The sequence below is a fragment of the Xanthomonas sacchari genome (assembly GCF_040529065.1).
Taxonomy (GTDB): Bacteria; Pseudomonadota; Gammaproteobacteria; order Xanthomonadales; family Xanthomonadaceae; genus Xanthomonas_A; species Xanthomonas_A sacchari.
Genome location: NZ_CP132343.1, coordinates 4,341,826 through 4,572,511, shown reverse-complemented (window position 1 = coordinate 4,572,511; position 230,686 = coordinate 4,341,826). Strand labels below are relative to the sequence as shown.

The 230,686-nt window shown below is 69.4% G+C and carries 184 protein-coding genes, 2 other RNA genes and 2 pseudogenes (2 of these 188 running past the window's edge); 112 read left to right on the top strand and 76 right to left on the bottom strand.

Annotated features, from left to right (window positions below):
- Both RAB71_RS19350 and RAB71_RS19345 read right to left on the bottom strand, forming a co-directional pair.
- Positions 1–1,005, bottom strand: the 5' portion of a protein-coding gene (locus tag RAB71_RS19350) for a thioredoxin family protein (RefSeq protein WP_041499904.1). It extends 582 nt beyond the left edge of the window; only the first 1,005 of its 1,587 coding nucleotides appear in the window; it begins with the start codon at positions 1,003–1,005; its stop codon lies beyond the left edge, outside the window.
- 187 nt (positions 1,006–1,192) lie between these two features.
- Positions 1,193–2,182, bottom strand: a complete 990-nt coding sequence (locus tag RAB71_RS19345; protein WP_010341620.1) for a bile acid:sodium symporter family protein — start codon at positions 2,180–2,182, stop codon at positions 1,193–1,195.
- A 248-nt stretch (positions 2,183–2,430) separates the two neighbouring features.
- Here RAB71_RS19345 and RAB71_RS19340 point away from each other — a divergent pair, with 248 nt between their 5' ends.
- Complete coding sequence (locus RAB71_RS19340; protein ID WP_010341621.1) at positions 2,431–3,639, top strand: hypothetical protein; 1,209 nt, start codon at positions 2,431–2,433, stop codon at positions 3,637–3,639.
- Positions 3,640–3,741: 102 nt separating this feature from the next.
- Here RAB71_RS19340 and dnaG read toward each other — a convergent pair whose 3' ends face one another.
- The 4 genes from dnaG to rpsU form a co-directional block, all read right to left on the bottom strand.
- Positions 3,742–5,484, bottom strand: coding sequence for a DNA primase (gene dnaG / locus RAB71_RS19335; RefSeq protein WP_104609577.1), 1,743 nt, complete (start codon positions 5,482–5,484; stop codon positions 3,742–3,744).
- A 69-nt stretch (positions 5,485–5,553) separates the two neighbouring features.
- The gene (locus RAB71_RS19330; RefSeq protein WP_010341626.1) at positions 5,554–6,468 is read right to left on the bottom strand and encodes a YihY/virulence factor BrkB family protein; all 915 of its coding nucleotides are present in this window, start codon (positions 6,466–6,468) and stop codon (positions 5,554–5,556) included.
- A 143-nt stretch (positions 6,469–6,611) separates the two neighbouring features.
- Entirely contained in the window at positions 6,612–7,058 is a 447-nt protein-coding gene (locus tag RAB71_RS19325; protein ID WP_010341627.1) for a GatB/YqeY domain-containing protein, read from the bottom strand.
- Between the two features lie 248 nt (positions 7,059–7,306).
- Positions 7,307–7,522, bottom strand: a complete 216-nt coding sequence (gene rpsU / locus RAB71_RS19320; protein ID WP_003465342.1) for a 30S ribosomal protein S21 — start codon at positions 7,520–7,522, stop codon at positions 7,307–7,309.
- Between the two features lie 122 nt (positions 7,523–7,644).
- Here rpsU and tsaD point away from each other — a divergent pair, with 122 nt between their 5' ends.
- The 7 genes from tsaD (at position 7,645) to RAB71_RS19285 (ending at position 16,675) form a co-directional block, all read left to right on the top strand.
- Positions 7,645–8,727, top strand: coding sequence for a tRNA (adenosine(37)-N6)-threonylcarbamoyltransferase complex transferase subunit TsaD (gene tsaD / locus RAB71_RS19315; RefSeq protein ID WP_010341628.1), 1,083 nt, complete (start codon positions 7,645–7,647; stop codon positions 8,725–8,727).
- A 67-nt stretch (positions 8,728–8,794) separates the two neighbouring features.
- A complete protein-coding gene (folB, locus tag RAB71_RS19310; RefSeq protein ID WP_010341629.1) occupies positions 8,795–9,148 on the top strand; it encodes a dihydroneopterin aldolase in 354 nt (117 codons plus the stop codon).
- 110 nt (positions 9,149–9,258) lie between these two features.
- A complete protein-coding gene (locus RAB71_RS19305; protein ID WP_234006631.1) occupies positions 9,259–10,461 on the top strand; it encodes a mechanosensitive ion channel family protein in 1,203 nt (400 codons plus the stop codon).
- A gap of 79 nt (positions 10,462–10,540) precedes the next feature.
- Positions 10,541–11,989: a circularly permuted type 2 ATP-grasp protein gene (locus tag RAB71_RS19300; protein ID WP_010341631.1), complete on the top strand. Its 1,449-nt coding sequence runs from the start codon at positions 10,541–10,543 to the stop codon at positions 11,987–11,989.
- Positions 11,989–12,930 carry an alpha-E domain-containing protein gene (locus RAB71_RS19295; RefSeq protein WP_010341632.1) on the top strand — a complete coding sequence of 314 codons (942 nt, stop codon included), beginning with the start codon at positions 11,989–11,991 and terminating at the stop codon, positions 12,928–12,930. Before RAB71_RS19300 ends, RAB71_RS19295 begins: the two co-directional genes overlap by 1 nt.
- A 253-nt stretch (positions 12,931–13,183) precedes the next feature.
- Positions 13,184–15,361, top strand: coding sequence for a glycoside hydrolase family 3 N-terminal domain-containing protein (locus tag RAB71_RS19290; RefSeq protein WP_010341633.1), 2,178 nt, complete (start codon positions 13,184–13,186; stop codon positions 15,359–15,361).
- 168 nt (positions 15,362–15,529) lie between these two features.
- Positions 15,530–16,675, top strand: a complete 1,146-nt coding sequence (locus RAB71_RS19285; RefSeq protein WP_041499740.1) for a PQQ-dependent sugar dehydrogenase — start codon at positions 15,530–15,532, stop codon at positions 16,673–16,675.
- 211 nt (positions 16,676–16,886) lie between these two features.
- On the opposite strand, the gene RAB71_RS19280 is transcribed toward RAB71_RS19285, so the two are convergent.
- Positions 16,887–17,195 (bottom strand): hypothetical protein, encoded by a 309-nt coding sequence (locus tag RAB71_RS19280; RefSeq protein WP_010341635.1) that lies wholly within the window; start codon positions 17,193–17,195, stop codon positions 16,887–16,889.
- A 169-nt stretch (positions 17,196–17,364) separates the two neighbouring features.
- Between RAB71_RS19280 and RAB71_RS19275 the strand changes: the two are divergent.
- Positions 17,365–17,868 (top strand): annotated as a pseudogene (locus RAB71_RS19275) (hypothetical protein).
- A gap of 105 nt (positions 17,869–17,973) precedes the next feature.
- Here RAB71_RS19275 and RAB71_RS19270 read toward each other — a convergent pair.
- From RAB71_RS19270 to RAB71_RS19260, 3 genes are all read right to left on the bottom strand, one after another.
- Positions 17,974–18,471, bottom strand: coding sequence for a hypothetical protein (locus RAB71_RS19270; RefSeq protein WP_010341637.1), 498 nt, complete (start codon positions 18,469–18,471; stop codon positions 17,974–17,976).
- 87 nt (positions 18,472–18,558) lie between these two features.
- A complete protein-coding gene (locus tag RAB71_RS19265) occupies positions 18,559–19,857 on the bottom strand; it encodes an APC family permease (protein WP_029561906.1) in 1,299 nt (432 codons plus the stop codon).
- Positions 19,851–20,666, bottom strand: a complete 816-nt coding sequence (locus RAB71_RS19260; protein WP_010341639.1) for a L,D-transpeptidase — start codon at positions 20,664–20,666, stop codon at positions 19,851–19,853. The genes RAB71_RS19265 and RAB71_RS19260 overlap by 7 nt, the downstream gene beginning before the upstream one ends.
- Positions 20,667–21,791: 1,125 nt before the next feature.
- On the opposite strand from RAB71_RS19260, the gene RAB71_RS19255 reads away from it, so the two are divergent.
- A complete protein-coding gene (locus RAB71_RS19255; protein ID WP_010340187.1) occupies positions 21,792–22,340 on the top strand; it encodes a super-infection exclusion protein B in 549 nt (182 codons plus the stop codon).
- A 270-nt stretch (positions 22,341–22,610) separates the two neighbouring features.
- Here RAB71_RS19255 and RAB71_RS19250 read toward each other — a convergent pair whose 3' ends face one another.
- The 3 genes from RAB71_RS19250 to RAB71_RS19240 form a co-directional block, all read right to left on the bottom strand.
- Positions 22,611–22,871, bottom strand: coding sequence for a hypothetical protein (locus RAB71_RS19250; protein ID WP_138985693.1), 261 nt, complete (start codon positions 22,869–22,871; stop codon positions 22,611–22,613).
- A 346-nt stretch (positions 22,872–23,217) separates the two neighbouring features.
- Positions 23,218–23,424 carry an antirestriction protein gene (locus RAB71_RS19245; protein ID WP_010340186.1) on the bottom strand — a complete coding sequence of 69 codons (207 nt, stop codon included), beginning with the start codon at positions 23,422–23,424 and terminating at the stop codon, positions 23,218–23,220.
- Positions 23,425–23,634: 210 nt separating this feature from the next.
- Positions 23,635–24,612, bottom strand: a complete 978-nt coding sequence (locus RAB71_RS19240; protein ID WP_010340185.1) for a LacI family DNA-binding transcriptional regulator — start codon at positions 24,610–24,612, stop codon at positions 23,635–23,637.
- A 400-nt stretch (positions 24,613–25,012) separates the two neighbouring features.
- On the opposite strand from RAB71_RS19240, the gene RAB71_RS19235 reads away from it, so the two are divergent.
- The 7 genes from RAB71_RS19235 (at position 25,013) to RAB71_RS19205 (ending at position 37,079) form a co-directional block, all read left to right on the top strand.
- The gene (locus tag RAB71_RS19235; RefSeq protein ID WP_029561702.1) at positions 25,013–28,150 is read left to right on the top strand and encodes a TonB-dependent receptor; all 3,138 of its coding nucleotides are present in this window, start codon (positions 25,013–25,015) and stop codon (positions 28,148–28,150) included.
- A 93-nt stretch (positions 28,151–28,243) separates the two neighbouring features.
- Positions 28,244–29,002, top strand: coding sequence for a SapC family protein (locus tag RAB71_RS19230; protein WP_010340183.1), 759 nt, complete (start codon positions 28,244–28,246; stop codon positions 29,000–29,002).
- 20 nt (positions 29,003–29,022) lie between these two features.
- Positions 29,023–30,024: a cupin-like domain-containing protein gene (locus RAB71_RS19225; RefSeq protein ID WP_029561701.1), complete on the top strand. Its 1,002-nt coding sequence runs from the start codon at positions 29,023–29,025 to the stop codon at positions 30,022–30,024.
- Between the two features lie 13 nt (positions 30,025–30,037).
- A complete protein-coding gene (locus RAB71_RS19220) occupies positions 30,038–31,567 on the top strand; it encodes a tryptophan halogenase family protein (RefSeq protein WP_010340181.1) in 1,530 nt (509 codons plus the stop codon).
- Positions 31,568–31,621: 54 nt separating this feature from the next.
- The gene (gene xylB / locus RAB71_RS19215) at positions 31,622–33,124 is read left to right on the top strand and encodes a xylulokinase (RefSeq protein ID WP_010340180.1); all 1,503 of its coding nucleotides are present in this window, start codon (positions 31,622–31,624) and stop codon (positions 33,122–33,124) included.
- A gap of 44 nt (positions 33,125–33,168) precedes the next feature.
- Entirely contained in the window at positions 33,169–34,503 is a 1,335-nt protein-coding gene (gene xylA / locus RAB71_RS19210; RefSeq protein WP_010340179.1) for a xylose isomerase, read from the top strand.
- An 89-nt stretch (positions 34,504–34,592) separates the two neighbouring features.
- On the top strand, positions 34,593–37,079 hold the full coding sequence (locus RAB71_RS19205) for an exo 1,3/1,4-beta-D-glucan glucohydrolase (protein ID WP_279626999.1): 2,487 nt from the start codon (positions 34,593–34,595) through the stop codon (positions 37,077–37,079).
- Between the two features lie 14 nt (positions 37,080–37,093).
- On the opposite strand, the gene RAB71_RS19200 is transcribed toward RAB71_RS19205, so the two are convergent.
- Positions 37,094–38,152 carry a LacI family DNA-binding transcriptional regulator gene (locus RAB71_RS19200; protein WP_010340177.1) on the bottom strand — a complete coding sequence of 353 codons (1,059 nt, stop codon included), beginning with the start codon at positions 38,150–38,152 and terminating at the stop codon, positions 37,094–37,096.
- Between the two features lie 111 nt (positions 38,153–38,263).
- Between RAB71_RS19200 and RAB71_RS19195 the strand changes: the two genes are divergently transcribed.
- The 6 genes and pseudogenes from RAB71_RS19195 (at position 38,264) to RAB71_RS19170 (ending at position 49,274) form a co-directional block, all read left to right on the top strand.
- Positions 38,264–40,408 carry an alpha-glucuronidase family glycosyl hydrolase gene (locus RAB71_RS19195; protein ID WP_010340176.1) on the top strand — a complete coding sequence of 715 codons (2,145 nt, stop codon included), beginning with the start codon at positions 38,264–38,266 and terminating at the stop codon, positions 40,406–40,408.
- Positions 40,405–42,384: a sialate O-acetylesterase gene (locus RAB71_RS19190; protein WP_010340175.1), complete on the top strand. Its 1,980-nt coding sequence runs from the start codon at positions 40,405–40,407 to the stop codon at positions 42,382–42,384. The genes RAB71_RS19195 and RAB71_RS19190 overlap by 4 nt, the downstream gene beginning before the upstream one ends.
- Entirely contained in the window at positions 42,384–44,078 is a 1,695-nt protein-coding gene (locus RAB71_RS19185) for a glycoside hydrolase family 43 protein (RefSeq protein ID WP_010340174.1), read from the top strand. The genes RAB71_RS19190 and RAB71_RS19185 overlap by 1 nt, the downstream gene beginning before the upstream one ends.
- A gap of 53 nt (positions 44,079–44,131) precedes the next feature.
- Positions 44,132–46,783, top strand: a complete 2,652-nt coding sequence (locus RAB71_RS19180) for a glycoside hydrolase family 3 protein (RefSeq protein ID WP_010340173.1) — start codon at positions 44,132–44,134, stop codon at positions 46,781–46,783.
- Positions 46,776–48,266 (top strand): annotated as a pseudogene (locus RAB71_RS19175) (MFS transporter); the annotation flags it as partial. The gene RAB71_RS19180 and the pseudogene RAB71_RS19175, both read left to right, overlap by 8 nt.
- Positions 48,267–49,274 (top strand): glycoside hydrolase family 43 protein, encoded by a 1,008-nt coding sequence (locus RAB71_RS19170; protein WP_316685634.1) that lies wholly within the window; start codon positions 48,267–48,269, stop codon positions 49,272–49,274.
- A 261-nt stretch (positions 49,275–49,535) separates the two neighbouring features.
- On the opposite strand, the gene RAB71_RS19165 is transcribed toward RAB71_RS19170, so the two are convergent.
- Both RAB71_RS19165 and RAB71_RS19160 read right to left on the bottom strand, forming a co-directional pair.
- Positions 49,536–50,639 (bottom strand): dipeptide epimerase, encoded by a 1,104-nt coding sequence (locus tag RAB71_RS19165; RefSeq protein ID WP_010340171.1) that lies wholly within the window; start codon positions 50,637–50,639, stop codon positions 49,536–49,538.
- The gene (locus RAB71_RS19160; RefSeq protein WP_041499784.1) at positions 50,636–52,030 is read right to left on the bottom strand and encodes an SH3 domain-containing protein; all 1,395 of its coding nucleotides are present in this window, start codon (positions 52,028–52,030) and stop codon (positions 50,636–50,638) included. Before RAB71_RS19160 ends, RAB71_RS19165 begins: the two co-directional genes overlap by 4 nt.
- 342 nt (positions 52,031–52,372) lie before the next feature.
- On the opposite strand from RAB71_RS19160, the gene RAB71_RS19155 reads away from it, so the two are divergent.
- The 14 genes from RAB71_RS19155 (at position 52,373) to RAB71_RS19090 (ending at position 68,175) form a co-directional block, all read left to right on the top strand.
- Complete coding sequence (locus RAB71_RS19155; RefSeq protein WP_087943442.1) at positions 52,373–55,165, top strand: TonB-dependent siderophore receptor; 2,793 nt, start codon at positions 52,373–52,375, stop codon at positions 55,163–55,165.
- A gap of 87 nt (positions 55,166–55,252) precedes the next feature.
- Positions 55,253–56,053 (top strand): N-acetylmuramoyl-L-alanine amidase, encoded by an 801-nt coding sequence (locus RAB71_RS19150; protein ID WP_010340168.1) that lies wholly within the window; start codon positions 55,253–55,255, stop codon positions 56,051–56,053.
- A gap of 113 nt (positions 56,054–56,166) precedes the next feature.
- The gene (locus tag RAB71_RS19145; RefSeq protein WP_010340167.1) at positions 56,167–57,087 is read left to right on the top strand and encodes a hypothetical protein; all 921 of its coding nucleotides are present in this window, start codon (positions 56,167–56,169) and stop codon (positions 57,085–57,087) included.
- A 384-nt stretch (positions 57,088–57,471) separates the two neighbouring features.
- On the top strand, positions 57,472–58,257 hold the full coding sequence (locus RAB71_RS19140; RefSeq protein WP_010340166.1) for a hypothetical protein: 786 nt from the start codon (positions 57,472–57,474) through the stop codon (positions 58,255–58,257).
- A gap of 156 nt (positions 58,258–58,413) precedes the next feature.
- Positions 58,414–60,324: an XVIPCD domain-containing protein gene (locus RAB71_RS19135; RefSeq protein ID WP_010340165.1), complete on the top strand. Its 1,911-nt coding sequence runs from the start codon at positions 58,414–58,416 to the stop codon at positions 60,322–60,324.
- Between the two features lie 222 nt (positions 60,325–60,546).
- The gene (locus RAB71_RS19130; protein WP_244170804.1) at positions 60,547–61,098 is read left to right on the top strand and encodes a lysozyme inhibitor LprI family protein; all 552 of its coding nucleotides are present in this window, start codon (positions 60,547–60,549) and stop codon (positions 61,096–61,098) included.
- A gap of 66 nt (positions 61,099–61,164) precedes the next feature.
- Positions 61,165–62,529 (top strand): peptidoglycan-binding domain-containing protein, encoded by a 1,365-nt coding sequence (locus tag RAB71_RS19125; protein WP_010340163.1) that lies wholly within the window; start codon positions 61,165–61,167, stop codon positions 62,527–62,529.
- Positions 62,530–62,653: 124 nt separating this feature from the next.
- Positions 62,654–63,415, top strand: coding sequence for a M15 family metallopeptidase (locus RAB71_RS19120; RefSeq protein WP_010340162.1), 762 nt, complete (start codon positions 62,654–62,656; stop codon positions 63,413–63,415).
- A gap of 30 nt (positions 63,416–63,445) precedes the next feature.
- Entirely contained in the window at positions 63,446–63,643 is a 198-nt protein-coding gene (locus RAB71_RS19115; RefSeq protein WP_010340161.1) for a CPXCG motif-containing cysteine-rich protein, read from the top strand.
- A gap of 79 nt (positions 63,644–63,722) precedes the next feature.
- A complete protein-coding gene (locus RAB71_RS19110; RefSeq protein ID WP_010340160.1) occupies positions 63,723–64,112 on the top strand; it encodes a membrane protein in 390 nt (129 codons plus the stop codon).
- A gap of 236 nt (positions 64,113–64,348) precedes the next feature.
- On the top strand, positions 64,349–64,738 hold the full coding sequence (locus RAB71_RS19105) for a hypothetical protein (RefSeq protein ID WP_010340159.1): 390 nt from the start codon (positions 64,349–64,351) through the stop codon (positions 64,736–64,738).
- Between the two features lie 204 nt (positions 64,739–64,942).
- Entirely contained in the window at positions 64,943–65,701 is a 759-nt protein-coding gene (locus RAB71_RS19100) for an HAD family hydrolase (protein WP_040900393.1), read from the top strand.
- A gap of 138 nt (positions 65,702–65,839) precedes the next feature.
- Positions 65,840–66,430 carry a hypothetical protein gene (locus tag RAB71_RS19095; RefSeq protein WP_010340157.1) on the top strand — a complete coding sequence of 197 codons (591 nt, stop codon included), beginning with the start codon at positions 65,840–65,842 and terminating at the stop codon, positions 66,428–66,430.
- Between the two features lie 383 nt (positions 66,431–66,813).
- Entirely contained in the window at positions 66,814–68,175 is a 1,362-nt protein-coding gene (locus RAB71_RS19090) for a VOC family protein (protein ID WP_010340156.1), read from the top strand.
- 385 nt (positions 68,176–68,560) lie between these two features.
- Here the strand turns inward: RAB71_RS19090 and RAB71_RS19085 are convergent, their stop codons facing one another.
- The 6 genes from RAB71_RS19085 to RAB71_RS19060 form a co-directional block, all read right to left on the bottom strand.
- Positions 68,561–69,931 carry a M17 family metallopeptidase gene (locus RAB71_RS19085; protein WP_010340154.1) on the bottom strand — a complete coding sequence of 457 codons (1,371 nt, stop codon included), beginning with the start codon at positions 69,929–69,931 and terminating at the stop codon, positions 68,561–68,563.
- A gap of 49 nt (positions 69,932–69,980) precedes the next feature.
- Complete coding sequence (locus RAB71_RS19080; RefSeq protein WP_010340153.1) at positions 69,981–70,697, bottom strand: HAD family hydrolase; 717 nt, start codon at positions 70,695–70,697, stop codon at positions 69,981–69,983.
- Positions 70,698–70,808: 111 nt separating this feature from the next.
- Entirely contained in the window at positions 70,809–71,921 is a 1,113-nt protein-coding gene (locus tag RAB71_RS19075) for an AI-2E family transporter (RefSeq protein ID WP_010340152.1), read from the bottom strand.
- Between the two features lie 268 nt (positions 71,922–72,189).
- Complete coding sequence (locus tag RAB71_RS19070) at positions 72,190–72,672, bottom strand: hypothetical protein (RefSeq protein ID WP_010340151.1); 483 nt, start codon at positions 72,670–72,672, stop codon at positions 72,190–72,192.
- Positions 72,669–73,145: a hypothetical protein gene (locus RAB71_RS19065; RefSeq protein WP_010340150.1), complete on the bottom strand. Its 477-nt coding sequence runs from the start codon at positions 73,143–73,145 to the stop codon at positions 72,669–72,671. Before RAB71_RS19065 ends, RAB71_RS19070 begins: the two co-directional genes overlap by 4 nt.
- Before the next feature lie 7 nt (positions 73,146–73,152).
- Complete coding sequence (locus RAB71_RS19060) at positions 73,153–73,524, bottom strand: hypothetical protein (RefSeq protein WP_010340149.1); 372 nt, start codon at positions 73,522–73,524, stop codon at positions 73,153–73,155.
- Positions 73,525–73,742: 218 nt separating this feature from the next.
- Here RAB71_RS19060 and RAB71_RS19055 point away from each other — a divergent pair.
- Both RAB71_RS19055 and RAB71_RS19050 read left to right on the top strand, forming a co-directional pair.
- Positions 73,743–73,818: non-coding RNA, sX9 sRNA (locus RAB71_RS19055), on the top strand.
- 24 nt (positions 73,819–73,842) lie between these two features.
- A complete protein-coding gene (locus RAB71_RS19050) occupies positions 73,843–74,070 on the top strand; it encodes a hypothetical protein (RefSeq protein ID WP_010340432.1) in 228 nt (75 codons plus the stop codon).
- A 10-nt stretch (positions 74,071–74,080) separates the two neighbouring features.
- Here the strand turns inward: RAB71_RS19050 and RAB71_RS19045 are convergent, their stop codons facing one another.
- Positions 74,081–75,517, bottom strand: a complete 1,437-nt coding sequence (locus tag RAB71_RS19045; protein ID WP_010340431.1) for a Do family serine endopeptidase — start codon at positions 75,515–75,517, stop codon at positions 74,081–74,083.
- Positions 75,518–76,009: 492 nt separating this feature from the next.
- Between RAB71_RS19045 and RAB71_RS19040 the strand changes: the two genes are divergently transcribed.
- From RAB71_RS19040 to RAB71_RS19025, 4 genes are all read left to right on the top strand, one after another.
- Complete coding sequence (locus tag RAB71_RS19040) at positions 76,010–78,163, top strand: adenosylcobalamin-dependent ribonucleoside-diphosphate reductase (protein ID WP_010340430.1); 2,154 nt, start codon at positions 76,010–76,012, stop codon at positions 78,161–78,163.
- A 190-nt stretch (positions 78,164–78,353) separates the two neighbouring features.
- On the top strand, positions 78,354–79,043 hold the full coding sequence (locus tag RAB71_RS19035; protein WP_010340429.1) for a hypothetical protein: 690 nt from the start codon (positions 78,354–78,356) through the stop codon (positions 79,041–79,043).
- Positions 79,044–79,130: 87 nt separating this feature from the next.
- Positions 79,131–79,970 carry a hypothetical protein gene (locus tag RAB71_RS19030; protein WP_010340428.1) on the top strand — a complete coding sequence of 280 codons (840 nt, stop codon included), beginning with the start codon at positions 79,131–79,133 and terminating at the stop codon, positions 79,968–79,970.
- 468 nt (positions 79,971–80,438) lie between these two features.
- A complete protein-coding gene (locus tag RAB71_RS19025) occupies positions 80,439–81,209 on the top strand; it encodes a hypothetical protein (RefSeq protein WP_138985708.1) in 771 nt (256 codons plus the stop codon).
- A gap of 285 nt (positions 81,210–81,494) precedes the next feature.
- On the opposite strand, the gene RAB71_RS19020 is transcribed toward RAB71_RS19025, so the two are convergent.
- Positions 81,495–82,397 carry a hypothetical protein gene (locus RAB71_RS19020; protein WP_010340427.1) on the bottom strand — a complete coding sequence of 301 codons (903 nt, stop codon included), beginning with the start codon at positions 82,395–82,397 and terminating at the stop codon, positions 81,495–81,497.
- 238 nt (positions 82,398–82,635) lie between these two features.
- Between RAB71_RS19020 and RAB71_RS19015 the strand changes: the two genes are divergently transcribed.
- From RAB71_RS19015 to RAB71_RS19005, 3 genes are all read left to right on the top strand, one after another.
- Entirely contained in the window at positions 82,636–83,250 is a 615-nt protein-coding gene (locus RAB71_RS19015) for a pyridoxamine 5'-phosphate oxidase family protein (protein ID WP_029561745.1), read from the top strand.
- A gap of 211 nt (positions 83,251–83,461) precedes the next feature.
- Positions 83,462–84,073 (top strand): CPBP family intramembrane glutamic endopeptidase, encoded by a 612-nt coding sequence (locus RAB71_RS19010; protein ID WP_010340425.1) that lies wholly within the window; start codon positions 83,462–83,464, stop codon positions 84,071–84,073.
- Between the two features lie 369 nt (positions 84,074–84,442).
- Positions 84,443–85,681, top strand: coding sequence for an EAL domain-containing protein (locus tag RAB71_RS19005; protein ID WP_010340424.1), 1,239 nt, complete (start codon positions 84,443–84,445; stop codon positions 85,679–85,681).
- Between the two features lie 43 nt (positions 85,682–85,724).
- Here RAB71_RS19005 and RAB71_RS19000 read toward each other — a convergent pair whose 3' ends face one another.
- Positions 85,725–86,432 carry an SDR family NAD(P)-dependent oxidoreductase gene (locus RAB71_RS19000; RefSeq protein WP_010340423.1) on the bottom strand — a complete coding sequence of 236 codons (708 nt, stop codon included), beginning with the start codon at positions 86,430–86,432 and terminating at the stop codon, positions 85,725–85,727.
- A 156-nt stretch (positions 86,433–86,588) separates the two neighbouring features.
- Here RAB71_RS19000 and RAB71_RS18995 point away from each other — a divergent pair, with 156 nt between their 5' ends.
- The 3 genes from RAB71_RS18995 (at position 86,589) to RAB71_RS18985 (ending at position 89,500) form a co-directional block, all read left to right on the top strand.
- A complete protein-coding gene (locus RAB71_RS18995) occupies positions 86,589–87,509 on the top strand; it encodes a LysR family transcriptional regulator (RefSeq protein ID WP_010340422.1) in 921 nt (306 codons plus the stop codon).
- Positions 87,510–87,736: 227 nt separating this feature from the next.
- Positions 87,737–88,471: a hypothetical protein gene (locus tag RAB71_RS18990; RefSeq protein WP_199774612.1), complete on the top strand. Its 735-nt coding sequence runs from the start codon at positions 87,737–87,739 to the stop codon at positions 88,469–88,471.
- 192 nt (positions 88,472–88,663) lie between these two features.
- On the top strand, positions 88,664–89,500 hold the full coding sequence (locus RAB71_RS18985; RefSeq protein ID WP_010342427.1) for a DUF6348 family protein: 837 nt from the start codon (positions 88,664–88,666) through the stop codon (positions 89,498–89,500).
- 45 nt (positions 89,501–89,545) lie between these two features.
- Here the strand turns inward: RAB71_RS18985 and RAB71_RS18980 are convergent, their stop codons facing one another.
- The 3 genes from RAB71_RS18980 to RAB71_RS18970 form a co-directional block, all read right to left on the bottom strand.
- Positions 89,546–90,328: a 1-acyl-sn-glycerol-3-phosphate acyltransferase gene (locus RAB71_RS18980; RefSeq protein ID WP_010342426.1), complete on the bottom strand. Its 783-nt coding sequence runs from the start codon at positions 90,326–90,328 to the stop codon at positions 89,546–89,548.
- A 674-nt stretch (positions 90,329–91,002) separates the two neighbouring features.
- The gene (locus RAB71_RS18975) at positions 91,003–91,431 is read right to left on the bottom strand and encodes a hypothetical protein (protein WP_010342425.1); all 429 of its coding nucleotides are present in this window, start codon (positions 91,429–91,431) and stop codon (positions 91,003–91,005) included.
- A gap of 153 nt (positions 91,432–91,584) precedes the next feature.
- Entirely contained in the window at positions 91,585–91,791 is a 207-nt protein-coding gene (locus RAB71_RS18970; RefSeq protein WP_010342424.1) for a hypothetical protein, read from the bottom strand.
- Positions 91,792–91,865: 74 nt separating this feature from the next.
- Here RAB71_RS18970 and RAB71_RS18965 point away from each other — a divergent pair, with 74 nt between their 5' ends.
- Entirely contained in the window at positions 91,866–93,014 is a 1,149-nt protein-coding gene (locus RAB71_RS18965) for an exodeoxyribonuclease III (RefSeq protein WP_010342423.1), read from the top strand.
- Positions 93,015–93,093: 79 nt separating this feature from the next.
- Here the strand turns inward: RAB71_RS18965 and RAB71_RS18960 are convergent, their stop codons facing one another.
- The gene (locus tag RAB71_RS18960; protein ID WP_010342422.1) at positions 93,094–93,912 is read right to left on the bottom strand and encodes an HDOD domain-containing protein; all 819 of its coding nucleotides are present in this window, start codon (positions 93,910–93,912) and stop codon (positions 93,094–93,096) included.
- 157 nt (positions 93,913–94,069) lie between these two features.
- Positions 94,070–94,543: a DUF1456 family protein gene (locus RAB71_RS18955; RefSeq protein WP_010342421.1), complete on the bottom strand. Its 474-nt coding sequence runs from the start codon at positions 94,541–94,543 to the stop codon at positions 94,070–94,072.
- A gap of 142 nt (positions 94,544–94,685) precedes the next feature.
- On the opposite strand from RAB71_RS18955, the gene RAB71_RS18950 reads away from it, so the two are divergent.
- The 4 genes from RAB71_RS18950 (at position 94,686) to glpK (ending at position 99,928) form a co-directional block, all read left to right on the top strand.
- Positions 94,686–95,546 (top strand): DeoR family transcriptional regulator, encoded by an 861-nt coding sequence (locus RAB71_RS18950; RefSeq protein ID WP_050946561.1) that lies wholly within the window; start codon positions 94,686–94,688, stop codon positions 95,544–95,546.
- Positions 95,547–95,829: 283 nt separating this feature from the next.
- Positions 95,830–97,344, top strand: a complete 1,515-nt coding sequence (gene glpD / locus RAB71_RS18945) for a glycerol-3-phosphate dehydrogenase (protein ID WP_010342419.1) — start codon at positions 95,830–95,832, stop codon at positions 97,342–97,344.
- A 159-nt stretch (positions 97,345–97,503) separates the two neighbouring features.
- Positions 97,504–98,325, top strand: coding sequence for an MIP/aquaporin family protein (locus RAB71_RS18940; protein WP_017916383.1), 822 nt, complete (start codon positions 97,504–97,506; stop codon positions 98,323–98,325).
- A gap of 103 nt (positions 98,326–98,428) precedes the next feature.
- On the top strand, positions 98,429–99,928 hold the full coding sequence (gene glpK / locus RAB71_RS18935; protein ID WP_010342417.1) for a glycerol kinase GlpK: 1,500 nt from the start codon (positions 98,429–98,431) through the stop codon (positions 99,926–99,928).
- Between the two features lie 112 nt (positions 99,929–100,040).
- Here glpK and RAB71_RS18930 read toward each other — a convergent pair whose 3' ends face one another.
- On the bottom strand, positions 100,041–100,259 hold the full coding sequence (locus RAB71_RS18930; protein ID WP_010342416.1) for a hypothetical protein: 219 nt from the start codon (positions 100,257–100,259) through the stop codon (positions 100,041–100,043).
- Positions 100,260–100,425: 166 nt separating this feature from the next.
- Between RAB71_RS18930 and RAB71_RS18925 the strand changes: the two genes are divergently transcribed.
- The 7 genes from RAB71_RS18925 (at position 100,426) to RAB71_RS18895 (ending at position 107,207) form a co-directional block, all read left to right on the top strand.
- Complete coding sequence (locus RAB71_RS18925) at positions 100,426–101,133, top strand: HAD hydrolase-like protein (RefSeq protein WP_010342415.1); 708 nt, start codon at positions 100,426–100,428, stop codon at positions 101,131–101,133.
- Positions 101,130–101,588, top strand: coding sequence for a hypothetical protein (locus RAB71_RS18920; RefSeq protein ID WP_010342414.1), 459 nt, complete (start codon positions 101,130–101,132; stop codon positions 101,586–101,588). Before RAB71_RS18925 ends, RAB71_RS18920 begins: the two co-directional genes overlap by 4 nt.
- A 396-nt stretch (positions 101,589–101,984) precedes the next feature.
- Positions 101,985–103,019: an aldo/keto reductase gene (locus RAB71_RS18915; RefSeq protein WP_010342413.1), complete on the top strand. Its 1,035-nt coding sequence runs from the start codon at positions 101,985–101,987 to the stop codon at positions 103,017–103,019.
- Positions 103,016–103,897: an amidohydrolase gene (locus RAB71_RS18910; RefSeq protein WP_010342412.1), complete on the top strand. Its 882-nt coding sequence runs from the start codon at positions 103,016–103,018 to the stop codon at positions 103,895–103,897. Before RAB71_RS18915 ends, RAB71_RS18910 begins: the two co-directional genes overlap by 4 nt.
- Before the next feature lie 31 nt (positions 103,898–103,928).
- The gene (locus RAB71_RS18905) at positions 103,929–104,675 is read left to right on the top strand and encodes an SDR family oxidoreductase (RefSeq protein ID WP_010342411.1); all 747 of its coding nucleotides are present in this window, start codon (positions 103,929–103,931) and stop codon (positions 104,673–104,675) included.
- Positions 104,676–104,708: 33 nt separating this feature from the next.
- Complete coding sequence (locus RAB71_RS18900) at positions 104,709–105,566, top strand: fumarylacetoacetate hydrolase family protein (RefSeq protein WP_010342410.1); 858 nt, start codon at positions 104,709–104,711, stop codon at positions 105,564–105,566.
- Between the two features lie 270 nt (positions 105,567–105,836).
- Positions 105,837–107,207 carry an L-fuconate dehydratase gene (locus RAB71_RS18895; protein ID WP_010342409.1) on the top strand — a complete coding sequence of 457 codons (1,371 nt, stop codon included), beginning with the start codon at positions 105,837–105,839 and terminating at the stop codon, positions 107,205–107,207.
- Between the two features lie 144 nt (positions 107,208–107,351).
- Here RAB71_RS18895 and RAB71_RS18890 read toward each other — a convergent pair whose 3' ends face one another.
- Positions 107,352–107,726 (bottom strand): L-rhamnose mutarotase, encoded by a 375-nt coding sequence (locus RAB71_RS18890; RefSeq protein WP_010342408.1) that lies wholly within the window; start codon positions 107,724–107,726, stop codon positions 107,352–107,354.
- Between the two features lie 3 nt (positions 107,727–107,729).
- The gene (gene fucP / locus RAB71_RS18885; protein ID WP_010342407.1) at positions 107,730–109,037 is read right to left on the bottom strand and encodes an L-fucose:H+ symporter permease; all 1,308 of its coding nucleotides are present in this window, start codon (positions 109,035–109,037) and stop codon (positions 107,730–107,732) included.
- Positions 109,038–109,248: 211 nt separating this feature from the next.
- On the opposite strand from fucP, the gene RAB71_RS18880 reads away from it, so the two are divergent.
- The 5 genes from RAB71_RS18880 to RAB71_RS18860 all read left to right on the top strand — a co-directional run bounded on the left by RAB71_RS18880 (position 109,249) and on the right by RAB71_RS18860 (position 112,765).
- Positions 109,249–110,001, top strand: a complete 753-nt coding sequence (locus RAB71_RS18880; protein WP_017910861.1) for an IclR family transcriptional regulator — start codon at positions 109,249–109,251, stop codon at positions 109,999–110,001.
- A 264-nt stretch (positions 110,002–110,265) separates the two neighbouring features.
- Positions 110,266–110,739 (top strand): hypothetical protein, encoded by a 474-nt coding sequence (locus RAB71_RS18875; RefSeq protein ID WP_138985738.1) that lies wholly within the window; start codon positions 110,266–110,268, stop codon positions 110,737–110,739.
- A gap of 394 nt (positions 110,740–111,133) precedes the next feature.
- On the top strand, positions 111,134–111,712 hold the full coding sequence (locus tag RAB71_RS18870; protein ID WP_029562007.1) for a peroxiredoxin: 579 nt from the start codon (positions 111,134–111,136) through the stop codon (positions 111,710–111,712).
- Between the two features lie 3 nt (positions 111,713–111,715).
- On the top strand, positions 111,716–111,931 hold the full coding sequence (locus tag RAB71_RS18865) for a hypothetical protein (RefSeq protein ID WP_026143700.1): 216 nt from the start codon (positions 111,716–111,718) through the stop codon (positions 111,929–111,931).
- Positions 111,932–112,162: 231 nt separating this feature from the next.
- Positions 112,163–112,765 (top strand): hypothetical protein, encoded by a 603-nt coding sequence (locus tag RAB71_RS18860; RefSeq protein ID WP_010342403.1) that lies wholly within the window; start codon positions 112,163–112,165, stop codon positions 112,763–112,765.
- 197 nt (positions 112,766–112,962) lie between these two features.
- Here the strand turns inward: RAB71_RS18860 and RAB71_RS18855 are convergent, their stop codons facing one another.
- Positions 112,963–114,033 (bottom strand): pirin family protein, encoded by a 1,071-nt coding sequence (locus RAB71_RS18855; RefSeq protein WP_236614895.1) that lies wholly within the window; start codon positions 114,031–114,033, stop codon positions 112,963–112,965.
- Between the two features lie 353 nt (positions 114,034–114,386).
- Between RAB71_RS18855 and RAB71_RS18850 the strand changes: the two genes are divergently transcribed.
- From RAB71_RS18850 to RAB71_RS18825, 6 genes are all read left to right on the top strand, one after another.
- Positions 114,387–114,902 (top strand): RNA polymerase sigma factor, encoded by a 516-nt coding sequence (locus RAB71_RS18850; protein ID WP_010342400.1) that lies wholly within the window; start codon positions 114,387–114,389, stop codon positions 114,900–114,902.
- On the top strand, positions 114,895–115,977 hold the full coding sequence (locus RAB71_RS18845) for a FecR domain-containing protein (protein ID WP_104609572.1): 1,083 nt from the start codon (positions 114,895–114,897) through the stop codon (positions 115,975–115,977). The genes RAB71_RS18850 and RAB71_RS18845 overlap by 8 nt, the downstream gene beginning before the upstream one ends.
- A 114-nt stretch (positions 115,978–116,091) precedes the next feature.
- Entirely contained in the window at positions 116,092–118,593 is a 2,502-nt protein-coding gene (locus tag RAB71_RS18840) for a TonB-dependent receptor (protein ID WP_104609571.1), read from the top strand.
- Between the two features lie 8 nt (positions 118,594–118,601).
- A complete protein-coding gene (locus tag RAB71_RS18835) occupies positions 118,602–119,912 on the top strand; it encodes a histidine-type phosphatase (RefSeq protein WP_010340952.1) in 1,311 nt (436 codons plus the stop codon).
- A gap of 322 nt (positions 119,913–120,234) precedes the next feature.
- Complete coding sequence (locus tag RAB71_RS18830) at positions 120,235–121,257, top strand: NAD(P)H-quinone oxidoreductase (protein WP_010340954.1); 1,023 nt, start codon at positions 120,235–120,237, stop codon at positions 121,255–121,257.
- 306 nt (positions 121,258–121,563) lie between these two features.
- Positions 121,564–123,942, top strand: a complete 2,379-nt coding sequence (locus RAB71_RS18825) for a DUF3772 domain-containing protein (RefSeq protein WP_010340956.1) — start codon at positions 121,564–121,566, stop codon at positions 123,940–123,942.
- A gap of 145 nt (positions 123,943–124,087) precedes the next feature.
- Here RAB71_RS18825 and RAB71_RS18820 read toward each other — a convergent pair whose 3' ends face one another.
- Positions 124,088–125,779 carry an AarF/ABC1/UbiB kinase family protein gene (locus RAB71_RS18820; protein WP_010340957.1) on the bottom strand — a complete coding sequence of 564 codons (1,692 nt, stop codon included), beginning with the start codon at positions 125,777–125,779 and terminating at the stop codon, positions 124,088–124,090.
- A gap of 393 nt (positions 125,780–126,172) precedes the next feature.
- On the opposite strand from RAB71_RS18820, the gene RAB71_RS18815 reads away from it, so the two are divergent.
- Positions 126,173–126,313 carry a hypothetical protein gene (locus tag RAB71_RS18815; protein ID WP_167397491.1) on the top strand — a complete coding sequence of 47 codons (141 nt, stop codon included), beginning with the start codon at positions 126,173–126,175 and terminating at the stop codon, positions 126,311–126,313.
- A gap of 84 nt (positions 126,314–126,397) precedes the next feature.
- Entirely contained in the window at positions 126,398–127,555 is a 1,158-nt protein-coding gene (locus RAB71_RS18810) for a hypothetical protein (protein WP_010340958.1), read from the top strand.
- 380 nt (positions 127,556–127,935) lie between these two features.
- Here the strand turns inward: RAB71_RS18810 and RAB71_RS18805 are convergent, their stop codons facing one another.
- Positions 127,936–129,561, bottom strand: a complete 1,626-nt coding sequence (locus RAB71_RS18805; protein WP_010340959.1) for a dihydroxyacetone kinase subunit DhaK — start codon at positions 129,559–129,561, stop codon at positions 127,936–127,938.
- 140 nt (positions 129,562–129,701) lie between these two features.
- On the opposite strand from RAB71_RS18805, the gene RAB71_RS18800 reads away from it, so the two are divergent.
- Positions 129,702–130,598 (top strand): DUF808 domain-containing protein, encoded by an 897-nt coding sequence (locus RAB71_RS18800; protein WP_010340960.1) that lies wholly within the window; start codon positions 129,702–129,704, stop codon positions 130,596–130,598.
- Positions 130,599–130,697: 99 nt separating this feature from the next.
- On the opposite strand, the gene RAB71_RS18795 is transcribed toward RAB71_RS18800, so the two are convergent.
- Positions 130,698–132,302 carry a GGDEF domain-containing protein gene (locus RAB71_RS18795; RefSeq protein ID WP_010340961.1) on the bottom strand — a complete coding sequence of 535 codons (1,605 nt, stop codon included), beginning with the start codon at positions 132,300–132,302 and terminating at the stop codon, positions 130,698–130,700.
- Positions 132,303–132,733: 431 nt separating this feature from the next.
- Between RAB71_RS18795 and RAB71_RS18790 the strand changes: the two genes are divergently transcribed.
- The gene (locus RAB71_RS18790; RefSeq protein ID WP_010340963.1) at positions 132,734–133,360 is read left to right on the top strand and encodes a ParB-like protein; all 627 of its coding nucleotides are present in this window, start codon (positions 132,734–132,736) and stop codon (positions 133,358–133,360) included.
- On the opposite strand, the gene RAB71_RS18785 is transcribed toward RAB71_RS18790, so the two are convergent.
- The gene (locus tag RAB71_RS18785; RefSeq protein WP_010340964.1) at positions 133,321–133,821 is read right to left on the bottom strand and encodes an MgtC/SapB family protein; all 501 of its coding nucleotides are present in this window, start codon (positions 133,819–133,821) and stop codon (positions 133,321–133,323) included. The two genes, RAB71_RS18790 and RAB71_RS18785, sit on opposite strands and share 40 nt — an antisense overlap.
- Positions 133,822–133,912: 91 nt before the next feature.
- On the bottom strand, positions 133,913–134,839 hold the full coding sequence (locus RAB71_RS18780; protein ID WP_010340965.1) for a carbohydrate kinase: 927 nt from the start codon (positions 134,837–134,839) through the stop codon (positions 133,913–133,915).
- A gap of 377 nt (positions 134,840–135,216) precedes the next feature.
- Here RAB71_RS18780 and RAB71_RS18775 point away from each other — a divergent pair, with 377 nt between their 5' ends.
- Positions 135,217–135,849, top strand: coding sequence for an NAD-dependent dehydratase (locus tag RAB71_RS18775; RefSeq protein WP_010340966.1), 633 nt, complete (start codon positions 135,217–135,219; stop codon positions 135,847–135,849).
- A 73-nt stretch (positions 135,850–135,922) separates the two neighbouring features.
- Here the strand turns inward: RAB71_RS18775 and RAB71_RS18770 are convergent, their stop codons facing one another.
- Entirely contained in the window at positions 135,923–136,684 is a 762-nt protein-coding gene (locus RAB71_RS18770; protein WP_010340967.1) for an SDR family NAD(P)-dependent oxidoreductase, read from the bottom strand.
- Positions 136,685–136,901: 217 nt separating this feature from the next.
- On the opposite strand from RAB71_RS18770, the gene RAB71_RS18765 reads away from it, so the two are divergent.
- Complete coding sequence (locus RAB71_RS18765) at positions 136,902–137,231, top strand: DUF6172 family protein (protein ID WP_010340968.1); 330 nt, start codon at positions 136,902–136,904, stop codon at positions 137,229–137,231.
- A gap of 44 nt (positions 137,232–137,275) precedes the next feature.
- Here RAB71_RS18765 and RAB71_RS18760 read toward each other — a convergent pair whose 3' ends face one another.
- The 9 genes from RAB71_RS18760 to RAB71_RS18720 all read right to left on the bottom strand — a co-directional run bounded on the left by RAB71_RS18760 (position 137,276) and on the right by RAB71_RS18720 (position 150,686).
- On the bottom strand, positions 137,276–138,559 hold the full coding sequence (locus RAB71_RS18760) for a DEAD/DEAH box helicase (protein WP_010340969.1): 1,284 nt from the start codon (positions 138,557–138,559) through the stop codon (positions 137,276–137,278).
- 223 nt (positions 138,560–138,782) lie between these two features.
- Positions 138,783–140,354: a M4 family metallopeptidase gene (locus tag RAB71_RS18755; protein WP_010340970.1), complete on the bottom strand. Its 1,572-nt coding sequence runs from the start codon at positions 140,352–140,354 to the stop codon at positions 138,783–138,785.
- Between the two features lie 938 nt (positions 140,355–141,292).
- Positions 141,293–142,732 carry a dihydrolipoamide acetyltransferase family protein gene (locus tag RAB71_RS18750; RefSeq protein WP_104609570.1) on the bottom strand — a complete coding sequence of 480 codons (1,440 nt, stop codon included), beginning with the start codon at positions 142,730–142,732 and terminating at the stop codon, positions 141,293–141,295.
- On the bottom strand, positions 142,729–143,079 hold the full coding sequence (locus tag RAB71_RS18745) for an SH3 domain-containing protein (protein ID WP_010340973.1): 351 nt from the start codon (positions 143,077–143,079) through the stop codon (positions 142,729–142,731). The genes RAB71_RS18750 and RAB71_RS18745 overlap by 4 nt, the downstream gene beginning before the upstream one ends.
- A 1-nt stretch (position 143,080) precedes the next feature.
- A complete protein-coding gene (locus tag RAB71_RS18740) occupies positions 143,081–144,160 on the bottom strand; it encodes an alpha-ketoacid dehydrogenase subunit beta (protein WP_019799772.1) in 1,080 nt (359 codons plus the stop codon).
- Positions 144,153–145,241, bottom strand: a complete 1,089-nt coding sequence (pdhA, locus tag RAB71_RS18735; protein ID WP_010340975.1) for a pyruvate dehydrogenase (acetyl-transferring) E1 component subunit alpha — start codon at positions 145,239–145,241, stop codon at positions 144,153–144,155. The genes RAB71_RS18740 and pdhA overlap by 8 nt, the downstream gene beginning before the upstream one ends.
- Positions 145,242–145,599: 358 nt before the next feature.
- Positions 145,600–146,571, bottom strand: coding sequence for an IS110 family transposase (locus RAB71_RS18730; RefSeq protein WP_353940067.1), 972 nt, complete (start codon positions 146,569–146,571; stop codon positions 145,600–145,602).
- Between the two features lie 414 nt (positions 146,572–146,985).
- Complete coding sequence (locus RAB71_RS18725) at positions 146,986–150,567, bottom strand: lamin tail domain-containing protein (RefSeq protein ID WP_029562017.1); 3,582 nt, start codon at positions 150,565–150,567, stop codon at positions 146,986–146,988.
- A 42-nt stretch (positions 150,568–150,609) separates the two neighbouring features.
- Positions 150,610–150,686: non-coding RNA, sX9 sRNA (locus tag RAB71_RS18720), on the bottom strand.
- Between the two features lie 192 nt (positions 150,687–150,878).
- Between RAB71_RS18720 and RAB71_RS18715 the strand changes: the two genes are divergently transcribed.
- The 3 genes from RAB71_RS18715 to RAB71_RS18705 all read left to right on the top strand — a co-directional run bounded on the left by RAB71_RS18715 (position 150,879) and on the right by RAB71_RS18705 (position 154,221).
- Complete coding sequence (locus RAB71_RS18715; protein ID WP_010341299.1) at positions 150,879–151,790, top strand: tryptophan 2,3-dioxygenase; 912 nt, start codon at positions 150,879–150,881, stop codon at positions 151,788–151,790.
- A gap of 292 nt (positions 151,791–152,082) precedes the next feature.
- On the top strand, positions 152,083–153,606 hold the full coding sequence (locus RAB71_RS18710) for a peptide MFS transporter (protein WP_010341300.1): 1,524 nt from the start codon (positions 152,083–152,085) through the stop codon (positions 153,604–153,606).
- Positions 153,607–153,621: 15 nt separating this feature from the next.
- On the top strand, positions 153,622–154,221 hold the full coding sequence (locus RAB71_RS18705) for a thioredoxin family protein (protein WP_010341301.1): 600 nt from the start codon (positions 153,622–153,624) through the stop codon (positions 154,219–154,221).
- 144 nt (positions 154,222–154,365) lie between these two features.
- Here the strand turns inward: RAB71_RS18705 and RAB71_RS18700 are convergent, their stop codons facing one another.
- A complete protein-coding gene (locus RAB71_RS18700) occupies positions 154,366–154,848 on the bottom strand; it encodes a MarR family winged helix-turn-helix transcriptional regulator (protein WP_010341302.1) in 483 nt (160 codons plus the stop codon).
- Positions 154,849–155,030: 182 nt separating this feature from the next.
- Between RAB71_RS18700 and hppD the strand changes: the two genes are divergently transcribed.
- From hppD to hmgA, 3 genes are all read left to right on the top strand, one after another.
- The gene (hppD, locus tag RAB71_RS18695) at positions 155,031–156,098 is read left to right on the top strand and encodes a 4-hydroxyphenylpyruvate dioxygenase (RefSeq protein ID WP_010341303.1); all 1,068 of its coding nucleotides are present in this window, start codon (positions 155,031–155,033) and stop codon (positions 156,096–156,098) included.
- A 95-nt stretch (positions 156,099–156,193) separates the two neighbouring features.
- Positions 156,194–156,604: an endonuclease domain-containing protein gene (locus RAB71_RS18690; protein WP_029561871.1), complete on the top strand. Its 411-nt coding sequence runs from the start codon at positions 156,194–156,196 to the stop codon at positions 156,602–156,604.
- Complete coding sequence (gene hmgA / locus RAB71_RS18685; RefSeq protein ID WP_010341305.1) at positions 156,601–157,902, top strand: homogentisate 1,2-dioxygenase; 1,302 nt, start codon at positions 156,601–156,603, stop codon at positions 157,900–157,902. Before RAB71_RS18690 ends, hmgA begins: the two co-directional genes overlap by 4 nt.
- 72 nt (positions 157,903–157,974) lie before the next feature.
- Here hmgA and RAB71_RS18680 read toward each other — a convergent pair whose 3' ends face one another.
- Entirely contained in the window at positions 157,975–158,481 is a 507-nt protein-coding gene (locus RAB71_RS18680; RefSeq protein WP_010341306.1) for a hypothetical protein, read from the bottom strand.
- A 225-nt stretch (positions 158,482–158,706) separates the two neighbouring features.
- On the opposite strand from RAB71_RS18680, the gene RAB71_RS18675 reads away from it, so the two are divergent.
- On the top strand, positions 158,707–159,390 hold the full coding sequence (locus RAB71_RS18675) for a hypothetical protein (RefSeq protein WP_041500505.1): 684 nt from the start codon (positions 158,707–158,709) through the stop codon (positions 159,388–159,390).
- 87 nt (positions 159,391–159,477) lie between these two features.
- On the opposite strand, the gene RAB71_RS18670 is transcribed toward RAB71_RS18675, so the two are convergent.
- The 4 genes from RAB71_RS18670 to RAB71_RS18655 form a co-directional block, all read right to left on the bottom strand.
- The gene (locus RAB71_RS18670; RefSeq protein WP_010341587.1) at positions 159,478–162,645 is read right to left on the bottom strand and encodes an efflux RND transporter permease subunit; all 3,168 of its coding nucleotides are present in this window, start codon (positions 162,643–162,645) and stop codon (positions 159,478–159,480) included.
- Positions 162,646–162,793: 148 nt separating this feature from the next.
- The gene (locus RAB71_RS18665; protein ID WP_010341586.1) at positions 162,794–166,027 is read right to left on the bottom strand and encodes an efflux RND transporter permease subunit; all 3,234 of its coding nucleotides are present in this window, start codon (positions 166,025–166,027) and stop codon (positions 162,794–162,796) included.
- A 65-nt stretch (positions 166,028–166,092) separates the two neighbouring features.
- Positions 166,093–166,533, bottom strand: a complete 441-nt coding sequence (locus tag RAB71_RS18660; RefSeq protein ID WP_010341585.1) for a hypothetical protein — start codon at positions 166,531–166,533, stop codon at positions 166,093–166,095.
- Positions 166,534–166,636: 103 nt separating this feature from the next.
- Entirely contained in the window at positions 166,637–167,875 is a 1,239-nt protein-coding gene (locus RAB71_RS18655) for an efflux RND transporter periplasmic adaptor subunit (RefSeq protein ID WP_010341584.1), read from the bottom strand.
- A gap of 289 nt (positions 167,876–168,164) precedes the next feature.
- Here RAB71_RS18655 and RAB71_RS18650 point away from each other — a divergent pair, with 289 nt between their 5' ends.
- The 4 genes from RAB71_RS18650 (at position 168,165) to RAB71_RS18635 (ending at position 171,855) form a co-directional block, all read left to right on the top strand.
- Positions 168,165–169,469: a M20 family metallopeptidase gene (locus tag RAB71_RS18650; RefSeq protein WP_010341583.1), complete on the top strand. Its 1,305-nt coding sequence runs from the start codon at positions 168,165–168,167 to the stop codon at positions 169,467–169,469.
- Positions 169,470–169,800: 331 nt separating this feature from the next.
- Positions 169,801–170,619 (top strand): NADPH-dependent 7-cyano-7-deazaguanine reductase QueF, encoded by an 819-nt coding sequence (gene queF, locus RAB71_RS18645; RefSeq protein WP_010341582.1) that lies wholly within the window; start codon positions 169,801–169,803, stop codon positions 170,617–170,619.
- Positions 170,620–170,988: 369 nt separating this feature from the next.
- A complete protein-coding gene (locus tag RAB71_RS18640) occupies positions 170,989–171,282 on the top strand; it encodes a LysM peptidoglycan-binding domain-containing protein (RefSeq protein WP_010341581.1) in 294 nt (97 codons plus the stop codon).
- Between the two features lie 48 nt (positions 171,283–171,330).
- Positions 171,331–171,855 (top strand): hypothetical protein, encoded by a 525-nt coding sequence (locus RAB71_RS18635; RefSeq protein ID WP_010341580.1) that lies wholly within the window; start codon positions 171,331–171,333, stop codon positions 171,853–171,855.
- Positions 171,856–172,242: 387 nt separating this feature from the next.
- On the opposite strand, the gene RAB71_RS18630 is transcribed toward RAB71_RS18635, so the two are convergent.
- Genes RAB71_RS18630 through RAB71_RS18610 form a run of 5 tightly spaced genes read right to left on the bottom strand, consistent with a single transcriptional unit; the run spans position 172,243 to position 177,609 of the window.
- Positions 172,243–173,367: an N-acetylglucosamine-6-phosphate deacetylase gene (locus RAB71_RS18630; RefSeq protein ID WP_010341579.1), complete on the bottom strand. Its 1,125-nt coding sequence runs from the start codon at positions 173,365–173,367 to the stop codon at positions 172,243–172,245.
- A complete protein-coding gene (locus RAB71_RS18625) occupies positions 173,364–174,140 on the bottom strand; it encodes a DeoR family transcriptional regulator (RefSeq protein WP_010341578.1) in 777 nt (258 codons plus the stop codon). The genes RAB71_RS18630 and RAB71_RS18625 overlap by 4 nt, the downstream gene beginning before the upstream one ends.
- 33 nt (positions 174,141–174,173) lie before the next feature.
- The gene (locus RAB71_RS18620; RefSeq protein WP_010341577.1) at positions 174,174–175,508 is read right to left on the bottom strand and encodes a D-tagatose-bisphosphate aldolase, class II, non-catalytic subunit; all 1,335 of its coding nucleotides are present in this window, start codon (positions 175,506–175,508) and stop codon (positions 174,174–174,176) included.
- Between the two features lie 15 nt (positions 175,509–175,523).
- The gene (locus RAB71_RS18615) at positions 175,524–176,462 is read right to left on the bottom strand and encodes an ROK family protein (protein ID WP_010341576.1); all 939 of its coding nucleotides are present in this window, start codon (positions 176,460–176,462) and stop codon (positions 175,524–175,526) included.
- Entirely contained in the window at positions 176,455–177,609 is a 1,155-nt protein-coding gene (locus RAB71_RS18610; RefSeq protein ID WP_010341575.1) for an SIS domain-containing protein, read from the bottom strand. The genes RAB71_RS18615 and RAB71_RS18610 overlap by 8 nt, the downstream gene beginning before the upstream one ends.
- Here RAB71_RS18610 and RAB71_RS18605 point away from each other — a divergent pair.
- The 7 genes from RAB71_RS18605 (at position 177,608) to RAB71_RS18575 (ending at position 191,251) form a co-directional block, all read left to right on the top strand.
- On the top strand, positions 177,608–177,745 hold the full coding sequence (locus tag RAB71_RS18605; RefSeq protein WP_156148525.1) for a hypothetical protein: 138 nt from the start codon (positions 177,608–177,610) through the stop codon (positions 177,743–177,745). The two genes, RAB71_RS18610 and RAB71_RS18605, sit on opposite strands and share 2 nt — an antisense overlap.
- A 187-nt stretch (positions 177,746–177,932) precedes the next feature.
- On the top strand, positions 177,933–181,295 hold the full coding sequence (locus tag RAB71_RS18600) for a TIM-barrel domain-containing protein (protein WP_029561903.1): 3,363 nt from the start codon (positions 177,933–177,935) through the stop codon (positions 181,293–181,295).
- A gap of 118 nt (positions 181,296–181,413) precedes the next feature.
- Positions 181,414–184,386, top strand: coding sequence for a TonB-dependent receptor domain-containing protein (locus RAB71_RS18595; RefSeq protein ID WP_029561902.1), 2,973 nt, complete (start codon positions 181,414–181,416; stop codon positions 184,384–184,386).
- 64 nt (positions 184,387–184,450) lie between these two features.
- Positions 184,451–185,806 (top strand): Gfo/Idh/MocA family protein, encoded by a 1,356-nt coding sequence (locus RAB71_RS18590; RefSeq protein WP_010341572.1) that lies wholly within the window; start codon positions 184,451–184,453, stop codon positions 185,804–185,806.
- A 261-nt stretch (positions 185,807–186,067) separates the two neighbouring features.
- Positions 186,068–188,299 carry an NADP-dependent isocitrate dehydrogenase gene (locus tag RAB71_RS18585; protein WP_010341571.1) on the top strand — a complete coding sequence of 744 codons (2,232 nt, stop codon included), beginning with the start codon at positions 186,068–186,070 and terminating at the stop codon, positions 188,297–188,299.
- A gap of 258 nt (positions 188,300–188,557) precedes the next feature.
- Complete coding sequence (gene aceK / locus RAB71_RS18580) at positions 188,558–190,297, top strand: bifunctional isocitrate dehydrogenase kinase/phosphatase (RefSeq protein WP_010341570.1); 1,740 nt, start codon at positions 188,558–188,560, stop codon at positions 190,295–190,297.
- 60 nt (positions 190,298–190,357) lie between these two features.
- Positions 190,358–191,251: an energy transducer TonB gene (locus RAB71_RS18575; protein WP_050946543.1), complete on the top strand. Its 894-nt coding sequence runs from the start codon at positions 190,358–190,360 to the stop codon at positions 191,249–191,251.
- A 62-nt stretch (positions 191,252–191,313) separates the two neighbouring features.
- Here the strand turns inward: RAB71_RS18575 and RAB71_RS18570 are convergent, their stop codons facing one another.
- From RAB71_RS18570 to trxA, 3 genes are all read right to left on the bottom strand, one after another.
- Positions 191,314–192,114 (bottom strand): membrane protein, encoded by an 801-nt coding sequence (locus RAB71_RS18570; protein WP_010341566.1) that lies wholly within the window; start codon positions 192,112–192,114, stop codon positions 191,314–191,316.
- 125 nt (positions 192,115–192,239) lie between these two features.
- Complete coding sequence (gene rho / locus RAB71_RS18565) at positions 192,240–194,039, bottom strand: transcription termination factor Rho (protein ID WP_104609530.1); 1,800 nt, start codon at positions 194,037–194,039, stop codon at positions 192,240–192,242.
- A 241-nt stretch (positions 194,040–194,280) separates the two neighbouring features.
- Entirely contained in the window at positions 194,281–194,622 is a 342-nt protein-coding gene (trxA, locus tag RAB71_RS18560) for a thioredoxin TrxA (protein ID WP_010341563.1), read from the bottom strand.
- Between the two features lie 202 nt (positions 194,623–194,824).
- Here trxA and rhlB point away from each other — a divergent pair, with 202 nt between their 5' ends.
- From rhlB to rpoH, 6 genes are all read left to right on the top strand, one after another.
- Positions 194,825–196,582, top strand: coding sequence for an ATP-dependent RNA helicase RhlB (gene rhlB, locus RAB71_RS18555; protein ID WP_104609533.1), 1,758 nt, complete (start codon positions 194,825–194,827; stop codon positions 196,580–196,582).
- A 73-nt stretch (positions 196,583–196,655) separates the two neighbouring features.
- The gene (gene ftsE / locus RAB71_RS18550; RefSeq protein WP_010343177.1) at positions 196,656–197,342 is read left to right on the top strand and encodes a cell division ATP-binding protein FtsE; all 687 of its coding nucleotides are present in this window, start codon (positions 196,656–196,658) and stop codon (positions 197,340–197,342) included.
- Positions 197,339–198,283: a permease-like cell division protein FtsX gene (gene ftsX / locus RAB71_RS18545; protein WP_010343178.1), complete on the top strand. Its 945-nt coding sequence runs from the start codon at positions 197,339–197,341 to the stop codon at positions 198,281–198,283. Before ftsE ends, ftsX begins: the two co-directional genes overlap by 4 nt.
- Positions 198,284–198,290: 7 nt before the next feature.
- Complete coding sequence (locus RAB71_RS18540) at positions 198,291–199,133, top strand: response regulator (RefSeq protein WP_017909425.1); 843 nt, start codon at positions 198,291–198,293, stop codon at positions 199,131–199,133.
- A gap of 28 nt (positions 199,134–199,161) precedes the next feature.
- On the top strand, positions 199,162–199,893 hold the full coding sequence (ung, locus tag RAB71_RS18535) for a uracil-DNA glycosylase (RefSeq protein WP_010343180.1): 732 nt from the start codon (positions 199,162–199,164) through the stop codon (positions 199,891–199,893).
- 219 nt (positions 199,894–200,112) lie between these two features.
- The gene (gene rpoH, locus RAB71_RS18530) at positions 200,113–200,991 is read left to right on the top strand and encodes an RNA polymerase sigma factor RpoH (RefSeq protein ID WP_029562116.1); all 879 of its coding nucleotides are present in this window, start codon (positions 200,113–200,115) and stop codon (positions 200,989–200,991) included.
- Between the two features lie 113 nt (positions 200,992–201,104).
- Here the strand turns inward: rpoH and RAB71_RS18525 are convergent, their stop codons facing one another.
- Together RAB71_RS18525 and RAB71_RS18520 are read right to left on the bottom strand one after the other, a co-directional pair.
- Positions 201,105–201,722, bottom strand: a complete 618-nt coding sequence (locus tag RAB71_RS18525) for a trimeric intracellular cation channel family protein (RefSeq protein WP_010343182.1) — start codon at positions 201,720–201,722, stop codon at positions 201,105–201,107.
- Positions 201,723–201,779: 57 nt separating this feature from the next.
- Complete coding sequence (locus RAB71_RS18520) at positions 201,780–203,072, bottom strand: NAD(P)/FAD-dependent oxidoreductase (protein WP_010343183.1); 1,293 nt, start codon at positions 203,070–203,072, stop codon at positions 201,780–201,782.
- Between the two features lie 192 nt (positions 203,073–203,264).
- Between RAB71_RS18520 and RAB71_RS18515 the strand changes: the two genes are divergently transcribed.
- A complete protein-coding gene (locus tag RAB71_RS18515) occupies positions 203,265–204,998 on the top strand; it encodes a VanW family protein (RefSeq protein WP_234006613.1) in 1,734 nt (577 codons plus the stop codon).
- Positions 204,999–205,316: 318 nt separating this feature from the next.
- Here the strand turns inward: RAB71_RS18515 and RAB71_RS18510 are convergent, their stop codons facing one another.
- Entirely contained in the window at positions 205,317–207,506 is a 2,190-nt protein-coding gene (locus RAB71_RS18510) for a primosomal protein N' (protein ID WP_010343185.1), read from the bottom strand.
- Positions 207,507–208,203: 697 nt separating this feature from the next.
- On the opposite strand from RAB71_RS18510, the gene RAB71_RS18505 reads away from it, so the two are divergent.
- The 3 genes from RAB71_RS18505 to sppA all read left to right on the top strand — a co-directional run bounded on the left by RAB71_RS18505 (position 208,204) and on the right by sppA (position 213,123).
- Positions 208,204–209,664: a hypothetical protein gene (locus RAB71_RS18505; RefSeq protein WP_244170799.1), complete on the top strand. Its 1,461-nt coding sequence runs from the start codon at positions 208,204–208,206 to the stop codon at positions 209,662–209,664.
- Positions 209,665–209,777: 113 nt separating this feature from the next.
- Positions 209,778–211,148: an MATE family efflux transporter gene (locus RAB71_RS18500; protein WP_010343168.1), complete on the top strand. Its 1,371-nt coding sequence runs from the start codon at positions 209,778–209,780 to the stop codon at positions 211,146–211,148.
- 76 nt (positions 211,149–211,224) lie between these two features.
- Positions 211,225–213,123 carry a signal peptide peptidase SppA gene (gene sppA, locus RAB71_RS18495; RefSeq protein ID WP_010343169.1) on the top strand — a complete coding sequence of 633 codons (1,899 nt, stop codon included), beginning with the start codon at positions 211,225–211,227 and terminating at the stop codon, positions 213,121–213,123.
- An 82-nt stretch (positions 213,124–213,205) separates the two neighbouring features.
- Here sppA and RAB71_RS18490 read toward each other — a convergent pair whose 3' ends face one another.
- Entirely contained in the window at positions 213,206–213,412 is a 207-nt protein-coding gene (locus tag RAB71_RS18490) for a hypothetical protein (RefSeq protein ID WP_010343170.1), read from the bottom strand.
- A gap of 87 nt (positions 213,413–213,499) precedes the next feature.
- Between RAB71_RS18490 and RAB71_RS18485 the strand changes: the two genes are divergently transcribed.
- On the top strand, positions 213,500–214,273 hold the full coding sequence (locus RAB71_RS18485; protein ID WP_010343171.1) for an SDR family oxidoreductase: 774 nt from the start codon (positions 213,500–213,502) through the stop codon (positions 214,271–214,273).
- Positions 214,274–214,519: 246 nt separating this feature from the next.
- On the opposite strand, the gene RAB71_RS18480 is transcribed toward RAB71_RS18485, so the two are convergent.
- The 9 genes from RAB71_RS18480 to RAB71_RS18440 all read right to left on the bottom strand — a co-directional run bounded on the left by RAB71_RS18480 (position 214,520) and on the right by RAB71_RS18440 (position 224,920).
- Positions 214,520–215,164 carry a DUF4124 domain-containing protein gene (locus RAB71_RS18480; protein WP_010343174.1) on the bottom strand — a complete coding sequence of 215 codons (645 nt, stop codon included), beginning with the start codon at positions 215,162–215,164 and terminating at the stop codon, positions 214,520–214,522.
- The gene (locus RAB71_RS18475; protein WP_104609532.1) at positions 215,164–215,919 is read right to left on the bottom strand and encodes a hypothetical protein; all 756 of its coding nucleotides are present in this window, start codon (positions 215,917–215,919) and stop codon (positions 215,164–215,166) included. Before RAB71_RS18475 ends, RAB71_RS18480 begins: the two co-directional genes overlap by 1 nt.
- Positions 215,920–216,747: 828 nt before the next feature.
- The gene (locus tag RAB71_RS18470; RefSeq protein WP_010340682.1) at positions 216,748–217,308 is read right to left on the bottom strand and encodes a Sua5/YciO/YrdC/YwlC family protein; all 561 of its coding nucleotides are present in this window, start codon (positions 217,306–217,308) and stop codon (positions 216,748–216,750) included.
- A gap of 287 nt (positions 217,309–217,595) precedes the next feature.
- Entirely contained in the window at positions 217,596–220,082 is a 2,487-nt protein-coding gene (locus RAB71_RS18465) for a DNA topoisomerase I (protein WP_010340683.1), read from the bottom strand.
- A 226-nt stretch (positions 220,083–220,308) separates the two neighbouring features.
- On the bottom strand, positions 220,309–221,250 hold the full coding sequence (locus RAB71_RS18460; RefSeq protein ID WP_010340684.1) for an RDD family protein: 942 nt from the start codon (positions 221,248–221,250) through the stop codon (positions 220,309–220,311).
- 39 nt (positions 221,251–221,289) lie between these two features.
- Complete coding sequence (locus tag RAB71_RS18455) at positions 221,290–221,988, bottom strand: pilin (protein ID WP_010340685.1); 699 nt, start codon at positions 221,986–221,988, stop codon at positions 221,290–221,292.
- Between the two features lie 42 nt (positions 221,989–222,030).
- Positions 222,031–222,504, bottom strand: a complete 474-nt coding sequence (locus tag RAB71_RS18450) for a DUF494 family protein (RefSeq protein ID WP_010340686.1) — start codon at positions 222,502–222,504, stop codon at positions 222,031–222,033.
- A gap of 43 nt (positions 222,505–222,547) precedes the next feature.
- Positions 222,548–223,702 carry a DNA-processing protein DprA gene (dprA, locus tag RAB71_RS18445; protein ID WP_010340687.1) on the bottom strand — a complete coding sequence of 385 codons (1,155 nt, stop codon included), beginning with the start codon at positions 223,700–223,702 and terminating at the stop codon, positions 222,548–222,550.
- Between the two features lie 81 nt (positions 223,703–223,783).
- Positions 223,784–224,920: a LysM peptidoglycan-binding domain-containing protein gene (locus RAB71_RS18440; RefSeq protein ID WP_010340688.1), complete on the bottom strand. Its 1,137-nt coding sequence runs from the start codon at positions 224,918–224,920 to the stop codon at positions 223,784–223,786.
- A gap of 138 nt (positions 224,921–225,058) precedes the next feature.
- Between RAB71_RS18440 and def the strand changes: the two genes are divergently transcribed.
- The 5 genes from def to RAB71_RS18415 form a co-directional block, all read left to right on the top strand.
- Positions 225,059–225,571, top strand: a complete 513-nt coding sequence (gene def, locus RAB71_RS18435) for a peptide deformylase (protein WP_010340689.1) — start codon at positions 225,059–225,061, stop codon at positions 225,569–225,571.
- 111 nt (positions 225,572–225,682) lie between these two features.
- Entirely contained in the window at positions 225,683–226,606 is a 924-nt protein-coding gene (gene fmt / locus RAB71_RS18430) for a methionyl-tRNA formyltransferase (RefSeq protein ID WP_010340690.1), read from the top strand.
- A 170-nt stretch (positions 226,607–226,776) separates the two neighbouring features.
- Complete coding sequence (rsmB, locus tag RAB71_RS18425) at positions 226,777–228,096, top strand: 16S rRNA (cytosine(967)-C(5))-methyltransferase RsmB (protein ID WP_010340691.1); 1,320 nt, start codon at positions 226,777–226,779, stop codon at positions 228,094–228,096.
- Between the two features lie 25 nt (positions 228,097–228,121).
- Positions 228,122–229,837: a glycosyltransferase family 39 protein gene (locus tag RAB71_RS18420; RefSeq protein ID WP_010340692.1), complete on the top strand. Its 1,716-nt coding sequence runs from the start codon at positions 228,122–228,124 to the stop codon at positions 229,835–229,837.
- 76 nt (positions 229,838–229,913) lie between these two features.
- Positions 229,914–230,686, top strand: partial view of a glycosyltransferase gene (locus RAB71_RS18415; protein WP_029561793.1) — the 5' portion only. 262 nt of this gene lie beyond the right edge of the window; the window shows 773 of its 1,035 coding nt (coding positions 1–773); it begins with the start codon at positions 229,914–229,916; the stop codon falls past the right edge of the window.

Here is a 230,686-nt window from a genome sequence, read left to right as displayed (position 1 = left end):
ACCATCGCCGGCCTCGGCCGGCTGGCCTTGCGCCAACCGCGCCAAGGCGATGTCCGCGGCGGCGGTGTCCAGGCGATCGCTGATCGGCAGGCTGCTGTCGGCGTAGACCTGGTCCAGCGCATGGGTCAGCGCGTTCGACAGCGCAGTGCGCTCGGCGGCGTCGCTGGCCGCGGCCTGCACCAGCTCGCGCGCCGCATAGGTCAGCGTGCTGCGATTGGCGCGCACCTCGGCCGGATCGGCCAGCACCGCCTGCAGCAGGGCGCGATCGGCGGCGCGGCGCCTGGCGTCAACGGCGGCAGTCTTGGCCGGGTCCTGCGCCGCCAGCGCCTGTAGCGCAAAGCGGCGCTGCAACGCCGGCTGCGGCGCGGCCGCGGCCAGCCGCGTGAGCACGTCGGCCGCCTCACCCGGCTTGACCAATTGCGCCGCATCCACGGCCCAGCCGTATTCGCCGAGCAGGGTCCAGTCGTCGGCGCTCAGCGTGGCTGGCGCCGTCAGCGCCTGCTGCAGCAACTGCGCCGAGGTGGTGGTGCGGGTCGCGGCCACGCGCAGGGCCTCGGCCAGGCGCACGGTGTCGCTGTCGCCGGCCAGGCGGGTGATCTCGGTGCGGTCCGGGCGCAGCACGATGATGGTCGGATAGCCCTTGATGCCGAAGCGTTCGCCCCAGGCCTGCGCGCCTTCCGAATCGCCGTCCAGATGCACCGCGACGAAAGAGCGTGTGCGGGCGATGAAGGCCGGGTCCTTGAACAGCGTGGCCTTGAGCCGGTTGCACGGCGGGCACCACGCGGCGCCCCAGTACAGCAGCACCGGCTTGTCGTGTTCGCGCGCTTCGGCGAAGGCATCGTCGACGTCGCCCTCGCGCCAGGCGATGCCGGCGCTGTCGGCGGCGGGCGCCGGCGTGGCGGCCTTGGGCGCGGCAGGCGCGGGCGGTTTCTGGCAGGCGCCCAGCGCCAGCAGCGCGGCCAGGCTGGCGGAGATCGTCGCGGAACGGCGGAACATGCGGCTCATGGGGGCACCGGGTGGGGAGGGAGGCACGGCGCCGGCCGTGCCGGCCGTCTACTGTACGCAGCCCCTGCCGCGCTTGCACATGCTGCCTGCGCATCTGCATATGCCGTGGCGGCGTCGCGCGGAACGTCGCTCGCCCTGCGATCGCGCGGGCATGGCCGCCGCATCGGCTGCCGCCGCGTGGTGTGCGCTACTGCTGCGCGTCCACCTTTGCCGCACGCGCGTAGCGTTGCGCGATCACCGCGCAGACGATCAGCTGGATCTGGTGGTAGATCATCACCGGCAGCACGATCGCACCGAGGCTGCCGCTGGCGAACAGCACCTTGGCCATCGGCACGCCGGTGGCGAGACTTTTCTTGGAGCCGCAGAACACGATCGGGATCTCGTCCTCGCGCGAAAAGCCCAGGCGCCGCGCGCCGAAGGTGATCAGCGTCATCGCCAGCGCCAGCAGCACCACGCCGACCGCGGCGACGCCGAGCAGCGCCGGCAGCGGCGTCTTGTGCCACAGGCCTTCGACCACGGCCGCACTGAAGGCGGTGTACACCACCAGCAGGATGGTGCTCTGGTCGGTGTAGCGCAGCACCGCGCGGCGGCGCTCGACCCAGCCGCCGATCCAGCGCTGCAGCAGGTGGCCGGCGACGAACGGCACCAGCAGTTGCAGCATGATCTTGCCCATCGCCTCCAGCGGATTGGACATGGCGCTCTGCGCGCCGCCCAGCAGGCCCATCAGCATCGGCGTCAGGAACACGCCGAGCAGGCTCGACAGCGAGGCGCTGCACACCGCCGCCGGCACGTTGCCGCCGGCCATCGAGGTGAAGGCGATCGACGACTGCACCGTTGACGGCAGCGTGCACAGGAACAGCACGCCGATGTACAGGTCCGGGGTGAGCAGCCAGTGCGACACTGGCTTGAACAGCAGGCCAAGCAGCGGGAACAGGATGAAGGTGGCGGTAAAGATGGTCAGGTGCAGGCGCCAGTGCAACGCGCCGGCGACGATGGCCGCACGCGACAGCCGCGCGCCATGCAGGAAGAACAGCGCGGCGATCGCCAAGTCGGTGACCACGTCCATCACCGCCGCCGCGCGACCCTGCACCGGCAGCAGCGAGGCCAGCAGTACCGTGCACAGCAGCGCCAGCGTGAACGGTTCGATGCGCAGGCGCGCGAGCCAGGACTTGAGCATGGGGAAAAGTCGAGCGGGGGAGTCGTGCATTCTAGAAAGCATGGCGCCCGCGCGCGAATCCGGACGCACGACGTAGACAACTCGCAGACATCTTGCGCTGCCGGCCGTTTCGGTCAAATGCGTGCACCGGCCGCTTGCTAGATTGCGGCCACCCGGTCGATGGGGAGCGCGCCGGGCACGCAGGCGCGTCGTGCACGCGTTTGCGCTTCCCGCTCCTCCAGGCATTGCCACGGACTAGGAGCTTGCACATGTCGTACGACCAGTATCAGGCCGTTTTTGCGCTTTCGAGCCTGGCCAATTGGGTCAGCCGCCGGCATGGCGTCGCCTCGGCGATACAGGCCGACTATCAACGTGTGTTGCATGCAACGCTCGGTTCGGAGCCGGCAAAAACGGCGATCGGTACCTGGGACGTGGTATGGGGACCGCAAATCTGGCAAGCGAAGGAGTCGGTGCGCTCGGATAACGCGATGTTCGTCGCCAAGTCGAGCGACGTGAATGGCATTGCCGGCGATGTGTATGTGGTGGCGATCTGCGCGACCAATCCGTCTTCGCCCTACGATTGGTTGGTGGAGGACTTCGACGTCGCTTCCACGGTCGAATTCGCGAAGTACGACCCGTTGGCGTCGTCTCGACCCGTTGCGGCGGGCAAGCTGATTCTGCCGAAGACACCGGTCATTTCCATGGGGACCGCCCTGGGTGTCTGGCACCTGCTCAATATGGTGAGTCCCGCCTCGGCAGCGGCCCCCGGCACCACGCTCGACGCGTTCCTGAAAACGGTGGAGCAAAGCGGCGCGACAGTGATCTTCACCGGGCATAGCCTGGGCGGCGCGTTGTCGCCGACCATGGCGACCTGGTTCAAGAGCAGAGGCCTGCTCGCTGGTTGCAAGGATGTGTACTGCTATGCCACTGCTGGCGCCACGCCGGGAAATGCGGCGTTCGCGGAAGTGTGCGCACAGATGCTGCCGCCGCCGGCCATCGGCGAGAAGCCGTATCAGGCATGGAATCACGACATGTGGAACACGCTCGACGTGGTGCCGCATGCCTGGGTCCCGGAGATGCTGAGCGAGATTCCTCACATCTACGACAACGGAATGATCCCCGGGGTGGAGGCGTTCGTCTTCCTGGCCCGGATCAACGCGCTGGCGTCCGGCATCACCTACAGCCAGATCGCGAATCAATCCTTGCAAGGGACACGCAGCGGCTCCCCGCCGACGGATACATTCGCGTTTCTCAAGCAGATGGCAAACCAGCACGGAACCGCATACCAAACGCTGATCGCTGATTGGCTGACGCCGGTCGTGCCGTTGGGTTACGCGCTGCGCAGTGCGGAGATCGATACCGATGCGTTGTTGCAGGTGCAGGCGACTCGTCTGGACGAGGCTGCTGCGGGCATACGCGCGCTACAGGCAAAGGATCGTGCGGTGTTCACCGCGTCCACCGCTGCTGCGGGCGGCTGATTGTCTTGATCGACGGCTGACTGCAGGGACGATGTCTGGCATCGCGCCGGCCACGCACGTTGCGCGGCTGGCGCCGATGCCTGAAGCATTGGTGCATCGCAGCTAATGCAGCCCCGCACGCGCCTTCAACAGCTCCCGCAGCTCGTACTTGTCGGTCTCGTCCAGGCCTTGCGCGCGCTGCTTGGCCTGCAGTTCATCCAGGCGCTGCTGCAGCGTCTGCTTTTCCAGCTGCACGACCACGTCATGCAGCTCCTGGCGCCAGCTGGCGGTCTCGCCGGCGATCTCCTGCACCGCCAGCTTCTGCAGCGCGGCCAGTTCCTCGCGTTCGTGGAAGTGTTCGAGCAGGGCGCCGGTGGTGATTTCCGGGCGCGCATGCACGATCTGCAGCAGTTCGATCATCAGTTCGATGCCGGGCAGGCGCAGGCCGGCGAACGGGTAGGGCGGCGGCAGGTCCAGCGCCAGCGACGGCGCCTGCAGCAGACGCACGATCGCCTCGCGCACCAGGCTGCGCTTGTGCGCCGGGCGCGGCGTGCGCGGGGGTGGCCGGCTCGCCGCCGCCGTGGCGGCCGCCGGTGCCGCGGCGCCGATGCCGGTGAGTTCGGCCAGGCGCTGGCGCATCAGGTCGCCGAAGGCGCCGTCGGGAATCTGCGCCAGCATCGGCCGCGCGCGTTCGGCCAGGCGCGCCTTGCCGTCGAGCGTGCCGAGGTTGATCTCGCGCGAGAGTTCGTCGAAGAAGAACTGCGACAGCGGCGTGGCCTGGACCAGCCGCGCGTCGAAGGCCGCGGCGCCTTCCTTGCGCACGATGGTGTCCGGGTCCTCGCCGTCGGGCAGGAACAGGAAGAACGCCTGGCGTCCGTCCTTCATGCGCGGCAGCACCGATTCCAGCGCCTTCCAGCCGGCGCGGCGGCCGGCGGCATCGCCGTCGAAGCAGAAGAACACGTCCGGCGCATTGCGGAACAGCAGTTCGGCGTGGTCCGGCGTGGTCGCGGTGCCCAGCGTCGCCACCGCCTGGGTGACGCCGAACTGGAACAGCGAGACCACGTCCATGTAGCCCTCGACCACGATCAGCCGCTCGATCTTCTGATTGGCCTGGCGCACCTGCCACAGGCCGTACAGTTCGCGGCCCTTGTGGAACAGCGCGGTTTCCGGCGAGTTCAGGTACTTGGGGCCGTCGTCCTTGTCGAGCACGCGGCCGCCGAAGGCGATGACCCGGCCACGGCGGTCGAAGATCGGGAACATCACCCGGTCGCGGAACTTGTCGTAGACGTGGCCGCGGTCGTTCTTGGAGAACAGCCCGGCGCGGTCGAGCAGCTTGAGCCGGCGTTCGTCGGTGCCCAACGCGTCCTTCAGCGCGCTGTAGCCGTCCGGGGCGTAGCCGATCTGGAAGCGCGCGCGGTTCTCCGCATCCACGCCGCGGCCGTCCAGGTAGGCGCGCGCCTTGTCGCTGCCGTCGAACTGGCGCTGGAAGAACTTGGCCGCCGCTTCCAGCGCCGAGTACAGGTCGCGGTGGTCGTCGCCGGCGGCCTGGGCCGCGCCGCGCTGCTGGGCGTCGCGCGGCACTTCCATGCCGGCGCGCTTGGCCAGCTCGTCGACCGCGTCGAGGAATTCGAGGCGGTCGTAGTTCATCAGGAAGCTGATCGCGGTGCCGTGCGCGCCGCAGCCGAAGCAGTGGTAGAACTGCTTGGTCGGCGACACCGTGAACGAGGCCGAACGCTCGTCGTGGAACGGGCAGCGCGCCGCGTACTCCTTGCCCTGGCGCTTCAGCGGCACGCGCGTGCCGACCACCTCGACGATGTCGGTGCGGGCGAGCAGGTCGTCGATGAATGCGTCGGGGATGCGGGCCATCCGCATAGGATGCCACGCGCGTGTGCCGTCACGCTGGGCGCGCTGCCTGCGTGGGGCAGCGCCGTGCGGTCAGGGCGAGGGCGGTGCCTGCGCGGCGCTGCGCGGGTCGATCCCGGCGGCGACGAGCTTGCTGTGCGAGCGCAGGCGCTCGTCGATCACCGCGGTGATCAGCGCGCCGACGAAGAACACCACGGTGGCGTAGTAGATCCACACCAGCAGGATCACCAGCGCGCCCATCGAGCCGTAGGCGCTGCCCGGGGCCGCGGTGGCGATGTACAGGCCGATCGCGTAGCGCCCGGCCACGAACAGGCAGGCAGTGATCGCGCCGCCGATGATCGCCTGGCGCCATTCCACCCGGCGGTCGGGCAGGTAGTGATAGAGCACCGCGAAGGCCAGCACGTAGATCGCCAGGGTCGAGACGTAGCCGACCGCCGGCAGCAGCGACGGCATCCGCGCGAACACCACCTGCAGCACGGTGGTCAGGATCATCGAGATCAGCAGCAGGAAGCCCAGCCCCAGCACCACGCCGAAGGAGAACACGCGCTTCTTCAGCCAGGCCATGAGGCCGTCCAGGCGCTGCTTGTCGGTGCGGAAGATCAGGTTCAGCGCGTTCTGCAGCTGTGCGAACACGGCGGTGGCGCCGACGAACAGCAGCAGGGTGCTCCATAGCCCGGCCAGCGAGCCGATGTTGGGCTGGTTCTTGGCGTTGTCGATCACCGTCTGCGCGACTTCGCGCGCGCCGTGCCCGGCCAGTTGCCCGATCTGCGCGATCAGCGCCTCCTGCGCCTGCGGATACAGCGAGGCGGTGAGCCACAGCAGCAGCACCAGCAGCGGCGCCAGCGACAGCAGCGCGTAGAACGACAGCGAGGCCGCCTGGGTCATCACGTCGATCTCGACGAAGCGCCGCACCAGCGCGGCCGGCAGGCTCTGCTGCAGGCGGTCGAGGTGTTTGTGCAGGCGATCGGACGACAGGGGCAGGGACATGGGCGCGGGACCTTCGGCGCGCGGCGTCGCAACGCCGGTCCCGCACTGCACGCTTGAAGGAAGGGCGCGGGCTTGCCGGGCGTTGTAGCAGCCCGGCGTCGAAAGGCGGGTGAAGCCCGCCGCCCGCCAATCCTTCGGTAACGTCAGCCGGCCAACTGCTGCTTGACCAGTACCGAGACCTGGCCCATGTCGGCCTTGCCGGCCAGCATCGGCTTGAGCACGGCCATCAGCTTGCCCATGTCGGCCGGGCTGGCGGCGCCGGTCTGCGCCTTGGCCGCCTGGATCGCGGCGACGATCTCGGCCTCGCCCATCTTGCTCGGCAGATAGCGCTCGATCACCACGATCTCCTCGCGCTCCACCTGGGCCAGGTCGTCGCGGCCGGCGGCCTGGTACTGGCTCACCGAGTCCTTGCGCTGCTTGACCATCTTGTCCATCACCGCGATCACCGCGGCATCGTCCATCTCCACGCGCTCGTCCACTTCCTTCTGCTTGATGGCGGCGTTGATCAGCCGGATCACGCCCAGGCTGTGCTTGTCGCCGGACTTCATCGCGGCCTTCATGTCGTCGGTGAGCTGCTGCTTGAGGGTCATGAGGGGCTCCACAGGGAAGAGAAAAGGGGAAAGGGCATTCTAGGCAAGCGCGCCGGGCTGGCCGTGTGGCCGAGACGGCGCGCGGGCGTCGAGGGAACAGGGGCGGGGCCGATGCCTGGCGCGGGGCGAATCGCCTGGCCAAAGCGGCAGATGCACAAAAAGCCGGCGACGCTTGCGCGTGCCGGCTTCGTGGGCTTACCGTAGCGGATGCCGAAACCGGCACATCCCGCTACCGCAGGCCGCGATCCTCAGTACAGACGCTGGCGCTTGGTGACGTCGCGCGAGGTGCGACGCAGCTGGCGCTTCACCGCGGCAGCGGCCTTGCGCTTGCGTTCCTGGGTCGGCTTTTCGTAGAACTCGCGCTTGCGGGTTTCGGCCAGCACGCCGGCCTTTTCGCAGGTGCGCTTGAAGCGACGGAGCGCAAACTCGAAGGGCTCGTTCTCGCGGACTTTAACGCTGGGCATGGAATCTCCGGGACACAATGGTGACCGGGTCAGGCCCGGCGAGCCGCACATTATAGCGACAGATTTCGCGGCTGCAAGCACCCCGTTTGGCCTGCCGCCGATTCGGCCGCACAATGCACCCCATGAACGTTCTCGGCATCGAATCCAGTTGCGACGAAACCGGCGTCGCCGTCTACGACACCACCCGTTCCGGCGCGGCCGCGCTGCGTGCGCATGCGCTCTATAGCCAGATCGCCCTGCACGCCGAGTACGGCGGGGTGGTGCCGGAGTTGGCCAGCCGCGACCACGTGCGCAAGCTGCTGCCGCTGATCCGCCAGACCCTGGCCGAGGCAGGCCTGCAGGTGCGCGACCTGGACGGGGTGGCCTATACCGCCGGGCCGGGCCTGGTCGGCGCGCTGCTGGTCGGTGCCGGCGTGGCCCGCGCCCTGGCCTGGGCGCTGGAGGTGCCGGCGATCGGCGTGCATCACATGGAAGGCCACCTGCTGGCGCCGCTGATGGAGGATCCTGACCCGGTGCACGGCGCGCCGGCGCCGCCGTTCGTGGCGCTGCTGGTCTCCGGCGGCCACACCCAACTGATCGCGGTGGAGGCCATCGGCCGTTACCGCCTGCTCGGCGAGACCCTGGACGACGCCGCCGGAGAGGCCTTCGACAAGACCGCCAAGCTGATGGGGCTGCCCTATCCGGGTGGCCCGCAACTGGCGGCGCTGGCCACGCAGGGCACCTCGGGCCGGTTCCGCTTCGCCCGGCCGATGACCGACCGGCCCGGCCTGGACTTCAGTTTTTCCGGACTCAAGACCCAGGTGCTGCTGGCCTGGCGCGACAGCGACCAGTCCGAGACGGTGCGCGCCGACATCGCCCGCGGCTTCGAGGATGCGGTGGTGGACACGCTGGCGATCAAGTGCGAACGCGCGCTGGAGGCGGCCGGCAGCGACACCATCGTGGTTGCCGGCGGCGTCGGCGCCAACCTGCGCCTGCGCGCCAAGCTGCAGGCGATGGCGCAGGCCCGCGGCGGCCGCGCCTGCTTCCCGCGCCCGGCGCTGTGCACCGACAACGGCGCGATGATCGCCTTCGCCGGCGCCCTGCGCCTGCAGGCCGGCCTGCACGACACCGCATCCGCGGTGCAGGTGACGCCGCGCTGGGACATGGCGGAGTTGCCGCCGCTGGCGGCAACTCGGGAATCGGGAATGGAGAATCGGGAATCGTGAGCGGCTCACGTCCGGTTTTTGCCTCTGCTCTTACCATTCCTCACTCCCTATTCCCCATTCCCTGCCCATGGATAAGGTTTTCATCGAAGGTCTAGAGATCGACGCGCTGATCGGCATCTACGATTGGGAGCGGCGGATCCGGCAGACGCTGCGCTTCGATCTGGAAATGGGCTTCGACAACCGCAAGCCCGCGGCCAGTGACGACATCGCCGATACGCTCAACTACAAGGCGGTGAGCAAGCGCCTGGTGGAACTGGTCGAGCAGTCCGGGTACGGGCTGGTGGAAACCCTGGCCGAGCGCTGCGCGGCGATGGTGCTGGAGGAGTTCGACGTGCGCTGGCTGCGGTTGAAGCTGAGCAAGCCGGGCGCGGTGCGCGGGGCGCAGGCGGTGGGGGTGATCATCGAGCGCAGCCGCGCATGATGGTGCGGGCGTTGTCGCCGTTCGCCAGCGCCTCGGCGCCGCTGCCCGGCGCGGCCTTTTTCGCAGATTTGCAGCACACCCTGGCGCCGTATCCCTGGGCCTACGACGCGATGGTGATCGTGGCGCTGCTGCTGGCGGCGTGGCTGGCCAACTGGGTGACCAAGCGGATCCTGCTGCGCGGGCTGCGGCGGGCGCTGCGCGCCACCGTGCTCAGCGACAAGGAAGTGAAGCTGAGCGTGATCCCGCGCCTGGCCAACGTGATCCCGGCACTGGTGCTGTCGCTGGGCATCGGCGCGGTGCCGCACCTGCCGGCGGCGATGGTCAGCGTGGTGCGCAACGTCTGCGCCGCCTTCATCGTGCTGACCGTGGCGCTGGCCCTGTCGCGCGTGCTGGACCTGCTCAACCACGTGTACGAACGGCGCCCGGACGCGCACAACAAGCCCATCAAGGGCTACATGCAGTTGCTCAAGATCGTGCTGGGCGTGGTCGCGGCGGTGCTGATGGTGTCGGTGCTGGTGGACAAGTCGCCGGTGATCCTGCTGTCGGGCGTGGGCGCGATGATGGCGGTGCTGATCCTGGTGTTCCAGGACACCCTGCTGTCGCTGGTGGCCAGCGTCACCATCAGTTCCAACGACATGGTCCGCGTCGGCGACTGGATCGAGATGCCGCAGCAGAACGCCGACGGCGACGTGATCGACATCGCGCTGCATACGGTCAAGGTCCAGAACTGGGACAAGACCATCACCACCATCCCGACCAAGAAGCTGATCAGCGATTCGTTCAAGAACTGGCGCGGGATGAGCGAGGCCGGCGGGCGCCGGATCAAGCGCGCGCTGTACCTGGACCAGCACAGCGTGCGCTTCCTCGACGATGCCGAGATCGAGCAGATGCGGCAGTTGACCGTGCTGCGCGAGTACATCGACCGCAAGCGCGACGAGATCGGCGCGTGGAACGGGGCGCTGGCCGAGCGTGGGGTGGCGCCGATCAACGGCCGCCGGATCACCAACCTCGGCACCTTCCGCGCCTACGTCGAACATTACCTGCGCGCCAGCCCGCACGTGCGCCAGGACATGACCCTGCTGGTGCGGCAACTGGAGCCGGGCGCCAACGGCCTGCCGCTGGAGCTGTACTGCTTCGCCAACGACACCCGCTGGGCGATGTACGAGCAGATCCAGGCGGACCTGTTCGACCACCTGCTGGCGATCCTGCCCAATTTCGACCTGCGCGTGTTCCAGGCGTCCAGCGACGCGATGTTCATGGACAGCGCGCGCATCCGCCGCGCCCCGGACGCCGTCCCGCCGCCGGCGGCTTGACGGCCGTCACGACTGCGGGCATGTTGCGGGACAACATGCCGGCGCCTTTCGCCGCCGGCCCACAGCAACAAGGGGCGCGATGGACTGGAGCAAGTACCGCACGGCCACCTTCGACGAGCTGATCCAGTCCGATGGGCAGCCACGTCCGGCCGCGCGCCGGGTCATCGAGTACCTGTCCAGCCTCAGTGGACGCGAATTGTCCGAACGCCAGCTCGCCGCCGATGTCGCCGCGCGGGTCATGGGCATCACCTTCACCGTGTACTCCGACGGCCGCAACGTCGACCGCACGCTGCCGTTCGACCTGATCCCGCGGGTGATCCCGCTGCACGAATGGCAGCGCACCGAGGCCGGGCTGAAGCAGCGCATGCGCGCGCTCAACCTGTTCATCGGCGACATCTACGGCGCCCAGCGCATCGTCAAGGACAAGGTGTTCCCGGCGATGCTGCTGGAGCACTCGGTCAACTTCCGCCCGCAGTGCGTGGGCATCACCCCGGCACTGGGGGTGTGGGCGCACGTATGCGGCTCGGACCTGGTGCGCGATGCCGACGGCACCCTGTACGCGCTGGAGGACAACCTGCGCATCCCCAGCGGCGTGTCGTACATGCTCGAGAACCGCATGGTCGCCAAGCGGGTGTTCCCGGAGCTGTTCGAGACCAGCGCGATCCTGCCGGTGGACGATTATCCGGCGCAGCTCTACGACACCCTGGCGGCGCTGTCGCCGCGCCCGGGCGACCAGCCGGTGATCGCGTTGCTGACCCCGGGCATCTTCAACAGCGCCTACTTCGAGCATGCCTACCTGGCGCAGGCGATGGGCATCGAGCTGGTCGAGGGCGACGATCTGTTCGTGGCCGACGACGACTGCACCTACATGCGCACCGTGTACGGGCCGCGCCGGGTCGACGTGATCTACCGCCGGGTCGACGACCTGTTCCTGGATCCGGAGGCGTTCCGCGCCGATTCGGTGCTGGGCGTGGCCGGGCTGATCCGCAGCTGGCGCGCCGGCAAGGTGGCGCTGGCCAACGCGCCGGGCGCCGGCGTGGCCGACGACAAGGTGGTGTTCGCCTACGTGCCGAAGATGATCCGCTACTACCTGGACGAGGAGCCGATCCTGCCCAACGTGCCCAGCTACCTGTGCCACGACGACAAGGACCGCCAGTACGTGCTCGAGCACCTGGACGAGCTGGTGGTGAAGCCGGCCAACGAGTCCGGCGGCTACGGCATGCTGATCGGCCCGCGCTCGACCACGCGCCAGCGCGAGCAGTTCCGCAAGCTGATCCTGGCCGACCCGCGCAACTACATGGCGCAGCCGACCCTGGGCCTGTCCACCGCGCCGATCGTGACCGAGGCCGGGCCGGCGCCGCGGCACCTGGACCTGCGCCCGTTCATCCTCTCCCGCGAGGACGTGTACGTGACCACCGGCGGGCTGACCCGGGTGGCGATGGAGGAGGGCTCGCTGGTGGTCAATTCCTCGCAGGGCGGCGGCGCCAAGGACACCTGGGTGGTGGACCTGGACGAGGAGCTGGACTGATGCTCTCGCGCGTTGCCGACAACCTCTACTGGTTCAGCCGCTACGTGCGCCGCGCCGAGACCACCGCGCGGCTGGTGGGAGTGGGCAGCCTGCTGCAGCTGGACCTGCCGCGCTCGGTGCGCTTCGCCTGGCGGCCGATGATCGACACGGTCGGCGCCGGCGAGATCTTCGCGCTGTGGTTCCCCAATGCCGGCGACGACGTCGGCGACGCCGACGTGGTGCGCTTCCTGCTGCTGGACGAGCGCAATCCGTCCTCGCTGCGCAGCTCGGTGCGCTACGCCCGCGAACTGCTGCGCAGCATCCGCGACACGCTGCCGCAGGAGATCTGGGAAGCGGTCAACGACCTGCACCTGCACATCGACGCCAACGGCGAGCGCAGCGTCGGCCGCCGCTACCGCATGGAGTTCCTGTCCCATGTCACCGATGCCTGCCTGAAGGTGTCCGGGCTGCTGACCGCCAACGTCAGCCGCGACATCGGCTTCCAGTTCCTGCGCCTGGGCACGGCGATCGAGCAGGCCGACATGACCACGCGCATCATCGATGCCGGCGCCTCGGGCCTGATCACCCCGCGCCAGGCCGACGACCGCGAGGCCTACCAGGCCATGCAGTGGATGAGCGTGCTGCGCGCGCAGGCCGCCTACCAGATGTACCGCCGCCACGTGCGCCAGCGCGTCACTGGCGAGCAGGCGCTGCGCTTCCTGCTGCAGAACAACGACTTCCCGCGCAGCGTGCAGTTCTGCCTGGTCCGCGCCCAGCACATCCTGCCGACCATGCCGCCGCGGCCGCCGGTGGAGCGCGCGCTGATGCGCATCAGCGGGCTGGTGCGCAATGCCGACCCGGCCTACCTGGCCGCGCACAACCCGGCCGGGTTCATGGACGAGATCCAGACCCACCTCGGCCACCTGCACAACGCCATCGCCGAGGCCTACTTCAGCTCCTGAGCCGCCGCGGGCGCCGCCGCGCCTGTGGCCGGCGGCCGCGATGCGGCCCTTGTGAGGCGTGGCATCTCGGCCGTGCCATCCCGTCGCTCCCCCTATGCGGCATCCGTCCGCAGGCGTATGGTGCGCGGCGGCCGGGCCGGACCCGGTCGGTAGACAGTTTTATGAATAGGCGATTCCGGCGCCGGAACTTGCCCCATCGACTGGCCGCAGAGCTAGAATTGGCGGCTATGTAAACGTTTTCTCAAAGGACCCCATGGCTTCGGATCGTATCGAATCGCTCATCGCCCGCATGACCGTCGAGGAGAAGGTCGGCCAGCTCGGCGTCTTCGCCGACATGGTGCGCCCGTTCGCCCCCGACGTGAATCCGGAAGCCAACGTCCGCAACGCCGACGAGGTGCTGCAGCAGGTGCGCGCCGGCCGGGTCGGCTCGCTGTTCAACGGCGTCGGCGCGGAACTGGGGCGGCGCATCCAGCAGGTGGCGCTGGAGGAGAGCCGGCTGGGGATTCCGGTGATCCTGGCCGCGGACGTGATCCACGGCATGCGCACGGTGTTCCCGATCCCGCTGGGCGAGGCCGCCAGCTTCGAGCCGGAGTTGGCCGAGCGCACCGCACGCGCCACCGCGGTCGAAGCCACCGCCGCCGGCATCCACTGGACCTACGCGCCGGCGGTGGACATCGCCCGCGACCAGCGCTGGGGCCGCGGCGCCGAGGGCGCCGGCGAGGACGTGGTGCTGGGCTGCGCCTTCGCCGCTGCACGCGTGCGCGGCTTCCACGGGCCGGATCTGCGCGCCGACGACGCGTTGCTGGCCACGCCCAAGCATTTCGCCGCCTATGGCGCGGTCGCCGCCGGCATGGAGTACGCCAGCGTCGACATCGCCCCGCAGACCCTGCGCGACGTGCACCTGCCGCCGTTCCAGGCCGCCTTCGGCGCCGGCGCGCTGAGCGTGATGACCTCCTTCAACGACATCAATGGCGTGCCGGCCAGCGCCAACCACGAACTGCTGACCGAGATCCTGCGCGGCGAGTGGAAATTCCCCGGCGTGGTGATCTCCGACTACACCGCCGACATGGAGCTGATCGCGCACGGCTATGCCGCCGACGAGCGCGACGCGACCAAGAAGGCGTTCCTGGCCGGCATGGACATGAGCATGCAGAGCGGCTTCTATGCCGCGCACCTGCCGTCGCTGGTGGAGGACGGCGAGGTGCCGATGGCGCTGCTGGATGCGTCGGTGCGCCGCGTGCTGGAACTGAAGGAGGCGATCGGCCTGCTCGACGATCCGTACCGCTCGCTGGACCCGGCGCGCGAGGCCGACCAGTCGCACATCGCCGCGCACGATGCGCTGGCGCGCGACGCGGCGCGGCGTTCGATCGTGCTGCTGAAGAACGACGGCCCGGTGCTGCCGCTGCGCAAGCAGGGCCAGAAGATCGCGCTGATCGGCCCGTTCGTGCAGGACCGCGACAACATCGAAGGCTGCTGGACCCTGTTCGGCGACAAGAGCCGCTACGTGACCCTGGAAGCCGGCGTGCGCGCCGCGCTGGACGACGCGCAGGCGTTGACCGTGGTGCCCGGTTGCGGGCTGGAAGCGTCGCTGGATGGCGGCATCGAGGCGGCGGTGGCCGCTGCGCGCGCCGCCGACGTGGTGGTGCTGGCGCTGGGCGAGCCGCAGCGCTACAGCGGCGAGGCGCAGTCGCGCACCCAGATCGTGCTGCCGCCGGCGCAGCAGGCGCTGGCCGAGGCGGTCGCCGCTACCGGCACGCCGCTGGTGGTGCTGCTGCGCAACGGCCGCGCGCTGGCGCTGCAGGGCGCGGTGCGCGATGCCGCGGCGATCGCGGTGACCTGGTACCTGGGCACGCAGACCGGCCCGGCGGTGGCCGACGTGCTGTTCGGCGACTACAACCCGTCCGCGCGCCTGCCGGTGAGCTTCCCGCTGGATGCCGGGCAGCAGCCGTACTTCTACAACCACCCGCGCACCGGCCGGCCGGAACTGCCGACGATGAGCGAGTTCAAGTCGCGCTGGCGCGAGGTGCCGAACGCGCCGCTGTATCCGTTCGGCCACGGCATCGGCTACACGCAGTTCGCCTACGGCACGCCGCAGCTCGACCGCACCCAGGTCGGCTGGGACGACACCCTGACCGTGACCACGCGCATCGACAACGTCGGCGAGCGCGAAGGCGAGGAAGTGGTGCAGCTGTACATCCACGACCGCGTCGCCAGCCGAGTGCGCCCGGTGCGCGAACTGAAGGCGTTCCGCAAGGTGCGGCTGGCGGCGGGCGAGGGCATGGAGGTCAGCTTCACCCTCGACCGCCACGCGCTGGCCTTCACCGGCCGCGACGGGCAGTGCGTGGCCGAGCCGGGCCTGTTCGATCTGTGGGTGTGCGCGTCCTCGGCCAGTGGCGAGCCGGTCGCGTTCGAGTTGTTGCCGCAGGGTTGATGACGGGCGTGGCGGCGTGGCCGCCGCGCCGACGTTGTTGAATACGCGACGTGTCTACCGGACCCGTCGCGGTGACGTGACCGCGGCCACGCCCTGGCCGCGACATGCTTGCCGTGTACGCGGGGTCTGCTAGGTTCGGGATTCGACCCCAACCGATAGGTGCACGTCATGCAACGGACTCCCCTGGGTTTGGCTTGCGCGCTGGCCATGGGCCTGGCGATCGCTGCGGCACAGGCCGCACCCGCCGACACGGCGGCCGAGCGGCGCGGCGACTGGCCGTTCTCGGCGACCCCGGTCGCCACCTTCAACGAACCGTGGGCGATGAGCTTCCTGCCCGATGGCACCGCGCTGGTCAGCGAGAAGGGTGGCACGCTCAAGCGCATCGATCCGGTCAGCGGCCACACCGGTGCGGTCACCGGCATCCCGGCGGTGGCCTACGGCGGCCAGGGCGGTCTCGGCGACGTGCTGCCGCATCCGGGCTTCGCCAAGAACGGCTGGGTCTACCTGAGCTACGCCGAACCCGGCAGCGGCGACACCCGCGGCGCGGCGGTGATGCGCGCCAAGCTGACGCTGGACAACAACGGCGGCGGCAGCCTGTCGCAACAGCAGGTGATCTGGCGGCAGCAGCCCAAGGTGTCCGGCAACGGCCACTTCGGGCATCGCCTGGCGTTCGGCCCGGACGGCAAGCTGTGGATCAGTTCCAGCGAGCGGCAGAAGTTCGATCCGGCGCAGGACATGAGCGGCAACCTGGGCAAGATCGTGCGTCTCAACGACGACGGCAGCGTGCCGGCCGACAACCCGTTCGCCAACCGCGGCGGCGTCGCTGCGCAGGTCTGGTCGCTGGGTCACCGCAACGTGCTCGGCCTGGCCTTCGACGCCAATGGCCGATTGTGGGAACACGAGATGGGCCCGGCCGGCGGCGACGAACTGAATCTGATCCAGCGCGGCGCCAATTACGGCTATCCGATCGTATCCAACGGCGACCATTACGATGGGCGCCCGATTCCCGATCACAGCACGCGCCCGGAATTCGCCGCGCCCAAGGTGAGCTGGACGCCGGTGATCTCGCCGGCCGGCTTCGTCATCTACAACGGCAGCCGCTTCCCGCAGTGGCGCGGCAATGGCTTCATCGGCGGCCTGTCCTCGCAGTCGCTGGTGCGGATCGAGTTCAATGGCGAAACCGCGCGCGAGGCGGCGCGCTACGACATGGGCAAGCGCATCCGCGAGGTCGAGCAGGGGCCGGATGGTGCGCTGTGGCTGTTGGAGGATGGCGCCGGTGGGCGCTTGTTGAAGCTGCAGCCGCTGGAGAGCTGAAGCGGGCATCCGGCAGTGGCGGTTGCGCCACTGCTGGGTGAGCGGCATGGCGCGCGCTTGGCGATGCGTCGGTTTCGTCGGGCGCGTGGTGCTATTAGGAACAACGCCGTGCTGCCCTCGTAGGAGCGGCTTCAGCCGCGACGGGTTTTACCGAGAAAGCCCATCGCGGCTGAAGCCGCTCCTACACAACCCTGGAACGTGGCGCGTCGCTTTATTCGCCGTTGCCGGCACGCTCCCAGGCGCGGCGCACCGCGTGGCGGGCCTTGCTCCAGCTCAGCGTCTGCGAGCCCTTGTTGCTGTCCCAGTCGCGGTGCAGTTCCGCTTCCACCTGCTCGTAGGCGCGGTTGAAATCGCGGATGCGGGCCTCGTGGCCGGCGTGGTAGGCGGGTTCGTAGTCTTCGAACCGCTCACCCTCGCTGTAATAGGGCTCGTCGGCGAAACGGTCGCGCCAGTACTGCGAGACGCTGTTGCGGTCCTCGTCGTTGGGCGCACGGCCCGGAATCTGATACGGAACGCTCATGATGGTTCTCCGTGGCGATGAATGCGCTTCACGCTAGCCACAGCTGCGTTAAACCTGCCCCTGCGCGGCGTGATCGCGATATGAAACATTCATGCCTTCTGGCAGGCTGCGCCGGCGCTCAGGGTGGCTTACGATCCGCCGCTACGCCCCCTCTCTTCCGGCAAACCCCATGGCCGCCAACGGCATCGCCTTGTTGACCCCGTACCTGGCCACGGCCGGTGTGGGCTGGCTGTATTACTGACGCATCCGCCGCTATTTCGGCCGCCAGCCCTGGCAGCCGCGGCGCACCGCCGTGCGGCTGGGGTTTCTGCTGCTGATCGCGGTCCTTCTGACTTGGCTGGCCGTGCAGTTGCCGACCGTGCGCCTGGGCATGGCGCTGGGCGCCGTGGGCGGTGCCGCGCTGGGCGCCTTCGCCCTGCACCACACCCGCATCGAGCTGCAGGACGGTGCGCGCTGGTATACGCCCAATCCGTGGATCGGTGCCGCGCTGAGCGTGCTGTTGCTGGGGCGCCTGGCCTGGCGCTGGGCCAGCGGGGCGTTCGCCGGCGGCAGTGCCGAGACCTTGCAGAACGCCAGTCCGCTGACCATGAGCATCGCCGCGGCGCTGATCGCCTACGGGCTGGTGTATGCCGCCGGCTTGCTGATCCGCATGCGGGCGCTGACGCCGGCCTGATCGCGGGGCCCTCGGTGGGCCTTGCAGTCTGTGCAGACCGTTGCGCGCAATCCCGCGCCCGGTCGAGATCGCAAAGCAGGCTGCGGCGTGCGTCCTGGCGCCGCGTCAGTGCGCGGCCGCCGCTGCCTCGTACGGCAAGGCCGTGGTGCCGGCCGCGCGCAGCGGCGCGTCGGCGGCGTCCAGTAGCTCCGGCTCGCCTTCGATCACCACCAGGATGCGCCCGGCCTCGATTTCCTCTTCGAAGTTGCGCCGTACCGGGTCCGGTACGGTGGAGCCGACCAGGGCCGAGGACCAACTGCCGACCAGGGCGCCGGCGATCGCCATGACCCCGGCGCCGGCCAGGGTGATGCCCAGCGGTGGCACCGCGATCGCCGCCAGCCCGGCCAGCAGTCCGGCCGCACCGCCGCCCAGGGCGCCACGCGCGGCGGCCGGCACGGTGTCGGTCTTGCCTTCCTTGCGGTCGTCGGGGATCGCTTCCAGCTCGATGTCGCCGCGCGCGACCAGCGACAGGTCGTCGTTGTCGAGACCGGCACCGCGCGCGGCCTGCAGCGCGCGGGTGGCGGTGGGCAGATCCGGAGCGCTGTAGACGCGGCGTCGTTTCATGGCGGGCGGCTCTCGCTGGTGGGCGTCCAGCGTTCGGGCGCCGCGGTTATCCGCGCGTGACCTGCGCGCAAGGCGGCGTGAAGGCGTTCAGGCCGCGTCCTTGCGTGGGAACCGATAGAACAGCGCGCCGACCAGCAGCGCCACGCCCGCCGCCGCCAGGTTCTGCCAGCTGGCGCTGAGCAGCAGCGCCAGCGCCAGCAACAGCGCCGCCAGCGGAATCAGCGGCCCACCCGGCAGGCGCAGCGCGCCGGGCCGGTCGCGATAGCGCCGTGCCAGCACCAGCACCGCCGCGGCGGTGCCGATGTAGGCGAACAGGCGGGTGACCATCGACAGCAGCGCCAGTTGCACGAACGAGCCGGACAGCGCCAATGCCAGCGACAGCACGCCTTGCAGCAGGATCGCCGCGGCCGGCGTGCGGAAGCGCGGATGCACCCGCGCCAGGAACGCCGGGCCGTAGCCGTCCTTTGCCAGCGCGAACAGGAAGCGCGGCCCCAGCATCACCGTGTTGCTGGTGGTGCCGAGGATGGAGATGGTGGCGCCGACGGTGAGGATCAGCGCCAGCGCCTCGCCGCCGAAGCCGCTGGCGGCATCGGCCAGCGGCGTCGCCGATTGCGCCACGTTGGGCAGCGTGCCCTGCGCCACCACCTGCACCGCGGCGTAGATCAGGGTGACGGTGACGATCATGGTGATCAGCGCGAACGGCACGTCGCGGCGCGGATTGCGGTACTCGCCGGCGGCGGCCGGGATGTTCTCGAAGCCGGCGTAGGCGAACAGCAGCAGCAACGCGGCCTCGCCGAGGTTGCCGACATCGCGCGGGTCCGGGGTCTTGCCCGAGAACGCCCACGACCAGTCCACGTAGAACACGCCGATCGCCACGAACAGCAACAGCGGCACCAGCTTGCCGATCACCAGCGCCACGCCGGTGCGCGCGGCCGACTTCACCCCGATCACGTTGATCGCGGTGAGCAGGCCGAGCGAGCCGACCACGATGGCCAGGCGCGCGCCGCCCCCGGCCGCGGCCGGCCAGAAGCGCACCACCGCATCGGCCAGCCCGTTGCTCAGCGCTGCCGCCGAACTGATCCGGGTCAGCCAGATCATCCAGCCGATCTCGAAGCCGGCGAAGCGGCCGAACGCCTCGCGCGCATACAGATAGCTGCCGCCCGGTTCGTCGAAGTAACTGGCGGCCTGCGCGTAGCACAGCACCAGCAGGGCCACCGCCACGCCGGCCAGCAACACCGCCCACAGGCTCAGCGGCCCGAGCAGGGCGGCAGTGGCGGCCGGCAGCAGGTAGATGCCGCTGCCGATCACATCGTTGATCGACAACCCGACGATCTGCCAGCGGCTGACCGCGCGGACCAGTCCGGGTGCGGGTGCCTGGCTCACGATGCCGGCTCCACGGCCGGCAGCGCCCACTCGGCCTGCAGGCGCCGGTAGGCACTGCGCGGCAGCAGCACGAACAGCGGCGCGGCGGACGGGCGCAGCCACGCCAGCAGCCGCTGCATGTCGGCCGGCTGCATCGCGGTGCAGCCGGCGGTGGGCGCGCCGGGCGCGCGCCACAGGTGGGCGAAGATGCAGCTGCCGGCACCGGGCGTGGCCTGCGCGTTGTGCTGGATCACGAAGCCTTCGCGGTAGCGCTGGTCGCCGGCGTGTTGCAGGTCGAGGCGCATGGGTTCGGTGGACCCGGCCACCGCGGCGCTGCCGACCTTGTCGGCATCGACGATCTGGTTGTACAGCGGCGATCCAGGCACATCGATGCAGTAGTTGCTCTGCTGCATCGCCTGGTAGGGCATGGCGCTGTCGATGCGCGGCGCGTAGCCGAAGGCGTCGCCGATGGTGAACACGCCGGCCGGGCTGCGGCCATCGCCTTCGCGTTTCTGCGGGCCATCCGTCTGCGCCGGATGCAGGCCCAGGCCCCAGGCGCTGCCGTGACTGCCGAGACTCACGTCGAAGGCCTTGCCCTGCGCGCGCCAGCCTTGTGCATCACGCTCGAACGCCTGCAACGTGCCCTGCGGGCTGTCCCAGTCCGGCGCCAGCACCAGGATCAGCTGCTGCGCGCGCTGCACGGCCGGTACGGCGGTGTCGGCGGCCATCCCGGGCGCGGCGATCAGGGCGCACAACAGGGCCAGGCCGATGCGCCAGGCGCGATGGCGGCGGGTGTGCAGTGGCGCTGCAGGGGATCGATGGAGCAGGGGCATGGGGATCTCCGGGGGCGACTTGAGCGCGAGGGCGCGCCTGGGTGCAAGGTAGCGCAGTTGCGAGGCGGATGGCGCGCGCTGGTGCGTCGATCTTGTCGACGACTTGGCCGATGCGATGGGTGGCGGGGAACTCGGTGTTGGCAGCGCGTCTTCGGCGGTCTGATTTTTCCGATTGACTGTTTCCGCACCAAGCAAGATGCTCGTTGCCGTTGCCGTTGCCGTTGCCGTTGCCGTTGCCGTTGCCGTTGCCGTTGCCGTTGCTCCGGCTTTTGACTTGCCGGGTTCCCTTCCGAAGCGGCGGCCAGCGCGGGGAAAAACCCGAAGGGCGGCGTACATGGATGTACGCCGTCCGCGGCAGGGGCAGGATGCCCCTTCCGCGGATCCCCGTGATGGACGCGGACCCGGAGCGCGTTAGCGCGGAGGGCGCGAGGCAGGGTGTGCTTTCTTTTGGTTACTTTTCTTTGCACAAGCAAAGAAAAGTAACTCGCCGCAAGGCGAAAGCTTTGCTCTTGCACTTGCTCTCGCTATCGCACTTGCTCTTGCTGTTACTACGGCGGCCGCTGGATTGTAGGAGCGGCTTACGCCGCGACATGCGTGACCGATTACGTTGGTCGCGGCTGAAGCCGCTTCTACGGTTCTTCTTGTCTGACACGAAAGCTTGAAGCAACAGCAAAGGCTTTCGCCCTCTCGGGCGAGTTACTTTTCTTTGCTCGCGCAAAGAAAAGGTAACCAAAAGAAAGCGCGCCCTGCCTACGCGCCCTCCGCGCTGCGCGCTCCGGGTCCGCGAACCAGACGGGATCCGCGGAAGGGGCATCCTGCCCCTGCCGCGGACGGCGTACATCCATGTACGCCGCCCTTCGGATTTTTCCCGCCTAGTTCGCCGCTTCGGAAGGGAACCCGGTAAGTCAAAAGCCAGAGCAACAGCAACAGCAAAAGACCTAGCACGTCTATAGTCAGACACTCACCCACCCCCGCAGTAAGTTCGTAGGATGACGTGGTCAAGCAGTCACGACCCCTGAAGGCCATGCTTTGCGGTTCTGTGGTTTGTATGATGCGTGTATTGTGTTGGCGTTCGGTGCAAAGCCTGACGCTATATGATTAACCCAGGTGCGACAGGGGCGAAAGATGGAGTGGATCAAGGGCATTGCGGACGTGCTGAAGCTCGGCCCGCGCTATCTCTTCGCGGGGATGGTGCTAGCCGGCGGGGCGCTATTCTTGCCCACCACTGTCCACAAAAAACTTGGTCTATCAGACTGGATAGTTGCCTACAGAAGCTGGGTCGGCCTGGTGTTTGCTGTGTGTGCAGTGCTCACCGCGTTATCGGCACTGCTTTGGCTATGGCGGCGTCTTAGGCTGGCATGGGAAACCAAGCAAGAACGCACTGCGATAGTTGAGCGCCTCCAGAAGCTGACAGAGCCGGAGAAGCAGATCCTCCGATACTACTTCGCGAAGAACACGCGCTCCAACTTCCTTCGGCATCAAGATGGCGTTGTAGCTGGACTGGCAGCGATTGGCGTGATCTACCTCGCTTCTCGCACCGGCACGCTGACAGAGGGCTTTGCTTACAACATTAGCGATTACGCGTGGAAAATAATTCGGGAAAACCCACACGTCCTTCTGGGTGAGACCAATTTCTACCGCTGCGATAAGCCGGATAGTCCGTGGGGGTTCTGAAAGCACCCGATTTCTTTATTTCTAGGAAAATCCGCTGCCTTAGCAATCGCTCTGGTCTAGTCATAGAAGAATTGCTAACGGCTGTCTTCCTTGTTGAGGATGCGCTCGCCAAATGCTTGACGCCACAGTGGTGGTTGCTTTCCTACCGTTTGCTCACAGTGCCCCGCGTGTCGCTGTTGTAGAAGGAAGTGTTGGAGGCTGGATCGCGAGGTGCTCGAAACGAAGTATTAGCCCTGAGTTTCTAAATTCTCAATCATGTATGCTCTTGCATCAAACGCCGTGCTTTGGAGAGCGAAGATGCTTGGTGGCGGTCAGATTGACGTGCGTGCTGTAGTGGAAATTTTGAAGGCGAGCCTCGGGCCTGGTGTCGCTGCGCTTGGCGTTGCCGTTGCGATTGCCCAGTGGCACACGAATGATGTCAAACTTCGCCTCGACTCTTACGACCGTCGCTTGCGCGTGTATAAAGCGACTGTGGCGATGCTTGATTGCATGATTTCGGAGATATATCACCGAACCGGAATAATTGCTCATGCTAATGAGAATCGGCCGGAAAGACCCTATACAGATATTCCTGCAGGTGTAAAGGACGCTTTTGAGGATTGCTTAATAGAGGCGCCATTTCTTTTCGACGACGATGTCGCTCGCTTCATGAGTAGAATTGAGGGAGAAGCATGGATGATCAAGTCGCGTGCCTCTTCGTTAGCCGGGATTTCACCTGCTGCAGCCCGCGGTACACTCCATGAGACCGAATACAGGTTGCTCCGGGACGCCGAAAAGCGTGTTAAGAAGGCAAGGGAGCGAGTGCGAGATGTATTCGGGCGATATCTGGCACTTCAGCGCTCCCAGAGGTAATGCTCTGAACTTCATGCATCGCTGCTTATACGTATGTCACTTCCGTACGATCGTAATCAAAGCTACGAGCCATTTTATCCGGGACGCCGTCGAGTAGGTTGACCTCTTCAACTAAAAGCTCGGCCAGTTTCGCCCAGCTATTGAAGGCGCCGATGTAGCTCTGGCGGAAGACTTCTACCCTCAGTTCATCCTCGACTTCCGTGAAAGCGTCGAAGGCTTTGTTCGTCGTCACTAAGGTCTCCCTGTTCCTTTAGTCGTTCGACTAGCTTGGGCAGGTCCGGCCCCTCGATGTCCCGGAAGTCGGCGGGCAGACCCTCGCTGTCCTGCACGACACACCCTTCGGCGCTGGGCACCTTGCTGGCCCCTCTGCAAGTGTGTGTAACGCGTGAGAAGAAGCAATTCCTCGGCGTCGTCCTTCCAGTCCCCACTCTGCGCGATGACGCTAGCGATCCAACAGTTGTCGCGAGACCGAATCACGCGCGACCAATCGATGCGGCACGACATGATCGACATACGCGCGCTCTGAACCAGCCGCCTGCCGGATCTCCCGCAACAACAGATCGATGGCCGCATCGGTCATGTCCGCCACCGGCTGATGGATGGTGGTCAGCTCCGGCCACACCATCGTCGACGCCGACGTGTCGTCGAATCCCACCACCGACAGATCCTCCGGCACCTTCAGACGCCGACGATGCGCCACCGACACCACCGCCGAGGCCATGTCGTCGTTGCTCGCGAAAATCGCAGTGGGGCGCGGCTGCAGCGCCAACAGCCGCTCGGCGGCCTCCAGCCCCGCACGATAGGTGAAGTCGCCGGGCTGCACGAGCGCGGCGTCGTAGCCGATGCCCGCATCCGCCAGCGCATCGCGGTAGCCCTGCCAGCGGTGCGCGCTGGCGGTCTGGTTCGGGTCGCCGGCGATGTAGCCGATGCGGGTATGACCGTGCGCGATCAGGTGCGACACCATGTCGTGGCTCGCACGGCGATCGTCGATGTGCACGCAGGACATCCTGTCGCGGAAGCGGCTCGACGCGATGGAGACCACGGGGATGCCGGCCTCGACGAACACGGCGACGATGGCCTTCGATTCGCACAAGGGCGCAGGAAGCAGCACGCCCGCCACGCTGCCGCAGAGCGTACGTGCGGCTGCGCGACGCGCGCGCGGACCCAGCCCGTCCCAGGTGGCGATCACCAGCTGCGCGGCCACGCGCGTGGAGCCGCGCAGCGCGCCGACTAGCAGTTCGCGCAGATAGCTGGAGCTGGGATTGGTGTAGATCAACGCGATGCAGGTGTGCTGCGCGGCGGCGAGCGCGCTGGCGGCCGGGTTGGGCCGGTAGTCCAGTGCACGCACGCTGCGCATCACCCGTTCGCGTGTGCTCTCGCGCACGCCGGCGTGACCGTGGGTGACGCGCGAGACGGTCATCGGCGAGACGCCGGCATGCGCGGCGACGTCGTCGATGGTGACCGCGTTCCCTCGGCGACGCGCCGTTTTGGGGGTGTTGTTCAAAGAATGCCGTCCTTTGTTGCGACGCATGATGACAAGCGATATCGCCGGTGCGTAGTCTGCGCCGTGACGTGATGGTAGCGCTATCAGTTAGCGACAGCCGGGCCTAGGGGGGCCTTGCCACACGTGGTCTGGCAATCCTGAAACGGAGTTTGAGTCGCAGCGAACGCTCAGCGCGCTGCGATGTTCGGCGTGGAAAACGGGCATCGCCCGTGCGTGCCTCTTGGGGGAGGGGCGATACATCCATTGATCGCATGTCAGAGGGGAGAGTCATGAGCGCTTCTATGTTTCGTCGTACGCCAGACCTGAGGGCTCGTCCATGAGCCGCGCACTGGCGAAGTTCAAATCCAGGGCCATGTTCACGTTCGTCGGCGGCGTGCTGGTCATCAATCCCGCCTTCGCCCAGGACGCCGCAACGCCGGCGCCGGCGCCGGCCGCGCAGCAGCAGGCGCAGAGCAGCCCGACGCAACTGGACACCGTCCAGGTCACCGGCCTGCGCAACAGCCTCAGCCAGGCGATGGACATCAAGCGCGACGCCGCGGGCGTGGTGGATGCGATCAGTGCCGAGGACATAGGCAAGTTCCCCGATACCAACCTGGCCGAATCCCTGCAGCGCATCACCGGCATCTCCATCGAGCGGCGCGATGGCGAAGGCGCGCAGGTCACCGCGCGCGGCTTCGGCCCGCAGTTCAACATGGTGACGCTCAACGGGCGGCAGATGCCGGGCGCCGATGCGTTCGGCGCCGCCGGGCAGGTCGCCATCGGCGGCGTCGACGGCGGTACCCGCGCCTTCAACTTCGCCCAGCTCGCCGCCGAAGCGATCAACGGCATCGAGGTCTACAAGACCAGCCAGGCCAACATGCCCAGCGGTGGCATCGGCGCCACCATCAATATCCTGACCGCGCGCCCGTTCGACCACCAGGGCATCGTCGCCAGCGCTGGCGCCAAGGCGGTTTCCGACCGCAGCCAGCCGTTCGACGACGACATCACCCCGGAGCTGTCGGGCATCTTCAGCTACACCAATCCGGACAAGACCTTCGGCGTCGGCGTGAGCGCGAGCTACCAGAAGCGCAAGGGCGGCTCGGTGCAGGCCACCGAGAACTATTGGAACGTGCAGCCGTGGACCGGCTCGATGCCCGGCAACCCGACCGTGGTGAATGCGCCGCAGATCGGCGCGCTGTACGCGCGCCCGAACGACCTGCGCTATGCGTTCTCCGAGTTCGAACGCGAGCGCGTCAACGGCCAGGCGGTGCTGCAGTTCGCGCCCACCGACAGCCTGACCCTGACCCTGGACTACACCTATTCGACCAACGAGATCACCGAGAATCGTGGCGAGCAGGGCATGTGGTTGCAGAACAGCAACTACACCGACGTGACCTTCGACACCAGCGGTGCGGTGGCCGTGCCGACCTATATCCGCGAAATCGCCGGCACCAAGGATTTCGGCCTCGAGCAGCAGCGCAGCATGCAAAAGTACAAGCTGGGCTCGCTCGGCCTGAATGCGGTGTGGAACGTGACCGACCGGCTCAAGCTGAGCTTCGACGCGCACGACTCGAAGAACGAAAGCCGCCCCAACGATCCGCTGACCGGCGGCGGCTCGCTGTTCATGAGCATCGCCGGCACCAACAACTGCACCACCGGCCCCCACTGCGGCGGTTCGTGGGTGCAGGAACTGAACTTCAACAACGGCCTGCCGATCGGCACCCAGGTCTGGTATCCGAGCGACGCCGCTGCCGCGGCCAACGTCAACGGCGTGGTCAACCCGGGCTTCGTGCCGGGCGAGATCGGCACGCAGGTACTGCGGGTCAATTCGCAGAGCCAGATCAGCCAGATCAAGCAGGCGCGCGTGGACGGCGAGTGGAGTTTCGACCAGGGCCGCTTCCAGTTCGGCGTGGACACCAACAAGTCGACCACCCACCGCATCCAGGCCGCCGAGGCGTATTCCACCCTGGGCGACTGGGGCGTGGCCAACGTCGACCGGGATACCGCCGGCGGCCTGATGAACCTGATGCAGCCGGTCAACATCATTGGCCTGTTCCATGACTACAGCGGCACCAGCTGGCCGGCATGGCGCGGCGATGCGGGCCGCCTCGCCGAATGGGCGGCCAGCCAGTACGGCGTCGGCCTGGGCGTGAGCCCGCAGCGCGCCGCCGACAACTTCGTGGAGGAGAAGACCCGCTCGGCGTATTTCCAGGTGGAACTGGATGGCGAGCTGGCCGGTCGGCGTACCAATACCCGGCTCGGCGTGCGCTACGAGACCACCGACGTGGTGTCGACCTCGATCATCGCCACGCCCGAGGCGATCGAGTGGCAGTCCAACAACGACTTCCGCGTGGTGCTGTCCAACGAGCAGCAACCCTTCAGCGAAAAGACCACGTACAGCTACATCCTGCCCAACCTGGATTTCAGCATCGACCTCACCGACACGCTGAAGGGTCGCGTCTCGTTCGGCAAGAGCATCGCGCGTGCGCCGATCGGCAATCTGTATGCCGGTCCCGGGGCGCAGCAGCCGTTCGGCTCGGTGCTGATCGATCCGTCCTCGCGCGCCAGCGGTACCGCGCAGAACCCGTCGCTGAAGCCGTTGGAATCGGACAACCTCGACCTGGCGCTGGAGTGGTACTTCGCCGACGCGAGCTATCTGTCGGTGACGTACTGGAACAAGTCGGTCAACAACTTCATCGGCAACACCGTGGTGCAGGAGAACCTGTACGGCCTGCGCGATCCGACCTCCGGTCCGGACGCGAGGACGGCGCTGGCGTTCCTCACCAGCGGCGCCTGTCTGGCCCAGGTCGGCCCGGCCAATGCGGCGGCGTGCTCGGCCAACGATACCTCGCTGTTCACCGCGCTGGCCCTGCTGCGCAACAACCCGGCCGGCCTGGCTGCCTACAACGGCACCGGTGCGCAGGTGCTGGCGACCGAAGCGGCCTACGATCTCTACGGCGAGGCCGACGACCCGCTGTACGAGTTCAACGTCAACCGCCCGATCAACCAGAACCAGGCCAAGCTGCACGGCTGGGAGCTCGGCGGGCAGTACTTCCTCGGCGATACCGGGTTCGGCATCCTCGCCAACTACACCATCGTCAAGGGCGACGTCGGCTACGACAACGGTGGCGACCCGGGCATCGACCAGTTCGCGCTCACCGGCCTGAGCGACACCGCCAACGCGGTGCTGATGTACGAGAAGTACGGCTGGTCGGTGCGCCTGGCCTGGAACTGGCGCGACCAGTACCTGATCCTGGCCAACCAGGGCACCAGCCGCAACCCGTACTATGTGGAACCCTACGAACAGTGGGACCTCAGCGTGAACTACACGTTGAACGACAACTGGTCGTTCGGCCTGGAAGCGATCAACCTGACTGGCGAGGACGTGCGCTGGCGCTCGCGTACCTCGCAGATGATCGTGAAGCTGGCCGACCAGAGTCCGCGTTACATGCTGGGCGTTCGCTACAGGTTCTGAAGAAGGCGGGGAGTTTCTCTTCGCGTGCCCACCGACGCCGCTGCGCTCGCGGCGGCGTCCGCTGCAAGGCGTCAACCGGGAGTGCGCAACACGATGCCGCGTTACGAAATGCTCAACAACATCGCTCATCGCGACCTGCGCGTGGCCACCGACTTCGGGCCGGAGTTCGGCGACGCGGTGGGCATGCTGCCGGCCTACCCGAGCGAGTTCGCCGAGTTGCAGCGGGAGTATCCGATCTTCCTGCGCAAGGACCCGGCGGACGGCGCCTGGCAGTCGGTGGCGCTGCTGGGCTTCGAGCAGCACGAGAACCTGTTCCTGCAGGAGCGGCGCTGGGCGGCCTCGTATCTGCCCGGGGCGGCGGCCAAGGGGCCGTTCCTGATCGGCTTCCAGGAGCAGCGGGTCGATGGCGTGCTCACTCAGGAAGCGGTCCTGCACGTGGACATGGAGCATCCGCGGGTGACGGCGATGCAGGGCGAGCCGGTGTTCCTGCCGCAGGGCGGCAACACGCCCTATCTCGACCACATCGCCACGGTGCTGCGCGGCATCCACGAGGGCAACGCCTTCGGCGCGGACATGTTCGCCGCGCTCGATGCGCACGGGCTGATCCAGCCGGTGACGCTCGACGTGCAACTCGATGCGCAGCATCGGGTCGGCGTCAACGGCTTGCACGCGATCGACCGCGAGCGCCTGGTCCAATTGGACGGTACCGCGCTGGCCGCGCTCAACCGCGCCGGCTATCTGGAAGGGGCGTTCCTGATGTTGGCCTCGCTGCATAACATGCGCCGCCTGATCGCCGAAAAGCAGCGACGCCTGCGCCTGCAGGATGCCGCCGGCGCGGCAGGCAGGAACTGAGCATGCCGGACGGCGGCGCCATGCGGACACTGGAGGGCGTGCAGCCCACCGCGCTGCCACTGCAGGACCTGGTGGCGGCGGGGGAGCCGGTGGTGTTGCGCGGCATCGCGCGCGACTGGGGGCTGGTGCAGGCGGGGCTGCGCTCCACGCAGGACGCAATGGCCTACCTGCGCGGGTTCGATGCGGGCGTGCCTGTTCCGTATTCCTTCGGCGAACCCAGGATCGAAGGACGCCCGTTCTACAACGCCGAGTTCACCGCGTTGAATTTCGAGGTCCGCCGCGGACCGCTCACGCAGGTGCTGGAGGCGATCGCCGCCACCTTCGAGGATCCGCGGCCGCCCACCTACTATGTCGCCTCGCTGCCGATCGCGCGGGCGCTGCCCGGCTTCGCGCAGGCCAACGACGCCGGCCTGGCCGGGCAGGGCATCGATGCACTGGCGAGCATCTGGATCGGCAACCGCGTGACCGCCTCCTGCCATTTCGACACGCCGGACAACCTGGCCTGCTGTGCCGTGGGCCGGCGCCGCGTCACCCTGTTTCCGCCGGAGCAGATCGACAACCTGTATCCGGGGCCGCTGGACCCCACGCCGGGCGGCCAGGTGGTCAGCGTGGTCGATGTCGACCGCCCCGACTTCGCGCGTTATCCGCGCTTCCGCGATGCCCTCGCCAGCGCGCGGCACGCCGAGTTGGAGCCGGGCGATGCGCTGTTCATCCCGAGCATGTGGTGGCACCACGTGCGCAGCCTGGCACAGTTCAATGTGCTGGTGAACTACTGGTGGCGCAGTGCGCCGGCCTTCCTGCCCTCGCCGCTGACGGCGCTGCAGCATGCGATGTGGGCGCTGCGCGATCTGCCGGCGCGCGAGAAGCAGGCCTGGGCCAAGCTCTTCGATTACTACGTGTTCGGCCCCGGCGAGCGCGCAGGGCAGCACCTGCCCGAAGCCGCCCGGGGCGAACTGGCCCCGTTCGACGAGGCACGGGCGCGCCGGGTGCGCGCGCAGTTGCTGGCGCGGCTCAACCGCTGATGGGGATATTGTCGTGAACCTGGCCAACACCACGGACGGACGCATCCGCAAGGTCGTCATCGCCGGCGGCGGCACCGCGGGCTGGCTGGCCGGCTGCGCGCTGGCCCACCAGTTCCGCGATCGCCTGGACATCACCCTGGTGGAGTCCGAGCAGATCGGCACCGTGGGCGTCGGCGAGTCGACCGTGCCGCCGATCCGCACCTTTCACCGCTTTCTGCAGATCGACGAACAGGAGTTCCTGCGCGCCGTGGCCGGCACGTTCAAGCTGTCGATCTCGTTCGAACATTGGCGCCGTCCGGGCGATCGTTTCATCCATCCGTTCGGCACGATCGGGCAGGGCACCTGGGCCACGCCGTTCCATCATTTCTGGCTGGACAGCCTGCGCCGCGGCATGCCGTCGGACCTGGGCGATTTCTGCCTGGAAAGCGTCGCCTCGCGTGCGGACCGGTTCTCGCTGGAGACCCAGCCGCAGGTCAACTACGCCTATCACTTCGACGCCGCGCTCTACGCGAAGTTCCTGCGCAGGAAGGCCGAAGGCTACGGCTTGCGCCGGGTGGAAGGGCAGATCCGCGAAGTGCGGCAGCATGCGCACGACGGCTCCGTCGCGTCGCTGCTGCTGGCAGACGGGCAGCTCATCGAAGGCGACCTGTTCATCGACTGCACCGGCTTCCGCGGTCTGCTGACCGAGCAGACCCTGCACACCGGCTACGAAGACTGGCGCGAGTGGTTGCCCAGCGATCGCGCCGTGGCGGTGCAGACCGAGGCGGTCGCGCCGCCGGTGCCGTATACCCGTGCCATCGCGCACGAGGCCGGGTGGCGCTGGCATATCGCGCTCCAGCACCGGGTCGGTTGCGGGTTGGTGTTCTCCAGTCGGCACATGTCCGACGACGAGGCGCACGCCAAGCTGCTGCGCGACGTCGACGGTCCGCCGCTGCGCGACCCGTGGCTGGTGCCGTTCCGCAGCGGGCGCAGGCTGCAGGCGTGGAACAAGAACGTGGTGGCGTTGGGCCTGGCCAGTGGCTTCATCGAGCCGCTGGAATCGACCAGCATCCACCTGACCATCAGCGCCGTGGTGCGCCTGATCCAGCTGTTTCCCCACGACGGCATCAGCCCGGCGCTGGTGGAGCTGTACAACACGGTCAGCCGCCAGGAGATGGAACACGTACGCGATTTCATCATCCTGCACTACCACGCCACCCAGCGCGACGAGCCGATGTGGAAAGCCTGCCGCGAGATGGCGCTGCCGGAGTCGCTGGCGATCCGGCTGCGCGCCTGGCGCGAACGGGCGCACGCCTGGCAGGACCCGGGCGAGCTGTTCCGCGTGGATTCCTGGACCAGCGTGTTGCTGGGGCAGGGCATCCAGCCGGGACCGCCGCATCCGCTGGCCGCCGCCATCGGCGATGCGGATCTGCGCACGCTGCTGACGCGGATCCGGCAGCCGCTGCAGCAGGCCAGCGCGGCGATGCCATCGCAGGCGGAGTTCATCGAACGCTACTGCAAGGCGACCCCGGACGTCTGGCAGCGGAGCGTGTCCCTGGCGTAACGGCACACACGCTGCCGTCCAAAAATGATAGCGCTAACGAAAAGGCGGTACGACGTGGAAGAACGGGAACTGGTAGCCGGAATCGATGCGGGAACGCAGAGCCTGAAGGTCGTGGTCTATGACCCGGTCGGGCGCAGCGTCGTGGCCAGCAGCAGCGCGCCGCTGGAGTTGCATTCCACCGCCGATGGCAGCCGTGAACAACATCCGGCCAACTGGGTCGCGGCCCTGCAGGCCTGCTTCCACGCCATCGACCCTGCGCTGCGCTCGTGCATCGCCGCGCTGGCGGTCTCGGGCCAGCAGCATGGGTTCGTGCCGGTCGATGCGGCAGGCGAGGTGCTGGCACCTGCCAAGCTGTGGTGCGACACCAGCACCTCGGCCGAGTGCGTGCAGATCATGGACGCGCTCGGCGGCGCGGCGCGCACCATCGCGCTGGCGGGCAACCCGATCCTGGCCGGCTACACCGCGTCCAAGCTGCCGTGGACCAAGACCCATCGGCCCGAGGCGTATGCGCGCCTCGCGACCATTCTGCTGCCGCACGACTACCTCAACTTCGTACTGACCGGCCAGCGCTTCTGCGAATACGGCGATGCGTCGGGCACGGGCTGGCTGGACGTGCGCACCCGCACCTGGTCGACCGAGCTGCTGCGCGCCACCGATCCGCAGCGCGATCTGGCGGACTGCCTGCCGCGCCTGGCCGCACCCGATGCCTTGTTCGACATCGACCCGGCCGCGGCCAACTTGCTCGGCGTGCCGGCGACGCTGAAGGTCGCCGTCGGCGGCGGCGACAACATGATGGCGGCCATCGGCACCGGCTGCGTCGTGCCCGGCCGCCTGGCGATGAGCCTGGGCACCTCCGGCACCCTGTTCGCCTACTCCGACACGCCGGTGGTCGACCCGGACGGCGCGTGGGCCGCGTTCTGCTCCTCCACCGGCGGCTGGTTGCCGCTGATCTGCACGATGAACTGCACCGTGGCGACCGAGCAGGTCGCCGCCGCGTTCGGCTTCAGCACCCGCGACGGCGATGCGCACCTGCACGCCACCGCGCCCGGCGCCGACGGACTGGTGATGCTGCCGTTCCTCAACGGCGAGCGCACGCCCGACCTGCCGCTGGGCAAGGGGGTGCTGGCGGGCCTGGACACGCACAACATGACCCCGGCCCACCTCTATCGCGCGGCGATGGAAGGGGCGACGTACAGCCTGAAGTACGGCTTCGACGCCTTCGTGCGTGCCGGCATGCAGTTCGAGCGCATCGTGCTGACCGGCGGCGGAAGCCACAGCGGCGCGTGGCGGCAATTGGTGGCCGATGTGTTCGGCCTGCCGGTGGACGTGCCCGCGCAGCCGGAAGGCGCGGCGTTCGGCGCGGCCTTGCAGGCGCTGTGGGCCGTGGGCCTGGCACGCGGCGATGCCGCTTCCATCGCCGACATCGCGCAACAGCATGTGGCGGTCGATCCGCAGCTGTCCGCCCGTCCGGATCCGGCGCGCACCCAGGCCTATGCCGCGGCCTATGCGCGCTTCCTGCGCTACCTCGATGCCGTCATGCCGCTGTTCCGCGGTTGATCCTCCGTTTCGCACTCCCTCCCACCACGACAGGAACCCGCACCATGCACACCCAGCCCTTCATCGGCGCCAAGGAATACTTCCCCGGCATCGGCCGCATCCCCTTCGAGGGCCGCGGCTCGGACAACCCGCTGGCCTTCAAGGTCTATGACGCCAACAAGGTCGTCGGCGGCAAGACCATGCAGGACCATCTGCGCTTCGCGGTCTGCTACTGGCACACCTTCTGCAACGCCGGGCAGGATCCGTTCGGCCCGGGCACGCGCCACTTCCTCTGGGAGGTCGGTGCGCCGCTGGCCAGCGCCGAGGCGAAAGTGGATGCGGCGTTCGAGTTCTTCACCAAGCTCGGCGTGCCGTACTGGTGCTTCCACGACATCGACCTGGCGCCGGACGCCGACGATGCCGGGCAGTACGAGAAGAACCTCAAGCACATGGTCGGCCTGGCCAAGGCGCGCCAGGACGCGACCGGCATGAAACTGCTGTGGGGCACGGCCAATCTGTTCTCGCATCCGCGCTACATGAACGGTGCCGCGACCAATCCCGATTTCGCCGTGGTGGCGCGCGCCGCCGTGCAGGTGAAGGCGGCGCTGGAGGCGACGGTGGAGCTGGGCGGCGAGCATTACGTGTTCTGGGGCGGCCGCGAAGGCTATGCCTCGCTGGTCAATACGCAGATGAAGCGCGAACTGGAGCACTTCGCGCGCTTCCTGACCATGGCGCGCGACTACGGCCGCAGCATCGGCCTGAAGGGCAACTTCCTGATCGAGCCCAAGCCGATGGAGCCGATGAAGCATCAGTACGACTTCGACAGCGCGACGGTGGCGGGCTTCCTGAAGCAGCATGGCCTGGACAAGGACTTCAAGCTCAATATCGAGGCCAACCACGCCACGCTGTCGGGCCACACCTTCGAACACGACCTGCAGGTGGCGTCCGACCACGGCCTGCTGGGCAGCATCGATGCCAACCGCGGCAACGCGCAGAACGGCTGGGATACCGACCAGTTCCCCACCGACCTGTACGACACCGTGGGCGCCATGCTGGTGGTACTGCGCCAGGGTGGCCTGGAGGGCGGCCTGAACTTCGACGCCAAGGTGCGCCGCGAGTCCACCGAGCTGGAGGATCTGTTCATTGCCCACATCGGCGGCATGGATGCCTTCGCCCGCGGACTGGAAGTGGCCCACGCGCTGCTCACCGACTCGCCCTGGGAACAGTGGCGCCAGGAGCGCTATGCCAGCTTCGACAGCGGCGCCGGCCAGGACTTCGCGCGCGGTGCGCTCGGCCTCGTCGAGCTGGCCGCATTAGGCGCGAAGGGCGGCGAGCCGCGGCAGATCAGCGGCCGCCAGGAGCGCTACGAGAACCTGATCAACCAGTACCTGCTGCGCTGAGCGCGGCGGCAAGGAGCAGCGCCGTGACCGACACCGATTCCACCCGCCACAGCGGCGCGTTGCTGGCCGCGCTGCTGCTCGCGCTCGCCGTGTGCAAGGGCGACGTCCAGGCCGCGGCGCCCGCCCGCGTGGAGGCCAGCCCCTGGCCCAGCGTGAACTGGCCGCTGCCCGAGGATCCCGCGCTGGAACAGCGCCTCACCGACCTGATCGCCACCATGACGGTGGAGGAAAAGGTCGGCCAGCTGGTGCAGGGCGATATCGGCAGCCTGACGCCGGAGGACGTACGCACCTATCGCCTGGGGTCGATCCTGGCCGGCGGCAATTCCGATCCTGGCGGCCGCTACGACGCCGCGCCGGCCGAATGGCTGGCGCTGGCCGATGCGTTCTATGCGGTGTCGATGGACACCTCGCACGGCGGCAAGGCGATTCCGGTGCTGTTCGGCATCGATGCCGTGCACGGGCAGAGCAACATCGTCGGCGCCACGCTGTTCCCGCACAACATCGGTCTGGGCGCGACCCGCAATCCGGCGCTGCTGCGCCGGATCGGCGAAATCACCGCGCTGGAAACGCGCGCCACCGGCATGGAGTGGACCTTCGCGCCGACCGTGGCGGTGCCGCAGGACGATCGCTGGGGACGCACCTACGAGGGCTATTCCGAATCGCCCGCGGTGGTGGCCAGCTACGCCGGCGCGATGGTCGAAGGGCTGCAGGGCAAGGTGGGCACGCCAGCGTTCCTCGATGGCCGCCACGTGATCGCCTCTGTCAAGCACTTCCTGGGCGATGGCGGCACCACCGACGGCCGTGACCAGGGCGACACCAGGATCAGTGAGGCCGAGCTGGTCCGCATCCACGCCGCGGGCTATCCCCCGGCCATCGCCGCCGGTGCGCAGACCGCGATGGCCTCGTTCAACAGCGTCAACGGCGAAAAGATGCATGGTCACAAGACCTACCTGACCGACGCGCTGAAGGGGCGCATGCACTTCGGTGGCTTCGTGGTCGGCGACTGGAACGGCCACGGACAGGTCAAGGGCTGCACGCCGACCGATTGCCCCACCACCATCAACGCCGGCCTGGACATGGCCATGGCCTCGGACAGTTGGAAGGGCTTCTACACCACCACGCTGGCGGCGGCGAAGAACGGCACCATTTCCCGGCAACGCCTGGACGATGCGGTGCGCCGGATCCTGCGGGTCAAGATGCGGCTGGGCCTGTTCGAGGCGGGCAAGCCGTCGGCGCGCGCGGTCGGTGGGCAGTTCGCGCTGATCGGCGCACCGGCGCATCGGGCGGTGGCACGGCAGGCGGTGCGCGAGTCGCTGGTGCTGCTGAAGAACCAGGGCGGTCTGCTGCCGCTGTCGCCGAAGCAGCGCATCCTGGTGGCCGGCGACGGCGCCAACGACGTCGGCAAGCAGGCCGGCGGCTGGACGCTGAACTGGCAGGGCACCGGCACCACCCGCAAGGACTTCCCGAATGCGGACACCATCTACGAAGGTTTCGCGCAGCAGGCCAAGGCCGCGGGCGGCGAGGCCGTGCTGGCGGTCGACGGCAAGTACACGACCAAGCCGGACGTCGCGGTGGTGGTGTTCGGCGAGAACCCGTACGCGGAGTTCCAGGGCGATCGGCCGACCCTGGCCTACAAGCCGGGCGACGACACCGACCTGGCGCTGATCAAGCGGCTCAAGGCCGACGGCATTCCCGTGGTCGCGGTGTTCCTCAGCGGGCGCCCGCTGTGGGTCAACCGCGAACTCAATGCGGCCGATGCCTTCGTGGCCGCATGGCTGCCCGGTTCGGAAGGCGCGGGTATCGCCGACGTGTTGCTGCGCACCGCGCAGGGCGGCGTGCAGCACGACTTCAAGGGAAAACTGAGCTTCAGTTGGCCGCGCACGGCCACGCAATACGTCAACAACGTGGGGCAACAGGGCTACGACCCGCTGTTCGCCTTCGGCTACGGCCTGCGCTATGCCGACAACGGCAACTTGGCCAGGTTGCCGGAAGTCTCCGGCCTCACCGGAAACGAAGGTGCGGCCGGCGTGTTCTTCGCCCGCGGCGCGGCCGGCCCGGGCATGGCCCTGCGCCTGGAAGGAAGCAACGGGCAGGGCGTGACCGTCACCCGCGTGCCGGAATCGCTCGACGGCGCGCTGTTGAACGTCACCGGCGTCGATCACCTGGCGCAGGAGGACGGCCGCCGCCTCGCCTGGTCGGGCGGGCGCGAAGCGGTGGTCGCGCTGCAGTCGCATACGCCGCTGGACCTGCAGCGCGAGAGCAACGGCGACCTGATGCTGGTGACCACGCTGCGGGTGGACGCCGCACCGCGCGGCGAGGCGTGGCTGGCGGTCGGCTGCGGCAGCGGCTGCACCGCGCGCGTGGCGATCGGGCCGACGCTCGCAACCCTGCCGCTGGGCCAGTGGACGCGCGTGGGCGTGCCGCTCAAGTGCCTGGCGGCGGCCGGCGCCGATCTGGGCAAGCTGGATCGTCCCTGGGCATTGGCGACGGCGGGCACGATGACGCTGTCGGTGTCGCGGGTCGCGCTCGGCGCGCTTAACGAAGCGGAGACCACCGTCGCATGCCCGAGCGCATGAGCCTGTGTCCTGCGCTAGCGCCCCTTGGGCGGGCTGGCGACCGAACCGCGCAGCACCAGCCGGTGCGGCACCACGTGGTCGCTGGACACGCGCGCGTCGTCGCGCTTGCGGCGGATGCTGCGCAGCAGGATGTCGATGGCGGCGTCGGCCATCGAGGCGATCGGTTGGTGGATGGTGGTGAGTTCCGGCCAGACGGTGGTGGCGGCCGAGGTGTCGTCGAAGCCCACCACCGACAGGTCGCGCGGCACCTCCAGGCCGCGCCGGTGCGCGACCGAGATCGCCGCCGCGCCCATGTCGTCGTTGCTGGCGAAGATCGCGGTCGGTGGCCGCCGCTGCGACAGCAGTTTCTCGGCGGCGGCCAGGCCCGAGCGATAGGTGTAATCCCCCTGCTGGACCAGGCCGGGTTCGATCTTCAGCCCGGCCTCCTGCAGGGCGGTGACGAAGCCCTCGTAGCGCCGCGCGCTGGCGCTGAGATCCTGGCGGCCGCGGATGAAGCCGATGCGCCGGTGGCCCTGGCCGATCAGGTGTTCGGCCATCTCCTTGCCCGCGTGGAAGTCGTCGATGCGCACGCAGGAGATTGCGTCGCTGAGGCGCCCCGCGGCGATCGCGACCACCGGGATGCCGGCCTTGACCAATTCGGTCACCGCCGCCTGCGACTCGCACAACGGCGGCGGCAGGATCACGCCGTCCACGCGCCCGGCCAGGGCACGCGCGGCCTTGCGCTCGGCGTCGGCGTCCAGGTCTTCCCAGTAATGGATGACCAACTGGATGGCGGCGTTGGACGCCACGCGCAGCAAACCAACCAGCAGTTCGCGCAGGTAGGCGCCGCTGGGATTGGTGTAGATCAGGGCGATGCGCGTGTGCTGCGCGGCGGCCAGCGAACTGGCGGCCAGGTTGGGCGTGTAGCCCAGCTCGCGCACCGCGCGCATCACGCGCTCGCGCGTGGCGTCGCGCACCTTGCCCTGGTTGATCGCGCGCGAGACGGTCATCGGCGAGACGCCGGCCAGGGCCGCCACCTCGTCGATCGTCACCCCGCTGGTCTTGCGGCGGACCGCTTTCTTCGGCTTGTCCAAAACGCGTTCCCTTTCTTTTTGCTGACGCTGCCGCGCCGCGGGCACGCCCGCAGCTTACAAGGTTTGCTGGCGCTGCCTGGTGGGCATTCGCATGTCATTCGGTGTCACTGGATGGCGTGTGCTGCCATCGCGCTGATGGCCTGCGCGGGCGGCGTGCGTGCGGAGGACGGCGCTGCGCTGTGGATGCGTTACGTGCCGGCGCAAGGCGCTGCGCCCACGACAGACGCGCGCATGCGCCTGGATGAAGTGGTGGCGCCGGAGCAGAGCCCGACGCAGCGTGTGGCGCGCGACGAACTGGAGCGTGGCCTTAGCGGCCTGTTCGGACGCGCGCCGGCGATGCGGGCCGCGGCGACCGGCGACCACGCTGTGGTGCTGGGCACGCCACAGTCGTCGCCAGCGCTTGCGCCATTCCGCGAGGAGATCGCGGCGCTGGGCGAGGAGGGCTACCTGCTCAAGCGCACGCGTATCGACGGACACGCGGTGCTGCTGGTGGCGGCACCGCGTGACATCGGCGTGCTGTACGGGGTGTTCCATCTGCTGCGCCTGCTGCAGACCGGCGCATCGCTCGAAGCGCTCGCGGTGCGCGAGTCGCCACGGATCCAGTTGCGCGTGCTCGACCATTGGGACGACCTGGACGGCCATGTCGAGCGCGGTTATGCCGGCCGCTCGTTGTGGGACTGGCAGAGCCTGCCGGAGTGGCGCGACCCGCGCTACACCGACTACGCGCGCGCCAATGCTTCGGTCGGCATCAACGGCACGGTGTTGAACAACGTCAATGCCAACGCGCAGAGCCTGGCGCCGGCCTACCTCGCCAAGGCGGCGGCGCTGGCGGACGTGTTCCGGCCCTACGGCATCCGCGTGTACCTGAGCGCACGCTTCAGCGCGCCGATCGAACTGGGTGGGTTGAAGACCGCCGATCCGCACGACCCGGCCGTGCAGCGCTGGTGGCGCGACAAGGCCGCCGAGATCTACGCGCGCATTCCGGATTTCGGCGGCTTCCTGGTCAAGGCCAATTCCGAAGGACAGCCCGGCCCGCAGGACTACGGCCGCTCGCATGCCGACGGCGCCAACCTGCTGGCCGATGCGCTGGCGCCGCACGGCGGCGTGGTGATGTGGCGGGCCTTCGTCTATGCCCACGACGTGCCGGTGGATCGCGCCATGCAGGCGTACACCGAGTTCGTCGGCCTCGACGGTGCTTTCCGCCCGAACGTGATCGTGCAGGTCAAGAACGGGCCCATCGACTTCCAGCCGCGCGAGCCCTTGCATCCGCTGTTCGGCGCGATGCCGCGCACGCCGCTGATGCTGGAGGTGCAGATCACCAAGGAGTATCTGGGCTTCGCCACGCACCTGGTGTACCTGGGGCCGCTGTACGAGGAGGTACTGCAGTCCGACACCCGTGCCCGCGGCGCGGGCTCCACGGTGGCGGACGTGGTGGACGGAACGCTGGAGGGCCATGCCCTGACCGGCATCGCCGGCGTCGCCAACATCGGCAACGACCGCACCTGGAGCGGCTCGCACTTCGACCAGGCCAACTGGTACGCCTTCGGCCGCCTGGCCTGGAATCCGCACCAATCCGCCCGCGCCATCGCCGAGGACTGGGTGGCGATGACGTTCTCGCCGGCGCCGGAGGTGGTGCAGCCCATCGTGGGGATGATGATGGGCTCGCGCGAGGCAGCGGTGAACTACATGACCCCGCTGGGCCTGCACCACCTGATGGCGCGCGGCCACCACTACGGTCCCGGCCCGTGGGTGGACGGCGGCCCGCGCGCGGACTGGACGGCGGTGTACTACCACCGCGCCGATCGCGATGGCATCGGTTTCGACCGCACCGCGCGCGGCAGCAATGCGGTGAGCCAGTACGCACCGGACGTGGCGGCCGTATATGGCGATCCGGCGCGGGTGCCCGAGTCGCTGCTGCTGTGGTTCCACCACGTGCCGTGGGACCACCGCATGGCCTCCGGACGACCGTTGTGGGACGAACTGGTTGGGCGCTATACGCAAGGCGTGCGCCAGGTGCAGGCCATGCAGTCCACCTGGGACGGGCTGCGCGGCAAGGTGGATGCCGAGCGGCACGCGCAGGTGGCGGCGTTCCTGCGCATCCAGCTGCGCGAAGCGCAGTGGTGGCGCGATGCCAGCGTGGCGTATTTCCAGTCGGTGAGCGGACGGCCGTTGCCCGCGGGCGAAGCCGCGCCGCCGCATCCGTTGGCCTGGTACCAGGCGCTGCAGTTTCCTTCCGCACCGGGAGATGGACGATGAAGCCGACCACGTGGACGGGCTGGTTGCTGGCGGCGGCCTTGGGGTGCAGCGCCACGCCCTGCGTGGCGCAGGACGCGGCGACGCCGCTGTTGCATGCGCTGTTCCAGGATCACGCCGTGCTGCAGCGCGACCGGCCGATGCCGGTGTGGGGGAACGCCGCGCCGGGTGCCACGGTGTCGGTGACCTTCGCCCGGCAGTCGGTCAGCGCACGCGCCGATGCCGGCGGCCACTGGCGTGCCACGCTCAAGCCGGTCGCCGCGGGCGGTCCTTACGACATGACGGTGCGCGCGGGACAGGCGCGCCAGGTCGTGCGCGATGTGCTGGTGGGCGATGTGTGGCTGTGTTCCGGGCAGTCGAACATGGAGCTGCCGGTGTGGCGCGCGCTGGATGCGAGCCGCGAACTGGCCGCGGCCGCCCAGCCCAGCATCCGTCTGCTCACCGTGCCCAAGGCCGCGGCGGTCGCGCCGCAGGAGGCGTTCGCGGCTGCGGTCGCGTGGCAACCCGCGGCGCCGGACACGGTGCGCGAGTTTTCGGCCGCGTGCTTCTACTTCGCGCGGGAGCTGCAGAAGACGGTCAAGGTGCCGATGGGGCTGATCCAGTCGGCCTGGGGCGGTGCGCGGATCGAGGCCTGGACCAGCGCCGACGCCCTGCGTGCGCAGGGTGGCATGGATGCGGCGCTGGACGTGCTGGCGCTGTCTGCCACCGACCCTATCGCGGCGAGCGCGCGCTGGGGCCGGCACTGGCAGCAGTGGTGGACCACACGCGCCGGCGCCAGGCCGGGCGATATGCCATGGCAACCGGATGCTGACAGCACGGGGTGGCAGGACGCGCCGGAGGCGCTCGGCGCGTGGGAGCGCTGGGGCGTACCGGCGCTGGCCGACTACAACGGCATGGTCTGGTATCGCACGCAGGTCACCCTCACCGCCGCGCAGGCGGCGCAGGGCGCACGGCTGGTGCTGGGGCCGGTCGACGAAACCGACGTGACCTGGGTGAATGGCGTGGCCGTGGGCAGCCAGAACGCGCCGAGCGATCCACGCCGGTATGCGCTTGCGCCCGGCCTGTTGAAGGCCGGCACCAACACGGTGGTCGTCAACGTGCTGGATACCTACGGCGAAGGCGGACTGGCAGGCCCCGCCAGTGCGCATGCCGTGGAATTGGCCGACGGCACGCGCATCGTCCTGGATCGGCATTGGCAGTACCGCATTGCGCCCGATCCGCAGTCACCGCCGCTGGCGCCGTGGCATGCCGCCTCCGGCATGTCGACGCTGTACAACGGCATGATCGCGCCGCTGGGACGTTACGGGCTGCGCGGCATGCTGTGGTACCAGGGCGAATCCAACACCGGCGAGGGCGCGGCCTATGCGACGCGGCTGCGCGGCTTGCGCGACGACTGGCGCCGGCAGTTCGGCGCAAAGATGCCGCTGCTGGTGGTGCAGCTCGCCGGCTACGGCCTGCCGCCGCAGGCCCCGGTGGAGAGCGGCTGGGCGCAGGTGCGCGAGGCGCAGCGCCGCGTGGCCGCGGAAGACCCGTACAGCGGCCTCGCAGTGGCCATCGACATCGGTGATGCCTACGACATCCATCCGCCGAACAAACAGGAACTGGGACGGCGCCTGGCACAGGTGGCGCGCCACGTGGTCTATGGCGAACACGCACTGGCACCATCCGGTCCGATCCCGCGCACGGCGTCGCGCGCGCAGGGCGCGGTGCGGATCGCGTTCGACGATGTCGCCGGCCGCCTGGTCACGACCGGCGCCAACGGCCCCATCGGCTTCGAACTCTGCGACGCGCAGGCGCAGCGCTGTACTTATGCCGACGCCGCGCTGGACGGGCGCGACGTGGTGCTGCGCAGCCCGCAGGCCGCCTCCGCCATGCGCGTGCGCTACTGCTGGGCCGATGGCCCGGTCTGCACGTTGCGCGACAGTGCCGGCGCGCCGGCGGGGCCGTTCGAACTGCCACTTTCTGCAGAGGTTCCCTGATGCGTGCGCTGATCGCCATGGCCGTCCTGCTGCTGTCCGCGGCGTTGCAGCCGCTGTGGGCCGCGCCCGCACCGCCGGTCTATTTCGACTGGTTCGACTACGCCGGGCGCGATGCGGCCTTCGCGGCGCCGTTGCCGGCCGGGCATTACCGCAACCCGATCCTGGCCGGTTTCCACGCCGACCCGAGCATTGTTCGCGCGAACGGGCGGTTCTATCTGGTCAATTCCAGCTTCACCTACTTCCCGGGCATTCCGGTGTTCGAGAGCGTCGACCTGGTGCACTGGACGCAGATCGGCAACGTGATCGAGCGGCCGGAGCAACTGGAGTTCGATGGCCTGAGCGTGTCGCGCGGCATCTTCGCGCCGGCCATTTCCTATCACGACGGGGTGTTCTACGTGGTCACCACCACCGTGGACAGCGGCGGCAACTTCATCGCCACCGCGCGCGATCCCGCAGGCCCCTGGTCGGACCCGCACTGGCTGCCGGGCATCGGTGGCATCGATCCATCGCTGTTCTTCGATGCCGACGGCCGTGTCTACCTGCTCAATAACGATGCGCCGCCCGGCCCGCCGCGCTACGAGGGCCACCGCGCGATCTGGATGCAGCAGCTCGACCTGGCGAGCTTCACCCCGGTGGGGCCGCGCAAGGTGTTGATCGACGGCGGCGTGGAGCCGGCAAAGAATCCGATCTGGATCGAGGGGCCGCATCTGTATCGACGCGACGGCTGGTACTACCTGTCCGACGCCGAGGGCGGAACCGGGCCGCAGCACTCGCAGGTGGTGCTGCGCAGCCGCGAGGTCTGGGGGCCTTACCAGCCGTATGCGGGCAATCCCATCCTCACCCAGCGTGACCTGCCCGACGCTCGGCCGCTGCCGATCGCCAATGCCGGGCATGCGGACCTGGTGGAAGGGCTGGACGGTTCCTGGTGGGCGGTGTTCCTGGCCAGCCGCACCTACGACGTGCGCCACTACAACACCGGCCGCGAGACCTACCTGCTGCCGGTGCAGTGGCGCGACGGCTGGCCGGTGATCCTGCCCGCCGGGCAGGCCATCCCGTATGCGGTCAAGGCCCCGTCGTGGATGCAGGGTGAGGCGTCGCAGGCGCCGTCCACCGGCAACTTCGCCGAGCGCGACGACTTCGACGCACCGACACTTGGTCGCGGCTGGTTGCGCGTGCGCATGCCCAGGCAGGACTGGGCGGACCTGCGCACGCGTCCGGGCAGCCTGGCCGTGCATCCGCTGCCGGAGAACCTGGACACTTTGCGCAACCCCGCGTTCCTGGGGCGCCGCCAGCAACACCTGCGGTTCGAGGCCAGCACCGCAATGACGCGCCCCGAAGCGGGCGTGGCGGCCGGGCTGGCGGCGTTCCAGAACGAGGACTGGTGGTACTTCCTCGGCGTGCGCAGTCTCGGCCGCGATCGCGTGGTGGTGTTTCTCGAAGCGCGCGCGGGCAAGGGCGCGACCAGGACCGTTGCCAGCCGCGAAGTGGACGCGTCCACGTCGCTGCGTCTGAAGATCGCCGGCGACGCCGGCACGTATGCGTTCGCGTTCGACGCCGGCACGGGGCAGGGTTGGCAGACCCTCGCCGACGACGTCGACGGAACCGTGTTGAGTACGGATCATGCAGGCGGCTTCGTGGGCGCCCTGCTCGGTCCTTTTGCGCGCGACGAGCGCGCCCCCAGGAGCAAACGATGATGACGCGCAGGTCTTCCTTTCGCAGCGGTGTTCGTGGCCACCTGTTCCGCACGTTGGCCCTGTGCGCCGCCACCGCGCTGGCCGGCGTGGGCCATGCCGCCGACGCCGTCGACGCCAAGCCGTGGCAGGACACCTCGGCCAGCTTCGAGGCCCGGGCGGCGGCGCTGGTCGCGCAGATGACCCTGGAGGAGAAAGCGGCGCAGATGCAGAACGCCGCGCCGGCGATCGAGCGCCTGGGCGTGCCGGCCTACGACTGGTGGAACGAGGCGCTGCATGGCGTGGCGCGGGCCGGGCAGGCCACCGTGTTTCCGCAGGCCATCGGGCTGGCCGCCACCTTCGACGTGCCCTTGATGGGGCAGGTGGCCACCACCATCAGCGACGAGGCGCGCGCCAAGCACCACCAGTTCCTGCGCGAGGGCGCGCATGGCCGCTACCAGGGGCTGACCTTCTGGTCGCCGAACATCAACATCTTCCGCGACCCGCGCTGGGGCCGCGGCCAGGAAACCTACGGCGAGGATCCCTACCTCACCGCGCGCATGGGCGTGGCCTTCGTGCAGGGATTGCAGGGCGACGATCCGGTGTACCGCAAGCTCGACGCCACCGCCAAGCATTTCGCCGTGCACAGCGGCCCGGAGGCCGACCGCCACCACTTCGACGCGCGCCCCAGCAAGCGCGACCTCTACGACACCTACCTGCCGGCGTTCGAGGCGCTGGTGAAGGAGGGCAAGGTGGATGCGGTGATGGGCGCCTACAACCGGGTGTACGGCGAGTCCGCCAGCGCCAGCCAGTTCCTGCTGCGCGACGTGTTGCGCCGCGACTGGGGCTTCACCGGCTACGTGGTGTCGGACTGCTGGGCCATCGTCGATATCTGGAAGCATCACCATCTGGCGCCCAGTCGCGAGGCCGCCGCGGCGCTGGCGGTCAAGAACGGCACCGAACTGGAGTGCGGCCAGGAATACGCCACGCTGCCGGCGGCGGTACGCCAGGGGCTGATCGGCGAAGCGGAGATCGACGATGCGGTGACGCGCCTGTTCACCGCGCGCATGCGGCTTGGCATGTTCGACCCACCCGAGCGCGTGCGCTGGGCGCGGATTCCGGCGTCGGTGAACCAGGTGCCCGCGCACGACGCGCTGGCCCTGCAGGCCGCGCAGGAATCGCTGGTGCTGCTGAAGAACGATGGCGTGCTGCCGCTCTCGCGCACGCTCAAGCGCATCGCCGTGGTCGGCCCGACCGCCGACGACACCATGGCCTTGCTCGGCAACTACTTCGGCACGCCGGCGGCGCCGGTGACGATCCTGCAGGGCATCCGCGACGCGGCCAAGGGCATCGAGGTGCGCTATGCGCGCGGCGTGGATCTGGTCGAAGGGCGTGACGATCCGGGCGCCACGCCGCTGATCGAGCCGACGTATCTGCGGCCCTCGGCAGACTCGCCGGAACGCGGCCTGCGCGGCGAATACTTCCGCACGCCCGATCTGTCGGGAACGCCGGCGTTGGTCCGCACCGACGCGCAGATCGGCTTCCGCTGGGACCGCGGCTCGCCGACCGACAACCTGCTGGCCCGCGGCGAAGCGGGGCCGGGGCAGGGCATTCCCAACGATCATTTCAGCATCCGCTGGAGTGGTCAGCTGCTGCCGCCGGTCTCGGGCCGCTACCGGATCGAGGCGGCGGCCGACGACGGCTTCCGCCTCTATCTGGACGGCAAACTGGTGCTGGATCACTGGACCGACAGCGACCGCATGCGCGCCGACGGCGTGGACCTGGAGCTGCAGGCGGGCCGCGCCTATGCGGTGAAGCTGGAGTACTACGACGCCGAGCGCGACGCGGGCGTGCGCCTGGGCTGGCGCATGCCCGGGGCGAAGCCGCCGTTCGACGAGGCACTGGATGCCGCGCGCAACGCCGATGTGGTGGTGTTCGTCGGCGGCCTGACCGGCGACGTCGAGGGCGAAGAGATGAAGGTGGACTACCCGGGCTTCGCTGGCGGCGACCGCACCGACCTGCGCCTGCCGGCGCCGCAGCGCGCCCTGCTGGAAGCGCTGCACGCCACCGGCAAGCCGGTGGTGATGGTGCTGACCGGCGGCTCGGCGCTGGCGGTGGACTGGGCGCAGGCGCATCTGCCGGCGATCCTGATGAGCTGGTATCCGGGGCAGCGCGGCGGCACCGCGGTGGGCCAGGCACTGTTCGGCGAGGTCAATCCCGCCGGTCGCCTGCCGGTCACGTTCTACCGGGCGGACCAGGCGCTGCCCGCCTTCGACGACTACGCGATGGAAGGCCGCACCTACCGCTACTTCCGCGGCACGCCGCTGTATCCGTTCGGCCACGGGCTGTCATACACGCGCTTCGACTACGGCAAGCTGCACCTGGATGCGCCGCGCATCGCCGACGACGGCCGCCTCAAGCTGCAGGTGGAGGTGGCCAACACCGGCAAGCGCGCCGGCGACGAAGTCGCGCAGCTGTACGTGCGACGGCTGGCGGCCGCGCCGGGCGATGCGCAGCAAACGCTGCGCGGCTTCCAGCGTGTGCACCTCGCCCCGGGCGAGCGACGGACCCTGACGTTCGAATTGGACGCACAGCAGGCGCTGCGGCAGTACGACGACGCGCGCGGCGCGTATGTCGTGCCGGCGGGGCGCTACGAAGTGCGGATCGGCGGCTCCAGCGCCGATGCCCGCGTGCGTGCCGGCTTCACCGTGGAGGCGCGCCGTGACTGAGGCCCGCAGTGCGGAGACCGCCGCGCACACGCTGTCGGTGCGCGAGAAGCTGGGCTACAGCCTGGGCGACCTGGCGGCGAACCTGATCTTCCAGACGCTGATCACCTACCTGGCCTTCTTCTACACCGATGTGTACCGGTTGCCGGCGGCCACGGCGGCGACGATCATCTTCGTGATCGGCCTGCTCGGCGCGTTCGTGTTCACCCCGCTGATCGGCATCGCCGCCGACCGTACGGCCACGCGCTGGGGCAAGTTCCGGCCGTGGATCCTGTGGACGGCGATTCCGTTCGGCGTGCTGTCGCTGCTCGCCTTCAGCACCCCGGACCTGGGCGCGCGCGGCAAGGTGCTGTACGCGCTGACCACCTATGGCCTGCTGATGCTGGTGTATGCGGCCAACAACCTGCCGTACTCGGCGCTCAGCGGCGTGCTCACCGGCAACATGACCCAGCGCAACAGCCTGTCGGCCTACCGCTTCGTGGCGGTGATGATTGCGCAGTTCATCATCCAGGTGCTGCTGCTGCCGCTGGTGCTGATCCTGGGCGACGGCGACAACGTGCGCGGCTTCGAGCGCCTGATGACGGTGTTCGCGGTGGTGGGCACGCTGTTCTTCCTGATCACCTTCGCCACCACCCGCGAGCGCATCGTGCCGGCCAAGGAACAGAGCGCCGGCGTGCTGCAGGACCTGACCGACCTGCTGCACAACCGGCCGTGGAAGGTGATGCTGGCGCTGACAGTGCTGGTCTTCGTCAACCTGGCGCTGAAGGGCGGCACCTACATCTACTACTTCCAGTATTACCTCAGCGGGGCCGCGCTGGCGGGCTTCCTCGATGCCTCCGGTTTCAACGGCTTCATCGGCGGGCTGAACGCGCTGCTCGGCGGATGGGGCCTGTCCGGCTTCACCTGGCCGCAGGATCCGGCGACCTCGGCGTTCAGCCTGTTCAATGCCTGCGGCATCCTGTGCATGATCCTGGGCATCGGTTTCTCCCGGCGCCTGGCCGACCGCTTCGGCAAGCGCGATGCCTTCGGCGGCGCGTTGCTGGTTTCCACCCTGTTCCTGCTGGTGTTCTATGTCCTGCCGCCCACCGCGATCGGCGTGGCCTTCGGCGCCTTCATGCTGCACGGTTTCTGCTACGGCATCACCATCCCCTTGCTGTGGGCGATGATCGCCGACGTCGCCGACTACTCCGAGTGGAAGAACCATCGCCGCGCCACCGCGATCATCTTCTCGGCGATGCTGTGCGGACTGAAGATCGGGCTCAGCATCGGCGGCGCGCTGGTCGCCGGCATCCTCGCGCACCACGGCTACCAGGCGGGCGCGCCGCAGCAGCCGCAGGCCGTGGTGGACGGCATCCGCCTGACCGTGAGCGTCTACAGCGCCCTCCCGTTCCTGCTCGCGGTGGCGCTTTTGTTCTTCTACAGGATCGACAAACGCATGGAACGTCGCATCGAACACGAGCTGCAGGCACGTCGGCAGGACAGCGACGTGCGCGACCTCAGCGACCTCGGCCACCTCGCGACGCATGCCATCGCGCAACCGCTGGTGACCCACATCTACACGGCCGATCCATCGGCACACGTGTTCGAGGGGCGCCTGTACATCTATCCGTCGCACGACATCGACAGCGGCGCGCCGTTCGACGACGAGGGCGGGCACTTCGGCATGGAGGACTACCACGTGCTGTGCATGGACACGCCCGACGGTGCGGCCACCGATTGCGGCGTGGCCCTGCACGTGCGCGACGTGCCCTGGGCCAGCCGGCAGATGTGGGCGCCGGACGCGGCCCATCGTGACGGCCGCTATTACCTGTATTTCCCGGCCAAGGACGTGCAGGATCTGTTCCGCATCGGCGTGGCGGTAGCCGATCGCCCGGAAGGCCCGTTCGTCGCCGCGCCCGAGCCGATCGCCGGCACCTACTCGATCGACCCGGCCGTGTTCGAGGACGACGACGGCACGCACTATCTGTGCTTCGGCGGTATCTGGGGTGGGCAGTTGCAGAAATATCGCGACGGCCGCTTCGATGCGGCGCACGCCGAGCCTGTCGGCGACGAACCGGCGCTGGGGCCGCGGATCGCCCGGCTGGACCCCGGCATGACGCAGCTGGCGGAGCGCACACGCGAAATCGTCATCCTCGACGAACACGGCCAGCCGTTGTGCGCCGACGACCACGCGCGCCGCTTCTTCGAGGGACCGTGGCTGCACAAGGACCAGGGCCGCTACTACCTGTCCTACTCCACCGGCAACACGCACCTGCTGTGCTACGCCATCGGCGACAACCCGTATGGACCGTTCACCTATCGCGGCGTGCTGCTCAAGCCGGTGGTGGGCTGGACCACGCACCACTCCATCTGCAGGTTTGAAGGCCGGTGGTACCTGTTCTATCACGATGCCCTGTTGTCCGGCGGCGTGACCCACCTACGCTCGGTCAAGTGCACGCCGCTGCACATCGAGCCTGATGGCAGCATTCGCACTGTCGATCCGTATGGTGGTTGAAAGGCCGCTATCCAGGGACTGCACAGGGCTGGCCGTGGCAAGGCGGTCGCCCCGTCCCTTGTAGGAGCGGCTTCAGCCGCGACAGGCCTTCCCGGTAACTGAAGCCGCTCCTACGAGTGCATTGTCGATCGTGATTGGAGACCTGCTCCAGTCACGGGCGGAAGCTGGAGAATCGGCCTTCGTGTCCGCCAGTGCAGCCAGGCGCCGCTCTTCGCCGTATGGCGCAGCGCGCCTGGCGCCACGCACGACACAGCGCCATCCCTACACCGACCGCGGCAACAGCTCCAACCCCTGGATCTCGCGAATCCCCAGCCCCGGCGCCTCGCCGATGCGAATCTGTGCCTCGTCGAACTGCACCCCGCCCACCACCGGATCGAACGCCCCCAGCGACGGGCCGTCCAGGTCCACCTTGGTGATGACGTCCGCGCGCGCCACCGCCAGGTGCGCCGCCGCGGCCACACCGATGCTCGATTCGAGCATGCAGCCGATCATGCACGGCACCCCGTACACCGCGGCGATGTCGGCGATGCGCAGCGCGTTGAACAGGCCGCCGGCCTTGATCAGCTTGATGTTGACGATGTCCGCCGCGCGCCGCTGCAGCAGCGCGATGGCCTGCGCCGGCGAGAACACGCTCTCGTCGGCCATCACCGGGGTCTGCACGCGCTCGGTCACGTACTGCAGGCCATCGACGTCGCCGGCCTTGACCGGCTGCTCCAGCAGTTCCAGCGTCACCCCGGCGCGCTCCAGCGCATGCATCGCCTGCACCGCCTGCTTCGGCGTCCAGCCCTGGTTGGCGTCCAGCCGCAGCTGCGCGCGGCCGGCGACCGCGGCGTGGATCGCCTTGACCCGTGCGATGTCCTCGGCCAGATCGGTGCCGATCTTGATCTTCAGTGCCACGAAACCGCGCGCCAGCGCCGACAGTGCGTCGGCCACCATCGTGTCCACGGCATTCACGCTGATGGTGAGGTCGGTGGTCAGGTGCGGGGTGCCACCGCCGAGCAGGCGGTACAGCGGCGCATCATGCAGCTGCGCCCACAGGTCGTGCACGGCGACCTCCAGCGCCGCCTTGGCGCTGTTGTTGTGTTCCAGCGCGCCCTGGATCAGGCCGCGCAGGCGCTGCAGGTCGGCGATGTCCTCGCCGATCAGGCGCGGCGCCAGGCAGCGTTCGATCGCCGCGATGATCGATCCATGGGTGTCGCCGGTGATCGGCGGGGTCGCCGGTGCGCTGCCATGGCCGATCCGGCCGTCGTCGGTGTGGACCATGACCACCACGTCCTCGATCGCCTGCACGGCGCGCAGCGCGGTCTTGAACGGGGTCTTCAGCGGCACGCGCAGCATGCCCAGGCGGATCTCGGTGATCTTCATTCGGCGGTCGGCGCGCGCAGGCGCTGGATGCGGGTGATGCGGTCGATGAAGGGCGTGCCGTCGCCGAGCAGCAGCGGTTCCAGCGGCGTCACCGACACGCCGTTGAGGCGCACGCGCTGCAATCGGCCAGCGGCGTCGCGGTAGCTGGCGCCGGCCACGTCGTGGATCACCCAGGTCTGACCATTCTCGTGACCGATCACCAGCATCACGTGACCGGGGATGTACACCAGGTCGCCCACGCGCAGTTGCGCCAATGCCTGCCGCCGCTGCGGCAGCGGGTCAGTGGCGGTGTAGGGCACCGATGTCAGGGCGGGGCTGCGCGCCTGATCGCCGGTGTTGCGCGGCAGCTCGATGCCGAGGCTGCGATGCAGATCGACGACGAAGCCGCTGCAGTCGCGCGCGTCGTAACTGTTGCCCCAGCCATAGCGCTCGCCGAGGAACTTGAACGCCTGCTGCAGCAGCATCTGCGGCGTGGCCGGCAGCGGCGCCTCGGCGACGTCGGCGCCGCGCGGCACCAGGGCGGGCGCCAGTTGCAGCCGTCCGTCGCGGTCGCGCAGCGGCAACTGCACCACGTAGGCGGCCAGTGGCGACTGGCCGTTGACACTGTTCTGTGGCGGCCAGCCGCGCAGCAGCGGCAGCGCGCTGCCCATGTCCAGCACCACCTGCGAGGCCGCCGGCAGTTCCGGGGTGAACACGGTGGCCGCGCGTGCGCCGGTGACCAGCAGCCGTGGCGTGCGCTGCGCGTAGGCGAGCACGCTGGCGCGGTCGCCCTCGGCCACGCGGTCGCGGGCGATCCACGCGGCGTAGTTGTTCGCCAGCACGAACAGCCACTGGCCATCGGCGCTGGCGTGCAGGATCGCCACCGCGCTGCCCGGATACAGCGCCGATTCCTGGAAGCGGTCGATGTCGCGATCGTCGCGGTCGCTGAACACGCGCTCGGCGGTGGGAAAACGCCGCAGGTCGGCGCGTTGCACCACCAGCGCGTAACGCGGCTGCACCTGCGCCAGCAGCGCCTCCAGCGCCAGCGCGTGCTGCAGCGCCTGCAGGCGCGCGGCGTCGAGGACGGCGCCCTGGGTGTCGTAGAGCGTGCGCGTCGGCGGCGCCGACAGCGCCAGAATCTGCGCGCGCACCTGCGCGGCGGGCAGTTGCGTCGGCAGTGCGGCCAGGTCGTGCATCGACGCATCGTCGCGCAGCAGCCGGGCGTTGAACGCGGCGCGCTGCGTCGCCTGCAGTAGTGGCGGCGACGCCGCCGGCAGCCGTGCGATCCAGTGTTCGGCCTGCAACTGCGCCGGCGGTGCCTGCAGCGGCATGGCGTCGGTGGCGCGTGCTGATGCGATGCCGCCGCTCGCCGCTACGGCGAGCAACAGGCACAGGCCGCGCATCGTGATCATGGCATCCCGCTGTCTGGAAAGAAGGCCGGCGCATGCGTCGCGCCGACGCCAGGATCTTCGAGTCCCGGTTTTTTTCTGTCAAGGCACTGCGTTGACAGGTTTTGCGAGCGCGTGTTACACCCGACTGCACAGGGGAAGCGTGGCGATGGCGCTGGGGAACGTGCAGGCAGCGCACGGCAGCGCCGCGTCCGCTCGGCAAGATGCAGGACCCGCAACACGATGGCCGCGTGCCGTGCACGCGCCATCGCCATGTGCGTGGACGCCAGGGACAGGCGCTCGTCGGTAGCCGCGCCCGCGGCGTTCGCGCCATCCACCCGCGCCATGCAGGAGAGCCGCGTGCCCATGCGAATCGTCCGTCGTCCTTTTCCCTTGCGGTCCGTGCGCGTGGCGCTGGCCGCGCTGACGACGCTGGCCGCGGCCTCGCCAGCGGCGGCCTTGGGGCAGGAACAGGTGGCGACGCCGCGCGATCTCGATGCGGTACTGGTCACCGGCTCGCGCATCGCCCGCGCGCAGGTGGAAGGTCCGGCGCCGGTCACCGTCATCACCGCCGAGGACATCCGCAAGCAGGGCTTCGCCACGGTGTGGGAATCGCTGGGCACGCTGACCCAGTTCAGCGGTAGCACCTTCAACGAGAGCGACCAGACCGGCAGTTCGCCCAACGGCCAGTACCTCAACCTGCGCGGGCTGGGGCCGGGCTACCAGCTGATCCTGCTCAACGGCAAGCGCATGGCCGACTATCCGCAGCCCTACGGCGCCAACGGTACCGCGGTCAGCCTGGGCAGCATTCCGGCGGCGGCGGTGGAGCGCATCGAAGTGATGAGCGGTGGCGCCTCGGCCATCTACGGCTCCGACGCGGTCGCCGGCGTGGTCAACATCATCACCAAGCGCGATTTTCAGGGCGACAGCCTGCGCGTGCGCGCCGGCACCACCACCCGTGGCGGCGGCGATACCGGGCAACTGCAGTGGAGCGGCGGGCGCCGCGGCGACGGCTGGAGTGTCACCTACGCCTTCGAACGGCTGGACCGCGAACCCATCGTGGCGCGCCAGCGCAGCTTCATGGATTCCTACGACGACCATCCGGCCAACAAGGCCGACCCCAGCTCGCCCAACGTGTCGATCTCCGGCGTGTACCTGCGCCAAGGCAACACCTATCTGTGGCCGCAGGCGGGCGCGCTGTCGACCTCGCCGCAGGCGCTGGCCGCGGCCTGCGCCGCGACCAATCCGGCGTTCCGTCCCTACCGCACCAGCGACAGCCTTGCCGCGCCCAACCGCTGCGGCGCCTTCGACTACTACGCCGGGCGCTCGGTGCAGAACGGCTATGGCAAGACCTCGGCCTACCTGGCCGGCGATGCCGAGCTCGGCCACGACGTGGTCGCCTATGCGCAACTGCTGGCCAACCGCTCGCAGGACAAGAGCTCCAGCCAGACCCACTACTACATCGGCGAAGGCGCGTTCACCGCCTACGATCCGGACCTGGGGCTGGTCACCGCGCAGCGCATCTTCCTGCCGGACGAGGTGGGCGGGATCAAGACCATCGACTACGACGAGCGCAGCTGGAACCTCAACGCCGGCGTGCGCGGCAAGGCCTTCGGTGGGCGCTTCGACTGGGATGCCAGCGTGTCGCTGTCGCGCTACGACATCACCACGCGGCGCCCGCGCTTCCTCACCAATGCGGTGCGCGATTACTACTTCGGGCCTGTGCTGGGCTATCGGCCGGACGGCACCGAAATCCGCCGCGTGCGCCCGGACCGGCTGTTCGCGCCCGGCAGCCCGGCGCTGTACCAGCAGCTCACCACCGAAGTGGTCAGCCGCGGCGAATCGGCCACCGACCAGGCTCAGTTCGTGGTCAGCGGCGACCTGTTCGAACTGCCGGCGGGCATGGTGCAGATCGCCACCGTGCTCGAAGCCGCCCGGCAGACCTACGACCTGCAGCCCGATCCGCGCACCACGGTCGGCTACACCGGCAGCGAGCGCATCTACAACCTCACCCAGACCCCCGGTGGCGGCCCGCGCAAGCGCTACGCGGCCGGCCTGGAGCTGCGCGTGCCGATCGCCAGCCGGCTCAGCGCCACCCTGGCCGCGCGCTACGACGCCTACGACGACATCACCGCGGTCGATGGCGCGGCGACCTGGCAGGCCGGCCTGGAGTGGCGCCCGTTCGACACCCTGCTGCTGCGCGGCAGCCATGCCACCAGCTTCCGCGCGCCGGACCTGCTGTGGATCTACGCTGGCACCAGCGCCAACAACCCCACCGTGGTCGACGAATACCTGTGCCGCCGCGACGGCCTGGATCCGTTGTCGGCGGCCTGCGCGAGCGCGCACGAGTACCAGACCTTCTCCACCCAGGCCTCCAATCCGCTGCTGCGCGAGGAGACCGGCAAGTCGACCACGCTCGGCGCGGTGTGGGACGCGCTGCCGGCGCTGTCGCTGAGCGTCGATTACTACCGCATCGAACTCAAGGGCCGGGTCGAGGCCATTTCCAGCGAAACCCTGCTGGAAAACAACGCCAACTGCCTGCTCGGCCGCGACCGTGCCGGCGCCGCGGTGGACACCGCCTCGGCGGCCTGCCGCTTCTACCTGGACGCGGTCACGCGCAGCCCCGGCACCGACCTGACCAGCGAAGGCCAGATCACCGCGTTCAAGACTTTCCCGATCAACCAGTCGCTGATGCGCACCGACGGCATCGACGCCAGCCTGCGCTACGACCTAGACCTCGGCGCCTGGGGCACGCTCGGCCTGCAGGGCGGGCTGACCCGGGTGCTGCGGATGGAGGTGGCGCAGTTCGCCGGCGCGCAGCCGGTGGACGTGATGAACGACGTCGACTACCTGGCGTTCCGCACGCGCAGCAACTGGCGTGCGAACTGGAGCCGCGGCGACTGGTCGGCCAGCGTGTACGGCTACCGCTACGGCTCGCGCCCCGACTACGCCGAACGCGGCCGCGTGGCGCCCTACCTGGTGTGGAACCTCGACCTCGCCAAGCAGATCACCGACAAGGCCACCATCGGCCTGAGCGTGCTCAACGTGTTCGACGCGCTGCACCCGCGCGACGACACCTACACCACCTGGCCGTACTTCCCGCGGGTGTACAGCGCGATCGGGCGGCAGTGGGCCGTCAACTTCAACTACCGCTTCTGAGCGCGCGGCGGTGAGCGCCGACGTGCGCCTGCACGCTCCCGCCGCACCGATTGCGTACGCTTGTGCGTCCCCGACCAGGATGTGTCCATGACCCGCGTTCCCGTGCCATCCCTGTCCGCCGTGCGCCGGCTGCTGTTGCTGGGCACGCTGGCGCTGCTCGGGGCCTGCGCGCACGCGCCGCAGCGCAATCCGCTGGCCACCTGGGTGCCGTCGCCGAACTACGACGCGCGCCGACCGATCCTGATCGTCATCCACTACACCGACCAGCACTCGGTGCAGCAGAGCCTGGACACGCTGCGCTCGCACAACAGCAAGGGCAAAGTCAGCGCGCACTACCTGATCGGCCGCGACGGCACACGCTACCAACTGGTCGCCGACCAGGACCGCGCCTGGCACGGCGGCGCCGGACGCTGGGGCACCATCACCGACATCAACTCCGCCTCGATTGGCATCGAACTGGACAACGACGGCAAGACCCCGTTCGCGCAGGAACAGATCGCCAGCCTGCTGGTCCTGCTCGAGGACCTGTGCACGCGCCTGCGCATCCCGCGCACCCAGGTGGTCGGGCACGAGGACTTCGCGCCCTCGCGCAAGGTCGACCCGGGCCCTCTGTTCCCGTGGAAGCGACTGGCCGAGGCCGGCTTCGGCCGTTGGCCGGCCGCCGACACGCCGCCGGCGCCGCCCGGCTTCGATCCGTGGCAGGCGCTGGCGCTGATCGGCTATCCAGTGGACGACCGCGCCGCGACCCTGCGTGCCTTCCACCACCACTACCGCGGCAACGACGCCACCGACTTCGACGCCGAAGACCTGCGTATCCTGTACGCGCTGACCCAGCCGCTGCTGGCGCGGCCGCAGCCGGTCCCGGCGATGGAGCCGGACGCGTCCTGAGCCGGCGCGCTGCGGCGCCAGCGTCGGTCTTGGCTGCGTGCACGCCTGTCACTTGGCGCCGCCGCGGTTCTTGGTAGCATCGCGCGCCAACGGACTCCAAAGGACGCAGTGCGATGAGGCGAGGAACCACGGCCCTGTGGGCGGCCACCTTCCTGCTGTTGGGCGGGTGCAAGGACAAGACCGCCGATGCGCCCACGGCGCAGACCCCGGCAACGGCGAGCACGCCGGCAGCGCCTGCCGACACGAACGCGGCGGCACAGCCGGCCGCCGCCGAGGTGCCGGCGCCGGGCCAGGTGCTGGCCGACATCTACGGCGCCAAGGGCGACGGCTCGGCGTCCTATGCCATCGACAACGGCGCGGTGGCCAGCTTCTGGTACGGCTATCGCTTCGACCTCGGCGGCAAGCAGTACTACACCGGGTTCGCCAACGCCACCGGCGGCAAGTACGCCAAGCCCGGCGACCAGGGCGGCGACCAGGACATGCCCGATCCGGCCGCCACCGTCAGCATCAGCCAGGCCACCTACGTGCTCGACAGCGCCGGCGGCAAACCGACCTGGACCCTGTTCCACGCGCAGCGCTGGGCCGGCGACTTCGGCTCCGACGGCAAGGCCGACACCCTGGACGAACAGCGCAAGCCGCAGAGCACCACCACCCAGGACGGCCACCTGCTGCTGGCGCTGCCGACCACCCGCTTTGCCGACGGCATCACCAGTGCCGGCTTCGCCATCTTCACCTTCGACCCGAACAAGAACGACCTGGGCGACTACAAGGGCTGGGTGTACCTGGGCACGGTCGCCGCCGGCGAGGACAACAGCGCCGCCTGCGACGACCAGGGCACCATGAAGTGCGCCACCAGCACCGGTACGCTGAGCTTCGTGCCGCCGGCCAGCGGTAACGTGCCGTCGCTGCGGATCGCCCTGCAGGGCACGGCGGTGGAAGGGCCGGGCAAGGTCCGCACGCTGGGCCCGGCCGACGCAGTCACCTACACCTACGACCCCGCCAAGCAGCAGTACACCCCGCCGCTGGACCGCTGAACGGACGGCGAGGGACGTGTGCGCGGCGCGCGCGGCGGCGGTGGTTTCGGGCGCGGGACCTGGTTTAAGATGCGCCCCACGGGGCCTGATGATCAGGCGAGTCATTCGCGAGCGGCATGGGATGCTGCACTCGCCCGAAAATGCCGGTGTGGATTGCCGGCGTGCGGTTTGCCATGCGCGACCGCCATCACCGCCCCTGCTCGGGGCCGCAGTGCACGTCACCGTCGTTCCGTCCGAACTCGCGCCTGCCGGCAGCATCGTCCGTGCCGGGGCGTCGCGTCCGTGCCATGCGCGTCTGCGCCATGGCGCACGCGGCAGCAGGGCGTGGCGGGCGGTGCGGGTGGGCTCCCTCGGCTTCTTCACCGAATACAGGATGTTCTGGACATGTCGAACGACAACAAGCGCGCCGCCGCTCCCGAAGTGCCACCCGATGCGGGCAGCGTGCTGTACCTGATCTACGGCTGGGACGGCGATGGCGCCGTGTCCTACGAGATCGACAACGGTGCCGTGGTGAATTTCTGGGGCGGCCAGCATGTCGAGCTGGACGGCAAGCAGTACTACACCGGTTTCAGCTACGCCACGCCGGGCCACTACGGCATCGACGATACGGAAACCTTCCCGAACCCGGGCGAGGGCGTCTCGCTCGGTGCCGCCACCTTCCTGCTGACCACGCCCGGCGGCGAGCGGCCGTGGATGGTGCTGCACGCGCAGCGCTACATCGGCAGCTTCGGCGCCTACGCGCGCGCCGATGCGTTCGATACCAGCCGCGCGCCGCAGCAGCATGCGCTGGGCGACGGCCGGTTGCTGCTGGCCATGCCCACCACCCGCTTCGGCAATGGCATCACCGAGGCCGGCTTCGCGCTGTTCGTGTTCGATCCGAACCGGCACGACCTCGGCGATTACCGCAGCTGGGTCTATTGCGGCACGGTCGCGGCCGGCGAGGACAACGAGGCGGCCAGCGATCCGGATGGCGTGGTGCCGCACGTGTCCAGCACCGGCACCCTGGAATTCCAGGCGCTGCCCGGCCAGCCCATGCCGGCGCTGCGGGTGGCGCTGCACGGCACCGCCATCGCCGGTCCCGGTCGCGCACGCCTGCTCGATGGCAGCGACGTGCTGCAGTACGCCTACGACCCGGACAGCGGCCAGTACCGGCCCATGCCCGACGCATGACCCCGTCGGCGCGCGGCGGTGCGCCGTTGGACGCAGCACCCGATGTTCCGCAGTACGCAATCGTTCTGTTGACCGCGCACTAACAAGCTCATGGACGAGCTCGGTTGACCCAGGCGGCCGCGATGGCCGTACCTCAACCTCAAGGAGTTACACGAGATGGCACGCGATACCACCAAGGCAGAGAATCTCGACATCATCGAGCGGGAAGCCAGGCAGCGGCAGATTCCGGTCGACGACTTCATGCGCTTCGCCTACATCGAAACCGGCGGCCGCTTCGACGAGCAGGCCAGTCGCGGTCCCAACAGCGCCAAGGGCCTGTTCCAGTTCACGCCCGGCGCCGCCAGCGCCTACGGTATCCGTGGCCGCGAACTCGATGCGGTGGCCAACACCGATGCCGCCGCGCGCATGTACCAGGACAACCGCAACAGCCTGACCCGCCAGCATGAGCGCGACGGCCGCCCCTACCTGTCCGGCAACGCGCAGCCCGACGGCCTGGACATGTACATGGCCCACCAGCAGGGCGCCGGCGGCTACCGCTCGATCCAGGCCGCCATCGCCACCGGCCATTTCGAGCTGAAGGGCACCCGCGCCAACATCCTCAACAACGTGCCCGGCGAAAAGGACGCGCAGGGCGCGCGCCAGTTCCAGGCCTACACCGGCACCTCGCTGGCCGACTTCAAGAAGCTGTCCGACCAGGACATGGCCAAGGCCTTCGTGAAGTACTGGGACGCCAAGTACGACCACATCGCGATCCCGGAAAAGGGCATCAAGCCGCTCGCCGAGGGCCAGGCCGCGCCGGCGGCCGCGCGCACGCCAGCGCAGGCAGGCGGCAAGCAGGGCGGCCACGACGGCATCGCGCTGACCGCCGCCTACGACCTGGGCGTCAAGCACGACGACGTCAAGTACGCGATCAACGTCAAGAGCAGCAAGTACTACCACCCCGGCGTGGACGGCAAGCATCTGGCGCAGGGCTACATCGACTGTTCCGGCTGGGTGACCGAGCTGCAGAACGCGACGATGAACGAGATCAACCGCAAGGCCGGCCGCGATGTGTTCACCCAGAAGGACATGCTGGTGCAGGGCATGACCGGCTCCGGCGAGATCGTCAAGAAGGCCTACGACAGCTCCGGCGTGCTGCTGGAGGGCAAGGACGTGTTCAAGCCCGGCGCGTTGAAGGAAGGCATGGTCATCGGCGTGGATTCGGGCAAGACCGCGCACGAGCACTGGAAGGGCATCGACCACATCATGATGGTCGTGCGCGATCCCAAGAGCGGCGAACTGCTGGTCAGCCAGTCCACCGGCAGCAAGGGCGTCAACACCATGCCGCTGGACGACTACCTGGCCACGCATCACAACGCCAAGTTGTTCGCCTCCGATCCGCTGGCCAAGGGCCGCGACCTGCTGCAGGACCGCCAGCAGACCCAGGCGCAGACGCAGGGCGCGCAGGAGCCGCGCACGGCGCTGAAGCCGGGCGAGCAGGGCGCCGACGTCAAGGCGATGCAGCAGCGCCTGATCGAACTGGGCATCAAGGACGACCAGGGCAAGCTGCTCAGCGGCACCGGCTACTACGGCGATCGCACCAAGGAAGTGGTCGCCAACCTGCAGCGCGAGAAGGGCCTGGCGGCGACCGGCATCGCCGACAAGGCCACCCTGGAGGCGATCGCCAGGCAGCCGACGCAGGCCAAGTCCGACGCGGCGACGCTGGCCGACAACCCGCTGTACAGGCAGGCGATGGAGCACCTGCAGAAGCAGGGCCTCAACGGCGGCTTCAAGAGCGCCGAAGAGATGCAGCGCGCCGCCGGCCAGGTCGCGTTCGAGGCCAAGGTCAGCGGCATGCAACGCATCGACGACCTGGTGCCCAGTGGCGATCGCCGCGGCCTGATCGCCGTGCAGCGCAACCCCGACAATCCGCACGACGTCAATCGCGCCTACGTGGACAGGCAGCAGGCCGCGGCGGTGCCGCTGGAGCGCAGCCAGCAGCAACTGGCCGCCGAAACCCAGCGGCAGGCGCAGGAGCAGGCGCAGCAGCCCGACCCGCAGCGCGAAAAGACCCAGTCGCCGCGCTGATCGGCCTCGCGGCAACGATCGCCGTCGCGCATTGTGCGGCGGCGGTCGTGCGCGGAGATGTCGATCGCTGCGCAAGACCACCGTGCATGCGCCGACGCGACATTGCCCAACGCCGGCCAAACACGATCACTGCCCATTGCCGCGCGCGATGGACAGCGTGCGCAACGATCGATTAGAACCTCGCCTTCCCGCTCGCGCAAACGACAAGGATGCATTCCGACCATGACCATCGCCAAGGCGTTCCAACGCTCCTCCCTGCTGCTGCTGTGCGTGGCCGCCGCCGCGTGCAGTGCGCCGTCTTCCACGCCCAGCCAGACGCAGGCGCCGGCCGCTTCGGCGGCGGACGCTGCGGCCGCCACGTCCCCTGTCGCCGCGCACGCTGCCGGTACCCAGGCCGACGCGGGCGCGGCCACGCCGTCTGCACCGGCTGCGGCACCCAGCCCTTCCACCGCTTCAGGAGATTCCCCCGTGCTGCGACCGTCCTACGACACCTGCATCACCGCCGCCGGCGGCGCGACCCCGGCGATGCTGGACTGCATTTCCGACGAACACGCCTACCAGGACCAGCGCCTCAACACCGCCTACAAGGCGGCGATGGCCAAACTGAGCGAGGCCGAGCAACACGCGCTGCGCGAGCGGCAGCGCAAGTGGATCGCCGAGCGCGACGACAAGTGCGTCGCCGATCCGGACGGCGGCCAGGCCGAGCGCGTGGATGCGGCCGAATGTCGGCTGGAAATGACTGCACGCCGCGCCGACGAACTCGAAGCGCACTGACCACCCCTGTAGTGAACCCTGACGCGCGGCGCCTTCCACGCCGCGCGTCCTGCCAAGGAGAACGCGATGAGCGACAAGGATTGGGAACTGGGCCAGACCTCCAAGCACTACGAGACCGGTGGCCGCGGCGCGTCGACCGTGTCCTCCGGCGTCGACGACCCGGGCGGCGTGTCCTACGGCTCGTACCAGATGACCTCGCAGACCACCACCCGCGAGGGCAAGGTCATCAACGGCGGCACCGTCGCCGCCTTCGTCAAGGACAGTAAGTACAGCGACGACTTCGCCGGCCTCAAGCCGGGCTCGGACGCGTTCAGCGCCAAGTGGAAGGAACTGGCCAAGACCGATCCCGGCTTCGGCCAGGAACAGCACGACTACATCAAGCGCACCCACTTCGACAAACTGGTCGACCGGCTCAAGGACAAGGGCCTGGATCTGTCCGACCGCGGCCCGGCGGTGCAGGATGCGATGTGGAGTACCGCGGTCCAGTACGGGCCCGGCAGCGACAAGAAGCCCGGCGGCTCCGGCGTGTTCCTGCGCGCCATGGAGGAGAAGTTCGGCAAGCAGGCCGACCTGTCCAAGATTTCCGACAAGGAGATCGTCAGCGCGGTGCAGGACTACAAGGCCGAGCACGTCAAGGAGCTGTTCCCGCGCGTGCACAAGCAGAAGACCCTGGACTCGCTGCAGAACCGCGCCGAGAACGAAAAGGCCGACCTGCTCAAGCTGGCCGACCTCGGCAAGACCGTCGCCAAGCCCGGCGAGCAGCGCGACGGGCACAACGCGCCGAAGCCGCACGACGGCCATCGCGAGCCGGCCGCGCACAACGGCGTGCTGGCGCGCAATGCGCACGGCGAGGCGGTGAAGGGCCTGCAGGAGAAACTGGCCACGCTCGGCTACTTGGAGGCCAAGGATGCGATCGGCACCTACGGGCCGAAGACCGAAGCGGCGGTGGAGAAGTTCCAGCAGGACCAGCACCTGAAGGGTGTGGACGGCAAGGCCGGCCCGGAGACGCTGGCCGCGATCGAGCGTAGCGTGCAGCGGCAGCAGGGCGTGGAGCAGATGCGGCGCGACAGTCCGCTGTTCGATCAAGCGGTCGCACAGCTGGAAAAGCAGGGGCACAACGGTGGCTACGGCGACCGCGAGTCCATGCAGCGGGCGGCCGGGCAGCTGGCGTTCGAGGCCAAGGTCAGCGGCATGTCGCGCATCGACGACCTGGTCGCCAGCACCGATGGCCGCGGCATGATCGCCGTGCAGCGCAATCCGGAGAACGCGCACGACGTGCATCGCGCCTATGTCGACCGCCAGCAGGCGGCGGCCGTGCCGCTGGAGCAGAGCCAGCAGCAGCTGGCGGCCGAGACCCAGCGCCAGGCGCAGGAGCGGCAGGTGCAGGACCAGCAGCGTACCCAGACCCAGGCGCAGACGCCCGGGCGCTGAGTCGCGCTGCGCAGGGCGGCCATCGGCACGCGCCGCTGGCCGCCATGCATTACGCAGTTCGCATCGCGTGTCGTTGCAGGCGCGCGGCAGGACAGCGGCCGCGGCCATAGCCTATGCTGCGTACATGTCGCATGACCGCCGCTCCGACTACCACCGTTCCTCGCGCACCTGGGCCCGGCCTGGCGCACTGCGCGCAGTGGGCCTGGCGCTCGCGCTCGTCGTCGCGCCTGCCGCGCTCGCCGCCGAGCCCACCACTTCGCCGGCGACCACGCCGGAACAGGCGGGACTGGTCGACGTGCACACGCTGGCGCCGGACATTGCGATGGACATCCGCTACGCCGGCCACGACAACTTCACCGGCGGCCCGGTGCCCGGCTACGACGCACCAAAGTGTTATCTGCTGGCGCCGGTGGCCAAGGCCCTGGCGCAGGTGCAACGCGACCTGCAGGCCAAGGGTTACCGCCTGCAGGTGTTCGATTGCTACCGGCCGCAGCGCTCGGTCCGCGCCTTCGTCGCCTGGGCGCGCGATCCGCAGGACCAGGTGGCCAAGGCGCGCTACTACCCCAAGCTCGACAAGGGCGTGTTGCTCGGCGACTACATCGCCGAACACTCCGGCCACAGCCGCGGCGCCACCGTCGACCTGGGCCTGCTGGACTGCCGCCAGGGCGCGTGCCGCGCGCTGGACATGGGCACCGGCTTCGACTTCTTCGACCTCAGCGCGCACACCGACACGCCGGCCATCGACGCCACCCAGCGCGCGCATCGTCAGCAACTGCTGAAGGCGATGGCGGTGCGCGGCTTCGTCAACTACCCGATGGAATGGTGGCACTACACCTTCCAGCCCGAGCCAAGCCCCGGCGTCGCCTTCGACGTGCCGGTGCGCTAGCAGCGCCTCACCCTCGCCACGGACCCACGCATGACCGGTACCCACCAGTTCGTCGACCTGCAATGCCCTTACTGCGGCGAATGGATCGATGTCGCCCTGGATCCGTCGGTGGACGTGCAGCAGTACGTGGAGGACTGCCAGGTGTGCTGCAAGCCGATGCTGATGACGGTGCGCTGGGACGAGGACGGCGCGCCGGTGGTGAGCGCGATCGCCGAAAACGCCAGTTGATCCGCGCGCCGGCGCGGTGTCTCGTACGCCGATGCGCGACAGCCTCTAGACTTGCGTCCTTGCCGACCGAGGACACCCGATGAACCTGCCGCTGCACTTCGGCCTGCTGGGCTCCCTGGAAGCCGGGCTGATCGCCTTGGCGGTCGGCTTTCTGGTGTATGCGCTGTGGCAGTGGCTGGGCCGGCGGCTGGGCTGGTCCGAGGGCCAGCAACTCGGCGGCGCGTGCCTGATCGCGGTGGCGGTGTCGGCCGGCATCGACTGCTGGAACCTGTTCTACACCAGCATCGTGCGCCTGGAGTCGCCGCTGTACGCGCGCATCGCCCTGGCCAGCATCCACGATCCGGACGAACTGGGTTCGCGGGTGGTGCTGGAGGTGGCCGGCGCGTTGTCCGGCGTGGCCTTGGCGTGGATCGTGTTCAGGGCGCGTTCAAGCGAAAACGCCGGCGACGATGGTCACGAAACACGCTGAAACAGACGTTTTCTTTCTGCAATCCAAACGTCTCGAATGGACGCCTTACTGCTTGCTGACGGAATCCTAACCAGTGCGGTAGCGCGCCGCAGGAGCGCCGTGGTTAACGATCTGTTTTGCGGCGATTTTCGACAGGGAATGGATTCAGTCTGAGGTGGGCACGGTAGGGCCGTGTTCCGGAATCGACCGGACATGCCACACCGAGAGCCAAACCGAACGTCAAGGAGAATCCACCCATGAACATCCGCACCCGCACCCCGCTGATCGGTACCGCCGCCATTCTCGCCGCCGCGCTGGCCCTGCCGGCCTTCGCCCAGGATGCGCAGGCAGACGCCGCCGCGCAGGCGCAGACGCAGTCGTCCACCAGCGCCACCGGCCAGAGCGGACAGGCCGGTGCGGCCTCGGGCGGCGCCCAGACCTGGGCCGACGTGGACGCCGACAAGGACGGCGCCATCAGCAAGCAGGAGGCGCAGGTCAACGCCGGCCTCAGCCAGATCTTCGCCCAGGCCGACGCCGACCATAACGGCAAGCTGACCCCGGACGAATACAAGGCCTACGTCGCCAAGCAGCAGGGCGGTGCGGCCACCGGCGGCAGCACCGGCAGCGACAGCAACGGCGGCCAGTAACGGGAGCGGGACCGGCGCGGCGGTGGCGCGGCGATGAGGACGCGCACCGCCCGCCGGGACCGAAGCGATGACCACATGCGCGCCAGTTGCGCGCAATGCGCTCCACCCACACGACGGCGGCCCTCGGGCCGCCGTCGTGCGTTTGTATGGGATGCGGCGCCGCATGTCCTACGGCCGTCTGTGCGGCGCTGCTATGCTTGGACGATGCCCACGCCCACCGCTCTGCGCTCCTCTCCCATCGCCTTGGTCGGTTTCGACGGCGACGACACCCTGTGGAAGAGCGAGGACTATTACCGCGGCGCCGAGGCCGCGTTCGAAGCCATCCTCGGCCAGTACCTGGACCTGCACGACAGCGGCACCCTGCAGCACCTGCTGTCGGTGGAGCGCCGCAATCTCAAGGTCTTCGGGTATGGCGTGAAGGGCATGACCCTGTCGATGATCGAGGCGGCGATCGAGCTGACCGAGGCGCGTATTTCCGCGCGCGACATCGGGCGCATCGTCGAGATCGGCCGCGCCACCCTGCAACATCCGGTGGAGGTGATCGCCGGCGTGCGCGAAGCGGTGGCCGCGATCGCCGCCGAGTTCGAGATCGTGCTGATCACCAAGGGCGACCTGTTCCACCAGGAAGCCAAGATCGCGCAGTCCGGTCTGGGCGACCTGTTCCCGCGTATCGAGGTGGTGTCGGAGAAGGACCCGCAGACCTACGCCAAGGTGCTGTCCGAATTCGGCATCGGCGCCGAGCGCTTCGTGATGATCGGCAACTCGCTGCGCTCGGACGTGGAGCCGGTGATCGCGCTCGGCGGCTGGGGCATCCATACGCCGTACACAACCACCTGGGCGCACGAAGCCGAGCACGGGCTGTCGGCCGACGAGCCGCGCCTGCGCGAAGTGGCCGCGGCCGCGGACTGGCCGCAGGCGGTGGCGGATCTCAACCGGCATGCGGCGGGCCTGCAGCGGGGCTGAGCCAGTGCCGCGCCAGGCGGCGGCGTCTGGCTTTGTCGCGTAGGAGCGGCTGCAGCCGCGACACCGCCGAGCCCGCGGTGTGCATCCCTGCCAGCGTGCCGCGCTGACAGCGCCCACTGTCTCCGGCAGAATCGACGCATGCGTCTGCTTCCGTCTCCTGCCGGTCTGTTCCTGTGCGCCGCCCTGTTGGCTGCCGGCCCGGCGCTGGCGCAGGGGGCGGCGGCGCCCGCGCGCGCCCCTGCCTCCGAGGGTGGGGATGCGGCACCGGTCGAGGTGCCCGGCACCGACGATGCCTGGATCGATCGCCAGTTGCTGGACATCGACCGCTACGCCGCGCGCTACCCCGACAGTTTCCTCGACGAGGTCGTGCGCTACGCACAGATGCCGCGCGGCTATGCCGAGGTCCTGCTGCGCGACCGGCGCTGGCCGCCGCGCGATGTCTATGTCGCCGCATTCCTGGCCAAGGCCGCGGGACAGCCGTACCGTGAGGTAGTGCGCGCACGCGCCGCGGCCGGCGCTCCGGCAGGCTGGGCGGCGGTGGCGAGCGGCCTGGACGCGCCGCCCGGCTCGCTGGCCTACCGCGCGCTGCGCCATGCCATCGTCGCCAGCTACGACCACTGGGATCGGCCGATCGTGCTGGACGCGCTGTTGCGCCGGCAACTGGGCGACCGCGCCGCCCGCGACCGCGCCGCGGCGCAGTCCCAGGACGGATCCACGCGTACGCAATAAGCGCGGGGGAGCACAACGACACAGAGCGGCCGCCTGCACGGTCGCCCAAGCGGTTGCGCGAACGTCCCGTTGCCCTGCAGGACATGTATGCATCAACGTCAGCGCACGCCTAGCCCCTCTCCCCCCGGGAGAGGGGTTGGGGGTGAGGGTCGGGGCGCGCAGCGCCTCACGCAGTTTGGGTGCACGAGGCTGCGCCCGGACCCTCATCCGCCCCTGCGGGGCACCTTCTCCCGGCGGGAGAAGGAGGCAGCGGTGCAGGCCGCTTCCGTGCCGCACCGATACGCGCCGCGCATTCATCCGCACTGGCCGCGCCGCCGCCACGGCGCGAGAATAGGCGTTCTGCCGGTCCTGCCGCCGGCGCCACCGCTGCTCCGGACCGCCCGATGACCAACGCCTTCGTTTCGCCTGACGCTATCCGCAGCCTGTTCGCGCAGGCCATGTCCGACATGTACCGCACCGAGGTGCCGCTGTACGGCACGCTGATGGAGCTGGTGGCGCAGGTCAATGCGCAGACCCTGGCCGCGGACCCGGCGCTGGAGGCGCAACTGCAGCGCAACGACGAGCGCGCGCGTCTGGACCAGGAGCGGCATGGCGCGATCCGTGTCGGCACCGCCGAGGAACTGGCCACGCTGCGCCGCCTGTTCGCGGTGATGGGCATGGCGCCGGTGGGCTACTACGACCTGTCGGTGGCGGGCGTGCCCGTGCACTCCACCGCGTTCCGTCCGCTGGACGCCGCAGCGTTGGCGCGCAATCCATTCCGCGTGTTCACCTCGCTGCTGCGCCTGGAGCTGATCGAGGACCCGGCACTGCGCGAACAGGCCGCGCAGATCCTCGCCAAGCGGCGCATCTTCACCGACGGCGCGCTCGCGTTGATCGCGCAATGCGAACGCGACGGCGGCCTGGTTGAGGCCGATGCGCAGCGCTTCGTCGCCGAGGCGCTGGAAACCTTCCGCTGGCACAGCGATGCCACCGTGAGCCTGCCGACCTACCGCGCGCTGAGCGAGGCGCACAAGCTGATCGCCGACGTGGTCAGTTTCCATGGCCCGCACATCAACCACCTGACCCCGCGCACCCTGGACATCGATGCCGCGCAGGCGGAGATGCTGCGCCGGGGCATCGACGCCAAGGCGGTGATCGAAGGCCCGCCGCGCCGCGCCTGCCCGATCCTGTTGCGCCAGACCAGCTTCAAGGCGTTGGAGGAAACCGTACGCTTCCCGGCGGGCGCGGACGGCGCCGAGGCCGGCACCCACACCGCGCGGTTCGGCGAGATCGAGCAGCGCGGCCTGGCCCTGACGCCGAAGGGCCGCGCGCTGTACGACGCGCTGCTGGAACGCGCGCGCGCGGCCGACGGCAGCGCCGGTGCCGACTACGCCACGCGCCTGCAGGCCGCGTTCACCGATTTCCCCGACGATTACGCCACCCTGCGCCGCGAGGGCCTGGGCTACTTCCGCTATGCCCTCACCGACGCCGGTCGCGCCGCGGGCGCCGCGGCCCTGGCCGGCAAGCCGGCCGAAGCGCTGATCGCCGATGGCCTGGCCAGTGCCGATCCGATCGTCTACGAGGATTTCCTGCCGGTCAGCGCCGCCGGCATCTTCCAGTCCAATCTCGGCGGCGGCGAACAGCGCGCCTACGCCGCACACGCCAACCGCGCCGCGTTCGAGCAGGCACTGGGTGCGACGGTGCACGACGAGTTCGCGATCTACGCCGGTATCGAGCGCGATTCGCTGGCGGCGTTGGCGGGTTGAGGCGGGGGGAATGGGGAATGGGGAGTGGGGAATCGCAACAGCGGTTTCCCCTCGTCGTGTCGCCCCACGCACACGACCGATATGGCGGTGCAACGTGAGAGGGACTTTGGTCCCGACGGTCTTGGAAGATAGCGACCCTCACACCACCGCGCGTCGCGGCTGAAGCCGCTCCTACGAGGGAGCGGCCGGCGCGACGGAGACACGGTGGGAGGGACTTCAGTCCCGACGGCATCCGAAGGCGACCAAGCCGCACACTGCCGCATCGCATCCGCAGTAGCCCTGCGCGAGATGCATGCGCGGCAATGAACCGCGTGCTGTTGCCTAGCCACCGGCGCAGCAGCGCCAGCCTGCGCGACCTCGGCCGCACAGCCGCATCGAACGCGACTTACCCCGCGTAACGTGCCTTGAGCATGGCATACGCCGAACGCAGCGCCAGTGCTTCGCCACCCGCCGGGCGGCCGGGGCGGTCGCTGTCGTTCCAGGCGTACACGTCCAGGTGTGCCCAGGCCTGCCGCGCCGGGACGAAACGCTCCAGGTACAGCGCCGCGGTCACCGCGCCGGCCATGCGTGAGCCGGCGTTGGCCAGGTCGGCGACCGAGCTGGTGAGATAGCGCAGGTAAGGACGCCACAGCGGCATGCGCCAGACCGGGTCACGAGTGCGCTCGCCGGCGGCGATCCAGGCCTGCGCCAGCGTGTCGTCGTTGCAGAACAGCGCGGGCAGATCCGGACCCAGGGCGATGCGCGCCGCACCGGTCAGGGTGGCGAAATCCAGGATCGCGTCGGGTCGCTGCTCGCCGGCATAGGCCAGCGCATCGCACAGCACCAGGCGGCCTTCGGCGTCGGTGTTGTCGATCTCCACGCTGGTGCCCTGGCGGGTGGCGATGACCTCGCCCGGGCGGAACGCATTCGGGCCGACGGCGTTTTCCACAGCCGGCAGCAGCACGGTCAGCCGCAGCGGCAGGCGCTGCGCCATCACCAGCCCGGCCAGCGCCAGCGCGTGTGCGGCGCCGCCCATGTCCTTCTTCATGTTGCGCATGCCGTCGGCCGGCTTCAGGTCCAGGCCGCCGGTGTCGAAGCACACGCCCTTGCCGACCAGCGCCACGTGCGGATGCGCTTCCTCGCCCCAGCGCAGCACCAGCAGCCGCGGCGCGCGGTGCGAGGCGCGGCCGACCGCGTGGATCGCAGGGAAGTTCTGCTCCAGCAGCGCGTCGCCGACGATGCTCTCGAACTGCGCGCCGTGTTCCTGCGCGATCGCGCGTGCGGCCTCTTCCAGTTGCTCCGGCCCCATGTGCTCGGTCGGCGTGTTGACCCAGTCGCGCACGCGCAGGCTGGCCGCGATCAGGTCGCGCACTTCGGCCTGCGGCGTGGCCAGCAACTGCGCCGGCAGCCGCGGCGGTTGCTTGTAGCGGGCGAAGCGGTAGCTGCCCAGGCCCCAACCCAGGTGCAGTGCCGCCAGCGTGTCGGCGTCCAGTGCCGTTTCCACCTGCCAGGTGCTGCCGGCCGGCAGCGCGAACGGCGCATGCGCATAGGCATACGCATCGCCGCGATCGCCGACGCCCAGCACCGCCGCGGCCACGCCGTCGGCGCCCGGCAGCAGCAGCACGCTGCCCGGCGCGGCCATGAATTGCTGGGTATCCATCCACGCCACCCAGGCCGGCGATTGCGCCGCGCGCCATTCGGCCAGGTGTTCGCGGTCGAGCACGTACAGCGGAAGGGCGTGAGTGGAGGCGTCGGTGAAGCCGGTCGGCAGGGACATCAGCGGATCCTTGGAAGGGGGAGAGGACCGGCGGGCGAGGGCGCGCGGATCAGGCGCGCGCCGCGGCGGCCGGCTGGGTCGCGTCCAGCCAGTCGGCCAGGCCGGTGAGGGTGTCGAAGTGCAGGTCGGGCGGGGTCGGCGGATGCCAGGCCTGCGCGTCGCGGTTGATCCAGCAGCCGCGCAGGCCGGCCTGCATCGCGCCGACCACGTCGATCTCGATGTGGTCGCCCACATGCAGCACCTGCGCGCAGGGCAGGCCCAGGCGCGCGCAGGCGGCGCGGAAGATGCCCGGGTCCGGCTTGGCCGCGCCGTGTTCGCGGGCACTGAGCTGGAAGGCGAAATGGTGGTCCAGGCCGATCGTGGCCAGGTCGGCGTTGCCGTTGCTCAGCGCCACCACCGGCACGCGCGCGGCGATGCGCTCCAGCGCGGCGATGCTGTCCGGGTAGCACTCCACCTGGTTGCGCGCAGCATGGAACACCGCATAGGCCGGCTCCAGCAGGGCGGCATCGGCGCCGCTCTCGTGCAGCGCGCGGCGCAGGGTCAGCCGGCGCAGTTCGCTGAGGTCGTGATGCAGGTGCGGGTTCGCGGCGAACACCTCTTCGCGCAGTTGCCGCATCGCCGCGACCGGGAAGCGCGCGGCGGTGGCCGGGCTGTGCTGCAGCAGCCAGTCGTGCAGCACCTGCTCGATGCGCGCACCGATGGGCGCGAACGGCCACAGGGTGTCGTCCAGATCCAGCGTGATCGCGCGGACGGGGAAGGAGGGCATGGAAGTCACCGGCGCATTTTACGCCAAGCGCCCAGGCCTACCATGGCCGTGCCCGGTAGACAGTACCCGCGCGCTTCCACCAATCCCCAATCCCGACTCCCGAATCACGTCTCACTCAAGCAGCCGTGCCCAGCGCTGCATGCCCTCCACCCGCGCCAGCACCATCTTGATGCACACCAGCAGCGGCACCGCCAGCAGCAGGCCGATCATGCCCCACAGCCAACCGAACAGCATCAGCGCCAGGATCAGCATCAGCGGCGAGATCGCCATGCGCCGGCCGAGCACGATCGGCGTCACCACCTGACCTTCCAGGGTGTGCAGGGCCAGGTACAGGATCGCCGGCAGCGCCGCGCTCAGCGGGTCGCGGAAGGCGACGAAGCCCATCAGCAGCATCAGCACCGCGCCGATCAGCGGCCCCACGTAGGGCGCGAAATTCAGCAGCGCCACCACCGTGCCCCACAGCAGCGCTTCCTGCGGCGGGATCTTCAGCACGATCAGGATGCCGGCGAAGATCAGGCCGACCAGCGTGTTGATCACGGTGATGGTCAACACGTAGCGCGAGACCTCGCGTTCGATCGAGCGCAGGATCTCGGTGGTGAACTTCTGCTGCTGGCGGCTGGGGAGTAATGCGATCGCATGGCGTTGCAGGTTCTCGCCGAACACCATGAAGAAGAACGTCAGCAGCACCACGGCCAGCGCCGAGGCGGCCAGCCGCGGAGTCCGCACCAGTGCCTTGTACGGATCGTCCATCTGCGTGCGGATCACCTGCACGCGGCGGCCGCTCTCGCCGCCGGCGGCGCGCGCGAAGTTTTCCGCGGCCTGGTTGGCCTGCTGCATCGGCTTGGTCAGGTCGCGCACCTGGGTGGCCAGGTGGCGCAGCTGCGCCGGCGCCTGCTGCGCCCACTCGGCGGCGGGGCCGGCCAGCTGCACGGTGAGCGTCGTCGCCACCGCCATGCCCGACAGCAGCACCAGCAGCGCGGCCAGGAAGCGCGGCAGATACAGCCGTTGCAGCACCCGCAGGATCGGGTTGCCGACCAGGGCGAAGAAGGCTGAAAGCAGGATCGGCAGGATCACGTCCTGCGCGGCCCACAGGGTATAGCAGACCGCCAGGGTGGCCAGCACCACCAGCGAGACCGGTCCGCGCGGACGCGGTGCGGGCGGCGGCGGCAGGGTGCCGTGCGGCGCGTCGTCGGCGACGGCCGCGGGATCGGGAACTGTGCTCATCGAACCTGCGATGCGGTGGCCGCGCCGCGCGCCGCAGTGCACGCGCCGAGCGGCGTCGGAAAGGAAGCGAAGTGTAGGCCGATCGTGGCCGGCGCGGTATCAAGACCGCGTGGCCGCCGCGTGCGCGCGGCGTGGCGGCGCTGTCATCACACCGGCTGCAGAGTCCGTCATAGGAGCGGCTTCAGCCGCGCGACAGGCTTTCCCGGGAACGCCCCATCGCGGCTTAAGCCGCTCCTACACCGGGGCTCTCTGTGCCTGTCGTGGCGCCCTAGCGCTCGGACAGGTCGGTCGCCGCTTCCGCGGCGGCCGGGTGCCCCGGGCACGAGCCCGTCGGCGGCCGTACCGACTGCGGACGAGCAGGGGAGGGCGGAACCGGTGTGGCGGGCGGCGGTGTCTGGGTGGCGGCATCCACTGCCGCATCCTGTGCCGTATCCGCGGCCTCCTCCGCATCGTCGGAGGCGCGTTCGGCGTTATCGGACGCGCTCTTGGCGGTGGTGGCGTTGATCAGGCTCGACACCGCGCTGAGCATCTGCAGCCAGCGTGCGCCGCCGAGCTTGCCGACCACCGCCGCCGGTTCGGCGCGCCCGACCAGGAAGCCGGTGCCAAGGCCGACCACGACGATCCGCCACGGCGTCCAACCTTCGCGCCAGACCTGCTGCAGGGTGGCCCAGTGCGTGCGTACCTGCTCCTGGCGTCCTTCCAGCACCGCTTCGGCGCGGGCGATACGGTGCTGCAATTGCCGCAGGCTCATGGCGTGCCCTCACGCTTGGCGATGTCGTCGTCGCCATCCTCGTCGTCGCCGCCGATGCCCAGCTTGGCCAACTGGCGGCGGGTGGCGTCGAGCTTGCTCATGTCGAAATAGCGCAGCGCCTGCCAGGCACCGAGCGCGGTGACCACCAGGCTGAAGGCCGCGGTGGCCGAGATCGACGCCAGCCACGACCAGCCCATGCGCTGCAGCAAGGCGATCAGCGCACCCATCAGCAACATCCAGGCCGAGGCGCCGAACGCCACCGCCACGGTCATCCACACCAAGGCCCGCGCCAGAGCGGCACGGGCCAGGGCGAAGTCTGCGGCCACCAGCTTGCGCAGGGCGCGGCCGGTGTCCAGGGTGGCGGTGAGTCCTTCGCGTCCGGCCGTGCCGAGCGCGCGGAAGGATTCCTCCAGCGACGGTGCCGCCGCGGCGTCTGCCGCGGCGCCGTCGGTGCGGGCCTGCTCTTCGCTCACGCGCGGCTTACTTGTCGCCGCCGCTGCGCGCCAGCTTGGCGATGATCCAGCCGGTGGCGAAGGCCACGCCGAACGAGGCCAGCGGACGCTCGCGGATCAGTTCGGCAGCGCTGTCGATCAGGTCGCGGCCCTTGTCCAGCAGCACGTCCACCTGCTCCTTCGCTGCCGCGCCGCCGAACTCGGCCGCCGCCAACCCGGACAGGGCGCTGTCGGACAGCTCGGCCTTGACGTTGGCCTTGCCCAGCTTCAGTTCCTCGCCGGCGGCACCGGCAGCGCCCTTGATCGCGTCGCCGGCGTAGCTGGCCGCGGACTTCAGGTGCGCGCCGGCTTCGCTCAGGTTGTCCTTGAGGTTCTCGGTATTGGTCGGGCTGGCATTCATGGGCATGTCTCCTCTGGGGTTTGGGGGCCTGCCGTCCGCCGATGCGGACGCTGCGCAGAACGGGGCGACACCAATACCATCGGCGGGGTGTACGGGGTGTTAGCTCGTCGCCGCAAGCAGTGCGCCATAGTGTCGGCGCTCGCCGGCGAGCGGCCAAGAGCGGCCAACAAAACTACTGCGCAGCCACCAGGCGGGCGCGGACGGTGCTCGGAATCCTCATGTACCACTCGTACACTGCGGTTCCTCCGCGCCGTCCGCACCCACCTGGCGGCTGCTCGTGACGTTTTGTTAGCCACTCTAAGTCCCGGAGGAATCGCAATGCATCGTTACGGCAACCGGAGCGGCCATGCCGGGGTGGTCGCCTACGACAGCGGCCCGGACTGGATCGTGCTGCGCTTCGCCGACGGCGCCACCTACCGCTACGACCGCCAGCATCCCGGCCTGCTCCATGTCATGGAGATGCAGCGCCTGGCCGCGGCTGGGCGCGGCCTCACCACCTACCTCAACCAGCACGTGCGCGACGATTACGCCGCGCGCCTGGACTGAGCGCGTCGGCTCACTGCATGACCAGGTCGGCCTGCGCGCCGCCGCGCACCACGCGCAGCACCAGTTGCGCCGGCTTGCGCGCGAAGTTGGCGCGGTAGCTGGCCAGGTCGGCGAACTCGCCGACCGAGGCGGCCACCACGATGTCGCCGCTGGCCAGGCCGTTGCGCGCCGCGCGGCTGCCGCGCGCCACGTTGCCGATCAGCACGCCGGAGATGCCGGACTGGCGCAGCGATTCGGGCAGGTCGGCGAAGGTGGCGCCGCTCAGCCGCGGATCCAGCGACTCGCCGCTGATCGCGCGCGGCTGCTCCTTGAGCGTGGCCTTGAGCTGCAGCGGCTTGCCGTCGCGGCGCACGTCCAGGGTCACGGTGCTGCCCACCGGCTGCAGGCCCTCGTAATTGTGCAGCGCCTCGGCGCTGTCCAGGCGCTCGCCGTTGGCGGCGACCACCACGTCGCCCGGCTGCAGCCCGGCGGCCGCGGCCGACGAGCCGGCCAGCACCCGCGTCACCAGCGCCCCGCGCGGCGCCGACAGGCCCAGGCCCTGCGCCATCTGCGAGGTCAGGTTCTGCGTCTCGATGCCTAGGGTGCCGCGGATCATCACCCCGTTGTTCTTGATCAACTGGTCGACCACCGCGCGTGCCAGGTTCGACGGGATCGCCAGGCCCAGGCCGATGTTGCCGGCCATGCTGCCCTGCGGGTTGAAGCTGGCTGTGTTGATGCCCACCAGTTCGCCGCGCAGGTCCACCAGCGCGCCGCCGGAGTTGCCGGGGTTGATCGAGGCGTCGGTCTGGATGAAGTTCTGGTAGCCCAGGCCGCGGATGCCGTTGCGGCCCATTGCCGAAACGATGCCGGAGGTGACGGTCTGGGTGAAGCCGAACGGGTTGCCGATGGCGGCGACGAAGTCGCCCACGCGCAGCTTGTCGCTGTCGCCCAGGCGGATCTCGGTGAGGTTGTCGGCCTTGATCCGGATCAGCGCGATGTCGGTGTCCGCGTCCGAGCCCATGAACTCGGCCTTGAAGCTGCGCCCGTCGGCCAGGGTCACCTGCACGTCGTCGGCGTTCTCGACCACGTGGTGGTTGGTCAGCACGTAGCCGTTCTTCGCGTCGATGATCACGCCCGAACCCAGCGACTCGTTGATGCGCTCCTGCGGGATGTCCGGGAACAGGCGGCGCAGGATCGGGTCGTTGAAGAACGGATTGCGCACCCGCACCACCTGCTTGGTGTTGATGCTCACCACCGCCGGCATCACCTTCTGCAGCATCGGCGCCAACGACGGCAGCGGCTCGCCGGCCACCGAGGACGGCAGGCGCGCGGCCGCGGACAGCGGCGGCGGTGCCGCGGCGGGCGCGGCCTCGGCGCGGTTGTCCAGTTGCGCATTGATCGCGGTGGCGGCGAAACCGCCGAAGGCAGCGGCGGCGGTCAGGGTCAGCAGCGTAGGCAGCGGTCGCATGGGTCGGTTTCCGGGGAACGCGGGAGACGTGGGGCAGATGGGCGCGCGTGCGCGTAAATCAAGATGAACGCGCGGCGTTTAACCGCCAGTGAAAGCGCTCCGGTGCCGCCTGCGCAAGGCCGCAGTAGCGCCTTGCGTGCGCGGCGCAGCGACAGCGCCGAATCGCGTCGCGGCGACGTTGACACTGGGCCTGCCCGGCGTTAGCGTTCACGCGTGTCGCAGCCACTACATGTAGCGGTAGGGCTTCGGTGCGGCACTAGACATAGGGTTTTCTTCACCAGGACTTCACATCCAGGGGCGCGCTCGGCGGTGCATGACGGGACGGTGACAGGAAACGTCGCGGAATCAGGGGATTTTTGATCGGTCGAGGGCAGGCGCCGCGTGCGCTGCCGCGGCCGTCTCTGCTGTGCAGCGCAAGTGCGATACACAAGACACACGGCGGATGACCACCCATCCGCTTCATCGGGACAGGTTCGAGGAGAACACAGCAGAATGAGTACGGTGCGCCTGGAAGTCGTCCAGACCGGATCCAAGCACGACCCCATCCCGATGCAGCCGGCGTCGCAGGACATCTGGGACAAGAAGTATCGGCTCAAGACCAAGCAGGGCGAGCCGCTGGATGCCGACATCGACGGCACCTACCTGCGCGTGGCGCGGGCGCTGGCCGATGCCGAGTCCACCGACGAGTTGCGTGCCTACTGGTTCGAGCGCTTCACCTGGGCGCTGCGCCGCGGCGCGATTCCGGCCGGGCGCATCACCTCCAACGCCGGCGCGCAGGAACACAAGCCGGCCACCAGCACGATCAACTGCACCGTGTCGGGCACCATCACCGACTCGATGGACGGCATTCTGGAGAAGGTCCACGAGGCTGGGCTGACCCTCAAGGCCGGCTGCGGCATCGGCTACGAGTTCAGCACGCTGCGTCCGCGCGGCGCGTTCGTGGCCGGCGCCGGCGCCTACACCTCCGGGCCGATGTCGTTCATGGATATCTTCGACAAGATGTGCTTCACCGTGTCCTCGGCCGGCGGCCGCCGCGGCGCGCAGATGGGCACCTTCGACGTGTCCCACCCGGACGTGAAGGATTTCATCCGCGCCAAGCGCGAGGACGGGCGCCTGCGCCAGTTCAACCTGTCGCTGCTGATCACCGACGGCTTCATGCAGGCGGTGGAGCAGGACGCCGACTGGCCGCTGGTGTTCCCGGTGAACCGCAAGGAAGAGGCCGACATCGACCTGGCCGACGCCAGCGCCGTGGTGTGGCGCGACTGGCCCACGCACCACGACTACATCGTGCGCGACGACGGCCTGGTCGCGTGCAAGGTGTACGGGCACATCCGCGCCCGCCACCTGTGGGACATGATCATGGTCTCCACCTACGACTACGCCGAGCCGGGTTTCATCCTGATCGACCGCGTCAACGAAATGAACAACAACTGGTGGTGCGAGAACATCCGCGCGACCAATCCTTGCGGCGAGCAACCATTGCCGCCCTACGGCGCCTGCCTGCTCGGCTCGATCAACCTCACCACCTTCGTGCGCGAGCCGTTCACCGAGCGCGCCCGCTTCGACTGGGAGGAATACAAGGAAGTGGTGCGGGTGTTCACCCGCATGCTCGACAACGTGGTCGAGGTCAACGGCCTGCCGCTGCAGCAGCAGCGCGACGAGATCATGCGCAAGCGCCGTCACGGCATGGGCTTCCTCGGCCTGGGCTCGACCATGACCATGCTGCGCATGAAGTACGGCAGCGCCGAGTCGTGCGAGTTCACCGAGTCCATCGCCCGCGAGATGGCCGTGGCCGGCTGGGAGACCGCGCTGTCGCTGGCCAAGGAGAAGGGCCCGGCGCCGATCATGCAGGAGACCTTCGAGGTCACCGCGGCGATGCTGCGGCAGCGCCCGGAGATGGCCCGCGAGGGCTGGCGCGTCGGTGAGCGCATCGAAGGCCGCCTGCTGCACGCCAAATACAGCCGCTACATGCAGCGCATCGCCGAGGTGGCGCCGGCGCTGGTCGAGGAACTGGCCGAGGTGGGCGCGCGCTTCACCCACCACAGCTCCATCGCCCCCACCGGCACCATTTCGCTGAGCCTAGCCAACAACGCCTCCAACGGCATCGAACCGAGCTTCGCCCACCACTACAGCCGCAACGTGATCCGCGAGGGCAAGAAGAGCAAGGAGAAGGTGGACGTGTTCTCCTTCGAACTGCTGGCCTACCGCCACCTGGTCAACGCCAAGGCGATGCCGTTCGCCGAGGACGCCGCCGCGCGCCTGCCGGACTACTTCATCGCCGCCGACGACATCCACCCCAAGGAACACGTGGACGTGCAGGCCGCCGCGCAGAAGTGGGTGGACAGCTCCATCTCCAAGACCGCCAACGTCCCCACCGACTATCCCTACGAGCAGTTCAAGGACATCTACCGCTACGCCCACCAGCAGGGGCTGAAGGGTTGCACCACGTTCCGCTTCAACCCGGCCGCCTTCCAGGGCGTGCTCGTGAAGGAAGCGGACCTGGAGAACACCACCTACCGCTTCGAGCTGGAAGACGGCAGCGTGGTCGAGGTCAAGGGCAACGAACAGATCGAGTACGACGGCGAGATGCACACCGCCGCCAACCTGTTCGATGCGCTGAAAGAAGGGTATTACGGCAAGTTCTGACGCCGTCCCGTCTCCTCTCCGCGCCGGCGGAGGGGAGGGCGGCGGTGGAAGCCCTGGAACGCGGCGCGCCGTGCTTCCCCAACGCTTCCCCTCCGTCCGCCGTATGTCGCCGTTTCCGGCTCCCCGCTTCGCTGCAATCGGTATAGCATCGCCCGCGTGACATAAACACTGACACCCTGAGGAGGGTTTTATGAGCAATGGAAATGGCGTCACGGCGACGCTGACGCAGGTCGCCGAGAACGTGAAAGAAACCGCCACCAACGTCGGCGAGACCATCGCCGCCACCGCCAGCGAGGCCGTGGCCACGGTCAAGCAGACCGCCGAGACCGTGCAGAAGCGCGTGCAGGACCAGGTCGCCAAGACCCGCAAGGCGGTGAAGAAGGCCGAGAAGGCCGTGGCCAAGCGCGCCGAGAAGGCCGGCAAGGCGGTCAAGAAGACCGTCGCCAGCGCGCGCAAGAAGCTGGAAGCGGCCAAGGCCAGCGCCCAGGCCGAAGCGGCTGCGCTGACCAAGGGCGGCAAGAAGACCGCCAAGAAGGCGGCTGCGAAGAAGGCGCCGGCGAAGAAGGCCGTGGCCAAGAAGGTCGCTGCGAAGAAGGCGCCGGCCGAGAAAGTGACCGCCAAGAAGGCCGCGCCGAAGAAGGCGGTCAAGAAGGTCGCCGCCAAGAAGGCCGTGACCAAGAAGTCGGTGGTCGCCAAGAAGAGCGGGGTGAAGAAGGCCGTGGGCGCGCGCAAGGCCGTGGCCAAGAAGGCCGTGGGCAAGGCCGCCAAGGCGGTCAAGAAGAGCACTGCCAAGGTCGCCAAGAAGAGCACCGCAGTGAAGAAGACCACCGTGCGCAAGGCCGCCGGCAAGAAGGCCGCGGCCACCCGCGCCAAGAAGTAAGCCGACCCGTCGCACCCTCTCTCCCGTGCGCGGGAGAGAGGCCGGGCCCACGCCCGTCCCGCTCCGCCTTCCAGGAACGCACGCCTCATGGCCATCAAGATCGACCAGAAAATCAAGGGCTACGCCGTCGTCACCCCCGAGGACAAGGCGCGCGACGCCGCCGCCGCGGTGCCCGCCTCGTCGATCGATCGCGCCACCGCCGAGGCCGAAGCGCCGGCGGACAACATCATCCACATGCACGAGCGCATCGAGCGTCCGGACGTGCTGATCGGCAGCACCTACAAGATCAAATCGCCGTTGGTGGAACACGCCATGTACGTGACCCTCAACGACATCGTGCTCAACGCCGGCACCGAGCACGAACTGCGCCGCCCGTTCGAAATCTTCGTCAACTCCAAGTCCATGGAGCACTTCCAGTGGATCGTGGCGCTGACCCGTATCATGTCCGCCGTGTTCCGCAAGGGCGGCGACGTCACCTTCCTGGTCGACGAGATGAAGGCCGTGTTCGACCCCAAGGGCGGCTACTTCAAGGCCGGCGGCGTGTACATGCCGTCGCTGGTCGCCGAACTGGGCAGCATCGTCGAAGAGCACATGAAGTCGATCGGCCTGCTGCACGACCCGGAAATGAGCGACCACCAGCGCGCGCTGATCGCCGAGAAGCGCAAGCAGTACGAAGAACGCTCAAAAAAAAACAGTGAAGTGAGCAAGGCGGTTCCTTCTCCTGCGGGAGAAGGTGCCCGCAGGGCAGATGAGGGTGCGGTGTCCGCCGACTCCACCGCCGACCACGAAGATGACATCGCCGTCACCGGCGACGGCGCGAGTTTCCCGCCGTCGGCCACGATGTGCCACAAGTGCAATACTAAGGCGCTCGTCATTATGGATGGGTGTGCGACTTGTTTGAATTGTGGTTATTCGAAGTGTGGGTGATCGGTCTATTTGTTAGTTGTGGATTATAGTTATAACCGCAAAATCTTGTGGATCATCCATAATTCTTTTGAATATAGTGAAAATCTATTTATTCGCGCCGCCATCTCTCCTGCCGTCTTGGGTGCCGCTGCGACTACCAGGTATTTGTGACGCGTGGCGGCGGGTAAGCAGAATTGGGAAGAATGGCCGAGGAGCCTCGAACGCTTTGTCGATGGTTTTTCAGTCTAGCAGTGGCCGGCTACGTTAAAGATTAGAAGGATCGTTTTTCGGTTATGTCTGCCTATAGGTTGCTGCGCTAGCACGACGTAGACGGCCGCTTACCTTATTATTAACTCACGAATTTTCTTGTGCCTGGTGGCGCATGCAGCTGAATGCGATTTTTGAACTTATCTGCCGCTGCGATGGAGAGTGATTTGGTCTCAGTTCTTTGAGTTTTGTATCCTCATATTGGATTTTTCGGAGGGGGAAGTGGCCAGTAAAAAAGTTCAAGTTCGAGTAAAAGCAAAGCCGAGGAACCTGCTCTCATTTCTTGAAAAGGGTGATGACGTGTATGTTCGCGTCTATTCAGGCGCGAGCTATGGGTTGGAAGCAGGAGGAGAAGAGGTAAAAGAAGCCCGCTTCTCGCTGCATCCATCGCCTCGCAGTGAGAAATTCATAACCATAAAGCACACGCGCACGCTTGCTGGCCAATCTCTAACTTCAGTCGCGATTACTGATGCAGCTAAGAGCGAGGGAAAGTTTTTTCACATATTCAGTAATGTTTTTACAAACTTAAAATCAAAAAATCATGATGTCAAAAAGTTTGACTCGGGACTTTACGTCGGAGAGCTAAATCCTAGAAAAAGTTCACTATATATAAGTGCATTTGTTGGCCATCCTGAATCGAATTTTGATCTGGAGCAACAAGGTCTACGGATTGATAAGTTGAATTTCAATAAGTTTCAAGTGGTTGTTCTAACTAGCTATGTTGACGTCCCAGCGTCCCCTATGGGTATGACGGCTGCTGCTGTGACTTTCCGGCCTGAAATTTACCCCGATGAAGCAGGGCAGGATTCTGCAAGGGAAAAAATGACCGGATATTCGCCAGCTCATTGTCTGGGGATGCACAAGGATCTGCAGAGCCAGCTGATGACGCCACTTTTGGAGCGCTACATACGCGCGGCCTCAGATGAAGCAACGAGGAAACGTTATCTTGCTATATTGGAGTCTTTTCCTCCGATTGCGTCTATAGATTTTTAATCTACTTAGCGTGTGTCATATATAGTGGGAAAGGGGGGTTATTTTAAATTGCTTAAGTATTCTTCTATAAGGCTGGTTTGTGCAGGCTTGGTCGGAAGGCAAAATTGAACTGCTGTTCTAAATCACTTGTCTCGGAGTAGCCTCCCGCCGCCGAAGCGCGCTAGCGCCATCGCATGGTGCCATACGATTGCGCCAGAGTCGTGCAAGGCGCGTTAGATCACTAGACTTAAAAGAAAGGAGATGCGCTAGCGTGCCCTTATACAGAAAATTGCAGCAATATCGACCTTAATCGTCGCGGACTCTGAGGTCGAACGCCGTTTGTTCGTGGCTATCCTTGTGGTCATGGACTTTGAGGATGGTGCGCTGAATTTTTAGCTTAGAACCAGAACGCGTTTGTGTGAATTTGACGTCACAGATGAGGACGTCTCCTTTGCGGAATGACTCGCCGTTGTCAATACGAGCAATGAAAATATCATCCTCCATTGCGTACTGAAGCGATGCCTCCCCGTCCCACATCGTCCATTTATGACCGCTACCGTCCTTGAAGCTCGGCTCTTGGATCGTAAGCCCCATCTGGATGGTCTGCTCCACGACAGGTGTTTCATCTACGATCGCATGGAAGAATGGTGCGTCTTCCTGAGTAGCAACAGCAATTTGCTGCCCCTCTGACCGAATCTCAATCCTGTCCACGCCAGGTTTAGACAGAGCCTGACCGACAAACTGAGCAGCTGCCTTACCAGCCTTCTCATCCATCGTTAGATGTAGTGATTCGGTCTGCACGATGATTACGTTCCCGCTGACGTTGGTCACGGTTACATTATTGCTTTGATCAGTGTGCTCAACCTTCTGCGGAGGCTGGCCTTTCAAGAACTTGAAGAGATCTACCGACTCTTTTACCGCTGTCAAAACGCTCCGCACATCTGGAGTAGCCGTGAGCATAGTGGCGCCTAAGCCGACAACGTGAAATATCAGGTCGGTCTCGAACGAACCATGCTGAAAAGCTTTGACCTCGGCTTTTACCTCAACCTCGCCGTATAACTGCTTGGTGGCAGCGACAACGTAGTCAGAGAACGCCACCATATTTGCGGCAGCAGCGTACACATCCATCGAACCATCATCTACGGACGGCCCTTTGTACTTCAGTAGGATACCCACACCGGGCTCCTCGTAATGCTCGACGATCTGCATTCTGCGCTCCTTCCGTGTCAGCCGTTGCGACTGAAGCCCTGCTAGAATTTTTACATGATCCGGGCCATAGCAACCCATCCTCAACCTTCGTTGAGCGTCTTTTCCCGAAAATGCATAGCCCGGATACCTAAGGTGCCAGAGTGGGCTACCGGGTGAGGGCTGCCGATCTATATTTTTGCGTTGGGTACGGTTCCCGTAATCATCGCCACCGCCATGCCCCGCGCGCAAGGACGCTAGGATGGTCTACGGAATCGCCACCCTCGATGCCCTCGAAGCCCTATACGGCCAACCCGTCGAGCGCGCATTACGCAAACAAATCGACCATTTGAACGCCGACTACCAGGCGTTCTTGCAAGCATCGCCGTTAGTGGTGTTGGCTTCAGCCGGCGACGAAGGACTGGACTGCCCGCCGCGCGGCGATGCACCCGGATTCGTGCAGGTGCTGGATGCGCGCACGCTGGCGCTGCCGGATCGGCCGGGCAACAACCGCATCGATACCCTGCGCAACCTGCTGCAGGATCCGCGGTTGTCGCTGTTGTTCCTGATTCCCGGCATCGGCGAAACCTTGCGCGTGAACGGGCGCGCCGAGATCCGGGTAGATCCGGACCTGCTGGCGCGGTTCGCGGTCGGCGAGCGCTTGCCGCGTAGCGTGGTCGTGGTGCATATCGAAGCGGCGTATTTCCACTGCGCCAGGGCGATCGTGCGCTCGCAGCTGTGGGATCCGACGCGGCACCTGCCGCGCGATCGCCTGCCCAGCCCCGGCACCATGCACGCGCATCTGGCCGACGGCGCGTTCGACGGCGAAACCTACGACCGGGAATTGCCGCAGCGTACCCGGGACTCGCTGTACTAGCTTGACTGGATTGGTATGCGCGCCGCGCCGGGTTGAACTGCACGCCGCCGCATGACGCCGCCACCGATGTCCCCGGTCATGCCACCCTGCTACGGTACGCCCCTGGTGGGAAGCGGCGACGACGCCGATCCGGCGCGCAGCGAACGACAGGGGAGTGTGGATGCAGGGGCGTGGGGAACCGTCAGGCGGTTGGGGTGAACTGCTGCTGGTCATGGCAGTCGCGTTCGGGTTGCCGATCTACTGGAGTGCGCTGGCAGTGCTGGCGCCGATGGTGGAGCCGTCGTTTTCCGACGCGAACCTGTGGGGCATGGTGTTCTACGAGCTGCTGGTACTGGCGTTGTTGCTGCCGACGCTGTGGTTCCGTGGCTGGACGGCGCAGGCGCTGGGGTTGCAGTGGCAGGCGCGCGACATCGGGGTGGGCCTGGCGCTGTTGGCCGCCTGCGTGGTGGCGACCTATCCGTTGAATCTGTTGAACGACAGCGTGGCGGCCGAGGTGAATCCTTCGATGGATGCGATGGTGGCCGGGCCGCTGTCGGCCGGCGTGGTGGTGCTGGTCTCGCTGCTCAATCCGATCTTCGAGGAAGTGTTCGTTTGCGCCTACGTGATCCGCGCGCTGGAGCGGCGGCACAGCCCGGCATTCGCGGTGAACGTGAGCGTGGCGATCCGCGCGTCGTACCACCTCTATCAGGGGCCGGTCGGCACCATCGCCATCGTGGTGATAGGGCTGATCCTGGGCTGGTGGGTGGCGCGCACCGGGCGGCTGTGGCCGGCGATCGTGGCGCATGCCGCGCTGGACCTGATGGGGTTGATGGCCTACGCCTGATGGGCGGGGCACACGCCGGCAGCCGGGCATGCGTCAGCGTGGCGTGGAGCGACTATCGCGCGGTTCCGCCTGCTCGAAGCAGACGAAAGGCGGTCGACCATCCCTGCCAGCGGCAGTGCCATCCGGCCGGTCGCTGAATACGCGGCGGCGCCGCGCGGAAACGGTCGGTGGCGTAGACAGCTACATTCCTGAACGGGCCTGCGCTTTCGCTGCTGTACGTCACGCTTTACAGTCGAACGACAAGGACGTGTCGCCCGCTGGACAACGGGGGAAGGTCCGGGTTCCCGCTGCTCGATCACCTCGCCTACGGCACAGCGCCGTGCGCGGCGCGTGCAGCGCGGGCCGCAACGCTTTCAGGGGAGAAGCGGGATGGCGTCGACCGAGGATCTACCAGCACCGCATCCGTTGTTCGAGCTGCTGTCGGGCGAGATCAGCGACCGCGAACTGCGCCGCTGCCTGCGCGTGGTGCGTCGGCATCTGGGCATGGACGTGGCGTTCCTGTCGCGCTTCCGCGAAACCGACCGCGTGCTCGATCACGTGGACGGGCCGCCCGATGGGCCGATCCACGAGGGCCAGATCCTGCCGTTCGCCGATGGCTACTGCATGGGCGTGGCACGGGGCGAGTTGCCGCAGCTCATCCCCGACACCTCGCTGCTGCCGGCGGCGCAGTGCATTCCGGCGACGCGGGAGATTCCGATCGGCGCGCACATGAGCGTGCCGATCCAGGTGGGAGGGCGGATCTACGGCACGCTGTGCTGTTTCAGTTTCCTGCCCAGGCCCGACCTGGGCGAGCGCGACATCGGCATGTTGCGTGCGTTCGCCGAGATCTTCGCGCTGCGCCTGCACGAGGTGGAGGCGCACAAGCTGGAACGGCAGGCGATGATCGACGAGATCGACGGCGCGCTGGCGGCGGGCGCGCCGCGCATCGTGTTCCAGCCGGTGTTCGCGCTGCAGGGGCTGCGCCTGCACGGATTCGAGTGCCTGTCGCGTTTCGACGTGGCGCCGCAGCGTGGGCCGGCGCAATGGTTCCAGCAGGCCGAACTGGCCGGGGTCGGCATCCGCCTGGAATTGCATGTGCTGGCCAAGGCGCTGGCGCATCTGCGGCGGTTCCCGCCGCATTACCGGCTCAGCGTGAACCTGTCGCCGGAACTGATGACCTCCGCGGCGCTGGCGGGCGTGCTGGGCGACGATGCCGAGGTGGCGCGGCTGACCCTGGAGATCACCGAGCACGCCATCGTGCGCAACTACCAGACGCTGGCGCAGGCGCTGGCACCGCTGCGCGAGCGCGGCGCGCAGGTGGCGGTGGACGATGCCGGCGCCGGCTACGCCAGCATGCGCCACATCCTGCAGTTGCAGCCGGACGTCATCAAGCTCGACATGAGCATCACCCAGTGCATCCATTCCGACCGCAGCCGCCGTGCGCTGGCCAAGGGGCTGACCAACTTCGCCCACGAGATCGGCACCCAGGTCGTGGCCGAAGGCGTGGAGACGGCGCAGGAACTGGAGGCCCTGCGCGAACTGCAGGTGGATTTCGTCCAGGGCTATTTCCTGTCGCGGCCGCTGCACGAGGATGCGGCGCTGGCACTTGCGTTGAAGGAGATCGGCTAGTGGGGCTTCGGCGTCGCGTGGGCCGCTGCAGCACGCGTGGCGCCTACCACGGCACCACGCGGCCCAGGTAATCCAGGTAATGCAAACCGCCGCGGCCGTGGGCGGTGTCGATGGTGTCGAGCAGGGGCGGGATGTTGTCGTCGATGGACAGGCGCGCGTCCGGCCCGCCCATGTCGGTGCGGACCCAGCCGGGGGCCATCAGCAGCAAGGTATGCGCGCTGTCGCGGTGGCGGGCGGCGAAGCTGCGCATCAGCATGTTCAGCGCCGCCTTGCTGCTGCGGTAGATCTCGTACTGGCCATTCGTGTTGTTGGCGATGCTGCCTTGCCCGGACGACATCACGCCGATGGTGCCGGTGCCGCTGACCAGGTCGCGCAAGGTTTCGATGGCGCGCATCGGGCTCAGTGCATTGGTGACCATGACCCGGACGAATTCGTCGGTGGCGACATCGGCGACGGTCTCGCGGTCGTCGTTCTTGACGCCGGCGTTGACGAACAGCAGATCCAGGACCTCGCCGTGCAGGCGCGCGCGCAGCGCGACAAGCTGCGCTGGATCGGTGATGTCGACGTGTTCGATACGCAGTGCCTGTGGATGGGCAGTAACCAGATGGTGCAGCGCCGCGCTGGGCGCGCCGGCGCGCTCGGTGGCGATGACGCGCCAGCCGCGTCTCAGGTAGCCTTCGGCCATCGCCAGGCCCAGGCCGCGCGAGGCGCCGATCAGCAGGACGGTTTTGGGTGCAGGGGTGTCGATCATGGTGGGTCTCCGCGTGGCCGGTGCAGCCTCGGCATGCGAGGCCCACCGGCGGTCTGCGCACTCTAGGCGCGCGTGCCGCCCGGCGGAACGCGCGTCGCATGCATTGAGGCCTTGCATGCGACGCCTGTGTCCATTCGCCATTGTCGGGAAACGCGCATGCCGGAACCGGATCTGAATCTGTTGATCGCCCTCGACGCCTTGCTGGCGGAGTGCAGCGTGGCCGGCGCCGCGCGGCGGCTGGGGTTGAGCGCGTCGGCGATGAGCCGGACGTTGACCCGGCTGCGCGAGGCGACCGGCGATGCGCTGCTGGTCCGCGCTGGCGGCGCGATGGTGGCGACACCGCATGCGCTTGAACTGCGCGCGCGTGCCCGCGACGCGGTGGAGGCCGCGCGCGCCGTGTTGCGCCCGGCGCCGGCCGAGCTGGATCCGGCGGGCCTGCAGCGTACCTTCACCGTGCGCGCCAACGACGCCTTCGTGGAGGCGTTCGCGGCGATGCTGGTGGCCGCAGTGGCGGCGTCGGCGCCGCAGGTGCGCCTGCAGTTCGTGGCCAAGGCGCAGAAGATCGCGGCGCCGCTGCGCGAGGGCCTGGCCGATCTGGAAATCGGGGTGCTGAGCGAGATGGGGCCGGAACTGCGCGTGCAGGGTCTGTTTCGCGATCGTTTCGTCGGCGCGGTGCGCAGCGGTCATCCGCTGGCGCGCGATGGGGAAGTGAGCGTGCAGCGCTATGTGGCGTTCGGCCACGTTGTGGCTTCTCGGCGCGGGCGGGCGCACGGGCCGGTGGACGCGGCGCTGCAGCAGTTGGGCCTGGTGCGTCATGTCGCGACCGTGGTGCCCAGTTTTTCCGCGGCGCTGGCGGTGGCGCGCGCGTCGGACCTGATCGCACTGGTGCCGGCCTCGTTCATGGCGGCGCAGCCCGACATGCTGCGCGAGCCCGCTTGCACGTTCGCGCTGCCGGTGGTCACCGAGCCCATCACCGTATCGATGCTGTGGCATCCGCGCCTGGAGCACGACGCGGCGCATCGGTGGCTCCGCGGCCTGTTTCTGTCCGAGTTCCGCGCGCGCATGCCGCTGCGCTGAGCTGCGCAGCCGCACATTCCGGCTAACCAGCGCAAGCGCAGTGAACATGGCGCGGTCCCTGCGACGACCTGTCTTGCGTCAGCGACCGAACGCCTGATCGACGCGCCCTGCCGCGATGGCCGCGCCTGTCGCACAGGCCGTCGCTGCGGGGATGCGACATCGGCACTGGTCTGCCGCCGCGGCGATGGCGCACACTTTCCGGCTCTGATCGAAGGCAGGAACAGGCGATGGCACGGCGATACGGATGGAGCGCGATGCTGGTGGGGCTGGTGGCGTTCGCCGCGGCGGCGGCCGGCCCGACCCCCGGCGAATACAGCACCAAGGAAGGCTGGGGCAGCATGCGGGTCACCGACAAGGGCGGTGCGCGCCAGTTCGACCTGTTGTCGGTCGGCGCCAACGGCCACACCTGCTCGCTGTCGGGCACGCTGCAGGGCGACAAGGCGGAGGTGAACGACGCTGGCGACGTGCCGTGCAAGCTCGCCTTCAAGCCGGTGCCGGGCGGGTTCAACGTGGCCGCGCTGACCGAGGAAAGCTGCCGCGACTACTGCGGCATGCGTGCCAGCTTCGAGGGCGATTACCTGCAGCTGCCGGCCGGCTGTACCGCCGCGGCCAGCAGCCGGCGGCGCGAGGCGTATCTGCAGGACTATCGCGGCAAGCGCTATGACAAGGCGCTGGCCGGGATGCAGGCGTTCGCAGGCGAGTGCGGCGGCTTCCTCAACTGGCTCGATCGCGACCGTTTCGCCAACGACCGCGCCATCACCCTGCTGCGCCTGGGCCGGCCGCAGGAGTGCCTGGCGGCGCTGGACGGCACCCTGGCCGGCCGCAGCCACGACGAGGCCTCGTTCCAGGCCGAACTGGAAAAGCAGAGCACCATGCTGCCGCCCAGCGACTGGGATGCCTACCTGCCGATCGCCAAGTCCACCTGGTTCAACCGCAAGCTGTGCGAGGCGGCCAGGCACTGACGCAGGCGCCGTGGGGCGGCGCGCCGATGGCCGCTGCGCCCGTGCCGCCAGCCGCTGGCAGACGCGGTGCGCTGGCGCCGCCATGCGCTCCGCTGGTCGCCGTGACGCGCGTGGCGTCGGCGGTTGCCGTGGCCGCGGGCGACTGCGCATACTTCCGGCGACCGATGGCGGGTTGGACGCCCTGGAGCAAGGATGATCGATCGACTGCGACGCCTGTTGTCCCGCACCTCGCCACGCGGGGCCGATGCCACCGGCGATGCCACCGGGTCGGAGCCGGCGCCCGACGCGCAACCGGGTCGCACACTGCAACAGCTGTTGCTGCAGGTGCTGCAGCGCGAGGGGCATGCGGCCAGCTTGCACGACGAGGTCGTCGTGCTCGGCAACGGCCTGCAACTGTTCACCGAACTGGTGGACCTGGCCGAACTGCGCAGCGGCGTGCGCACGGCCAGTTGCATTCGCGTGCATCATGCCAGCCTGTTCGCGGACGGAATCGTCGAGTTCCAGCATTCCATCGGCGAGGACACCGAAGCGAGTCTGGCCTCGGGCTTCACCACCTGGGCGCGCACCGATCTGGTGGCGCTGTCGGAGGCGGTGGCGGCGCCGGCCGAGGCCCGCTGCATGACGTTGCAGATGGAGTTCCCCGCCTCGGCCACGACCGAGGCCGCGGTGCGGCGCACGGTGGTGCTGGGGCCGGTGGCGCACATGAACGGTGACGCCGCCAGGGCCGCGGCGGGCGACGACACGGAACACGCGTTCTGCCCGTGCTGCCTGTTCACCAACAGCCTGGACGCCTTGATGCCGTTGCTGCAGCGGGATCAGCGCATGCTCGGCATCCGCCTGTTCGCCTCGCGCGACGCCGACGGCGAGGTGGCGGCCGACTGCCGGGTCAACGGCGAGGATTTTCCCGACGGCGTGGCGTGCCTGCGCCGTTATGCCGAGACCTGGCCGGCACTGGGCGCCTTGGAATTCCGCAAGCAGTACGCGGTGGTGCGGCTGCCGGAGCCGGTGGCACCGGATACCGCGCACTGACGCGCCGTCGGGCATCGCCCGCGCACGCCAGTAAGACACGCCATCCTAGGCCGCGGCGGCATTCGTCGACGCAGCCGGCAGCGCCGAGGCCACGATGCCATGCAGCTGCGCGGCCAGTGCCTTGCGGTCGCTGCCCGGCGCCACCGCGATCGGCGCGTGGAAGGTCACCCTGACCACCGCACCGGACAGGCGCAGGAAGTGCGCGACGTGCGCACCGGCCTGCATCTCGCCGTAGAAGGCGTAGGCATCGCGATCGCCGCCCTGCGCCAGCGGCTGCCCATCGACGCTGCGCACCTCCAGCGTGAACGGCTGCAGCGTCCAGCGCCGCGCGTCGGGGTCGGCACTGAGGAACAGCGAGAACAGGCTGGACTTGAACGGTGCGACGCGCTCGCCGGAGGAGGTGGTGCCCTCGGCGAACAGCACCACGTCGTGATCCGGGCGCAGTTGTGCGGCCACGGCGGCCGCCACCGCCGCAGCATCCTGACGACGCCGGCTGATGAACACGGTCTGTGCCAGCGCGCCGATGTGGCGCATGCCCGGCCAGCGTTCCATGTCGTTCTTGGCGATGAAGCGCGCGCGCAGCAGGCTACCCAGCACCACGATGTCGAAGTGGGAGATGTGGTTGCCGACGAACAGCGTGCCGCCCGCGTCGCGCGGCGTGCCCACCACCTCGACGCGAATGCCCAACGCGCGCCGCAGGCAGCCGAACCACAGCCGCGGCAGCACGAATGCGGCGCGGCCGCGGGTGAAGCGCATCAGCAGCCACTGTGGCGGGATCAGCAGCGCGCTGGCCGCGATGCAGACGGCGAGCCGGACGATGGCGCGCACGCGGCCAATCGGGGCGTCTGTTGCGTGTCGGGGCGAAGCGGAAGGCATGGCGATCGCAGGTGAGGGCACGGTCGGCACGCGCGGCGGCGCGCCCGCGGCGATGGTAGCCGAGGCGTGTGTACTTCAGCATCCACGGGTGAGCTGCCGGCGGCCCGGCGCGCGCTGTCTGCTCCGCGCGTCGCGGCTGAAGCCGCTCCTACAGGGACCGGCGATGTGCTGGCTGGGGGCACTGTGGGAGGGACTTCAGTCCCGACTGCTTCCAGGAACGGATGGCTGGCCTGCTTCGCTCGTCGCGGCTGAAGCCGCTCCTACGGAATCTTGCGGTGTGCTGGCGGGGGCACTGTGGGAGGGACTTCAGTCCCGACTGCTTTCAGGAACGGATGGCTGGTGTGCTTCGTTCGTCGCGGCTGATGCCGTTCGTACAGGGCTCTTGCGGTGCGTGATGGGATGGGAGGGGCGGTTGGCGACGTCGATGCCCATCGGTGTCGACTTCGTCGCTGGATGCGCCGATCACCCCCGCGAGGCGCCCCGTAGGAGCGGCTTCAGCCGCGATGAGGCGTCAGCGATCGCACCCGTCGCGGTACCAGGGCATGTTGGCCTCGCCGAGTCGCGGCAAAAAAGAACGGCTGGCACCAGCGCTAGCCGCACCTGCGGAGGTGCGGCAGGTTGCGGAGTCAATGCGTGCCATCGGCCTGCTTGCAATCCGCAGTCTGCGAGGTGGCAAACGATGTAAGGGTCCACGCATCCGCGGGTCGCGTCTCGACGCCGTAGATCCACGACTGCCTCACGCCGCCGATGCAACTGGCGATGGCGATGCTGTCGCCTGGCGCGCCCTGGTCGGGTAGCGGCAGCGGTTCGGGCGCCCGGGTCTGGACGCCGTGCAGCGCCCTCGCGTAGCTCAGGACGATGGGGCCGAGCCGGTCGAGATTGCCCATGCTCATCACGTCTCCGCGCGTTTTTTGCTTCGCCAGCCAATCGCGCACCTGCCGCCATTCGGGCGTGCCCGCGGCGTAGGTGTTGGTACTGGACACGCGCAGGCTGTCCGGCACGTCCGGCGCCGCGTGCGTCGCCAGGGGCAGCAGGGCGAGCAGCAGTGGGCCCATGACCCATCCGGTGCGCCGAGCGCGTCGTTGACTGGTCCCGACAGCACCACCGTTGCGCCTGTGCATCCGCCCGCTCCCTGCTGGTTGCCGAAGCCGCGACGATAGCACCATCGGCGGCCACGTTTGCCCGCGTGGCGCCGGCCTGGCTGACGCTCAGCGCTTGCCCGGACGATCGGCCAGCGACGCCTGCAGCGCGGTGGCCAAGGCGGCGTCGCCGCTGACCAGCGCACTCCAGCGCAAATCCAGGCCTTTGCGACGACCTTTCTCGGTGAGCTTCAGGCCTTCCGGGTCCACGGTCAGGGTGTAGTGCACGCCGTCGATCTCCAGTGCGCGGCGCAGGGGTTTGTCGAGCGGGGTCATGCGGCGGCTCCCGTTTTCACGATGCGACGAGGGTAGCGAGGCGAAGGTGATGGCAGGTTCTGCAGGCGCGCCGGATGGAGACGCTCAAGATCGCCACCTACAACGTCAACGGTATCCGCAGCCGCTTGCCGCAGCTGCTGCAGTGGTTGCAGCGCGAGGCGCCGGACATCGTCGGGCTGCAGGAACTCAAGAGCGTGGACGCCGGCTTCCCGCTGGCCGAGCTGCATGCCGCCGGCTACGGTGCGGTGTGGATGGGGCAGTCGGGCTGGAACGGCGTGGCGCTGCTGGCCAAGGGCTGCGACCCGGTCGAGAGCCGGCGCGGCCTGCCTGGCGATCCGCGCGACACCCAGAGCCGCTACATCGAGGCGATGGCGCACGGCGTGCTGGTCGGCTGCCTGTACCTGCCCAACGGCAATCCGCGCCCAGGGCCGAAGTTCGACTACAAGCTGGACTGGTTCGCACGGCTGCAGCGGCATGCGCAGCACCTGGTGGCGCTGCCGCACCCGGTGGCGCTGATCGGCGACTTCAACGTGGTGCCCACCGATGCGGACATCTACAACCCGGCCTCGTGGCGGCGCGACGCGTTGCTGCAGCCGGAAAGCCGCCAGGCCTATGCCGAGTTGCTGGCGCAGGGGTGGGCCGACAGTCTGCGCGAAGTGCACGGCGAGCGCCGCGTGTACACGTTCTGGGACTATTTCCGCCAGCACTGGCAGCGCGATGCCGGGCTGCGCATCGACCACCTGCTGTTGAATCCGCCGCTGGCCAAGCGCCTGCGCGACGCCGGCGTGGACCGCTGGGTGCGCGACCTGCCGCATGCCAGCGACCATGCGCCGACCTGGGTCACGCTAGGCGCGTCGCCGGCCCGCGGTGCAGCCAAATCGTCGGCCAAGCCGAGGCGCAGTGCCGAACGCGCTGGAAGCAAGACCACGCGCGGCGCTGCGAAGAAAGCGGCAGGTACATCCGCGTCTGGCGCGACGTCCTCAGCGGCGAAGGCGGCAGCGCGGCCCAAGCGCAAGACGACGACCAAGACCGCGGCGACATCGACGCCCCCGGCGCCGGCAACAAAGAAGGCAAGCGCAAAGGCGACAAAGACGAAGACGACAAAAGAGAAGACGCCGAAAGCGCGCAAGCCACGCGCCGAGAGCGCGGTGCCGCAGACGCCCACGCGCCGCGGCACACGCCGCAAATCACCCCTTCTCCCACCGGGAGAAGGTGGCGCGTAGCGCCGGATGAGGGTGCGGCGAAGCGGGGAAGCGGGGAAGCGACCGACACCGCGCTACCGCCGCGTCCCGGCGGCGTCTCTTACTTCAACATCTCGGTAAACGCGCGATCGGCCTCGATCACGTCCGGCAGCGCGGCGAACAGCGCGTCCAGATCCACGTCGTCCAGCAGCGGGCCGGTCACCGCCTGCCGCGCCTGGTCGTTGGCGCCGCCGTCGCGCTGCAGCGCGTCGGCGACCAGCGCGGCCTGGGCGACGACCTTCGGCATCGGCTCGCCTTCCGGCGCCTGCAGCGGCCGCGCCTGGAAGGCGATGGCGGTCTGGATCACCTGCGGCAGATGCCAGCGCCGCGCCAGCTCGGCGCCCACTTCCGGGTAGCCGAAGCCCAGTTGCACGGTCTCGTCGGCGGCGCGGCCGCTGGAGGAGGCGTCCGGGTGCAGTTGCGCGGCGTAGTCGGGCGCGCCGGTCTGGATCAGCAGTTCGCCGATGTTGTGCATCATGCCGCAGGTGAACGCGGTCTCTGCGTCCAGGCCCTTCTGCCGCGCCAGCAGCCGGCACACGCCGGCCACTTCGAAGCTGTGCAGCCAGAACGCGCGCAGGTCGAAATGCGCCGGCGCATGGAACGCGCCGGTCACCGAGGAGGCCAGCACCAGGGTGCGCAAGGTATTGAAGCCCAGGCGCAGCGCCGCGTCTTCCACCGTGGTGGAGTCGCGCGCGCCGCGGAAGCGCGCCGAGTTGGCCAGCCGCAGCACCTTGGCCGCGATCACCGGGTCCCGCTCGATGTTGCGCGCCACGGCGTCCAGGCTGGTGCCCGGTGCATCGAACTGCAGGATCAGGTCCTGCGCCACCTGGGGAATGGTCGGCAGGGTGTGCAACTGGTCGAACAGCGCCTCTAGCTTCATGGGGACCCTCGGAACGGAACGGGAGGCGGGCAGGGCCGGCAGCCGGCCGCGCCGCCACGGTGGCGGAATGCGCGCATCCTACCGATTCGCGATGGCCGGCGTGTGGAAACCCGGTCCCGCGGCGACGGCCGCGCCCTGCTGCAGCGGAGGACGCGGCTCAGCCGGCGCCGCGCACGCGCAGGGTCAGGCCCTTGAGGAAGTTGCGCAGCAACTGGTCGCCGCACAGGCGGAAATTCTTGTGTTCCGGCTGCCGGAACAGCGCCGACAGTTCCGGCTTGGACACCGGGAAACCGGCGGCGTCGAAGATCTGGTGCATGTCCACGTCCTTGAGCTGGAACGCCACGCGCAGCTTCTTCAGCACCACGTTGTTGGTGATGCGCGCCTCCACCGGGCGCGGCGGCAGGCTCTCGTCGCGGCCGCGGTAGTGGAACACCAGCCCGTCCAGCACATGCGCCAGCACCGCGTCGCTGCATTCGACGAAGCCCTCTTCGTCCTCCTTCTTCAGCCACGCCGGGATCTGCGCCTTGTCGATCGGGAACGCGGGATCGGCGAGGTGCGCCAGATCGACGATCTTCTGGTCGCTCAGGTCGAGCATGTAGCGGATGGAGCGCAGGATGTCGTTGTTGAGCATGATCGGTGCAGGAGTGCCGGCAGGCCCGGCGAGGGGCGCTAGTCTAGGCGCTGGCCCGCATCGACGCGTAGACCGCGCAGGCCCAGCCCATGGCTGCGGTTCACCGAGGGTGTGTATGCGGCGCGGTTGCATCCGCGGGCGCATGCGCCATCATCGGCGCATGGACCATTCGATTCCCAAGCCGAACGCAGTCTCTGCGCTCAATCCGCGCCAGGAGCAACTGGTGGCGCTGGTACGCCAGCAGGGCTATGCCGAAGTGGAAGGGCTGGCAGCACGTTTCGAGGTGACGCCGCAGACCATCCGCCGCGACCTGACCCTGCTGTGCGAAGCCGGCGTGCTGCGCCGTTACCACGGCGGGGTGAGCCTGCCGTCGAGCGTGGAGAACCTGGCCTACGCAGCGCGCAAGTCGCTGCAGGCGCAGGAGAAGCGGCGCATCGCCACGTTGCTGGCGCAGCACATTCCCGACGACGCGTCGTTGTTCATCAACATCGGCACCACCAACGAGGATGTGGCGCGCGCGCTGATGGGCCACAGCGGCCTGCGCGTGATCACCAACAACCTCAACGTCGCGGTGATGATGAGCGCCAACCCCAGCTTCGAGGTGATGGTGGCCGGCGGGCGCGTGCGCGGCCGCGACCAGGGCGTCACCGGCGAGGCCACCATCGAGCTGATCCGCCAGTTCAAGGTGGATTTCGGCGTGATCGGCATCTCCGGCATCGATCCGGACGGCACCCTGCTGGATTTCGACTTCCACGAGGTGCGGGTGGCGCAGGCGATCATCGAGCACTCGCGGCAGGTGTTCCTGGCCGCCGACCACAGCAAGCTCGGTCGCAACGCGATGGTCCGGCTGGGGCCGATCGGGCGGGTGCACGCCTGGTTCACCGACCGCGCGCCGCCGGCCGAGCTGGCCGCAGTGCTGGAGGCGGCCGGCACCCGCGTGTTCGTTGCCGAGGGCGATGCGGCCGACCAGGGCGCGCCGCCGCTGGATGCGGCCGCGGACTGAGCGAGGCCGGTCCTGCCATCGGGGTGGTACAGGGCGCGTGTTCGGATTGTTTCGTTAATGTTGCGTGATGTGGAGCGATCATCGCGCCGCAGCGGCCCTGTGCGCCCGTTTGGCTGTCTCTGAGCTAAGCCACTGGCTGGTTACGGCCGGTTTGCAGGATGCCGTCGACGCCACGCTGCAGTGCAGCGTGATATGTTCGGAAATGTTCGTTTACGATCTTTTCGTCCTCAGTCCTGACCCCGGCCGGTTGCCGGGCCCGGACACGACACTTCCGGAGTCGGCTATGCGTGAGACCTACGATGTGCTGGTGGTCGGTGGCGGCATCAACGGCGTGGGCATCGCCCGCGACGCGGTGGGCCGCGGGTTGTCGGTGTGCCTGTGCGAGCGCGACGATCTGGCCGCGCATACGTCCAGCGCCAGCACCAAGCTGATCCACGGCGGCCTGCGCTACCTGGAGCAGTACGAGTTCGCCCTGGTCGGCAAGGCCCTGGCCGAGCGCGAGGTGCTGCTGCGGCTGGCCCCGCACATCATCTGGCCGCTGCGCTTCCTGCTGCCGCATCAGCCGCACCTGCGTCCGGCGTGGATGATCCGCACCGGACTGTTCCTGTACGACCACCTCGGCCGCGGCCGCCGCACCCTGCCGGGGTCGCGACGCCTGGCGCTGCGCACGCACCCGGTGGGCGCGCCGCTGCGCGAGGAGTTCCGCACCGGTTTCGTCTATTCCGACGCCTGGGTGCAGGACGCGCGACTGGTGGTGCTCAACGCGATGGACGCCGCGCAGCGCGGCGCGCGCATCCTCACCCGCACCCGCTGCGTCGGCGCACGCCGCGTCGACGGCCTGTGGCAGGTGCAGCTGCAGCACGCCGACGGCCGCCGCGAGGAACTGCGCGCGCGGTCCTTGGTCAATGCCGCCGGACCGTGGGCGGTGCAGTTCCTGGACGAGGTGGCGCACGTCGACCACGATCACGCGCTGCGCCTGGTCAAGGGCAGCCACATCGTGGTGCCGCGGCTGTTCGAGCACGACCACGCCTACATCTTCCAGCAGCCGGACCGGCGCATCGTCTTCGCCATTCCCTACGAGCAGGACTACACCCTGATCGGTACCACCGACGTCGACTACCGCGCCGACCCGGCCGCGCCGCGCATTGACGGCGAGGAGACGCGCTATCTGTGCGAAGCGGCCAACCGCTACTTCCGCAAGCAGATCGCTCCGGACGACGTGGTGTGGAGCTACAGCGGCGTGCGCCCGCTGCTCGACGACGAGGAGGACAACGCCGCCGAGGTCACCCGCGACTACCTGCTGGAACTGGACACGCGCGACGGTGCGGCCCTGCTCAACGTGTTCGGCGGCAAGCTCACCACCTACCGCAAGCTCGCCGAGGAGGCGGTGGACCGGCTGACCGCGCATGCCGGACGCAAGGCGCCGGCCTGGACCGCGCACGGTGCGCCGCTGCCCGGCGGCGAGCGCAGCGACATCGCCACGCTGGCGCGCGAGCTGCGCGCGGCCCGGCCGTGGCTGCCCGAGGCCACCGCGCAGCGGCTGGCACGCAACTACGGTACCCGCGCGGACACGCTGCTGGGCGATGCCGCCTCGCTGCAGGACCTGGGCCAGCACTTCGGTGCCGACCTGTACCAGGCCGAGGTCGACTACCTGCGCCAGCACGAGTGGGTGGTGGAGGCAGAGGATTTGCTGTGGCGGCGGAGCAAGCTCGGCCTGCGCGTGGACGCGGCCGGACGCCAGCGCCTGGTCGCCTACCTGCAACAGGCGCCGGCCACGCTGGCCGCGGCACCGGCTTGATCGAACGCTGCCGTCGGTCCGGTTCGGGCCGCGGCGGCGCGTGCACAATCGCGCTGCGCCCGGCCCCCGCCGCGGCGCACGAACCTGGACGCAACCGTGGAGGGTGGCAGGCATGGGTGGATCGACAGCGGCAACGACGGCAGGCCGGGAGGCATGGGCATGAGCCGGCAACTGGTGGGCGAACTGATTTCCGAGGCGATCGCGATGCTGATCATCATCGCCTTCGGCTGCTCGGTGGCGTGCATGTACGTGCTCTACGACCCCAGCCCGTACCAGCACGCCTACTGGGGCGTGTGCATCGCCTGGGGCCTGGCGGTGACCATCGCCATCTACGTCACCGGCTCGGTGTCCGGCACCCACGCCAATCCGGCGGTAACCCTGGCGCTGGCGCTGTACCGCGGCTTTCCCTGGCCCAAGGTGCTGCCGTACTGGGTCGCCCAGGTGATCGGTGCGTTTCTCGGCGCGTGGATCGTCTACCTGCTGTTCGCGCCGGTGATCGACCACTACAACCAGGCCCAGCATCTCACCCGCGCCGGCGGCGGCGCGGCCGGGGTGTTCTTCACCGCGCCGGGCCTGGCGATCACGCCGATGCACGCGTTGCGCGACCAGGTCATCCTGACCGCGTTCCTGATCTTCGGCATCTTCGCCATCACCGAGCGCTACAACGAGGCTGCGCCCACCGCCAATTCCGGTGCGCTGATCATCGGCCTGCTGGTGGCCACCATCGGCGCCTCGATGGGTTATCTGGAAGCCTGGGCGATCAATCCGGCCCGCGATTTCGGCCCGCGCCTGTTCGCCTACGTCGCCGGCTGGGGCTCCTCGGCGCTGCCGTCGGCCGACAATTACTGGTGGATCCCGATCGTCGGCCCGCTGATCGGCGGCGTGATCGGCGGTGCCGCCTACCAGTGGCTGATCTATCCGTTCCTGCCGGCGCGGGTGAAGGCGCTGGAGGAAGAACAGGCCGCCGCGCGCCGCGGCTAGCGCGCCGGCAGCGCGGTCGTTTCCGCGCGCGGCGTGCGCGCCTCCCTAATTCCCCGTTGGCGCCGCGCCTGTGCGCGCGGCGTGCATCCCGCAGGAGTCTCCGATGGAAAAGCAGTTCATCCTGGCCATCGACCAGGGCACCACCAGTTCACGCGCGATCCTGTTCGACCGCCAGGGCCGCATCGTCGGCATGGCCCAGCGCGAGTTCTCGCAGATCTTCCCGCAGCCGGGCTGGGTCGAGCACAACCCGCGCGAGATCATGACCAGCGTCTACACCACGATCACCGAACTGCTCAACAACCATCAGGTGGACGCCAGCGCGATCGCCGGCATCGGCATCACCAACCAGCGCGAGACCGCGGTGGTGTGGGACCGCGCCACCGGCCAGCCAATCTACAATGCCATCGTCTGGCAGTCGCGGCAGACCAAGGACATCTGCGACCAGCTCAAGGCCGACGGCCACGAGGACATGGTGCGGGCCAAGACCGGCCTGCTGATCGATGCGTACTTTTCCGGCACCAAGGTCAAGTGGATCCTCGACCACGTCGACGGCGCGCGCGAACGCGCGCAGCGCGGCGAGCTGGCCTTCGGCACCATCGACAGCTGGCTGATCTGGAACCTCACCGGCGGCAAGGTCCACGTCACCGACTACACCAATGCCTCGCGCACGCTGCTGTACAACATCCATGAACTGCGCTGGGACGAGGAACTGCTGCAGCTGCTCGACATCCCCGCCTCGATGCTGCCGGAGGTGCGCTCGTCCAGCGAGATCTACGGCAACACCCAGGGCCAGTATTTCTACGGCCACGCCGTGCCGATCGCCGGCATCGCCGGCGACCAGCAGGCGGCGCTGTTCGGCCAGGCTTGCTTCGAGCCGGGCATGGCCAAGAACACCTACGGCACCGGCTGTTTCATGCTGATGAACACCGGCGAGAAGGCGGTGGCGTCGAAGAACGGCCTGCTCACCACCATCGCCTGGGGCGTGGACGGCAAGGTCGAGTACGCGCTGGAAGGCGCGATCTTCGTCGCCGGCTCGGTGGTGCAATGGCTGCGCGACGGTCTGCGCATGCTCGGCAAGGCCAGCGACTCGCAGGCCTACGCGGAGCGCGCCGGCGACAACGATGGCGTGTACTTCGTGCCGGCCTTCGTCGGCCTGGGCGCGCCGTACTGGCGCAGCGACATCCGCGGCGCGGTGTTCGGCCTGACCCGCGGCACCACCAAGGAACATTTCATCCGCGCCGCCATCGAATCGATGGCCTACCAGACCCGCGACGTGCTGACCGCGATGCAGGTCGATTCGGGCATCGAGCTGAAGGAACTGCGCGCCGACGGCGGCGCCATCGCCAACGACTTCATGGCGCAGTTCCAAAGCGACATCCTCGACGTGCCGGTGCTGCGCCCGGAGGTGGCCGAGACCACCGCGCTCGGTGCGGCCTACCTGGCCGGCCTGGCCACCGGGTTCTGGAAGGACCGTGCGGAGATCGCCCAGCAGTGGGCGGTGGACCGCCGCTTCGAGCCGGACATGCCGGCCGAGCGTCGCGAAGCGCTGTACGCCGGCTGGCAGCAGGCGGTGGAGGCGACGATGGGGTTCCGGATTCGCTGAGGCGAGCAAGACACGTAGGCGTGGTTTCGACCGCGACCGGGCGTTCCTGGGAAAGCCTGGTCGCGGCTGAAGCCACTCCTACGACGGTGGAGTCTCTCCGCGCGGCGATGGTTCAGACGTACTGCGTCGGCCCGTGCGGACCCGGCACCGGGGCGTCGACGTCGCCGACGGGATCCTGGATCGGCGGGATGGTCGGATCGATCGGCTGGTCGGGAGTCGGATCGATCGGGCGATCCGGGGTCGGGTCGACACCCGGATTCGGCACCTGGCCCGGCACCTCGTTCGGTGGCTGCTGCGGATCCTGGCCGGGATTGGGCGATTGCATGTGCATGGGCGTCTCCGTGCGATGAGGGTCCAGCGTGCGCGCTGGGCCGGTGGTTGCGGGTGAAGCGCACGGCAACGGTGGATGAAAGGCTAGCCAATCCGCGCGCCTCGCCGCCGCGATCGGCAGGCTTGTCGCTGGCGCCGACTCCAACGCTCCGGCATGCTGGCGCCGCATGCGCCACTACGACCTGGTCATCTTCGATTTCGACGGCACCCTGGCCGACTCGTTTCCCTGGTTCCTGGCGACCATCAACGGCGTCGCCGACGAATTCGGCTTCCGCCGCTTCGACGTGGCGCGGCTGGATGAGATCCGCAGCCTGAGTGCACGCGAGCTGATGGCGCGCAGCGGCCTGCGCTGGTGGCGGGTGCCGGCGGTGGCGCAACGCATGCGCACGCTGATGAGCGCGCAGATCGAGCGCATCGCGCTGTTCGACGGCGTCGCCGAGTTGCTCGCGCAGCTGGCGCAGGCCGGCGTGCACCTGGCCCTGGTCACGTCCAACAGCCACGCCAACGTCGAGCGCGTGCTCGGCCCGGCGCTGCTCGCGCAGTTCCGCGACGTGCGCTGCGGCGCGGCGGTGCTGGGCAAGCGCCGCAAGCTGCGCGCCAGCCTGCGTGCCTGCGGCGTTCCCGCCGCGCGGGCGCTGTGCGTGGGCGACGAGATCCGCGATGCCGAGGCCGCGCGCCAGGCCGGCATCGCGTTTGCCGGCGTGGCCTGGGGCTACACCTTGCCGGCCGCGTTGCAGCTACACACGCCGCTGCCATTGCTGCAGCGGCCGGACGCGCTGCGGTCCCTGGTGCTGGGTACCGGTGCCTGCACGCAGTCGCGTCCGGCGCAGGCAGGCGCGCGCGGCGCCTGCGAGGCTGTGGGCGGCGACGCATGACGTGGCTGCCCTATGTGGTCGCGGGCGTGATCACCGTCGTCTTCCTCGGCAGCGCCGCCCTGTCGATCGGCGCGCTGTATCGCTTGGGGCGCAACCAGGTGACGGCCCTGCTGGAGGCTTCGTTCCGCGAGCAGGCGTTTCCGGGCGAGCACGGGCCGTTGCGTGGCAGCGACCTGACCGTGGTCAAGCGATCCAAGCAGACCATCGAGGGTAGCTACAGCCATGTGTATTCGATCGCGCCGGGTGCCGCGCTGCAGACCGCCGATGCGTTCTGGTACTGCGTTGGGCCGGGACCGAGCTGGTTCCTGGCCATTCCGGTGGTGACGTCCGGCTTCGGCGAGGCGCAGGTGCGCTGGATCGTGCGGCCGATGACCGAGGGGCGCATGCGCGTGGCGCTGCAGTTCGACCGCAAGGCGACCCGCCTGGCCTTCGGCACGCGGCCGGCTGCGCGCTGAGTCCGCCGACCCGAGCGAGGCAGCCAGGCGCGCACGGCGCGAAGGGACCTGTCGATCGCGTCCTCGCGCCGCCCCTTTGTCCTCGGCGTGCCCGGTGGCATGCGCCATGACCGACTCCGCGGGATCCAGAGGCGCATCGAGTGCCATCGGCCTGCGCCGACCTGCTCGGCCGGGCGCCGAGCGGAATTGCTGCGCTGCAGGTTGATTGTTCACTTGTGATTGCTATATTCATATGCGAACAGTCGCCGCGCCATCGCCATTCCGGGCGTGCATGCTGCGGCCTTCCTTCATCGCGCCCGACCCCGGGCAGAGGCGTGCCATGCGTGACCCCAGCAACTTCCGTCCCTCGCGCGTCCGTGGGCGATCCGCTGTGGCCGTCGTTGCGGATGTGCGCGCATGGCGCTGAGCGCTGTCGCCGCCGACGCCACTCTGGCGCCGCGCGCGCTGGGCCGCAGTGGCGTGCAGTTGTCCACCCTGGGCTTCGGCGCCGCGCCGATCGGCAATCTGTACGCCGAGGTGGACGATGCGGTGGCGCTGGCCGCGGTGGCCGATGCCTATGCCGCCGGCATCCGCCATTTCGACACCGCGCCGTACTACGGCTACGGGCTGAGCGAGCAACGCCTGGGGCAGGGCCTGCGCGGGCTGCCGCGCGCCAGCTACACGCTCTCGACCAAGGTCGGGCGCTGCGTCTACGACGATGCCGCGGCCGCGCCAGGGCGCGATGGCTTCGCCGTGGCCGGGCGCCGCGCCGAATTCGACTACAGCCGCGACGGCGTGCTGCGTGCCTTCGAAAGCAGCCTGCAGCGGCTCGGCACCGATCACATCGATGTGCTGCTGCTGCACGACATCGGCCGCCTGACCCACGGCGAGCGCCATCCGGCCATGCTGCGGCAGGCGCTGGACGAAGCGCTGCCGACGATGGCCGCGCTGAAGGCGCAGGGCGCGTGCCGGGCGATCGGCATCGGCGTCAACGAGGAAGACGTGGCGGTGGAACTGATGCCGCTGTTCCCGCTCGACTGCGTGATGCTGGCCGGCCGCTACACCCTGCTCGAACAGCACGCCGCGCAGCGGATCATGGCGCAGGCGCTGCAGCGGCAGGTCGGCATCCTGGTGGCCGGGCCGTACAGTTCCGGGCTGCTGAGCGATGCGCGCGGGCCGGGCGAGACCTACAACTACGCGCCGGTGGATGCGGCCACGCTGCAGCACGCGCAGCGCCTGTTCGCGGCCTGTGCGGCACACGGCGTGGACGTGGGCGCGGCGGCGCTGCAGTTCCCGCTTGCGCATCCGGCGGTGAGCGCGGTGGTCGCGGGCATGCGCACGTCGGCGGAAGTGGCCAGCGCCGCCACGCGCCTGCGCGCGGCGATTCCCGGGGCGCTGTGGCAACAGCTGCGCGACGACGACCTGCTGCGTGCGCCGGTGCCGACGCCGTGACCATCATCGACGCCCATGTGCATTTCTGGCGCCTGGCGCGTGGCGACTATGCCTGGCTGACCCCGGACCTGGGCGTGCTGTACCGCGATTACCTGCCCGAGGACCTGGCCGCGACGCTCGACACGCACGGCGTGACCGCGCTGGTGGCGGTGCAGGCGGCGCAGAGCGAGGCGGAAACCCGCTATCTGCTGCAGCTGGCGCGGACCGAGCCGCGCATCGTCGGCGTGGTCGGCTGGGTGGATTTCGACACCGCCGACGTCGCCGCGCGCATCGCCGCGCTGTGCGCCGACGGCGCCGGCCTGCTCAAGGGGCTGCGGCCGATGGTGCAGGACCTGGCCGATCCGCAGTGGCTGGCGCAGCCGCAGCTGGATGCGGCCTTCGACGCGCTGCTGCAGCACGACCTGGCCTTCGATGCGCTGGTGCGGCCGCTGCACCTGCCGGCGCTGCTGGCACGGCTGCAGCGTCACCCTCACTTGCGCGTGGTGCTGGACCATGCCGCCAAGCCCGCCATCGGCGGTGCCGACTTCCGGGCCTGGGCCGATGGCGTGGTGCAGCTGGCGCAGCACCCCAACGTGGTGTGCAAACTGTCCGGCCTGCTCACCGAACTGCCGGCCGATGCCGCCCTCGACACTCCGCTGCTGGCGCCCTACGTGGCGCACCTGTTCGCCTGCTTCGGCGCGCAGCGGCTGCTGTGGGGCAGCGACTGGCCGGTGCTGACCCAACGCGCCGACTACGCCGCGTGGATGGCGCTGGCGCAGGCCTGGGTCGCGCAGCATGCCGCCGGCGCTGCCGAGGCGGTGTTTGCCGGCACTGCGCGGCGCGTCTATCGCCTGTCCGATCCGATTGCTTCCTCCCCCACCTGGAGTCCCGCCCCATGACCACGTTCGTGTCCGTTTCCGGGAGCCGCGCATGAGCGGCCGTCTGCAAGGCAAGCGTTGCCTGATCACCGCCGCCGGCGCCGGCATCGGCCGCGAGAGCGCACTGGCCTGCGCGCGCGAAGGCGCGCAGGTGCTGGCCACCGACATCGACGCCGCCGCGCTGCAGGCGCTGGCCGCCGAGTCCGACGGCATCGTCACGCAGACGCTGGACGTCACCGATCCCGCCGCGATCCAGGCGCTGGTGGCGGCGCAGCCGACCTTCGACGTGCTGTTCAACTGCGCCGGCTACGTGCACCAGGGCAGCATCCTCGACTGCGACGCGTCGGCCTGGAAGCGCTCGTTCGCGATCAACGTCGATGCGATGTACTACCTGTGCCAGGCGGTGCTGCCGGGCATGCTCGCGCAGGGCCGCGGCAGCATCGTCAACATGTCCTCGGTGGCGTCCAGCATCAAGGGCGTGCCCAACCGCTTCGCCTACGGCGTGACCAAGGCGGCGGTGATCGGCCTGAGCAAGGCCATCGCCGCCGACTACGTGGCCAAGGGCATCCGCTGCAACGCGATCTGCCCCGGCACGATCAAGACGCCGTCGCTGGGCGAGCGGGTCAAGGCACTGGGCGGCGACGAGCAGGCGGTGTGGAAGAGCTTCACCGACCGCCAGCCGATGGGCCGCCTGGGCGACCCGCGCGAGATCGCGCAACTGGTGGTGTACCTGGCCTCGGACGACTCCTCGTTCACCACCGGCCAGACCCACATCATCGACGGCGGCTGGTCGAACTGACTGCGCCTTCCCACTACGACAGAGGATTTCCCCATGAAACTGCTGCGTTACGGCGAACCCGGCCACGAACGCCCGGCCCTGCTCGATGCCGACGGCCACCTGCGCGACCTCTCGGCGGTGATCGACGACATCGCCGGCGAGCATCTCACCGCCGCCGGCCTGGCCAGGCTGCGCGCGCTCGATCCGGCCACGCTGCCGCAGGTGGACGGCGAGGTGCGCTACGGCGCCGCCGTGGGCCGTGTCGGCAAGTTCATCTGCGTCGGGCTGAACTACGCCGACCACGCCGCCGAGTCGGGCATGGCGGTGCCGGAGATGCCGGTGTTGTTCATGAAGGCCACCAGCGCGATCAGCGGCCCCAACGACACCGTGACGATCCCGCGCGGTTCGCTCAAGACCGACTGGGAAGTGGAGCTGGGCGTGGTGATCGGCGATACCGCGCGCGACGTGTCGGTGGACGAGGCGCTGTCGCACGTCGCCGGCTATGCGGTGATCAACGACCTGTCCGAGCGCGCGTTCCAGCTGGAGCACGGCGGGCAGTGGGTGAAGGGCAAGAGTTGCGACGGCTTCGGCCCGATCGGCCCGTGGCTGGTCACCGCCGACGAGGTGCCGGATCCGCAGAACCTGTCGATGTGGCTGGAGGTCAACGGCCACCGCTACCAGAACGGCAGCACCCGCACGATGGTGTTCGGCGTGGCCGAGCTGGTCAGCCACATCAGCCGCTACATGACGCTGTTGCCGGGCGACGTGATCAGCACCGGCACGCCGCCGGGCGTGGGCCTGGGGCAGAAGCCGCAGGTGTACCTGAAGCCGGGCGACGTGATGCGGCTGGGCATCGAAGGCCTGGGCGAGCAACGCCAGGCCGTGGTCGCGCATCCGCGCGACGCGCAGTAAGCAACGCGCGAGATGTAAGCCCCTCTCCCCTCGGGAGAGGGGTTGGGGGTGAGGGTCCGGGGCGAAGCCACCTCGCCATGCATTCCGGTGCGGCTTTCGCTCGCGAGAGAGCAATCCCGCTGCTTGTTCCTCGCTTCGTTCTTGTTTCACAGGGTCGGCTGCAGTCCTGCACCACCGCACCCTCACCCCAACCCCTCTCCCGGGGGGAGAGGGGCTGCTCCATCGTTGTTTTCGACCGTTCCTCTTTCCGCCTCACCGACCAGGATCCCCATGAGCAAAATCGTCGCGCTCGAGACCTTCGACGTCCGTTTCCCCACCTCGCGCGAACTGGACGGTTCCGATGCGATGAATCCGGATCCGGATTATTCGGCCGCCTATCTGCGCCTGCGCACCGACGCCGACGACGGCCTGGCCGGCTACGGCCTGGCCTTCACCATCGGCCGCGGCAACGACGTGCAGAGCGCGGCGGTGGCGGCGCTGGCGCATCACGTGGTCGGCCGCGACGTGGAGACGGTGATCGGCGACTTGGGCGGGTTCGCGCGCAGCCTCACCGACGACTCGCAGCTGCGCTGGCTGGGCCCGGAGAAGGGCGTGATGCACATGGCCATCGGCGCCGTGGTCAACGCCGCCTGGGACATGGCCGCGCGTCGCGCCGGCAAGCCGCTGTGGCGCTTCATCGCCGAGCTGTCGCCGGAGCAACTGGTGGCCGCGATCGACTTCCGCTACCTCAGCGACGCGCTGACCCCCGACGAGGCGCTGGCCATGTTACGCGCCGCCGAACCGCTGCGCGCCGAACGTATCCAGACGTTGCTGGAACAGGGCTATCCGGCCTACACCACCTCGCCGGGCTGGCTCGGCTATTCCGACGAGAAGCTGGTGCGCCTGGCCAAGGAAGCGGTGGCCGATGGCTTCCGCACCATCAAGCTCAAGGTCGGCGCCAACGTGGAGGACGACATCCGCCGCTGCCGCCTGGCGCGCGCCGCGATCGGCCCGGACATCGCCATGGCGGTGGACGCCAACCAGCGCTGGGACGTGGGCCCGGCGATCGCCTGGATGCGCCAGCTCGCCGAGTTCGACATCGCCTGGATCGAGGAGCCGACCAGCCCCGACGACGTGCTCGGCCACGCCGCGATCCGCCGCGGTATTGCGCCGGTGCCGGTGTCCACCGGCGAGCACACCCAGAACCGGGTGGTGTTCAAGCAGTTGCTGCAGGCCGGCGCGGTGGACCTGATCCAGATCGATGCCGCGCGCGTGGGCGGCGTCAACGAGAACCTGGCGATCCTGTTGCTGGCGGCCAAGTTCGGCGTGCGCGTGTTCCCGCATGCCGGCGGCGTGGGCCTGTGCGAACTGGTGCAACACCTGGCGATGGCCGATTTCGTCGCCATCACCGGCAAGATGGAAGACCGCGCGATCGAGTTCGTCGACCACCTGCACCAGCACTTCGTCGATCCGGTGCGGATCGTCCACGGCCGCTATCTGGCGCCGACCACGCCGGGCTTCTCGGCCGAGATGCACGCCGCCTCGGTCAGCCAGTTCCTGTACCCGGACGGCCCGTTCTGGAGCGCGGATCTGGCGGCGCAGGGCGGCGAGGTTTGCCGCCTAGGTGCGTTTCCGCTGACGGAAGCGCACCGGCGGCGTTGAAGCGGTCGCGGCTGAAGCCGCTCCTACGACAGCGCCAGTGGCCCCGGATCGCTTTTCGTAGGAGCGGCTTCAGCCGCGACAAACGAAGCGGCACTGCAACCGCCTGCACCAGCGGTCAAGACCGACATCCCGCTCGCAATCGCCTCAGTCCGCGCTCTTGCGCTCAAGTTCCGCCAGCGCCGCCTGTAACGAAAAGATCTGCAGCGCCTCGCGCCATTTCTCGCCAGGCGCCGAGCCGGGCAGCGGCTTCTGGAAGCGCCACATCAACTCCTCCCACGCCTGAACGCGCGGGTTGGCGGCGTCGGCGGCGGCTTTCGCCGCGGGCGAATAGTCCTCGTCCACCTCCATCAGCATCACCAGGCGATCGCCGCAGCGGTGGATGTCCAGCTCGCGGATGCCGGCGTCACGCAGCGAGGCGACGATCTCCGACCACACGGTGTCGGGACGGTGCCAGCGTTCGTATTCGGCGATCAGCGCCGGGTCCTCGTGCAGGTCCAGCAGGTAGCAATGACGCGGCATGGCTCAGGCTCCACGGGCAGAGGGCAGGGACGCCGCGTCGCGGCGCGCCGCGTGGAGCGCGAAGCCGAGGATCACCGCGAAGCCGACGGCGGGCACCGCCAGCGCCCAGTGGATGCCGGCATGGTCGGACACCGCGCCCATCACCGCGGTCAGCGCGGCGCCGCCGATGATCGCCATGACGATCAGCGACGCACCCAGCTTGCGCGCATCGTCGTCCAGTCCGTCCAGGCCCAGGGCGAAGATGGTCGGGAACATCACCGACATGAACAGACTGCTGGCGACCAGCGCATACAGGCCGATCCAGCCCGGCAGCGCCACCGCCACCGCGCACAGCAGCAGGTTGAGCAGGGCGAACACGCCCAGCAGCCGCGCCGGCGCCAGGAACCGCAGCAGCGCGGTGCCGATGAAGCGGCCGGCCATGAACAGCACCAGCGACAGGGTGAGGAAATCGGCGGCGGTCTTTTCCGGGGTGCCCGGCACGCCGTCCTGCAGGTAGCGGATCAGGTAGCTCCAGATGCCGACCTGCGCGCCGACGTAGAAGAACTGCGCGACCACCGCGAACACGAAGCGGCCATTGCGCCGCAGCTGGCCGAAGCCACCGGCGCGCGCGCCCTCGCCATCGGCGCGGGTGGCCGGGAAGCGGGTCAGCCCGATCAGCAGCGCCCACAGCAGCACCACCGCGCCGATGATCAGGTACGGCGTCTGCACCGCCAGCGACTCGGTGGCGAAGAACGCCTCGCGCGCGGCCGGTGCCATCGCCGCCAGTTCCTGCGGGGTGTGCTCCACGCCGGAGAGGATGAAGTGCTGACCGACCAGGATGCCGGTGATCGAACCCAGCGGATTGAACGCCTGCGCCAGGTTCAGCCGCCGCGCCGCGCCCTCGGCGGGGCCGAGCACGGTGACCAGCGGGTTGGCGGTGGTTTCCAGAAAGGCCAGGCCGCTGGCGATGACGAACAGCGCCAGCAGGAACAGCCAGTAGGTGTGCACCTGCGCGGCGGGGTAGAACAGGAACGCGCCGACCGCGTACAGCAGCAGGCCCAGCACCACCGCGGCCTTGTAGCTGTAGCGGCGCATGAACATCGCCGCCGGGATCGCGAACACGAAGTAGCCCAGGTAGAAGGCGCTCTGCACCAGCCCGGCCTGCAGGTCGCTCAGCTCGAAGGCCTTCTTGAACTGCTTGATCAGGATGTCGTTGAGGTTGTTCGCCATGCCCCAGAGGAAGAACAGGCTGACGATCAGGACCAACGGCGCTAGCGCGGTCCGGGTGAGACTGGCGGACGCCGGTGTGGCGGATTCGCTGCTGTAGTGCATTGCCGCCTACCCCTCCCAAGGTGTGCCGCGTCGCGTTCGGATTGTCGGCGGAGCGTACTGCGCCGACGAGTGCCATGCAAATATAAAATTTGAGTTCATATGTGCATGAGGCGATCGGCGCCAATCCCTGCAGCGCAGGCCGCCATGGTGCGGCCCGGCGCGGCGTCCCTGTACCCTAGTCCTCTTCACCTGCTGCCGGGCCCTCGACGGAATGACCACCCCCTTGCCCAAGTACCGCGCGCCCGCCCTGGACAAGGGGCTGGACATCCTGGAGCTGCTGGCGCGCGACGGGCGGCCGATGAGCATGGGCGAGATCTCGCAGGGCATCGGCCGTTCGCGCGGCGAGATTTTCCGCATGCTGCAGGTGCTGGAAGAGCGCGGCTACCTGACCCGCACCGCGGGCGAGGGCGGCTACACGCTGACCAACCGCCTGTTCATGCTCGGCATGCAGCAGCCGCGGGTGCAGAACGTCACCGAGGTGGCGCTGCCGGTGATGCGCGCGCTGGCCGACGCGATTCGCCAGCCCTGCCACCTGGTGGCGCCGTCGGACGACCAGATCGTGGTCATCGCGCAGATGGACGTGCCCAGCGACCTCGGCCTGGTGGTGCGCCCCGGCCACCGCCGCCCGTTCGCGCATTCCACCTCGGGCCTGGTGCTGTTCGCGTTCCAGCCGGCCGATGCGCAGGCGCAGTTGCTGCAGCGCCTGGACGCCAGCGAGGTGGCGTACGACCGCGCCGCGTTCCTGGCTGCGGCGCAGGAGGTGCACGCGCTGGGCTACAGCATCCATCCCAGCGAGGCGGTGGTCGGCGTGATCGATCTCACCGCGCCGATCCTGCAGCACGGCGTCGCCCGCTACACCCTGACCGTGCCCTTCATCGAACGTCGCCCGCAACCGATCGACGCGCAGGCCGCGATGCGCGCGGTGTGCGATGCCGCGGCGCAGATCAGTGCGGCGTTGGCGTAGGTGCGGCGTTCCTGGCGATTCCGAAGCTGGGGTGCCTTGACGGCGTGCAAGAAGCGAGCGGTGAAGTGCCCCGCGCACCGGAATCACCGGGCAATTACCTGGTGCAAGCCTCAAGAAGGCGATCTGTGGCATGCTCAGTTCTCGGTGGCGGTGCTGGGGAGCACGGTCCGTGCGTTACCACCTCGTGGCACCAGCCCAACCATTCATTCAATCCGAACCCGCGTCGCGGTGCGGCTTAACTCGTGTTTTAGGCGACAGAAAAAGATGACCTCAACCGCACGCAAAGTTCTCGGCGACCTTGAGGCAGCGCACCAGTTTCTAGAGTTGGAGAGCGATGCTCTGCGTTTTCGGATTACTTGGGTAGCTGCAATGGCTCTTTGTCGTTCGGTCGGTCATGTTCTCGACAAGGTTGATTCACGCACAAGCCCTGGGCTTTCGATCGCTATAAAGCAAGCTTGGGCTTCCTGGCATGACGATCGCGAACAACACAAGATCTTTCATAATTTCATTGAGAGCGAGCGTAACGCCGTCTTGAAAGAGTATGAGGTCGGTTTCATGTCCGGGCGGGCGGCCTTTGTTGTCATCCCTGGCATGACCATGACAACGCTGCCGGACGAGCTATTCTGTCCGCTTGCCGCGGGGCCTTATGAGGGCGAGGATTGCAGGGATGTTCTTGCGATGGCGATTGGCTGGTGGCAAGTGCAACTTCGAGAGATTGAACATGCAGCTACCGCCTAACAATTCGTTCAAGCCGAAGCTGCTCCGCTGCCGGGCTTAACTCAAACCTTCGCCGACTGAATTGTCTGCGGAAGTGTGGCGCTCAGGAAAATTCCTGACCGACGTGCCGCCCCTCGTACGTCGATCATGCGATGCATCCCACATGCCGCTTTTGTAGTGCCGCGCGCCCAGCATGCGGCAAGGTCAGCGCATGCCCGTGCCTGCGCTGCATGCCCCCATATGCGCCACACCGCTGGAATGCGCGCCCACGGTGCACGTGACTCGCTCCCCAGCCTGATCACGCAGTCGCTGCGCATGCGCGCAAAGCGTTGACCATCGCACCAAGGCTGCGCAGCCTGCAGGGAACACGGCGACACAGGCACACGGCATGGCACGGCGGTTTCCCTGGAGTTGGTTGGCGTTGCTGGCGGCCTGCGCGCTGGTGCTGGTGCTGGCTTGGCAGAACCGTGGCTTGCGCGAGGAACGGCGCTGGTTCGTCACCCGCACCACCGAGCCGTATCCGGGCATGTACGTGCCGCGCATTGATGTCACTGCGGTCGATGGCACGCCATTGACGCTCGGCGTGCCGTCCGCCGTCGGCGTGCCGTCCGCCGACCGCCAGGTGCTGTTCTTCTTCACCACCACCTGCCCGTACTGCAAGCGCTCGGCGCCGCAGATCGTGCAGGCGGCGCAGCGGTTGGCCGCGCAGCAGCCGCGCGTGCAGGTGCTGGGCGTGTGCCAGTGCAGCCCCGAGCAGGCGCAGCGCTACGCTGCCGAGCACGGCTTTACGTTCCCGGTGACCACGTTGACCGATCGCCGCGCGGTGATGCTGTTCCGCGCGCGCAACGTGCCGACGCTGCTTGCCCTGGACCGCGAGGGGCGCGTGCGCTATGCGCGCGTCGGCGTCTTCGAGACCACGGAGCGGATGCAGGACCTGATGGCCGCAGTGCGCAGCACGGAGGCGCCACCGGCCTTGGCAACCATCGAGGAGTAAGCCATGAAACAGCGTTGGACAGCGTTACGCAACGGGATGCTTGCGGCCGTGTTCCTGGCCAGCATGGGCTTCGGCGCCGTACAGGCGACCGCCGGCGACGGCATCGAGAAGGAGGCGGCCTGCAGCGCCTGGGCCTGCCAGCAGGAGTGCGCGCCGTTCGGCGGCGAGTTGGGGCCGGGCGGACCAGGAAAGCCGTTGGTCTGCTACTGCTGCGGCTGAGCAGCGCCGGAGCCGGCCGCGCCAGGCCGGCTCCGGTACCGGAGATGCAATGGCGGCGATCACGCATCGCAGTGAGCGTACGCAGCAGTGCGCTTCCGCCATCACCTTGGCCAATCTGCACGGCACGTCTGGTACGCGATCGCGCCCCACGGAACCGCCAGCCGCCGACGATTCACGCGGGTTTGCGCGGGCAATGGGCATGGTGGAGCGCAGACCAACCAGGAGCGCTTCATGACCTCACCCTTTCATCCCGTCCGCCTGTCCCTGCTCGCCGCGCTGACTGCCGTGGCATTGAGCGGCTGCGGCAAGCCCGGCGACCAGGCATCGCGCACCGCACCGGCCACCTCGCCGGAGCCCACCGCCGCGCCGGTCGGTGGCGAAAGCGGACGCGCACCGATCGGCGGCGACGCCTCGGCCAAGGCGATGCTGCAGGTGCTGGAGGGCAACGTGGTGGCGCTGTCGAAGCAGGCGCTGTCGCGCAACGTCAGCAAGACCGTGGCCGACTTCGCCCGCGAGACCATCGCCGTGCACCACGACGCCGACCCGGCCAAGGCCGGCAAGGGCGGCCCAGGCGATGCGGAGAAGATCGAAGCGCAGGTGGCCAAGGGCCGCGCGCAGCTGCAGGCGCTGGGCGATGAAAAAGACAACTCTGCCTACATGAACGCCTATGCCGCGGCGGTGGTGCGGCAGTACTCCGATGCGCTGTCGGTGATCGATGCCGAATTGGTGCCGGCGGCCAAGGAAGACGCCACCCGCCAGGAACTGCAGCAGGCGCGCAAGCGCATCGCCGAGCAACTGGAGCGCGCGCAGGCGCTGGCCTCGGCGCGCTACTGAGCACCTAGCCCCTCTCCCGTTTGGCCGACAGGGTGCGGCCTGCGCGCCATTGGCGCGCGCACCCTGGAGCGCCCGCGCTGCAAGCGCGGGCCGGGGCGCGGAGCGGGGGTTGGGGTGACGATACGGCGCGAAGCGACTTGCAGAGTGCGTGTGTACGAGGCTGGGAACGCGGCGTCCTCTCGCATCGGTGACACCCCTTAGCCGTCGGCAGCGACCGCGCGCGACGCCGGCCGCTCCTCGCGCCCATCCGGATGTCGCGCGAAACGGGTCGGGTCGCTGCCGTGCACCGGCGCCTCGTCCCGCCATGGCCAGCCGCCGAACTGGGTGCGGCGATAGTCGGCCATGGCCTGGGCGATCTCGGCCTGGGTGTTCATCACGAACGGACCGTGTTGGGCCACCGGTTCGGCGATCGGTCGGCCTTGCAGCACCAGGAACTCGCTCGCCTCGCCATCGCCATTGACCAACTCGACCGCCTGATCGGCGCGCAGCTCGATCGCCGCGTGGCGGGTCACCGGGCGCCCGCCCACCGTCACCGCTGCGCCCTTGAAGAAGTACAGGCTGCGGCGCGTGCCGCGGCCTTGTGCGGCGGGCAGGGTCCAGCGTGCGCCGGGTGCCATGCGGATCGTCCAGATGGCCACATCGGCATCGTCCTGCGCGGCCCACGAATCCGGTGGCGGCGCGAGCGGGCCGCCGGCGCTGCCGGGCGCGGCGTCGACCGGGCCGATGCGGCCGGCCACGCAGGTCACCTCGGTGGTGCGGCCGGCGTCGTCGGTAGCCGTGAAGCGCGGCAGGTCTTCCGACCAGAACATGGTGAAGTGCGGCGCGGCCAGCTTATTGCGCGCCGGCAGGTTGAGCCAGATCTGGAACAGCTCCAGCGGGTTGGGCGCCGCCGTGTCCAGCAACGGAAACATCTCCGAATGCACGATGCCCGCGCCGGCCGTCACCCACTGCACGTCGCCGGCGCCGAAGCGCGCCGCCGCACCGAGCGAGTCGGCATGGTCGATCAGGCCCTTGCGCACGATGGTCACGGTCTCGAATCCGCGGTGCGGATGACCGGGAAAGCCGGGAATCTCCTCGCCGTGATACATGCTCCAGCCGTCCTTGCGGCTGAAGTCCTGGCCGATGGCGCGGCCGTGCAGGGGCGCCGCCGGGCCCATTGCGCCGTTGCCGGCGGGGTAGGCATCGTCGTGGTAGACGCAGAACAGGAACGGGTCGATCGTGTCCCAAGGGAAGCCAAGCGGCTTGATCTGGACGATGGGGTCGGTCATGGCGAGATCCTTCATGCGAACGCCGCCCAAGAATTGGACGCGGCAACCTTCACGATATGGGGCGATGCCGATGGAACGGAAGGTCGGTCCGAAGGACATCCTGTCCCGCACGGGAAACGCTGGGATGCGCGGCCGCCGCTCGCGTGGCGAGGGCGCAGGCGCGGTGACCGGCCGCGTTGCATGCCCCGATCGCGCGAACCCGGCAGTCAGCGGTGAACTGAATGCTTGCCGGGGCGCAACCGCTCCGCTGCGCCCGCAGGACCCGTGCGTCATCGGACTGTCATCGCCGAGGACCAGCATCGCAGCCTTTCCGAATCGCCGGCCGCCGATGGCGCCGGCACTGCGAGTGGCTGGTGCGTTCCGAACCCCTGCCGGCGTTGTCGCGGCTGTTCCTGCAATGGCGGCCGTCGCTGAGCCGCTATTTCCGCAAGCGCCGCGCCGCGGCCTGGGATACCGACGACCTGCTGCAGGAAGTGTGGCTGCGGCTGCAGCGCAGCGAGGCGCACGCGCCGGAGATCGCCAATCCCGAAGCCTACCTGTTCACCATCGCCGCCAACCTGATGCGCGAGCACGCGCTGCTGCACCAGCGCAACAGCCAGCGCGACACCTGCCTGGACGATGTGCTGGAGCGGCTGGCGGTGCCCTGCGAAGCCGATGCGCAGGTGCATCGCGCGCAACGCCGGCAGCGCCTGGCCGAACTGATGGCGCGGCTGCCGCCGAAGTGCCGCGCGGCGATGACGCTGCGCTACCGCGACGAACTGGGCTACCAGGAGATCGCCGAGCAACTGCAGATCTCCAGCCACATGGTCAAGAAATACATCATCAAAGGCCTGGCGGTGTGCCGGCAGGGCATGGCGCGCTATGCGTGAGGATGCGCAGCGCGTCGCCGAGGCGGCCGCGGACTGGTACCTGGCGCAGCGCGAGACCGCGCTGCCGCCGGCGCGGCAGGCCGAGTTCCTGGCCTGGCTGCGGCACTCGCCGGCGCACGTGGCCGCCTATTTCGACATCGCGCGGATGCACGGCGACCTGCCGTCCGCCGCGCAGGCGCAGCAGGCCAGCAGTGCGCAACTGCGCGCGCATGCCTTGCGCAGCGGGGCAGTGGTGGTGCCGTTGCGGCCGGATGTGGATACGCCGATGTCGGTGGCACACCCGCGGCGTGTCCTGCCACGGCGCAGGCGCTGGCCGCTGGCCGCCGCCGCCGTGCTCGCGCTGGCCGCCGCGGGCGTTGCGCTGCGCCTGAGCGCGCCGGAGCCGGTGCCGGCGACGGTGTACGCCGCCCCGGCGGACGCGGCGCGCAGCGTCGCCCTGGACGACGGCAGCGTGGTGCAACTGGACCGCGGCGGTGCGATCGCGGTGCGCTACGGCGCGCAGCGTCGCGACATCGCCCTGCTGCGCGGCAAGGCGGTGTTCGATCTCGGCCATGATCCGGCGCGGCCGCTGCGGGTCAGTGTCGGTACGCTGGTGCTGCGCGACGTCGGCACGGTGTTCGGGGTCGACCCGCAGGCCGGCGGCGCGCGCGTCACCGTGCTGCAGGGGCGGGTGCAGGTGTCGCGCGATACCCCGGCGTGGTGGCACCGCGGCGACCTGCCGTCGGAGGGGACGACGCTGGCCGACCTGGGCGGCGGCCAGCAGGCGCGGGTGGATGCACAGGGCCGCGTGCTGGCGCGGCGCGACCATGCCGACATCGCCGACGCCACCGCCTGGCTGCCGGCGCAGGTCGGCGTGCACGATCGCAGCCTGGGCGAGGTGGCGCGCCTGTTCAATGCCTACACCACGCAGCCGCTGCGCATCGCCGACCCGGCGCTGGCGGCGCGGCGGGTCAGCGGCGTGTTCCACCTGCGCGACCCGGAGGCCTTCGTCGCGTATCTCGGCAGCCTGCCGGACGTGCAGGTGCAGCGCGACGCGCACGCGGTGACCATCCGCCACGCACCTGCGCCGCTGTAAGAAAAAATTCACGCAATCGACGGTAGCCGCACGGCGCACCGGGGCACTCCTAGGAAGCATGGCCGCCGCGCAGCACGCACGGGGCCGCCCTTCCTCCCCTCCGGTGTGATCGTCATGCGCAAGCCTCTCGTCGTCTCCATTGCCCTGCTGTTGGGCAGTCTGTCTTCGCTGCCGGCCTGGTCGGCGCCCGCCGCCACGGCCCAAGCCATCGCGCCCATGCCGCTGGCGCAGGCGCTGGACCAGTTCGCGCGCAGCAGCGGGCTGCAACTGATGTACGACCCGGCGCTGGCCGAAGGCCTGCGCAGCAGCGGCGCGCCGGCCGGCCTGGCGCCGCCGCAGCAACTGCATGCCTTGCTCGCCGGCACCGGCCTGGACTACCGCATGCTGACGCCCGGCTCGGTCGCCATCGTGCGCAGCAGCGTCGCCGCCGCGCCGGCCGCCGCGCCGCGGGCGCCGCGCAGCGCCGCCCCGGCGCACGCCGAGGCCGATGGGGAACACGACGGCCCGCGCGAACTGGCGCCGATCAACGTCACCGCCAACAGTGTCGACACGCTGGCGCCCAGCGCCGCGCCGCTGGAGGCGAGCCAGCCGACCTCGGTGATCGACGAACGCTTCATCCGCGACGGCCTGCGCCTGAATTCCAACTACGACGACATCATCAAGTACGCGCCCAGCGTGGTGACCACTTCGCCGGAAGGCCCCGGCCTGGGCAAGAACGAGGGCATCAGCATCCGCGGTTTCCAGGACGGCCAGTTCAACATCACCTTCGACGGCATCCCCTTCGGCGATGCCAGCGACCTGCACCACACCACCTCGGCCTACTTCAACAACCACGTGCTCGGCCAGGCCGAGATCGACCGCGGCCCCGGCGGTGGCGCCACCATCGGCAACGCCACCTTCGGCGGCACCCTGGCGCTGCGCACGCGCAATCCCAGCGAGGTCGACGGGGTCACCGTCTACGGCACTGGTGGCAGCTGGAACACCTGGGCCGGCGGCGTCAGCGCCGACGAGCACATCGGCAACACGCGCCTGTTCGCGGACCTGTCCAAGGAAGCCAGTGATACCTACCTCAAGGGCACCGACGACCGCCGCGAACATGCCTTCCTCAAGACCGTCACCGACCTGGGCGAGGCGACCACGCTGACCTTCGTCAGCAGCTACAACCAGGAACACCAGAACACCGTGCAGGGCGCCACCCGTGCGCAGATCGCGCAGCACGGGTGGCGCTATGGCCTGGGCAACGATCCGACCCTGCAGAACTACACCGGCTACAACGCCGCCGCCTACTACTCCAGCTTCACCTATCTGGGCCTGAGCACGCGCCTGGGCGAGTGGGACCTGGACAACAAGGTCTACTACAACAGCTTCGACCACACCGCTTCCAAGACCAGCATCCCCACCAGCGAGAGCGCTGCCGACAACGGCGTGACCTTCTACGGTGCGACCGGCAAGAAGCTGTCCAAGGCCGCCAAGGACGTGCCTGGCAAGCTCTCGGACAACGATTTCCGCGCCTTCGGCGATGTGCTGCGGCTGGCCCGCGACCTGGGACCGGGCCAGTTGCAGACCGGCGTGTGGGTGGAGCGCAACCTGGACGAGCGCCAGCAGTTGCCGGTGGACATGACCACCGGCGCGGCCAGCGGCACCAAGTACGGCCCGCTGTACAACTACAACCTGCACGACCGTACCGACACCCTGCAGCCGTACCTGCAGTACGACTGGAAGCTCAGCGACAGCCTGACCCTCAGCCCAGGCCTGCGCTACGCGCGGGTGCAGCGCCAACTCGATGCCGAGCTCAACAAGAGCACGCCGCCGGCGCCGGCGCACAGCGAGGCCAGCTACGACGCCACGCTGCCGTCGCTGAGCCTGCACCAGAGCTTCAACGAGCACTGGAGCGGCTACGTGCAGGCCGCGCGCGGCTTCCTGGCGCCGCCGATCGACGTGATCGAACTCAACGGCGCCCGTGGCCTGCGCCCGGAACTGACCAGCAACTACCAGCTCGGCACCAGCTATGCCGCGCGTGGCCTGACCTTCGGCGCCGACATCTACTACATCGACTTCAGCAACTACATCAGCCAGACCCTGATCAATACCGACAGCGGCACCGAGAGCGCCTTCGTCAACGGCGGCGGTGCGGTGTACCGCGGCGCCGAGGCCGAGGCCACCTACGCGCTGACGCCGATCCTGAGCCTGTACGCCAACGCCAGCTACAACGACGCCACCTACAAGCACAGCAGCACCCAGGTCGCCGGCACGCCGCGGGTGACCGCCGCCCTGGGCCTGCTGTACAACAGCGGCACCGGCTATTTCGGTTCGCTGATGGAGAAGGTGGTGGGCGCGCAGTACGGTGTGGACAACACCACCGCGGCCAACGGCGCCACCGTGTTCGGCAACGACCAGCGCCTGGGCGGCTACGCCAGCCTGGATGCGGCGCTGGGCTATCGCAGCACGCACGGGCCGTACGGCCTGAAGGGCTACTCGATCAGCATGGACGTCAACAACCTGCTGAACCGGCATGCGCTGATCGGCTACGCCGGCACCCGTTCCTCCGACAACCAGCCGCTGTACTTCGGCCTGGCCGGGCGCGGCGTGTTCCTCGACCTGTCGCTGAAGTTCTGAGGCCGGCCATGTTCGCTTCCCGATTCGCACGACTGCGCAACGGATGGCGCCTGGCTGCGGTGCTGTGCGTCGCCAGCGCCGCCTGGCCGGCGGCGGCATCGCCCAAGGCGCCCACCGCACCGGATGCCGCGCAGGTGCGCCTGACGATCGTGGTGATGCGCCATGGCGTGCGCGCACCGACGCAATCGCCAGACGACCTGGCCAAGTACGCCGCGCAACCCTGGCCGCAATGGCCGGTGGCGCCCGGTCAGCTCACGGCGCACGGTGCCGCCGGCATGCAGGCGCTGGGCGCGCGCTACCGACAGCGCTGGCTGGCCACCGCGGTGCTGGCGCCGGACTGCGCCGCGTCCGGTGCGGTGGTGATCGGCGACAGCACGCCGCGCAACCACGACAGCGCGGCGGCCTTCACCGAGGGACTGCTGCCGGGGTGCCAGGCGCATTACCTCGCATTGCCGACGACGCAGAACAACCCGCTGTTCCATTTCGGCAAGGACGAGGACAAGGACGACGATGCGCCCGCACCGCCGCTACACCTGGACGCGGCCACGCGCGCGCGGCTGCGCGCGCTGCAGCAGGTGCTGTCCGGCTGCGCGGGGTCGACCTGCGCTGCGCAGGCCTCGCTGCGCCTGGACGATCCGCAGCGGCTGCAGGATCCGGCGCAGGCGGCCAAGGTCTTGAAGACCGCCGGCAGCCTGGCCGAGAACCTGATGCTGGAGTATGCGCAGGGCCTGCCGTTGCCGCAGGTGGCCTGGGGTCGCGCCGATGCCGCGGCGCTGCAGCGGCTGATTGGCCTGCACAACGCCTCCTTCGCCTACAGCAAGCGCGCGCTGCCGGCGGCGCGTGCCGGCGGCTCCAACCTGCTCGCGCACTTGCTGGCGACGCTGCAGGCCGCGGCCGGGCAGACCCCGGCGGTGGCGCCGCTGGCGCCGGCGGACACGCGCGCGCTGGTGCTGCTGGGCCACGACACCAACCTGGCGCATCTGGCCGGCCTGTTCGGCATCGACCCGTTGGTGCCCGGCCAGCCGGACGCGTATCCGCCGGGTGGTGCGCTGCTGCTGGAACTGGTGCGGTACGACGGCCACGACTTCCTGCAACTGCGCAGCGTGGTGCCGACCCTGCCGGCGCTGCGCGGCAACCGCTTCGACGGCCGCGGCCTGCGCGAACGGCGCTGGCCGTTGCCCGGCTGCGGTGGCCGCCTGCGCTGCCCGCTGGCGATCGCGCTGCCGGCGTTGCAGGCACGGCTGGATCCGCAGCGGGTCGAGGCTGCCGTGCCGCCGATGACCGAGTGGCCGGCGCAGGCGGCGCCGGTGGGCGAGTAGACGCGCCCGCCTTGTGCTTGCACGCTCGCGTGAGCGCGGCGTCAGGCCTGGGCCTTTGGCGGTGCAGGTGACTGGCGGCCATCTTCGCGCGCGTCGCGACTGAAGTCGCTCCCACAGGGGCGTGCGGCGAGCCCGCCGGGTGCACTGTGGGAGGGACTTCAGTCCCGACTTCAGGCAGCGTGACTGATGCAGACACGCCTTTCGCGCACTTCATCGCGAACACCGCCCGCCGTCACGGACCACTCAGCGCGAAGGGTCGATCATCGCGGTTCCCCCACGCGCCTGCGCCTGCGTGCGCCGCGCTCTTTGCCAGGACCCCGCCATGTCCCCGATCCACGCCGCCGCGCTCCCCGACACCATGACCGCGATCGAAATCCGCCAGCCCGGAGCGCCCGAGGTGCTGGTCCCGGTGCGCGTGCCGTTGCCGCACCCCGGGCGCGGCGAACTGCTGGTGCGGGTGGCCGCGGCCGGCGTCAATCGTCCCGACGTGATGCAGCGCCAGGGCAGCTATCCGCCGCCGCCGGGCGCCTCGCCGCTGCCGGGGCTGGAGTTTGCCGGAGAGGTGGTCGGCCTCGGCGACGGCGTGGAGCGCTACCGGCTGAGCGACCAGGTCTGCGCGCTGGTCGCCGGCGGCGGCTACGCCGAGTACGCGGTGGTGCACGAGCGCAACGCCCTGCCGGTGCCGGCGGCGCTGAGCCTGACCGAGGCCGCGGCGGTGCCGGAAACCTTCTTCACCGTGTGGACCAACGTGTTCCAGCGCGGCCGCCTGCAGTCCGGCGAGACCTTGCTGGTGCACGGCGGCACCTCCGGCATCGGCAGCGTCGCCACGCTGCTCGGTCGGGCCTTCGGTGCGCGGGTGATCAGCACCGTGGGCTCGGCCGACAAGCGCGCGGCCAGCCTGGCGCTGGGCGCGGAGGCGGCGATCCTGTATCGCGAGGAGGACTTCGTCGCCGAGACCATGCGCCTCACCGAGGGCCGCGGCGCGGACGTGATCGTGGACCTGATCGGCGGCGACTACCTGGCGCGCAACTACCAGGCCGCGGCGCTGGACGGGCGCATCGTGCAGATCGGCATCCAGCAGGGCAAGGTGCGCGAACTGGACCTGATGCCGCTGCTGGCCAAGCGCCTGACCCACACTGGCTCGACCCTGCGTCCGCGCTCGGTGATGGAAAAGGCGGCGATCGCGCGGGAACTGGAGGAGCGGGTGTGGCCGTTGCTGGCAGAGGGTCGTATCAAGCCGCAGGTGGACCGGTGCTTCCCGCTGCACGAGGCGGCGCAGGCGCATGCGCTGATGGAATCCAGCGCGCATATCGGCAAGATCGTACTGGTGACGGACGCGCGGTGAACCCAGGCGTCGGTCGCGGCTGCCCGTGGCTGTCGTAGGAGCGGCTTCAGCCGCGACGGGCTTCACCGGGAAGGCCCATCGCGGCTGAAGCCGCTCCTACATGCGATCCCGGTTTTGATGGAAGGCCACCCTTGTGGCCACCGCGCGTGCAGGTGTTCCGCACCCCCTCGCAACACATCCGCGCCAACACGCTGGCCCGGTTCAAGCGCCGCGCCGTATAGTGCGCCGCACGCGCGGTGGTCCGCGCTTGCCCGTGCCGGTCCCTGCGTGCGCCTGCTGCCCCGTTCCGCGTCCCCGTCTTCCCTGTTGCGTTGCGTCCTGCTGCTGTTGTGGCTGTGCGCGGCGGTGGCCTCCGCCCAGCCGCAGGATACCGCCGACGCGCCGCCGGACCCGCAGACCCTGCTGGACAACGCCGCCAAGTCGCTGAAGGATGCGCGCGGCAAGGAAGTGGATGCCGGCAACCAGGCCGCCTTCCAGGACCTGGTCACGCAGGTCTCCGACGCCTCCAACGATGCGCAGACCGCCGCCGATGCGCTCTCGCAGCAGTTGGCGCAGGTCAATGCGCGCCTGCAGCAGCTCGGTCCGGCCGCCACCGGCGATTCGCCCGACATCGCCGCGCAGCGCAAGGCGCTGACCAAGCAGCGCGACGCCCTGGACTCGGGCGTCAAGCGCGGCAAGCTGATGGTGGTGGAGGCAAGGCAGCTGGCCGACGACATCGAACGTGCGCGCGCCGAGCATTTCAGCCAGGAGCTGTCGCTGCGCTCGCCGTCGCCGTTGTCGCCGACGCTGTGGAAGCAGATCGCCGACGACTTTCCCGACGACCAGGCCAAGTTGCTGGCGCTGTATGCGCTCGGCCAGCAGTCGCTGCAGAGCGCGCTCGCCGAACATGGCAACGGCGCGCTCGGCATCGGCATCGCCATCGCGGTGATCCTGCTGTTCCCGCTGCGCTACCTGCTGCGCTGGCTGGGCAAGCGTTACGCGGTGTCGCGCGCGCCGGGCAGCCGCCTGCGCCGCTCCGGCCTGGCGATCTGGTTCTTGCTGCTGGGGACCTTGACCCCGGGTCTGGCCGCGCTGGCGCTGGCCGAGGCCCTGCGCAGCATCGATGCGGTGCCCGAGCGCCTGGATGCGGTGCTCAATGGGTTCGTGTGGGTCAGCTTCGCCGCCGCCTTCATGGGCTCGCTCGGCGCCAGCGTGCTGCTGCCGAACCAGCCGAGCTGGCGGCTGTTCCCGATCGACGACGCCACCGCGCGGCGCCTGCGCAAGTACACCTGGGCCACCGCGGCGCTGGCCTGGCTCAGCAGCATGCTGCTGGTGATCAACCAGGCCGCGCGCACCAGCGACTCGGCCACCGTCGCCGCCGACGGGGTGATCGCGCTGGTCTACGGCGTGCTGATCCTGGCGACGTTGACCAGCCTGACGCGGCTGCGCCGGCGCCAGTACGCCGAGGCGGCGGCGCAGGCGCTGGCCAACGACCAGCCGCCGCCGCCCGGCCAGCACGGCGGGGTGCTCGCGCTGATCGGCGTGCTTGTCAAGGTCGCGGTGGTGGTGGCGCTGCTGGCGGCGCTGCTGGGCTACTTGCACCTGGGCCTGTTCATCACCCGGCAGATCATCTGGATCACCATGATCGTCGGCGCGGTGCGGCTGCTGATGACCTTCGCCGACGACTTCGCGCTGTGGCTGTTCGCCAGCGAAGGCCGCATCGGCCGCGCCGCCAACGGCGCGCTGGGGGTGCGCTCGAGCAGCCTGGAGCAGGCCGGGGTGCTGACCTCGGCGCTGCTGCGGGTGGTGCTGCTCCTGATCGGCATCGGCGCGCTGCTGATGCCGTTCGGCACCAATGTCTCGATCATCTCGGACTGGTTCTCACTGCTGTCCGACGGCATCCGCGTCAGCGACAAGGTGGTGCTGTACCCGGGCGCGATCGCGCGCTCCGTGCTGGTGCTGCTGCTCGGCCTGGGCGTCATGCAATACCTGCATCGCTGGCTGACCCAGACCTATCTGCCCAAGACCGAACTGGACGACGGCTCGCGCAACTCGATCAGCACGGTGGCGCGCTACGTCGGCATCATCCTGGCGGCGTTGTGGGCGCTGGCCGCGCTGGGCATCGGCCTGGAGCGGATCGCGCTGGTGGTCAGCGCGCTGTCGGTCGGTATCGGCTTCGGCCTGCAGTCGATCACCCAGAACTTCGTGTCCGGCCTGATCCTGCTCGCCGAGCGTCCGGTCAAGATCGGCGACTGGATCAAGATCGGCGACCAGGAAGGCGACGTGCGCCGGATCAGCGTGCGCGCCACCGAGATCCAGGTCGGCGACCGCTCCACCCTGATCGTGCCCAACTCGGAACTGATCACCAAGACCCTGCGCAACATGACCCTGGCCGGGCCGCTGGGGCGGGTGCAGATCCAGTTCGCGGTGTCGCTGGGCACCGACGTGGTCAAGCTGCGCGCCATCCTGCTGGAACTGTACGCGGCGCATCAGGGCGTGCTGGACGACCCGGCGCCGTCGGTGTTCATCGACTCCATCGCCAACGGCCACGTCACCCTTAACAGCTTCGCCTACGTGGCCTCGCCGCGGCTGACCTACGGCACCCGCAGCGAACTGTTCTTCGCCCTGCTGCAGCGCCTGGCCGAGGAGGGCATCGCGCTGGAGTCGCCGCAGGAAGTGAAGCTTTTACGCGATCCTCAGGCGTAGCCGGGATTCGGGAGTGGGGATTCGGGAGTGGGGATTCGGGATTGGTGGAGCGCGAAGCGACTTTGGCCGCCAGCTACCAGTGCTGCAGGTCGCGGCTGAAGCCGCTCCTACGATTCCCCATTCCCGATTCCCCACTCCCGGCTTTTCAGCGCCGTCCTCGCTCCTCGCGCGCGTGTGCGCGCCGGTCGAACAGCACCGCGCTGACCACGATGCCCAGCCCCAGCACCACGCCCAGCAGGAACAGCACCATCGCGATCGCCGGGTAGCCGAACAGCTTGCTGCCGGTGTCGATGCGCATCATCTGCGTGGAGGCCAGGATCAGCGCGGCGGTGACGATGCCGGCGGCGACGCGGTTGGCGATCTTCTGCAGGCTCTCCATCAGCCGCGATTCCTCCAGCCCGGCCACGCGCACCTGCAGGCGGTTCTCCGCGGCCAGGGTGAGGATGTCGGAGATGCGGCGCGGGCCCTCGCGCAGCAGCGCCTGCAGTTCCATCGCCTCGCTGGCCAGGTTGGCCGCCGACAGCGACTTCTTCAGCCGCGCGCGCATCACGTGCTGCAGTTGGTCCTCGACCACCACGCGGGTGTCCAGGTGCGGCGACAGCGCCCGGCACACCGCTTCCAGGTTGAGCAGGGTCTTGCCGAGCAGGCTCAGCTCCGGCGGCGTGCGCAGCCCGTAGGCGGTGGCGATGCGTACCAGGTCCAGTACCACCCGGCCTTCGGACATGGCGTCGTGCGCGGCGTAGCGGGCGATCATCTGCCCGGTCTCGCGCTGATAGCGCTCCTCGTCGAAGTCCTCCAGGCGCGTGCTCAGCGCAATGGTTTCCTCGGCCACTTCCTCGCCGCGGCCGTCGACCGCGGCGAACAGCAGCTTGAGCAGGCGCTCGCGCAGCTTCGGCGGCACGTGCGCGACCATGCCCAGGTCGAAGATCGCCAGGCGCCCGTCGGCGAGCACGCGCAGGTTGCCCGGATGCGGGTCGGCGTGGATCTCGCCGTGCACGAACATCTGGTCCAGGTAGCCGCGCACCAGCGCCGCGGCCAGGTCGTCCATCGGCTGCTCGGTGCGGCGCAGCCCGGAGATCTTGTCCACGCGCACGCCTTCGGCCAACTGCATGGTCAGCACGCGGCGGCTGCACAGATCCCACACCGGCTGCGGCACCCACAGTTGCGGGAACGGCCGCAGGTGCTCGCCGAAGCGCGCCAGGTTCTCGGCCTCGGCCTCGTAGTTCAGTTCGGCCAGCAGCGCCTTGCCGAACTCGGCCAGCCAGTCGGCGAAGCGGATACGCCGGCCCAGCCCGGTCAGCTTGTCGGCGGCGCTGGCGAAGCTGCGCAGCACCTCCAGGTCCGCGCGCACCTGTGCGGCGACCTCGGGCTTCTGCACCTTGATCGCCACCGGGGTGCCGTCGCGCAGCGCGGCGCGGTGCACCTGCGCCAGCGAGGCGCTGCCCAGCGGGGTGTCGTCGAAGGCGGAGAACGCCTTGTTGATGCCGACGCCGAGCTCGGCCTCGACGATCTCGCGGATGCGTTCGCTCGGAATCGGCGTGGTGTTCTCCTGCATCCGCTCCAGGGCGGTGGCGAACTCCGGCGGCACCACGTCCGGGCGCGTGGACAGCATCTGCCCGAGCTTGACGAAGGTCGGGCCGAGCGCCTCCAGATCGGTGACGAACTGTTCCGGCGTGCCTTCCGGCGGCAGCTCGTGCTCGCCCTGGGCGGTCTCCATGTCCATGCCGGAAAACACCCCGGAGCTGCGGTAGCGCAGCAGCAGGCGCAGGATCTGGGTACGGCGGCTGAGGCCGCCGATCACGTGCGGTGTGGCCGCAGCGTCGGGCGTCGCGCTCAAGGTGGGCTCCGGGCAGGCGAAAGGCTGCGACGAGTGTGGCCACGGCCGGGTCGTCGCGCAGTGAATCCCGCGCGGTGTCGGGCCGGGTGTCGGGGATCGCGGGCGCCAGGCCGCGTTGCCGTGGCGGCGCGCTGACGGCAACAGGCTCGCCGGGACAGCGGTCGAACAGCCGGGCGATGCCGATGGTCGGGCGACGTACCCGCCGCGTATGCTGCCGCGCAACGCGGGTCAGAGAGCAGCGTGCAGTGCGGCAGGACGAGTGGCGATGGTGGTAAAGAGGGTGGGACGCAGCGGCCGCTCCCGGTGCGGCGACCGAGCGCGGGTGGCACCCGCGCCGCGACGCGCTGCGCCGTGCGTTGCGCAATCGCACCTGGTCGGCCGGGCGCTCGGCCGATGAGCGGACGTCGGCTCGCGCTGTTGGCGGCCGTGATGGTCGTGGTGCTGCTCGTGGTGGCCTGGCTGGGCGAGGATGGCGGCGGCATCGCCACCGAAGCGCGCACGGCGCTGCGGGCGCTGGCACGCGCGCTGTTCTGACGCGCCGCCGTCCGCTGGCCCCTGGCCGGCCGCCACGGCCGGCCTTACCCTTGGCCTCCGCTGCCCGCCGCCAGGAACGCCACCATGTCCTCCATCGTCTCGCATGCCGTTGGCCATGCCCGTGTGCTGTCGGCGCGTGCATGCCTGGCCCTCCTGCTCGTGCTGCTGTCGTCGACCGTGACCGCCGCGACGCAGACCCAGCGGTATGCCGGCGACGACTTCGACGCCAAGGCCTTCGCCGCCAGCACGCACCGTCGTTACGACCTGCAGGACTTCTCCGACCGCTACCGCGCCACCTTGGAGATCGAGGACAGCGGCGAGGTGTTCCGTCCCGGCATCGTGCGCGTATTCGCCCGCGGCAACGCCACGCCGCTGCTCGAGGTGGCCTCGCCCGAACTGGTGCTGGACACCGATGCGAAGAGCGGCAAGGTCAAGGCCAATGTGCACGAACTGCCGTACGGCGAGCAGAGCGTGCTGATCTACGACGATTTCAATTTCGACGGGATCAAGGACCTGGCGGTGATGGACGGCCAGAACAGCTGCTATCACGGCCCGTCCTATCAGGTGTACCTGGGTACCGCCGACGGCTTCGAGGCCGATGCGGACTTCACCGAGCTGGCGCAGAGCAACTGCGGCCTGTTCGAGGTGGATGCGCAGGCGCGCGAGCTCCACACCATGACCAAGGACGGCTGCTGCTGGCACCAGTTCGCGACGTACTCGATCCGCGATGGTGAGCCGCTGCTGGAGCGCGAAGTGGTCGAGGACGCGCGTGGCGACGGGCCGGGACTGGCGCAGGAGACGGTGTATCGCGATCGTGGCGGCAAGCGCGTGCCCGACATGCACTACCTGTGGGACGAGGAAGGCGAGACCGCGGTAGGCCAGCGCAAGATCCTGCTCGAGTTCCGTCTGGCGCCGGCCGGCAAGCGCATCGTGGTGTTCGCCAATGTCGGCGACGGCGCCAGCGGCACGCCGTACTACGCGGCGCTTGGCGCGCAGCAGCGGGTGGATCTGCTGTATCCGACTGCGCAGGGCGAGGCGATGGACTACGACGCCGACCGCCATCTGCTCAGCTTCGCGCGTGGCGACACCACCTACCGCATCGTCGGCAATGCGCAGGGCGTGCCGCAGCGCATGGAGGTGGTGGCGCGCGGCAAGACCCAGCCGCTGGCGCTGCAGCCCGGCTCGGTGCATGGCTCGCTGCAGGCGGTGGCGCAGGTGCTGGAGGCCGCGTCGGCGGAGTAGCGGGCGACCGGGCGCTGCTGCAAAGGAGATGGCGATTCCGACTTGCGCGCGTCGGGACTGAAGTCCCTCCCACAGTGCGCTCGGGCAGCCCATTGCAACCCCGATGGCGCCCTCTGTAGGAGCGGCTTCAGCCGCGATGGGCGTTATCGGTGAATCCTGTCGCGGCTGAAGCCGCTCCTACAACGTGGGAGGGCACGGCTGCCGATCTCTGGTGGCATTGCATGCGGAGTTGCCTACGTGTGCGGCGGCGACGCCATGCATGCCGCGTGCTGGCTTGTCGTAGGAGCGGCTTCAGCCGCGACAGGCGTTCCAGAACACGCCTGCCGTCCCGATTGACCCATACCTGCCTCGCACCGCATCGGCCGACCCGACCGGCTGCTTCACCGCCACGCCGCGAATGCCCGCGCCACCGCTTCGGCGCCCGGGTCGATCACGCCACGCAAGGCATCCGCCGGCACCGCGGCGGCGCGGCCGGCGCCGGCGCGGATGAGCTGCGCGGTGGCATCGGCACCCGCGCGCGCGGCGTGCGCGGCGGCGTCCACGCCCGCGCCCTGCGCCAGGGCGTCCAGCGCCGGCAGCAGCGCATCGAGCAGGGTGCGGTCGCCGCGTTGCGCGCCGCCGTAGTGCTGCATCCGCGCCACGCCGGCCTGCAGCGCTTGCACCCAATCCTGTCCGTCCGCCAGCGCGCCGGCGGCGGTGGTGAACAGGATCGACAGCAGCACGCCGCTGGAGCCGCCCATGCTGTGTTCGATCGTCGCCGCCAGACCGCGCGCCAGTGCGGCGGCGTCGCCGGTGGCCAGCGCATCGGTGTCCAGGGCCTGCTGCAGGGCGCGTGCGCCGGCGGCGAAGGTGCTGCCGGCATCGCCATCGCCGCTGCGCGCGTCCAGGGCGTCCAGTTCCGCCTGCGCGGCGATCAGTGCCTGCGCCACCCGCGCCAGTGCGGCCGCGCATTGCGCATCGCGTGGGCCCTGGCGATGGTCGTCGTCGCGCTTCAGTGCCGGGGCGAAGGGTTGCACCGCATGCGGCACGCGCACGCCGGGCCAGCCCAGGGTCTGCACCGGCGCCTGCAGCGCGGCGAGCACGTCGGCGTCGGCCGGGGCGAGGGTGATCGAGAAGCCGTGCATGTCCATCGAGGTCATCAGCGCTGCCGGCACCGGCATCAGCGCGACCCGCTCGACGCCGATGCGCTGCAACGCCAGCCGCGTCAGCACGCCCAGTTCCTGCGTCGAGCAGCCGCCGAGATCGTTGAGCATCAGCACCAGCGGCGCGTCGGCGCCCAGGCGCGCATCGGCCTGCGCCAGCAGCGGGTCCAGGACCAGCGCCAACGCCTCTTCCACCGTGCCGGGCTGCACCGGCCGCGCGCCCGGCTCGTTGTGGATGCCCAGGCCCAGTTCCGGCGCGCGGCGGCCGATCTGCTGGCCCGGCACGCTGCAACTGGACAAGGCCATGCCCAGCGACAGCAGGCGGTCGGCAAAGGCCTGGCCGCGCTGCGCCAGTTCGGCCAGCGGCACGCCCTCGCGTGCCAGGTGGCCCACGTACTTGTGCACCAGCACCGTGCCGGCGATGCCGCGCGGCTGCGCGGCGTCGGGCAGGGCGATGTCGTCGGCGACCAGTACGCTGGCCACGGCGATGCCCTCGGCGCGGGCGCGCTCGGCGGCCAGGCCGAAGTTGAGCCGGTCGCCGGTGTAGTTCTTGATCACCAGCAGTACGCCGGGCGCATCGGCGCAGGCGCGGATCGCTGCCAGCACCGCCTCCACCCCGGGCGAGGCGAACAGGTCGCCGGCGATGGCGCCGCTGAGCATGCCCGGGCCGACGAAGCCGGCATGCGCCGGCTCGTGCCCGGCGCCGCCGCCGGACAGCACCGCGACCTGGCGCGGATCGCGCGCGGCCTGCAGCACGATGCGGGTGCCGCTGTCGGTCTCGGACAGCCGCAGCGGTTGCAGCATGGCCGCGGCCGCGAGCACGTCGTCGACGATGGCGCGGGGGGCGGTGAGGAACTGGTCCATTCGGGTCTCCTTCGCGGGCAATGCGGGCCTGCCGCGCACGGTAGCCGAGCCGGCGTTATGCGCGGCTGAGGCGGCACCGCTCACGCACGTGGCCGGCGGAATCGGCGAGAATCGCCGCTCATCCCGAATGGAATCCCCGCATGGCCGGCGCCAGCCTGTTCACCCTGCTCGACGACATCGCCACCCTGCTCGACGACGTGTCGCTGCTGACCAAGGTCGCGGCCAAGAAGACCGCCGGCGTGCTCGGCGACGACCTGGCGCTGAACGCGCAGCAGGTGACCGGGGTCAACGCAGACCGCGAACTGCCGGTGGTGTGGGCGGTGACCAAGGGCTCGCTGCTGAACAAGGCGATTCTGGTGCCGGCGGCGCTGGCGATCAGCGCCTGGCTGCCGTGGGCGATCACCCCGCTGATGATGATCGGCGGCGCCTTCCTGTGCTTCGAGGGCGTGGAGAAGCTGGCGCACCGTTTCCTGCATTCGAAGGAAGAGGACGCGGCACGTCACGCGCAGCAGGTGCAGGCGCTGGCCGACCAGCAGGTGGACGTGGTGGCGCTGGAGAAGGACAAGGTCAAGGGCGCGATCCGCACCGACTTCATTCTCTCGGCGGAGATCATCGTGCTGTCGCTGGGCGTGGTCGCCGGCGTGCCATTCGTGCAGCAGCTGACGGTGCTGGTGGCGATCGCGCTGGCGATGACCGCCGGCGTCTACGGGCTGGTCGCCGGCATCGTCAAGCTCGACGACCTGGGCCTGTACCTGAGCCGCAAGGGCGCCGCCGCCGCGGCGATCGGCCGCGGCATCCTGTGGCTGGCGCCGTGGCTGATGCGCACGCTGTCGGTCGCCGGCACCGCGGCGATGTTCCTGGTCGGCGGCGGCATCCTGGTGCACAGCATCGGCCCGCTGCACCACGCCTTGCAGGGCATCGCCCCGAGCGGCGGCCTGGGCAGCCTGGTGCTGGCGCTGGGCAATGCGGTGGTGGGCGTGATCGCCGGCGCGGTGGTGCTGGCGGTGGTGTTGGGCGTCAAGAAGATGCGGCAATAGGGATTGGAGATTCGGGAATCGCAACAGCACCGCGCACGCTCTGCTTTTGCGAATCCCCAATCCCGACTCCCCAATCCCGCGCCGGCACGCCGGCGCCAGCTAGTCGGCCGACACCACCCGATTCTTGCCGGCCTTCTTGGCCTCGTAGAGCGCGCGGTCGGCGCGGCGGATCAGCGCGTCCTGCGCTTCGCCGGGCTGGCGCAGCGCCACGCCGGCGCTGAAGCTGACGAACACCCGCTGGTCTTCGTGCACCACCGCGCGCTGGGCCAGCGCGCGCTGCACGCGGGTCACCGCCGCACTGGCCTCGAAGATCGTGCAGTCCGGCATCAGCAGCACGAACTCCTCGCCGCCGAAGCGGGCGACGGCATCGCTGGCGCGCAAGGTGGTGCGCGCCACTTCCACCACGTGGCGCAGGGCGCTGTCGCCGCCGGGGTGGCCGAAGGTCTCGTTGAGCTTGCGGAAATCGTCCAGGTCCAGCATCGCCACGCACAACGGCTGCGCGCTGCGTTCGGTGCGCACCAGTTCGCGCGCGAACAGGTCCTCCAGGCCGCGGCGGTTGAGTGCGCCGGTGAGCTGGTCGACCCGCACCAGGCCGCTGACGTCCTGCAGTTCCTGCTCCAGGCGCAGAATGCGCTGCTCCGCCGCCTCCACCTCCTGGCGTGCGGCGATCAGGTGGTCGCGCGCGCGCAGCGCCTGCTCCTGCACGTGGCTGGTGTCCTGCAGCACTTCCTGCAGCAGACGGTTGAGGTCGGCGATGCTGCGCGCGTCGCGGATGGTCTGCGAGTAGTCGGCGATGCGGTCGTGGAATTCGCCGGTGCTGGCGGCCATGCCGTCCAGGTCCGCGACGAAGGTCAGCATCAGGTCCTTCATTGCCTCCTTGGATTCGGCGATGCCCTGCTTGAGCAGGCCCTGCTTGTAGATCACCTCGCGCAGGCTGCCACGCGCCTCCTCGATCGAGTAGCGGTCCAGCGGCCCGGCGATCAGGTCGCGCACCACCGCGATCTGGCCCTGCAGCCAGCTGGTGTCCTCGAGCAGTTCGCCCACGTTCTCCAGCAGCAGGTCGAACAGGCTCAGCAACAGCGCCTGCTGCTCCTGGCTGTCGTTGGCGCGCAACGCGATCTGGTGGCACAGCTCGCGCACCTGCTGCGCCACCGGCTCCAGCGGTTGCCCGGGCCGCCACTGACGCAGCGCCTCGCCGCTGGCCTCGGCCTCGCCGGCCAGTTCGGGCAGGGTGTGCAGCAGCGCCGCCAGCGCGCCGGCCACGGTCTGCCGCAGCAGGTCGCGCAGGCGCTCGGTGTCGCTGGGCCCGGCTAGCGGGTCGTCGACGTCGATGGTGCGGATGTACTTGTCGATCAGCTGGCGCAGTGCGCGGCCATAGCTGGGCCAGTCGCCGCTGCTCGCCGCCGATTGCAGGCGCCGGCCCATGTCGCCCAGCTCGCCGTGCAGCGCGGCCATGCCGTCGGCGAAGGCGCCGAGTAGGCCCAGCGGCTCGTGCGCCTGCTGGAACAGGCGGATCAGCGCGGCCGTGGCGGCAGCCGGGTCGGTCGCCGCCTCTGCAGGCGGCGCCGCGTGGCCGTGCTTGTGCCCGTGGCCGTGCCCCTGCGCGCGCGCCGGCAGCGTCGCGGTCGCGGCCGGATCGCGCCGACGCGGCGACAGCAGCTTGCGCAGTCCGCTGATCGGCGGCTCGTCGCGTTGGTCCGACATGCCAGCCGGCTCCTCCCCAGGTCAATGCGCCGCCCATGGTGGCGCTCAGGATCTGGATATCGGCGCCGGCGGCGCCCGCTTGAGCGGGCGGGCGGTGGGTCTGTGAAGAGGATTCCATGGCGGTCGTACCCTCACCCCCGGCCCCTCTCCCGGAGGGAGAGGGGAGTGGCGTGGCCGGCGGCGGAGTCCATCGGCGTGACAGCCCCCCTTCTCCCTTCGGGAGAAGGTGCCCCGAAGGGGCGGATGAGGGTACGGTTCGCTAGGGAAGTGTCTGGGGAAAATGTTCCCTAGCCGTCGCACCCTCACCCCCGGCCCCTCTCCCGGAGGGAGAGGGGAGCGTCTGCCGCGGCACTGTGCAGGACGCGCGCGGCGCTGGCACTCTGGCGGCCGCGCCTGCCGCGGCGCGCCCACTACCTCTACGGAGACTGCGCATGGCCGATTTCCGCGAACCCCTGCTGCACCCGGTCCCGATCCTGTCCTTGCGGCCCACGCAGATGACCGTGGGCATGCGCGAGGTCAAGGAGAAGCGCAGGCGCTGGCGTGCGCATGCGTCCAAGCACAAGCAGGCCGAGTTGCTCGGCACGCACATGATCCCGGTGGTGCTGGGGCCGGACGGCAAGTACTACGTGGTTGATCACCACCACCTGGCGCGGGCGCTGCACGACGAAGGGGTGAAGGACATCCTGGTCACGGTGATCGCCGACCTCAGCGTGGTCGACAAGGGCGCGCTGTGGAGCGTGCTGGATCATCGCCGCTGGGCCTATCCCTACGACGCCAAGGGCGAGCGCCGCCCGTTCAAGAACATGCCGACGTCGATCGCCGACCTGAAGGACGATCCCTACCGCAGCCTGGCCGGGGAGGTGCGGCGCGCGGGCGGCTACGCCAAGGACACCACGCCGTTCAGCGAATTCCTGTGGGCCGACCTGTTCCGCCGCCGGCTGCGGCGCCGCGACATCAAGGAGGATTTCGCCCGCGCCGTGGAAACCGCGCTCGCGCTGGCCAAGAGCAGGGACGCGAGCTACTTGCCCGGCTGGTGCGGGCCCTTGTCCGACGACTGATCCGGCGGGGTGTCATGCGCCGGCCTGCCGCCCAGGAGCGCGTGCAAGGCGCGTTCGACGCGCCCGCCGAACAGCAGGATGACGAAGGCGATGACCAGCGACACCGCCACGATCTGCCACTGGCCGGCGCCGCACATGATGCCGACGCAGGCGGTGAGCCAGACGCAGGCAGCGCTGGTCAGGCCGTGGACCCGCACGTGCTTCTCGACGTGATAGATGACGCCGGCACCGAGGAAGCCGATGCCGGTCAGGATGCCCTGGATGACGCGGCTGCCGGCATCGGTGAAGCCGCCCTTGCCGAGCGGGTCGGCCAACAGCACCACCATCGCAGTGGCCAGGCCGACCAGGCCCAGCGTGCGGATGCCGATCGGTTTGCCGTGCAGGTCGCGGTTCAACCCGATCGCCGCGCCGGCAAGCGCAGCGACGCCCAGGCGCACGGCGATGTCGGACAGCTCGATCAAGGCAGGTCTCCTGGTGGATGCGGCGCGGTGGACGGCCGGCTCATCTTAGGCAACTCGGCCGCGCGCGCTGCGTGCACGCAGTCGGCCGACGTCAGAGCGCGGCGCGGACCTCGTCCAGGCGCGGCGGGTTGGCGCCGGCGCGGGTGCAGTTGATCGCCGCGGCGGCCACGCAGAACTGCAGCAGGCGTTCCAGCGCGGCCGGCTCGCTGCCCAGCGCCGCCAGCGCGGCCGGATCGGGCAACTGCTGCAGCAACGCCGCCTGGAAGCTGTCGCCGGCGCCAACGGTGTCGGCCACCTGCACCACGCGGCCGGGCACGCGCGCCTCGCTGTCGCCGCGCCAGGCCACCGCGCCGTCGCCGCCCAGGGTCATCACCACCAGCGACGGGCCCTGCTGCAGCCAGCTGCGGGCGACGGCGAACGGATCCTGCTGCGGATACAGCAGCTCGATGTCCTCCTGGCTGACCTTGACCACGTGCGCCAGCGCGATCCAGCGCGCCAGCCGCGCGCGCCACACCGCCATGTCCGGCTCAACCGTCGGCCGCACGTTCGGGTCCAACGAGATCAGCCGCTGTCCGCGCTCGCGTTCGGCCAGCGCCTGGAAGGTGCTGGCGGTGGTCTCGGCGACCAGGGTGTACGAGCCGAAATGCAGGCCGCCGACGCGCGCGTCCAGCGCCGGCAGGTCGGCCTCGGTCAGCGCGCGGTCGGCGCAGCCGGTGCCGTAGAAGGCGTAGTTGGGCACGCCGCTCGCGTCCAGCGCGACCATCACCAGGGTGGTCGCCTCGCGCTTGTCGATGCAGTAGTCCAGGGCCACGCCTTCGCCTTCGAGGGTGGCGCGCAGTTGGCGGCCGAGCGGGTCGGTGGACAGGCCGGTGAACAGCGCCGACGGCGCGCCCAGGCGGGCCAGGCCGATCGCCACGTTGAACGGCGAACCGCCCTGGCGCGCGGTCATCGCGACCGAGGTGCCGGCGTAGCCGTCGATGAAGATGTCGTACAAGGCCTCTCCGCACACCACGAACATCGAACCGCTCCTCGTCAGGTTGCAGCGCGCCGGCCGGCGCGATGGGGCGGCTATTGTGGCGTACCTGCTGCGGCGCGGCGACCGTGGGTGGCGTGTTGCTGGGCTGCCGTGTGGGATGGACGCCTGGCTGGGCTGCCGTCCCTTCTGCAGGGAGATGCCTGGCTGGCGCCCGTACCCTCATCCGCCCCTTCGGGGCACCTTCTCCCGGTGGGAGAAGGGAAAAGCTGAAGCCCCTCTCCCGCCGGGAGAGGGGTTGGGGTGAGGGTACGAGCGCGCAGCGCCTCATGGCCCACGCCCACCGCAAACATCCCAGACAGCGCCTTGCCACCACCCCTGCGATAGTCGCCCCATCCCCAGCCAACCCCAAGGCCGTTCCCATGAAAATCCTGCTCGCCGGCGCCACCGGCCTGGTCGGCGGCCACGCGCTGACCCAGTTGCTGGCCGAGCCGGCCTGCAGCGCGGTGATCGCGCCGACCCGGCGCGCGCTGGCCATGACCCATCCCAAGCTGCACAACCCCGTGCTCGACTTCGACGCGCTGCCGGCACAGGCGCCCTGGTGGCAGGTCGAGGCGGCGATCTGCGCGCTCGGCACCACGATGCGCCAGGCTGGTTCGCGCGCGGCATTCCGCCGGGTCGATCACGACTATCCGCTGGCGATCGCGCGCCTGCTGCGCCAGCACGGCACCGAGGCCTTCGCGCTCAACTCTGCGCTGGGCGCGAATCCGCGGTCCTGGGCGTTCTACAACCGGGTCAAGGGCGACCTGGAACACGACCTGCGCGCGCTCGGCTTTCCCTCGCTGATCCTGGTGCGGCCCGGCCTGATCGGCGGCGAGCGTGCGCAACGCCGCCGCGGCGAGCATGCCGCCAGCGTGGTGCTGCGTGCGCTCGGGCCGCTGCTGCCGCGGCGCTACCGGATCAACCCGGCCGAACATATCGCCGCGGCGCTGGTCGATGCCGCGCTGCGGCCGCGTCCGGGCGTGCAGGTGATCGAGGCGGCGCAGTTGGTTTAAGAGCGGGGATTGGGGAGTGGGGATTCGGGATGGGCAATGAAGCGCGAGCGCGCAGCAGGGCGCGCGCGTCGCCTCAGGCGCCCAGCGACTGTCCGCCATCCACCGCCAGCACCTGGCCGGTGATCCAGCGCGCCTGCGGCGAGGCCAGGAACAGCGCCGCGTTGGCGACGTCGTCGATCGCGCCGAAGGCGCCGAACGGAATGCTGGCGCGAATCTGCCGGTACAACTCGGGCTGCTGCTGGCGGCGCTGCTCCCACAGCCCGCCGGGGAATTCGATGGAGCCGGGCGCGATCGCATTGACCCGGATCCGCTCGCGCGCCAGCTGGGTCGCCAGGGTGGTCGTGTAGTAGTTCAGTGCCGCCTTCGCCGCCGAGTACGCCGGCACCCGCGGCGTCGGCCGCAGGCCGTTGATCGAGCTGATGTTGAGGATGCAGCCGCGGCCGCTGCCGCGCAGGTGCGGCAACGCGGCGCGGTTGCAGCGCACCGCGGCCATCAGGTCGATGTCGAAGCCGGCCTGCCAGCTCGCATCGTCGTCGCCATGGCCGTAGCCGGAGGCGTTGTTGATCATCACGTCGATGCCACCCAGCGCGTCGGCGGCCTGTGCCACCCAGGCCTCGATCTGCGCGGCATCGGCCAGGTCGCAGCACAGCTGCGCCACCGGATGGCCGTGGCGCTGCAACTGCGCGGCGGCCTCGGCCAGCGGCGCGGGACTGCGCGCGCAGATCGCCACGGCCGCGCCATGGCCGGCGAAGGCGTCGGCGATGGCCAGGCCGATGCCGCGACTGGCGCCTGCGACGAGCACGCGGTATCCCGCGAAGGCGGACGGATCGGTCATCGGTGGCTCCTGCGTGGCGGTGGGGCGTGCGTCGATTATCCGCGCAATCCGCAGCGCGCGGCCGCTTCTGGCACCATGGCGGCCCATCCCACGCAGTGCCGTCCCGCGACGGCCGCCTGAGCGTGGCTCACAACACGTCGCGCGCAGTTCCGCACCCGCTTGGCGGCTGCGCAGTCGTTTTGTTGGCTGCTCTTATTTCTTTCCAGGATTTCCCGCAATGAAGAAGACCTACCGGCTCCGCATCGAAGGCAAGCATCCCGATCGCCTGCTCGACGCCGCCAAGCACGACATCCGCAAGTACATCCGCCGCGAGCGCCGCAAGACCCTGCCGGCCGGCGCCGACTACTGGGATTTCGACACCCTGTTCGGCACCGAGGAAGCCACCGCCGCCGTGCTGCCGCCGGCCGAGCTGCTGCGTGCGGTCGACGCGCTGGTCGCCGCCGGCGGCGAGCAGTTCTACGTGGAGATCCGCAGCCGGGCATGCACGCGGCCGCCGCGGGCCAAGGGCGGGCAGGGCGAAAGCGAGCACGATTTCTTCGAGGACTGAGCGCGATCCGGCGCACCCGCGCGTCGGGGCCCGTGCCGCGCGGCTCAGCCGCTCGCGGGTGGTTCGCCGCCCTGCGCACGCGCCGCGCGCAGCCTGTCCTTCTTGCTCGGCCGCTTGCCTTTGACGCCACCGGTGGAGGCGGTCGCCTCCGTCGCCGCAGCGGCCGGTGCCGGTGCAGGCGTCGGCTCGAAACCGGGGATGCGTTCGCGCGGCACGCGCACGCCCTGGCGTTTCTCGATCAGGCGTAGGTGCGCCGCGCTGGCGGCATCGACGAAGCTCAGCGCCTGACCCTCGGCGCCCGCGCGTGCGCTGCGGCCGATGCGATGGGTGTAGTCCGCGGTGGAACGCGGCAGGTCGTAGTTCACCACCACCGGCAGCGCGGCGATGTCGATGCCGCGCGCGGCCAGGTCGGTGGTCACCAGCACGCGCAGTTGTTGCTGACGGAACGCGTCCAGGGTGCGCTGGCGCCGGCCCTGGGCGAGGTCGCCGTGCAGTGGTTGCGCGGCGATGCCGGCCTTGCTCAGTGCCGTGGCGACCTGCTCGGTGCTGCGCCGGCTGGCCACGAACACCAGCGCCCGCGGCCAGGCCTCGTGGTCCAACAGATGCTGGAGCAAGGCCAGACGCCGGTCGCTGTCGACCTCGATCCCGCGCTGACGCAGCGTCGCCGGAATCGGTGCGGCGTCGGCGGCGTCGCCGATCCGCCGCGGCGCGCGCAGCAGGTGCGCGGCCAGCGCCGCGATCGGCGCCGGGATGGTGGCCGAGAACAGCAGGGTCTGCCGCGTCGGCGGCAGTAGGCGCAGCAGCCGCTCCAGTTCGGCGCCGAAGCCCAGGTCGAGCAGGCGGTCGGCCTCGTCCAGTACCAGGTGCGCCACCGCGTCCAACTGCAGCGCGCGCTGCTCCAGCAGATCCAGCAGGCGTCCGGGCGTGGCCACCACCACGTCGGCACCGCCGCGCAGCGCCAGCATCTGCGGATTGATCGAGACGCCGCCGACCGCCACCACCACCCGCGGCCGCCGCGGCAGTTCCAGGCCCAGCGCGACGAAGGTGTCGGCGACCTGCACCGCCAGTTCGCGAGTCGGCACCAGCACCAGCACGCGCGTGGAGCGCGCCGGCCTGGCCGCTTGCGCGCACGCCTGCAGCAACGGCAACGCGAACGCCGCGGTCTTGCCGGAACCGGTCTGCGCCATGGCCAGCAGGTCGTGGCCGGCGATGATCAGCGGCACCGCCTGCTGCTGGATCGGCGTGGGCGTCTGCCAGCCGGCGCGCGCGAGCGCGGCGGCGAAGGCGGGATACAGCGCGGGCGACAGACCGAGGGAAGCGAACGGCATCGGGGGCGGGCAGGGCGCGGGAGAGACCGCACAGTATCGCCGACCCGGCGCAGGAGCGGCTTCCGTCGTGACGCTTTGGCGATCGCCCGTCGCGGCTGATCCCGAAAAAGGGACAAGAGCCGCTCCTACAAGGCGATCGGCGCAAGCCGCTGTTGCCAATCCCCAATCCCAAACCGCAACGCACGGCCATCCACGCGGATGGTCGTGCGCGTCCGTGCAGGCCTTACTGCGGGCAGCTCACGCCAACGGCGGCGAAGGCATTGCGCACCGCGGTCACCGAACGGCTCAGGTCGCTGGCCGCGGTCTGCACGCCGCAGGCGCCGCTGTTGAAGCTGGTGCTGGGCGTCCAGTACAGCTGGTTGGCGCGGGCGAACACTTCGAAGGCGCTGCGCGTGTTCCAGCCGGAGGTGGTGGCCAGGGTGTAGAACGCCTTGTTGTAGACGCCCGAGGAGTAATGCACGTCCAGGCCGCTGCGGTAGTTGGCGGCGTTGTCGATCGAGCTGCCGTCCTGGGTCGGGGTGGCCATGTAGCGCAGCGCACCGTTGGCCTTGAAGATCTCGGTGCCGACCTTGAAGTCGTTCGTGCCCTTGAGGTAGTACTCGGTGGCCTCGCCGGCCATATCCGAGAACGCCTCGTTGATGCCGCCGGACTGGCCGGAGTAGGTGAGGTTGGAATGCTGCTCGGTGAAGCCGTGCGAGACTTCGTGGCCGGCGACGTCGGCGCTGACCAGCGGATAGAAGCGCGTGTTGCCGTCGCCGAAGTTCATCGTCGAGCCGTTCCAGAAGGCGTTCTCGTAGCGCGTGCCGTAATGCACGCGCATCACCAGCTGGAAGGTCAGCGGCGCCACGCCGACGTAGCTGCGGTACATCTTCTCGATCACGCCGCCGAAGTAGTGCGCGTCGTTGATCGGCGAGTAGGCGCCGTTGATGGTCTTGTAGGTATTGCGCGGGCAGGTGAACTGGTACGCGGTGGTGCCGGAGCTGCCGCCGTTGAGGTTCACCGACTTGACGTTGGTGTTCTGCATGCGGCAGTTGTCGTCCACCTCCAGGAAGCCGTGGATGCTGTCGCTGCCGTACTCGTACTGGCCGGTCTTGGCGTTGCCGCCGGGGCCGGTGGCGTCGCGCGTGGTCAGCGCGTCCCACTGCTTGAGGATGGCGCCGCTGCGCGCATCCACGATCACGAACGGCCGGCTCGGCGCGCCGCCGTTCGGCGCATCGGCGAAGAACGACACCACGTAGGCCAGGTGCGCACGGTCGCTGTCGTCGAGATAGATCATCTGCGGCGCCTGCGCGCGTTCGATGCGACGCTCGGCCTGCGCGGTGCCAAGCGCGACGCGCTGGGCCACACGCAGCGCGGCATCGGCGCTCAGCGACGCACTGGCCGCATTGGCGGCGGTGGCCGGCAGTTCGCTGGCCAGCCCGGCCACCGAACGGCCGAACAGACTGCGCACGCTGCCGTCGGCACGTTCGCTGACGATCACCTGCTCGCCCCACACCGGAATGCCACGGAAGGTCTGCTGATAGCGGCGGTGCACGGTGCCGTCGGCATCTTCGCTGCTGCCGAGCAGGGTGAGCGCGGACTCGGCATCCAGCCCGATCAGTTCGGCGTGGCGCACCGCGGGTGCGGCCGGAATGCCGCCGACGCGGGCGGCGGCGCTACGGTACTGGGTACCGAGCGTATCCGGGTTCTTGGCGTGCAGGTCGACGCGCTCCGCCGCGTGGGCGGACGTGGCGGCGAGCGCAAGCAGCAGGGACGGCAGCAGTGCCAACGGGCGATGACGAAGCGACTGGGTCATGTGCGGAATCCTCGAGCGCAAGAAGGAAGGACGCGCCGACGCGGCAGCGAAGCGGCCGTGGCGCGGTGCGTGGCATGACGTTTCTTGGCAGTGCGGCCGATCGGCGCAGTGCCTCCCCTGTGCAGCGACCATAACGGCGTCGCTGCGTCGCGTGGTAGACAGGTTGCGTTCAGGATTTTTGCATCGAGCCGATGTGGTGTCGCCGTACCCCGATGTGTGCTGCGAAATCAAGCCAAGGCGATTCGCCATCACGGTGCCTGCAGGCGGCGAATGTGCACCGACTGCACGTGAAGCGATCGGTAGCGCCATCCCAGGCCGCCGGTAGCGCTTGATCAATGCACTTGTGGGAGGGGCTTCAGCCCCGACGCGCTGTGCAGGAATTGCTCTGGAGAGCATCCCTCTGTGTGTAGAAGGCCGTAGAAAACACGCGCTCCTCTATGTTGTCTCTGAGGCCTCCGCTGCAGAACGGGCTCAATCCCGATGCCTTTAGTTCGTCGCGTCGGGACTGAAGTCCCTCCCACAATGGCGCGCATTTGCTGTGCCTGGCGCAGGAACTGCGCCACCGGCTGTCAGGTAGTTCGGTTGATATGCATCGAACGCGCGAAGCGATCGGGAGCACCAATCCGGGGCTGCCGGTAGCGCTTGGTCACTGCACTGTGGGAGGGGCTTCAGCCCCGACGCGCTGTGCAGGAATTGCTCGGGAGAGCATCCCGCAGTGTGTAGAAGACCGCAGAACACACGCGCGCCTCTAACTCGCCTCTGAGGCATCCGCTGCAGAACGGCTTCAATCACGACGCCTTTCGTTCGTCGCGTCGGGACTGAAGTCCCTCCCACAATTGGGGGTGCATGCCGCCAGGGCGGTGCATCTGCTGCGTCAGGCGCAGCAGATGCACCGTCTGGTGTCAGGCAGGTTGGCTGATCTGCAAGGCGGCCGGCGCTCAGGCCGGCAGCGCCAGGTCGTCGATCATCGCTCGCAGGAAGCGCGCGGCTTCGCCGCCGGTGCAGGCGCGGTGGTCGAAGCTCAGCGACAGCGGCAGGATCTTGTGCGTCTCCACGCCGCCCATCACCGGCACCAGTTGATGGCGGGCGCGGCCGGCGGCGACGATGGCCACGCACGGCGGCACCACGATCGGGGTGGCGTAGCGGCCGGCGAACATGCCGAAGTTGGACAGCGAGATGGTGTAGCCGCTCAGCTCCGAGGCCGGGATGCTGCGCGCCTCCACCTGCTGGCGCAGGCGGTTGATGCCTTCGCGCACGCCGCGCGCATCGAGCATGTCGGCGTTGCGCAGGGCGGGCACGAACAGGCCGTCGTCGGTGTCCACGGCGATGCCGATGTCCACGTGCGCGTGCAGGGTGCGGGTCAGCGCCTCGCCGTCGAACCAGGCGTTGAGCGCCGGCACCGCCTGGCAGGCGGCGACGATCGCGCGCACCAGGCGCCCGGTGGTGTCGTTGCCCGGCGTCCATGCGTGCAGATCCGCATCGTCGTTGAGCGTGGTCAGCACCACCTGGCGCTGCGCCTCGGCCATCACCCGCGCCATGTTGCGGCGCACACCCTTCAGCGGCTCGGGCTGGCCCTGCACGGCCACGCCCGGCGGCTGCGTGCGCATCGGCTTGCCGGCGGCGGAAAGCGGGGTGCGCGCGGGCGCGGCTTGGGATGTGCGGGCTGCCGTAGGAGCGGCTTCAGCCGCGACGGCAGGAGGGCGTGGGGTCGCGGCTGAAGCCGCTCCTACGACGGCGCCGGCCTTCGCCGAGCCATCCGCGGCGGCCTGCTTGACGTCGGCCAGGGTGACCGCGCCGTCGGCGCCGCTGGCGCGCACCCGGCCCAGGTCCACGCCCAGCTTCTTGGCCAGGGCGCGCACGGCCGGCATTGCGCGCACGCCGCCGACCGACACGGCTTGTTCGCTGTGCACGGTGTTGGAGCTCTGCATCGCCCCGACCACGGTGCCGGCATCGTCGCGCTCGCCGGCGGCCTGCGCGTTGTCGGCGTCGTGCAGTTCGCCGCCGTCGTCGGAGGCGACCACGCGGTCGTCGGCCGCGGCGGTGTCCGCTCCGGCGCCCTTGCCGGACGCGGCCGGCGCCGCGCCGCCGTGGTGATGGCCGGTGTCCTGGCCTTCGGCGCGCTGCGGCAGGTTCGGGTCGGGTGCGAACTGCGCCAGCATGCTGCCGGTGACGACGATGTCGCCCGGCGCGCCGGCCAGCTTCAGCACCTTGCCGGACACCGGCGAGGGCACTTCGACCACCGCCTTGGCGGTTTCCATCGACACCAGCGGCTCGTCCAGCCGGATGGTGTCGCCTTCCTTGACGAACCACTCGACGATGGTGGCGTCGGGCAGGCCTTCGCCCAGGTCGGGCAGATTGAAATTCTTGGTTTGGCTCATGTGGTCTCTTCCAGCAGTTCCAGGTCGCGTGCCGGCAGCCAGCCCTGCGTGCCGTCGGCGCGCTCGGCCCACCACCAGTCGCCGTATTCGTGATGCAGGACGACGGTGTCGCCCTGCGCGGCATCGAGTTCGCGCGCGTCGTAGTCGCGCAGCGCCACGGCATGGCCGTCGCCGGTCGGCTGCAGCCACGCTAGCGGCGCCCAGCCGGCGCTGCCGGCGGCATTGGTGATCCAGACGAACGCGGGCCACTCTTCGTCGCGCACGCCCAGCGCGATCCGCTCGCCGGCGGCGATGCGGATCGGATGCGGATAGGCGGCGCGGTAATCGCTGATCAGACGTGCCTGCATATCAACCCGCGGCCATCGCCCGCTTGGCTGCCGCGACGATCTTGTCGGTGCTCGGCAGGTACTTCATTTCCAGCCGGAACAGCGGGATGTGGGTGTCGTAGCCGGTCACGCGCTGCACCGGCGCGACCAGGTCGTACATCGACTGCTCGGCCAGGCGCGCGGCGATCTCGGCGCCGAAACCGGCGCTGCGCGGGGCTTCCTGCACGATCACGCAGCGGCCGGTGCGCGCCACCGATTCGGCGATGGTGTCGAAATCCAGCGGGCGCAGCGTGGCCACGTCGATGACTTCGGCACTGATGCCGTCGGCGGCGAGCCGGTCGGCCGCTTCCAGCGCTTCCTTGACCTGCGCGCCCCAGGCGACCAGGGTCACGTCGGTGCCGTCGCGCAGCACGAAGCACACGTCCAGCGGCAACGCCTCGCCGTCGTCGGCGACCACTTCCTTGTACTGCCGGTAGATGCGCTTGGGCTCCATGTAGATCACCGGATCCGGCTCGCGGATCGCCGCCAGCAGCAGGCCGTAGGCGCGCTGCGGCGAGGACGGCAGCACCACGCGCAGGCCCGGCACGTTGGTGAAGATGGCTTCGTTGGCTTCGCTGTGGTGTTCCGGTGCGCGGATGCCGCCGCCCCACGGCACGCGCAGCACCAGCGGGCAGTGCAGGCGACCGCGGGTGCGGGTGCGCAGGCGCGCAGCGTGGCAGATCAGGTGATCGACCATCGGGTAGACGAAGCCGTCGAACTGCGCTTCGGCTACCGGCTTCATGCCCTGCGCGGCGAGGCCGACGCTGAGCCCGGCGATGGTGGTTTCGTCCAGCGGGGTATCGAGCACGCGCTGGGCGCCGAAGCGCTGCTGCAGGCCGGCGGTGGCGCGGAACACGCCGCCGTTGACGCCCACGTCCTCGCCCAGCACCAGCACCGACGGGTCGTGCTGCAGTTCCCAGGCCAGCGCCTGGGTCACCGCTTCGATCAAGGTAATGGGCGTGCTGGTCATCGGGGTGTCTCCGCGCGACGTCGCCGCGCTGTGGGCGGTGCCGGCCGCAGAGGCGGCCGCGTGGTCGGCGAGGCGGGGGCTCAACTCATCCATGGCGCTGCTCCAGGGCGATGGCCTCGGCGCGCTGCACGAGCAGGTCCGGCGGCGGGTCGGCGTACAGGTAATCGAACATGGCTTCCACGGGCTGCACCGGGGTTTCCAGGTAGGCGTTGAGCTCGATGTCGGCCAGGCGCGCGCATTCCTGCTTCCACGCCGTTTCCTCGTCCTCGCTCCACAGGCCCTGCGCGCTCAGCCAGGCGCGCAGGCGCAGCAGCGGCTCGCGTTCCCAGGCCTGCTTGACCTCGGCATCGTCGCGGTAGCGGCGCGCGTCGTCGGCGGTGGTGTGGTCGGACAGGCGGTAGGTCATGAACTCGATCACCGTGCCGCCCTGGCCGGCCAGCGCGCGCTCGCGCGCCTGGCGCATGGCTTCCAGCACCGCGATCAAGTCGTTGCCGTCCACCTGCAGGCAGTGCAGGCCGCCGGCCAGGCCCTTCTGCGCCAGGGTCTGCGCGCCGGTCTGGGCGTTGCGCGGCACCGAGATCGCCCAGCCGTTGTTGATCACGCACAGGATCAGCGGCAACTGGTAGGCGCCGGCGGAGTTGAGCGCGGCGTAGAAGTCGGTCTTGGACGAGCCGCCGTCGCCGCAGGTGGCCACCGCCACCTGCTGCTCGCCGCGCAGCTTGAACGCCAGCGCGGCGCCGGCGGCGTGCAGGCACTGGGTGGAGATCGGCACGCAGATCGGGAAGTCGCGGGCGGCGTCGGAATCGCGCTGAAAATCGTTGCCACGCTCGTCGCCGCCCCAGTACAGCAGCACTTCGCGCGGGCGCACGCCGCGCGTGAACATGGCGCCGTACTCGCGGTAGCTGGGCGCCAGCACGTCGCCGCGGCGCATCGACGCGCCGATGCCGATGTGGGTGGCCTCGTGGCCCAGGCAGGAGGCGTAGGTGCCCAGCTTGCCGGTGCGCTGCAGGGCCACCGCCTTGCTGTCGAAGGTGCGCACGTAGAGCATCTGCTTGAACAGCGCCAGCAGCGTCTGCGGGTTGGCCGAGTCGGCCGGAAGCGCGTCGCGGACCGGCTGGCCGCCCGCGTCGAGGTACTGCAGGAACTCAATTTCGAACTGGGCGGCGATGGGCATGGCGATGGCGCTCTCGACAACAAGTTTCAAATGATATGAGTCGGCATGTTAAGGAAGCCGTGCACAAAAGCCGTCGTGCACCGCAGCACGCGGCGATGCCGTATCGCACAAGAAAAGCGTGGTCCTCTCGCGTTGCCGATTGATGGCGTTGGGTATCGACGATGTTGCAGTGCGATGCATGCCGTTCATGTGCGCGTGGGTGTCCACCGGTGGCGGTGGCAACGCCGTTGTCGTGGCGCGCATGCAAGCGCGCGGGCGCCTCGGAACGGACAGGAGGCAGGCGTGCATGCGCGCCCCCGAGCAGCGCTCAGCGCTGGCGCCGCGCATGGAGCTTGTCCCGTAGATACCGTCTTACCCCCTAGCAGGCAAGGCCCCTTTTCGGATCGAACGCCGTGTCCGACTTGAGAACCCCGTAGGCCAGGTGCAGGAGCTTGCGCATGGCGGCGCACACGATCTGCTTGCCGGCTTTGCCGCGTTCGCTCAGTCGCTGTTTCAGCGTCCGGATGATCGGGTTGTGGGTCATGGCCACCAGGGCCGGCATGAACAGGCCCGCGCGCAGGCGGGGCGAGCCGGTGCGCGAGATGCAGACGTGGCCTTTGCGCTCGCCCGACTGCTGCAGGCACGGATTCAGGCCCGCGAAGGCGGTCACCGCCGAGGCATCGGCGAAGCGCCTCACATCGCCAAGTTCGGCCAGCATCAAGGCCGCGCTGGTGTCGGCAATCCCCTGGATGCTCACCAGCAACTCGCGCTGCCCACGCAAGGTCGGATCCTGGTCGATATGGTCATCGATGGCCTGCTCGATCTGGGCGATGTGGTGTTGCAGATCGGCCAGATGGACCTGGATCGAGTCCTTTACCTGGGCCGGAGCGACCTCCAGCCGGTTGCGCTCCATCTGCAGCATCTGTTGCAGGTCCTGGCGCCGGCGCACCAGCGCTTTGAGCTGCTTGAGCGCCGGCGGATCAGGGTGCCAACGGCGTAACTGTTCGCGGTGACGCAAGGCATAGCTGGCGATCAGCTTGGCATCGCTGCGATCAGTCTTGACCCGGCTGAGCTGGCTGCGTGCGTACGCGGCCGTCTGCGCCGGGTTGAGCACGCACACCCGATAGCCTTGTGCGTGGAGGAACTCGGCCAGCGCCTGGTGGTAGGTGCCGGTGGCCTCCATGGCGATCCAACTATCGGGCTGCGCATGCGTCTGCAGCCATGCCTGCAGGGCCTGGAAGCCCTTGGCATCGTTGGACAACTTGGCCTTGGTACGGTGCTTGCCATTGGTCAGATCGATGGCCACATCGAAACTGCGTTTGGCGACGTCGATGCCGATGACGGGAGACATACGCGATTCCTCCATCGTGTCAGGGTCATGATCGGCGCTGAGCCCGGTCCTGCCTTGTCGATGCGAGTTCACGCCCGGGGGCGGACTCTGGATACCGTTCGGACACACAAGAGCCAGCATGTGGAGGGCGGAGCCGATCTACGATGCAAGCTCGAAGCTTTAGGAGCGACTGGACCTCCCACACCTCCTCCGATGATCAGTCGGAAGACATGACGCCTGTTTAGGGGCGACATGTCCAGATACAAGGAGCGGCTTCAGCCGCGACGGGATTTCTAGGGAAGGCCGGTCGCGGCTGAAGCCGCTCCTACGCGAGCGCGCTGCCGGCAGCACGTGATCAGCGCCGGGGTGGCGTTGGCCCAAGCAAAAGGGCGTGGCCTCGCGGCCACGCCCTTGCACTTGCACCGCTTGCCGCGATCAGCGACCGAACAGGCGCAGCCCCTCTACGCGCGTGCTGAAGCGCGCGCTGTTGTCGCTGGGATCGGCGTCGGCCGAGGTCGAGCCGGCGCTGGCGCCAATCACGATCTGGCGGTCGGCCGGCAGCGGCCGCGTCGCCAGGCTCAGGCGGAACGCGGCGCTGGCACCGGGCGCCAGGTCGGCGCCGCTGCGGCACTGGAAGCGCGCGCTGCGCAGGCCGTGGTTCTGCCGCACGCACTGCCAGCCGCGCGGCGGCACCAGCGCGGTGAGCGCCGACAGGGTGCTGCCGTCGATCTCCAGGCTGGCGCCCTGCACCGGCGCATTGCCGTGGTTGCGCACGTCGATGCGGTAGTCGGCGAAGAACGCCAGGAACGGCAGGGTGGCCGGGCCGTCGATCGACACCGCCAGGTCGCCGGCTGGACGCGCCTGCACCGCCACCGTGGTGCTGCCGCCGTTGTCGCCGGGGTTGGGGTCCTCGGTCTGCGAGGCCACCGACGCGGCCAGGCTCAGGCTGCGCCCGACCAGGGCGGCGCCGGCCGGCACCGCCACCTCGAAGCGCGGCGTGGTGCCGGCGGCGAACTGTGCGGTGCTGCAGGTGACCACGGTCTGCGCGGCCACCTCTGGCGCGGCGCAGTCCCAGCCCGGGGCGGCGGTCACGCTCGGGGCCACCGCCGCGTCCAGGGCGAAGGCGACCGCGGCGGCGCGCGCCGCGTCCGGACCGGCGTTGGCCAGGTCCACGCTGTAGCGGATGGTGTCGCCGGCATAGACCGACGCGTTGGCGGCGCTCACGCGCAGGCTCAGGTCGGCGCGCTCCAGCGGCTTGAGCTTGATCAGCACCACCGCCGGATCGTGGTCGGACAACCGCGCCGGCGAGTTGGCGTCGTTGCGGGCCACGGCCGGGAAGTCGGCGTTGAGCCGCGCGTGGGCTTCGCTGAGGCCGGCGATCTGCACCGATCGCATCAGCGCGCGGTTGGCCAGGATGTGGTCCAGCGACTGCACGTTGCCGTCGTAGGCGTAGGAGTAGCTCTGGTCCGGCGTCGACAGTAGCGTGAGGTTGTATAGCGCCGGATCGACCAGGGTGGCGCCGTCGCCGGGCACCACGGTCTGCGCGTCCGCCGCCGGCAGGCCGGTGATGGTGCCCATCGCATCGACATAGCCGTCGTTGAACTCGAAGGCGTTGAAGTCGCCCATCACCAGCAACTGCTCGCTCGGATCGGCGGCCTGGCGCGCCTGCAGCAGGTTGGCCAGGAACACCGCCTGCGCCTGGCGCTTGGCGCGGATGCGCTGGCCGCCGGCGTCGTCGGTCTCGGCGCCGTTGAGCGAACGCTGGTGCACCTCGACCACGGTCAGCGGTAGCGCGCGGCCGTCGGCGAAATGCACCACCGCCTTCAGCAGCAGCGGCGGGCGATCGTTGAGCAGGCTGACGGTGCCGCTGGGCTCGGTCCAGGTGGTGGCCTTGCCTTCCTGGCTCACCGAGACCACCTCGACGCGGGCGATGCCGGCGCCGACCTGCGCGGTCTTGACCAGGAAGCCGACGTCGATGCCGCCCACGTCGTTGCCTTCCTGCAGGTAGGCGACGTACTGCGGATCGGGCTGGCCGGCGGCCACCGCATCGCGGTTGACGCGGTCGGCAAGGGTCTCCAGCACGCTCAGGTTCTCGATCTCCACCGTGCCGAGGATGTCGGGGGTGTTGAGGTAGTTGCGGATCGCCAGCGAGGCCTTGTTGAGGCGCGCCTGGTAGGCGGCCGCGGTCAGCACCGGTTCGCCGATCGCCGGATCGTTCTGGTCGTCGAAGAAGCGCTCCATGTTGTAGGTGGCGATGTTGACGTCGTCGGCCTGCGGCGCCGGGGCCGGCTTGGGCTGGTCGGCGCCGTTGCACTGCACGGTGGGCGCGGTTTCCGGGTAGATCGTGTAGCGGCGGAAGCTGTAGTCCAGCGGGCCGCTGACGCCGAGCACGGTGCAGCCGGCGGCCACGTCGATGCGCTCGCCGCCGAGGCCGGCGCTGCCGACCGCGATCACCTGCGGGCTGGTGTTCCAGCGCGGCACATCGCTTGGCGAGCCGGCCGGCAGTGCGTCGGGCTGCTGCACGCCGGCGGTGCGCCAGGCGCGCGGCAGGCCGGTGACCACGGCATGGAACACGCCGTTGCTGGTGGCGCTGGCGTTGGTCTCGTTGACGTTGCCCAGGGTCGGGGTGTTGACGGTCAGGCTGGACACGGTGACGCGCATGCCTTCCAGGCGCTCAAGCTGGTCGTAGGCGCCGTTCGGGTCGGGGAAGCGGGTGGTCAGCTCGACCGCGGCCGGCAGCGGATTGCCGGTGGACTGCAGCAGCACGGTCGGCGAGCTCAGTTCGGTCAGCGGCGGCTGGCTGGGGTCGGTGCTGGGCACGTATTCGACCACCGTGGCCTGCACCCGCACCGCGTTGCCCACCGCGGCCTCGGCCGGCGGCGCGCTGCCGGTGTAGACGTAGATGCCCTCGGAGGTGAGCGGGTCGGCATCGGCCTGGGCGTCGGGCGTCTGCAGGAAGAAGCCGGCGCTGCGCCGCGCGGTGACGATGCCGCTGGTAGCGACCACCTGGCCGACCAGCGGCGAGCGCGCGCCGCTGCCCTGGATGCTGTGGATCGGCACCAGGTTGAAGTCGTCGTTGAGGATCACCCCGCTGGCGGTCAGCGTGGCCGGCAGCGCGCCGCTGACCCCGCTGATGTCGAGGTAGAAGGTTTCGTCCGGTTCGTTGCTGGTGTCGCCGTTGACCAGCACGCGCACCTCGGCGCTGCTCTCGCCGGCCGGGATGGTCACCTGGGTCGCGGCCAGCGCCTGGTAGTCGCTGCCGGCGGTGGCGGTGCCGTCGCGGGTGGCGGCGGCGAAGGTGACGCCGGCGCTGCCGGCCGGCTGGCTCAGCGTCACCGTGAACACGAACGCGGTGCTGCCGCTGTCGCCTTCGGCGCGGCTGACGTTGGCCACGCTGGCCACCGGCAGGTTGCCGCCGCCGCACAGGCTGACCGGCGCGGCGCTGTTGCGCGGGGTCGGCGCACCGGTGGCGAAGTCGGCGTTGTTGTTGTCGCTGTCGGTGCAGCCGCCGTTGCCGCGCAGCACCGCCAGGGTGTTGCTGGGCGCGGCGGTCGGGGCGCTGCCTTCGGCGCAGCTGGCGCTGCTGCCGTAGCCGACGAAGTCGGCGTTGCCGGCCGGGCAGGCGCCGCTCAGCGCGGCGCTGGCCTTGCTCAGCGCGATCTTGCCGGCGGTGCCGCTCATGGCGATGGTGCCGGTGGCGTCGGGCGTGGGCAGCGCGGTGCTGCCGCCGCTGCCGTCGGCCTGCTTGACCAGGTAATAGCCGCCCGGCGCGATGCTGCCGCTCAGCGGGGTGACCTGCCAGCTGCTGCCGGCGGCCGAGGCGTACTGCACCGACCAGCCGGCCAGGCTCACCGCCTCGCTGCCGTTGTTGTGCAATTCGACGAAATCGCTCTTGTAGGTGGCGCCGCTGTTGCCGCCACCGCCATAGACCTGGCTGATGACCACCTGGGCCTGGGCGTACCCGGCACCACCCAGCGCGCACGACAACACTGCAGCTCGAAGCAGCATGGTTCGCATGAACAAGATCTCCCCAATCCTTGAAGACGTGGACTTAAGAGTGGCTAACGAAACGTAGCGAGCAGTCGCCAGGTGGGTGCGGACGGCGCGGAGGAACCGCAGTGTACGAGTGGGTACATGAGGATTCCGAGCACCGTCCGCGCCCGCTTGGTAGCTGCGCAGTCGTTTTGTTTGCCGCTCTTACGCAGATGACGTGACGGCGCCCCCCAGGCGCCGCCGACGATTGTGCCGGAGTTTGTCAGCCGGTGCTGACCAATGTGTGACATTCGTCGCTGCGGTACCCTTGCCGGCCCGGAACGCCCACGCCGCCCATGCCCGTCGAACAGAACCAGCGCCCGCTCGAAGCCGGCATCCACACCGACCTGGAAGGCCGCCTGACCTACGGCGGCTACCTGCGCCTGGACCGGCTGCTGTCGGCGCAGCAGCCGCTGTCCAACCCGCCGCACCACGACGAACTGCTGTTCATCGTCCAGCACCAGACCTCCGAGCTGTGGCTGAAGCTGCTGGCGCACGAGCTGGGCGCGGCGATCGCGCACCTGCAGCGCGACCAGGTGTGGCAGTGCCGCAAGGTGCTGGCGCGCAGCAAGCAGGTGCTGCGTCTGCTGACCGAGCAGTGGTCGGTGCTGGAGACCCTGACCCCGTCCGAGTACATGGGCTTCCGCGACGTGCTGGGCCCGTCCTCCGGGTTCCAGTCGCTGCAGTACCGCACCATCGAATTCATGCTCGGCAACAAGAACGCGCAGATGCTGCCGGTGTTCGACCACGACCCGCAGGGTCAGGCGGCGCTGCAGGCGGTGCTGGAAGCGCCCAGCCTGTACGAGGAATTCCTGCGCTACCTGGCCCGCTTCGGCCACGCGGTGCCGGCGCCGTACCACGCCCGCGACTGGCGCCAGCCGCACGTCAGCGACCCGCTGCTGCGCCCGGTGTTCGAGCGCATCTACGAGAACACCGACCGCTATTGGCGCGAGTACGCGCTGTGCGAGGACCTGGTGGACCTGGAGACCCAGTTCCAGCTGTGGCGCTTCCGCCACATGCGCACAGTGATGCGGGTGATCGGCTTCAAGCGCGGCACAGGCGGTTCCAGCGGCGTCGGCTTCCTGCAGCAGGCGCTGGCGCTGACCTTCTTCCCGGAACTGTTCGAGGTGCGGACCTCGGTGGGGCTGGAGAGGCGGGACGCGGGACCCGGGGCCGCGGTCCCGGGTGGAGCGACGACCCCGCTGTAACCCGGCGCGTGTGGCGAGTGCCGCCGGCATTGCTGCGTTGCAGGCACGGAGTCTTCTGGCGATGGCGGGGGCCATTGCCGCGTGAGCGCCGTTTTGTCATGTCTCCGTGTCGCGCTCGCACCGCTTTTTTTCGGCTGAAGGCCCACTGCTTTTCCGGGTCCCGGGCCGAGTCTCGGGACCCGCCTCTCTCGCCACATTTGACGCCACGCCGTCGCTCGGTGATCCTCGTCCGTTGCCCGGCCTGGCCGGCCGCACCGCCCCAGCCCATCCTGAATACGCAAGGGAACACCGCATGAGCGTTGACGTCGTCGCGTCGAACAATCCCGCCTCACCGCAGCCGCCGTCAGCGCAACCGCCCGAATTCAAGACCCTGCTGGGCCATCCGCGTCCGCTGTGGCTGCTGTTCATGACCGAGTTCTGGGAACGCTTCGCGTTCTACGGCATTCGCTGGGCGCTGACGTTGTACATCGTGTCCGAGTTCTACCAGGGCTCCGGCGCCGGCGAGGCACCCGCCAACAAGCTCTACGGCGCCTACTTGGCGCTCGTCTACGCGTCGGCGCTGTTCGGCGGCTTCGTTGCCGATCGGTTGATCGGCTATCAGCGCTCGCTGTTGATCGGGGCCGTGGTCATGTCGGTCGGCCTGTTCCTGATCGCGGTACCGAACCAAGAGGTGTTCAAGATCGGCTTGGCCACGATCATCGCCGGCAACGGCCTGTTCAAACCGAACGTGTCCACCATGGTCGGCAAGCTGTATCCGCTCTCCGACCCGCGGCGCGATTCGGGTTTCACCATCTTCTACATGGGCATCAACGCCGGTGGTTTCCTGGCGCCGATCCTGACGGGGTTCCTGGCGGACAAGTTGTTCGGCAGCGAGGCGATGCCGGCCTACAAGTATGTCTTCATCGCGTCCGGCATCGGCATGTTGATCAGCCTGGTGTGGTTCTGGGTGGGGCGTCACCAGCTCGGCCCCGTCGGCAAGCCGCCGGTGGGCGGCGAGGGCATCGGACGTACCATCGGGGTGTTGGTTGCGACGCTGTTGGTGATCCCACTGGCTTACGGCCTGCTGCTCATCGATGCCGGCATCCTCGGCTGGATTCTGACCACCCTGTTCGTGGCGCTGTGCGCCATGATCCTGGTCGAGGGTATCCGCGAGGGTCGCATCCCGCGCGACCGCTCGATCGCGATGCTGATCGTCTTCGTGTTCAACGTCATGTTCTTCATGTTCTTCGAGCAGGCGGGCAGTTCGTTCAACTTCCTGGCGCAGAACATCGTCGAGCGCGACCTGGGCGGCTGGATGTTCCCGGTCGGTTGGTTCCAGTCCGTCAACACGCTGGCGATCCTGGTGCTGGGGCCGGTATTCGTGTGGTTGTGGGTGGCGCTGAAGTCGGCCAATCCGTCGATTCCTCGCAAATTCGGTCTGGGCCTGATCTTCAATGGTCTGGCGTTCGCGTTGTTGATGTACGCGCTGTCCTCGCTGGTCGATGGCAGCGGCAAGATTCCTTTCTGGACCTTGTTCATGGTCTACGTGATTCAGACCGTCGGTGAGTTGTGCCTGTCGCCGATCGGCCTGTCGATGACGACGAAGCTGGCACCGACCAAGGTGGTGGGCTTCGCGATGGGCGGTTGGTTCCTTTCCACGGCCATCGGCAACAACCTGTCCGGCATCTTCGCCGCGGGCGTCAGCGGCGAGAGCGGCATGACCGTAGAATCGGCGCTGAAGGGCTACACGTTCGGCTTCTGGGCCTTGCTTGGCTCGGGTGTGTTGCTGTTCCTGATCGCGCCGCTGATCAACCGACTGATGCACGGTGTGAAGTAACGTGAGGACCAAGCAATGGCGATGAACAAGACGATCTGCGCTGCCCTGGCGGCGATCCTGGCCCTGGCTGGCTGCAGCCAGGCGCCGCCGCCCGACGATCAGGCGCCGGCCAAGCCGCTGGACACCTCGGTGCAGAAGCCGCCGGTGGCCGATCCCAACCAGCCGGTGGCCTCGGGCAATACCCCGGCCGCCGCCGACATCGCCGCGGCCAAGGCGCTGGGCGCGCAGTTCGATCCGCAGCGCAACCCGGCCGACGACCTGGAGACCGCCATGGTCGAGGCCAAGCGCGGCGGCAAGCGCATCCTGCTCGACGTGGGCAATGAGGCCTGCGACTGGTGCCACACCCTGGACACCTTCATCGAGGGCGATGCGGAGCTGCGCAGCTTCCGCGACGCCAACTTCGTGTGGGTCAAGGTCAACGTCAGCGACGCCAACAAGAACGAGGCGTTCATGGCGCAGTACCCGAAGATCGTCGACTTCCCGCACCTGCTGGTGCTCGACGCCGACGGCAAGCTGCTGCACTCGCAGATACTCGCCGACCTGCAGAAGGGCAAGGACTACGACCGCAAGAAGTTCTCGGACTTCCTCAAGGAATGGGCGCCGCCCAAGGCCTGAGCGGCCGCGAAGCGCAATTTTCGTAGGAGCGGCTCTTGTCCCCTTTTGTGGGATTAGCCGCGACCGGGCATTACCCGTAATGCCTGGTCGCGGCTAAAGCCGCTCCTACGACGTTCAAGGCCTGCTTCTCCCGGCACCGGCGCCTCAGCGCCCGGTCATGCTCGGCAGGCCCTCGGCCGCCAAGCGGTCGATCAGCCGGTTCAGCAGCCGCTGCTCGTCCTCGCTGAAGGGCGCCAACAGGCGCCGCTCGCACTCCAGCACCATCGGCGCCACCACCTGGTACACCTCCACCCCGGCCGCGGTCAGGTGCAGCACCGAGCGGCGGCGGTCGTCGCCATGGGTCTCGCGCTGAATGAATCCGCGCTCCAGTTGCCGCGCCACCGCCCGGCTCACCGCCACCTTGTCCATCGCGGTGCGCTCGGAGACCTCGCCGGCCGACAGGCCCGGATACAGCGCCAGCACCGCCATCACCCGCCACTCGGTCACCGCCATGCCGTAGCGCTCGCCGTAGACGCGGGCGATGTTGCTGCTGATGCGGTTGGACAGCACGCTGATGCGGTACGGCAGGAACCGTTCCAGATCCAGAGAGGGCGAGTCGGGCGTCGGGGCGGGCGTGGCGATCGTCATGCTGCATTGCACCTTGCTGGTGGTTTCACTTGTAACTATAACGGAGGATACTACGGTCCATTCTCGCGAGTCTGGCGCCCGTCCGCATCCGAAATTTCGGCCCGGCCGCCGCGACTCCCCCCTCCAGGAGACGCGTCATGAATGCACAAGCGCAGCATCCGTCGCAGCCGACCAACCTCGGCATGCAGGTCACCACCTTCGAGAACCCGATGGGCATCGACGGTTTCGAGTTCGTGGAATTCGCCGCGCCGGCCGGGCAGGGCGAGCAGTTGCACGCGTACTTCCGCAGCATGGGCTTCACCGCGGTGCTGCGTCATCGCCAGCGCGCGATCACCGTGTACCGCCAGGGCGGGGTCAATTTCCTGGTCAACGAGGAACCGGATTCCTTCGCCGCCGATTTCGCTGCCGCGCACGGCCCCTGCGCCTGCGGCTTCGCGATCCGCTTCCGACACCCGGCCGACGAGGTGTTCGCCAAGGTGCTGGAGAACGGCGGCGAAGCCATCGCCGACAAGGCCGACACCCGCGCGGTGCCGGCGCCGGTGGTCAAGGGCATCGGCGACTGCATGCTGTACCTGGTCGACAAGTACGGCGAGAAGGGGTCGGTGTACGACGGATTCGAGCCGGTGCCCGGCGCCGAGCAGCATCCGGCCGGTTTCGGCCTGACCTTCATCGACCACCTGACCCACAACCTGTACTTCGGCAACATGCAGCGCTGGTCGGACTACTACGAGCGCCTGTTCAATTTCCGCGAGATTCGCTACTTCGACATCAAGGGCGCCAAGACCGGGCTGGTGTCCAAGGCGATGACCGCGCCGGACGGCGTGGTGCGCATCCCGCTCAACGAATCGTCGGACCCGAAGAGCCAGATCAACGAGTACCTGGACGCCTACCACGGCGAAGGCATCCAGCACATCGCCTGCTTCACCGATGACATCTACGAAACCGTCGAGCGCATGCGCGCGGCCGGCGTCGAGTTCCTGGACACCCCGGACACGTATTTCGACGTGATCGACCAGCGCATTCCCAACCACGGCGAGGACGTGGCGCGCCTGGCGCGCAACAAGATCCTGATCGACGCCGACCCGGAGACCAAGCAGCGCAAGCTGCTGCAGATATTCACCCAGAACTGCATCGGCCCGATCTTCTTCGAGATCATCCAGCGCAAGGGCAACGAAGGCTTCGGCGAAGGCAACTTCCAGGCGCTGTTCGAGAGCATCGAACGCGACCAGATGAAGCGCGGGGTGCTTTGAGGGCAGATGCTGACAGCGCAGCGCGGAGAGTTCGGACAGCGGTTCTAGCCCCTCTCCCATCGGGAGAGGGGTTGGGGTGAGGGTACGGTGGGGTCATGGAACTCAAGCCGCCATTGCCCACCGCCACATTGAGAAACGCCCGCGGTTTGCGCCGTGACATGACCGATGCGGAAAGAAAGCTTTGGCGCCACCTGCGAAACGGAGGCCTGCTTGGTATGAAATTCCGCAGGCAGCATCCAATGCCGCCTTACGTCGTCGATTTCTATTGCGAAGCGTTGAAGCTTGTCGTTGAGCTGGATGGCTCGCAACATTCGCAAGCGGCCGACGCCGAGCGAACGCGTTACCTGCAGTCGCAAGGGATGCACGTACTGCGTTTCTGGAACAACGATGTGATGCTGCAAGTTGATGCGGTCCTGGAGTCGATTCTGTACTTCGTCGGTGCCCGTACCCTCACCCCAACCCCTCTCCCGGTGGGAGAGGGGCTTTCAGAAGAGCCTTCGTCATGAACATCCAACCCAACGGCTACATGTCCGGCTTCGGCAACGAATTCGCCACCGAGGCGGTGCCCGGCGCGTTGCCGGTCGGGCAGAACTCGCCGCAGCGCGTGGCCCATGGCCTGTACGCCGAGCAGTTGTCGGGCACCGCGTTCACCGCGCCGCGCGGCGTGAACCGGCGCAGCTGGCTGTACCGCATCCGCCCGGCGGTGATGCACGGCGGCTTCGTCGCCTACGACCGCGCCGGCGCGTTCCATAACGACTTCCAGCGTGGCCCGGTGCCGCCGGATCAGTTGCGCTGGAGCCCGTTGCCGCTGCCTGAGACGCCGGTGGACTTCGTCGATGGCCTGTACACGATGGCCGGCAATGGCTCGGCCGAGGCGCAGCATGGCGTGGCGGTGCACCTGTACGCGGCCAACGCCTCGATGCAGGGCCGGTTCTTCTACAACGCCGATGCGGAACTGCTGTTGGTCCCGCAACTCGGGCAACTGCGCCTGAGCACCGAACTGGGCACGTTGGAAGTGGCGCCGCAGGAAATCGCGGTGATCCCACGCGGCGTGCGCTTCCGCGTGGAACTGTCCGACGGCCCCGCGCGTGGCTACGTGTGCGAGAACTTCGGCGGCCTGCTGCGGCTGCCCGACCTGGGGCCGATCGGCGCCAACGGCCTGGCCAACCCACGCGACTTCCTCACCCCGGTGGCCGCCTACGAGGAGGACGAGGGCGCGTTCGAACTGATCGCCAAGTTCCAGGGCCATCTGTGGCGCGCGCCGATCGGGCATTCGCCGCTGGACGTGGTCGCCTGGCACGGCAACTACGCGCCCTACAAGTACGATCTGCGCCGCTTCAACACCATCGGCTCGATCAGCTTCGACCATCCCGATCCGAGCATCTTCACCGTGCTGACCGCGCCCAGCGACACGCCGGGTACCGCCAACATGGATTTCGCGATCTTCCCGCCGCGCTGGCTGGTGGCGCAGCACACCTTCCGGCCGCCATGGTTCCACCGCAACGTGGCCAGCGAGTTCATGGGCCTGGTGCACGGCGTCTACGACGCCAAGGCCGACGGCTTTGCCCCGGGCGGCGCGTCGCTGCACAACTGCATGAGTGGGCATGGCCCGGACGCGGCCACCTTCGACAAGGCCTCGCAGGCCGATCTGTCGCGGCCGGACGTCATCGCCGACACCATGGCCTTCATGTTCGAGACGCGCGCGGTACTGCGCCCGACCGCGCAGGCGCTGGACGCCGCGCATCGCCAGCGCGACTACCAGCAGTGCTGGCAGGGCCTGCGCCGGCACTTCCGCGCGCCCTGAGTGCGCATCGGCGCGGCAGTGCCGCTCAGGCCGCCGTCGAGGCTGCGGCCCGAGCGGACGGGATCGCGGCGCTCAGGCGGCCTCCGCCGCGGTCGCCAGCGCGCCGTGCAGCGATGCCGGCAGGATCTCCAGCACGCGCTCGCGGATGCGCTGCGCGTAGCGCTCGGAGGTCATCTCCGGCATCGTGCGCAGCGCCAGCCCGATCGCGCGCAGGGTGTCGTGTTCCTCGCGCGCGGCACGCAACTGCTGCTGCAACGCTGGCGAGGCCGGATGGCGCTGCAATTGCAGCAGGTCCAGCAGATACATGCGCGCATTGAGCAGGGCGCGGCGCGGGTCGGCCGGTGGTGGAGGGGCGCTTGTCGCCACCGGCGCGGCGGCGGCGCTGCGGCCGTCGTCCAGATAGCCCTGCTGCAGCAGCCCCTGCACGATCGCATCGGCCCCGCGGCCGCCCAGCGTCGCCAGCTCATCGATGCTGCGCTGGCCGTCGGCCAGGATCAGCACGCGTCGCTGGCGCATGTCCAGCGGCGCATCGTGCGATTGCAGTGCCGCAAGGGCGAGGGCGGTCTTGCGCGGATGCATGGCGGCGGGGTCGGTAGGCGCGCAGCTTGGCGCGCAGCGGTGAAATGCCGATGACAGGGGCGATGCGCTGGCGTGTCGGTGCCGGCGGCCGGCTTGTCGTCGGTGTGCTCGAACGCCGGTCCGGGACGCGGTGCTCGGCCGCGCATGCCTGGCAGCGTGTCGCCGCTGCCGTGCAGGGCGAGGGCATGCACGCTAGCCTATGCGCTGGTCCAGCGAGGAAGTGCGATGAAGCCGATTCAACCAGGCGTGGCGGTGTTGCTGCTCGCGCTCGCCGCCTGCGACCGGCAACCGCCCGCGCCGCCGGCCGCGCCTCCTGCACCGTCCGCGCCGGCTCCGGCTCCGGCGCCCGGCGCAGCCGACGACGGCGCCTTGCCGCCGCCGGACATCGACCAGCCCGACGGCGACGTGCCGCCGGCGCAGGCGCCGGCCTCGGCGTTGCCGCCGGAGCTGGCCGCTGGCGACCGGCAACTGGCGCGCATCGACGGCTACGGCGACCTGCGCCTGGGCATGCCCGCGGCGCAGGCGCGCGCGGCCTGGGGCGGGGAACTCGACGGCCAGCCCAGCGCCGGCAGCAACTGCTACGTGCTGCGTCCGCGCTGGGCCAAGGGCAACAACCAGTTCGGCCTGATGGTCGAAGACGACACACTGGTGCGCTACGACGTGCGCACCGCCAAGGAAACCGCGCCGGGCGGCGGCAAGGTCGGCATGGGCCTGGCTAACCTGCGCGCGCTGTACGCCGGCCGCCTGGAGGAGCAACCGCACAAGTACGTCGAAGGCGCCAAGGTGCTGCGCGTGCGCGAGCCCGGCCAACCCGGCGTGCTGGTGTTCGAGACCGACGCGGCCGGCAAGGTCATCGCCTGGCGCGTGGGTTTGCCGCCGCAGGTGGATTACGTGGAAGGGTGTGGCTGAGAAGCCGGGAATAGGGAATCGGGAGTGGGGAATCGGAAAAGCGTGCGGGGCGAGTGATGGCGGGAACTCGGCCCGCCTATGTCAATGTCACCCACGTGGTGCGTGAACGCTCCTTGGCTTTTCGCTTTTCCCCATTCCCGATTCCCGATTCCCCATTCCCAGCCGGCGCTCGCGCCGGCGTGCACGACGGGCGTACCAGCGTTCGCGCAGGCAGGAGAAGATCACGTACAGCGCCGGGGTGCTGAGCAGGGTCAGGCTCTGCGAGATCAGCAGGCCGCCGATCATCGCGATGCCGAGCGGGCGGCGCAGCTCCGAGCCTTCGCCCAGGCCTACCGCCAGCGGCACCGCGGCCAGGATCGCCACCATCGTGGTCATCATGATCGGGCGGAAGCGCACGATGCAGGCCTCGCGCGCGGCCTCCAGCGGGGTTTTGCCGTGTTCCCGCTCGGCGACCAAAGCGAAGTCGATCATCATGATCGCGTTCTTCTTGACGATGCCGATCAGCAGCACCAGCGCGATCATCGAGATCACCGACAGCTCGGTGCCGGTGACCCACAGCGCCAGCAGTGCGCCCATGCCGGCGGCGGGCAGCGTGGAGAGGATGGTCACTGGGTGCACCAGGCTCTCGTAGAGCATGCCCAGCACGATGTAGACCACCACGATCGCGGCCAGCACCAGCACCAGCATCGAGTTCGGCTGCAGCTGCACGCCGAAGCCGCCGCCGTCGGCGATGCGGATGTCGCCGGGCATGCGCAGCCCGGCCACCGTTGCGGCGATGATCGCATCGCCTTCGCCGGTGCTCACGCCCGGCGCCAGGTTGTAGCTCAGGTCCATGGTCGTGTACTGGTTCATGTGGCTGATCTGCGACGGCGCCAGCCCGGGGACCTGGCGCGCCACCGCGGTCAGCGGGATCATCGTGCCGCTGCGGGTGGGCACGTAGATGCGGTCCAGTGCCGCCGGCGTGGCGGTCTGGTCCGGCAGCGCGTTGACCACCACGCTGTACTGGTTGAGATCGGAGTAGATGGTGGAGATCTGGCGCTGGCCGAACGCGCCGTACAGCGCGCCGTCGATGGCGCCGACCGATACGCCCAGGCGCGCGGCCAGGGCGCGGTCGATGACGATGTTCTGGCGCAGGCCGGCGTTGTCCACGTCGGTGCCGACGTCGCGCAGCTTGGGGTTCTGCTTCAGTGCGGCCTGCAGCTTGGGCAGCCACTCCTGCAACTGCGCGTTGTCGTTGCCCTGCAGCGAGACGCGGTACTGCGCGCCCTGGCTGGTGCCGCCGCCACCGTCGCTGGGCAGGTCCTGGATCGCGCGCAGGCGCAGCTGCAGGTCGGGGTAGCGGTCGGCCTTGGCGCTGAGCCGCGCCAGCACCTGCGCGGTGGTATCGGTGCGGCCTTCGTCGCGGCGCTTGAGCTCGATGTTGAAGCTGGCGCTGGAACCCTGGCGGCTGCTGCCCAGGCGCGCGCCGACGATCTTCACCGCCGGGTCGGACATCAGCATGTCGGTGATGCGGCGCTGGCGGGTGACCATGTCGGCGAAGGACACGGTGGCGCTGGAGGTGGCACGGCCCCAGATCAGGCCGGTGTCCTGTGCCGGGAACGAGCCCTTCTTGACCGCACCGGCCAGGAACACCGTGGCCGCGATCAGCAGCAGCGGGGTCAGCGCCAGCAGCAGTGCGTGGCGCAGCGAGAAGTCCAAGGCCACGGTGTACACGCGCAGCATGCGCGCGTGCATGCGCTCCAGCCACGCGCCGAAGCGGCCGGGTTGTTCCGGCTCGGCGTGCGCGGACAGGAAGCGGCTGCACAGCGCCGGGGTGAGCGTGAGCGAGACCACCGCCGAGACGCAGATCGCCGCCACCAGGGTGACGGTGAACTCGCGGAAGAACACCCCGATCATGCCGCTGGCGAACAGGATCGGAATGAACACCGCCACCAGCGAGGCGGTGATCGAGACGATGGTGAAGCCGATCTCGCGCGCGCCGGCCAGCGCCGCGTCCAGCCGCGACATGCCCTCGTCGAGGTGGCGCATGATGTTCTCGATGACCACGATCGCATCGTCGACGACGAAGCCGATCGCGATCACCAAGGCCAGCAGGCTCAGATTGTTGAGGGTGAAGCCCATGACGTACATCGCCAGCGCCGCGCCGGCCAGCGACAGCGGCACGGTGGCCGCGGCGATCAGCGTGGGCGCCAGCCGGCGCAGGAACAGCGCCATGGTCAGCACCACCATCGCCAGGCTGATCATCAGCGTGGCCTGCACCTCGTTGAGCGAGGCGCGGATGGTCGGGGTACGGTCGAAGTACGCCGTCATCTTGGTGCCCGGCTGCAGGTAGCTGCGCAGCATCGGGATCTCGGCCTTGACCCGGTCCACCGTCTCCACGATGTTGGCGCCGGCACGGGTGAACACGTACATCACCACCGCCGGCTTGCCGCCGAACCAGGCCGCCTGGTAGGCGTCCTGCTGGCCGTCGTAGACGTTGGCGATGTCGCGCAGGCGCACTGCGCGGCCCTGCTGCTGGCTGATCACCACCTGGCCGAAGTCGGCGGCCTTGGCCACCGCGTCGTTGGCGACGATGGCCGTGGTGGTGGCGCCGTCGCTGAGGAAGCCGGTGGGCGAGGTGACGTTGGCCGCGCGCACCGCATTGCGTAGGTCGTCCGGGGTCAGGCCCATGGCGTTGAGCGCGCGCAGGTTCACGTCCACCCGCACCGCCGGCGTGGAGGCGCCGCCGATGTCCACCGAGGCCACGCCGGTGATCTGGCGCAGGCGCTGCGCCAGCAGCGAATCGGCGACGTTGTACAGCTCGTCGGCCGACTGCGTGTCCGAGGTCAGGGCGATGGCGATGACCGGGTCGTCGTTGGGATTGGCCTTCTGGTAGCGCGGCGTGGCCAGGCCGGAGGGCAGGTCGGCCTGCGCGGCGTTGATCGCGGTCTGCACGTCCTGCGCCGCCGAATCGATGTTGCGGCTGCTCTGGAACACCATGAACACCTGGCTGTTCCCCTCCGAGCTGGAGGAGCGCATGGTGTCGATGCCGGGCACCTGGCCCAGGTGCCGCTCCAGCGGCGCAGTGACCGTGGCGGCCATGGTCGAGGCGTCGGCGCCGGCCTGGCTGGCCTGCACGAAGATCACCGGGATCGAGATGTTCGGCAGCGCCGCCACGCCCAGGCGCAGGTAGCACATCATGCCGATCACGAACAGGCCGATGGCCAGCAGCGCGGTGCCGATGGGACGGCGGATGAAGGGCGCGGAGATGTTCATGGGGCCGGGAATCGGGAATGGAGAATCGGGAATCGCAGTGCGCGCCCGGTGTCAGTCTTTTGAGGATCCGGCATGGAGTGAACGAGTCGGCAGCGCGCGGACTCGGCGCTTTCCGATTCCCGACTCCCGATTCCCGATTCCCGGCCCCTCACGCCCGCCCCTCCGCCGCCGTCGCGTGCCGCGCGGCGCGGCGCTCACGCCAGGCGCGTGCGCGTTCGGAGGCGCGTTCCATGTACAGGTAGATCACCGGCGTGGTGTACAGGGTGACCAGCTGCGACAGCAGCAGGCCGCCCACGATGGAGATGCCCAGCGGGCGGCGCAGTTCCGAGCCGATGCCGTCGCCCAGCGCCAGCGGCAGCGCGCCGAGCATCGCCGCGGCGGTGGTCATCATGATCGGGCGGAAGCGCAGCAGGCAGGCGCGGCGGATCGCGTCGTGGGCGTTGGCGCCCTCGCGGCGTGCGTCGATCGCGAAGTCGATCATCATGATCGCGTTCTTCTTGACGATGCCGATCAGCAGCACGATGCCGACGATGCCGTCCACCGACAGGCTCAGCCCGCACAGCATCAGCGCCAACAGCGCGCCGACGCCGGCCGGCGGCAGCGTGGAGATGATCGTCAGCGGGTGGATGTAGCTCTCGTACAGCACGCCCAGCACGATGTAGATCAGCACCACCGAGGCCAGCAGCAGCCACACAACGTCGGTCTGGCTGCCGGTGAACTCGGCGGCCTTGCCGATGAACTCGGCATGCAGCTGCGGCGGCAACTGCAACTGCGCGCGGGTTTCCTCGATCGCCGCCACCGCCTGCGACAGCGAGTAGCCCTGCGCCAGGTTGAACGACACGGTGACCGCCGGCAGCTGCTGCTGGTGGCTGACCACCAGCGGCGTGGTCGACTGCTTGGCCTCGGCCACCGCCGCCAGCGGTACGGTGCCGCCGCTGCCGACGGTGATGCCGGTGTTCTGCGCGCCGATGCCGGTGGCGGTGGAGGAGTTGCTGGAGGTGGTCTGGCCGAAGCTGGTGGCGTTGCTGGCGGTCAGCGCACCGCTGCCGTTGCTGGCGACCGCCAGCTGGTTCAGCAGCGCGGTGCTGGTGCGGAACTCCGGCGCCACTTCCAGCACCACGCGGTACTGGTTGAGCTGGGTGAAGATGGTGGAGATCTGGCGCTGGCCGAAGGCGTCGTACAGCGTGTCGTCGATGGTCTGCATCGGCACGCCGAGGGTGCTGGCCTTCTCGCGGTCAACGTGCAGTTCCAGCGCGCGGCCCTGGTTGGCCAGGTTGTTGTCCACGTCGGCCAGTTCCGGGCGCTTGCGCAGCGCCTCGGTCAGGCGCGTGGCCTGGGTCGCCAGTTCGGCGCTGTCCACGTCCGAGAGCGAGTACTGGTACTCGGTGGCGGCCACGCGGGTGTCCAGGGTCACGTCCTGTACCGGCTTCAGGTACAGGGCGACGCCGGGCAGCCCGGCCACCGCCTTCTGCAGCCGTGGCAGCAGGTCTTCCAGGCTGTCGCGGTCGCTGCGCGGCTTCAGCACGATGCTGAGCTGGCCCTGGTTGAGGGTGGGGTTCATCGAGCCTGCGCCGATGAAGGCGGCCACGCCGGTCACCGCCGGGTCGCGCCGCAGCGCCTCGGCCACCGCCTGGGTGCGCTGCTCCATCTGCGGGAACGCCACGTTCTGGTCGGCCTGGACCACGCCGGTGATCAGCCCGGTGTCCTGCTCGGGCAGCAGGCCCTTGGGGATCACCACGTACAGCAGCACTGTCAGCACCATGGTCGCCAGCGCCACCAGCAGGGTCAGCTTCTGGTGGCCCAGCACCCAGTCCAGGCTGCGCTCGTACACGCCCACGGTGCGCGACCACAGCGTGGTCTTGCCGGCCGCCGCGGTGCGCTCGTGCGCGTCCTCGCCCTCGGGCAGGGCGTCGGGCTTGAGCAGGTAGGCGCACATCATCGGCGTGAGCGTCAGCGACACCAGCATCGAGATCACCACCGCGATGCTCAGCACCCAGGCGAACTCGTGGAACAGGCGGCCGGTGACGCCGGGCATCAGGATCAGCGGCAGAAATACCGCCACCAGCGACACGGTCAGCGACAGCACGGTGAAGCCGATCTGGCGCGCGCCGATCTCCGCCGCCTCGCGGCCGCTCTTGCCCTGCTCGATGTAGCGCACGATGTTCTCGATCATCACGATCGCATCGTCGACCACGAAGCCGGTGGCCACCACCAGCGCCATCAGCGACAGGTTGTCCAGCGACATGCCGGCGAAGGCCATCACCGCGAAGGTGCCGGCCAGCGACAGCGGCACCGCCACCGACGGGATCACCGTGGCCCACAGCCGGCGCAGGAACACGAAGATCACCGCCACCACCAGGCCGATGGTCAGGATCAGGGTGAACTTGACCTCGTGCACCGAGGCGCGGATGGTCTCGGTGCGGTCGGAAAACACGTCCAGGTGCACGCCGGCCGGCAGCACGCCCTGCAACTGCGGCAGGATCGCGCGGATCTGCTCGACCGTCTGCACGATGTTGGCGCCGGGCTGGCGGCGCACTTCCAGCAGCACCGCCGGCTTGCCGTCGGCCCAGGCGGCGAGCTGGTCGTTCTCCACCCCGTCCACCACCTTGGCCACGTCCGACAGCCGCACCGGCGCGCCGTTCTTGTAGCTGATGACGGTGTCGCGGTACTCGGCGGCGCTGGACAGCTGGTCGTTGGTGCCGATGCTGTAGGACTGGGTCTTGCCGTTGAGCGAGCCCTTCGGTGCGTTGACGTTGGTCTGGGTCAGCGCGCTGCGCAGCGCCTCCAGGGTCAGGCCCATGTTCGACAGCTGCGCCGGATTGACCTGGATGCGCACCGCCGGGCGCACGTTGCCGGCGATCGACACCAGGCCCACGCCCGGCACCTGCGACAGGCGCTGGGCCAGGATCGAGTCGGCGTAGTTGTTGACCTCGCGCAGCGGCAGCGTGTCGGAGCTGAGCTTGAGGGTGAGGATCGCCGCATCGGCCGGGTTCACCCGGTTGTACACCGGCTGGTAGGGCAGCGACGAGGGCAGGGTGGCCTGGCGGATCGCCGCCTGCACGTCCTGCGCGGCGATGTCGATGTCGCGGTCCATCGCGAACTGCAGCACGATCGTGGACAGGCCCGCCGACGAGTCGGAGGTCATCATCTGCAGCCCGGAGATCTGCCCGAGCTGGCGCTCCAGCGGCGTGGTCACCAGCGAGGCCATGGTGCTGGCGTTGGCGCCGGGATACTGCGTGGTCACCACCAGGCTGGGCGCGTCGATTTCCGGCAGCGCCGACACCGGCAGCTGCCGGTAGCCGAGGATGCCGAGCAGCAGCACGCCTGCCATCAGCAAGGTGGTGGCGATCGGGCGGCGGATGAAGATCGTCGAAAAGCCCACGGGGAGATCCTTGCTGGTGAGATCCCGGGTCCGGACGCTGCCGGAACCCGGGAGAAAGCGTTACGTCAGTCGAGCGTCAACTGGTCGAACAGACTGGTGAGGTCGGTGTTCGGTGTCACCGTGACGAAATTGCCCTGGAACACGAGCCCGTTCGGCCCCCATTGGCCGTAGACGTCGGTGCTGGAGGCGATGACGTTGCGGCCGAGCGTATTGGCGATGCGCTCGGCCGGCGTCAGCAGCTCGCTGCCGAAGTCCAGGCTGGCGGCGCTGCACACGATCAGCACCACCTCGAAGGCGACCTCCATCGGGAAGTCCGTGTTCTGCAGCAAATTGCTCAGAAATGCGCTGCCGTCGCCCAGTTCGCTGTCGTGGGCGACGATCCACAGTTGGTTGCCGTTGCCCAGCGGATCCAGCGGCGGGCCGGCGACGAAGCCCTGCTGATTGATCAGGAAGGCCTGCAGGCTTTGCGCGAGCGGATCGTTGGAGGCGATGACGACGTTGGTCATGGTGTGGTTCCTCTGGAGGGTGGGCGGCGGAGAGAAGCTTCTCCGCCGGCCATCCAAACGCGCCGCGACGCCAGATGTGAGGCGCTCGGACCGCGCGGCACGCTCAGCGTGGCCCGCCGCCACCGCCGCGGCGTCCGCCGCCGCGCTGCTGCTTGCCCTCGGCGGCCTTCAGTTCGGCCTCGGTCGGCTCCGGCGGCGCCTCGCCCGGCTTCAGCGCGTTCACCTTGGTGCCGGGCTTGAGCCGGAACTGGCCTTCGGTGACCACCCGCTCGCCGGCCTTCAGGCCCTCGGTCAGCTGCACGTGGCTGTCGCCCACTTCCGCGCCCTGCTTCACCGTCTGCATCTTGACCGTGTTGTCGGCCTGCACCACGTACACGTAGTCGCCGTTGGGACCGCGCTGCACCGCCTGGGTCGGCACCACCACCCCGTCGGGCACGGTGCGCAGGGTCAGGCGCACGTTGACGAACTGGCCCGGCCACAGCGCACGGTCGTTGTTCGGGAAGACGGCGCGGACCTTGAAGGTGCCGGTGTCGGCGCTGATCTGGTTGTCGATCACGTCGACCTGGCCGTCGCTGGCGATGGGGTGGGCGTCGGTGCGGTCCAGCGCGGTCACCGGCAGCGGCGCCGCCGCCTGCGCCTGGCGCACGTCCTGCAGCTGGATCTCGGGCAGGTTGAAGGTCACGTAGATCGGGTGCACCTGGGTGATGGTGACGATGGTGCTGCTGGTGCTGACGATGTTGCCCACGTCCACGCCGCGGATGCCGGCGATGCCGTCACTGGGGGCGAGGATGCGGGTGTACTGCAACTGCACCTGCGCCGCGCGCATCTGCGCGTCGTTGGCGGCGACGGCCGCTTCGTACTGCGCCACCTGGTTGCGCTGGGTGTCCAGGTCGGTCTTGGCCACGTACTGGCGGTAGGCCGGCGAGTCGGAGCGCTGGAAGGTGGAGCGCGCGGTGGCCAGCAGCGCCTGGTTCTGGCGCTTGCTCGCCGCGGCCTGGTCGTAGCTGGCCTGCAGCGAACGCGGGTCGATCTGCGCCAGCAGCTCGCCCTTCTTCACTTCCTGGCCCTCGCGGAAGTTCAGGCTCATCAGCTGACCGCCGACCTGCGGGCTGACGGTGACGGTGCTCAGCGCGGTCACCGTGCCGGTGGCGGTGGCGTAGATCGGCACCGTCTGGCTGCTTGCGGCGACCACCGTCACCGGCACCGGCGTGTTGTCGCCGTCCTCGCCCGTGCCGTCGCCGCCGCCACCCTTGTGATGCCCGCCGCGCATGAAACGCATGCCCACCAGCACCACGGCCACCGCTGCGAGGATCAGCAGCGCAATCTTCCAGAAACGCGACATCCGGGGAAACTCCTGTGGCGAGGCGGGGTGGGGGACCCTCCCGCAGTGGCTGGTGCAAACGGTCGCGAAAGCATATCGCCGGCGCGTTGCGATTGGACCATGACTGAAGGGACAGACCCCGCGGGCGGGCAGGGCCGGTCGTCCGTTCTCGCAACGCACCGGCGGCGCATCGGTTGACACGGATTCGCAAGGGTTTTTTCCCCGCAGCCGGGTCCATGGCCGCCCCCTGCCGGCCGCCGATGCACTACAGTGACTGAACGCCCGTTGCGTCCCGATCTGGAGCCCTGCCATGCCGCGCCTGTCCCGCCTGCTGTCCGCCCTGCTGTTCGCCGTCCCCGCCCTGGCCTGGGCGCAGAGCGCCGAGCGCCCGGAGGTGACGGCCGCCGCGGCCAGGCTGCAGGCCAAGGTGGTGGAGTGGCGGCGCGACTTCCACCAGCACCCGGAGCTGTCCAACCGCGAGGAGCGCACCGCCGCCAAGGTCGCCGAGCGGCTGCGCGCGCTGGGCCTGAAGCCGCAGACCGGCATCGCCCATCATGGCGTGGTGGCCATCATCAAAGGCGCGCTGCCCGGGCCGAAGATCGCCCTGCGCGCGGACATGGACGCGCTGCCGGTGACCGAGCAGACCGGCCTGCCGTTCGCCTCCAAGGCCACCGGGCAGTACCGCGGCGAGACCGTCGGGGTGATGCACGCCTGCGGTCACGATGCGCACACCGCGATCTTGCTCGGCGTGGCCGAGGCGCTGGTGGCGATGCGTGCGCAGTTGCCGGGCGAGGTCATGCTGGTGTTCCAGCCGTCGGAGGAGGGTGCGCCGGGCAACGAGGAGGGCGGCGCCTCGCTGATGCTCAAGGAAGGCCTGTTCCGCGACTTCAAGCCGCAGGCGATGTTCGGCCTGCACGTGTTCTCCAGCGTCCAGGCCGGCAAGATCGCGGTGCGCGGCGGCCCGCTGATGGCCGCCTCGGACCGCTTCAGCATCAAGGTGATCGGCCGCCAGACCCACGGCTCGGCGCCGTGGAACGGCATCGACCCGATCGTGGCCAGCGCCGACCTGATCGGCACCGCGCAGAGCGTGATCAGCCGCCGCGCCAACCTGTCCAAGCAGCCGGCGGTGCTCAGCTTCGGCGCGATCAAGGGCGGCATCCGCTACAACATCATTCCCGACGACGTGGAGATGGTCGGCACCATCCGCACCTTCGACGAGGGCATGCGCCAGCAGATCTTCGCCGACCTCAAGACCGTGGCCGAGCACACCGCCGCCGCGCACGGCGCCAAGGCCGAGGCGCACGTGCCCGACCAGGACGGCAACCCGGCCACGGTCAACGACCAGGCGCTGACCGCGCGCATGCTGCCCAGCCTGCAGGCCGTGGTCGGTGCCGGCAATGTCTACGAACCGCCGCTGCAAATGGGCGCGGAGGATTTCTCGTTCTACGCGCAGCAGGTGCCCTCGATGTTCTTCTTCGTCGGCGCCACCGGCCCCGGCATCGACCCGGCGACCGCGCCCAGCAACCACTCGCCGCAGTTCCTGCTCGACGAAACCGCCCTTGATGTCGGGCTGCGCGCGATGCTGGAGGTGACGTTGGATTACTTGAAGCAGTGATTGGGGATTCGGGATTGGGGATTGGCAAGAGCGTGGGTGCGGCGGCGCGGGCTGAATCGTCATAGGTCCGGCCCGATTGACGGCCGTAGGAGCGGCTTCAGCCGCGACGGGCGTTACCGGGAAGTCGGTCGCGGCTGAAGCCGCTCCTACGCCATGCGGTGCTCGATCGCCCACTGTGGGAGCGACTTCAGTCGCGACGCACGAAGCCCTGAATCGACGCAGGCGCATCGACGCAAGCAGCGCGATGCGCTCCTGACAATCCCGAATTCCAACTCCCGAATCCCCGCCCCATACACCTGCCAGCCAGAACCCGCCCGCTACACTGCACCGCATGAACACCCCCCAGGATTCCAGCCTCGGCCGCGAGGTCGCCTATCCGTCGCAGTACGACCCCGCGCTGCTGTTTCCCATCCCGCGCGCCGCGGCGCGCACCGAGATCGGCCTCGATCCCGCGGCGCTGCCGTTCTTCGGCGTGGACCGCTGGCACGCCTATGAACTGAGCTGGCTCGATGCGCAAGGCAAGCCCTGCGTCGCCACGGCGACCCTGCAGGTGCCGTGCGCCTCGCCGAACCTGATCGAATCCAAGTCGCTCAAGCTCTATCTCAACTCGCTCAACGCGATGCGCTTCAACAGCGCCGAAGCGCTGCGCAGCTGCATCGTCACCGACCTGTCGGCACGCGCCGGTGCCGACGTGGCGATGGAATTCGGCCTGCCGCCGATGGACACGCTGGGCGAAGGCGAGTCGCTGGATGCGCTGGACATCGCCATCGACTGCTACGGTCCGCCGCGTCCGGACTTTCTGTCCGCCGCCGACGGCGAGGTGGTCGAAGAGACCCTGACCAGTGAATTGCTCAAGTCCAACTGCCCGGTCACCGGCCAGCCGGACTGGGCCTCGCTGCACCTGCGCTACCGCGGCGGCCGCATCGACCGCGAAGGCCTGCTGCGCTACCTGATCAGTTTCCGCGAGCACGCCGGCTTCCACGAGCAATGCGTCGAGCGCATCTTCCACGACCTGATGACGCACTGCCGCCCGCAGTCGCTGCAGGTGGAGGCGCGTTACACCCGCCGCGGCGGCCTGGATATCAATCCCTGGCGTGCGACCGCGGATGTGGCCGAACCGCTGAGCTTCCTGCGCGATCTGCGTCAGTAGGCACCTCCGAAATCGCGATTGCACCATCCGCCGCGACGCGCGACATCATCGACGCGGCCGGGAGTGCTGCAGTCGGGACTGAAGTCCCTCCCACAAGGAGCGCCCTGAGGGTAGCGCTGTCGTCAACTTCTCTTCGGCAGACCGCGGTTCGCGCAGTCGTCGGCGGGACGATGCGCTACAGAGCGATGGTGGCGTGTGTTCGCGGTCTCGCTGGCATGCACGGTGCCGACCTTTCGAGCGACACGTCTCGATGCGTTGGAAGGCTTGCGACGCGCCTGAACCGCAGCGGCGCAGTTCACGGCCGCGCGATCCTTTTTTAACAAATCCTGTGACACCGTGGCAGCGTCCCATCACGCAGGGAGCCACGCGATGAACAGCGACAAGCGCGCCGATTTTTCGGCAGTCACGGCCAAGGTGGACACCACCGCCGACGTCGTGCAGAAGCCGGACTTCTCCGCCGTGCAGAGCAAGGTCGACAGCACCGCCGAACAGGTGCAGCAGGTGTATGTGGTCAAGTCCGGCGATTCGCTGTCCAAGATCGCCAAGCTGCATTACGGCGACGGCAATGCATGGACGCGTATCTTCGAGGCCAACCGCGATGTGCTGGTCGACCCCGACAAGATCTATCCGGGCCAGACGCTCAAGTTGCCCGCCGGCGCCTGAGCCGCTGCTGCCGCCTCTCTTCGTTAATCCGACAGGAGTCTTCTACCGATGAAGAATCGCACGATGTCCTCGTTTTCGCCCCTCATGCTCGCACTGGTCGGCGCGTTGGCGCTGGCCGGCTGCAAGAAGCAGGAGCAACAGCAGACCGTGTCGCCCGATCCCACGTCGTCCGCGCCGACCGAGCAGATGCCGGGTCCCGCGGCTGCGCCGGCAGAACAGCCCGCGCCCGCTGCTGCTGGCGCCAATGCGGTGAACGTCGCCGCAGTCGCCGTCGGCAACACCGCCGCGGCCGACAAGTCGGTGGCGCCGCTGACCACGCTCGCCAGCAAGGACAAGATCATCGTGTCGGTGAAGACCGAGGGCTCGGCCACCAATGCCAACGTCGGCGCCAAGCTGGTGTTCCAGGACGGCCAGACCGCCGGCGAGCGCACCGAAACGCTCAACACCAGCGGTGCCGAGACCACCAACTTCGAGTTCACCAATCCCAAGGGCTGGCCGGCCGGCCAGTACAAGGCCGAGGTCACCGTGAACGGCCAGGCGGCGGGCACGCCGCAGACGTTCGAGGTGAAGTGATCCAGGGCTGAGCCCGGGTCACGGGTCGCACGCGCCGCCTCTCTCCCGGCACGTGCGACACGCTGGCGCAGCCGCGAGGCTGCGCCTTTTTTATGCGCGAGCCGATGCTCCGGCAGCACTGCCGACGTGGTGGAGGAAGAAGATGTGGGGGCTTCAGGACGCTCCGATCGCCTGGAAACCGTCGTAAGAGCGGCTTCAGCCGCGACCGGCCTTACCGGGAACGCCCGTCGCGGCTGCAGCCGCTCCTGCCACGGAGGCGCAAGCTGCATCCGGCGGATCAGCGGCGCCCTTCCATCCCGACGCACGTCCTGGACGATGCCTTGCCGTCCACTCGGCGGCGTCTGCGCGCACCACCGCTGGCCAGCACCGCGCTGCCGCGCACGGCGATCAATGCGTCGCGTGCAGCTCCAGCAGGCGCCCGCCGACCACCACCTGCCGCAGGCGCAGGTCGCTGTCCAGCACCACCAGGTCGGCGCGGGCGTCGGGAGCGATGCGGCCGCGATCGCCCAGGCCCAGGTAGTCGGCCGGAAACGTGGACACGCGCTGCGCGGCATCGGCCAGTTCCAGGCCCGCCTGCACCAGGTTGCGCAAGGCCTGGTCCATGGTCAGTGCGCTGCCGGCCAGCGAGCCGCTGGCCAGGCGCACGCAGCCGCCGCACTTGTGCACGCGCTGCTCGCCCAGTGCGTATTCGCCATCGGGCATGCCGGTGGCGGCGGTGGCGTCGGTCACCGCGTACAGCCGCGGGATGGCGCGCGCGGCCAGGCGGATGACCCCGGGGTGCACATGCTGCAGATCGGGAATGAGCTCGGCGTACTGCGCATGCGCCAGCGCTGCGGCGGCAATGCCGGGGCGGTAGTGGTCCACGCCGGTCATGCCGTTGAACAGGTGGGTGAAGCCGGACGCGCCGGCCTGCAGCGCCGCCACGCCGTCCTCGTAACTGCCGGCGCTGTGGCCGAGCTGCACGCGGATGCCCAGTGCGGTCAGCGCCGGAATCAGCGCGGTGTGCGCACCGATCTCGGGTGCCAGGGTCAGCACCCGGATTGGCGCCAGCGCGTGCCATTGCTGGACCTGGGCGAGGCTGGCCTTGATCGTGCGGTCGGGCTGCGCGCCCAGCCGCTGTGGGCTGATGAAGGGGCCTTCCAGGTGCACGCCGGCGATGCAGGCGGCGTCGGCATCGGGCGCGGCCATGGTCGCGGCGACGCCGCGCAGTGCGTGCGCGATCTCCTCGACGCCGGCGGTCATGGTGGTCGCCAGCAGGGTGGTGGTGCCGAAGCGCAGGTGGGTGCGGGCGATGCGCCGTGCCGCGTCGCCGCCCTGCATCAGGTCCACGCCGGCGGCGCCGTGCACGTGCAGGTCGACGAAGCCCGGCAGGATCAGCGGCAGCTGCGGATCGTCGCCGCCACTGTGGTCGTCCACCTGCAGCCGGCGCACGTGGGTGTCGAAGTGGACGTGGCCGCGGCGCCAGCCCAGCGGGGTGAGCAGGCGGCCATGCAGGGAACGCGTATCGGTCATGGCGCGGGCTCGGCGATGATCACCTCGATGCCCAGCCGCTGCAGCCCCTCGCGGGTGGCCTCGTCGATGCCGGCGTCGGTGATGATGGCGTGGATCTGGTCCAGGCGGGCGATGCGGTGCAGGCTGACCCGGCCGAACTTGGAGGCGTCGGTCAGCACCACGATGCGCCGCGCGCGCTCGACCATGCGGTGGTTGAGCCGCGCTTCGGCCTCGTCGTGGGTGGTCAGGCCGAACTGCAGGTCCAGGCCGTCCACGCCCAGGAACAGCGTGTCGAAACCGTAGGCGTTGAGGCTGGCCTCGGCCTGGCTGCCCTGCAGCGACAGCGACTGCTGGCGCAACTGGCCGCCGGTGAGCAGCACGTTGATGCCCGGCGCGTTGGCCAGTTCCCAGGCGATGTTGAGGCCGTTGGTCATCACCGTGACGTCGCGGTGCCCGCGCAGATGTCGGGCCAGGGTCATCGTGGTCGAACCGGAGTCGATGATGATGTTGGCGCCAGGCTGCACCATGCGCGCGGCACAGGCGCCGATCGATTCCTTCAGCGGCAGGTTCAGTGCGTCCTTTTCGTGGATGTCCTGCTCCTGCGGCGGCGTGCGCACCAGCGTGGCGCCGCCGTGGGTGCGGGTGGCCAGGCCCTGTGCCTCGAAATGGTTGAGATCGGCGCGAATGGTCACCGCCGACACGCCGAAGCGGTCCACCAGGTCGGCGACCTGCACCGTGCCGTGTTCGAGCAGTGACTGCAGGATCTGCTGGCGGCGGGAGCGGGTGTTGCGCATGGCCATTCTCGGATTCGCGGGCGACCGGCAAGATTAGCCGTTCGCCGCGACGCCGGCAGCCGCTTCGGCGTGCGGGGCGCGCGCGCCGGCGCGGTTGGCGCTGCAGGCGCGGGCGTATTCGCCCAGGCACAGGCCGATGCGGTGCTGGACCAGCGCCGCCGGGGTATTGGCGAGCTGGCCTGCGCGCACCGCGCGGTACTGCTCGGGCAGGAACTGGCTGAGCAGCACCGGCGGCGGCGCATGCGCTTCCAGGTTGGCGAACAAGGTCTCCACCGCCGCGCGCACCGCCGGCGCGCCCCAGTAGTAGCGGCAGCGGTCGCTGAAGGAATAGCGGCGCAGCAGGCGTTGCTGGGTCGCGTCGCCCGGATAGTAGGACTGCCAGGATCCGGGTTGCGCCAGCATCGCCGCGTCCAGCACCTGCGGCAGCTGCGAGCACTGCGCCGCGGGGAGCAGTTCGGCTTCGATCGCCGCCAGCGCGCACAGCGCTTCGCGATAGGCGAAGGTGGCGGCCGGGCCGACCTTGAGGATGGCGAAGTGGTCGCGCACCAGCGCGTGCAGCGCGTCCTCGCGCTGGTAGTCGGTGGAGTGCGCCTCGAACACGATGCGCGGCTGCTGCTCGAGGAAATCGGCCAGCGCAGCGGCCGCGGCCTGGTCGTAGTCGTGCACGCTGCTGTGGTCGAAATCCACGCCCGGCTGCACCACCAGCGCGATCACCCGCTGCCACGCCGCGCGCAGCGACGGCGTGTCGAAGGCCTGCCGGTGGATGGCCAGGGTCTGCGCGGCCGCGGCCGGCGTGGTCACCTGCAGGCCGCCGGCCAGCGAGGCTTCACCGCCGGGAATCGGCACCTCGGTGCCGATCACGTACACCGGTGGTGGCAGCCCATGTGCGGCAGCGGTGCGCTCGGCGATCTCGGCCAGTTCGGCCGACCGGGCGGCGACGATGGCATCGGGCAGCGGCACCGGGTCGTCGGCGCAGGCCATGCTGCAGTCCAGGTGGATCTTGTGGAACCCCGCAGCGACGTAGTGCGCGATCAGCACGCGTGCATGGGCCATGGCCTCGGCGGCCGGCCCCTTCTGCCAGGCATTCGGCCCGAGATGATCGCCGCCCAGGATCAGCCGTGCGCGCGGAAAGCCTTCCGTCTCGGCCAGTGCGCCGACGTAATCGCGGTACTGCGCCGGGGTCATGCCGGTATAGCCGCCGAACTGGTCCACCTGGTTGGAGGTGGCCTCCACCAGCAGCAGCGTGTCGTGGGCCAGCGCGACCTGCATCGCCGCGCGCAGCACCTGGTCGTTGCTGCAGCAGACGCTGTACAGGCCGACGTTGGCGCCGGCGCGATGGGAGGCGAGCAGGGTCTGCAAGGGCGACATGGACACTCCGGCGGCTCAGGAATAGGCGGGATGGCAGGCCAGCAGCGCGGCGCCGCGGGCGCCGCCGGCATCGCCGAAGCGCGGCGGCACGATCGGCGGCACCTGCACGCCGGCGAACAGGTGCGCGGCGATGGCCTCGGGCAGTTGCCGGTACAGCGGCGGGTATTGCGACATCCCGCCGCCGAGCACGATCACGTGCGGGTCCAGCGCCAGCACCACGGCGGCCAGGCTGTGGCCGAGCAGGTCGCGGTGGATATCCAGCGCCTGCTGCGCGCGCGCATCGCCGGCCTCGGCCAGGGCGATCACCGCGCTGGCGTCGGCGGCGTCGCTGCCGAGATGGCGCGCGATCGCCGCGACGCCGCTGCCGGACACGTAGCGCTCCACGCAGCCCTGCAGGCCGCAGCCGCAGGCGAGCAGCGGCAGGCGATGGCGCTGCAGCAGGTGCCCGGGCACGCTCCAGTGGCCCCATTCGCCGGCGATGCCGTTGCAGCCGGCGAGCAGGCGGCCCTGCACGCAGAAGCCGCCGCCGGCGCCGGTGCCGAGGATGGCGCCGAACATGCTGGGATAGCCGTCGGCGGCACCGCCGTGCGCCTCGGACAGCGCGAAGCATTGCAGGTCGTTGCCGATGCGCAGCGGACGCGGCAGCCGCGCCTGCAGGTCCTGCGCCACGCACTGGCCGGTTAGCGCCGGCACGTTCGCGCTCAACTGGCGGCCGCTGCGGCGGTCGCGCACGCCGGGCAGGGCGATGCCGAGCGCGCTGTCGTGGCGGCCGAGCGCGGCATCGGCCTCGGCCACCAGCGCCACCACCGCCTGCAGGAAGCCGGCGTAATCGCCCTGCGGCGTGGCCACGCGGTGACGCCACAGCACCTGCAGTGCGGCGTCGCAGGCCACCAGTTCGATCTTGGTGCCGCCGACGTCCAGGCCGTAGCAGGTGGGCGCGCCAGGCTCAGCCATGGTGGATGGTGACGCCCTGGACCACGCGGTTGACGGTGCCGTCGGGGAACGGGTTGTCCGGGGTCAGGCCGAGCGCGGCCGAACGCTGCAGCGCGAACAACTGCGCGAAGCCCAGCCACAGCGGCCCCAGCCACGGATCGTCCAGGCCGGCGACGGCGAGCGTGTGGTCGTCGCCGGTACCGATGTCCGCATGCGGACCGATCGCCAGCACCTGGCCGGCCACGCCATCGCGGCGCAGTTCGTCGAGCAGATCCTGTTCGTAGCGGCGCGCCAGCGGCTGCACGCTGCGCAGCATCACCACCAGGGTGCTGCGATCGAGCGTGGACTTGGGGCCGTGGCGGAAGCCCAGCGGCGTGTTGGCCAGCGCCAGCACGCGGCCGGCGGTGAGTTCCAGCACCTTCAGTGCGGCCTCGCGCGCCAGCGCTTCCAGCGGGCCGCTGCCAAGATAGATCACCCGCGCGAACGGGCGCTGCGCCAGCGCCGCCACGGCGCCGTCCCACTGCGCCAGGCCGTGGTCGGCCAGCTCCGCCAGCCGCTGCAGGCGCGCGCTGCGCGTTTCCCACGGCGCGCGGTCGAATACGCTCAGCGCCGCCAGCAGCATGCAGGTGAGGCTGCTGGTCATGGCGAAGGCGCGGTCGCAGCTTGCCGGCGGCATCAGCAGCGTGCAGGTGTCGGCGCGGCCGGCGCCGCGGCGGGCCAGTTCGCCATCGGCATTGCAGGTGATGTCGAGGAAGCGCGCCTCGTCCACGTCGCTGCGCACGCGCTCCACCGCGGCCACGCTTTCCGGGCTGGAGCCGCTGCGCCCGAACGACACCAGCAGGGTCGGCCGCGCGCGCTGCAGGTACAGCGCCGGATGGGTCAGCAGGCTGGTGGTATGCACCGCGCGCGCCTCGGCCGGCCACTGCGCATTGATCGCGTCGGCCACCATCTCGGCGATGAAGCCGGAACTGCCGGCGCCGGTGAACAGCACGCGCTGGTTCGGATCGGCGAGGCGGTCGCCGAGGAAGGCCTGCAGGCGGTCGCCGGCCTGCGCCAGGTCCTGCGCCAGGGTCCGCCACAGCGCCGGCTGCTGGGCGATCTCGCGGGCGGTAGCGGCCCCGCCCAGGCGCTGCCAGGCGGATGCATCGGAAAGCGGAAGGAGGTCCATGCGGTGGTTCCTGTTGGGCCAGCGCACCATCCGGCTTTTCTTTCGAAATGTCAAACATCGAAAGAAAAAAGAAAGTATTTGTCTGATGGGGCTTTTGCCCGGCTACAGCACATCAGAAACAAAAGAAATCGCATGATGGTGCTGTCGCAAAGGAGATTTGACCAATTCCGCCTAGCAAAAGAAAAGTATGGCGCGGCTTAAACTTTCGATTATCCAAAATAAATCTTGTTTTTTGCTTTCAATTTATTGACATCTTTCAAATCCCTGGCCTAGAGTCGGTGCAACGCTTTCGAAACGCCCGGGGAAACGGGTTTGGGGGTCGTGTGGAGAATCGCGTTCGTCGTTCGCCGCTGTTGCCGGCGATCGCGCTGCCGGCCCTGCTGCTGGTAGCCGCCAGCGCCGTGGCCGAACCGGTCGGCAACCTGCGCACGGTCGCCGCCAGCGCCAGCCGCGACGGCGTGCAGGGCTGGGACCTGCAGACCGACCGCGGCGTGCGCCTGCGCATCGAACTGCCGGCGGCCGACATCGTGCGCGTGCAGGCCGGGCGCCACGGCACGCTCACCGGTGCCGGCGACAAGGCCACCCCGATCGTGCTGCCGCAGCCCAAGGCCGCGGTGCAGGCGCAACTGGAAGACGATGCGCAGGAGCTGCGCGTGCGTACCGACGCGCTGGTGCTGCACGTGCAGCGGCAACCGCTGCGGCTGCGCCTGGAGCGGCTGGACCAGGGTCGCGCGGTCGCGCTGTGGCAGGAACTGCAGCCGCTGGACCTGGATGCCGCGCAGAGCGTGCAGGTGCTGTCCTCGCAGGCCGACGAGGCCTATTACGGCGGCGGCCAGCAGAACGGGCGCTACCAGTTCAAGGGTCGCGAGCTGGAGGTGTCGTATTCCGGCGGCTGGGAGGAGGGCGATCGCCCGAGCCCGGCGCCGATGCTGCTCAGCAGCCGCGGCTGGGGCATGCTGCGCAACACCTGGAGCGACGGCAGCTACGACCTGCGCCAGCCCGACCAGGCCACGCTGCTGCACCGCGAAGACCGCTTCGACGCCTACTACTTCGTCGGCGCCGACCTGCCGGCCCTGATCGAGCGCTATACCCGGCTGACCGGCCGCCCGAGCATGCTGGCGCGCTGGTCGCTGTCCTACGGCGATGCCGATTGCTACAACGACGGCGACAACGCCAGGAAGCCCGGCACTGTGCCCGACGGCTGGCATGACGGCCCCACCGGCACCACCCCGGACGTGGTCGACAGCGTGGCGCGGCAGTACCGCGAGCACGACATGCCCGGCGGCTGGATCCTGCCCAACGACGGCTACGGCTGCGGCTACACCAAGCTGCCGGAGACCGTGCAGGGCCTGGCCCGCTATGGCTTCCGCACCGGCCTGTGGACCGAGAACGGCGTGGACAAGATCGCCTGGGAAGTCGGCAAGGCCGGCAGCCGCGTGCAGAAGCTGGACGTGGCCTGGACCGGTAAGGGCTACCAGTTCGCGATGGACGCCAACCACCAGGCCTACGACGGCATCCTCGCCAACTCCGATGCGCGCCCGTTTCTGTGGACGGTGATGGGCTGGGCCGGCATCCAGCGCTACGCGGTGGCCTGGACCGGCGACCAGAGCAGCAGCTGGGACTACATCCGCTGGCACGTGCCGACCCTGATCGGCTCCGGCCTGTCGGGCATGGCCTACGCCGCCGGCGATGTCGATGCGATCTTCGGCGGCAGCGCCGAGACCTTCACCCGCGACCTGCAGTGGAAGGCCTTCACCCCGGTACTGATGGGCATGAGCGGCTGGTCGTCGAACGCGCGCAAGCATCCGTGGTGGTACGACGAGCCGTACCGCAGCATCAACCGCGATTACCTCAAGCTGAAAATGCGCCTGACCCCGTACATGTACGGCCTGGTGCACGATGCCGCGCAGACCGGCGCGCCGCCGGTGCGCGGGCTGATGTGGGAGGACCCACGCGATCCGCACGCACAGGACGAGACCTACAAGAACCAGTTCCTGCTCGGCCGCGACCTGCTGGTGGCGCCGGTGTACCGCAGCCAGGCGGCCAGCCGCGGCTGGCGGCGCGACATCCATCTGCCGGCCGGCGGCTGGATCGACTACTGGGACGGCCGCCGCGTGCAGGCCGGCGCCGACGGCCGCCAACTTGATCGCCAGGTCGACCTGGCCACGCTGCCGCTGTTCGTGCGTGCCGGCGCGATCCTGCCGATGTACCCGGCGATGCTGTACGACGGCGAGAAGCCGCTGGACGAGGTGACCTTCGACCTGTATCCGCAGGGGACGTCGCAGTACACGCTGTACGAGGACGACGGCAACACCCGCCGTTACCAGCAGGGCGAGTCCAGCACGCAGGTGGTGCGCATGCAGGCACCGGCGCAGGGCAGCGGTCCGGTGCAGGTATGGATCGATCCGGTGCAGGGCCGCTACGCCGGACAGCTGCCGCAGCGCCGCTATGCCTTGCGCGTGCTCGCGCGGCAGGCGCCGCGGTCGGTGCAGGTCGGCGAACGCGCACTGCCGACGGTTGCCGACGCCGCGGCCTTCGCCCAGGCCAGCGAAGGCTGGTACTTCGACCCCAAGGAGCGCCGCGGCACCGTGCACGTGCGCACCGCCGTGCAGGACATCCGCCAGCCGTTGCAACTGCGGCTGGACTTCCCGGTCGCCGCCGCTGCGGCCGACGACGCCTATCCGCCGGCGCCGGAGCTGGGCCGCGCGCTGCCCGCCGACAGCCTGCTGGTGGTCAACCGCCCGGCCGAAGAGCCCGGGCACCCGCTGGAGAACGCCTTCGACGACGACCCGGGCACCTGGTTCCGCAGCGTGCGCAACCAGGCCGTGCGCACCGGCGCGCACGAATGGGTGATCGGTTTCGGCGAGCGCAAGATGATCGACGGCATCGAGCTGGCGCCGCGCAACGACAAGAACTGGAAGCACGGCCAGGTGCGCGACTACGAGGTCTACCTGGGCGACAGCAACGGCGAGTGGGGCGAGCCGGTGGCGCGCGGTCACCTGCGCCTGCAGGAGGGCGTGCAGCGCATCGACTTCCCGGCGCACGCCGGCCGCCTGCTGCGTTTCCGCGTGCTGAGCGTGCAGAACCCCGAGGGCGACGGCGCCGACAGCAACGACCCGATGGTTGTCGCCGCGCAGCGCCGGCCGCGCGCCTTCGATGCGCTGCAGCCGCGCGACGTCGGCCCGATCGCGCTGTCCACCTTCCACATCCTCGAGCACCCGGCGCCGGAGCGGCCGGCGCAGCAGCGTTACTTGTCCGAGCTGGCGCTGCCGGCGGCGCTGGCCGGTCGCGTGCGCGCCGACCAGGCCTTGCGCGGCGATGCCGGCATGCGCATGAACGGCCTGCAGTTCCGCCGCGGCCTGGGCGTGGGCGCCGACAGCCGCCTCGACCTGCGCCTGCACGGCGACTGGCGCCTGCTGCGCGCCGACCTGGGCATCGACGACGCCTGCCGCAGCGCCGGCGGCCTGCAGTTCCAGGTCTGGGGCGATGGCCGCCTGCTCTACGACAGCGGCCTGGTCAGCGCGCCGGGCGTGGTCAAGCCGGAACTGGACATCCGCGGCCTGTCCACGCTGAGCCTGCGCACGCTCGGCGCGCAGGGTCCGCAGCCTGCCCAGGTCTGCGCCAATTGGGCCAACGCCGTACTGATCGGTCAGGAGGGCGACACCGCCAGCTTCGTCGCCCCATGACCGCCCCGTAACACCGCTCCTCCCCGCCTTTCCCGACTGCGGCCGCCTGGCCGTGGCCCGGGAGCGCTTTGCCCGCCGATTCCGCGTTCGCGCCGCACCCTGCCAGGAGAGAACCCCGATGTTGCCCGCCCGTCACCGCCATCCCCGCTGTCGCCCGCTCGCTCCGTTGACCCTGGCCATCGCCGGTGTCCTGCTCGCCGCCCTGCAACCCGCCGCCGCGCAGGACAGTCAGGCCGCCACCGACCTGGCCCGGGTCGAGGTCACCGGCTCCAACATCCGCCGCACCGACGTGGAGACCGCCTCGCCGGTGCAGGTGATCAGCAAGCAGGACATCCAGGCGATGGGTGCGCGCACGTTGCTGCAGGTGCTCGACAACCTGCCGGCGGCGCGGCCGGCGCAACAGGACGCGCGCTCGCTGTTCACCGGTTCCGATGGCGCCTCGCAGGCCAATCTGCGCGGCCTCGGCGCGCAGGGCACGCTGGTGCTGTTGAACGGCCGCCGCCTGTCGTACTACGGCGCGCCGGCCGGCTTCCAGACCCAGTTCGTCAACATCGATGCGATCCCGGCCGCGGCGATCGAACGCATGGAAGTGATGACCGACGGCGCCTCGGCGGTGTACGGCACCGACGCGGTGGCCGGCGTCATCAACGTGATCACCAAGCGCAACTTCCAGGGCGCGGAGATCAATTTCAGCAACGACACCTCCACCCGCATCGAGTCCTACGGCGAACACCAGGCCAGCATCACCGCCGGCTTCGGCGACCTCACAGAGAACCGCTTCAACGTCTATGGCGCGGTCAACGTGTACCGGCGCGACGCGATCCCGCTGCGCGACTTCTACGACAAGCGCCCGGCGCAGTACTACGTCAACAATCCCAACTACCTGACCAACCTGCGCCTGGGCGTGGGCAGCAAGCCGGGCCAGTTCAATCCGGGCAGCTACTTCGCCTTCGACCCGGTCACCGGGCGCCGCGTGCAGGAAGCCGCACCGGGCTGCCAGAACGTCCTGACCAGCGAGGCCGCCGGCCCGCGCTGCGTGTGGGAAACCTGGTTGAACAACGAGATCGACGCCGGCGCCAAGTCCGAGCGCAACACCGCCTACCTCAACGGCACCTTCCTGGTCGGCGCCAGCACCGAACTGTTCGCCGAGGCCACCTACACCGACATCGACCTGCGCGCCAACGGCGGCACCCCGCGCGCGTTCAACACCACCACCGGCAACCCCACCAGCTGGTTCTCGCGCAACACCGGCAACACCGTCAACCAGTTCCTGTATCCGTTCCTCGGGCCCAACAACGAGTACAACCATGCCAGCCCGCAGTTGAAGGCGATGATGGGTGGCGTGGTCGGCCTGCAGTACCTGCTGCAGGACGCCGGCCCCGACTACTTCGGCCAGCGCAACACCGACCAGAGCTACCGCGTGCTCGGCGGCGCGCGTGGCAGCCTCGGCGACTGGAACTGGGAAACCGCCTTCGCCACCGCCGGTACCCATTCGGTCACCTACCAGACCGTCAACGTCAACGTGAAAGGCTTCGAGAAGGCGTTCGGCCCGTTCACCATCGACCCGGGCACCGGCCGGGTGATCATCTCCGACCACCCGGCGTACAGGTTCGGCGAGATCAGCGCCGCCAACGCCGCGCTGATCCGCGAGGCCTTCCCCACCTTCGACATCGAATCGTGGACGCGCCTGCACACCCTCGACGGCAAGATCGAAGGCCTGCTGTTCCAGTTGCCGGCCGGCGAGATGCGCGCCGCGTTCGGCTTCAACGCCAGCCGCGAGACCTTCTACACCCCGGGCAACCCGGACGCGGCCAACGGCCTGATCACCCAGCAGGGCGGCTCCTGGTTCGACGGCAAGCGCAACACCTATGCGTTGTTCGCCGAGACCGTCGCGCCGATCACCGACAAGCTGGAACTCGACGCCGCGTTGCGCGCCGACAAGTACCCGAACTTCAGCACCAACCTCGCGCCCAAGGTCGGCTTCAAGTACCAGGCCTTCGAGCAACTGCTGCTGCGCGGCACCTATTCCACCGGCTTCCGTGCGCCGAGCCTGGCCGAGTCCGGCAGCGGCGGCGTCTATGCGCAGCTGGGCGGCTACCGCGACGAGGTGCGCTGCGGCGAGACCAACGCCATCGCCAACCTGCTGCTGCAGTCGCGCCGCAGCGGCGACGTGGACTTGGGCAAGAGCCTGCTCAATGCCGACTGCAGCCGCACCGTGGCGCGCATGACCCAGCCGAACCCGGACCTGAAGCCGGAGAAGGCCAAGATCGCCACGCTCGGCTTCGTCTACGAGCCGGCCAACTGGCTGTCGGTCTCGGCCGACTACTGGTTCATCTACCGCGACAACGAGATCGTCGTCCCGGACTACCGCCGCGCCGGCGACATCACCGCCATGACCCGCTCGCCGATCAGCGACAGCGACCGCGCCAACCTCGCGCAGTTGGCGGCGATGTGCGCCGATCCGGCCAGCGGCGTGGCCTGCCCGGGCACGCTGCCGGGCTACAGCGTGGGCAATGTCGCCAGTGTGGTCGGCCAGTACCGCAACCGCGGCAAGACCCTGGTCGACGGCTTCGACATCGACGCGCGCAGCCGCTTCTCTCTCGGCCGGTGGGGCGGGCTGAACATCGGCCTGGCCGCCACCATCGCCAACCGCAACCGCTTCTACATGGACCAGGACAGCGGCTGGTACTACGGCGACGTGGTCGGCTACTACAACAACCCGCGCCTGCGCGCCACGCTCAACGCCGACTGGACCTACCGGCAGGTCACCACCAGCATGTTCGTCAACTACGTCGGCGGCACCAAGTGGGCCACCGACCGGATCGATGCCGAGGACAACAACCCGCAGACCTGTACCGCCGGCTACCTCAAGCTGCAGCCGAGCAAGTGCGATGGCGCGCCGTCGTGGTGGACCGCCAACCTCAGCGTCACCTGGCGCCCGGACGACGCCTGGAACCTGAGCTTCACCGTCAAGAACCTGTTCGACCGCCTGCCGTTCTACGATCCGAACAGCTTCCTGGGCGATTCCAGCGACTACGCCACCATCTTCGGCCGCGGCTACAGCGTGACCATCGGCTACCGCTTCAAGTGAGCGCACCTGCAGCAGCATGCGTGCCGGCCGACGCCGGCGCGCCTCCAAGAGGAGACCACACCGCATGAAACGACGCGACTTCATGGCCGCCGGCGCTGCCATCGCCGCCAGCAGCCTGCTGCCGCAGACACCGGCCTGGGCGCGCAAGCGCACCCTGCGCCTGGCCATGATCGGCACCGGCATGCGCGGCCAGGTACTGCTGACCGAACTGCTGCGCCGCGACGACGTGGACCTGGTCGCCCTGTGCGACGTCGAGCCGATCATGCTCGACCGCGCCATGGCCATGGTCGCCAAGGCCGGCAAGCCCGCACCCACCGCCTACGGCCAGGACCGCGACGCCAATGCATGGAAGCGCGTGCTGGCGCACAAAGGCCTGGATGGCGTGATCGTGGCCACGCCCTGGGAGTGGCATGCGCCGATGGCGATCGCGGCGATGCAGGCCGGCGTGGCGGTCGGCTGCGAAGTGGTGGCCGGCATCACCCTGCAGGATCACTGGGACGTGCTCAACGCCCAGCTTGCCACCGGCACCCCGTACATGCTGCTGGAGAACGTCTGCTACCGCCGCGACGTGATGGCCGCGCTGCAGATGGTGCGGCAGGGCCTATTCGGCGAACTGGTGCACCTGCAAGCCGGTTACCAGCACGACTTGCGTGGGGTGAAGTTCAACTCCGGCGACCCGGACCAGCCCTACGACAGCGGCGTGGAGTTCGGTGCCAAGGGCTGGAGCGAAGCGCGCTGGCGCACCGCGCATTCGGTGCAGCGTAACGGCGAGCTGTACCCCAGCCACGGCATCGGCCCGTGCGCGATGTACGCCGGCATCAATCGCGGCAACCGCTTCACCCACCTCAACGCCTTCGCCAGCAAGGCCCGCGGCCTGCACGACTACACCGTGGCCAAGAGCGGCGGCAGCACCCATCCCAGCACGAAGGTGGCGTTCAAGCTGGGCGATGTCGTCACCACCACCCTGGCCTGCGCCAACGGCGAGACCATCCTGCTGCAGCACGACACCTCGCTGCCGCGTCCCTACTCGATGGGGTTCCGCGTGCAGGGCACCAAGGGCCTGTGGATGGACCTCAACCAATCGATCCATCTCGAGGGCCGCAGCCCACCGCACCAATGGGAAGCGTTCAAGCCCTACCAGGACCAATACGAACACCCGCTGTGGACGCGCTACGCCGCCACCGCCGCTGGCGCCGGCCACGGCGGCATGGACTGGTTCGTCATCCATGCCTTTGTCGAAGCACTGAAGGCGAGGGCACCGATGCCGATCGACATCTACGACGCCGTGACCTGGAGCGCGATCACCCCGCTCTCCGAACAGTCGATCGCCGGCGGCTTCCAGACCGTGGCCTTCCCGGATTTCACCGCGGGCGCGTGGCGCCAGCGCACGCCGATCTTTGCGTTCGACGGCGCGTATTGAGCGGGATGCCGTGGTGGCATACGGTCGCGACGCCGGGCATTGCCCGGCGTTTTCCGTTCTGGCGCTGCGGGTATCGGCGCTCGGTGCCATTGCAGCGCGAATGGACGACGAACCCCCGCGCTTTGCCCGCAGCCGGCAGACACGCGACAATGGACGGCCGATGTCCGGCGGTTGGCGGCATCGCGAAACCTACAAGAAAACATACGCCGCCGTACTGTCGGTGCTGCCTATTTCCCCCTGCCAGAGGTCATCCGTCGCGTCATGTCGAATACGCCCAAGATCCTGTACACGCTCACCGATGAAGCCCCGTACCTGGCGACGCAGTCGCTGCTGCCGATCGTCGCCGCGTTCGCCGGCACCGCCGGCATCGCCGTGGAGACCCGCGACATTTCGCTGGCCGGCCGCCTGATTTCGCAGTTCCCCGAATATCTGCGCGAAGACCAGCGCATCGCCGACGACCTCGCCGAGCTGGGCCAGCTGGCGACCACGCCGGAAGCCAACATCATCAAGCTGCCCAACATCAGCGCCTCGGTGCCGCAGCTCAAGGCCGCGATCAAGGAACTGCAGCAGCAGGGTTATGCGCTGCCGGACTACGTGGACGAGCCGAAGGACGAGAAGGAGAAGGAGGCCAAGGCGCGCTACGACAAGGTCAAGGGCAGTGCGGTCAATCCGGTGCTGCGCGAGGGCAATTCCGATCGCCGTGCGCCGGCCTCGGTGAAGAACTACGCGCGCAAGCACCCGCACCGCATGGGCGCATGGAGCGCCGAGTCCAAGTCGCACGTGGCGCACATGGACGCCGGCGATTTCTACGGCAGTGAGCGTTCGGCGCTGATCGAGCAGGCCGGCAGCGTCAAGATCGAACTGGTCGGCAAGGACGGCACGGTGTCGGTGCTGAAGGAAAAGACTGCGGTGCAGGCCGGCGAGTTGATCGACGCGGCGGTGATGAGCAAGCGCGCGCTGGCCGCCTTCGTGCAGGCGCAGATCGCCGATGCCCAGCAGCAGGGCGTGCTGTTCTCGCTGCACCTGAAGGCGACCATGATGAAGGTCTCCGACCCGATCATGTTCGGTGTGGTGGTCGAGGCGTTCTACCGCGACGTGCTGGACAAGCACGCCGCCACGCTCAAGCAGGTGGGCTTCGATGCCAACAACGGCATCGGCGACCTGTACGCGCGCATCGCCAGCTTGCCCGAAGCGCAGCGCACTGCGATCGAGGCCGACCTACAGGCGCTGTACGCGCAGCGTCCGGGCCTGGCGATGGTCAACTCCGACAAGGGCATCACCAACCTGCACGTGCCCAGCGACGTGATCGTCGATGCGTCGATGCCGGCGATGATCCGCGACTCCGGCAAGATGTGGAACGCCGAAGGCAAGCTGCAGGACACCAAGGCGGTGATCCCGGACCGCTGCTACGCCGGCGTGTACCAGGCGGTGATCGAGGACTGCAAGCTGCACGGCGCGTTCGACCCGGCGACCATGGGCAGCGTGCCCAACGTCGGCCTGATGGCGCAGAAGGCCGAGGAATACGGTTCGCACGACAAGACCTTCCAGATCCCGGTCGACGGCACGGTGCGCGTCACCGACGCCGGCGGCACGGTGCTGCTGGAGCATGCGGTGGAAGCCGGCGACATCTGGCGCATGTGCCAGACCAAGGACGCGCCGATCCAGGACTGGGTCAAGCTGGCGGTCGAGCGCGCGCGCCTGAGCGCCACCCCGGCGGTGTTCTGGCTGGATCCGCAGCGCGCCCACGATGCGCTGATGATCCAGAAGGTCGAGCGCTACCTGCAGGATCACGACCTCACTGGCCTGGACATCCGCATCCTGCCGCCGGTGGAAGCCACCGCGTTCTCGCTGCAGCGCATCCGCAAGGGCGAGGACACCATCTCGGTCACCGGCAACGTGCTGCGTGACTACCTCACCGACCTGTTCCCGATCATGGAGCTGGGCACCAGCGCCAAGATGCTGTCGATCGTGCCGCTGATGGCCGGCGGCGGCCTGTTCGAGACCGGTGCCGGCGGTTCGGCGCCCAAGCACGTGCAGCAGTTCGTCGAAGAGAACTACCTGCGCTGGGATTCGCTGGGCGAGTTCCTGGCCCTGGCCGCGTCGCTGGAGCACCTGGGCCAGCGCCACCACAACGCCGCCATCGGCGTGCTGGCGCGCACCCTGGACCAGGCCAACGGCCAGTTCCTGGACAACGACAAGTCGCCCTCGCGCAAGGTCGGCGGGCTGGACAACCGCGGCAGCCACTTCTACCTCGCCATGTACTGGGCGCAGGCGCTGGCCGCGCAGGACGAGGACGCCACGCTGAAGGCGCGCTTCGCCCCGCTGGCCAAGCAGCTGACCGAGCAGGAAGCGACCATCGTCGCCGAGCTCAACGGCGTGCAGGGCCAGCCGGTCGACATCCAGGGCTACTACCGCCCGAACCTGGACCTGGTGAGCAAGGCGATGCGGCCGAGCAAGACCCTCAACGACGCCCTGGCGACGTTGAACGCCTGATCGCCCGAACTGGATGTGACGCAAGGGCCGCCCCTCGGGGCGGCCCTTTGCGTTTCCGCCACAGGAAGCGTCCGGTAGGAGCGGCTTCAGCCGCGACAGGCCTTACTGGGAACGCCCTGTCGCGGCTGAAGCCGCTCCTACGGCCGACCTGCGTTCGGCTCGATCCTGGCGAAGCAGGCCGCTGGATGTGCCCACGAGGCGGCGCGTGGCACGGTGCCCGACGCTCGCGTGACGCCGCCACCTGGGTACACTGCGGGCATGCCCTCCACGCCGCTGCCGCTGCCGTCCGAACGCCGTGCCCTGGTCATCGGTCGCATCGTCTTCGAGGCGTTCGAGGACTACCACGCGCGCTTCGCGCAGATCTCTTCGCGTGCGCGCCAGCGCTTCGAGGCGCGCGACTGGAGCGCGGCGCGCGAGGATGCGATCGAACGCATCGCCCTGTACGACCAGTGCATCGCCGAGTGCATGCTGCGCCTGCGCGCCGTGCTCCTGGGCCAGGCGCACGACCGCGCGCTGTGGATCCGCGCGCGCGACCACTACGCCGAGCTGATCGCCGCGCTGATCGACCAGGAGCTGTACAAGACCTTCTACAACACCCTGACCCGGCGCTTCTTCCGTACCCAGGGCGTGGACGCGCAGATCGAGTTCGTGGCGCTGGACATCGAGCCCACCGACGCCATCACCCACCCGGTGGCGCGGCACAACTACGTGGTGTCCGAGGCGCGGCCGGTGGATGCGTTCGTGCGTGTGCTCGGCGACTACCGGTTCGATGTGCCGTACGCGCACCGCACGCGTTGTGCGGCGGCCATCGCGGTGCGGCTGCAGGACGACCTCGCCCACTGGGGCGAGAACCCGGTGCGCGGCATCGAACTGCTGGAGACGGTGTTCTACCGCGAGCGCCGCGCCTACCTGATCGGCCGCGTGTTCGGCGAGCATCGTTTCTCGCCGTGCGTGATCGCGCTGGTCAACGACGAACAGGGCCTGCGCGCCGAAGCGGTGCTGACCAAGCGCAACGACGTGGCGCAGCTGTTCGGCATCTCGCGCAGCTATTTCCAGGCCGACCTGTCCACCGTCGGCGATGCGGTGGTGTTCCTGCGCAGCCTGCTGCCGCACAAGCCGATCGACGAGCTGTACACCATGCTCGGCCGCGCCAAGCAGGGCAAGACCGAGCGCTTCCGCACCTTCTTCCGCCACTTCCAGGCACATCCCAACGAACAACTGGTGCATGCCGAGGGCACGCCGGGCATGGTCATGGCGGTGTTCACCCTGCCCAGCTACCCGCTGGTGTTCAAGCTGATCCGCGACCGCTTCGCCTATCCGAAGACCATGAGCCGCGAAGAAGTGGAGGAGAAGTACGCGCTGGTGTTCAACCTCGATCGCGTCGGCCGCCTGCTCGACGCCCAGCCGTACCGCTCGCTGCGCTTCCCGCGCGCGCGTTTCGCGCCGGCGCTGCTGAAAGAGTTGATGGAGGGCTGCGCGCGCAGCCTGCGCGAGGACGGCGACGACCTGATCGTCGAGCTGTGCTACGTGCAGCGGCGCCTGCGCCCGTTGAACCTGTACCTGCGCGAGCAGGGCGCCGAGGCTGCGCGCGAGGCCGCGCTGGACTACGCGCAGGCGATCAAGGACATGGCACGCAACAACATCTTCCCCGGCGACATGCTGCTGAAGAACTTCGGCGTGTCGCGGCAGGGCAGGGCGGTGTTCTACGACTACGACGAACTGTGCCTGGTCACCGACTGCAATTTCCGCGACTGGCCGCAGCCGCGCAACGAGGAAGAGGCGATGTCCGCCGAACCCTGGTTCCACGTCGCCCCGCGCGACGTATTCCCCGAGCGCTTCGCGATGTTCATGGGCCTGCCCGCCGCATCATTGGAGGCGGTGCGCCACGTACACGGCGAGCTGTTCGATCCGCAGTGGTGGCGCGACCTGCAGGCGCGGCTGCGCGAGGACGACTATCCGGACGCGTCGCCTTACCCGGACGCGCTGCGCCTGGCCTGAGTTGCCGGTGGGCCGCCAGTGCGGTGTAATCGGCGCCTCATCTCAGGCAAAGGAATGCGGATGCACCGTCGATCCCTCCGTTCGTGGTGGCGCTGGAGCGCCGTGCTGTCGCTGCTGCTGGCGTTTACCGCCGTCGCCGCAGACGGGGTCGGCCCCGGCGCGGTGCGCAAGCAGATCGAGAGCAGCATGCTGGTGAGCGGCACGATCGACATCGAGCCCAGCGGCACGGTGTCGGCGCTGGCGCTGGACCAGCAGGAACGCCTGCCCGAGGGTGTGGTTGGCTTCGTCCGCAACAGCGTGATGCAGTGGAAGTTCGAGCCGGGCATGCGCGATGGCAAGCCGGTGCCGGCGCGCGCGCCGATGACCCTGCGCCTGGTCGCCAAACGCCTGCAAGGCGACGACTATCAGATCGAGATCCGCAGTGCCGACTTCACCCGCTACGATCCGAGCGATCACAGCGTGGTGACCGCGATTCAGATGAAGCCGCCGGCCTATCCGCAAGCCGCCTACAGCGTCGGTGCCGCGGGCTCGGCGTATCTGGTGCTCAAGGTGGGCCGAGATGGCCGCGTGGCCGATGCCGTTGTCGAGCAGGTCAATCTGCGCGTGGTGGCGTCCGAGCAACAGATGCAGCAACTGCGCGAGGTGCTGGGCAAGAGCGCGCTCGGCGCGGCGCGCAAGTGGACCTTCCGCCCGCCGAGCGAAGGCAAGCACGTGGATGCGCCGTACTGGAACGTGCGCGTGCCAGTCGATTACGCGCTGCTCGACCAGCCCCGCCAGGGTGCGCCGTCGGCTTACGGCCGCTGGATGAGCTACGTGCCTGGCCCGCGCCAGCGCGCGCCGTGGAGTGCCGAGGAGGATGCTGCCGGCTTCTCGCCGGACCTGCTGCCGGCCGGCGGCGTGTACATGGCCGGCAATGGCGGCCCGCGCCTGCTGACGCCGCTGCAGGGTGGTTGATCGGCGACGGTGTTCGCCCGGTCCTACAGGCCGGGCTGCCCCGCGTAGACCACCCGCCAACGTTAACGCGCCGCGCGGCGTTCGTCGTCGCGGCGTCGCGTCGAGACGACCAGCACCGCCAGCAACAGCGCGGCCAACAGCAGCGACGCACCGACCGTACCCAGGTCCAGGCCACCCTTGCCGGCCGGCTTGCTGAGCAGATCGCCGAGGGTGGCGCCGAACGGGCGGGTCAGCACGAACGCCGCCCAGAACAGCGCCGTGCGCGAGACCCGGGTGAACGCGTAGGCCAGCGCGATCGCCGCCAGCAGCGCCGCGATCAGCAGCGCGCCGCCAGCGAAGCCCAGTCCCGAACTGTCGGCCAGGTAATCGCCCAGCGCGGTGCCCAGGGTGTTGGAGACCAGGATCGCCAGCCAGTAGAAGACCTCGGCACGGCCGCTGCCGATCCGCTCGACCGACAGGCTGCGTTCGCACAGCCACCACGTCGCCAGTACCGCGACCAGCAGGCTCACCAGCAGCAGCGCGCCCTGCGCGTAGCCCAGGCCCAGGCTGCGGTCCATGTAGTCCGACAGCGTGGTGCCGGCGGTGCTGGTGGTCAGGATCACCCACCAGTACCGCCACGGCTGGAACCGCCGCGCGCGCAACTGCGCCCACAGCGAAACCAGGAAGACCGCGAGCAGCAGCACGCTGCTCAGCGCATAGCCGACGTCCAGGGTCATCGACAGCAGATCGCCGCCGGTCTCGCCGAGGGTGGTGGCGCAGATCTTCATCACCCAGAAGCCGAGGGTGACCGGGGCGACCTTGCTGACGGCGGTCGTGGCAGTGGTGTGCATGGCGGCGGACGCGGCGGGGCGAATGCCGCCCATCTCACCCGCGCCCACGTCGAAAGACCGTCGGACCCGACGCCAGCAAGACACTGCAACACAGTGCCGCCGCCACAAACGCGAACGCCCCGCCGAAGCGGGGCGTTGCGGTCGAACCGGCGCTGGACTCAGCGCTTCATCGAACCGAAGAACTCGTCGTTGGACTTGGTGTTCTTCATCTTGTCCAGCAGGAATTCCATCGCCGCGATCTCGTCCATCGGATGCAGCAGCTTGCGCAGAATCCAGATCTTCTGCAGCAGTTCCGGCTCGATCAGCAGGTCCTCGCGACGGGTGCCGGAGCGGTTGATGTCGATGGCCGGGTACACGCGCTTCTCGGCGATACGGCGGTTCAGGTGCACTTCGCTGTTGCCGGTGCCCTTGAACTCTTCGTAGATCACCTCGTCCATCTTGCTGCCGGTCTCGACCAGCGCGGTGGCGATGATGGTCAGCGAGCCGCCTTCCTCGACGTTGCGCGCCGCGCCGAAGAAGCGCTTCGGGCGGTGCAGGGCGTTGGCGTCGACGCCGCCGCTGAGCACCTTGCCGGAGGACGGCACCACGTTGTTGTAGGCGCGGGCCAAGCGGGTGATCGAGTCGAGCAGGATCACCACGTCCTTCTTGTGTTCGACTAGGCGCTTGGCGCGCTCGATCACCATTTCGGCGACCTGCACGTGGCGCGCGGCCGGCTCGTCGAAGGTCGAGGAAATGACCTCGCCGCGCACGGTGCGCTGCATTTCGGTCACTTCTTCCGGGCGCTCGTCGATCAGCAGCACGATCAGGTGCACGTCCGGATGGTTGGTGGTGATCGCCGTGGCCACCTGCTGCATCAGCATGGTCTTGCCGGCTTTGGGCGGGGACACGATCAGCGCGCGCTGGCCCTTGCCCTGCGGCGCCATCAGGTCGAGGATGCGGCCGGAGATGTCTTCCGAGGAACCGTTGCCGCGCTCCAGGGTGAAGCGCTTGCGCGGGAACAGCGCGGTCAGGTTCTCGAACAGGACCTTGTTCTTGCTCGCTTCCAGCGGCTCGCCGTTGATGGTGTCGACGATCGACAACGCGAAGTAGCGCTCGCCGTCCTTCGGGAAGCGGATGCGGCCGGACAGGTGGTCGCCGGTACGCAGGTTGAAGCGGCGGATCTGGCTGGGCGAGATGTAGGTATCGTCCGGGCCGGCCAGGTAGCTGGCCTCGGCCGCGCGCAGGAAGCCGAAGCCGTCCGGCAGGATTTCCAGCACGCCGTCGGCGGCGACGCCTTCGCCGTGGCGGGTCAGCACCTTCAGCAGGGCGAAGATCACGTCCTGCTTGCGCGCGCGGGCCACGCCGTCCTGGATGTTGAGCTGCTCGGCGATGTCCAGCAGCTTCTGCGCCGGCATCTTCTTCAGATCGCTCAGCGAGTAGATCGGGAAGCCTTCCGGCACGCTGGCGTGCGGGCGCGGCACGAACGGCTCGTTGCCGCCGTTGTCGCTGGGCAGGCCGTTGTCCTGGAAGCGGTCGCCGCCGCGCTGGTTGCGGTCGCGGTCGCGGCGATTGCGGAAGCGATCGCGGCGGTTGCCCTGCTGGTTGTTCTGGTTGTTCTGGTTCTGGTTGTTGAAGCGGTTGTTGTTGCCGCCGTCGCGCGGCTCACGGCCTTCGCGCGGCTCGCCGCCTTCAGACGCCTGGCCGCCGCCCTGATGCGCCGGCGCGTCGCCGCCGCCGTGGCTCTGGCCGCCGCTGGCGGCCGGGGACGGGGCCGACTCAGGAGCCGCGGCGCGCGGCGCCTCGGTCTGGACGGGCGCAGGCGCGGGCGCGGGATTCAGCGGCAGGGTCGGCTGTGCCGGCGTGCCGTGCTCGGCGGCGCCTTCCGCGCCGCTCGCGGCCTTGCTGACGCGCGGCTTGCGCACGCGCTTCTCGGCGGGGGCGTCGGCGCTCCCGGGTTCGGACATGGTGTGATCGGACAAGTGGTGTTCCTCGCTAAGAGTGCGAGCGCCCAGCGTGGGGGCATACGGGGTTGGGAGGAGGTCTGGGAGAGAATCTTCCAGAGGGGGTGCGGTGTGCGAATGCCACCGGATGCATCGACACTATCACCGCCACGCAGGCACGGCAAGCAGGCGTTTGCGGGCGATTCAGCCGCCGGCGATGCAGCGCCGGCGGGACTGCCGCGGCGCCGCTCCGGTTGCGGAGCGGTGCCGGCAGCGGGCGTCAGGCGGCGCTGCTGCCCAGGGTCTTGTCGATCATCTGGGTCAGCTGGCCCTTGCCGACCGCGCCGATCTGGGTGGCCTGGATCTGGCCGTTCTTGAACAGCAGCAGCATCGGGATCGAGCGGACGTGGTACTTGATCGCGGTGGCGCGGTTCTCGTCCACGTTGACCTTGGCGACCTTGAGGCGGCCGTCGTAGGCGTCGGCGAGGTCGTCCAGCACCGGCGCGATCATCTTGCACGGGCCGCACCACTCGGCCCAGAAGTCCACCAGGACCGGCTCGTCGGACTGCAGCACCGTGGCATCGAAATCGGCGTCGCCGACGTAAAGCACCTTGTCGCTCACTTTGGGGGTTCTCCTGGGCCAATGCGACTGGCCGGACCGGGTGGCCGCCGCATTGCGGTAAACTGGGGCATTGCGCGGCGATCTCAAGGGATTCCCCCTGTCGCGCGACCCGGCATGGAAGACGCCAGTGTGCGACGCTGCCGGGACCGATGCAAGCCGCGACCTTACGCTTCGGGCGGGGTGGCCTCACGAAGATGGAATGATGAGCGACAAACCGCTGACCGATGTGACTTTTTCCGCGTTCGACCTGCATCCTGCGCTGCTCGCAGGCCTCGAAAGCGCCGGCTTCACCCGCTGCACCCCGATCCAGGCGCTGACCCTGCCGGTGGCCCTTCCGGGCCGCGACGTGGCCGGCCAGGCCCAGACCGGCACCGGCAAGACCCTGGCGTTCCTGGTGGCGGTGATGAACCGCCTGCTCAGCCGCCCGGCGCTGGCCGACCGCAAGCCGGAGGATCCGCGCGCGCTGATCCTGGCCCCGACCCGCGAACTGGCGATCCAGATCCACAAGGACGCGGTCAAGTTCGGCTCCGAACTGGGCCTGCGCTTCGCCCTGGTCTACGGCGGCGTGGACTACGACAAGCAGCGCGAACTGCTGCAGCAGGGCGTGGACGTGATCATCGCCACCCCCGGCCGCCTGATCGACTACGTCAAGCAGCACAAGGTGGTGTCGCTGCACGCCTGCGAGATCTGCGTGCTCGACGAAGCCGACCGCATGTTCGACCTGGGCTTCATCAAGGACATCCGCTTCCTGCTGCGGCGCATGCCCGAGCGCGGCACCCGCCAGACCCTGCTGTTCTCGGCCACCCTCAGCCACCGCGTGCTGGAGCTGGCCTACGAACACATGAACGAGCCGGAAAAGCTCGTGGTCGAAACCGAGAGCATCACCGCCGCGCGCGTGCGCCAGCGCATCTACTTCCCCTCCGACGAGGAGAAGCTGACCCTGCTGCTGGGCCTGCTGTCGCGCAGCGAGGGCGCGCGGACCATGGTGTTCGTCAACACCAAGGCCTTCGTCGAGCGCGTGGCGCGTTCGCTGGAGCGCAACGGCTACCGGGTCGGCGTGCTGTCCGGCGACGTGCCGCAGAAGAAGCGCGAGACCCTGCTCAACCGCTTCCAGAAGGGCCAGTTGGAGATCCTGGTGGCCACCGACGTGGCCGCGCGCGGCCTGCACATCGACGGGGTCAAGTACGTCTACAACTACGACCTGCCCTTCGACGCCGAGGACTACGTGCACCGCATCGGCCGCACCGCGCGGCTGGGCGAGGAGGGCGACGCGATCAGCTTCGCCTGCGAGCGCTATGCGATGAGCCTGCCGGACATCGAGGCCTACATCGAGCAGAAGATCCCGGTCGAGCCGGTCACCGCCGAGCTGCTGGTGGCGCTGCCGCGCACCCCGCGCGCGCCGGTGGAGGGCGAGGCCGCCGAGGCCGAGAGTGACGAGAGCATCGGCGAGATCTTCCGCGAGGCCCGCGCCCAGCGCGAGGCTGACGAGCAGCGTCGTGGCGGCGGTCGCGGCAAGCCCGGCGGCGGCCGCAGCGGCCCGGGCGGCCGTGGCGAGTCGCGCAGCGCCGATGGCAAGCCGCGGCGTCCGCGCACGCCGCGTCCGGCCGATGCCACGGCCGCTGCGGCCGACGGCACTGCGCCGGCTGCCGCCGCGCCGGCGCCTGCCCCCAAGCCGCCGCGTGCTGCGCCGGCCGAGGGCGCAGCGCCCGCGGTTGAGGGCGAGCGTCCGCCGCGCAAGCGCCGTCGCCGTCGCGGCGGACGCCCGCTGGAAGGTGCCGAGGGGGCACCGGCCGGCAACGGCAGCGCCGCTCCGGCGACCGCGGCCCCGACCAAGCCGGTGCAGGTCGTGGCCACCCCGGTCAAGGCCGCGCGCCAGGCCGAGCGTGGTGCGGCGGCGAAGAACGATTCGTTCCTGACCCGCCTGGGCCGCAAGCTGCGCTCGCTGGTGTCCAGCTCCTGAGCCGGACCGGCCGTCCGTCGCGTGCGACGCGCGCGGTGGACGAACACCCCAGCCGCTCCGGCATAATCGCCGGATGAGCGTTCTGCGGTTCGACAATGTCAGCAAACAGTACGCCGGCGGCCACGCGGCGCTGGTGGACGTCAGCTTCGAGGTCGAGGAGGGCGAGATGCTGTTCGTCACCGGCCATTCCGGTGCCGGCAAGAGCACCCTGCTCAAGCTGATCCACCTGAGCGAGCGGCCCTCGCGCGGCGCCGTGCTGTTCGGCGAGCGCAACCTGCTGAAGGTGCGCGGCCGCCGCGTGCCGCTGCACCGGCGCGAGGTCGGCGCGGTCTATCAGGACCACCGCCTGCTCACCGACCGCAGCATCGCCGAGAACGTGGCGCTGCCGCTGATCCTGCGCGGCACCCGCCGGGTCGAGATCGGCAAGCGCGTGCGCTCGGTGCTCGAGCGCATGGGCCTGGGCCATCGCGAGAAGGCATTGCCCTCGCAGCTGTCGGCCGGCGAGCAGCAGCGCGTCGGCATCGCCCGCGCGATGGTCGGCGAGCCGCGGCTGCTGGTCGCCGACGAGCCCACCGGCAACCTCGACCCGACCCTGGCCGCGGAAATCATGCAACTGTTCGCCGAACTGCCGGCGCGCGGCACCAGCGTGCTGGTGGTCAGCCACGATCTGGCCCTGCTCAAGCAGATGCGCAAGCGCGTGCTGATCCTGGATCACGGCCGCCTGATCGACGACATCTCGCCGCAGGACCTGGCCGAATGAGCGCGCGCAACGCCGGCGCCGCGGCGCCCTCGCGGCTGGGCGTGTGGTGGGACCACCACCTGCACAGCATCGTTTACAGCCTCGGTCGCGCCATGCGCAAGCCGTGGGCCACGCTGCTGACCATGGCGGTGATGGCGCTGGCGCTGACCCTGCCGCTGGGCCTGTCGATCGCCCTGGACAACCTCAAGCAGTTCGCCGGCAGCGTGCAGCAGTCGCGCGACATCAACGTGTTCCTGAAGACCGACGTCGACGCCGCCGCGGCGCAGGCGCTGGCGCAGACCCTCCGCGGCCGCGCCGACGTGGCCGCGGTAACGCTGCGCACCCCCGCCGAAGGCATGGCCGAGCTGCGCGACAGCGCCGGCCTGGGCGAAGCGCTGGACGCGCTGCAGGACAACCCGCTGCCGACGCTGCTGATCGTCACCCCGGCCGCGGCCGACGACACCCCGCTGGCGACGGCGCTGACCGCGCTGCCGCAGGCCGACCTGGTCCAGCACGACGCGCTGTGGCGCAAGCGCCTGGATGGCTGGCTGCATTTCGGCGAACGCCTGGTGCAGGTGCTGTCGCTGCTGCTCGGCGCCGGTGCGGTGCTGGTGGTCGGCAACACCGTGCGCCTGGACATCCAATCGCGACGCGAGGAGATCGGCGTGCTGCAGCTGCTCGGCGCCAGCGACGGTTTCATCCGCCGCCCGTTCCTGTACCTCGGCGCCTGGTACGGTTTCGGCGCCGGGGTGCTGGCGCTGGGCCTGCTCGCCGCCTCCGGCATGGCCCTGGGCCAGCCGCTGGCGGCGCTGGCCGACAGCTACGGCAGCCACTTCGTGCTGCACGGGCTGGACGCGCTGCATGCCGGCTTCGTGCTGCTCGGCACCCTGCTGCTGGGCTGGCTCGGCGCCTGGCTGGTGACCGGCCACTTCCTGCGCCAGACGCGGCCCACCGACACCTGAGGCGCACATGGCCGGGCACGAGCTCAAGCATCTGATCAGCGCCGCCCCCCGGGTGATGGTGGTCGATGGCTCGAAGCTGGTGCGCAAGCTGATCGCCGACGTGCTGCATCGTGAACTGCCCGACGTGACCGTGGTCGGCTGCGCCAGCATCGCCGAGGCGCGCGCCGCGCTGGAGGCCGGCCCGGTCGACCTGGTCACCACCTCGCTGGGGCTGCCCGACGGCGACGGCCTGACCCTGGCCCGCAGCGTGCGCGAAGCCGCCGGCCAGGCCTACGTGCCGGTGATCGTGGTCTCCGGCGACGCCCAACAGCACCTGGTCGAGCGCCGTTTCACCGAGTACGTCACCGACTACTTCGACAAGGCGCTCGGCCACGAGGCGCTGGCCACCTTCATCCGCGGCTACGTGCAGCCGCAGCCGGTGGCCGGCGCCACCGTGCTCTACGTCGAGGACAGCCGGGTGGTGGCCGAGGCGACCAAGCGCATGCTTGAGCGCCAGCAATTGCACGTGGTGCACGTGCTCAGCGCCGAGGACGCATTCGCGCTGCTCACCGCCGAGTCGCTGGGCCGCACCACCCGCCGCATCGACCTGGTGCTGACCGACGTCACCCTCAAGGGCGAACTCAACGGCCGCGACGTGGTCCAGCGCATCCGCGTCGACTTCGCCTACGGCAAGCGGCGCATGCCGGTGCTGGTGATGACCGGCGACAGCAATCCGCACACCCAGTCCGAGCTGCTGCGCGCCGGTGCCAACGACCTGGTGCAGAAGCCGATCGAAGAGCGCCTGCTGGTCACCAAGGTGCTGTTTCAGTTGCGCCTGGCCCGGCTCGACGAGATCGCCGTGACCTTTTGATTGATGTGATGTCCCGAGCCTGCAAGCGATGAGCAACAACGAAGACGAAAGCCGGATCCAGCTGGAGCCGTCGTGGAAGGCGCAGGTCGGCGACTGGCTGCTGCGCCCGGAGATGCGCGAACTGGCCACGTTCCTGCGCCAGCGCAAGGCCGCCGGCGCGCGGGTGTTCCCGCCGGGGCGGCAGATCTTCGCCGCCTTCGACGCCACCCCGTTCGAAAAGGTGGAGGTGGTGATCCTCGGCCAGGACCCGTACCACGGCTACGGCCAGGCGCACGGGCTGTGCTTCTCGGTGCTGCCGGGGGTGCCGGTGCCGCCGTCGCTGCTGAACATCTATAAAGAGATCGAGGACGACCTGGGCATCCGCCGGCCGGACCACGGCTGCCTGCTGCCGTGGGCGCAGCGCGGCGTGCTGCTGCTCAACGCGGTGCTGACGGTGGAGGAGGGCCGCGCCGGTGCGCATCAGGGCAAGGGCTGGGAGGGCTTCACCGACCACGTCGTGGAGACCCTCAACCGCGAGCGCGAGGGCCTGGTGTTCCTGCTCTGGGGCAGCTATGCCCAGGCCAAGGGCAAGGTCATCGATACCCGCCGCCACCGCGTGCTGAAGGCGCCGCACCCCTCGCCGCTGTCGGCGCACCGCGGCTTCCTCGGCTGCAAGCATTTCTCCGCGGCCAACGAGTACTTGAAGCGCCGGGGCGCCGCCCCCATCGACTGGAGTCTGCCGCCGCGCGCGGAGCTGGAAGCGGCCCTGCGCGGCGCCTGAACCCCGGTTGGACAGGGCGCGGCGTCCACCGCATGTGGACGCCGTTTTCGCGAACTGGATGGTAGTTTGGTGGTCAGAAGATGGAAGCCGCGATGCTTCCGGATTGTTTCAGTGGCTTGTGCTGCAGTGTTATTCCTGATTCATATGTTGCATAAACAGAACACAGGAACTTTTTACTGTACCCAGCAGTCCAATTAGTAGACTGCTAAGATGAGCCCTATGAGCCAGACTCTTACTTCCAACGCATTGGTTGCCAACAACCTCCCGATTCCCAGTCCGCTCGGTTCGCTGGATGCCTACATCGGCGCCGTGCACCAGATCCCGGTGCTGACGTCCGACGAGGAACGCGCACTGGCGGTGCGGTACCGCGACCAGGAAGACCTGGATGCGGCCCGCGAATTGGTCCATTCCCACCTGCGCTTCGTGGTGCACGTGGCCCGCGGCTACAACGGCTACGGCCTGCCGCTGGGCGACCTGATCCAGGAAGGCAACATCGGCCTGATGAAGGCGGTCAAGCGCTTCGACCCGGACATGGGCGTGCGCCTGGTCAGCTTCGCGGTGCACTGGATCCGTGCCGAGATGCACGAGTACATCCTGAAGAACTGGCGCATCGTCAAGGTCGCCACGACCAAGGCGCAGCGCAAGCTGTTCTTCAACCTGCGCAAGTCCAAGACCCGCCTGGGCTGGATGAACGCGGCCGAGGTCACCGCGGTGGCCAAGGACCTCAACGTGTCCGAGCGCGAGGTGATGGAGATGGAGTCGCGCCTGTCCGGTCGCGACATCGGCTTCGATGCGCCGTCCGACGAGGACGACGACCACGCGCCGCCGTCGCCGGCCGCGTACCTGATGGCTAACGAGGAAGATCCCTCGCAGGCCTACGAACGTGCCGACAGCGAGGACAACCAGTTGCAGCTGCTGCGCGAAGGCCTGGCGGAACTGGATGCGCGTTCGCGCGACATCATCAAGCGCCGCTGGCTGGATGCCGACAGCAAGATCACCCTGCAGGAGCTGGCCGACGAGTACGGCGTGTCGGCCGAGCGCATCCGCCAGATCGAGGCGAATGCGCTGAAGAAGATGAAGGCGCTGTTCGTCGCCTGAGTCGCCCGTGGCGATCGCTTGCAACGCGCGAAAGGGCCCGGCATCGCCGGGCCTTTTCTGTTTGCGCCTGGGCTGTCTCGCGGATCGGCGACTGCCGGCGCGCCCGCGATTGGCTACGACTCCGGCGGCCGTGCCACCGGCAGGTGCCAGCCGTAGCGGATCGCCATGAAGCGCAGGCCGAAGCACAGCACCGCGCCCACCCCCAGGCCCCAGGGCTGCGGCAGGTGCAGCACCTGCGCCGCGGCGACCACGCCGCCGCCGAGCAGGGCGGCCACCGCGTACAGCTCGGCCTGCAGCACCACCGGCGTGCGCGCCACCAGCAGGTCGCGGACGATGCCGCCGCCGATGCCGCTGAGCATGCCCAGCAGGGTCGCGCTCAGCGGGCCCAGGCCGAACGCCAGCGCCTTGCTGGTGCCGTACACCGCGAACAGCGCCAGGCCCATCGCATCGAAGATCTGCACCGGATTGCGCAGGCGCTCGACCGTGTGGTGGCGGTAGAAGGCCAGCAGCCCGGCCAGGCAGGCGACGCCGAGATAGCGCACGTCGGCCAGCGCCGCCGGCGGGGTGGCGCCGATCAATACGTCGCGGGCGATGCCGCCGGAGACCGCGGCCGCGCACGACAGCACCAGCACGCCGAACAGGTCCAGGCGATGGCGTACGCCGACGGTGGCGCCGCTGATCGCGAACACGAAGGTGCCCAGCAGGTCGAGCAGGAACAGGAAGGTCGCCAAGACGGGGACTGCGCCGCAGCAAAAGGCCGGCTAGGATCGCAGCCCCGTCCTGCAGTGTCACCTGTCCGCGAGCGGCTGCGTGTCCTCCGCCGCGGGCGGATCGCCGAGGATGATGCGTGCGGCGCGCTGGTAGCTCCAATACGCCCAGGCCCAGTTGAGCAGCACCACCACGCGGTTGCGGAAGCCGATCAGGAAGAACACGTGCGCGGCCAGCCAGAACCACCAGGCCAGCACGCCGGAGAGCTGCAGCCGGCCCAGGTGCACGATCGCGGCCATGCGCCCGATGGTGGCCAGGTTGCCGTAGTCGGCGTAGCGGAACGGCACGCTGGCGGTGTCGCCGCGCAGCCGCCGGCGCAGGGTGTCGGCGACGTGCCGGCCCATCTGCTTGGCGGCCGGCGCCACGCCGGGCACCGGGCGGCCATCGGCCTGCTGCACCGCGGCCAGGTCGCCGGCGACGAACAGTTCCGGATGGCCCGGCACGCTCAGGTCCGGCTGCACCTGCACGCGGCCGCTGCGGTCCAGCGGCGTCTGCAGGGTCTTCGCCAGCGGCGAGGCGGCCACGCCGGCGGCCCAGACAACGGTCCGCGCCGGCACGAAGGTGCTGCCGAGGCGATAGCCGCTGGCGTCGATGTCGGCGACTGGCACGCCGGTCAGCACTTCCACCCCGAGCTTTTCCAACTGCTTCTGCGCCTTGGCCGAGAGGTGCTCGGGGAAGGAGGACAGCACCCGCGGGCCGGCCTCGATCAGCCGCACCCGCGCCTCGGCCGGGTCGATGCGGCGGAACTCGTGCTTCAGCGTGTGCCGGGCGATCTCGGCCAGGGTGCCGGCCAGTTCGACGCCGGTGGGGCCGCCGCCGACGATGGCGAAGCTGAGCCAGGCCGCGCGCGCGGCGGGGTCGGTTTCCGCTTCGGCGCGCTCGAATGCCAGCAGCAGGTGCCGGCGCAGTTGCAGCGCGTCGTCCAGGGTCTTCAGGCCCGGCGCATGCGCCGCCCAGTCGTCGTGGCCGAAATAGGCGTGGGTGGCGCCGGTGGCGACCAGCAGGTAGTCGTAGGCCAGCGTCTGGCCGTCGGCCAGGCGCACCTGCCGCGTCTGCTTGTCGATGTCGACGACCTCGCCCAGGCGTACTTCGACGTTGTCCTGGTGGCGCAGGATCTGCCGCAGCGGCGCGGCGATGTCCGGCGCCGACAAGCCGGCGGTGGCGACCTGGTATAGCAGCGGCTGGAACAGATGATGGTTGCGGCGGTCGATCAGGGTGATGCGCAACGGCGTCCTGGCCAGGGCGCGGGTGGCCCACAAGCCGGCGAAGCCGCCGCCGATCACGATCAGGTGCGGCACGCGTGTGTTGTCCATGCAGGACTCCAGGAGGGGGAGAGGAAAGGAGGCGTCCGGTGTCGGCGCGACGGTCGTGGGCGCGCGTGGCGCACCGATCCACGGAAACGCGCGCGGCCAGTGAGGCGCTGCGCGATCGTCGAGGGCCGGACCTGCATGTCCGTATAGTAGCGCGATGCCAAGCGCGGTCAGCGACAGGGAGGACGCACGATCATGCCAGCGACAGTGAAGCCGCACGCGTCGGCGCCGCCACAGGCGCCACTGCCGTCGCGCTGGCGCAGCCTGCTGTTCTGGGCCAAGACCCGCGCGCTGCAACTGCGCCGCGCGCTGCACGATCTGCGCGACGGTCCGCGCCGGCATCGCCGCGACGCCGGCCTGGCGATCGCCGACGGCAGCTGTGCCGAATCGGTCACCGCGCTGTGGCCCGACAGCGAGGAGACCGCGCCGCAGCTGGTGGCCGGCAAGATCCACAACCTGCGCCTGGCCGCGCGTGCGCTGCACGGCGTGGAGGTGCCGGCCGGGGCCACCTTCAGCTTCTGGCGCCAGCTCGGCCGTGCCACCCGCCGCCGCGGCTTCGTTGCCGGCCGCGAACTGCGCGAGGGCTGCCTGGTGCCGTCGATCGGTGGCGGCCTGTGCCAGGTGTCCAATGCGATCTACGACGCGGCGCTGCGGCAGGGCCTGGAGATCGTCGAGCGGCACCGCCACACCCAGGTGATTGCCGGCTCCCTGGCCGAGCGCGACCGCGACGCGGTGGTGTTCTGGAACTACGTGGACCTGCGCCTGCGCGCCGCCGCGCCGTGGCGGCTGGAGGTGTGGCTGGATGGCGAGGCGCTGCACGTGCGCATCCGCGGCGGTGCCGCGGCGCCAGCGGCATTGCCGTTGCCACCGCTGCAGCGGCGCATCGCGGCCGCCGGCGTCGATGCCGCCAACGACTGCACGCGCTGCGGCCGCAGTACCTGCCATCGGCATGTGGCGGGGGTGCCGGAGGGCTTGCACCGCACCTGGCTGGTCGACGAGGACTGGCCGGAGTTCGCCGAAGACCGCCGGCGCCGGCAGCAGCCGGGCGATCGGGTGCTGACATTGCCGCGGTACAGCGTTGCGGCAGTGCGCGCGGCGTTGTTGCGGCGCTGGTGGCTGTGGCACGGGATGCCGTTGCCGCAGGCGCGTCAGCGCGCGCAGCGCATCCGCCTGCGGGCGCTGCGGCGCCGGCTGGGCGCGCACGATGTAGACCTGGTGGTGCCGCAGGGCCTGTTGCCGGACCTGTGGCTGGCCGGCGAGTTGCAGGGCCGGCGCTGGGACGTGTGCATGACCGCCTTGCCGATGCACCTGCTGCAGGCGCGCCTGGACGTGGCCGCGCAGCGGCATCCGCACAGTCCCACCTTGCGCGATTTCCGCGCCGATCCGGCGCTGGTCGCCGCCGAGCGTGCGGCGCTGGCGCAGGCGCGGCACTGGATCACCCCGCACCGCGAATTGCTGGCGCTGGCCGGCAGCCGTGGCCTCGCGCTGCAATGGCAACGGCCGGCGCTCCCGGCGGTCGCGGCGAAGCAGGCGGTCATCACTGAGGACGCCGCGCCGCGGGTGCTGCTGGCGGCCTCGACATTGGCACGCAAAGGCGCCTACGAACTGCGCGATGCAGTGCGTGATTTGCCGCTGGTGTTGCTGCTGCCGCCCGGTGCGCAGGAAACGCCGGACTTCTGGAATGGCATCGCGGTACAGCGGGTCGCGTCGATGGCCGAAGGCGTGCACGCAGCCTCCCTGGTGCTGCTGCCGGCCTGGATCGAACAGCAGCCGCGTGGCCTGCTGCTGGCCATGGCGCTGGGCAAGCCGGTGATCGCCACCGCCGCCTGCGGCCTGTCTCCGGATGCTGGTGCGTGGCGCTGCGTGGAGGCCGGCGACAGTACGGCATTGCGCGCGCAAGTGGTCGACGCGTTGGGGCTGGTGGACTGAGCGAAACGCGTGGGCGTCAGGGCCGCCGTCCGCTTTGCCATGGCGATCGAATGTGCGTTCGTCTGGAGCAGCTTCAGAGCGGCCCTGCTTTGGCGACACGCGCCACTGCCGCGTAGGAGCGGCTTCAGCCGCGATGAAGCATTACCGGTAATGCCCGTCGCGGCTGAAGCCGCTCCTACGGAAGCGGATTGCGTGCGGTGCCGACGATTTGCGGCCTCATGCAAGGCCGGCGCATCGCGGGCTCGACGCGCGCTGGCGCTCCAGCGATTTACGCCAGTGGTGCACTGAAGGACTTGCGCCGCGCACCGCGCGCCTGCCTCAGTACAGATCCTGCGGATCCACATCCAGCGACCAGCGCACCCGCCGGGCCTGTGGCAGCGCGTGGATCGCCGGCACCGCTGCGTCCAGCACTGTATGCAGCGCGCGTCGCGTGTTTGCCGACAGCAGCAACTGGGTGCGCTGGAAACCGGCGCGGCGCGGCATCGGCGCAGGCATCGGACCAAAGCGCTGCACCTCGTCCTGCGCCGGCAGCAGCGCGCGCACGGCGGCGAGGAAGGCGTTGGCGTGTTCGACCTGCTTGGCCTCGGCGCGCAGCAGCGCCAGGTGCGCGAACGGCGGGAAGCCTGCGGCCTCGCGCTGCTCCAGTTCCGCCGCGGCGAAGGCGTGGTAGCCGCCGTGCACCAGGGTCTGCAGCAGCGGATGCCCGGGGTGGTGGGTCTGCAGCCAGACCTCGCCCGGCCGTGCCGCGCGGCCGGCGCGGCCGGCGACCTGGATCAACTGCTGCGCCAGCTTCTCGCTGGCACGGAAATCGGCCGAGAACAGGCCTTCGTCGATGCCGACCACCACCACCCGGCTCAATTGCGGCAGGTCGTGGCCCTTGGCCAGGATCTGCGTGCCGACCAGGATGCCGGGCGCAGTGCCGAGCGTGGCCAACTGCGTCTCCAGCGCATCGCGGCGTTGGGTGGTGCTGCGGTCGATGCGTAGCACCGGCACGTCCGGGAATGCCTGCACCAGGCGTTCCTCCAGGCGTTCGGTGCCGATGCCCTGCGGCTGCAGCGCCAGGCTGCCGCAGTCCGGGCAGGCCAGTGGCGCCGGCTGCCGTGCGCCGCAGTGGTGGCATTGCAGGCGCCGGCCGCCGGCGTGCACGGTCATCGGCGTGGCGTGCAACGGGGTGCTGCAGCGCTGGCACGGCGCGGTCCAGCCGCAGTCGTGGCACAGCAGCACCGGCGCATAGCCGCGGCGGTTCTTGAACACCAGCACCTGGCCGCCATCGGCCAGTGCCGTGCCGATCCCGGCCAGCACCTCCGGCGACAGCCCGTCCTGTAGCGGGCGCTTGCGCACGTCGAGCACGCGCACCGTAGGCGGTTTGGCGTCGCCGGCGCGGCGGGTCAGGCGCAGGTGCGCGTAGCGGCCGCCGGTGGCGTTGTGCAGGCTCTCCAGCGACGGCGTGGCGCTGCCCAACAGCACCGGCACGTCCAGCGCCTTGCCGCGCACCAGGGCGAAATCGCGGGCGTGGTAGCGGATGCCGTCCTGCTGCTTGTAGCTGCCGTCGTGTTCCTCGTCGACCACGATCAATCCGGCCTGCGGCAGCGGCACGAACACCGCCGAGCGGGTGCCGACCACCACCTGCGCCTCGCCACGCCAGGCGGCGGCCCAGACCCGGGCGCGTTCGTTGTCGTTGAGCCCGGAATGCAGCGCATGCACCGGCACGCCGAGGCGGGCGCGGAAGCGCGCCAGGGTCTGCGGGGTCAGGCCGATCTCCGGCACCAGCACCAGCGCCTGGCGGCCGCGCGCCAGGCAGGCGGCGATCGCCTGCAGGTAGACCTCGGTCTTGCCGCTGCCGGTGACGCCGTCGAGCAGGAACGGGGCGAAGCCGGCGGCGCCGACCACCGCGTCGATGGCGGCCTGCTGCTCGGCGTTGGGCACTGGCCCGGGCTGTGGCTGCGGCGCCGCGGCGCTGGCCGGCACGGCGATGCGTTCGGCGTGGCCGCGCTTGGCCAGGACGCGGGCGGCGCTGCGCCAGTCGTCCATCGCCTGGTCCAGCCGGTCCTCGTCCACGGCGCCGTCCGCCAGCAGCGTGGCGAAGCGGTGCGGGCGGGTGCCGGCGCGGGCGCGGTGGCTGGCGCCGGCCTCGGTCAGGCGCCAGGCCCAGGCGTGGGTGTCGGGCAGCGCTTCGCCGCGGCGCAGCGGCACCGGCAGGGCGGTCGCCAGCACCTCGCCCAGCGGCGCGTGGCTGTAGCGCGCCAGCCAGCGCAGCGACTCGGCCAGTTCGCCGTGCAGCAGCGGCGCCGGGTCCAGCCAGGCCAGTGCAGCGCGCAGGCCATCGGCGCCCTCGACCTGGCCGGTCGCCGCGACCACCCCGCTCAGTTCGCGGTTGCCGAACGGCACCTGCACCCGGCGGCCGACGTCGCCGTCGGCGACCGCGCCGCCGGGCGGCGGCAGGTAGTCGAACAACTGCGGCAAGGGGACGGGCAGGGCGACGCGGAGCGTGGCGACGGGGGAGGGCATCCACCTAGTCTAGGGCGTGTCACCGATCCCCGAGTACGCCGCGTTGGGTCTGGCAGGCGCGCTGCCGGCGTTGCGTGGCGCAGCGCCTGACTGGCCGTCAGGTCAAGCCGCGCGGCGTCGGCAGCGCGCCTGCCAGACCCAACCCGAAGGGCCGCGGTTGCGCGTGCCCGTGGCCGCGTCATCGCTCGGGCGTGGACGCACGTCCACTTCCTCGCTCTTCCTTGCCACAATCACGCGCAACCGCGGCGCGGCATGCTCGGGGATCGGTGACACGCCCTAGCGGCCGTGGCAAGTGGGTTCCGGGCGCCAGGAGTTGCGCGCGATTGCTGCCCGCAAAGTGATAAACCGGTCGTAAATAGCCGCCGCGCTTGGAGAATCGAATTTATCCACATCTGCTGTGGATAAAGCTGTGCATGAAGGGCATGCTCCACGCCGTGAAGACGGACTCACAAGCCTCTGCCACGAGTTGGACAAAAAAGCGCCATTCGCATTTATTCTTTTGAGAACAACAACTTGGCCGTGAAACACAGATGCAACATGGTTTCGCGGGGTCTTGACAAGACCTGTCGCAGGCCAATTCCAGGCGCTGTGCACAACCCGCCGTCGCGGTAGCCGCGGATGAGCCGATCGCGGCGCTTCTGTCAAGCGCGCGATGCGGCGGCCGCCTCGCTATCATCGCGCCGATGATGGAGTTCCGATGACCGCCACGTCCCCTTCCGACGGCGTGGCCGCACCGCCCGCCCTGGCCGCGTTCCTGCGCGGGATCGAACGCCGCGCCGCGGTCCTGGCCGACCTGCAGAGCGGCCGTCCCGAGCGCGGCCTGCCCGCCCTGGCGGCCGCGATGCGGGCCTTCCGCAGCCACGCCGCGTCGCTGCCGATGGCCGACTGGCCGCTGCGGTTCTGGAAGCTGCTCGGCGCGGTGCCGACACTGCGCCAGGCCGATGCCGCCGAGGGCACCTGGCCGGCGCCGCTGGCCCATCTGCGCAGCCTGCAGCCGGCCGACCGCCTGGCGCTGCTGCTGCGCATCATCGCCGGGCTGGACGAGCCGCTCGCCGCACAGGTGCTGCAGCTGTCCACCGAGGATTACCAGCAGGCGCTGGCGCGGGCCTGCCCGCGCGATGCCGGCGGGCGCCCGGATGCGGCGGGCTGGCGCGCGCTGGCCGATGCGGCGCAGCAGTGCCTGCGCGACCTGCCGCCGGCGCGGTTGCAGGCCCTGGCGCAGCTGCGCGATGCGGCGATCGCCGGCAGCACGGCGCCCGCTGCCGCGGCGGCGCCCGCGTCGGCGCCTGCCGCGGCCGCCGCGCGCCCGCGCCGCCGTGGTGCGCGCCCGGCCCTGCGCACGCGCCTGGCCGGGGCGGTGATCGCCGTCGTGGTCCTGGCCCTGGTCGGTACCGTGTTCTGGGATCGCCTGCCCTGGCACCGTTCCCGTGCCGCGGCCGCGGCCGGCGGCAGCGACGCGAGCCTGGCACTGGGCGATACCGGCCCGGTGCAGGTGGAAGTGCTGCCGCCGGAGTCGGACACCGCCAGCGCGCCGCCGCTGCCGGCCGAGCCGCCGGCGCCGCTGCCGGAGCCGGCGATCTACGACCTGGACTTCTATGCGTGGTACGCGGCCGGTGCGCCGCCGCCGCGGATCGAGCGCAGCGCCCCCAGCGCCGCCGACCTGGCCGAGGCGACCGAAGTCACGCCGGCCGCAGCCGTGGCCACGGCCGTCACGCCCGCGGCGGCGGCGGCCACGCCACCGGCGCTGACCCCGGCGCAGTTGCGCGCACGCCAGGCCGCCTGGGACGCGCTGCCGGCGGCGGCGCAGGCGCGGTTGCGTCAAGTCGCCACGGCCTTCGCCGGCCTGCCGATCGAGCAGCAGCACAGCCTGCATGCGCAGTTCGCCGAGATGGACGCGCTGGAGCGCCACGGCTGGTTGCTCGGCCCGGAGCTGGGCGCCGAGTTCTGGGCGCTGCAGCCGCTGTTGGGGTACGTGCCCGAGGCGCAGCGGCAGGCGCTGCTGGGCCTGCTGCGCAGCCTGCCGCCAGACCAGCGCGAGCATCTGGCGCTGCTGTCGCAGCGCACCCCGCCGCAGGACCGCGCCGCCTTGCGTCGCGACCTGCTGGCGCAGAGTACCGACAGCCGTGGCGCCTGGCTGAAGCAGCGCGCCGCGCGCTGAGCCGCGCGCGGCAACGCAGTCATCGGCCGCAGCGGGTAGAATGCGCGGCCTCCGCCACCCGGTGCCGGCGCTGTCTGCGCGGCCGCAGTCGGCGGGATCGCCAGAGTCTTGCAATGTTTTCGTCTTCCACCCCGGCCTCGATCCGGGGCCGCGAACTGCGCACCACCGCGCAGCTCGCCTTGCCGCTGGTCCTGGGGCACGTCTCCACCGGCCTGATCAGCTTCGTCGACAACGTGATCGCCGGCCACCACGGCACCCGCACGCTGGCCTCGGTGACGGTCGGCACCGCGCTGCTGTGGCTGCCGATGATGATTCCGATCGGCACCCTGATCGCCCTGACCGCCTCGGTGTCGCAGCTCGACGGCGGCAAGCGCCAGGCACAGATCGGGCCGCTGTTCCGCCAGGCGGTGTGGCTGTCGCTGGGCCTGGGCCTGCTGATGTTCGCGTTCCTGAGCGTGATGCCGATGGCGCTGCCGCAACTGGGCATCGCCCCGGAGATCGTGCCCGGCGCGCGCGACTTTCTGCACGCGATCCGCTGGGGCGTGCCGGCGCTGGTGCTGTACTTCTGCATGCGCTACCTCAGCGAAGGCATGCATTGGACCCTGCCGACCATGCTGCTCGGCTTCGGTGGCCTGCTGCTGCTGGCGCCGCTCGGCTATGCGCTGACCTTCGGCCTGTGGGGCCTGCGCGAACACGGCGCCGGCGGCCTGGGCATGGCGTCGGCGATCACGATGTGGGCGCAGGCGCTGTGTTTCGCGGTCTACCTGGCGCGGTCCAGACGCTTCGCGCCGCTGCGCCTGTTCGCGCAGTTCGAGGCCCCGGATCTGCGCGCGATCGCCGGCTTGCTGAAGACCGGGCTGCCGATCGGCGTGACCATCCTGATGGAAGGCGGCCTGTTCATCGTCACCGCGCTGCTGATCGCGCGGCTTGGTGAGGTGCCGGCGGCGGCGCACCAGATCGCGATCAACGTGGCGCAGCTGTGCTTCATGGTGCCGATGGGCGTGGCCGAAGCGACCACGGTACGGGTCGGCCGCGCCGCCGGCGCGGGCGATGCGGTAGGCGTGCGCGGCGCGGCCTGGGCCGGCTATGCGATCGTGCTCGGCACCCAGGCGCTGTCGGCGCTGGTGCTGCTGGTCGGTCACGACGCCATCGTCGGCATCTACACCAGCGACCTGGCGGTGGCCGCGCTGGCCTCCACGCTGCTGCTGTACGCGGCCACCTTCCAGTTTCCCGACGGCGTGCAGGTGCTGTCGGCCGGGGCGCTGCGCGGCCTCAAGGACACCCGCGTGCCGATGCTGCTGGCCCTGTGTTCCTACTGGGGCCTGGGCATGCCGCTGGGCGCCGGCCTCGGCCTGTGGCTGGGCTGGGGACCGCAGGGCATGTGGATCGGCCTGATCCTGGGCCTGACCGCGGCGGCGGTGATGATGGGCGCGCGCTTCCGTTGGAGCAGCGCGCGGCTGTCGGGCGCCTCGGCGGCCCCCTGACTTCAGACGCATGTGCGGCGCCTGACGCAGCCGGTATGCTGCGCAGGCGCAAGACGCCTACCTTTCGGAGTTTTCCATGAACCAACCCGTGCGTCGCAGCCCCGTCGCCAACTTCTTCGTCGGCCTGTGGGATGTGATGAACTTCACCCGCCGGTTGATCTTCAACCTGGTGTTCTTCGGTTTCCTGTTGCTGATCCTGCTGGCGATGGTGTTCGCCATGGCGCGCGGCGACGGCGGCAAGGCGCTGCGCGACCGCACCACGCTGCTGATCGCGCCGGAAGGCAAGCTGGTCGAGCAGTTCAGTGCCGACCCGGTCAGCCGCGCGCTGGCCAAGGCGATGAACGACAAGGGCGCGCAGGAGATCCAGTTGCGCGACCTGGTGCGCGCGATCGAGGCGGCCAAGACCGATCCCAAGATCGAGCGCGTTGCACTGCGCCTGGACAAGCTGCAGCCCAGCGGCTTCGCCTCGATGCGCGAGGTGGAGAAGGCGCTGCAGGACCTGCGCAGCTCCGGCAAGCAGATCGTCGCCTACAGCGACAACCTGAACCAGTGGCAGTACCTGCTGGCCGCGCAGGCCAACGAGGTCTACCTGGACCCGATGGGCTCGATGACCCTGGAAGGCCTGGGCCGCTACCGCCAGTACTTCCGCGAGGGCCTGCAGGACAAGCTCGGCGTGGACGTGCACCTGTTCAAGGTCGGCGAATACAAGTCCGCCGCCGAGCCCTACGTGCTCGACGCGGCCTCGGCGGCGTCCAAGGAAGCCGACCTGTTCTGGATGAACGATGTGTGGCAGCGCTACGTGGCCGACATCGCCAAGGCGCGCAAGCTGGCGCCTGAGCAGATCAACGCCGGCATCGACACCATGCCCGAGGGCGTGGCCGCCGCCGGTGGCGACCTGGCCAAGTTCGCCCTGCAGCAGAAGCTGGTGGACGGCCTGAAGACCCGCGAGGACGTCGAACAGTTGCTGGCCAAGCGAGGCGTCGCCGACGACGATGCCGACACCGGCTATCGCAACGTCGACCTGGACGGCTACCTGCAGCAATTGGACCTGCGCCGTTCGCCGGTGGATTCGCGGCCGCAGGTGGCGGTGGTGGTCGCCGCGGGCGAGATCAGCGGCGGCGAACAGCCGGCCGGCCGCATCGGCGGCGAGTCGACCGCGGCGCTGCTGCGCCAGGCGCGCGACGACGACGCGGTCAAGGCGGTGGTGCTGCGCGTGGATTCGCCCGGCGGCGAAGTGTTCGCCTCCGAGCAGATCCGCCGCGAGGTGGTGGCGCTGAAGGCCGCCGGCAAGCCGGTGGTGGTGTCGATGGGCGACCTGGCCGCGTCCGGCGGCTACTGGATCAGCATGAACGCCGATCGCATCTATGCCGACCCGTCGACCATCACCGGCTCGATCGGCATCTTCGGCATGATCCCCAACATCACCCGCACCCTGGACAAGATCGGCGTGCACACCGACGGCGTCGGCACCACCCGTTTCGCCGGCGCGTTCGACATGACCCGGCCGATGGATCCGGCGGTGGGCCAGCTGATCCAGTCGGTGATCAACAAGGGCTATGCCGACTTCACCGGCAAGGTCGCGCAGGCGCGCGGCAAGTCGGTCGAGGCCATCGACCAGGTGGCGCGCGGCCGCGTGTGGAGCGGTGCGCAGGCCAAAGAGCGCGGGCTGGTGGACGCGTTCGGCGGCTTCAAGGACGCGGTGGCCGATGCCGCGGCGCGCGCCAAGCTGGGCGGCCCGGACAAGTACCGGGTGCGCTACGTCGAGAAGCCGGCCACGCCGTTCGCGCAGTTCGTCAGCGGGTTCGCCGGCAGCCGCCTGGGCGTGTGGATGCTGAGCGACTCGGCGCTGGGCCACGTCCTGCTGGCGCGCAGCATGCCGGAACTGGACACCCAACTGCGCTTCGTCAAGGACGCGGCCGACACCCGTCCGGGCGCACCGGTGAAGGCGCTGGCCTACTGCTTCTGCGGTCTGTAAGCCGGCCCCGCGCCGGCAGCGGCGCGCTCTTGCGAGCGCGTCGCCTGCTTCCTGCAACGCCGGCCCCCGTGGCCGGCGTTGTTCATTGCGCGGTCGCGGCGTCCAGCGCGGCGTTTTGCGTGGCCGCGGCGCGGTCGAGCGTGGCCTGGGTCTGCCTGGCGCGGTCCAGCGGCTGGGCGATGGCGCTGCGCAACGCGCTGGCCTTCGGCGGTGGCGGCGCATCGGGCGGTTGCGGCGGTGCCGGCTTGCATGCGGCCAGCAGGGCGAGCAGCGGCAATGCCAACGTCATCCTGCGCAGTGGTGCGGACATGGCGGCGACCTCCTCGAGGGTGGAGGTATCATCCTACGCCTCCCATGTGAGCAGACAGGCACGCGCATGCAGCACCGTTGGCGGCTGGACGGACAGACCGCGCTGATCACCGGCGCCAGCGCCGGCATCGGCCTGGCGATCGCGCGCGAACTGCTCGGGTTCGGCGCCGACCTGCTGCTGGTGGCGCGCGATATCGACGCGCTGGAAGCGGCGCGCGACGAACTGCGCGAGACCTTTCCCGAGCGCGAGATCCTGGCGCTGGCCGCCGACGTCGCCGACGACGAGGACCGCCGCGAGATCCTGGACTGGGTCGAGGACCATGCCGACGGCCTGGACCTGCTGATCAACAACGCCGGCGGCAACGTCAGCAAGCCTGCGGTGGACTACACCGAGGACGAGTGGCGCGGCATCTTCGAGACCAACCTGTTCTCCGCGTTCGAGCTGTCGCGCTACGCGCATCCGCTGCTGGCGCAGCATGCGGCCTCGGCGATCGTCAACGTCGGCAGCGTGTCCGGGCTGACCCACGTGCGCAGCGGCGCGCCCTACGGCATGACCAAGGCGGCGCTGCACCAGCTCACCCGCAACCTCGCCGCCGAATGGGCCGAGGACGGCATCCGGGTCAACGCGGTGGCGCCGTGGTACATCCGCACCCGCCGCACCTCCGGCCCGCTGTCGGACCCGGACTACTACGAGCAGGTGATCGAGCGCACGCCGATGCGCCGCATCGGCGAACCGGAGGAAGTGGCGGCGGCGGTCGGCTTCCTGTGCCTGCCGGCGGCCAGCTACATCACCGGCGAATGCATTGCGGTGGACGGTGGTTTTTTGCGTTACGGGTTCTAGCGGCTGAGTGGCGGCGGCGTGCGCGCCGGGCGCCGGCCGAAAGGCGCAGTGCAGGAGGCCCCGGGCGTATGTCGTCGGGACTGAAGTCCCTCCCACAAGGTGTGTGCGCGCTTACCGCGGTGGATCGGCTGCGGGGTAATCCGTAGGAGCGGCTTCAGCCGCGACCGGGCTTTCCCGGTAACGCCCGGTCGCGGCTGAAGCCGCTCCTACGCAACCAGGCGCACACCCACACGCGAGCGAGATGGATTACGGCGTGGGCGGCTCTACGCCGCAGTTGCTGGCCTCGAGCAGGTGCTGGCGGCGTTCGAACTCCGCGTGCAGCGTTTCGGCATGCTCGGGCACGGCGAAGCGCCAGTGCGTCTCCGCTTCAGCCACGTAGTTCTTCCAGGCATCGCACAATTGCTCGGCGGGCAGCGGCTGGCACTGGTCGCGCAGCACTTCGCAGGCGCTGCCGCCGGCCTGGTTGGGGCCCCCATCCAGGTCCGTCGTGTGCAGCGGCACGCAACGCGGCGGCGGTTCGGCGACCTCGCCGATGTAGGACGATTTCTCGCGGGTGGTGCAGGTGTACAGCGATGGCGGTGGCAGCTTTGGAGGCGGTGGCGGTGCAGCCGCCGCGGTATCGGCCGGGGCCGGCGCGTCCGCAGGCGTGGCATCGTTCGTGGCGCTCGCCGGGGGCGGCGATGGCGCGGGCTTGGACGCGAGCGTGGTCGGCAGTGCGGCGCTGCTCACGCCCTGCATGATCTTCTTCTGCTGGCGCATGCCCTTGGGACAGGGCTGGTTCTGGATGGTCAGGTTGTCCTGCGCGTCGGTGCAGCGATAGAACACCACCGGTTCGGCGCTCGCAGCGCCGGCACACGTCAGCAACGCAATCAGGTAGAACGCACGGCGCATCAGGTGCCGCCGCAGTCGCGTGTCAGGCGCGCGTCGATGCCGCGCTGTTCGGTCTCCATCGCGCGGCGCTCGCTCTGCAGTGCGCTGTTGTAGCGACGGATCAGCTCCCAGCGACGATCACTCAGGCGCGCACAGACCTCCTGCTCGGGCAGCGCCGTGCAGGTGTCGCGGATCATCGTGCTGCCGGCCGGCACGATCACGCCGGCGCCGGCGGCCACCCCCGGCGGCGGTGGTCCGGGCGGGCGCGGTGCACCGGGCGCAGGCGGTCCCGGCGGGGCGGGCGAGCGGCCATCGGGGCCGCGCCCGGACGGCCGCGCGTACGGGCCCTCGGCGTAACCGTAGGCCCACAGCGGCACCCAGCGCGGATTGCCGGCGTTGTCGTCGCTGGTGTAGCGCGTGCCTTCCGGGGTGACGCATTCGTACATCGGCTGCGGCGGCTGCACGTTGACGATGCGCAGTTCCCGCTGCGGCAGCGGCGCCGGCGAGGCCTCGCCACGTGCCGGATCGGTGCTGATGGTGGTGGTCGGCCGCGGCGGCGGATCGCGTGGACGCTGCATGTCCAGCACCTGCTGCTGGCGCGCGTTCTCGCAGGGCGCGTTCTGCAGGCTGACCGCGCCGGAGGCGGCGATGCAGCGGTAGATGCGCACCGAGCCGGTGCTGCCTTCGCTGCTGACCGTCTGCGTCTGTTGCGCCCAGCCGGCACCGATCCAGGACGACAGGCTCAGCAGCAGCAACGGGCGAAGAAAGCGGCGCATGCGCGCATCTTGCGCGCCTTGGGCGGCCAGGGAAAGGGCGGGCGAGCGGGGATACAGGACGCGATGGCGCGGGTGGGGCCGCAGCGGGGTCTTGTCGCGCATCGGGCAGGCCGCGGGTCGGTCAGGGTGCTTCCTGCAGCACCTCGCAGCTGCTGTAGGGTGCCGCCGGCCTCGGCTAGGGCGCGCTCGTGCAGTACTGGCGCGTTGCTCTGTCGCTGCGAGGCTTCGCCCGACCCTCATCCGGCCCTTCGGGCCACCTTCTCCCAATGGGAGAAGGGAACAGCTAGCCCCTCTCCCGTCGGGAGAGGGGTGAGGGTCCGGCGCGAAGCGACTCGTGTAGTTTGAGTGCACCAGGCTGCGCCCGCACCCTCATCCGGCCCTTCGGGCCACCTTCTCCCAATGGGAGAAGGGAACGGCTAGCCCCTCTCCCGTCGGGAGAGGGGTTGGGGTGAGGGTCCGGCGCGAAGCGACTCGCGTAGTTTGAGTGCACGAGGCTGCGCCCGCACTCTCATCCGGCCCTTCGGGCCACCTTCTCCCAATGGGAGAAGGGAACAGCTAGCCCTCTCCCGTCGGGATAGGGGTTGGGGGTGAGGGTCCGGCGCGAAGCGACTCGTGTAATTTGAGTGCACGAGGCTGCGCCCGCACCCTCATCCGGCCCTTCGGGCCACCTTCTCCCATTGGGAGAAGGGAACAGCTAGCCCCTCTCCCGCCGGGAGAGGGGTTGGGGTGAGGGTACGGTGCGCGAAGTGCCCATGTGGCTCCATCGCGCCGTTGCCGCCAGACGCCGACACGGTGGACGACAGGCGTGCCGTGCCGAAGAGCAGCGCCTCAGGCGCGCAGGATCTCGCCGCTGGCGGCGTCGCGGATCGGGGTCGGCTGGGCCAGGCCGCCGGTCTCGCCGTCGAGCAGGCCATCGAGGTCACGCAGCACCAGCGGGTCCAGCTCGCTGCGCTGCCGTGCCGGCGGCTCGCCGCCGCGGTTGGCGCTGGTCGACACCAGGGCGCCGCCCCAGGCGCGGCACAGCGCAGCGACCAGCGGATGCGCGCTGATCCGCACGGCGATGCCCTGGTGCGCACCGGTGACCCAGGGCGGCGCGTGCGCGGCGGCGGGCAGGATCCAGGTGTGCGGTCCCGGCCAGCTGGCCAGCACCGCGGCCAGCCGGTCCGCTGGTAACGCCGACAGGTCCAGCAGCGGGCGCAGCGGATCCAGTTCGGCGGCGACCACGATCAGGCCCTTGTCCACCGGCCGCTGCTTGATCCGCAGCAGGCGGGTCACGGCGGTCTCGTCGTGCGGATCGCAGCCCAGGCCCCACACGGCTTCGGTGGGGTAGGCGATCACGCCGCCCTGGCGCAGGACGGCGACGGCATGGCTCAGCGACAGGTCGGTCATGCGCGCATCATGCGGCACGTCCTCGTCTAAGGACAATGAGGGTCGGATGGGCGGGACTCGGGATTTTCGCAAGTCTCCGGCCGTTCGCCTTTCTGTGGGAGGGGGGGCAGCCCGACACCATGCCGATAACGCGTCGGGGCTGAAGCCCCTCCCACAGACAGCCGCGGTGTCGCGGTTCTTCAGGCGCTGAAAGACGCCGTGGGTACCGCGAGAAGACGGCTCAGCGGCCGTGCTCGTACTATCCGAGGTGGCGCATTGGGCCACCCTCGGTCATCCGCAGAGCCGGCTCAGCCGCCCTTGGCCACCGTCTTCTTTGCGGCCTTCTTCACCGCTTTCTTGGCGGTTTTCTTCGCGACCTTCTTGACCGCTTTCTTCGCCGCCGGCTTGGCCGGGGCGTCGGCGGCGGCCTTCTTCGCCGCGCTCTTCTTCGGCGCGGCTTCCTTCTTGGCGGCGGCCTTCTTGGCGCCGAAGCCCTTGCGCACCGGCTTGCCGGTTTCCTCCAGCAGCTTCTGCACTTCGTCCAGGCTCAGCGTGGCCGGCTCGCGATCCTTGGGGATCTTGCCGTTGAGCTTGCCGTCGCTGATGTACGGGCCGAAGCGGCCGTTCAGTACCTGGATGTCGCTGCCGGGGAATTCCTTGATGATGCGGTTGCGCGCGATCTCTTCCTTCTCCTCGATCAGGAACACCGCGCGGGCCAGATCGATGGTGTAGGGGTCGTCTTCCTTCTTCAGCGAAGCGTAGACGCTGCCGCGCTTGGCGAACGGGCCGAAGCGGCCGATGCCGACGCTGACCTCCTCGCCCTTGTCCTGGCCGAGGCTGCGCGGCATCAGGAACAGCTCCAGCGCCTCCTCCAGGGTGATGGTGTGCATGCTCTGGCCGGGACGCAGCGAGGCGAACTTGGGCTTGTCCTCGGCGTCCTCGGCGGTGCTGCCGATCGCCGCGTACGGCCCGAAGCGGCCCAGGCGCACGCTCACCGGCTTGCCGGTCTTGGGGTCGGTGCCGAGCTCGCGCGCACCGCTGGCTTCGGCACGGTCGACCGATTCCTTCTTGTCCTCGACCAGTTCCTTGAACGGTTCCCAGAACCGCGACATCAGCGGGATCCACTCCTCCTCGCCGCGCGAGACCGCGTCCAGCTCGTCTTCGAGCTTGGCGGTGAAGTCGTAGTCCACGTACTGGGTGAAGTGGCTGGACAGAAACTTGGAGACCGCGCGGCCGACGTCGGACGGGCGGAAGCTGCGGCCCTCCATCTCCACGTACTTTCGGAACAGCAGGGTCTGGATGATCGAGGCGTAGGTCGAGGGACGGCCGATGCCGTACTCTTCCAGCGCCTTCACCAGCGCCGCTTCGGTGTAGCGCGGCGGCGGCTGAGTGAAGTGCTGCTCGGCCAGGATGCGTTCCAGCGGCACGCGGTCGCCGGGCTTCATCGCCGGCAGCTTGCGGCCCTCGTCTTCGTCCTCGGCGCTCTTGTTGTCCTTGCCTTCCTCGTACACGGCCAGGAAGCCGGGTACCACCACGGTGGTGCCGCTGGCGCGGAACACGTGCTCGCTGCCGGCCGACAGGTCCACGCTCACGGTGTTGAGCGTGGCCGGGATCATCTGGCAGGCCACCGCACGCTTCCAGATCAGTTCGTACAGCTTGCGCTCGTCGTCGGTGAGGAAGCGGGCGACCTGCGACGGGGTGCGCAGCGCCGAGGTCGGGCGCACCGCTTCGTGCGCTTCCTGGGCGTTCTTGGACTTTGTCTGGTAGGTGTTGGGCTGGTCCGGCAGCGAGGCGATGCCGTAGTCGCGGGCGATCACGTCGCGGATCTCGGCCAGCGCGTCCTGCGACAGGTTGACCGAGTCGGTACGCATGTACGAGATCAGGCCGACCGTGCCTTCGTCGCCGATCGCCACGCCTTCGTACAGCTTCTGCGCCACCTGCATGGTCTTGCGGGTGGTGAAGCCGAGCTTGCGCGAGGCTTCCTGCTGCAGGGTCGAGGTGGTGAACGGCGGCGCCGGGCGGCGCTTGCGCTCCTTGCTGGCCACGTCGGTGACGTGCAGCGCGCCCTGCGCGGCCTGCTGGATGCGCAGGCGCGCGGCCTCGGCGGTGTCGCCGTCGGTGATGGTGAACTGCTCGAACTTCTGCCCGTCGAGCTTGATCAGCTTGGCGTTGAAGTGCTGCGAGGGATGCGCGCAGTCGGCCGCGATGGACCAGTACTCGCGGGCGACGAAGGCTTCGATCTCCTCCTCGCGCTCGACGATCATGCGCAGCGCCGGCGACTGCACGCGGCCGGCGGACAGGCCGCGCTGCACCTTGCGCCACAGCACCGGCGACAGGTTGAAGCCGACCAGGTAGTCCAGCGCGCGCCGCGCCTGTTGCGCATCGACCAGGTCGCCGGCGATCTGCCGCGGCTGCGCCATCGCTTCCTTGATCGCGCGCGGGGTGATCTCGGTGAACACCACCCGGTGCAGCGGCTTGCCCTTGAGCAGGCCGCGCTCCTGCAGGATCTCGGCGATGTGCCAGCTGATCGCCTCGCCCTCGCGGTCCGGGTCGGTCGCCAGGTAGATGTCTTCGGCCGCCTTGGCCGCCTTGGCGATGGCCTCCACGTGCTTCTCGTTCTTGTCGATCAGCGCGTAGCGCATCGCGAAGCCGTCGTCCGGATCCACCGCGCCTTCCTTCGGGATCAGGTCGCGCACGTGCCCATACGAGGCCAGGACGTGGAAATCCTTGCCGAGGTATTTGTTGATCGTCTTGGCCTTGGCGGGCGATTCGACGATGAGCAGGTGCTTGGACATGGCGGGTCGGGCTTCGATGGGCGTGGGCGGACGCCCTGGGGGCGGTAGGGTGGCGCAATTGCTCCGGTTAGTGAAGCGTTGCGGTCTCGCAGAGAAGCCGACGCCCGGGGCGGAACCCCCGGGCGTTCAGCAACGGCGCTTATTTATTAGTGGACATGTCCGGCTCCCGCTGTCAAGCCGGCGCCGGCCTGACGGGCCGCCGCGCGGCCCCCGGAGGCCGCCGGGCTCAGTGCCAGCCGCCCTTGGCGGCCATGCCGATCGCCAGGATCACCACCAACAGCGCGCCGGCCATCATCAGGCCGAACAGCGACAGAATCACCACAGTGACGGTGCCCAGCTTGCGCTGCTGCCATTCCGGGTGGGCGGTGTAGGCCCACTTGTCCACCACCAGGGTGTCGCAGAGCATGTCATGCAGGGCCTGCTTGCGCTCGGTGAAGGCCGCCATCAGGTAGCCGATGCCCACGGTCAGGCCGCTCAGCATGAAGCCGAAATAGCGGCCGATGCCGCGGGCCACGGTGATGCGGCTGCCATCGGTGCGCACCACCTTGATGCCGACCGCCATCTTGCCCAGCGTGGCCTGCTTGGTGGAGGCGTGGAACAGGCCGTAGTACAGCGCCGAGATCGCCAGCGGCACCAGGTACATCATCAGCAACATGATGATGCCGGCGGCGGAGGTGAAGTTGGGCTCGCTGCCGACGCGGTTGACCCCCATGAAACCGAGGATCACCACGAACTGGATCACGTTGGAGACGATGCCGACCAGGAACGCGTCGATCAGGTAGGCGGCCACGCGCTTCCAGAACCCGGCCTGCACCACCTCGCCGCCGCCGACCACCCGCGCGCCGCTGTCCAGCATGGCGCTGGGCGCCGCGTAGGGCGACGCCGCCGCGGCGGGCGCGGTCCAGGCGTCGGGCACGGCCGGGGGAGGGGCGGGCGGCGGCACGTCCGTACCGATCTCCGAGGGGGGCAGCGCAGGTGCCGGGGGAGGCGCCTGGGCCAGGCTGAGCTCGTCGACGAACTCGGCCAGGGTGCGCCATTCGCTCAGGCCTTCGCGCCAGACCAGGGTGGACAGCCCGATCTCGCTGCGCTGGAAGCGCTGTTGCAGGTCGGCGGCCGCCAGCGGGCCATGGCGCTGCTGCGCCGCATCGGCGTAGTACCACTCAGTCATTCTGTTCCCCGGGAGTTGCAGTCGAAAACGGTGCGCCGGTCAGCCGCCGCGGCAGTGGACCGGCAGGACGCGATCGTCCAGGTCGGAACTGCAGTTCCAGGCCGACGTGCGCTCATCGTAGTCCAGCCACAGCGCTTTGCCATCCAGGCGCTTGGTGCCGGGCAGGTGCAGCGTGGCTTCCAGGCCGCAGTGGCCGTTGTCGAAGCGGCCGATCCGCACCTGCGCGATGGCGTCGCCGGCATAGCTCTGCGGCGTCCCGAAGCCGGTGTCGCCGTTCACCGGGCAACGGTGCTCCTGCGCCGTGAACGCGCCGATCTGGTCCTTCAAGGGCGCCAGGGTGCCGAGCGCCTGCGCGACCTTCGCGCGTGCCATGTAGTCCTGGTAGGCAGGCAGGGCGATCGCCGCGCCGATGCCGAGGAAGGCCACCAGCAGCACGCCGGCGACGGCGCCGACGATGGCCATGATCGCGCAGCCGGACAGGCCGCTGCGTGGCGGGGCCGCCGCGGGGCCTGCGGGAGCGGCGGCCTGGAGCGGCGGCGGCAACGGTGGCGGGATGGGGGCCTCGGGCAGGCCCAGTTCGGCGGCGAGCGCATGCAGCGGCCGCCACTCCGGCAGGCCTTCGCGCCAGACCAGGGTGTCGCGCTGCAGGCGGCCGTCGTGCAGGCGTTCCAGCAGGGCCGACGCCGGCAATGGCCCATGCCGCTCGCGGGCGGCATCGACGTAATACCAGACCGCCAATGGGGAGGTGTCTTCGTGCATCCGTGCGCGACCGTCAGCGGCTCAGTGGACCGGCTCCGGCTCGTCGACGAACATCTGCGTTTCCATCCACGCGTACGCCGCCTCGGCACCGGGTTGATTGAACAGCACCATCAGCACCACCCACTTCAGGTCGTCCAGGTCCAGTTCGTCCTGGTCCAGGGCCATGGCCCGGTCCAGCACCAGTTCGCGCTGGTCGCTGTCGAGGATGCCGTGCTGCTCCAGGAACAGCAGGAAGCCGCGGCATTCCACGTCGAGCTTGTCCAGTTCCGGGCCGTGGTAGATGCGGATCGGACCGTCGATGCGCGGCTGCGCCACGGCCGGGCGCTGGTCGGCCAGGGCGTCGAGCCAGTCGAACGCCTTGCTGATCTCGGTGGGGCTGAAACCGGCCTGGATCAGGCCATTCTGGAGGGAGTCGCGATCGCGGACCGGATCCGCGTCTTCGCTGAAATAGTGTTCGAACAGGTACAGCAGGACATCCAGAATGCTCTCTTTCATTGCCCCTCGGCCTGCGTCGCGAGACGCTGTGGAGGTGAAGAAACTAGGGTTTGCGGGTGTAACGACCGCGTTCGACCGCCACGTAGCCATCCAGTTCCATGGCCAGCAGCATGGAGGACGCCGCTGCGGCCGTCAATCCGCTGCGTGCGATGACTGAATCCATACAGATGGGGTCGTGGCCCAGCGCCTGCCACAAGCGCTGGTAGTCGGGGTCGGAGAAGGCCGGCGTGGCGCCGCGCGCGGTGCTGGCTCCCTGTGTGGGGGCGTTCAGGCGCCCGCGCAAGGCGTCGGCCAGTTCGGCGGCCAGCGGGGCGACGCCGTCCACGACCTCCTCGGCGCGTTCCACCAGCCCGGCGCCGTCGCGGATCAGCCGATGGCAGCCGCGTGCCAGCGGGTTGTGGATCGAGCCGGGCAGGGCGAACACCTCGCGCCCGGCTTCGGCGGCCAGCCGCGCGGTGATCAGCGCGCCGGAGCGGGTGGCGGCCTCGATCACCAGGGTCGCCAGGCTCAGCCCGGCGATCATGCGGTTGCGCGCCGGGAAGTGGCCCGCCCGCGCCGGGGTGCCGGGCGGATGCTCGCTGACCACCGCGCCGCGTTCGGCGATCTGGTTGCGCAGGGCGGCATGCTGGCGCGGATAGGCCAGGTCGGGACCGGTGCCGACCACCGCCACGGTCAGTCCGTCGGCGCGCGACAGCGCCGCCCGGTGCGCGGCGGCATCCACGCCGCTGGCCATGCCGCTGGTCACCGCGAAGCCGGCCGCGGCCAGGGCCAGGGCGAAGCCATAGGCGTTGTCGCGGCCACCTGCGCTGGGGGCGCGGCTGCCGACCACGGCCACCGCCGGATGCCACAGCGCCATCGGGTCGCCGTCCACGTACAGCGCCAGCGGCGGGTTGGGCGTGCGCCGCAGCAGGGCGGGGTAGTCGGGATCGTGGCAACCGAGCAGGTGCCGGCCCGGCTGCGCCAGCCAGCGTTCGGCGGTGTCCAGTGCGGCGCGATCGGGACGCTGCAGCGCGGCGATCTGCGCCGCATCCAGGCCGGCGGCATGCCAGGCGGCGGGACCGGCGGCCAGCGCCGCCGCCGGGCTGCCATGCCGCTCCAGCAACTGCCGGCGCGGGGCGCTGGCGCCGCCGGCCAGCGACAGGAGCAGCAGGGCCGGATCGGCGGGTGCGTCGAAGGAGGTGGTGGCCGAATGGGACATGCGCCCAGGCTAGGCCGCAGACGCAGACGGCGCCCTCGGGCGCCGTCTGCAATCGCTGTAGGGGGACTCCCCGGTGGCGGGTCAGCGTGCGTCGGGGTGCTTGACGTCGTAGCCGACCCGGGTCGGCTTGATGCCATCCATCACCAGCGCGTAGCTGACCTTGTCGAAGGTGCGGAACACCATCGCGTGCGCGGCGTACTCGTCCGGCAGCGCCACCGTGGTGCCGCTGCCGCCGGTGAAGCCGTCGTCGGCGCGCGAGGTATTGGGGTGACGCACGCGGTCGTTGACCCGGGTGCCATGGCGCCACAGCGACACCACCGTGCCGTTGTCGATGCCTTCGCGGCGGCCGCCGGAAATGGCGATCACGTCGCGCGGACCGGCCGCGCTGAACGCGTCGGCCACCGCCAGTACCCGCAGGCCGGCGGCCAGCGCCTGCTCGGACGGCGGATGCGGCACGAACTGCAGGTCGTAGGGCTGCGCCTCGACCGGGATCAGGCGGTCGCCGGCGCGCACTTCGCGGGCGTTGTCCTGCAGCAGCAGGGCGGTGGCCTGGCGGCCGTCGGGGGAGACCCGGGCGACGGTGCCGATGTTGACCTGGGCCAGTTCGTAGCCGAGGGTCTCGCGGCGCTTGTCCGGCGGCACGAAGGTCTGCCACAGGTTGCCGCTGCCGGGGGTGCTGCGGCCTTCGGCGTTGAGGTCGTCGCTGAGCTTGGGCAGCAGGTAGCGCACGGTCGGACGGACCACGGCGTAGCGCTGCCCGGCCTGGGCCTGGCCGAGACCGACCGCGTAGACCAGTTGCCCGTCGGTGGCGCGCAGGCGGTTGTCTTCGGTGCCGACCACGTAGGGCAGGTCGTCGATGCGGTCGACCACGCGCAGGTTCTTCAGGAACGGCTCCACCTGCGCCAGCGGGATCGCGTCGATCGGGGCGTCCTGGCGCGGGCCCGGCTTGACCTCGGCGTGCGCCACGCGGTCCAGGTAGGCCAGGCTCAGCACGTCGCCGGGGTAGATCAGGTGCGGGTTGTGCACCTGCGGATTGGCCTGCCAGATCTCCGGCCACAGCCAGGGCTTGCCGAGGAAACGCCCGGCGATGTCCCACAGCGTATCGCCCTTGCGCACCACGTAGGTGTCGGGGTGTTCGGCGGCCATGCTGGCGGAAGCAGCGTAGGTCGCCACGGTGAGCATCGCCACGGCGACGACCGTACGGAGTCGATTGAACATGAGCGCGGAGCCTGATTCCCCAACAGGTTGGCGCACTATAGTGCAGAACCCTGGTGCGGGCGCAAGCGCCGCGCGCAGAAACGGGTAGAATTCGCAGGCCTTGCCGAATCGTCCGGCGCCCCCATCTTGGGTACCGCTATGGCCCTGCTCCCCATTCTCGAATTCCCCGACCCGCGCCTGCGCACCAAGGCGGTGCCGGTCGACGCCGCCGAGGTCACCTCCGCGGCCTTCCAACGCCTGCTCGACGACATGTTCGAGACCATGTACGACGCGCCCGGCATCGGCCTGGCCGCCAGCCAGGTGGACGTGCACAAGCGCTTCATGGTGATCGATGTCAGCGAGGAGAAGAACGCCCCGCAGGTGTTCATCAACCCGCAGATCGTGCAGCGTGACGGCGAACAGGTGTACCAGGAAGGCTGCCTGTCGGTCCCCGGCATCTACGCCGACGTGACCCGCGCCGACGCCATCACCGTGCGCTACCTGGACCGCCAGGGCCAGCCGCAGGAACTGAGCACCGACGGCCTGCTGGCGGTGTGCGTGCAGCACGAGATGGACCACCTCGACGGCAAGCTGTTCGTCGACTACCTGTCCCCGCTCAAGCGCGAAATGGTGCGCAAGAAGCTGGCCAAGGCGCGCAAGCACGTGGCGTGAGGCCGGCAACCGGGAATGGAGAAACGGGAATCGTAAGCGCGGTGCCCGAGCCATTTCCGGGTCCGCGCGCTTTTCCCATTCCCCATTCCCCATTCCCGGTTCCCAGCCTCCATGAAACTCGTCTTCGCCGGTACGCCGGACTTCGCCGTGCCGTCGTTGCGCGCGGCTGCGCAGCGCCATGAAGTGGTCGCGGTCTACACCCAGCCGGACCGGCCCGCCGGGCGCGGCCGCGGGCTGACCCCGTCGCCGGTCAAGCTGGAGGCGGTGGCGCGCGGCATCCCGGTGCTGCAGCCACAGACGCTGCGTTCGCCGGAGACGCTGCAGGCGCTGCGCGCGCTGCAGCCGGACCTGATCGTGGTGGTGGCCTACGGGCTGATCCTGCCCAAGGCGGTGCTGGCGATCCCGACCCATGGCTGCTGGAACGTGCATGCCTCGCTGCTACCGCGCTGGCGCGGCGCCGCGCCGATCCAGCGCGCGATCGAGGCCGGCGACAGCGAGACCGGGGTGTGCCTGATGCAGATGGAAGCGGGGCTGGATACCGGCCCGGTGTTGCTGTCGCAGCGCACCCCGATCGGCGCCGACGAGACCGGCGGCCAGTTGCACGATCGCCTGGCCGCACTGGGCGCGCAGGTGCTGGCCGATGGCCTGGGCCTGCTGCGTGCCGGTCTGCGCCCGGTGGCGCAGCCGCAGCCGGAGGCCGGCGTCACCTATGCGCACAAGCTGGACAAGGCGCAGGCGCGGCTGGACTGGCAGCAGCCGGCGGCGCAATTGGCGCGGCAGGTGCGCGCCTTCGATCCGTGGCCGGTCGCCGAGGCGGTGCTGGCGGGCGAGCGGGTGCGGGTGCACGGCGCGATCGCGCTGGACCTGGCCCACGGGCAACCGCCGGGCACGGTGCTGACCGCGTCCAGACAGGGCATCGATATCGCCTGCGGCCAGGGCGCGCTGCGCCTGCGCGTGCTGCAGCGCGACGGTGGCAAGGCGATCACCGCCGCCGACTACCTCAACGCGCGGCGCGACCTGCCGGTCCTGGCGTAAGGCGTCGGCATGCCTGCGTACGCCGTGTCGGGCCTGGCAGGCGCGTCTGTAGCCGCGTCCTCGCCGAGGCGTGGACGCGCGTCCACCGCGCCGCGCCTGCGCGCCATCCGCGTGGGCGATCACCGCGTGGCATGCGCACGAAGCGGCGGCCCGGCCTGGAGCGCACGCCGATGACCGCGACGCCCAACGCTGCGTGGCCGCCGGGCGTGGCCCCGCGGGTGCTTGCCGCCCGCGTGCTGACCGCGGTGATCGACCGCGGCCGCTCGCTCAAGGCCGAACTGGCCGCCGCGCTGCCGACATTGCCGGATCCGCGCGACCGCGCGCTGGTGGAGGCGATCTGCTTCGCCGTGCTGCGCCGCCGACCGGCCTACGAGGCCGCGCTGCGCATGTGGCTGCAGAAGCAGTTGCCGCAGCGCGACGCCGAACTGCGCGGTCTGCTGCTGGCCGGCTTCGCCCAGCTCGATGCGCTGGGTCTGGCGGCGCATGCGGCGCTGTCGGCGACGGTGGAGGCAGCGCGCGCGCTGGATCGGCCGCGCCAGGCCGGGCTGGTCAACGCGCTGCTGCGGCGCGCGCTGCGCGACGGGCTGCCGGCGGTCGCTGCCGACGCGGGCTGGCCGTTGTGGCTGCGCGATGCGCTGTGCGCCGACTGGCCGCAGCAGGCCGAGGCGATCTTCGCCGCCAGCCAGCAGCCGGCGCCGCTGTGGCTGCGGGTCAACCGCCAACGCGGCACCCGCGACGCCTATCTGCAGGAACTGGCCGCGGCCGGTATCGCCGCGCAGGCCTCGCCGCTGCTGGCCGACGCGATCCGGTTGGAGACGCCGCTGGCGGTGGGCGCCTTGCCGGGCTTCGCCGAGGGGCGCGTGTCGGTGCAGGACGGTGCGGCGCAGCAGGTCGCCGACGTGCTGGCGCCAGCGCCGGGTGCGCGCGTGCTCGACGCCTGCGCGGCGCCCGGCGGCAAGTCCGCGCACCTGCTCGAACGCGATCCCAGTCTGCGCCTGACCGCGCTGGACGTGGACGCGCGGCGCCTGGCGCGGGTCGGCGAGACCTTCGCACGCACCGGCGCCGGCGCGCAGGCGCAGTTGCAGGTCGCCGACGCGGCGCAGCCGCAGGACTGGTGGGACGGGGTGCCGTTCGACGCGGTGCTGCTCGACGCGCCGTGTTCGGCCACCGGCATCGTGCGCCGCCAGCCGGACGTGCTGCTGCACCGCCGGCGCGAGGACGTGGTGGCGCTGCAGGCGCTGCAGGCGCGCCTGCTCGACGCCGCCTGGCAGGTGCTGCGGCCGGGCGGGGTGCTGGTCTACGCCACCTGTTCGCTGCTGCAGGACGAGAACGCGCGGCAGGTGCAGGCCTTGCTGGCGCGGCAGCCTGGTGCGGCGCTGGAGGACCCGGGCGAAGCCTGCGGGCATGCCTCCGGCGGCGGCCGCCAGCGCTTCCCCGGCGAGCAGGACTGCGACGGTTTCTACTACGCGCGGTTCCGCAAGACGGCATGAACCGGCGCCGGTATCATCGCTTCCCATGCTGAAGACCCGCGCCTCCCGAGAATTCTGGTTGTTGGCCATCCTGGCGGTGCTGGTGCTCGGCGCCGGCCTGGGCCTGCGCGATCCGCATCCGGCCGACGAACCGCGTTTCGCGCTGGTCGCCAAGCAGATGGTGGAGAGCGGCAACTGGCTGTTCCCGCACCGCGGCACCGAGCTGTACTCGGACAAGCCGCCGATGCTGATGTGGCTGCAGGCCAGCTTCTACACGCTGTTCGGCAACTGGCGGGTGGCGTTCCTGCTGCCGTCGCTGCTGGCCGGGCTGGGCACGCTGGCCTGCGTCTACGATCTCGGCCGGCGCCTGTGGACGCGTCGCGTCGGCATGTACGCGGCCTACGCGCTGCTGTTCGCGTTCCACTTCACCTACCAGGCGAAGAAGGCGCAGATCGATCCGCTGGTGGTGTTCTTCATCACCCTGGCCAACTACGCGCTGCTGCGCCACCTGTTGCGCGGGCCGGACTGGCGGTTGTGGGCGCTGGGCTGGTTCGCCGCCGGCCTGGGCACGATCACCAAGGGCGTGGGCGTGCTGGCGCTGCTGATGCTGCTGCCGGCCGCGGCGGCGTCGCTGGCGCACTGGCGCGGGGTGCGGGTCGGCCTGCGCGATCCGCGCTTCTGGCTGGGGCCGCTGGCGTTCCTGGCGGCGGTGTCGATCTGGCTGGTGCCGATGGTCGCCACCGCGCTGTCGAGCAACGCGCCCGAGTACCGCGCCTACCTCAATGACATCCTGTTCCGGCAGACCGCCGGGCGCTACGCCAAGTCCTGGGACCACGCGCACGGGCCGCTGTATTTCTTCGGGGTGATGCCGAGCATGTGGCTGCCGGTGCTGCTGGCGTTGCCGTGGGCGATCCCCGCCTGGGCGCGGCGCCTGCGTCGGCGCGACGCGCGCTACCTGCTGCCGCTGGCCTGGTGGGCGCTGGTGGTGCTGTTCTTCTCGATCCCGACCGGCAAGCGCGATGTCTACGTGCTGCCGGCGCTGCCGATGCTGTGCCTGGCGATGGGGCCGCTCATTCCAGGGCTGTTGCGCAAGCCCGGGATCAAGCGCCTGCTGCTGGCGTTCACCACGCTGCTGACGTTGGCGCTGGGCGGCGTGGGCGCGGCGATCCTGCTGGGGCACGGCTTCCGCGCGAAGATGATGGAAGACCGCGGCATCGACCTGGCCACCGTGCAGGTGCTGGCCTGGATCCTGCTGGCGATCGGCCTGTGGGGCGTGGCCAGCCTGGCCGCGTTCGCGCGGCGCCGCCCGGAACTGGCGACGGTCTCGACCCTGACCATGGTCTGGGTGATGGCCGGCTTGCTGGTGTACCCGCTCATCAACATGTCCAGTTCCGCGCGCGGCGTGATGGAGTCGGTGGGGCGCCGCATCGGCCCGCAGGCCGAACTCGGCCTGGTCGCCTGGAAGGAGCAGAACCTGCTGATGGCCGATCGCCCGGCCACGACCTTCGGCTTCGTGGTGCCCTGGGACGAGCAACTGCGTCGCGGCATCGCCTGGCAGGCGCAGGCGCCGCAGCGGCGCTGGCTGCTGGTGCAGGAAGCGGCGATGCTGGGCTGCGTCGACCGCAACGCCAGCATCCTGGCCGGCGTGTCCAACCGGCGCGACTGGTGGCTGGTCCCGGCCAGCGCCGTGCACGGCCACTGCGTGGTCACCCAGGACGACCGCGACCGCCTGCGCGAGCAGGACAAGGACCGCTTCGAATGAGCCGCACCCGCGCACCCCGGCGGTGTGCTGCGACTGCCGGTGGCGGCCAGCGCGTCGCGCGGGCCGGGGAGCGCGCATGCCGTCTCCCCTGATTCGGGTGATCAGCCGCGACAATGGCGGCGGCCTCAGCCGCGACCTGCAGGTGGTTGCCGACCTGCTGCGCGAGACCGGCCGCTACCGCGTGGAGGTGCTGGGCTTCGGCACCGTGCGCATGGCCAATCGCCTGCGCGAACTGCGCCTGTTCCTGCGCAGCCTGCTGTTCGGGCGCGCCGACCTGCAGATCTTCCTGGAGCGGGTGTATCCGCGCTGCCTGGGCAGCGGCCTGCGCAATGCCTTGATCCCCAATCCGGAATGGTTCCGGCACAAGTGGCTGCGCTGCCTGCCGCGCTTCGCCCAGGTGCTGTGCAAGACCCGCCAGGCCGAACAGCGGTTCTCCACCATGGCGCCGACCGCCTTCATCGGCTTTTGCAGCGACGATTGCTACCGTCCTGAGGTCCCGCGCGAACGCGCCTGCCTGCATGTGGCCGGGCGCAGTTCGGCCAAGGGCACGGCGCTGCTGCTGCAGACCTGGGCGCGGCACCCCGAGTGGCCGCGGCTGACGGTGGTGCAGAGCGCGAAGAAGTCCCACCCGATCGAGGCCGAGAACATCGACTACCTGACCGGCTACCTCGACCAGCAGGAACTGCGGCGGCTGCAGAATGCGCACCGCTTCCACCTGTGCCCCTCCGAGGTGGAGGGCTTCGGCCACTACATCATGGAAGCGCTGAGCGTTGGCGCGGTGGTGATCACCACCAACGGCGCGCCGATGAACGAACTGGTGAGCGCCGAGCGCGGTGTGCTGATCGATCC

What these genes read in the sequence shown, in the direction of transcription:
- RAB71_RS19345 (WP_010341620.1), bottom strand. Translation starts at nt 2,182, where the DNA reads ATGCTCAAGTCCTGGCTCGCGCGCCTGCGCATCGAACCGTTCACGCTG.
- RAB71_RS19340 (WP_010341621.1), top strand. Translation starts at nt 2,431, where the DNA reads ATGTCGTACGACCAGTATCAGGCCGTTTTTGCGCTTTCGAGCCTGGCC.
- dnaG (WP_104609577.1), bottom strand. Translation starts at nt 5,484, where the DNA reads ATGGCCCGCATCCCCGACGCATTCATCGACGACCTGCTCGCCCGCACC.
- RAB71_RS19330 (WP_010341626.1), bottom strand. Translation starts at nt 6,468, where the DNA reads ATGTCCCTGCCCCTGTCGTCCGATCGCCTGCACAAACACCTCGACCGC.
- RAB71_RS19325 (WP_010341627.1), bottom strand. Translation starts at nt 7,058, where the DNA reads ATGACCCTCAAGCAGCAGCTCACCGACGACATGAAGGCCGCGATGAAG.
- rpsU (WP_003465342.1), bottom strand. Translation starts at nt 7,522, where the DNA reads ATGCCCAGCGTTAAAGTCCGCGAGAACGAGCCCTTCGAGTTTGCGCTC.
- tsaD (WP_010341628.1), top strand. Translation starts at nt 7,645, where the DNA reads ATGAACGTTCTCGGCATCGAATCCAGTTGCGACGAAACCGGCGTCGCC.
- folB (WP_010341629.1), top strand. Translation starts at nt 8,795, where the DNA reads ATGGATAAGGTTTTCATCGAAGGTCTAGAGATCGACGCGCTGATCGGC.
- RAB71_RS19305 (WP_234006631.1), top strand. Translation starts at nt 9,259, where the DNA reads ATGGTGATCGTGGCGCTGCTGCTGGCGGCGTGGCTGGCCAACTGGGTG.
- RAB71_RS19300 (WP_010341631.1), top strand. Translation starts at nt 10,541, where the DNA reads ATGGACTGGAGCAAGTACCGCACGGCCACCTTCGACGAGCTGATCCAG.
- RAB71_RS19295 (WP_010341632.1), top strand. Translation starts at nt 11,989, where the DNA reads ATGCTCTCGCGCGTTGCCGACAACCTCTACTGGTTCAGCCGCTACGTG.
- RAB71_RS19290 (WP_010341633.1), top strand. Translation starts at nt 13,184, where the DNA reads ATGGCTTCGGATCGTATCGAATCGCTCATCGCCCGCATGACCGTCGAG.
- RAB71_RS19285 (WP_041499740.1), top strand. Translation starts at nt 15,530, where the DNA reads ATGCAACGGACTCCCCTGGGTTTGGCTTGCGCGCTGGCCATGGGCCTG.
- RAB71_RS19280 (WP_010341635.1), bottom strand. Translation starts at nt 17,195, where the DNA reads ATGAGCGTTCCGTATCAGATTCCGGGCCGTGCGCCCAACGACGAGGAC.
- RAB71_RS19270 (WP_010341637.1), bottom strand. Translation starts at nt 18,471, where the DNA reads ATGAAACGACGCCGCGTCTACAGCGCTCCGGATCTGCCCACCGCCACC.
- RAB71_RS19260 (WP_010341639.1), bottom strand. Translation starts at nt 20,666, where the DNA reads ATGCCCCTGCTCCATCGATCCCCTGCAGCGCCACTGCACACCCGCCGC.
- RAB71_RS19255 (WP_010340187.1), top strand. Translation starts at nt 21,792, where the DNA reads ATGGAGTGGATCAAGGGCATTGCGGACGTGCTGAAGCTCGGCCCGCGC.
- RAB71_RS19250 (WP_138985693.1), bottom strand. Translation starts at nt 22,871, where the DNA reads ATGAGCAATTATTCCGGTTCGGTGATATATCTCCGAAATCATGCAATC.
- RAB71_RS19240 (WP_010340185.1), bottom strand. Translation starts at nt 24,612, where the DNA reads ATGACCGTCTCGCGCGTCACCCACGGTCACGCCGGCGTGCGCGAGAGC.
- RAB71_RS19235 (WP_029561702.1), top strand. Translation starts at nt 25,013, where the DNA reads ATGAGCCGCGCACTGGCGAAGTTCAAATCCAGGGCCATGTTCACGTTC.
- RAB71_RS19230 (WP_010340183.1), top strand. Translation starts at nt 28,244, where the DNA reads ATGCCGCGTTACGAAATGCTCAACAACATCGCTCATCGCGACCTGCGC.
- RAB71_RS19225 (WP_029561701.1), top strand. Translation starts at nt 29,023, where the DNA reads ATGCGGACACTGGAGGGCGTGCAGCCCACCGCGCTGCCACTGCAGGAC.
- xylA (WP_010340179.1), top strand. Translation starts at nt 33,169, where the DNA reads ATGCACACCCAGCCCTTCATCGGCGCCAAGGAATACTTCCCCGGCATC.
- RAB71_RS19195 (WP_010340176.1), top strand. Translation starts at nt 38,264, where the DNA reads ATGGCGTGTGCTGCCATCGCGCTGATGGCCTGCGCGGGCGGCGTGCGT.
- RAB71_RS19190 (WP_010340175.1), top strand. Translation starts at nt 40,405, where the DNA reads ATGAAGCCGACCACGTGGACGGGCTGGTTGCTGGCGGCGGCCTTGGGG.
- RAB71_RS19185 (WP_010340174.1), top strand. Translation starts at nt 42,384, where the DNA reads ATGCGTGCGCTGATCGCCATGGCCGTCCTGCTGCTGTCCGCGGCGTTG.
- RAB71_RS19165 (WP_010340171.1), bottom strand. Translation starts at nt 50,639, where the DNA reads ATGAAGATCACCGAGATCCGCCTGGGCATGCTGCGCGTGCCGCTGAAG.
- RAB71_RS19160 (WP_041499784.1), bottom strand. Translation starts at nt 52,030, where the DNA reads ATGATCACGATGCGCGGCCTGTGCCTGTTGCTCGCCGTAGCGGCGAGC.
- RAB71_RS19155 (WP_087943442.1), top strand. Translation starts at nt 52,373, where the DNA reads ATGCGAATCGTCCGTCGTCCTTTTCCCTTGCGGTCCGTGCGCGTGGCG.
- RAB71_RS19150 (WP_010340168.1), top strand. Translation starts at nt 55,253, where the DNA reads ATGACCCGCGTTCCCGTGCCATCCCTGTCCGCCGTGCGCCGGCTGCTG.
- RAB71_RS19145 (WP_010340167.1), top strand. Translation starts at nt 56,167, where the DNA reads ATGAGGCGAGGAACCACGGCCCTGTGGGCGGCCACCTTCCTGCTGTTG.
- RAB71_RS19140 (WP_010340166.1), top strand. Translation starts at nt 57,472, where the DNA reads ATGTCGAACGACAACAAGCGCGCCGCCGCTCCCGAAGTGCCACCCGAT.
- RAB71_RS19135 (WP_010340165.1), top strand. Translation starts at nt 58,414, where the DNA reads ATGGCACGCGATACCACCAAGGCAGAGAATCTCGACATCATCGAGCGG.
- RAB71_RS19130 (WP_244170804.1), top strand. Translation starts at nt 60,547, where the DNA reads ATGACCATCGCCAAGGCGTTCCAACGCTCCTCCCTGCTGCTGCTGTGC.
- RAB71_RS19125 (WP_010340163.1), top strand. Translation starts at nt 61,165, where the DNA reads ATGAGCGACAAGGATTGGGAACTGGGCCAGACCTCCAAGCACTACGAG.
- RAB71_RS19120 (WP_010340162.1), top strand. Translation starts at nt 62,654, where the DNA reads ATGTCGCATGACCGCCGCTCCGACTACCACCGTTCCTCGCGCACCTGG.
- RAB71_RS19115 (WP_010340161.1), top strand. Translation starts at nt 63,446, where the DNA reads ATGACCGGTACCCACCAGTTCGTCGACCTGCAATGCCCTTACTGCGGC.
- RAB71_RS19110 (WP_010340160.1), top strand. Translation starts at nt 63,723, where the DNA reads ATGAACCTGCCGCTGCACTTCGGCCTGCTGGGCTCCCTGGAAGCCGGG.
- RAB71_RS19105 (WP_010340159.1), top strand. Translation starts at nt 64,349, where the DNA reads ATGAACATCCGCACCCGCACCCCGCTGATCGGTACCGCCGCCATTCTC.
- RAB71_RS19100 (WP_040900393.1), top strand. Translation starts at nt 64,943, where the DNA reads ATGCCCACGCCCACCGCTCTGCGCTCCTCTCCCATCGCCTTGGTCGGT.
- RAB71_RS19095 (WP_010340157.1), top strand. Translation starts at nt 65,840, where the DNA reads ATGCGTCTGCTTCCGTCTCCTGCCGGTCTGTTCCTGTGCGCCGCCCTG.
- RAB71_RS19090 (WP_010340156.1), top strand. Translation starts at nt 66,814, where the DNA reads ATGACCAACGCCTTCGTTTCGCCTGACGCTATCCGCAGCCTGTTCGCG.
- RAB71_RS19085 (WP_010340154.1), bottom strand. Translation starts at nt 69,931, where the DNA reads ATGTCCCTGCCGACCGGCTTCACCGACGCCTCCACTCACGCCCTTCCG.
- RAB71_RS19080 (WP_010340153.1), bottom strand. Translation starts at nt 70,697, where the DNA reads ATGCCCTCCTTCCCCGTCCGCGCGATCACGCTGGATCTGGACGACACC.
- RAB71_RS19075 (WP_010340152.1), bottom strand. Translation starts at nt 71,921, where the DNA reads ATGAGCACAGTTCCCGATCCCGCGGCCGTCGCCGACGACGCGCCGCAC.
- RAB71_RS19070 (WP_010340151.1), bottom strand. Translation starts at nt 72,672, where the DNA reads ATGAGCCTGCGGCAATTGCAGCACCGTATCGCCCGCGCCGAAGCGGTG.
- RAB71_RS19060 (WP_010340149.1), bottom strand. Translation starts at nt 73,524, where the DNA reads ATGAATGCCAGCCCGACCAATACCGAGAACCTCAAGGACAACCTGAGC.
- RAB71_RS19050 (WP_010340432.1), top strand. Translation starts at nt 73,843, where the DNA reads ATGCATCGTTACGGCAACCGGAGCGGCCATGCCGGGGTGGTCGCCTAC.
- RAB71_RS19045 (WP_010340431.1), bottom strand. Translation starts at nt 75,517, where the DNA reads ATGCGACCGCTGCCTACGCTGCTGACCCTGACCGCCGCCGCTGCCTTC.
- RAB71_RS19040 (WP_010340430.1), top strand. Translation starts at nt 76,010, where the DNA reads ATGAGTACGGTGCGCCTGGAAGTCGTCCAGACCGGATCCAAGCACGAC.
- RAB71_RS19035 (WP_010340429.1), top strand. Translation starts at nt 78,354, where the DNA reads ATGAGCAATGGAAATGGCGTCACGGCGACGCTGACGCAGGTCGCCGAG.
- RAB71_RS19030 (WP_010340428.1), top strand. Translation starts at nt 79,131, where the DNA reads ATGGCCATCAAGATCGACCAGAAAATCAAGGGCTACGCCGTCGTCACC.
- RAB71_RS19020 (WP_010340427.1), bottom strand. Translation starts at nt 82,397, where the DNA reads ATGCAGATCGTCGAGCATTACGAGGAGCCCGGTGTGGGTATCCTACTG.
- RAB71_RS19015 (WP_029561745.1), top strand. Translation starts at nt 82,636, where the DNA reads ATGGTCTACGGAATCGCCACCCTCGATGCCCTCGAAGCCCTATACGGC.
- RAB71_RS19010 (WP_010340425.1), top strand. Translation starts at nt 83,462, where the DNA reads ATGGCAGTCGCGTTCGGGTTGCCGATCTACTGGAGTGCGCTGGCAGTG.
- RAB71_RS19005 (WP_010340424.1), top strand. Translation starts at nt 84,443, where the DNA reads ATGGCGTCGACCGAGGATCTACCAGCACCGCATCCGTTGTTCGAGCTG.
- RAB71_RS19000 (WP_010340423.1), bottom strand. Translation starts at nt 86,432, where the DNA reads ATGATCGACACCCCTGCACCCAAAACCGTCCTGCTGATCGGCGCCTCG.
- RAB71_RS18995 (WP_010340422.1), top strand. Translation starts at nt 86,589, where the DNA reads ATGCCGGAACCGGATCTGAATCTGTTGATCGCCCTCGACGCCTTGCTG.
- RAB71_RS18990 (WP_199774612.1), top strand. Translation starts at nt 87,737, where the DNA reads ATGGCACGGCGATACGGATGGAGCGCGATGCTGGTGGGGCTGGTGGCG.
- RAB71_RS18985 (WP_010342427.1), top strand. Translation starts at nt 88,664, where the DNA reads ATGATCGATCGACTGCGACGCCTGTTGTCCCGCACCTCGCCACGCGGG.
- RAB71_RS18975 (WP_010342425.1), bottom strand. Translation starts at nt 91,431, where the DNA reads ATGGGCCCACTGCTGCTCGCCCTGCTGCCCCTGGCGACGCACGCGGCG.
- RAB71_RS18970 (WP_010342424.1), bottom strand. Translation starts at nt 91,791, where the DNA reads ATGACCCCGCTCGACAAACCCCTGCGCCGCGCACTGGAGATCGACGGC.
- RAB71_RS18965 (WP_010342423.1), top strand. Translation starts at nt 91,866, where the DNA reads ATGGAGACGCTCAAGATCGCCACCTACAACGTCAACGGTATCCGCAGC.
- RAB71_RS18960 (WP_010342422.1), bottom strand. Translation starts at nt 93,912, where the DNA reads ATGAAGCTAGAGGCGCTGTTCGACCAGTTGCACACCCTGCCGACCATT.
- RAB71_RS18955 (WP_010342421.1), bottom strand. Translation starts at nt 94,543, where the DNA reads ATGCTCAACAACGACATCCTGCGCTCCATCCGCTACATGCTCGACCTG.
- RAB71_RS18950 (WP_050946561.1), top strand. Translation starts at nt 94,686, where the DNA reads ATGCGCCATCATCGGCGCATGGACCATTCGATTCCCAAGCCGAACGCA.
- glpD (WP_010342419.1), top strand. Translation starts at nt 95,830, where the DNA reads ATGCGTGAGACCTACGATGTGCTGGTGGTCGGTGGCGGCATCAACGGC.
- RAB71_RS18940 (WP_017916383.1), top strand. Translation starts at nt 97,504, where the DNA reads ATGAGCCGGCAACTGGTGGGCGAACTGATTTCCGAGGCGATCGCGATG.
- glpK (WP_010342417.1), top strand. Translation starts at nt 98,429, where the DNA reads ATGGAAAAGCAGTTCATCCTGGCCATCGACCAGGGCACCACCAGTTCA.
- RAB71_RS18930 (WP_010342416.1), bottom strand. Translation starts at nt 100,259, where the DNA reads ATGCACATGCAATCGCCCAATCCCGGCCAGGATCCGCAGCAGCCACCG.
- RAB71_RS18925 (WP_010342415.1), top strand. Translation starts at nt 100,426, where the DNA reads ATGCGCCACTACGACCTGGTCATCTTCGATTTCGACGGCACCCTGGCC.
- RAB71_RS18920 (WP_010342414.1), top strand. Translation starts at nt 101,130, where the DNA reads ATGACGTGGCTGCCCTATGTGGTCGCGGGCGTGATCACCGTCGTCTTC.
- RAB71_RS18915 (WP_010342413.1), top strand. Translation starts at nt 101,985, where the DNA reads ATGGCGCTGAGCGCTGTCGCCGCCGACGCCACTCTGGCGCCGCGCGCG.
- RAB71_RS18905 (WP_010342411.1), top strand. Translation starts at nt 103,929, where the DNA reads ATGAGCGGCCGTCTGCAAGGCAAGCGTTGCCTGATCACCGCCGCCGGC.
- RAB71_RS18900 (WP_010342410.1), top strand. Translation starts at nt 104,709, where the DNA reads ATGAAACTGCTGCGTTACGGCGAACCCGGCCACGAACGCCCGGCCCTG.
- RAB71_RS18895 (WP_010342409.1), top strand. Translation starts at nt 105,837, where the DNA reads ATGAGCAAAATCGTCGCGCTCGAGACCTTCGACGTCCGTTTCCCCACC.
- RAB71_RS18890 (WP_010342408.1), bottom strand. Translation starts at nt 107,726, where the DNA reads ATGCCGCGTCATTGCTACCTGCTGGACCTGCACGAGGACCCGGCGCTG.
- fucP (WP_010342407.1), bottom strand. Translation starts at nt 109,037, where the DNA reads ATGCACTACAGCAGCGAATCCGCCACACCGGCGTCCGCCAGTCTCACC.
- RAB71_RS18880 (WP_017910861.1), top strand. Translation starts at nt 109,249, where the DNA reads ATGACCACCCCCTTGCCCAAGTACCGCGCGCCCGCCCTGGACAAGGGG.
- RAB71_RS18875 (WP_138985738.1), top strand. Translation starts at nt 110,266, where the DNA reads ATGACCTCAACCGCACGCAAAGTTCTCGGCGACCTTGAGGCAGCGCAC.
- RAB71_RS18865 (WP_026143700.1), top strand. Translation starts at nt 111,716, where the DNA reads ATGAAACAGCGTTGGACAGCGTTACGCAACGGGATGCTTGCGGCCGTG.
- RAB71_RS18860 (WP_010342403.1), top strand. Translation starts at nt 112,163, where the DNA reads ATGACCTCACCCTTTCATCCCGTCCGCCTGTCCCTGCTCGCCGCGCTG.
- RAB71_RS18855 (WP_236614895.1), bottom strand. Translation starts at nt 114,033, where the DNA reads ATGACCGACCCCATCGTCCAGATCAAGCCGCTTGGCTTCCCTTGGGAC.
- RAB71_RS18845 (WP_104609572.1), top strand. Translation starts at nt 114,895, where the DNA reads ATGCGTGAGGATGCGCAGCGCGTCGCCGAGGCGGCCGCGGACTGGTAC.
- RAB71_RS18840 (WP_104609571.1), top strand. Translation starts at nt 116,092, where the DNA reads ATGCGCAAGCCTCTCGTCGTCTCCATTGCCCTGCTGTTGGGCAGTCTG.
- RAB71_RS18835 (WP_010340952.1), top strand. Translation starts at nt 118,602, where the DNA reads ATGTTCGCTTCCCGATTCGCACGACTGCGCAACGGATGGCGCCTGGCT.
- RAB71_RS18830 (WP_010340954.1), top strand. Translation starts at nt 120,235, where the DNA reads ATGTCCCCGATCCACGCCGCCGCGCTCCCCGACACCATGACCGCGATC.
- RAB71_RS18815 (WP_167397491.1), top strand. Translation starts at nt 126,173, where the DNA reads ATGAGCGGACGTCGGCTCGCGCTGTTGGCGGCCGTGATGGTCGTGGTG.
- RAB71_RS18810 (WP_010340958.1), top strand. Translation starts at nt 126,398, where the DNA reads ATGTCCTCCATCGTCTCGCATGCCGTTGGCCATGCCCGTGTGCTGTCG.
- RAB71_RS18805 (WP_010340959.1), bottom strand. Translation starts at nt 129,561, where the DNA reads ATGGACCAGTTCCTCACCGCCCCCCGCGCCATCGTCGACGACGTGCTC.
- RAB71_RS18800 (WP_010340960.1), top strand. Translation starts at nt 129,702, where the DNA reads ATGGCCGGCGCCAGCCTGTTCACCCTGCTCGACGACATCGCCACCCTG.
- RAB71_RS18795 (WP_010340961.1), bottom strand. Translation starts at nt 132,302, where the DNA reads ATGTCGGACCAACGCGACGAGCCGCCGATCAGCGGACTGCGCAAGCTG.
- RAB71_RS18790 (WP_010340963.1), top strand. Translation starts at nt 132,734, where the DNA reads ATGGCCGATTTCCGCGAACCCCTGCTGCACCCGGTCCCGATCCTGTCC.
- RAB71_RS18780 (WP_010340965.1), bottom strand. Translation starts at nt 134,839, where the DNA reads ATGTTCGTGGTGTGCGGAGAGGCCTTGTACGACATCTTCATCGACGGC.
- RAB71_RS18775 (WP_010340966.1), top strand. Translation starts at nt 135,217, where the DNA reads ATGAAAATCCTGCTCGCCGGCGCCACCGGCCTGGTCGGCGGCCACGCG.
- RAB71_RS18770 (WP_010340967.1), bottom strand. Translation starts at nt 136,684, where the DNA reads ATGACCGATCCGTCCGCCTTCGCGGGATACCGCGTGCTCGTCGCAGGC.
- RAB71_RS18765 (WP_010340968.1), top strand. Translation starts at nt 136,902, where the DNA reads ATGAAGAAGACCTACCGGCTCCGCATCGAAGGCAAGCATCCCGATCGC.
- RAB71_RS18760 (WP_010340969.1), bottom strand. Translation starts at nt 138,559, where the DNA reads ATGCCGTTCGCTTCCCTCGGTCTGTCGCCCGCGCTGTATCCCGCCTTC.
- RAB71_RS18755 (WP_010340970.1), bottom strand. Translation starts at nt 140,354, where the DNA reads ATGACCCAGTCGCTTCGTCATCGCCCGTTGGCACTGCTGCCGTCCCTG.
- RAB71_RS18750 (WP_104609570.1), bottom strand. Translation starts at nt 142,732, where the DNA reads ATGAGCCAAACCAAGAATTTCAATCTGCCCGACCTGGGCGAAGGCCTG.
- RAB71_RS18745 (WP_010340973.1), bottom strand. Translation starts at nt 143,079, where the DNA reads ATGCAGGCACGTCTGATCAGCGATTACCGCGCCGCCTATCCGCATCCG.
- RAB71_RS18740 (WP_019799772.1), bottom strand. Translation starts at nt 144,160, where the DNA reads ATGGATGAGTTGAGCCCCCGCCTCGCCGACCACGCGGCCGCCTCTGCG.
- pdhA (WP_010340975.1), bottom strand. Translation starts at nt 145,241, where the DNA reads ATGCCCATCGCCGCCCAGTTCGAAATTGAGTTCCTGCAGTACCTCGAC.
- RAB71_RS18730 (WP_353940067.1), bottom strand. Translation starts at nt 146,571, where the DNA reads ATGTCTCCCGTCATCGGCATCGACGTCGCCAAACGCAGTTTCGATGTG.
- RAB71_RS18725 (WP_029562017.1), bottom strand. Translation starts at nt 150,567, where the DNA reads ATGCGAACCATGCTGCTTCGAGCTGCAGTGTTGTCGTGCGCGCTGGGT.
- RAB71_RS18715 (WP_010341299.1), top strand. Translation starts at nt 150,879, where the DNA reads ATGCCCGTCGAACAGAACCAGCGCCCGCTCGAAGCCGGCATCCACACC.
- RAB71_RS18710 (WP_010341300.1), top strand. Translation starts at nt 152,083, where the DNA reads ATGAGCGTTGACGTCGTCGCGTCGAACAATCCCGCCTCACCGCAGCCG.
- RAB71_RS18705 (WP_010341301.1), top strand. Translation starts at nt 153,622, where the DNA reads ATGGCGATGAACAAGACGATCTGCGCTGCCCTGGCGGCGATCCTGGCC.
- RAB71_RS18700 (WP_010341302.1), bottom strand. Translation starts at nt 154,848, where the DNA reads ATGACGATCGCCACGCCCGCCCCGACGCCCGACTCGCCCTCTCTGGAT.
- hppD (WP_010341303.1), top strand. Translation starts at nt 155,031, where the DNA reads ATGCAGGTCACCACCTTCGAGAACCCGATGGGCATCGACGGTTTCGAG.
- RAB71_RS18690 (WP_029561871.1), top strand. Translation starts at nt 156,194, where the DNA reads ATGGAACTCAAGCCGCCATTGCCCACCGCCACATTGAGAAACGCCCGC.
- hmgA (WP_010341305.1), top strand. Translation starts at nt 156,601, where the DNA reads ATGAACATCCAACCCAACGGCTACATGTCCGGCTTCGGCAACGAATTC.
- RAB71_RS18680 (WP_010341306.1), bottom strand. Translation starts at nt 158,481, where the DNA reads ATGCATCCGCGCAAGACCGCCCTCGCCCTTGCGGCACTGCAATCGCAC.
- RAB71_RS18675 (WP_041500505.1), top strand. Translation starts at nt 158,707, where the DNA reads ATGAAGCCGATTCAACCAGGCGTGGCGGTGTTGCTGCTCGCGCTCGCC.
- RAB71_RS18670 (WP_010341587.1), bottom strand. Translation starts at nt 162,645, where the DNA reads ATGAACATCTCCGCGCCCTTCATCCGCCGTCCCATCGGCACCGCGCTG.
- RAB71_RS18660 (WP_010341585.1), bottom strand. Translation starts at nt 166,533, where the DNA reads ATGACCAACGTCGTCATCGCCTCCAACGATCCGCTCGCGCAAAGCCTG.
- RAB71_RS18655 (WP_010341584.1), bottom strand. Translation starts at nt 167,875, where the DNA reads ATGTCGCGTTTCTGGAAGATTGCGCTGCTGATCCTCGCAGCGGTGGCC.
- RAB71_RS18650 (WP_010341583.1), top strand. Translation starts at nt 168,165, where the DNA reads ATGCCGCGCCTGTCCCGCCTGCTGTCCGCCCTGCTGTTCGCCGTCCCC.
- queF (WP_010341582.1), top strand. Translation starts at nt 169,801, where the DNA reads ATGAACACCCCCCAGGATTCCAGCCTCGGCCGCGAGGTCGCCTATCCG.
- RAB71_RS18640 (WP_010341581.1), top strand. Translation starts at nt 170,989, where the DNA reads ATGAACAGCGACAAGCGCGCCGATTTTTCGGCAGTCACGGCCAAGGTG.
- RAB71_RS18635 (WP_010341580.1), top strand. Translation starts at nt 171,331, where the DNA reads ATGAAGAATCGCACGATGTCCTCGTTTTCGCCCCTCATGCTCGCACTG.
- RAB71_RS18630 (WP_010341579.1), bottom strand. Translation starts at nt 173,367, where the DNA reads ATGACCGATACGCGTTCCCTGCATGGCCGCCTGCTCACCCCGCTGGGC.
- RAB71_RS18625 (WP_010341578.1), bottom strand. Translation starts at nt 174,140, where the DNA reads ATGCGCAACACCCGCTCCCGCCGCCAGCAGATCCTGCAGTCACTGCTC.
- RAB71_RS18620 (WP_010341577.1), bottom strand. Translation starts at nt 175,508, where the DNA reads ATGTCGCCCTTGCAGACCCTGCTCGCCTCCCATCGCGCCGGCGCCAAC.
- RAB71_RS18615 (WP_010341576.1), bottom strand. Translation starts at nt 176,462, where the DNA reads ATGGCTGAGCCTGGCGCGCCCACCTGCTACGGCCTGGACGTCGGCGGC.
- RAB71_RS18605 (WP_156148525.1), top strand. Translation starts at nt 177,608, where the DNA reads ATGCGGTGGTTCCTGTTGGGCCAGCGCACCATCCGGCTTTTCTTTCGA.
- RAB71_RS18610 (WP_010341575.1), bottom strand. Translation starts at nt 177,609, where the DNA reads ATGGACCTCCTTCCGCTTTCCGATGCATCCGCCTGGCAGCGCCTGGGC.
- RAB71_RS18595 (WP_029561902.1), top strand. Translation starts at nt 181,414, where the DNA reads ATGTTGCCCGCCCGTCACCGCCATCCCCGCTGTCGCCCGCTCGCTCCG.
- RAB71_RS18590 (WP_010341572.1), top strand. Translation starts at nt 184,451, where the DNA reads ATGAAACGACGCGACTTCATGGCCGCCGGCGCTGCCATCGCCGCCAGC.
- RAB71_RS18585 (WP_010341571.1), top strand. Translation starts at nt 186,068, where the DNA reads ATGTCGAATACGCCCAAGATCCTGTACACGCTCACCGATGAAGCCCCG.
- aceK (WP_010341570.1), top strand. Translation starts at nt 188,558, where the DNA reads ATGCCCTCCACGCCGCTGCCGCTGCCGTCCGAACGCCGTGCCCTGGTC.
- RAB71_RS18575 (WP_050946543.1), top strand. Translation starts at nt 190,358, where the DNA reads ATGCACCGTCGATCCCTCCGTTCGTGGTGGCGCTGGAGCGCCGTGCTG.
- RAB71_RS18570 (WP_010341566.1), bottom strand. Translation starts at nt 192,114, where the DNA reads ATGGGCGGCATTCGCCCCGCCGCGTCCGCCGCCATGCACACCACTGCC.
- rhlB (WP_104609533.1), top strand. Translation starts at nt 194,825, where the DNA reads ATGAGCGACAAACCGCTGACCGATGTGACTTTTTCCGCGTTCGACCTG.
- ftsE (WP_010343177.1), top strand. Translation starts at nt 196,656, where the DNA reads ATGAGCGTTCTGCGGTTCGACAATGTCAGCAAACAGTACGCCGGCGGC.
- ftsX (WP_010343178.1), top strand. Translation starts at nt 197,339, where the DNA reads ATGAGCGCGCGCAACGCCGGCGCCGCGGCGCCCTCGCGGCTGGGCGTG.
- RAB71_RS18540 (WP_017909425.1), top strand. Translation starts at nt 198,291, where the DNA reads ATGGCCGGGCACGAGCTCAAGCATCTGATCAGCGCCGCCCCCCGGGTG.
- ung (WP_010343180.1), top strand. Translation starts at nt 199,162, where the DNA reads ATGAGCAACAACGAAGACGAAAGCCGGATCCAGCTGGAGCCGTCGTGG.
- rpoH (WP_029562116.1), top strand. Translation starts at nt 200,113, where the DNA reads ATGAGCCAGACTCTTACTTCCAACGCATTGGTTGCCAACAACCTCCCG.
- RAB71_RS18520 (WP_010343183.1), bottom strand. Translation starts at nt 203,072, where the DNA reads ATGGACAACACACGCGTGCCGCACCTGATCGTGATCGGCGGCGGCTTC.
- RAB71_RS18515 (WP_234006613.1), top strand. Translation starts at nt 203,265, where the DNA reads ATGCCAGCGACAGTGAAGCCGCACGCGTCGGCGCCGCCACAGGCGCCA.
- RAB71_RS18510 (WP_010343185.1), bottom strand. Translation starts at nt 207,506, where the DNA reads ATGCCCTCCCCCGTCGCCACGCTCCGCGTCGCCCTGCCCGTCCCCTTG.
- RAB71_RS18505 (WP_244170799.1), top strand. Translation starts at nt 208,204, where the DNA reads ATGACCGCCACGTCCCCTTCCGACGGCGTGGCCGCACCGCCCGCCCTG.
- RAB71_RS18500 (WP_010343168.1), top strand. Translation starts at nt 209,778, where the DNA reads ATGTTTTCGTCTTCCACCCCGGCCTCGATCCGGGGCCGCGAACTGCGC.
- sppA (WP_010343169.1), top strand. Translation starts at nt 211,225, where the DNA reads ATGAACCAACCCGTGCGTCGCAGCCCCGTCGCCAACTTCTTCGTCGGC.
- RAB71_RS18490 (WP_010343170.1), bottom strand. Translation starts at nt 213,412, where the DNA reads ATGACGTTGGCATTGCCGCTGCTCGCCCTGCTGGCCGCATGCAAGCCG.
- RAB71_RS18485 (WP_010343171.1), top strand. Translation starts at nt 213,500, where the DNA reads ATGCAGCACCGTTGGCGGCTGGACGGACAGACCGCGCTGATCACCGGC.
- RAB71_RS18480 (WP_010343174.1), bottom strand. Translation starts at nt 215,164, where the DNA reads ATGCGCCGTGCGTTCTACCTGATTGCGTTGCTGACGTGTGCCGGCGCT.
- RAB71_RS18475 (WP_104609532.1), bottom strand. Translation starts at nt 215,919, where the DNA reads ATGCGCCGCTTTCTTCGCCCGTTGCTGCTGCTGAGCCTGTCGTCCTGG.
- RAB71_RS18470 (WP_010340682.1), bottom strand. Translation starts at nt 217,308, where the DNA reads ATGACCGACCTGTCGCTGAGCCATGCCGTCGCCGTCCTGCGCCAGGGC.
- RAB71_RS18465 (WP_010340683.1), bottom strand. Translation starts at nt 220,082, where the DNA reads ATGTCCAAGCACCTGCTCATCGTCGAATCGCCCGCCAAGGCCAAGACG.
- RAB71_RS18460 (WP_010340684.1), bottom strand. Translation starts at nt 221,250, where the DNA reads ATGACTGAGTGGTACTACGCCGATGCGGCGCAGCAGCGCCATGGCCCG.
- RAB71_RS18450 (WP_010340686.1), bottom strand. Translation starts at nt 222,504, where the DNA reads ATGAAAGAGAGCATTCTGGATGTCCTGCTGTACCTGTTCGAACACTAT.
- dprA (WP_010340687.1), bottom strand. Translation starts at nt 223,702, where the DNA reads ATGTCCCATTCGGCCACCACCTCCTTCGACGCACCCGCCGATCCGGCC.
- RAB71_RS18440 (WP_010340688.1), bottom strand. Translation starts at nt 224,920, where the DNA reads ATGTTCAATCGACTCCGTACGGTCGTCGCCGTGGCGATGCTCACCGTG.
- def (WP_010340689.1), top strand. Translation starts at nt 225,059, where the DNA reads ATGGCCCTGCTCCCCATTCTCGAATTCCCCGACCCGCGCCTGCGCACC.
- fmt (WP_010340690.1), top strand. Translation starts at nt 225,683, where the DNA reads ATGAAACTCGTCTTCGCCGGTACGCCGGACTTCGCCGTGCCGTCGTTG.
- rsmB (WP_010340691.1), top strand. Translation starts at nt 226,777, where the DNA reads ATGACCGCGACGCCCAACGCTGCGTGGCCGCCGGGCGTGGCCCCGCGG.
- RAB71_RS18420 (WP_010340692.1), top strand. Translation starts at nt 228,122, where the DNA reads ATGCTGAAGACCCGCGCCTCCCGAGAATTCTGGTTGTTGGCCATCCTG.